General features: G+C 62.6%; 206 protein-coding genes and 10 pseudogenes (1 of these 216 cut by a window edge). 156 read left to right on the top strand and 60 right to left on the bottom strand.

The features are described 5' to 3' along the window. Positions 1-883 carry the 3' portion of an isocitrate/isopropylmalate dehydrogenase family protein gene (locus BLV07_RS10445; RefSeq protein ID WP_091883767.1) on the top strand. 197 nt of this gene lie to the left of the window's left edge, so 883 of the gene's 1,080 nt are visible here — the last part of the coding sequence; the start codon falls outside the window, past its left edge; it ends in the stop codon at positions 881-883. A gap of 8 nt (positions 884-891) precedes the next feature. Here BLV07_RS10445 and BLV07_RS10440 read toward each other — a convergent pair whose 3' ends face one another. From BLV07_RS10440 to BLV07_RS10435, 3 genes are all read right to left on the bottom strand, one after another. After that, the gene (locus tag BLV07_RS10440; protein ID WP_091883763.1) at positions 892-1,788 is read right to left on the bottom strand and encodes a LysR family transcriptional regulator; all 897 of its coding nucleotides are present in this window, start codon (positions 1,786-1,788) and stop codon (positions 892-894) included. 400 nt (positions 1,789-2,188) lie between these two features. Further along, positions 2,189-2,314 carry a hypothetical protein gene (locus BLV07_RS49720; protein WP_283806516.1) on the bottom strand — a complete coding sequence of 42 codons (126 nt, stop codon included), beginning with the start codon at positions 2,312-2,314 and terminating at the stop codon, positions 2,189-2,191. 77 nt (positions 2,315-2,391) lie between these two features. Beyond that, positions 2,392-3,279 (bottom strand): LysR family transcriptional regulator, encoded by an 888-nt coding sequence (locus tag BLV07_RS10435; RefSeq protein ID WP_091883760.1) that lies wholly within the window; start codon positions 3,277-3,279, stop codon positions 2,392-2,394. 187 nt (positions 3,280-3,466) lie between these two features. Between BLV07_RS10435 and BLV07_RS10430 the strand changes: the two genes are divergently transcribed. Genes BLV07_RS10430 through BLV07_RS10385 form a run of 10 tightly spaced genes read left to right on the top strand, consistent with a single transcriptional unit; the run spans position 3,467 to position 13,168 of the window. Next, entirely contained in the window at positions 3,467-4,390 is a 924-nt protein-coding gene (locus BLV07_RS10430; RefSeq protein WP_244551050.1) for an N-carbamoyl-D-amino-acid hydrolase, read from the top strand. Between the two features lie 35 nt (positions 4,391-4,425). After that, the gene (locus BLV07_RS10425) at positions 4,426-5,250 is read left to right on the top strand and encodes an ABC transporter substrate-binding protein (RefSeq protein WP_091883752.1); all 825 of its coding nucleotides are present in this window, start codon (positions 4,426-4,428) and stop codon (positions 5,248-5,250) included. Continuing rightward, positions 5,247-6,104: an amino acid ABC transporter permease gene (locus BLV07_RS10420; RefSeq protein ID WP_091883749.1), complete on the top strand. Its 858-nt coding sequence runs from the start codon at positions 5,247-5,249 to the stop codon at positions 6,102-6,104. The genes BLV07_RS10425 and BLV07_RS10420 overlap by 4 nt, the downstream gene beginning before the upstream one ends. After that, entirely contained in the window at positions 6,101-6,865 is a 765-nt protein-coding gene (locus tag BLV07_RS10415; protein WP_091883746.1) for an amino acid ABC transporter ATP-binding protein, read from the top strand. The genes BLV07_RS10420 and BLV07_RS10415 overlap by 4 nt, the downstream gene beginning before the upstream one ends. A 13-nt stretch (positions 6,866-6,878) precedes the next feature. Continuing rightward, positions 6,879-7,694 (top strand): ABC transporter substrate-binding protein, encoded by an 816-nt coding sequence (locus BLV07_RS10410; RefSeq protein ID WP_091883744.1) that lies wholly within the window; start codon positions 6,879-6,881, stop codon positions 7,692-7,694. After that, complete coding sequence (locus tag BLV07_RS10405; RefSeq protein ID WP_091883741.1) at positions 7,681-8,571, top strand: polysaccharide deacetylase family protein; 891 nt, start codon at positions 7,681-7,683, stop codon at positions 8,569-8,571. The genes BLV07_RS10410 and BLV07_RS10405 overlap by 14 nt, the downstream gene beginning before the upstream one ends. Before the next feature lie 20 nt (positions 8,572-8,591). Next, a complete protein-coding gene (locus BLV07_RS10400) occupies positions 8,592-10,175 on the top strand; it encodes an ABC transporter substrate-binding protein (protein WP_091883885.1) in 1,584 nt (527 codons plus the stop codon). After that, on the top strand, positions 10,172-11,545 hold the full coding sequence (locus BLV07_RS10395) for an amidohydrolase family protein (RefSeq protein ID WP_091883740.1): 1,374 nt from the start codon (positions 10,172-10,174) through the stop codon (positions 11,543-11,545). Before BLV07_RS10400 ends, BLV07_RS10395 begins: the two co-directional genes overlap by 4 nt. Before the next feature lie 36 nt (positions 11,546-11,581). Then, positions 11,582-12,508, top strand: a complete 927-nt coding sequence (locus tag BLV07_RS10390) for an N-carbamoyl-D-amino-acid hydrolase (protein ID WP_091883737.1) — start codon at positions 11,582-11,584, stop codon at positions 12,506-12,508. Positions 12,509-12,526: 18 nt separating this feature from the next. Further along, positions 12,527-13,168, top strand: coding sequence for a flavin reductase family protein (locus BLV07_RS10385; protein WP_091883735.1), 642 nt, complete (start codon positions 12,527-12,529; stop codon positions 13,166-13,168). Positions 13,169-13,184: 16 nt separating this feature from the next. On the opposite strand, the gene BLV07_RS10380 is transcribed toward BLV07_RS10385, so the two are convergent. Continuing rightward, positions 13,185-13,847 (bottom strand): aspartate/glutamate racemase family protein, encoded by a 663-nt coding sequence (locus tag BLV07_RS10380; protein ID WP_091883732.1) that lies wholly within the window; start codon positions 13,845-13,847, stop codon positions 13,185-13,187. Between the two features lie 153 nt (positions 13,848-14,000). Between BLV07_RS10380 and hydA (BLV07_RS10375) the strand changes: the two genes are divergently transcribed. The 8 genes from hydA (BLV07_RS10375) (at position 14,001) to nikE (ending at position 23,974) form a co-directional block, all read left to right on the top strand. After that, positions 14,001-15,470 carry a dihydropyrimidinase gene (gene hydA, locus BLV07_RS10375; RefSeq protein ID WP_091883729.1) on the top strand — a complete coding sequence of 490 codons (1,470 nt, stop codon included), beginning with the start codon at positions 14,001-14,003 and terminating at the stop codon, positions 15,468-15,470. Between the two features lie 12 nt (positions 15,471-15,482). Next, on the top strand, positions 15,483-16,460 hold the full coding sequence (locus BLV07_RS10370) for an NAD-dependent epimerase/dehydratase family protein (RefSeq protein ID WP_091883724.1): 978 nt from the start codon (positions 15,483-15,485) through the stop codon (positions 16,458-16,460). A 1-nt stretch (position 16,461) separates the two neighbouring features. Then, a complete protein-coding gene (locus tag BLV07_RS10365) occupies positions 16,462-17,223 on the top strand; it encodes an SDR family oxidoreductase (protein ID WP_091883720.1) in 762 nt (253 codons plus the stop codon). Continuing rightward, positions 17,220-18,656, top strand: a complete 1,437-nt coding sequence (locus BLV07_RS10360) for an NAD(P)-binding domain-containing protein (protein WP_091883717.1) — start codon at positions 17,220-17,222, stop codon at positions 18,654-18,656. The genes BLV07_RS10365 and BLV07_RS10360 overlap by 4 nt, the downstream gene beginning before the upstream one ends. Positions 18,657-18,779: 123 nt before the next feature. Continuing rightward, a complete protein-coding gene (locus BLV07_RS10355) occupies positions 18,780-20,399 on the top strand; it encodes an ABC transporter substrate-binding protein (protein WP_091883712.1) in 1,620 nt (539 codons plus the stop codon). A gap of 28 nt (positions 20,400-20,427) precedes the next feature. Continuing rightward, on the top strand, positions 20,428-21,459 hold the full coding sequence (locus BLV07_RS10350) for an ABC transporter permease (RefSeq protein ID WP_091883707.1): 1,032 nt from the start codon (positions 20,428-20,430) through the stop codon (positions 21,457-21,459). Next, the gene (locus tag BLV07_RS10345; RefSeq protein ID WP_091883703.1) at positions 21,456-22,316 is read left to right on the top strand and encodes an ABC transporter permease; all 861 of its coding nucleotides are present in this window, start codon (positions 21,456-21,458) and stop codon (positions 22,314-22,316) included. Before BLV07_RS10350 ends, BLV07_RS10345 begins: the two co-directional genes overlap by 4 nt. Beyond that, the gene (gene nikE, locus BLV07_RS10340) at positions 22,313-23,974 is read left to right on the top strand and encodes a nickel ABC transporter ATP-binding protein NikE (protein ID WP_091883698.1); all 1,662 of its coding nucleotides are present in this window, start codon (positions 22,313-22,315) and stop codon (positions 23,972-23,974) included. The genes BLV07_RS10345 and nikE overlap by 4 nt, the downstream gene beginning before the upstream one ends. A 145-nt stretch (positions 23,975-24,119) precedes the next feature. Here the strand turns inward: nikE and BLV07_RS10335 are convergent, their stop codons facing one another. The 4 genes from BLV07_RS10335 to BLV07_RS10320 all read right to left on the bottom strand — a co-directional run bounded on the left by BLV07_RS10335 (position 24,120) and on the right by BLV07_RS10320 (position 28,736). Further along, entirely contained in the window at positions 24,120-25,025 is a 906-nt protein-coding gene (locus tag BLV07_RS10335; protein WP_244551049.1) for a carbohydrate ABC transporter permease, read from the bottom strand. 43 nt (positions 25,026-25,068) lie between these two features. Further along, positions 25,069-26,169: a carbohydrate ABC transporter permease gene (locus BLV07_RS10330; protein WP_244551043.1), complete on the bottom strand. Its 1,101-nt coding sequence runs from the start codon at positions 26,167-26,169 to the stop codon at positions 25,069-25,071. Positions 26,170-26,285: 116 nt separating this feature from the next. Next, positions 26,286-27,911, bottom strand: coding sequence for a type 2 periplasmic-binding domain-containing protein (locus tag BLV07_RS10325; RefSeq protein ID WP_091883684.1), 1,626 nt, complete (start codon positions 27,909-27,911; stop codon positions 26,286-26,288). A 369-nt stretch (positions 27,912-28,280) separates the two neighbouring features. Next, complete coding sequence (locus BLV07_RS10320) at positions 28,281-28,736, bottom strand: RbsD/FucU family protein (protein WP_091883679.1); 456 nt, start codon at positions 28,734-28,736, stop codon at positions 28,281-28,283. Between the two features lie 614 nt (positions 28,737-29,350). Here BLV07_RS10320 and BLV07_RS10315 point away from each other — a divergent pair. Next, positions 29,351-30,082 carry a maleate cis-trans isomerase family protein gene (locus tag BLV07_RS10315; protein ID WP_176945454.1) on the top strand — a complete coding sequence of 244 codons (732 nt, stop codon included), beginning with the start codon at positions 29,351-29,353 and terminating at the stop codon, positions 30,080-30,082. Positions 30,083-30,093: 11 nt separating this feature from the next. Further along, positions 30,094-31,503: a dihydropyrimidinase gene (hydA, locus tag BLV07_RS10310; protein WP_176945453.1), complete on the top strand. Its 1,410-nt coding sequence runs from the start codon at positions 30,094-30,096 to the stop codon at positions 31,501-31,503. A gap of 42 nt (positions 31,504-31,545) precedes the next feature. On the opposite strand, the gene BLV07_RS10305 is transcribed toward hydA (BLV07_RS10310), so the two are convergent. The 6 genes from BLV07_RS10305 to BLV07_RS10280 all read right to left on the bottom strand — a co-directional run bounded on the left by BLV07_RS10305 (position 31,546) and on the right by BLV07_RS10280 (position 37,155). Then, the gene (locus BLV07_RS10305) at positions 31,546-32,382 is read right to left on the bottom strand and encodes a transporter substrate-binding domain-containing protein (protein ID WP_091883665.1); all 837 of its coding nucleotides are present in this window, start codon (positions 32,380-32,382) and stop codon (positions 31,546-31,548) included. A 71-nt stretch (positions 32,383-32,453) separates the two neighbouring features. Beyond that, positions 32,454-32,936 carry a MaoC family dehydratase gene (locus BLV07_RS10300; protein WP_091883661.1) on the bottom strand — a complete coding sequence of 161 codons (483 nt, stop codon included), beginning with the start codon at positions 32,934-32,936 and terminating at the stop codon, positions 32,454-32,456. A gap of 9 nt (positions 32,937-32,945) precedes the next feature. Then, positions 32,946-34,529, bottom strand: a complete 1,584-nt coding sequence (locus BLV07_RS10295; RefSeq protein ID WP_091883656.1) for an acyl CoA:acetate/3-ketoacid CoA transferase — start codon at positions 34,527-34,529, stop codon at positions 32,946-32,948. A gap of 4 nt (positions 34,530-34,533) precedes the next feature. Beyond that, a complete protein-coding gene (locus tag BLV07_RS10290; protein WP_091883653.1) occupies positions 34,534-35,676 on the bottom strand; it encodes an acyl-CoA dehydrogenase family protein in 1,143 nt (380 codons plus the stop codon). Between the two features lie 15 nt (positions 35,677-35,691). Continuing rightward, positions 35,692-36,060: a tautomerase family protein gene (locus tag BLV07_RS10285; protein WP_091883649.1), complete on the bottom strand. Its 369-nt coding sequence runs from the start codon at positions 36,058-36,060 to the stop codon at positions 35,692-35,694. Positions 36,061-36,063: 3 nt separating this feature from the next. Further along, positions 36,064-37,155 (bottom strand): LacI family DNA-binding transcriptional regulator, encoded by a 1,092-nt coding sequence (locus tag BLV07_RS10280; RefSeq protein WP_091883644.1) that lies wholly within the window; start codon positions 37,153-37,155, stop codon positions 36,064-36,066. Positions 37,156-37,342: 187 nt separating this feature from the next. Here BLV07_RS10280 and dapA point away from each other — a divergent pair, with 187 nt between their 5' ends. From dapA to BLV07_RS10225, 11 genes are all read left to right on the top strand, one after another. Continuing rightward, positions 37,343-38,248 carry a 4-hydroxy-tetrahydrodipicolinate synthase gene (dapA, locus tag BLV07_RS10275; protein WP_091883639.1) on the top strand — a complete coding sequence of 302 codons (906 nt, stop codon included), beginning with the start codon at positions 37,343-37,345 and terminating at the stop codon, positions 38,246-38,248. A 16-nt stretch (positions 38,249-38,264) separates the two neighbouring features. After that, a complete protein-coding gene (locus BLV07_RS10270; protein ID WP_091883635.1) occupies positions 38,265-39,455 on the top strand; it encodes a CaiB/BaiF CoA transferase family protein in 1,191 nt (396 codons plus the stop codon). Further along, positions 39,452-40,615: an acyl-CoA dehydrogenase family protein gene (locus BLV07_RS10265; RefSeq protein ID WP_091883632.1), complete on the top strand. Its 1,164-nt coding sequence runs from the start codon at positions 39,452-39,454 to the stop codon at positions 40,613-40,615. Before BLV07_RS10270 ends, BLV07_RS10265 begins: the two co-directional genes overlap by 4 nt. A gap of 11 nt (positions 40,616-40,626) precedes the next feature. Further along, positions 40,627-41,034 (top strand): MaoC/PaaZ C-terminal domain-containing protein, encoded by a 408-nt coding sequence (locus BLV07_RS10260; RefSeq protein ID WP_091883629.1) that lies wholly within the window; start codon positions 40,627-40,629, stop codon positions 41,032-41,034. Between the two features lie 3 nt (positions 41,035-41,037). Beyond that, on the top strand, positions 41,038-41,469 hold the full coding sequence (locus BLV07_RS10255; RefSeq protein WP_091883626.1) for a MaoC family dehydratase: 432 nt from the start codon (positions 41,038-41,040) through the stop codon (positions 41,467-41,469). Positions 41,470-41,477: 8 nt separating this feature from the next. Continuing rightward, the gene (locus BLV07_RS10250; protein ID WP_244551042.1) at positions 41,478-42,419 is read left to right on the top strand and encodes a dihydrodipicolinate synthase family protein; all 942 of its coding nucleotides are present in this window, start codon (positions 41,478-41,480) and stop codon (positions 42,417-42,419) included. Positions 42,420-42,430: 11 nt separating this feature from the next. Beyond that, complete coding sequence (locus BLV07_RS10245) at positions 42,431-42,733, top strand: DUF4286 family protein (RefSeq protein ID WP_244551041.1); 303 nt, start codon at positions 42,431-42,433, stop codon at positions 42,731-42,733. 122 nt (positions 42,734-42,855) lie between these two features. Continuing rightward, positions 42,856-43,692, top strand: coding sequence for an ABC transporter substrate-binding protein (locus BLV07_RS10240; protein WP_091883617.1), 837 nt, complete (start codon positions 42,856-42,858; stop codon positions 43,690-43,692). Positions 43,693-43,711: 19 nt separating this feature from the next. Next, positions 43,712-44,443: an amino acid ABC transporter permease gene (locus tag BLV07_RS10235; RefSeq protein WP_091883611.1), complete on the top strand. Its 732-nt coding sequence runs from the start codon at positions 43,712-43,714 to the stop codon at positions 44,441-44,443. Further along, entirely contained in the window at positions 44,440-45,231 is a 792-nt protein-coding gene (locus tag BLV07_RS10230; RefSeq protein WP_091883608.1) for an amino acid ABC transporter ATP-binding protein, read from the top strand. The genes BLV07_RS10235 and BLV07_RS10230 overlap by 4 nt, the downstream gene beginning before the upstream one ends. A gap of 18 nt (positions 45,232-45,249) precedes the next feature. Then, positions 45,250-46,179 (top strand): dihydrodipicolinate synthase family protein, encoded by a 930-nt coding sequence (locus BLV07_RS10225; protein WP_244551040.1) that lies wholly within the window; start codon positions 45,250-45,252, stop codon positions 46,177-46,179. A gap of 69 nt (positions 46,180-46,248) precedes the next feature. Here BLV07_RS10225 and aptA read toward each other — a convergent pair whose 3' ends face one another. Together aptA and BLV07_RS10215 are read right to left on the bottom strand one after the other, a co-directional pair. Beyond that, a complete protein-coding gene (gene aptA, locus BLV07_RS10220) occupies positions 46,249-47,595 on the bottom strand; it encodes an omega-aminotransferase AptA (RefSeq protein ID WP_091883602.1) in 1,347 nt (448 codons plus the stop codon). Further along, positions 47,592-48,524 (bottom strand): GntR family transcriptional regulator, encoded by a 933-nt coding sequence (locus tag BLV07_RS10215; RefSeq protein WP_244551039.1) that lies wholly within the window; start codon positions 48,522-48,524, stop codon positions 47,592-47,594. Before BLV07_RS10215 ends, aptA begins: the two co-directional genes overlap by 4 nt. Before the next feature lie 100 nt (positions 48,525-48,624). Here BLV07_RS10215 and BLV07_RS10210 point away from each other — a divergent pair, with 100 nt between their 5' ends. From BLV07_RS10210 to BLV07_RS10175, 8 genes are read left to right on the top strand one after another with little or no spacing between them, the layout of a single operon-like run. Then, positions 48,625-49,788, top strand: a complete 1,164-nt coding sequence (locus BLV07_RS10210; protein ID WP_091883597.1) for a C45 family autoproteolytic acyltransferase/hydrolase — start codon at positions 48,625-48,627, stop codon at positions 49,786-49,788. Beyond that, positions 49,788-51,353 carry an ABC transporter substrate-binding protein gene (locus tag BLV07_RS10205; RefSeq protein ID WP_176945452.1) on the top strand — a complete coding sequence of 522 codons (1,566 nt, stop codon included), beginning with the start codon at positions 49,788-49,790 and terminating at the stop codon, positions 51,351-51,353. The genes BLV07_RS10210 and BLV07_RS10205 overlap by 1 nt, the downstream gene beginning before the upstream one ends. 12 nt (positions 51,354-51,365) lie before the next feature. Then, complete coding sequence (locus BLV07_RS10200) at positions 51,366-52,310, top strand: ABC transporter permease (protein ID WP_091883594.1); 945 nt, start codon at positions 51,366-51,368, stop codon at positions 52,308-52,310. After that, positions 52,307-53,119, top strand: coding sequence for an ABC transporter permease (locus BLV07_RS10195; protein ID WP_091883591.1), 813 nt, complete (start codon positions 52,307-52,309; stop codon positions 53,117-53,119). The genes BLV07_RS10200 and BLV07_RS10195 overlap by 4 nt, the downstream gene beginning before the upstream one ends. Continuing rightward, entirely contained in the window at positions 53,116-54,723 is a 1,608-nt protein-coding gene (locus BLV07_RS10190) for an ABC transporter ATP-binding protein (protein ID WP_091883588.1), read from the top strand. The genes BLV07_RS10195 and BLV07_RS10190 overlap by 4 nt, the downstream gene beginning before the upstream one ends. A 14-nt stretch (positions 54,724-54,737) precedes the next feature. Then, entirely contained in the window at positions 54,738-56,279 is a 1,542-nt protein-coding gene (locus BLV07_RS10185) for an ABC transporter substrate-binding protein (protein ID WP_091883581.1), read from the top strand. Beyond that, on the top strand, positions 56,276-57,121 hold the full coding sequence (locus tag BLV07_RS10180; RefSeq protein ID WP_091883578.1) for a polysaccharide deacetylase family protein: 846 nt from the start codon (positions 56,276-56,278) through the stop codon (positions 57,119-57,121). Before BLV07_RS10185 ends, BLV07_RS10180 begins: the two co-directional genes overlap by 4 nt. After that, complete coding sequence (locus tag BLV07_RS10175; protein ID WP_091883575.1) at positions 57,118-57,888, top strand: polysaccharide deacetylase family protein; 771 nt, start codon at positions 57,118-57,120, stop codon at positions 57,886-57,888. Before BLV07_RS10180 ends, BLV07_RS10175 begins: the two co-directional genes overlap by 4 nt. Before the next feature lie 3 nt (positions 57,889-57,891). Here the strand turns inward: BLV07_RS10175 and BLV07_RS10170 are convergent, their stop codons facing one another. Further along, a complete protein-coding gene (locus tag BLV07_RS10170; protein WP_502689909.1) occupies positions 57,892-58,047 on the bottom strand; it encodes a hypothetical protein in 156 nt (51 codons plus the stop codon). 16 nt (positions 58,048-58,063) lie between these two features. After that, positions 58,064-59,397 (bottom strand): annotated as a pseudogene (locus BLV07_RS10165) (cytosine permease). 741 nt (positions 59,398-60,138) lie between these two features. Here BLV07_RS10165 and BLV07_RS10160 point away from each other — a divergent pair. The 4 genes from BLV07_RS10160 to BLV07_RS10145 all read left to right on the top strand — a co-directional run bounded on the left by BLV07_RS10160 (position 60,139) and on the right by BLV07_RS10145 (position 66,843). Further along, positions 60,139-61,581 (top strand): FAD-binding oxidoreductase, encoded by a 1,443-nt coding sequence (locus BLV07_RS10160; protein WP_091883572.1) that lies wholly within the window; start codon positions 60,139-60,141, stop codon positions 61,579-61,581. A gap of 46 nt (positions 61,582-61,627) precedes the next feature. Continuing rightward, positions 61,628-64,957 (top strand): adenylate/guanylate cyclase domain-containing protein, encoded by a 3,330-nt coding sequence (locus BLV07_RS10155; RefSeq protein WP_091883567.1) that lies wholly within the window; start codon positions 61,628-61,630, stop codon positions 64,955-64,957. Positions 64,958-65,266: 309 nt separating this feature from the next. Then, positions 65,267-65,851 (top strand): hypothetical protein, encoded by a 585-nt coding sequence (locus BLV07_RS48745; protein ID WP_244551038.1) that lies wholly within the window; start codon positions 65,267-65,269, stop codon positions 65,849-65,851. Positions 65,852-66,060: 209 nt separating this feature from the next. After that, positions 66,061-66,843 (top strand): LuxR family transcriptional regulator, encoded by a 783-nt coding sequence (locus BLV07_RS10145; RefSeq protein WP_091883563.1) that lies wholly within the window; start codon positions 66,061-66,063, stop codon positions 66,841-66,843. A 15-nt stretch (positions 66,844-66,858) separates the two neighbouring features. On the opposite strand, the gene BLV07_RS10140 is transcribed toward BLV07_RS10145, so the two are convergent. From BLV07_RS10140 to BLV07_RS10125, 4 genes are all read right to left on the bottom strand, one after another. Then, positions 66,859-68,331, bottom strand: a complete 1,473-nt coding sequence (locus tag BLV07_RS10140; protein WP_091883558.1) for an HlyD family type I secretion periplasmic adaptor subunit — start codon at positions 68,329-68,331, stop codon at positions 66,859-66,861. Further along, positions 68,328-70,064: a type I secretion system permease/ATPase gene (locus tag BLV07_RS10135; RefSeq protein WP_091883870.1), complete on the bottom strand. Its 1,737-nt coding sequence runs from the start codon at positions 70,062-70,064 to the stop codon at positions 68,328-68,330. The genes BLV07_RS10140 and BLV07_RS10135 overlap by 4 nt, the downstream gene beginning before the upstream one ends. A 141-nt stretch (positions 70,065-70,205) precedes the next feature. Continuing rightward, positions 70,206-70,664, bottom strand: a complete 459-nt coding sequence (locus tag BLV07_RS10130) for a hypothetical protein (protein ID WP_091883555.1) — start codon at positions 70,662-70,664, stop codon at positions 70,206-70,208. Positions 70,665-70,915: 251 nt separating this feature from the next. After that, positions 70,916-72,322, bottom strand: coding sequence for a hypothetical protein (locus BLV07_RS10125; RefSeq protein ID WP_244551037.1), 1,407 nt, complete (start codon positions 72,320-72,322; stop codon positions 70,916-70,918). 814 nt (positions 72,323-73,136) lie between these two features. On the opposite strand from BLV07_RS10125, the gene BLV07_RS10120 reads away from it, so the two are divergent. The 15 genes from BLV07_RS10120 to BLV07_RS10055 all read left to right on the top strand — a co-directional run bounded on the left by BLV07_RS10120 (position 73,137) and on the right by BLV07_RS10055 (position 85,707). After that, positions 73,137-73,448 (top strand): hypothetical protein, encoded by a 312-nt coding sequence (locus BLV07_RS10120; protein ID WP_349524578.1) that lies wholly within the window; start codon positions 73,137-73,139, stop codon positions 73,446-73,448. A 99-nt stretch (positions 73,449-73,547) separates the two neighbouring features. Further along, positions 73,548-74,054, top strand: a complete 507-nt coding sequence (locus tag BLV07_RS10115; RefSeq protein ID WP_176945451.1) for an A24 family peptidase — start codon at positions 73,548-73,550, stop codon at positions 74,052-74,054. Between the two features lies 1 nt (position 74,055). Beyond that, on the top strand, positions 74,056-75,021 hold the full coding sequence (cpaB, locus tag BLV07_RS10110; RefSeq protein ID WP_091883537.1) for a Flp pilus assembly protein CpaB: 966 nt from the start codon (positions 74,056-74,058) through the stop codon (positions 75,019-75,021). Then, positions 75,021-76,226 (top strand): CpaE/TadZ family protein, encoded by a 1,206-nt coding sequence (locus tag BLV07_RS10105; protein WP_091883534.1) that lies wholly within the window; start codon positions 75,021-75,023, stop codon positions 76,224-76,226. Before cpaB ends, BLV07_RS10105 begins: the two co-directional genes overlap by 1 nt. A gap of 34 nt (positions 76,227-76,260) precedes the next feature. Continuing rightward, positions 76,261-76,440, top strand: coding sequence for a hypothetical protein (locus BLV07_RS48740; RefSeq protein WP_244551036.1), 180 nt, complete (start codon positions 76,261-76,263; stop codon positions 76,438-76,440). Then, positions 76,418-77,668: a TadA family conjugal transfer-associated ATPase gene (locus BLV07_RS10100; protein WP_244551035.1), complete on the top strand. Its 1,251-nt coding sequence runs from the start codon at positions 76,418-76,420 to the stop codon at positions 77,666-77,668. The genes BLV07_RS48740 and BLV07_RS10100 overlap by 23 nt, the downstream gene beginning before the upstream one ends. Further along, positions 77,665-78,597: a type II secretion system F family protein gene (locus BLV07_RS10095; RefSeq protein WP_176945450.1), complete on the top strand. Its 933-nt coding sequence runs from the start codon at positions 77,665-77,667 to the stop codon at positions 78,595-78,597. The genes BLV07_RS10100 and BLV07_RS10095 overlap by 4 nt, the downstream gene beginning before the upstream one ends. After that, positions 78,594-79,502, top strand: coding sequence for a type II secretion system F family protein (locus BLV07_RS10090; protein ID WP_091883521.1), 909 nt, complete (start codon positions 78,594-78,596; stop codon positions 79,500-79,502). Before BLV07_RS10095 ends, BLV07_RS10090 begins: the two co-directional genes overlap by 4 nt. Before the next feature lie 2 nt (positions 79,503-79,504). Continuing rightward, positions 79,505-80,149: a methyltransferase family protein gene (locus tag BLV07_RS10085; protein ID WP_091883516.1), complete on the top strand. Its 645-nt coding sequence runs from the start codon at positions 79,505-79,507 to the stop codon at positions 80,147-80,149. Positions 80,150-80,203: 54 nt separating this feature from the next. Next, positions 80,204-80,641: a hypothetical protein gene (locus BLV07_RS10080; RefSeq protein WP_091883512.1), complete on the top strand. Its 438-nt coding sequence runs from the start codon at positions 80,204-80,206 to the stop codon at positions 80,639-80,641. An 8-nt stretch (positions 80,642-80,649) separates the two neighbouring features. Beyond that, positions 80,650-82,017 (top strand): pilus assembly protein TadG-related protein, encoded by a 1,368-nt coding sequence (locus tag BLV07_RS10075; RefSeq protein ID WP_091883507.1) that lies wholly within the window; start codon positions 80,650-80,652, stop codon positions 82,015-82,017. Then, positions 82,014-82,433 carry a TadE/TadG family type IV pilus assembly protein gene (locus BLV07_RS10070; RefSeq protein WP_091883502.1) on the top strand — a complete coding sequence of 140 codons (420 nt, stop codon included), beginning with the start codon at positions 82,014-82,016 and terminating at the stop codon, positions 82,431-82,433. Before BLV07_RS10075 ends, BLV07_RS10070 begins: the two co-directional genes overlap by 4 nt. A gap of 618 nt (positions 82,434-83,051) precedes the next feature. Then, the gene (locus tag BLV07_RS10065) at positions 83,052-84,680 is read left to right on the top strand and encodes a type II and III secretion system protein family protein (protein ID WP_091883497.1); all 1,629 of its coding nucleotides are present in this window, start codon (positions 83,052-83,054) and stop codon (positions 84,678-84,680) included. Between the two features lie 12 nt (positions 84,681-84,692). Continuing rightward, positions 84,693-85,091: a hypothetical protein gene (locus BLV07_RS10060; RefSeq protein WP_091883492.1), complete on the top strand. Its 399-nt coding sequence runs from the start codon at positions 84,693-84,695 to the stop codon at positions 85,089-85,091. A 46-nt stretch (positions 85,092-85,137) separates the two neighbouring features. Next, a complete protein-coding gene (locus BLV07_RS10055; protein WP_244551033.1) occupies positions 85,138-85,707 on the top strand; it encodes a tetratricopeptide repeat protein in 570 nt (189 codons plus the stop codon). Between the two features lie 135 nt (positions 85,708-85,842). Here the strand turns inward: BLV07_RS10055 and BLV07_RS10050 are convergent, their stop codons facing one another. Next, complete coding sequence (locus BLV07_RS10050; RefSeq protein WP_244551032.1) at positions 85,843-86,655, bottom strand: hypothetical protein; 813 nt, start codon at positions 86,653-86,655, stop codon at positions 85,843-85,845. A 222-nt stretch (positions 86,656-86,877) separates the two neighbouring features. Between BLV07_RS10050 and BLV07_RS10045 the strand changes: the two genes are divergently transcribed. After that, positions 86,878-87,156 (top strand): hypothetical protein, encoded by a 279-nt coding sequence (locus BLV07_RS10045; protein ID WP_091883483.1) that lies wholly within the window; start codon positions 86,878-86,880, stop codon positions 87,154-87,156. 524 nt (positions 87,157-87,680) lie between these two features. Here the strand turns inward: BLV07_RS10045 and BLV07_RS10040 are convergent. Continuing rightward, a complete protein-coding gene (locus BLV07_RS10040) occupies positions 87,681-88,559 on the bottom strand; it encodes a GNAT family N-acetyltransferase (protein WP_091883479.1) in 879 nt (292 codons plus the stop codon). A gap of 337 nt (positions 88,560-88,896) precedes the next feature. Between BLV07_RS10040 and BLV07_RS10035 the strand changes: the two genes are divergently transcribed. The 3 genes from BLV07_RS10035 (at position 88,897) to BLV07_RS10025 (ending at position 91,859) form a co-directional block, all read left to right on the top strand. After that, a complete protein-coding gene (locus tag BLV07_RS10035) occupies positions 88,897-89,820 on the top strand; it encodes a 2-hydroxyacid dehydrogenase (protein ID WP_091883476.1) in 924 nt (307 codons plus the stop codon). A 13-nt stretch (positions 89,821-89,833) separates the two neighbouring features. Continuing rightward, positions 89,834-90,190, top strand: coding sequence for a cupin domain-containing protein (locus tag BLV07_RS10030; RefSeq protein ID WP_091883472.1), 357 nt, complete (start codon positions 89,834-89,836; stop codon positions 90,188-90,190). A 211-nt stretch (positions 90,191-90,401) separates the two neighbouring features. After that, on the top strand, positions 90,402-91,859 hold the full coding sequence (locus BLV07_RS10025) for an NAD-dependent succinate-semialdehyde dehydrogenase (RefSeq protein WP_091883467.1): 1,458 nt from the start codon (positions 90,402-90,404) through the stop codon (positions 91,857-91,859). Positions 91,860-91,988: 129 nt separating this feature from the next. Here the strand turns inward: BLV07_RS10025 and BLV07_RS10020 are convergent, their stop codons facing one another. Then, complete coding sequence (locus tag BLV07_RS10020; RefSeq protein ID WP_091883462.1) at positions 91,989-92,678, bottom strand: haloacid dehalogenase type II; 690 nt, start codon at positions 92,676-92,678, stop codon at positions 91,989-91,991. Between the two features lie 339 nt (positions 92,679-93,017). Here BLV07_RS10020 and BLV07_RS10015 point away from each other — a divergent pair, with 339 nt between their 5' ends. Next, on the top strand, positions 93,018-94,394 hold the full coding sequence (locus BLV07_RS10015; protein WP_091883457.1) for an aspartate aminotransferase family protein: 1,377 nt from the start codon (positions 93,018-93,020) through the stop codon (positions 94,392-94,394). Positions 94,395-94,410: 16 nt separating this feature from the next. On the opposite strand, the gene BLV07_RS10010 is transcribed toward BLV07_RS10015, so the two are convergent. Together BLV07_RS10010 and BLV07_RS10005 are read right to left on the bottom strand one after the other, a co-directional pair. Beyond that, positions 94,411-94,887: an Lrp/AsnC family transcriptional regulator gene (locus tag BLV07_RS10010; protein ID WP_071911192.1), complete on the bottom strand. Its 477-nt coding sequence runs from the start codon at positions 94,885-94,887 to the stop codon at positions 94,411-94,413. 111 nt (positions 94,888-94,998) lie between these two features. Further along, positions 94,999-96,324, bottom strand: a complete 1,326-nt coding sequence (locus BLV07_RS10005; RefSeq protein WP_091883452.1) for an NAD(P)/FAD-dependent oxidoreductase — start codon at positions 96,322-96,324, stop codon at positions 94,999-95,001. 389 nt (positions 96,325-96,713) lie between these two features. On the opposite strand from BLV07_RS10005, the gene BLV07_RS49715 reads away from it, so the two are divergent. From BLV07_RS49715 to BLV07_RS09955, 11 genes are all read left to right on the top strand, one after another. Further along, the gene (locus BLV07_RS49715) at positions 96,714-96,848 is read left to right on the top strand and encodes a hypothetical protein (RefSeq protein WP_283806515.1); all 135 of its coding nucleotides are present in this window, start codon (positions 96,714-96,716) and stop codon (positions 96,846-96,848) included. 156 nt (positions 96,849-97,004) lie between these two features. Beyond that, positions 97,005-98,693: an ABC transporter ATP-binding protein gene (locus tag BLV07_RS10000; protein ID WP_091883448.1), complete on the top strand. Its 1,689-nt coding sequence runs from the start codon at positions 97,005-97,007 to the stop codon at positions 98,691-98,693. Between the two features lie 9 nt (positions 98,694-98,702). Next, entirely contained in the window at positions 98,703-100,367 is a 1,665-nt protein-coding gene (locus BLV07_RS09995) for a peptide ABC transporter substrate-binding protein (RefSeq protein WP_091883443.1), read from the top strand. A 55-nt stretch (positions 100,368-100,422) separates the two neighbouring features. Next, positions 100,423-101,373, top strand: a complete 951-nt coding sequence (locus BLV07_RS09990) for an ABC transporter permease (RefSeq protein WP_091883438.1) — start codon at positions 100,423-100,425, stop codon at positions 101,371-101,373. 38 nt (positions 101,374-101,411) lie between these two features. Further along, positions 101,412-102,290, top strand: a complete 879-nt coding sequence (locus tag BLV07_RS09985) for an ABC transporter permease (RefSeq protein WP_091883434.1) — start codon at positions 101,412-101,414, stop codon at positions 102,288-102,290. 53 nt (positions 102,291-102,343) lie between these two features. Then, positions 102,344-103,654 carry an NAD(P)/FAD-dependent oxidoreductase gene (locus BLV07_RS09980; protein WP_091883430.1) on the top strand — a complete coding sequence of 437 codons (1,311 nt, stop codon included), beginning with the start codon at positions 102,344-102,346 and terminating at the stop codon, positions 103,652-103,654. A gap of 73 nt (positions 103,655-103,727) precedes the next feature. After that, positions 103,728-105,152 (top strand): threonine synthase, encoded by a 1,425-nt coding sequence (gene thrC / locus BLV07_RS09975; RefSeq protein WP_091883427.1) that lies wholly within the window; start codon positions 103,728-103,730, stop codon positions 105,150-105,152. 210 nt (positions 105,153-105,362) lie between these two features. Beyond that, positions 105,363-106,208, top strand: a complete 846-nt coding sequence (locus BLV07_RS09970; RefSeq protein ID WP_349524567.1) for a GNAT family N-acetyltransferase — start codon at positions 105,363-105,365, stop codon at positions 106,206-106,208. Between the two features lie 26 nt (positions 106,209-106,234). Continuing rightward, a complete protein-coding gene (locus tag BLV07_RS09965; protein ID WP_091883861.1) occupies positions 106,235-107,404 on the top strand; it encodes an alanine racemase in 1,170 nt (389 codons plus the stop codon). 74 nt (positions 107,405-107,478) lie between these two features. Continuing rightward, positions 107,479-108,942: an aldehyde dehydrogenase family protein gene (locus BLV07_RS09960; RefSeq protein WP_091883420.1), complete on the top strand. Its 1,464-nt coding sequence runs from the start codon at positions 107,479-107,481 to the stop codon at positions 108,940-108,942. Positions 108,943-109,248: 306 nt separating this feature from the next. Continuing rightward, a complete protein-coding gene (locus BLV07_RS09955; protein WP_091883856.1) occupies positions 109,249-110,571 on the top strand; it encodes an NAD(P)/FAD-dependent oxidoreductase in 1,323 nt (440 codons plus the stop codon). A gap of 248 nt (positions 110,572-110,819) precedes the next feature. On the opposite strand, the gene BLV07_RS09950 is transcribed toward BLV07_RS09955, so the two are convergent. Together BLV07_RS09950 and BLV07_RS09945 are read right to left on the bottom strand one after the other, a co-directional pair. Next, positions 110,820-111,026, bottom strand: coding sequence for an FAD-linked oxidase C-terminal domain-containing protein (locus tag BLV07_RS09950; protein ID WP_244551047.1), 207 nt, complete (start codon positions 111,024-111,026; stop codon positions 110,820-110,822). A gap of 343 nt (positions 111,027-111,369) precedes the next feature. Next, a complete protein-coding gene (locus BLV07_RS09945; RefSeq protein ID WP_091883417.1) occupies positions 111,370-111,669 on the bottom strand; it encodes a hypothetical protein in 300 nt (99 codons plus the stop codon). A gap of 246 nt (positions 111,670-111,915) precedes the next feature. Here BLV07_RS09945 and BLV07_RS09940 point away from each other — a divergent pair, with 246 nt between their 5' ends. Further along, the gene (locus BLV07_RS09940; protein WP_091883852.1) at positions 111,916-112,761 is read left to right on the top strand and encodes a LysR family transcriptional regulator; all 846 of its coding nucleotides are present in this window, start codon (positions 111,916-111,918) and stop codon (positions 112,759-112,761) included. A gap of 122 nt (positions 112,762-112,883) precedes the next feature. Here the strand turns inward: BLV07_RS09940 and BLV07_RS48735 are convergent, their stop codons facing one another. Continuing rightward, entirely contained in the window at positions 112,884-113,153 is a 270-nt protein-coding gene (locus BLV07_RS48735) for a GreA/GreB family elongation factor (RefSeq protein WP_244551046.1), read from the bottom strand. Between the two features lie 895 nt (positions 113,154-114,048). Here BLV07_RS48735 and BLV07_RS09925 point away from each other — a divergent pair. From BLV07_RS09925 to BLV07_RS50305, 4 genes are all read left to right on the top strand, one after another. Further along, on the top strand, positions 114,049-114,375 hold the full coding sequence (locus BLV07_RS09925; protein WP_091883410.1) for a phasin family protein: 327 nt from the start codon (positions 114,049-114,051) through the stop codon (positions 114,373-114,375). A gap of 11 nt (positions 114,376-114,386) precedes the next feature. Next, entirely contained in the window at positions 114,387-114,896 is a 510-nt protein-coding gene (locus BLV07_RS09920; protein WP_091883406.1) for a GreA/GreB family elongation factor, read from the top strand. Between the two features lie 55 nt (positions 114,897-114,951). Then, positions 114,952-115,359 carry a nucleoside diphosphate kinase regulator gene (rnk, locus tag BLV07_RS09915; protein ID WP_244551031.1) on the top strand — a complete coding sequence of 136 codons (408 nt, stop codon included), beginning with the start codon at positions 114,952-114,954 and terminating at the stop codon, positions 115,357-115,359. Positions 115,360-115,955: 596 nt separating this feature from the next. After that, a complete protein-coding gene (locus BLV07_RS50305; RefSeq protein WP_091883394.1) occupies positions 115,956-116,438 on the top strand; it encodes a universal stress protein in 483 nt (160 codons plus the stop codon). Positions 116,439-117,770: 1,332 nt separating this feature from the next. On the opposite strand, the gene BLV07_RS09900 is transcribed toward BLV07_RS50305, so the two are convergent. Beyond that, positions 117,771-118,157 carry a DUF488 domain-containing protein gene (locus BLV07_RS09900; RefSeq protein WP_091883389.1) on the bottom strand — a complete coding sequence of 129 codons (387 nt, stop codon included), beginning with the start codon at positions 118,155-118,157 and terminating at the stop codon, positions 117,771-117,773. A gap of 116 nt (positions 118,158-118,273) precedes the next feature. On the opposite strand from BLV07_RS09900, the gene BLV07_RS09895 reads away from it, so the two are divergent. Next, on the top strand, positions 118,274-118,531 hold the full coding sequence (locus tag BLV07_RS09895; protein WP_143035377.1) for a hypothetical protein: 258 nt from the start codon (positions 118,274-118,276) through the stop codon (positions 118,529-118,531). 496 nt (positions 118,532-119,027) lie between these two features. Here the strand turns inward: BLV07_RS09895 and BLV07_RS09890 are convergent, their stop codons facing one another. Beyond that, positions 119,028-119,540 carry a hypothetical protein gene (locus BLV07_RS09890; RefSeq protein WP_091883382.1) on the bottom strand — a complete coding sequence of 171 codons (513 nt, stop codon included), beginning with the start codon at positions 119,538-119,540 and terminating at the stop codon, positions 119,028-119,030. Between the two features lie 369 nt (positions 119,541-119,909). Further along, positions 119,910-120,185, bottom strand: a complete 276-nt coding sequence (locus tag BLV07_RS09885; RefSeq protein WP_244551029.1) for a PAS domain S-box protein — start codon at positions 120,183-120,185, stop codon at positions 119,910-119,912. Positions 120,186-120,421: 236 nt separating this feature from the next. Here BLV07_RS09885 and BLV07_RS48725 point away from each other — a divergent pair, with 236 nt between their 5' ends. Continuing rightward, positions 120,422-120,943, top strand: a complete 522-nt coding sequence (locus BLV07_RS48725; RefSeq protein ID WP_244551028.1) for a GreA/GreB family elongation factor — start codon at positions 120,422-120,424, stop codon at positions 120,941-120,943. A 176-nt stretch (positions 120,944-121,119) separates the two neighbouring features. Here the strand turns inward: BLV07_RS48725 and BLV07_RS47430 are convergent, their stop codons facing one another. Further along, a complete protein-coding gene (locus BLV07_RS47430) occupies positions 121,120-121,296 on the bottom strand; it encodes a hypothetical protein (protein WP_176945447.1) in 177 nt (58 codons plus the stop codon). 1,085 nt (positions 121,297-122,381) lie between these two features. Here BLV07_RS47430 and BLV07_RS09875 point away from each other — a divergent pair. The 27 genes and pseudogenes from BLV07_RS09875 (at position 122,382) to BLV07_RS09745 (ending at position 147,882) form a co-directional block, all read left to right on the top strand. Next, on the top strand, positions 122,382-122,864 hold the full coding sequence (locus BLV07_RS09875; protein ID WP_176945446.1) for a universal stress protein: 483 nt from the start codon (positions 122,382-122,384) through the stop codon (positions 122,862-122,864). Positions 122,865-122,923: 59 nt separating this feature from the next. Then, positions 122,924-124,078 (top strand): amino acid ABC transporter substrate-binding protein, encoded by a 1,155-nt coding sequence (locus tag BLV07_RS09870; protein WP_091883843.1) that lies wholly within the window; start codon positions 122,924-122,926, stop codon positions 124,076-124,078. A 36-nt stretch (positions 124,079-124,114) separates the two neighbouring features. Beyond that, positions 124,115-124,978: a branched-chain amino acid ABC transporter permease gene (locus tag BLV07_RS09865; protein WP_091883368.1), complete on the top strand. Its 864-nt coding sequence runs from the start codon at positions 124,115-124,117 to the stop codon at positions 124,976-124,978. Beyond that, on the top strand, positions 124,975-125,922 hold the full coding sequence (locus BLV07_RS09860) for a branched-chain amino acid ABC transporter permease (protein WP_091883359.1): 948 nt from the start codon (positions 124,975-124,977) through the stop codon (positions 125,920-125,922). Before BLV07_RS09865 ends, BLV07_RS09860 begins: the two co-directional genes overlap by 4 nt. Beyond that, entirely contained in the window at positions 125,919-126,653 is a 735-nt protein-coding gene (locus tag BLV07_RS09855) for an ABC transporter ATP-binding protein (protein WP_091883355.1), read from the top strand. Before BLV07_RS09860 ends, BLV07_RS09855 begins: the two co-directional genes overlap by 4 nt. A gap of 2 nt (positions 126,654-126,655) precedes the next feature. Further along, complete coding sequence (locus tag BLV07_RS09850) at positions 126,656-127,384, top strand: ABC transporter ATP-binding protein (protein ID WP_502689910.1); 729 nt, start codon at positions 126,656-126,658, stop codon at positions 127,382-127,384. A 107-nt stretch (positions 127,385-127,491) separates the two neighbouring features. Next, on the top strand, positions 127,492-127,731 hold the full coding sequence (locus BLV07_RS09845) for a hypothetical protein (RefSeq protein ID WP_091883346.1): 240 nt from the start codon (positions 127,492-127,494) through the stop codon (positions 127,729-127,731). Positions 127,732-128,079: 348 nt separating this feature from the next. Beyond that, a complete protein-coding gene (gene ctaD / locus BLV07_RS09840; protein WP_091883342.1) occupies positions 128,080-129,699 on the top strand; it encodes a cytochrome c oxidase subunit I in 1,620 nt (539 codons plus the stop codon). A gap of 62 nt (positions 129,700-129,761) precedes the next feature. Next, the gene (locus BLV07_RS50300; protein ID WP_502689908.1) at positions 129,762-130,418 is read left to right on the top strand and encodes an ATP-binding protein; all 657 of its coding nucleotides are present in this window, start codon (positions 129,762-129,764) and stop codon (positions 130,416-130,418) included. 1,286 nt (positions 130,419-131,704) lie between these two features. Next, the gene (locus tag BLV07_RS09835; RefSeq protein WP_091883337.1) at positions 131,705-133,063 is read left to right on the top strand and encodes an ABC transporter substrate-binding protein; all 1,359 of its coding nucleotides are present in this window, start codon (positions 131,705-131,707) and stop codon (positions 133,061-133,063) included. Between the two features lie 115 nt (positions 133,064-133,178). Then, positions 133,179-134,102, top strand: a complete 924-nt coding sequence (locus BLV07_RS09830; RefSeq protein ID WP_176945459.1) for a carbohydrate ABC transporter permease — start codon at positions 133,179-133,181, stop codon at positions 134,100-134,102. After that, positions 134,099-135,061: a carbohydrate ABC transporter permease gene (locus BLV07_RS09825; protein ID WP_091883329.1), complete on the top strand. Its 963-nt coding sequence runs from the start codon at positions 134,099-134,101 to the stop codon at positions 135,059-135,061. Before BLV07_RS09830 ends, BLV07_RS09825 begins: the two co-directional genes overlap by 4 nt. 68 nt (positions 135,062-135,129) lie before the next feature. Next, positions 135,130-135,258, top strand: a complete 129-nt coding sequence (locus BLV07_RS50295) for a hypothetical protein (protein WP_371259102.1) — start codon at positions 135,130-135,132, stop codon at positions 135,256-135,258. Positions 135,259-135,268: 10 nt separating this feature from the next. Next, positions 135,269-136,366: an ABC transporter ATP-binding protein gene (locus BLV07_RS09815; protein WP_091883321.1), complete on the top strand. Its 1,098-nt coding sequence runs from the start codon at positions 135,269-135,271 to the stop codon at positions 136,364-136,366. After that, on the top strand, positions 136,359-137,384 hold the full coding sequence (locus tag BLV07_RS09810) for an ABC transporter ATP-binding protein (RefSeq protein ID WP_091883317.1): 1,026 nt from the start codon (positions 136,359-136,361) through the stop codon (positions 137,382-137,384). The genes BLV07_RS09815 and BLV07_RS09810 overlap by 8 nt, the downstream gene beginning before the upstream one ends. 12 nt (positions 137,385-137,396) lie before the next feature. Continuing rightward, entirely contained in the window at positions 137,397-138,020 is a 624-nt protein-coding gene (dhaL, locus tag BLV07_RS09805; protein WP_091883312.1) for a dihydroxyacetone kinase subunit DhaL, read from the top strand. Next, positions 138,017-138,409, top strand: coding sequence for a dihydroxyacetone kinase phosphoryl donor subunit DhaM (gene dhaM / locus BLV07_RS09800; RefSeq protein ID WP_091883307.1), 393 nt, complete (start codon positions 138,017-138,019; stop codon positions 138,407-138,409). Before dhaL ends, dhaM begins: the two co-directional genes overlap by 4 nt. A 31-nt stretch (positions 138,410-138,440) precedes the next feature. Then, positions 138,441-138,743 (top strand): HPr family phosphocarrier protein, encoded by a 303-nt coding sequence (locus BLV07_RS09795; RefSeq protein ID WP_244551027.1) that lies wholly within the window; start codon positions 138,441-138,443, stop codon positions 138,741-138,743. Between the two features lies 1 nt (position 138,744). Further along, positions 138,745-140,364, top strand: a complete 1,620-nt coding sequence (ptsP, locus tag BLV07_RS09790; RefSeq protein ID WP_091883298.1) for a phosphoenolpyruvate--protein phosphotransferase — start codon at positions 138,745-138,747, stop codon at positions 140,362-140,364. Continuing rightward, on the top strand, positions 140,357-140,779 hold the full coding sequence (locus BLV07_RS09785; RefSeq protein WP_091883294.1) for a hypothetical protein: 423 nt from the start codon (positions 140,357-140,359) through the stop codon (positions 140,777-140,779). Before ptsP ends, BLV07_RS09785 begins: the two co-directional genes overlap by 8 nt. A 33-nt stretch (positions 140,780-140,812) precedes the next feature. Continuing rightward, positions 140,813-141,796 (top strand): dihydroxyacetone kinase subunit DhaK, encoded by a 984-nt coding sequence (gene dhaK / locus BLV07_RS09780; RefSeq protein ID WP_091883290.1) that lies wholly within the window; start codon positions 140,813-140,815, stop codon positions 141,794-141,796. Positions 141,797-142,464: 668 nt separating this feature from the next. Continuing rightward, positions 142,465-142,575, top strand: a pseudogene (locus BLV07_RS50290) (ROK family protein); the annotation flags it as partial. Then, positions 142,572-142,793, top strand: a pseudogene (locus BLV07_RS09770) (SDR family NAD(P)-dependent oxidoreductase); the annotation flags it as partial. The pseudogenes BLV07_RS50290 and BLV07_RS09770, both read left to right, overlap by 4 nt. Before the next feature lie 532 nt (positions 142,794-143,325). Continuing rightward, on the top strand, positions 143,326-144,084 hold the full coding sequence (locus BLV07_RS09765) for a Crp/Fnr family transcriptional regulator (RefSeq protein ID WP_091883839.1): 759 nt from the start codon (positions 143,326-143,328) through the stop codon (positions 144,082-144,084). A 520-nt stretch (positions 144,085-144,604) separates the two neighbouring features. After that, positions 144,605-144,719: pseudogene (locus BLV07_RS48720) on the top strand (non-homologous end joining protein Ku); the annotation flags it as partial. Between the two features lie 1,680 nt (positions 144,720-146,399). Further along, the gene (locus tag BLV07_RS09755; protein ID WP_091883281.1) at positions 146,400-146,636 is read left to right on the top strand and encodes a hypothetical protein; all 237 of its coding nucleotides are present in this window, start codon (positions 146,400-146,402) and stop codon (positions 146,634-146,636) included. 1,054 nt (positions 146,637-147,690) lie between these two features. Continuing rightward, on the top strand, positions 147,691-147,882 hold the full coding sequence (locus BLV07_RS09745; RefSeq protein ID WP_091883276.1) for a hypothetical protein: 192 nt from the start codon (positions 147,691-147,693) through the stop codon (positions 147,880-147,882). A gap of 907 nt (positions 147,883-148,789) precedes the next feature. Here BLV07_RS09745 and BLV07_RS48310 read toward each other — a convergent pair. The 3 genes from BLV07_RS48310 to BLV07_RS09725 form a co-directional block, all read right to left on the bottom strand. After that, entirely contained in the window at positions 148,790-148,990 is a 201-nt protein-coding gene (locus tag BLV07_RS48310; RefSeq protein WP_091883273.1) for a hypothetical protein, read from the bottom strand. A gap of 1,370 nt (positions 148,991-150,360) precedes the next feature. Further along, positions 150,361-150,576: a dodecin family protein gene (locus BLV07_RS09735; protein WP_091883835.1), complete on the bottom strand. Its 216-nt coding sequence runs from the start codon at positions 150,574-150,576 to the stop codon at positions 150,361-150,363. Between the two features lie 1,299 nt (positions 150,577-151,875). Then, positions 151,876-152,175, bottom strand: coding sequence for a DUF1330 domain-containing protein (locus BLV07_RS09725; protein WP_176945443.1), 300 nt, complete (start codon positions 152,173-152,175; stop codon positions 151,876-151,878). Between the two features lie 411 nt (positions 152,176-152,586). On the opposite strand from BLV07_RS09725, the gene BLV07_RS09720 reads away from it, so the two are divergent. Continuing rightward, positions 152,587-155,931 carry an adenylate/guanylate cyclase domain-containing protein gene (locus BLV07_RS09720; RefSeq protein ID WP_091883261.1) on the top strand — a complete coding sequence of 1,115 codons (3,345 nt, stop codon included), beginning with the start codon at positions 152,587-152,589 and terminating at the stop codon, positions 155,929-155,931. Positions 155,932-156,328: 397 nt separating this feature from the next. On the opposite strand, the pseudogene BLV07_RS09715 reads toward BLV07_RS09720, so the two are convergent. Beyond that, a pseudogene (locus BLV07_RS09715) lies at positions 156,329-157,312 on the bottom strand (IS91 family transposase); the annotation flags it as partial. A gap of 193 nt (positions 157,313-157,505) precedes the next feature. Here BLV07_RS09715 and BLV07_RS09710 point away from each other — a divergent pair. Further along, positions 157,506-158,789 carry a S41 family peptidase gene (locus BLV07_RS09710; RefSeq protein ID WP_176945442.1) on the top strand — a complete coding sequence of 428 codons (1,284 nt, stop codon included), beginning with the start codon at positions 157,506-157,508 and terminating at the stop codon, positions 158,787-158,789. Between the two features lie 77 nt (positions 158,790-158,866). Here the strand turns inward: BLV07_RS09710 and BLV07_RS09705 are convergent, their stop codons facing one another. The 3 genes from BLV07_RS09705 to BLV07_RS09695 all read right to left on the bottom strand — a co-directional run bounded on the left by BLV07_RS09705 (position 158,867) and on the right by BLV07_RS09695 (position 162,000). Then, entirely contained in the window at positions 158,867-160,672 is a 1,806-nt protein-coding gene (locus BLV07_RS09705; protein WP_176945441.1) for a Rieske (2Fe-2S) protein, read from the bottom strand. Positions 160,673-160,764: 92 nt separating this feature from the next. After that, complete coding sequence (locus BLV07_RS47415) at positions 160,765-160,962, bottom strand: hypothetical protein (RefSeq protein WP_091883248.1); 198 nt, start codon at positions 160,960-160,962, stop codon at positions 160,765-160,767. 285 nt (positions 160,963-161,247) lie between these two features. Beyond that, on the bottom strand, positions 161,248-162,000 hold the full coding sequence (locus BLV07_RS09695) for a cupin domain-containing protein (RefSeq protein ID WP_091883244.1): 753 nt from the start codon (positions 161,998-162,000) through the stop codon (positions 161,248-161,250). 771 nt (positions 162,001-162,771) lie between these two features. Between BLV07_RS09695 and BLV07_RS09690 the strand changes: the two genes are divergently transcribed. The 4 genes and pseudogenes from BLV07_RS09690 to BLV07_RS09680 all read left to right on the top strand — a co-directional run. Next, a complete protein-coding gene (locus BLV07_RS09690; protein WP_091883240.1) occupies positions 162,772-164,424 on the top strand; it encodes an amidase in 1,653 nt (550 codons plus the stop codon). A gap of 578 nt (positions 164,425-165,002) precedes the next feature. Continuing rightward, positions 165,003-165,680, top strand: a complete 678-nt coding sequence (locus tag BLV07_RS09685) for a protein-L-isoaspartate(D-aspartate) O-methyltransferase (protein WP_091883236.1) — start codon at positions 165,003-165,005, stop codon at positions 165,678-165,680. Between the two features lie 228 nt (positions 165,681-165,908). Then, positions 165,909-166,439 carry an FHIPEP family type III secretion protein gene (locus BLV07_RS46025; protein WP_143035374.1) on the top strand — a complete coding sequence of 177 codons (531 nt, stop codon included), beginning with the start codon at positions 165,909-165,911 and terminating at the stop codon, positions 166,437-166,439. Between the two features lie 429 nt (positions 166,440-166,868). Next, positions 166,869-167,276 (top strand): annotated as a pseudogene (locus BLV07_RS09680) (transposase); the annotation flags it as partial. A gap of 423 nt (positions 167,277-167,699) precedes the next feature. Here the strand turns inward: BLV07_RS09680 and BLV07_RS09675 are convergent. Beyond that, positions 167,700-168,698, bottom strand: coding sequence for an aldo/keto reductase (locus tag BLV07_RS09675; protein WP_091883232.1), 999 nt, complete (start codon positions 168,696-168,698; stop codon positions 167,700-167,702). Positions 168,699-169,579: 881 nt separating this feature from the next. Between BLV07_RS09675 and BLV07_RS09665 the strand changes: the two genes are divergently transcribed. The 4 genes from BLV07_RS09665 to BLV07_RS09650 all read left to right on the top strand — a co-directional run bounded on the left by BLV07_RS09665 (position 169,580) and on the right by BLV07_RS09650 (position 173,884). Further along, a complete protein-coding gene (locus tag BLV07_RS09665; RefSeq protein ID WP_091883223.1) occupies positions 169,580-170,932 on the top strand; it encodes an ABC transporter substrate-binding protein in 1,353 nt (450 codons plus the stop codon). A 135-nt stretch (positions 170,933-171,067) separates the two neighbouring features. Next, complete coding sequence (locus BLV07_RS09660; protein ID WP_091883827.1) at positions 171,068-172,105, top strand: ABC transporter ATP-binding protein; 1,038 nt, start codon at positions 171,068-171,070, stop codon at positions 172,103-172,105. Next, positions 172,102-173,037, top strand: coding sequence for a carbohydrate ABC transporter permease (locus BLV07_RS09655; RefSeq protein ID WP_176945440.1), 936 nt, complete (start codon positions 172,102-172,104; stop codon positions 173,035-173,037). Before BLV07_RS09660 ends, BLV07_RS09655 begins: the two co-directional genes overlap by 4 nt. 1 nt (position 173,038) lies before the next feature. Then, positions 173,039-173,884, top strand: coding sequence for a carbohydrate ABC transporter permease (locus tag BLV07_RS09650; protein WP_091883215.1), 846 nt, complete (start codon positions 173,039-173,041; stop codon positions 173,882-173,884). Positions 173,885-174,179: 295 nt separating this feature from the next. Here the strand turns inward: BLV07_RS09650 and BLV07_RS09645 are convergent. After that, positions 174,180-175,349 (bottom strand): annotated as a pseudogene (locus tag BLV07_RS09645) (saccharopine dehydrogenase family protein). Positions 175,350-175,976: 627 nt separating this feature from the next. Between BLV07_RS09645 and BLV07_RS09640 the strand changes: the two are divergent. The 4 genes from BLV07_RS09640 (at position 175,977) to BLV07_RS09625 (ending at position 179,918) form a co-directional block, all read left to right on the top strand. Beyond that, positions 175,977-177,239, top strand: a complete 1,263-nt coding sequence (locus BLV07_RS09640) for an acetamidase/formamidase family protein (RefSeq protein ID WP_091883822.1) — start codon at positions 175,977-175,979, stop codon at positions 177,237-177,239. Between the two features lie 64 nt (positions 177,240-177,303). Next, positions 177,304-177,909, top strand: coding sequence for a hypothetical protein (locus BLV07_RS09635; RefSeq protein WP_091883210.1), 606 nt, complete (start codon positions 177,304-177,306; stop codon positions 177,907-177,909). Beyond that, entirely contained in the window at positions 177,902-178,714 is an 813-nt protein-coding gene (locus BLV07_RS09630; RefSeq protein WP_091883205.1) for a hypothetical protein, read from the top strand. The genes BLV07_RS09635 and BLV07_RS09630 overlap by 8 nt, the downstream gene beginning before the upstream one ends. 25 nt (positions 178,715-178,739) lie before the next feature. Further along, entirely contained in the window at positions 178,740-179,918 is a 1,179-nt protein-coding gene (locus BLV07_RS09625; RefSeq protein WP_244551026.1) for a HupE/UreJ family protein, read from the top strand. Between the two features lie 411 nt (positions 179,919-180,329). Here BLV07_RS09625 and BLV07_RS09620 read toward each other — a convergent pair whose 3' ends face one another. Further along, on the bottom strand, positions 180,330-181,697 hold the full coding sequence (locus BLV07_RS09620) for an amidase (RefSeq protein WP_091883200.1): 1,368 nt from the start codon (positions 181,695-181,697) through the stop codon (positions 180,330-180,332). A gap of 182 nt (positions 181,698-181,879) precedes the next feature. Here BLV07_RS09620 and BLV07_RS09615 point away from each other — a divergent pair, with 182 nt between their 5' ends. Next, positions 181,880-182,215, top strand: a complete 336-nt coding sequence (locus BLV07_RS09615; protein ID WP_176945458.1) for a hydroxyisourate hydrolase — start codon at positions 181,880-181,882, stop codon at positions 182,213-182,215. On the opposite strand, the gene BLV07_RS09610 is transcribed toward BLV07_RS09615, so the two are convergent. Genes BLV07_RS09610 through BLV07_RS09595 form a run of 4 tightly spaced genes read right to left on the bottom strand, consistent with a single transcriptional unit; the run spans position 182,216 to position 186,084 of the window. Beyond that, on the bottom strand, positions 182,216-183,031 hold the full coding sequence (locus BLV07_RS09610; RefSeq protein WP_091883192.1) for an ABC transporter permease: 816 nt from the start codon (positions 183,029-183,031) through the stop codon (positions 182,216-182,218). Then, on the bottom strand, positions 183,031-183,894 hold the full coding sequence (locus BLV07_RS09605; protein WP_091883189.1) for an ABC transporter permease: 864 nt from the start codon (positions 183,892-183,894) through the stop codon (positions 183,031-183,033). Before BLV07_RS09605 ends, BLV07_RS09610 begins: the two co-directional genes overlap by 1 nt. 19 nt (positions 183,895-183,913) lie before the next feature. After that, positions 183,914-184,960, bottom strand: coding sequence for an ABC transporter substrate-binding protein (locus tag BLV07_RS09600; RefSeq protein WP_091883186.1), 1,047 nt, complete (start codon positions 184,958-184,960; stop codon positions 183,914-183,916). Positions 184,961-184,989: 29 nt separating this feature from the next. Then, positions 184,990-186,084, bottom strand: coding sequence for an ABC transporter ATP-binding protein (locus BLV07_RS09595; protein WP_091883182.1), 1,095 nt, complete (start codon positions 186,082-186,084; stop codon positions 184,990-184,992). Positions 186,085-186,172: 88 nt separating this feature from the next. On the opposite strand from BLV07_RS09595, the gene BLV07_RS09590 reads away from it, so the two are divergent. Next, complete coding sequence (locus BLV07_RS09590; RefSeq protein WP_091883179.1) at positions 186,173-187,561, top strand: amidase; 1,389 nt, start codon at positions 186,173-186,175, stop codon at positions 187,559-187,561. 2 nt (positions 187,562-187,563) lie between these two features. Here BLV07_RS09590 and BLV07_RS09585 read toward each other — a convergent pair. Further along, positions 187,564-188,310, bottom strand: a pseudogene (locus tag BLV07_RS09585) (aspartate/glutamate racemase family protein); the annotation flags it as partial. 2 nt (positions 188,311-188,312) lie between these two features. After that, positions 188,313-189,044, bottom strand: a complete 732-nt coding sequence (locus tag BLV07_RS09580; RefSeq protein WP_244551025.1) for a GntR family transcriptional regulator — start codon at positions 189,042-189,044, stop codon at positions 188,313-188,315. 177 nt (positions 189,045-189,221) lie between these two features. Between BLV07_RS09580 and BLV07_RS09575 the strand changes: the two genes are divergently transcribed. The 5 genes and pseudogenes from BLV07_RS09575 (at position 189,222) to hydA (BLV07_RS09555) (ending at position 193,998) form a co-directional block, all read left to right on the top strand. After that, positions 189,222-190,226 carry an ABC transporter substrate-binding protein gene (locus BLV07_RS09575; protein ID WP_091883173.1) on the top strand — a complete coding sequence of 335 codons (1,005 nt, stop codon included), beginning with the start codon at positions 189,222-189,224 and terminating at the stop codon, positions 190,224-190,226. Positions 190,227-190,254: 28 nt separating this feature from the next. Continuing rightward, positions 190,255-191,061, top strand: a complete 807-nt coding sequence (locus BLV07_RS09570; RefSeq protein ID WP_244551045.1) for an ABC transporter permease — start codon at positions 190,255-190,257, stop codon at positions 191,059-191,061. Beyond that, positions 191,061-191,836 (top strand): annotated as a pseudogene (locus tag BLV07_RS09565) (ABC transporter ATP-binding protein). Before BLV07_RS09570 ends, BLV07_RS09565 begins: the two are co-directional and overlap by 1 nt. 27 nt (positions 191,837-191,863) lie before the next feature. Further along, positions 191,864-192,577 carry a maleate cis-trans isomerase family protein gene (locus tag BLV07_RS09560; RefSeq protein WP_091883166.1) on the top strand — a complete coding sequence of 238 codons (714 nt, stop codon included), beginning with the start codon at positions 191,864-191,866 and terminating at the stop codon, positions 192,575-192,577. Positions 192,578-192,588: 11 nt separating this feature from the next. Beyond that, entirely contained in the window at positions 192,589-193,998 is a 1,410-nt protein-coding gene (gene hydA / locus BLV07_RS09555; protein WP_176945456.1) for a dihydropyrimidinase, read from the top strand. Positions 193,999-194,068: 70 nt separating this feature from the next. Here the strand turns inward: hydA (BLV07_RS09555) and BLV07_RS09550 are convergent, their stop codons facing one another. Then, positions 194,069-195,487, bottom strand: coding sequence for a cytosine permease (locus BLV07_RS09550; protein ID WP_176945439.1), 1,419 nt, complete (start codon positions 195,485-195,487; stop codon positions 194,069-194,071). Between the two features lie 290 nt (positions 195,488-195,777). Continuing rightward, entirely contained in the window at positions 195,778-196,272 is a 495-nt protein-coding gene (locus BLV07_RS09545) for a MarR family winged helix-turn-helix transcriptional regulator (protein ID WP_176945438.1), read from the bottom strand. 159 nt (positions 196,273-196,431) lie between these two features. Between BLV07_RS09545 and BLV07_RS09540 the strand changes: the two genes are divergently transcribed. The 11 genes from BLV07_RS09540 to BLV07_RS48710 all read left to right on the top strand — a co-directional run bounded on the left by BLV07_RS09540 (position 196,432) and on the right by BLV07_RS48710 (position 207,226). After that, entirely contained in the window at positions 196,432-197,709 is a 1,278-nt protein-coding gene (locus BLV07_RS09540) for an amidohydrolase/deacetylase family metallohydrolase (protein WP_091883159.1), read from the top strand. 9 nt (positions 197,710-197,718) lie between these two features. Then, positions 197,719-200,112 (top strand): xanthine dehydrogenase family protein molybdopterin-binding subunit, encoded by a 2,394-nt coding sequence (locus tag BLV07_RS09535; protein WP_091883156.1) that lies wholly within the window; start codon positions 197,719-197,721, stop codon positions 200,110-200,112. Beyond that, positions 200,109-200,945, top strand: coding sequence for an FAD binding domain-containing protein (locus BLV07_RS09530; protein WP_091883153.1), 837 nt, complete (start codon positions 200,109-200,111; stop codon positions 200,943-200,945). Before BLV07_RS09535 ends, BLV07_RS09530 begins: the two co-directional genes overlap by 4 nt. Beyond that, complete coding sequence (locus tag BLV07_RS09525) at positions 200,942-202,138, top strand: xanthine dehydrogenase family Fe-S subunit (protein ID WP_091883149.1); 1,197 nt, start codon at positions 200,942-200,944, stop codon at positions 202,136-202,138. The genes BLV07_RS09530 and BLV07_RS09525 overlap by 4 nt, the downstream gene beginning before the upstream one ends. Positions 202,139-202,214: 76 nt before the next feature. Continuing rightward, complete coding sequence (locus BLV07_RS09520) at positions 202,215-203,369, top strand: ABC transporter substrate-binding protein (RefSeq protein WP_091883146.1); 1,155 nt, start codon at positions 202,215-202,217, stop codon at positions 203,367-203,369. A gap of 126 nt (positions 203,370-203,495) precedes the next feature. After that, the gene (locus BLV07_RS09515; RefSeq protein ID WP_176945437.1) at positions 203,496-204,368 is read left to right on the top strand and encodes a branched-chain amino acid ABC transporter permease; all 873 of its coding nucleotides are present in this window, start codon (positions 203,496-203,498) and stop codon (positions 204,366-204,368) included. Then, a complete protein-coding gene (locus BLV07_RS09510; RefSeq protein ID WP_091883143.1) occupies positions 204,365-205,411 on the top strand; it encodes a branched-chain amino acid ABC transporter permease in 1,047 nt (348 codons plus the stop codon). The genes BLV07_RS09515 and BLV07_RS09510 overlap by 4 nt, the downstream gene beginning before the upstream one ends. After that, a complete protein-coding gene (locus BLV07_RS09505; RefSeq protein WP_176945436.1) occupies positions 205,411-206,193 on the top strand; it encodes an ABC transporter ATP-binding protein in 783 nt (260 codons plus the stop codon). Before BLV07_RS09510 ends, BLV07_RS09505 begins: the two co-directional genes overlap by 1 nt. Further along, entirely contained in the window at positions 206,186-206,890 is a 705-nt protein-coding gene (locus BLV07_RS09500; protein WP_176945435.1) for an ABC transporter ATP-binding protein, read from the top strand. The genes BLV07_RS09505 and BLV07_RS09500 overlap by 8 nt, the downstream gene beginning before the upstream one ends. Further along, positions 206,862-207,077, top strand: a complete 216-nt coding sequence (locus BLV07_RS48715) for a Rieske (2Fe-2S) protein (RefSeq protein WP_244551051.1) — start codon at positions 206,862-206,864, stop codon at positions 207,075-207,077. Before BLV07_RS09500 ends, BLV07_RS48715 begins: the two co-directional genes overlap by 29 nt. Further along, on the top strand, positions 207,026-207,226 hold the full coding sequence (locus tag BLV07_RS48710; protein WP_244551024.1) for a Rieske (2Fe-2S) protein: 201 nt from the start codon (positions 207,026-207,028) through the stop codon (positions 207,224-207,226). The genes BLV07_RS48715 and BLV07_RS48710 overlap by 52 nt, the downstream gene beginning before the upstream one ends. 118 nt (positions 207,227-207,344) lie before the next feature. Here the strand turns inward: BLV07_RS48710 and BLV07_RS09490 are convergent, their stop codons facing one another. From BLV07_RS09490 to BLV07_RS09460, 7 genes are all read right to left on the bottom strand, one after another. Next, complete coding sequence (locus BLV07_RS09490; RefSeq protein ID WP_091883134.1) at positions 207,345-208,205, bottom strand: alpha/beta hydrolase; 861 nt, start codon at positions 208,203-208,205, stop codon at positions 207,345-207,347. A 187-nt stretch (positions 208,206-208,392) separates the two neighbouring features. Then, positions 208,393-209,697: an LLM class flavin-dependent oxidoreductase gene (locus BLV07_RS09485; protein ID WP_091883131.1), complete on the bottom strand. Its 1,305-nt coding sequence runs from the start codon at positions 209,695-209,697 to the stop codon at positions 208,393-208,395. Between the two features lie 4 nt (positions 209,698-209,701). After that, on the bottom strand, positions 209,702-210,460 hold the full coding sequence (locus BLV07_RS09480; RefSeq protein ID WP_091883128.1) for an ABC transporter permease: 759 nt from the start codon (positions 210,458-210,460) through the stop codon (positions 209,702-209,704). Beyond that, positions 210,457-211,272, bottom strand: a complete 816-nt coding sequence (locus BLV07_RS09475; RefSeq protein ID WP_091883124.1) for an ABC transporter permease — start codon at positions 211,270-211,272, stop codon at positions 210,457-210,459. The genes BLV07_RS09480 and BLV07_RS09475 overlap by 4 nt, the downstream gene beginning before the upstream one ends. Continuing rightward, positions 211,269-212,285, bottom strand: coding sequence for an ABC transporter substrate-binding protein (locus tag BLV07_RS09470; protein WP_091883808.1), 1,017 nt, complete (start codon positions 212,283-212,285; stop codon positions 211,269-211,271). The genes BLV07_RS09475 and BLV07_RS09470 overlap by 4 nt, the downstream gene beginning before the upstream one ends. Positions 212,286-212,308: 23 nt before the next feature. Beyond that, positions 212,309-213,094 carry a class II aldolase/adducin family protein gene (locus BLV07_RS09465; protein ID WP_091883120.1) on the bottom strand — a complete coding sequence of 262 codons (786 nt, stop codon included), beginning with the start codon at positions 213,092-213,094 and terminating at the stop codon, positions 212,309-212,311. Beyond that, a complete protein-coding gene (locus BLV07_RS09460) occupies positions 213,091-213,954 on the bottom strand; it encodes an ABC transporter ATP-binding protein (RefSeq protein ID WP_091883116.1) in 864 nt (287 codons plus the stop codon). Before BLV07_RS09460 ends, BLV07_RS09465 begins: the two co-directional genes overlap by 4 nt. Before the next feature lie 263 nt (positions 213,955-214,217). On the opposite strand from BLV07_RS09460, the gene BLV07_RS09455 reads away from it, so the two are divergent. The 15 genes and pseudogenes from BLV07_RS09455 to BLV07_RS09385 all read left to right on the top strand — a co-directional run bounded on the left by BLV07_RS09455 (position 214,218) and on the right by BLV07_RS09385 (position 229,846). After that, positions 214,218-214,895: a GntR family transcriptional regulator gene (locus BLV07_RS09455; RefSeq protein WP_210187792.1), complete on the top strand. Its 678-nt coding sequence runs from the start codon at positions 214,218-214,220 to the stop codon at positions 214,893-214,895. 66 nt (positions 214,896-214,961) lie between these two features. Beyond that, a complete protein-coding gene (locus tag BLV07_RS09450; RefSeq protein ID WP_091883113.1) occupies positions 214,962-215,741 on the top strand; it encodes an SDR family oxidoreductase in 780 nt (259 codons plus the stop codon). A 7-nt stretch (positions 215,742-215,748) separates the two neighbouring features. After that, positions 215,749-216,894 (top strand): pyridoxal phosphate-dependent aminotransferase, encoded by a 1,146-nt coding sequence (locus tag BLV07_RS09445; RefSeq protein ID WP_091883110.1) that lies wholly within the window; start codon positions 215,749-215,751, stop codon positions 216,892-216,894. Between the two features lie 11 nt (positions 216,895-216,905). Continuing rightward, entirely contained in the window at positions 216,906-217,787 is an 882-nt protein-coding gene (locus tag BLV07_RS09440; RefSeq protein WP_176945434.1) for an alpha/beta fold hydrolase, read from the top strand. A 3-nt stretch (positions 217,788-217,790) separates the two neighbouring features. Then, the gene (locus BLV07_RS09435) at positions 217,791-219,044 is read left to right on the top strand and encodes a Zn-dependent hydrolase (protein WP_091883104.1); all 1,254 of its coding nucleotides are present in this window, start codon (positions 217,791-217,793) and stop codon (positions 219,042-219,044) included. A gap of 8 nt (positions 219,045-219,052) precedes the next feature. Beyond that, a complete protein-coding gene (locus BLV07_RS09430; RefSeq protein WP_176945433.1) occupies positions 219,053-219,583 on the top strand; it encodes a flavin reductase in 531 nt (176 codons plus the stop codon). A 60-nt stretch (positions 219,584-219,643) separates the two neighbouring features. Further along, a pseudogene (locus BLV07_RS09425) lies at positions 219,644-220,183 on the top strand (branched-chain amino acid ABC transporter permease); the annotation flags it as partial. A 160-nt stretch (positions 220,184-220,343) separates the two neighbouring features. After that, positions 220,344-221,693 carry an ABC transporter substrate-binding protein gene (locus tag BLV07_RS09420; RefSeq protein ID WP_091883805.1) on the top strand — a complete coding sequence of 450 codons (1,350 nt, stop codon included), beginning with the start codon at positions 220,344-220,346 and terminating at the stop codon, positions 221,691-221,693. A gap of 77 nt (positions 221,694-221,770) precedes the next feature. Next, positions 221,771-222,649 (top strand): ABC transporter permease, encoded by an 879-nt coding sequence (locus BLV07_RS09415; protein WP_091883097.1) that lies wholly within the window; start codon positions 221,771-221,773, stop codon positions 222,647-222,649. After that, positions 222,646-223,536: an ABC transporter permease gene (locus tag BLV07_RS09410; protein WP_091883094.1), complete on the top strand. Its 891-nt coding sequence runs from the start codon at positions 222,646-222,648 to the stop codon at positions 223,534-223,536. Before BLV07_RS09415 ends, BLV07_RS09410 begins: the two co-directional genes overlap by 4 nt. A gap of 2 nt (positions 223,537-223,538) precedes the next feature. Further along, positions 223,539-224,645, top strand: coding sequence for an ABC transporter ATP-binding protein (locus BLV07_RS09405; protein WP_091883091.1), 1,107 nt, complete (start codon positions 223,539-223,541; stop codon positions 224,643-224,645). Between the two features lie 21 nt (positions 224,646-224,666). After that, the gene (locus BLV07_RS09400; RefSeq protein ID WP_176945432.1) at positions 224,667-225,158 is read left to right on the top strand and encodes a (2Fe-2S)-binding protein; all 492 of its coding nucleotides are present in this window, start codon (positions 224,667-224,669) and stop codon (positions 225,156-225,158) included. A gap of 2 nt (positions 225,159-225,160) precedes the next feature. After that, positions 225,161-227,548: a xanthine dehydrogenase family protein molybdopterin-binding subunit gene (locus BLV07_RS09395; RefSeq protein WP_091883088.1), complete on the top strand. Its 2,388-nt coding sequence runs from the start codon at positions 225,161-225,163 to the stop codon at positions 227,546-227,548. A gap of 11 nt (positions 227,549-227,559) precedes the next feature. Further along, a complete protein-coding gene (locus BLV07_RS09390; protein WP_091883085.1) occupies positions 227,560-228,357 on the top strand; it encodes an FAD binding domain-containing protein in 798 nt (265 codons plus the stop codon). A 16-nt stretch (positions 228,358-228,373) separates the two neighbouring features. Further along, a complete protein-coding gene (locus tag BLV07_RS09385) occupies positions 228,374-229,846 on the top strand; it encodes an amidase (RefSeq protein WP_091883800.1) in 1,473 nt (490 codons plus the stop codon). A gap of 1 nt (position 229,847) precedes the next feature. Here BLV07_RS09385 and BLV07_RS09380 read toward each other — a convergent pair. Beyond that, the coding region (locus BLV07_RS09380; RefSeq protein ID WP_143035373.1) for a LysR substrate-binding domain-containing protein at positions 229,848-230,686 on the bottom strand (839 nt) is incomplete at its 5' end.

Raw genomic sequence — 230,686 nt, 5'->3', positions numbered from 1 at the left:
CGATGCCATTCTCCATGGTGCGGCCGGCATTCCCGGTGTGGTTCACCGTGACGGAACCGAAGCCGGACTCGATTTCACGCTCTCGCTTCGCTTCAAGCTCGACCTGTTCGCCAATGTGCGGCCGATCAAGCTGTACAAGGGCGTGCCGTCCCCGCTCGGGCGGCCGGGATCGATCGACTACGTCATCGTCAGGGAGAACAGCGAGGGCCTCTACGCCGCGCGCGGCGCCGGCGCGCTGCTCAGGGAGGAAGTCGCAGTCGACACGCTCGTCCAGACCCGGAAGGGCATCGAACGCATCGTCCGGTTCGCATTCGAGCTTGCGAGAACACGGAATGGTTCACCAAAGGACGGTCGGCGCCGGGTGACCTGCTGCGACAAGGCCAATGTGCTCCGCACCTATGCGTTCTTTCGCGCCGTCTTCGACGAGGTCGCCAAAGACTATCCCGACATCGAAGCCGAGCACGTCCTTGTCGACGCGATGACGGTTCATCTGGTCAACAAGCCCTCGCATTTCGACGTCATCGTCACCGAGAACATGTTCGGCGACATCATTTCCGATCTCGGTGCGGCGACGGTCGGCGGCATGGGCATGTCGCCATCGGAAGAGGTTGGGGACGGGATCGGTTTCTTCCAGGCCTCGCATGGCTCGGCGCCCGACATCGCAGGAAAGGGGCTCGCCAATCCCTATGGGACGATCCTGGCGGCGATCCTGATGCTGCGGCGGCTGGATCAGCGCTATCGGGACAGCCGGCTGCGGCTTGGTGCCGACAGGATCGAGGCCGCGGTCCGTGCCGGGCTGGAGGATGCAGCGCTCAGGACCCGTGACATCGGCGGCAGCGCGACGACCGGTCAGGTCGTCGATGCGCTTCTGAAGTTGCTCTAAGCGCGGCGTCAGCGAAGCTGGGCCAGGCTCGAGCGGATCAATGAAATCAATTGTTCGGTGTTCGGGCGCCTGACAGGGCCGCTCGGGGTGATCAAGCCGATCTGGCGGAGCTTGACGTGGTCGGAGATCGGGACGACACGAAACTGCTGCACGCCGGCCTGCACCAGAGCGACCCGCGGTACGATTGCGATGCCGAGGCCGGACGCTGCCAAGGCCAGCGCCGTCGTGGCGGCCTGGACCTCGAATTGCACATCGAGGCGGACGGCGAGCGTCTCCAGTGTCTCGTCGATCAGCCCTCGGACCGCTGTCGTCTTCGACAGCAGGATAACCGGCTTTTCGACGAGATCAGCGAATCCGATGCTTGATTGGCCCTCGTCGAATACCGGCGGTACACAGGCAAAGAGGGGATCTTCAAGGATCGGCTCGAACTCATAGTCCCCCATGTCGGGGACTTCCGGACCAATGCCGAACTCGACATCTTGCCGCTTCAGCAGTTCAAGCATGGGCGTCGTGGAGAGCTCCATGAGCTGGACCTGGCTCCGCGGATAGCGGACCTTGAATGTCGCCAGGATGTTGGGCAGCCATCCGGACGCAAGTGTCGGAACGCAAGCCATTCGAATGTGACGGCTGCGGGACTGCGCTGATTCGGTCAGCAGATCCAACCCGGACTGCACTTCCTGGAGGGCTCGCTTTGCCTGTTCGAACAGGATCCGACCCTCAGGCGTAAGCAATACCTTCTGCGGTGTCCTGCGAAAGAGCAGGACGCCGATCTGTTCCTCCAGGTCGCGAACCTGCATGCTGACGGCAGACGGCGACCGGTTCGATTCCTCCGCAGCCTTTCGGAAGCTTTCGTGCTCGGCCGCGAGCAGGAAAGTATGGAGAAGCTTCAGGTTGATGTTCGGCAAGTCCGAATACCTCGTTCAGCGCTCATGCGCTCCATGCGGAATGACCCCAACGCGGATGGGCATGTATAGCTGGCCAGGAAGGCGGCAGTCTTGATCAAACCAGATCATCGCGCCCTGGCTCGACGAACCCACGATCTTCCGTATCGCTGCGGCCTTCGAGGCTGCGCAACCCTGGGCGGAGTTCTGGCCGTCGCTGGCGTTACGTGGGTTGGCCGGGGGGCGTGCCAAGGGGTGAAGCGGGCATGATGGAATAATGCCGGTGTTTTGCCCGACGTGTCAAATCTCCAGACCACGATCCGGAAGAGTGCGCAGCAGTTCTCCGAAGAATGGCGGGCGAAAACCCTTTTGCTGACAATGCCATGTCTACTGTGCATGGGGTTGTTTTCGATATTCTGTTGGCCTAGCCAAGCTCGATCGGCGCGGCGCGGCCGCTGAGCTCTTCGTCGAGGCGCAAATAGTGCGCGAGATAGTCGTGCAGCGCGGTTACGGCCTTCGAGGTCGCGCCGCTCGACTTGTAGAGTAGCAACTCGCGATAAATATTTCCGGGTGGTAGCCGGACCAGCTACGACGTCGGCTTCTGCAGTCGGCAGTACGGTGCCCTGATCATTCCAGTTGTCGGCTTGCTCGGCGGACTTCGTCGAGGAACGCTCTAGCAAGACGCGAGAGCGGCTCCGCTTCGGACCACAGCATGTATGCTAGCGCAGGGGTTACGGGAAGGAAGGGGCGCATGACCAGCTCTTGACTGCCAGCCTGGTGCGGTGAGAACGGATCCACCACCGCCGCGCCGACGCCTGCTGCGGCGAGCACGCAGGCGGTGTTGCAGTATCGCACCTCGACAGTTGGCTGGAATGGAGCGCCGGCCGAAGCAAAACTCGCACGCACGGCTTCACCCAACTGCGTTCCGCGCTCGAGCCCGATGAAGGGAAGATCGGCGAGATCGGACGCGGTGATCACCGCGCGGTCCACCAGCGGATGCCGCGGCGGCATGACGCAGACCATCTCGCCGGTGTGTACCACTTCATGCGCGATGCCCGGATGATGCGAGAAGCCGAGCGCGAAGCCGAGCTCGGCGACCCGGCTCAGGAGTCCGTCGATGATGCCCTCATAGCGGCGAACGTCGAAGAACATCCGCGTCTGCGGCCGCCGGCGCAGGAAGTCCGACAATGCGGGCGGGATGATGCTGTAGGCCAGCGGCGGCGTTGCGACGATCGACAGATGCCCCGTGCGACATTCCCTGAGATCACGGACGCGGTTTTCCAGCTTGGCATGCAGCGCAAAAATCGTCTCGCTTTCCTTGTAGAGCGCCATCGCCTCGGCGGTCGGAAACAGTCGGTTGTTGACGCGCTCGAACAAGGCGAAGCCCGCCTGCATCTCCATCGCCTTCAACGCGTTGCTGATCGCCGGCTGTGACAGCGACAGCTCCTCGGCTGCTGCGACCGTCGTCCGGTGTCGAACGACCGCACGCAAAATTTCGAGTTGGCGCAGGTTCATCTATTCGTGCCCGTTATAGTCTGGCCGAAAATATCATAGCACGAGTGATTGCCAACGCCGCTCTCATTTCTTGTAATGCGGTGCGGAATGAGCGCTGCCGAGGGAATATCGGTCCGCCTATCGAGGCAGCAGTCCGCATCATTTGGAGGCAATGTTGACTCGCGTTCTTCGTGCTGCCGCAGCCCAGATGGGGCCGACGCAAAGAGCTGATGCCCGCGCGCACACACTTGATCGCATGCTCCGGTTGCTCGAAGAGGCGGCCGCGCGGGGGGCGCGGCTGGTGGTGTTTCCCGAACTCGCCTTCACGACATTCTTTCCGCGCTGGCTGCTCGAAGGCGATGGGCTCGATCAGTATTTCGAGCGCGGCATGCCGAATCCGGCTGTCCAGGCGCTATTCGACCGAGCCTGCGAACTGCGCGTCGGCTTCTATGTCGGCTATGCCGAGCTGACCCCGGATGGCCGTCGCTACAATTGTGCGATCCTGGTTGGCGACAGCGGCGAGATCATGGGCCGATATCGCAAGGTACATCTGCCCGGGTCGGTCGAACCGCGGCCGGGTGCGCGCTACCAGCAATTGGAAAAACGCTACTTCGAATATGGCGATCTCGGCTTTCCCGCCTTCCGCGCAGGATCGGCGTGGAGCCACGCCATCATGGGCATGATGATTTGCAACGATCGCCGCTGGCCGGAAGCCTGGCGCGTGCTGGGTCTGCAGGGAGTCGAACTGGTCTGCATCGGCTACAATTCGGCGGCCTACGATCCGAACGGCGGCGCCACCGAGGACGCGGCACTGCGCACCTTCCATTCGACGCTGGTCGCGCAGGCCAATGCCTACATGAACGCGACCTGGGCGATTGCAGTAGCGAAGGCCGGCGAGGAAGATGGCTCTGGCCTGATCGGAGGCTCATGCATTGTCGATCCGAACGGCAGGATCGTCGCGCAGGCGAAGACACTGGCGGACGAGGTCGTCGTTGCCGACATCGATCTCGATCTCTGCCGCCAAGGCAAGGACAAGATGTTCAATTTCGCCGCCCACCGGCGGCCCGAGCAATACAGGATGATCACTGAACGCGCCGGCGTGGTCGAGCCGGCCGTTCTCGACATGGACTGACATGCGGCCAGTCGCGCGTTGGCAAAGGAGCTGACATGACACGCCTCTCGCTTTTCCTCGGCCTTGCCGCATTCGCTGCTGCCGCCTCCGTGCGGGCGGGCGAACTACCGGCGGAGATCAAGCAGACCGGTACATTGAAGCTGACGGTCAATTCGACCTATGCTCCGATGGAGTACCGTGATCCCACGACGAACGAACTCGTTGGCCTCGACATCGATCTGGCCAATGAACTTGCCAAGCGGCTCGGCGTCAAAATCGTCTGGAGCGAAACGCCGTTCGCCGAACTCATCCCGTCGCTGCAGACCAAGCGCGCCGATTTCATCATCAGCGGCATTTCCGACCGTAGCTCACGGCGCGAGACCGCCGACTTCATCGACTACCTGACCACCGGACCGCAGTTCTTCGTTCTGGACGGGCATGAGGCAAAGGTCGCCGCCGATCTCTGCGGCAAGAAGGTCGGCACCACGCGCAGCACGAGCTTCCCGGTCGAGATCGAGAAGTGGAGCAAGCAGAACTGCGAGGCTGCGGGCAAGGCGGCCATTCAGTATGTTCCGGGCGAGAACTCGATCGACGTCCGCAACCAGCTCAAGCAGGGCCGCATCGACGCCGCGGTGCAGGGCAGCGAGACGCTGCCCTATGCCCAGCAGCAGGAGGCAGGCAAGTACCGTGTTGTCGGCGAGCCCTTCGCAATCGGCTATCAGGGCATCATGTTCCGCAAGGACGATACTGCCCTACGCGAGGTGGTGACGGAGCATCTCGCGGCGATGATCGCTGACGGCTCCTACAAGAAGATCCTCGACAAATTTGGTTTGGGGGCGAACGCCGTCGCCAAGCCGATGATGAATGCGGCGCCGCAATGAGGGCGGCCCCGACGCTTGCGGAAGGCTTTCCCGACCTCTCGCAGATGCAGATCGCGCGGGAGATCCACTGGCGGCGGTGGCTGGCTGCGGCCACGATCATCGTGGTGCTGGCGGCCATCGCCCGTGCCTTTGCCGCCGGCCAGATCGAATGGTCTTATGTCAGCCGTTTCCTGACCGCGAAGGTGATCCTTGAGGGTATCGTCAACACCATGGTGATGGCGGTGCTCGCCATGGCGCTCGGCATCATCCTCGGCGTGGTCATGGCGATCATGCGGCTGTCCCCCAATCCGGTGCTGAAGTCGGTCGCTGCAGGCTACACCTGGCTGTTCCGTGGCACGCCGCTGATCCTGCAACTGCTGCTCTGGTTCAATCTCGCACTGGTGTTTCCGACCATCGGCATTCCCGGCCTGTGGACGGCACGTGCCGTCGACGTCATGACGCCCTTCCTCGCAGCGCTGCTCGGACTCGGCATCAACCAGGGCGCCTATACGTCGGAGGTGATGCGCGCCGGCATGCTGTCGGTCGATGCCGGCCAGTATGAGGCGGCGCAGGCGATCGGGATGGGGCGGCTCCGCGCGCTGCGGCGGATCATCCTGCCGCAGGCGATGCGCGTGGTGATACCGCCGCTCGGCAATGAATTCATCGGCATGGTGAAGGCGACCTCGCTCGCCAGCGTGATCCAGTATCCCGAGGTGCTGCATAACGCCGAGAATATCTACTACGCCAATTCGCGCGTCATCGAACTCCTGATCGTCGCCGGCTGCTGGTATCTGCTGGTGGTATCGGTCCTGACCCCGCTGCAGATGCTGCTCGAGCGCCGCTTTGCGCGTGGAACGGCACGGATCAACCGATGACGAAGCCCCTCGTCGCGATCCGCTCCGTCAGCAAGGCCTTTGGAGAGTTCCAGGCTCTCAAGGATGTCTCGATCGACGTGTGGCCCGGCGAGGTGCTTTGCCTGATCGGTGCGTCGGGCTCGGGCAAGACGACGCTGCTTCGTTGTATCAACCAGCTCACCATGATCGACAGCGGCGGCATCTGGCTGGATGGTGAACTGCTCGGCGTACGCGAAGAGGGTGGCAAGCTGCGCCGCCTGACCGAACGGCAGATCGCGCGCCAGCGGCTGAAAACCGGGATGGTGTTCCAGCGATTCAACCTATTCCCGCACAAGACGGCGCTGGAGAACATCACGGAAGGACCGGTGCAGGTGCAGGGCCGCTCGCTGGATGAGGTCCGCGCCGAGGCGATCGAGCTGCTGCGCCGGGTCGAGCTTGCGACGAAAGCAGACTCCTATCCGTCGCAGCTCTCAGGCGGTCAGCAACAGCGCGTGGCGATCGCGCGCGCACTGGCGATGAAGCCGATGCTGATGCTGTTCGACGAGCCGACCAGCGCGCTGGATCCCGAGCTCGTGGGCGAGGTGCTGTCGGTTATGAAGGAGCTCGCGCAGAGCGGCATGACCATGATGGTGGTGACACATGAGCTTGGTTTTGCTCGCGAGGTCGCTGATCGCGTCGTCTACATGGACCATGGCGCAATCCTGGAGTCCGGGCGCGCCGCTGATGTTCTTGGGGCGCCGCGCGAGGCGCGCACGCGAGCATTTCTGGCGGCGGTGATTTGATGGGGGGAGTTTGATGATCAGGCTGATTGTCGCAGGCGTACTTGGATTGGTCCTGGCCGGGGAGGCCTTTGCGATCGAGCTGCCAGCGGAGATTGCGAAGCGCGGCAGCATCAAGGTCGCAATCGTGCCGAACTATCCGCCGATGGAGTTCCGTGATCCCGCCACCAATGCGCTGGCCGGATTCGACATCGATCTCGGCGAGGCGCTCGGCCGCAAGCTCGGCGTCAAGCTGGAGTGGGAAGAGACCAGCTTTGCGCAGTTCATGCCGTCGATCTCGTCCGGGCGGGTGGATGCGGTCCTGTCGGGCTTTACCGACTATGCGACGCGGCATGAGGCGGCAACCTTCGTCGATTATCTGCGCAGCGGTCCACAGTTCTTTGTGCAGAAATCTCGTACGGCCGAGTTCAAGGACATGGCGGCGCTGTGCGGCAAGAAGGTCGGCGCCAGCCGCCGCACCATGTTTCCGGATCAGATCGCGGCGTGGAGCACGGCGCATTGCGGCAGCAACGCGATCGTCTTCGTCGGCACGGAGGGCTCCGCCGACGCGCGCACGCAACTGAAGCAGGGACGGATCGACGCGGCGGTCCAGGGCAATGAGACGCTGCCCTACATCATGGACCAGGAACCCGGCGCCTATGCGCCGGTTGGCCAGGCGATCGCGGCGCAGTTCACCGGGATCGCGTTGCCGGTCAAGGAGAAGGCACTGCAGCAGGCCTTTGTAGAGGCACTCGATGCGTTGATCGCCGACGGCACCTACCGCAGCCTGCTTGCAAAGTGGAAATTGACCGACAACGGCGTAGAGAAGGCGACCATCAATGCTGGACAGTAAGGCACTCCAGAGCATACCGCTCGTCCCGGCGAACACCGCGGACCCGGCACCGAACTATCCCTGGCCGAAGCCGTGGACGTCGGCACTGTTCCTGTCGTTCGACGTCGACGCGGAAAGCGCCTGGACCAGTAAGGACGCCGTCCACGCGCAGCGTCTGATCACCATGAGCTATGGCGGCTATGAGGCGCGGGTCGGCACGCCGAGACTTTTGGAGCTGCTCGACCAGCTCGATCTGAAGGCGACGTTCTTCGTTACGGGATGGTCGGTCGACGCGCATCCCGCGATGGCGGAATCCATCCTCAAGGCGGGCCATGAGATCGGCCATCATGGCTACCACCATCTGCTGCCCGACCCCGGCGATCCCTGGATCGAGGAGGAGCTGGAGTGGGGGTTTGAGGCGCTGAAGCGCCGGCTCGGCGTCAAGCCGATCGGCTATCGCGCACCCTATGGCGAGTTCACTGAGGAGCTGCGCCGAGCGCTGGTCCGGCACGGCATCGTCTACACCTCCTCGTTCCGCGACGACGTCCGGCCCTATCGCCATCGCCTTGCCGACGGCAAGCCCGGAACGATCGAGCTGCCGGTCACCGCGAGCTATGACGACTGGATGCACGGCCTCTCGGCGCGGTTCAGCCCGCGCTCGATCTTTCCCAAGGAGCATGTGCTCTCGATCTGGAAGGACGAGCTTGACGAGGTCCGCGACTGGGGCGCGATGGTGACCACCGTGCTGCATCCGCAATGCAGCGGCCGTCCGATGCGACTCCGTCTGCTCCGCGAGTTCCTGACCTACGCCAGATCCTGCCCGGACGTGTGGATCACGACCGGGGAGGCGATCGCAGCAAACTTCCAGCACCACGAAACGGCGGGTCAATCGCGCTGATGAGCAGGGGCAAGTCGTCGATGCAGTTCTCCCGCCGGTCCCTGTTGCGCGCTGCGGCGCTGGCGCCCGCGCTGTCATTTCCGGGTATCGTGCGCGCGCAATCGCAGACCACGCTGCGCTTCATCCCGGTGATCGATCTGGCGTTCGTCGACCCGATTTATTCCACCGCACAGGTGTCGCGCAACCATGGCTTCATGGTCTACGACACGCTCTATGGCATCAATTCGGCGCTGGAAGTCTCGCCGCAGATGGTCTCGGGCCACGTCGTCTCGAATGACGGCAAGCAATGGGACCTGACGCTGCGCGATGGGCTGTTCTGGCATGACGGCGAGCGGGTGCTGGCGCGGGACTGCGTTGCCAGTATCCGCCGCTGGGCCTCGCGCGACGGGTTCGGCGGCGAATTGATGGCGGCAACCGAAGAGCTGTCCGCGCCGGATGACCGTATCATCCGGTTTCGCTTGCGGCGGCCGTTCCCGCTGCTGCCGCAGGCGCTCGGCAAGGCCGCGGTGCATGCCGCTTTCATGATGCCCGAGCGGTTTGCGAGCCAGGATCCACTCAAGCCGATCACCGAAGTGATCGGCAGCGGGCCGTTCCGCTTCATGGCCGATGAGCGCGTGCCGGGCGTATGCAACGCCTATGCCCGGTTCGAGCGCTATCAACCTCGCCAGGACGGCAAGCCGGATTGGACCGCCGGTCCCAAGGTCGTGCACTATGACCGCGTTGTGTGGACCACGACGCCGGACCCGGGGACCGCCGTGGCGGCCCTCCAGACTGGCGAGCAGGATTGGCAGGAAACCACGCCACACGATTTGCTACCCGTGCTGAAGCAGTCCGATGAGGTCGAAACGCGTGTGCTCGATCCCCGCGGCTATGCGTGCATGCTCCGCGTCAATCACCTGCAGCCGCCGTTCGACGATCCGGCGATCCGCCGTGCGCTGCTCGGCGCGATCGATCAGGCCGACTTCATGACCGCGGTCGCGGGCGGAGATCCGGCGTACCAGCTCTCGCCGATCGGCTACTTCGCACCGGGAACGTCGATGGCCAATGACGTCGGGCTCAACGTCTTCCGCGGCCCGCGCGATATGGCTAAGGTGAAGGCCGATCTGGCGGCGGCCGGCTACAATGGCGAGAAGGTCGTGCTGCTGTCGCCGAGCAATTCGGCCGCGCAAAAGCCGCTTGGCCAGATCGCCGCCGACATGCTGCGGAGGGCCGGGATGAACGTCGACCATCAGGCGCTCGACTTCGCGGTCGTGCTGCAGCGCCAGCTCAAGAAGGATCCAATCGACAAGGGCGGCTGGAGCGCTGCCGTCGGTAATTGGCAAGGCATCGACTGGCTGAACCCGGCCGGTAACACCAATCTGCGCGGCGAAGGCAAAGTCGCCGGATGGTACAGCAGCGAGAAGATGGGCGGCCTGCGCGGCCAGTGGCTCGCGGCTTCCTCGCTCGAAGAGCAACAGCGGATATGCCGCGAGATCCAGGCGCTGGCGTTTGAAGAGATCCCGTATTTTCCGATCGGCCTGTACAAGCAACCGACCGCCTACCGCAAGAGTATCACCGGCATTCTCGACGGCACCGCAGTCTTCTGGAATGTGCGTCCATCATGAGCAGCATCGCGATCTTCGGCAGCTACGTGTTATCCCGCCGCGACGATACGCAGGATGTGCTTCGCGATCATTGGGTGCTGATCGAAGGCATGAAGGTCGCGGCTATCACCAAGGACAGGCCGTCCGCCGCCGAGGTACATGATCGTCCCGGCCGTTTCATCCTGCCGGGCCTGATGAACTTGCACAATCATTGTTTCAGCGAGGCGGTGGCGCGCAGCCACACCGAGGATGGCAACGGCCGGCGCAACAATCAGAGCATCGTCTATACGGTGCTGTTGCCGCTGACCAAACGCGGCGCCGATCTGCTCTCGGCCGAGGAGCGCCTTGCGGTCGCGCGGCTCGGCATCTTGCAGTTACTCAAGGGCGGGGCGACCACGGTGATGGAGCCGTTCCGCAACACGATTCCAGAGATGTTCGACGCCGCCGAGGAGATGGGAATCCGATTCTATGGCGCGCCATATCTGTTCTCGACCTCGGACGCCAAGGCCGGCCCGGACGGTGTGGTCAGATACGCCGGTGACGACGGCGCGGTCGACCTCGCCACCTGGAACGTGCTCTATCAGCGCTGGAACGGGTGTGGCGAGGGACGGATTGGCCTCACGATGAGCCCGCATGCGACCGACACCTGCGGACCCGATCTGCTGCGTGCTTGCGCGGCACGGGCCCGCGAGCTCGGCGTTCCCATCACCACCCATCTGGCGCAAAGCCGTGCCGAGGTGGAAACGATTGGCAAGCGTTATGACGGCCGCACGCCGGCCGAATATCTCGATTGGCTGGGCCTGCTGGCTCCTGATCTCCTCGCAGCGCATTGCATCGCAAGCTCCGACAGCGATCTGAGGCTGATGGCGGCGCGGGGCGCTGCGGTGTTGAATTGCCCGCGGGTGTTTGCGCGATCCGGCGTCACGGCGGCGTTCGGCCGGTTTGCCGAACATGGCGTGCGGACCGTGGTCGGCACCGACGGCTACAACATGGACCTGCTTGGCGAGCTCAATGCGGCCTCGATGATCTCCAAGCTTGCGCTGCAGCGGGCCGAGGTCGCGAGCGCGCCCGACCTGATCGAAGCGGTGACTGCGACCGCGGCTGCGCTGGTGAAGCGTCCGGATCTCGGGACAATTGCGCCCGGCGCGACGGCCGATCTGACCGTCATTGACATGACCCATCCGCACCTGCAGCCGCTGTTCGATCCGCGCCGCGCGCTGATCGCGCTCGGCAACCGCGCCAATGTCGATCAGGTCATCGTCAACGGCCGCTTGCTGATCGATGCGGGACGCTATGTTCACGGCGACGAGGCTGCGATCACCACCGCGGGGGCTGCCGCGATCGGCAAGATCTGGGACCTGCCGGAAGCGCAGGCGGCGTTCAATGGCTGAGGTCCCGCCGCACGATTTGCAAGGAGAACAACAACCATGCGCATGATCAACGTCGCCGCGGCCCAGATGGGCCCGATCCAGCGCGCGGAGGGGCGCGATGTCGTGGTCAGGCGCATGCTCGCGCTGATGGATGAGGCCAAGGCGGAAGGCGCGGACCTGATCGTCTATCCCGAACTCGCGCTGACCACTTTCTTCCCGCGCTGGTACATGGAGAACCGCGCCGACGCCGATGGCTGGTTCGAGCGCGAGATGCCCAATGACGCCGTGCGGCCGCTATTCGATCGCGCGGCCCGCCACGAGATGGCGATGAGCTTTGGCTATGCCGAACTGACGTCGGACGGCCATCATTTCAACACCGCGATCCTCACCGACCGCAGCGGCGATATCGTTGGCAAATACCGCAAGATCCATTTGCCCGGCCATGCCGAGTTTGATCCGGAACGTACGCACCAACATTTGGAGAAACGCTATTTCGAGCCGGGCGATCTCGGCTTTCCGGTCTGGCGCAATCTCGGCGGCATCATGGGCATGGCCGTCTGCAACGACCGCCGTTGGCCGGAAACCTATCGCGTGATGGGCCTGCAGGGCGTCGAGATGGTGCTGATCGGCTACAACACGCCGTCGGTCAACGCGCAGAAGGGTGACGAAGGGCCGGAGAAGCGGCTGTTCCACAACCGCCTTTCGGCGCAGGCCGGTGCTTACCAGAATTCCTGCTGGGTGATTGCGGTCGCCAAGGCCGGTGACGAGGACGGCCATCGCTTGATCGGCGGCAGCGTCATCGTCAATCCGGACGGCGAGATTGTCGCCGAGGCCAAGACGGAGGATGACGAGCTGCTGGTGCATCCCTGCGATCTCGACGCCACCGCGTTCGGCAAAGAGACGATCTTCAATTTCGCCGCCCATCGTCGCACCGAGCATTATGGCCTGATCACCAGCCGTACCGGCGCGATCCCGCCGCCGTGAGCTGAAGGACGGTTTGCGATGAGCCTTTCCTTTCGCGACCTTGCGCCTCGAGACCGCTACAAGCTGCTGTGCGGCGTGGTGGTGCCGCGACCGATCGCCTTCGTCACGACGATGGACGAGAACAGCTCGCTGAACGCGGCGCCGTTCAGCTTCTTCAACGTGTTCTCCGAGGACCCGCCGTTGATCGTGCTCGGCCTGCAGCATCATCCCGACGGCCGGTTCAAGGACACCACGCGCAACATTCACCGCACCGGCGAATTCGTCCTGCATATGGTGGACGAGGCGCTGGCGAAAGCAATGAACGACTGCGCGGTGGACTTTCCCTCCGGCGAGAGCGAGGTGGCGGCCGTGGGTCTGACGACGGAGGCCAGTGCCGAGGTCAAGGTGCCGCGGCTGGCTGCGGCACCCTTTGCGCTGGAGTGCCGGCGGCAGGTCTCGCTCGCATTTGGTCCAGGCCGCGAGTTGCTGGTCGGCGAGGTCTTGCATCTGCATGCCCGCGAAGGTCTGCTCGATCCGGCGCGGATGTATGTCGACATGGCGACCTATCAGCCCATCGGACGGCTGTTCGGCAATCTCTATTCGACCCAGCGCGACATGTTCGCGATGGACCGCGAGAGCTACGACGATTGGCAGGCGAGGCGGGCGCGTGAAGCACGCTAGCCCGCCAATCACCGCGTCACGACGCGCCGAATTGCACGGCGCCCAGCGCCATGGTGACGGCGGCCTGGGTCGGATCGATCACGGAAATGCCGAGTGCGTCCTCGAGCGGCTTGCGATGGCGCGCCATGCCCGCGCAACCCATCACGATGGCGCCGGCACCATCTTCTTCTTTCAGGGCGCGACCGACCGCGATCATCTTCGCGAGCGTGCCTTCGCCCGATGCGGTTTCCGCAACGGTCATGTCGAGCGGACGCTCGCCGGCCAGCCGATCCATCAGGCCCATCTGGCGCAGATAGCGCATGTGCCGGCGGATCGAGCGCTGCGCGATCGCAATCACGCCAAAAGTCTCGGCGCGGGTCAGTGCAGTCAGCACGCCGCATTCGGCAATGCCCAGCACCGGCCGCGTGGTCGCCTCGCGGCAAACATACAGGCCGGGATCGCTGTAGCAGGCGATCACGAAGGCCGCCGATTCGTTGTCGCCGGCGACGGTGCGCCGCAGCGGCATCACCACGCTTTCGGCGTCGGCCTGACTTTCGATGCCGTAGGGTCCTTCGGCCAAGGTCTCGCACACGATCTCTGGACCATCGGCAAAGGACAGCGGCTTCAACGCCTCGGCAAGGCCGGCAGTGACCACGCGGTTGGAGTTCGGGTTGATGACCATGATGCGCGGTCGGGGCATGGGAGGTTCCTGTTTGGGCAGTGTTGACGGTGCGAAACAGAGGCAATCACTATGCCATGGACAGCATGAAGCGGTCATGCGCAGGGCGCAAGGGCGCGCCGCGAGGAAAACAGGCGCCGATGGATTTCGAAAGTTACGCAAGGAGACACCGTCATGACCGAACCCGCCTATGACCTGATCATCCGCGGTGGGCGCGTCGCCACGACCACCGACGTGTTCGAGGCGGACATGGCGATCGCAGGCGAGGCCATCGTCGCGGTCGGGCGCGGGCTCGGTCCGGCCAAACGCGAGATCGACGCGCGCGGTAAGCTCGTGCTGCCCGGCGGCGTCGACAGCCATTGTCATATCGAGCAATTGTCTGCTGCCGGCATCATGAATGCCGACACCTTCGAGAGTGCCACGACGTCGGCGGCCTTTGGCGGCACGACCTCGGTCATCTCCTTTGCCGCGCAGCATGTCGGCATGCAATTGGGACAGGTGCTGGAGGACTATCACGCGCTGGCACGCAGGGGCGCGGTGATCGACTACGCCTTTCACATGATCATCGCCGATCCGACCAAGGAAACGCTGGAGCGAGACCTTCCGCTGCTGATCCGTCAGGGCCATGGTTCGATCAAGATCTTCATGACCTATGACCGACTGAAGATCGACGACGAGCCGCTGCTCGACATTCTCGTTGCCGCGCGCGAGGGCGGCGCGTTGCTCTGCGCCCACGCCGAGAACCACGGCATCATCTCCTGGATGGTGAAGCGGCTGTTGGCGCGCGGCTACACTCATCCGAAATATCACGCGATCAGCCATGCGCGCTTTTCGGAAGCCGAGGCGTTCAACCGCCTGATCGGCATGGCGGCGCTGGTCGACCAGCCGATCATGATCTTCCATGTCTCGACAGCCGAGGGCGCGCAGACGATCCGCGATGCCCGCGGCCAGGGGTTGAAAGTGTTTGCCGAGACTTGCCCGCAATATCTGTTCCTCACTGCCGACGACCTCGACAAGCCGGGCGCGGAGGGGGCCAAATGGATGTGCAGCCCGCCACCACGCCGCAAGGACGACCAGGAGGCGCTGTGGAAGGCGTTGGCGCTCGGCGACTTGCAAACCATCTCCTCCGACCATGCGCCGTATCGCTTCGACGAGACCGGCAAGCTGCGCGCCGGGCCGAACCCTAACTTCAAGCAGGTGGCCAACGGCCTGCCGGGCCTCGAGATGCGGCTGCCGCTGCTGTTCGACGCGATGGTTTCCAAGGGGCGGCTCGGCCTGGAGAAATTCGTCGAGCTGACCGCGACCGCGCCGGCCAAGATCTACAATCTGCATCCGCGCAAGGGCTCGATCGCCGTTGGCGCTGACGCCGATATCGCGATCTGGGATCCCGATCGCCGCGTTACCGTCACCGACGCGATGATGCATGATCTGGCCGGCTACACGCCGTTCGCCGGCCGTTCGCTGCAAGGCTGGCCGGTGACGGTGCTCTCCCGCGGCCGCGTCATCGTCGAGAGTGGCAAACTGAACGCGTCGCCGGGCTCCGGCCGCTTCCTTGCCCGCAGCGGCGGCGAGGCGGCGAAGCCGACCGGTCGATTGGTCCCGGACATGAGCCCGGAACAGAATTTTGGCGCCAAGTTATTATGAGCGGTCAGCGCGATGAACGTCGTGATCTTCGGCGGCGCAGGTTTTGTCGGGCTCAATATCGCGGAGCTGCTGCTTGTCCGCGGCCATGAGGTCACGCTGTTCGATCTGGCCGAATTGCCGGCGGAGGCGCGCTGCGCCTTTGCACCTTACGGGGAACGCTTGCATGTGCTGCGCGGGGACGTGACTGACCGCAGCGCGGTTGAGGCCGCAGTCGGGGCGGCATGCGATGCCGTGGTGCTGGGCGCCGCGATCACGGCAGGCGCAGCGCGCGATGCCGCCGAGCCGGAGCGTATCCTGGCCGTCAATCTGCTGGCGCAGGTGCCGATCCTGACCGCTGCGAGCAACGCAAACGTGCGGCGTGTGATCAACCTGTCGTCCGCTGCAAGCTATGGCGCGAGCGGCCGGCATTATCCGCTGCTCGAAGAGACGACGCCCTGCGATCCGCAATCGCTGTATGCGATCACGAAATTCGCCTCCGAGCGTGTGGTGGCGCGGCTCTCCGACCTCTGGCAGGCCGATGTGATCAGCGTCCGGCTCTCGGGCGTGTTCGGCCCGCACGAACGTGCCGGCGGTGTCCGCGACACGCCGTCGCCGCAGGCGCTGATCGTGGATTGCGCGCGGCGGGGCGCGCCGGCGTTGCTCAGCGAGCCCGGCGCGCGGGACTGGGTCTATGCAGCCGACGTCGCCGACGCCGTCGGCGTGCTGCTCGATGCCGCCCAGCCTCGCCACATGCTTTACAATATCTCGAGCGGCGTAACCTTCACCGCCGAGGCCTGGGGCAAGGCTTTTGCTGACCCGGACGGCGGTTTCGTTTGCCGCGTGGCTGTCTCCGGCGAGACACCAACCGTGACGGTGCACGGCCTGACCCGAGCGCCGCTATCGGTACAGCGCATGGCCGACGAATTCGGATGGCGCGCCAAATATGGCTGCGAGGAGTCCGCGGAGCATATGCGGCGCTGGTTGCATGAGCACGATCGGGGAGGCGCCTGAGATGAAACTGGCGGGCAGGGTGGCCATCATCACAGGCGGCGGCTCCGGGATCGGCCGGGCCAGCGCCGTTCTGTTCGCCCGCGAAGGCGCCTTCGTTGCGCTGGTCGATCGCGATGCCGACGGTGCGGCCGAAACGCTGGCCATGCTTCGCCAACAGGGTGGCGGCGGCAGCGTCCATGTCGGTGATGTCGGTGACGCCGATTTTGCAAGCGCCACCGTCGAAAGTGTCGCAACAAGCCGCGGCAGGCTCGACGTGTTGATGACCTCTGCCGGCTTCTCCTGCGGTGGCACCGTGATCACGACCTCACCAACGGATTGGGACGCGGTATTCCGCGCCAATGTCGGCGGCACCTGGTTGTGGGCGCGAGCGGCCGTGCCGGTCATGCAGCGGCAGGGCAAGGGCGCCATCGTCACGCTGGCGTCGCAGCTGGCGATCGCCGGCGGCAAGGGCAACAGCGCCTATATTGCTGCCAAGGGGGCCATCGTCAGCCTGACCCGCACCATGGCGGTCGATTTCGCCACCGATGGCATCCGCGTCAACGCGTTGGCGCCCGGCGCGATCGACACGCCGCTGCTACGCCGCAGTTTTGCACGCCATGCCGATCCCGAGCCGGTGCGCGAAGCCTCGCGGCAACGTCACGCCATGAAGCGATTCGGCAGCGCCGACGAAGTGGCCGCGGCCGCGCTCTATCTCGCCGGTGACGATTCCTCCTTCGTCACCGGTACGGTGCTTCCAGTCGATGGCGGGTGGCTCGCGGCATGAGTGATGGTCTTGCAGCACTCGCGGTTCAGGTCCGCGCCGATCTGGCCAAGACGGCGCATCCGAGCATGCCCTGGCTGACGCCGATGACTGCTCCCGATGGCAGCCGCGCTCTGGATGTGCTCATTGTTGGGGCCGGTCAATCGGGTCTTGCGACGGCTTTCGGCCTGCAGCGCTCACAGGTCACCAACATCCTCGTGCTCGACAAGGCGGATGAGGACTTCGAAGGTCCCTGGCTGACCTATGCGCGGATGCCGACCCTGCGCAGTCCGAAGGATTACACCGGACCTGATCTCGACCTGCCAAGCCTGACCTATCAGGCCTGGCATGAGGCCAAGTTCGGAATGGAGAGCTGGCGCGATCTTGGTCTGATCCCGCGCGAATATTGGGCGGCCTATTTGTTGTGGTACCGCAAGGTGCTTGATTTGCCGGTGCGCAATGGCTGCGAGGTGACCGATATCGCACCCGGAGTAAACGGCCTGCTGCAGGCAACAGTGAGGACCGCTCGTGGCGAGGAGATGCTTTACGCCCGCAAGATCGTGCTCGCGACAGGACAGGAAGGCATGGGCGGTTGGGGCATTCCCGAGCCGTTGCAGCATCTGCCGTCGTCGCGATGCGTCACCTGCGCGGCGCCGACAGATTTCACCGCGCTACGCGGCAAGCGAGTCGCGGTGATTGGCGCAGGCGCCTCGGCCTTCGATAACGCTGCAATGGCACTCGAGGCAGGTGCGGGCGCCGTGCATTTGCTATGCTGGCGCGCTGCGATCCAGCTGGTGCAGCCCTATCGGTGGCTGACTTTCCGCGGCTTCCTCAGGCATTTCTCCGAACTCGACGATTCCTGGCGCTGGCGCTTCATGCGTGCGATCCTCGAGCTGCGCGAAGGATTTCCGCAAGCCACCTATGATCGCTGCGCCCAACATGCGACATTCCATCTGCACGAGGGTGCACCTGTCGAGGGAGCGAGGGAGACCGTTGACGGCGTGCTGCTGCGCACGCCACGTGGCGAGATCGCGGTCGATTTCGTTATCTGCGCCACCGGCGTCATGATGGATTTCGCCGGTCGCCCCGAACTGAAGCGGTGCGCCGATAACATCGCGCGCTGGGCCGACTGCTACACGCCGCCGCCGCAGGAACAGAGCCCGCGCCTTGGCGCCTTTCCTTATCTGTCGGACGATTATGCCTTCCGCGAGCGCGCGGCTGGGCGAACGCCGTGGATCTCCGACATTCACCTGTTCGCCATCGCCTCGACCATGAGCTTTGGTCCGTCCGGCTCCTCGATCAATGCGATGACGACGGCGGTGCCGAAGCTGGTCCACGGCCTCACGCGCGGCCTGTTCCGCGCCGATATCGACAAGCACTGGGCGGCATTCCATGCCTATGATGTACCTCAGGCTGTGATCCGGCGCACGCCGGCGACTGCGGCGGGGGACGCGTGACGACGGCAACGAGCATCCTGCCGATGCATTCCACTGCGACGAAGAAGCATGCCAAACTGCCCGTTTCTGGCACATGATTTGCTGCCATTTCGGGCGTGCGCGGCCTAACAAAGGACAGAGGCGATGTACCCCGTGATTTCCAGGCATCTGATTTCGGCGTCCGCCGTTCTTCTTTCGGTGACATTGATTGCGCCCGCGGCCTACGCGCAGAGCCGCGCTGAGACCTTGCGCTACGTGACGGCGGCAACGGTCAACACGCTCGATCCCAACATTCCCGGCTCGACCCGCGAAGCCTTCGCGCTCAGCATGAGCAGCTATGACCGGCTGGTGTCGTTCGGCCGCAAGCAGCTCAACGGCAAATGGGTGTTCGATCTCGATACCATCAATGGCGAGCTCGCGGAGTCCTTCAGCGTCAGCCCCGATGGCTTGAAGCTCACCTTCAAGCTCCGTCCCGACGCCAAGTTCCATGACGGCTCGCCGGTCACTGCAGAAGACGTGAAATGGTCGCTCGACCGCTGCGTCACCGCGCCGGTGCTCGGCAAGGCGCAATTGCTGACGGGCTCGATGACCAGCGCCGACCAGTTCAAGGTGATCGATCCCCTGACCTTTGAAGTGACGTTGCCGCGGCCCGACAAGCTGGCGCTGCCGAACCTTGCGACCGTCTATCCCATCATCATCAATTCCAAGCTCGCCAAGTCGCACGCGACGCCTGAGGATCCCTGGGCGCTGAGCTGGCTGAAGGAGAACGAGGCGGGCAGCGGCGCCTATATCGTCGAAACCTTCAAGCCGGGCGAGCAGGCGATCGCAAAGCGCAACGAGGCCTGGAATCGCGGCTCGCCGGACAAGCCGGCGTCTTTCAAGCGGCTGATCATCCAGTCGGTACCGGAGCCGGCGACGCGCGCCAATCTGGTCGAGCGCGGCGACGCCGACCTCGTGATCGACCTGCAGGCCAGCGACGTGCAGGCGCTGGAAGCCAAAGGCAAGCTGAAGGTGATTTCGACGCCGCAATACAATGCGGTGACCTTCATCTCGATGAACAACAAGATCCCACCGTTCGACAACGTCAACGTCCGCCGGGCAGTCGCCGCGGCGCTACCCTACGATGACATGTTCAAGGCGGCGCTGTTCGGCCGTGGTGCGCCGCTGTTCGGTGCCAGCTGGGCCGACGGCAAGCCACCGAGCGGCGGCTATCCGATTTCGCAACCGGTCAAGCTCGATCTGGAGAAGGCGCGGGCTTATCTGAAGGAAGCTGGCGTGCCCGAAGGTTTTGCCACGACCTTCAGCTTCAACGTCGGCCAGGCCTCGACTGCCGAGCCGATGGCCGCCCTGGTTAAGGAATCGCTGGAGAAGATCGGTATCAAGGTCGATATCCAGAAGCTGCCGGATGCGCAGATGTCGACCGCGATCAATGAGAAGAAGCTGCCCTTCTTCACCGAAGGCATCGTCGCCTGGCTGCCGTCGACCGATTATTTCTACCGCAACTTCTACACCGGCAATCAGCGCTGGAACTATTCCTCCACGGACAATGCCGAGTTGGAGAAGATTGCGCAGGCGGCGCGCTTCGAGCTGGACAAGGCGAAGTACGAGGCGGAAGGCAAGGAGCTCAACGCCATCCATTTCGAGCAAATGTTCCAGGTCCCGCTCTGGCAGCCGGCGCAGGACGCGGTGATGGCCGCCAATCTCGACGGCTATGTCTACCAATTCACCCGCCAGGTGGATTACCGTAACCTGAGCCGCAAATAGCAGCGGAGCTGGGAGCGCGGCGGAGACCATGGGCACGATCGGTGCAACTTTGATCCGGGCCGGGCGGCGGTTTCTCTCGTCGCTGCCGGCACTGTTCGGCGTGCTGGTCTTCACCTTCCTTCTGATGCGGGTGTTGCCAGGCGATCCCGCCGTGTTCTTTGCCTCCGGTCCCAGTGCCGGCAAGGAGGAGATCGAGATCGTCCGCAAGCAGCTCGGGCTGGACCGGTCGTTGCCGGAGCAGCTCGGCATCTATCTCTACGATATCGGCCGCGGCAATCTCGGTCGATCCATGATGACGGGGCAGCCGGTCGCCAAGGACCTGCGGCAGCGGCTGCCGGCCTCGCTCGAGCTCACGCTGACCGCGCTCGTGATCGCGCTGATCGCGGCGGTGCCGCTCGGCGTGCTGGCCGCGCTGCGGCCGAACTCGCTGATCGATCACGGTGTACGGCTGTTCTGCTCGCTCGGTGTCTGCGTGCCGACCTTCGTCTCCGGACTGCTGCTGATCTATGTGTTCTACTATCTGCTGGGCCTTGCCCCCGATCCGACGGGACGGCTCGACGTCTTCGCATCGGTGCCGCCGGCGCGCACCGGCTTCCTGATGGTGGATTTCCTGCTCGCGGGTGACTTCGAGGGCTGGTGGGCCGCGGCACGTCAGTTGATGCTGCCGGCCTTCACGATGGCGCTGTTCGTGATCGCGCCGCTCGCCCGCATCACTCGCGCCTCGATGCTGGTGTCGCTCGGCAGCGATTTCGTGCGTACCGCGCGCTCGATCGGCCTGTCGCGCTGGCAGATCGTGGTGACCTATGCGCTGCGGAATGCAATCCTGCCCGTGATCACCATCGCCGGCATCGTGTTCTCGACCATGCTCGGTGCCAATGTGCTGGTCGAGAAAGTGTTCTCCTGGCCGGGCGTTGCGTCCTACGCGCTCGATGCGCTGTTGGTCTCCGACTATGCGCCGGTGCAGGGCTTCGTGCTGCTGATGGCCAGCATCTTCGTCGTGGTCAATCTCCTGGTCGATGTGCTCTACGGCATCGCCGATCCCAGGGCGACGGTCGCATGAGCCTGACAGGAACATCGTCGGGGCTGCGTCACGCCGTGTGGGTGCTGCGCGGCAATCTCGTCACCGCGACCGCCGCCGCGGGGGCGATATTGCTGGCGCTGATCGCGATCTTCGGCCCCATGCTGGTGCACTATGATCCCGTCGCTTCGGACGTGCCCCGCGCACTGCAGCCGCCGAGCGCATTACACTGGGCCGGCACCGACCAACTCGGCCGCGATGTCTTCAGCCGATTGATCGTCGCCACCCGGCTCGATCTCGCCATTGCCGTGACAGCCGTCAGCGTGTCCTTCGTGATCGGCGCGGTGATCGGCTCGCTCTGCGGCTATGTCGGCGGCAAGCTCGATCGTGCGATCGGCCGGTTCGTCGACGTGCTGATGGCCTTTCCGCTGTTCGTGCTCGCCATGGCCATGGTCGCCGCGCTCGGCAACCGGGTCGAGAATATCGTCATCGCGACCGCGATCATCAATCTGCCATTCTACATCCGCTTCGCTCGCGCGGAGGTGAACATCCGCCGCAATCTCGGTTGGGTCGAGGCGGCGCGTGCCTGCGGCGACGGGCATGTCTCCGTCGTGCTGCGCTTCTTGCTACCCAACGTGCTGCCGGCGATGGCAGTGCAGATGTCGCTCAATCTCGGCTGGGCGATCCTCAATGCCGCGGGCCTCTCCTTCATCGGCCTGGGCGTCAAGCCGCCGACGCCGGAGTGGGGCATCATGGTCGCCGAGGGCGCGCGCTTCATCTCGACGGGCCGCTGGTGGCTGGTGTCGTTTCCGGGTCTGGCCCTGATGCTGGCCGTGCTCTGCTTCAATCTTCTCGGCGACGGGTTGCGCGATATCCTCGATCCGCGCATGCGCACATGATGTCGCCACTGCTCGAAATCGATAATCTCGGCGTGACGTTCTCGACCCGACGCGGGCTCGTCGAGGCGCTGCGGGGCGTCTCGCTGTCGCTGCAGCCGGGTGAAATGCTCGGCCTCGTCGGCGAGAGCGGGTCCGGCAAATCCGTGACCGGATTCGCGGTCACGGGCCTGCTCGACAAAGCGGGCCGCATCACGGCCGGTCGTGTCAAGTTCAAGGGCCAGGACATCACGCGCGCGTCGGGGGCGGAGCTCCGCAACTTGCACGGCGCCAACATGGCGATGATCTTCCAGAATCCGCGCGCCGCGCTCAATCCGATCCGTGCCGTCGGTGCCCAGATCTCCGATGCCATCCTTTCGCATCGGCGGCTCTCGAAACAGGAGGCGCGGGCCGAGGCGCTGAAGCTGTTGCACGCGGTGCAGATCCGCGATCCGGAGCGACGGCTGGACGCCTATCCGCACGAGCTCTCCGGCGGCATGTGCCAGCGCGTGATGATCGCGATCGCGATTTCCTGCAATCCATCGCTTCTGATTGCCGACGAGCCGACCACCGGCCTCGATGTTACGACACAGAAAGTGGTAATGGACCTTTTGGCGCGCGTCGTCGCCGATCGCGGCATGACAACAATCCTCATTACCCACGACCTTGGTCTCGCGGCACACTATTGCCGACGCGTGGTGGTGATGGAGCAGGGGCGGCTCGTGGAAGAGGGCGCGCCACAGACATTGTTTCGGGCGCCGCAGCACGCCTATACCAAGCGACTGGTGGCGTCATCGCCGACCGCGACATCGCGTGTCGGCGACCTCGTGCCGGCTGGCGAAGCTCTGTCGGTTGTCGAGGTGAAGGAGCGGCCGACGCCCGCGCCGGGCACACCGCCGCTGCTCGACGTCCAGCACATCGTCAAGCGTTTTGACGACGGCGCCGCCGCAGTGGCGGATTTCTCGATGACCATGGCGGCAGGCGAGAGTGTCGGTCTGGTCGGTGAGTCCGGCTCCGGCAAGAGCACCACCGCGCGCATGATCTGCCGGCTGATCGATCCGAGCGAGGGCGATATCCTGTTCGACGGCTATTCGATCGCAAAGTTGCCGGCGCGCGATTTTCATCGCTCGTCGCTGCGCAAGGAGATCCAGATCGTCTTTCAGGATCCGCATGAGAGCCTCAATCCGCGCTTTACCGCGTTCGACTGCATTGCCCATCCGCTGCTGCGGCTCACCGGCCTGCGCCCTGGCGACGCGCTGCGTTCCCGGGTCGAGGAGTGCGCCGACCGCGTCGGTCTGCCGCGAGAGTTGTTGTCACGCTTCCCGCATCAATTGTCGGGTGGCCAGAAGGCACGTATCGGCATTGCCCGCGCCATTGCGTGCCGGCCGCGTTTGCTGGTGCTCGATGAGCCCACTGCGGCGCTCGATGTCTCGGTGCAGGCCGTGGTGCTGCAGCTGCTCGACCGGCTTCGGCGCGAGGACAATCTTGCCTTCCTGTTCGTTAGTCACGACCTCAACGTGGTGCGCATGATGTGCAGCCGTACCATCGTGCTGCGCGCCGGCGGCATCGTCGAGCAGGGCGAAAGCCTCGCTCTGTTTACCAATCCGCAGGCTGATTACACGCGCGAGCTGATCGAAGCTATTCCACACATTGGTTCGCCTGCTTCGCTTCTGCCTGCCTGATTTCGCGATCTCGGTGTTTCGTTGATGGGGCTGGCGCTCACCCGACCGGGACACGCATCGACGGTACGCGGTCCTTGAGGTCGCCGCTTCGATCAGCCTCTTCGACCGCGTTCGCAACGCGATTAGTCCCCGGCTCGGCCTCCGGCTACTTTCCGGCTCCTGTAGTCAAGCCGCTGACGATGTAGCGCTCAAGGAAAATGCCGACCAGGACGAGCGGTGCGATCGCCGCCGTCGACAGCGCCGCCATCGACCACCAATTGATGCCTTGCGAGCCAGTCTGGCTCGCCACCATAACGGGGAGCGTCTTCGCATCGGTGCTCGTGAGCAGCGCCGCGAAGAAATATTCGTTCCAGCACAGCACCAGCGAGAGAATGAATGCGGCCATCATTCCGGGGACAGCGAGCGGCAGAATGATCCGCAGAAAGGCGCCCCAGGTCGACAGGCCGTCCACGAAGGCGGCTTCGTCGAGTTCGATCGGAATTGCATTGAACTGATCGCGCATGATCCAGATGACGATCGGAAGCACGGTCAGCGTGTAGAGCAAGACAAGGCCAAGTCGCGTGTCGAGCAGGGCCAATGCCTTGTAGAGGACGAGGAACGGCAGCGCGAGCACGACCGGCGGCAGGATCAGCTGGGACATGAAGAAGAACAGGATGTCATCGTTGCGCATCCAGGCGAACTTGTAGCGGAAGCGGCTCAGGCCGTAGGCCGCCAGAGATCCGAGGATCAGTGCCAGCAAGGATGCGCCGACCGAGGTGATGATGCTGTTGACGAAGCGATTCGCGAATTCGGAGCGTGCCGTCGAGGTTCCGAACAGTGTATCTGGCGACAGGCCGAGCGAGCGCCATCCCTTCCAGTCCGGCTGAAAATCGACCCAGGGAACCAAGTGGGCTTGCGTCACATCGACCGCCGATTTGAACGACGTCGTGATGGTCCAGTAGATCGGGAACAGGCAGATAATCGTCCAGAACAGGAGTGCTGCGTAGATCAGTACGCGGCTTAGAGTCCGCTTTGCGCGGGGGGCCGCCGGACGCCTCTGAACGGGCTTCAATGCCAAGGTCGATCTAGTCAATCGAAAAACTCCGTTTGAAGCGCTAGACGACCTTCTGCGTCCAGCGCTTGGACAGGCGCAACAGCATGGTCAGGAGCACGATGATCATAAGCAGGTAAACCATAGCGAGCGCCGTGCCGTATCCGACGTTCGAGCGGTCGCGGTAGACGCGGTAGATGAAGCTTGAGACCGTGTCGGTTGCGCCTCCCGGCCCGCCAGCGGTGACGTTGATCACGAGGTCGGCGAGCTTCAGCTTGAAGATGATGCGGATAATGAGGACGGTGATGCTCACCGGCAGCATGATCGGAAACGTGACGTGCCAGAACGACTGCCAGCCATTCGCGCCGTCGACCTTGGCCGCCTCCTGCACCTCCTTCGGCATCGCCTGCAGGCCTGCGAGAAGGATGATCATGATGAAAGGGATCGACACCCACGCGTCCATCGCCTGGATGCTGAAGCGCGCCATCCACGGCGAGGCGAAGAAGGCCGGGTTGTCCCAGCCGAGATAGCGCGCCAGCGTCGCCGCCGGTCCGAAGCGATATTCCATCAGCGACTTGCCGATCATCCAGCTCACGGCGACTGGGCTGAGCATCATCGGCAGCAGGAAGACCACGCGGAAGAATTTTCGCGCACGGATCTCGGCGCTGAGCAAGAGCGCCAGTCCGAACGCGATCGCGTATTCGCCAAGCACTGCGGCGGTGTAAAAGACCATGTTGCCGAGCGCATTCCAGTAATAGGTGTCGTTCAGCATGCCCCTGACGTTGTCGAAGCCGCTGAAGCGCGGCCCTTCGATCGAGCTCAGATTCCAGTCGAGAGAGGCGATATAGATCCCGAAGATCGTCGGGAAGATCACGACGGCGACGGTGAAGAACACCGCCGGCAGCAGGAACAGCGCGCGCTGGCCACGTTCGCCGCGGATCAGAACTTGTCCGATGCCAAACGCAACGGCCCAGACGAGATAGGCGATGAGGATCGGCCGCCAATCGGAAAATCCGGCAGTCATCGCGCCGGTCGTATGCAAGATCTGAATGAAGAGGACAAGCAGGAAGCCGAGAGACGCCAGCAGGACTAGCGCGCGGCCGGCGATCTTCCTGCTGCCGCACGCGCGCTTCGCCGCAGGCTGGCAGTGCAGGTCGTCGCTCACGGGTACGGAATTCTGCATCGAGATGAGCCGCATTCTGTGCCGGCTCTGTCGCCGGGCAAGTCCTCGGCTGGCGCCGGAGGCGCCAGCCGAAGGTGGATGGCTTCGCGCAAGCGCCGCTATACGCCGAGCGAGGCCTTGTAGAGCCCGATCTGCCGCTCGCGGCCGATCTGGTCGGTCAGCTTCTCCCAGGCGGCGGCGATGTTGTTCGCGCCGGTTTGCGCGTCAACCTTGCCGGCGAAGATCTTGGTGAGTTCGTCTTCCGCGATGCTGTAGTACTGGAAGATGCCGGGGATGCGCGGCTCCACGGCGCGGTTTGGATGGTTGTAGGAGGCGAGCTGCGAGTTCAGGTAGGAGGTGATGTATTTGCGGTCATAGCCCGCCGCCACCCATTCGTCGTACTGGAAGTGGCTGGTGCGGTGTGCCTGGAAGCCCGAAGGATACATCACCATCCAAAGCGACAGATCCTTGCCGCCGAGATGCGCGGCCGCGCTCCACGCCGCCTTATGCTTCTTCTCGTCGCCATTGACCCGCGCCATGACGTAAACGCCCCAGCCGAGATAGGCGCAGTTCGGCGCATGATTCGGGCCGCTCGAGAGCTTGTCCCACTTTCCGGTCTTGGAGTTGTAGACATCGTCCGAGCCCGGCAGGATGTCGAAGGCGACGACGTCACCGATGACGGAGGTGTCGCTCGCCTTCGCCACTTGGCCGATGTCGCCCCACCAGGGGATCATCGAGCCGATGCCGGCGAGGAACTGCTGGAAGCCGGTCGTGTTCGGATCGGCATTGAGCTGGTCGGCAGGCTCGAACGGCAGCGCGTCAATCACGTCCTGGATGGCGCGGACCCAGGCTGGATTGTTGATGCGCGGCTTCATCGTGTCGATGTCGAACAGCCAGGCCTTGTCGTCGGGATGCTTGGCATAGGCCGAGGCGCGGCTGCCGAGGAAATAGAAGCCGAACCCGCCCCAGGGCTTTGGCGCGTCGAGATAGCCGAACGCGTTCTGGTTCTTTATCTTCTTGCCCTTGAGGAATTTCGTCACTGCCTGCACCTGCTGCCAGGTTTTTGGCACGCCCCAGTCGGTCGAATTTCCCGCGTCCTTCCAGGCCTTGGCAAGGGTTGGGTCGGAGAAGACGTCGGTGCGGTAGTTGAAGTTGTGGCAGTCGCCGTCGATGGTGACCCGATAAGTCTTGCCGTTCCAAGTTCCAACCGGCGGCTTCAGGTAATCGACATAATCGTCAACATCTATCTGCTTCTTGACCCAGTCCGGCATCTCCGACGCCAGTCCCTTGCCACAGACGTCGCCCTCGAACGGCGCTCCCATCTCGAGGATGTCGAAGTCGACCGTGCCGGTCGCGATCGCCTGCTGCAGGCGTGGGTTGTAGTCGGCCTGCGCCAGATCAATCCAGGATATCCTTGCGCCCGTATAGGCCTCCCACGGCTTCAGGAAGCCGCGGAACAACAGATTATGCAGATTCTGATTGTTCAGTCCCATGAAGGAGAGTTCGACACCTTTGAACTCGCCCTCCTTGATGCTGGCCTTGGTCGGGCCAAGGCAGAGCTCACCGACCTTTTGCCAGTCGGCGTCGGTCGGAGCACCCTTGCCGACGCCTGGAATTTTCGTGATCTCGGCGCGCAGATTGGCTTGCGCGAATGCAAGCTCGGAGAAGGTGCCAAGCGCGCCGCTCGTGCCAAGTGCGGCGGCTCCGGCCGCGCTCTTGAGCACCGTGCGCCTGTTGGGGTGCATTGCGGGATGCTGATCATGCTCTTGCTGCTTCACCACGAAATCCTCCCGTTTTTTGACGTTGCTTATGTCAAAGTCTTGGTCAGGTCAGATTGGGCTGCCTAAGCACCGTGGAGAAGTGACGCTCGCGGAAGTTCATGTCGCGGCGGCGGTGCGGGAAGCCGCGTCGAGTATGCAACGGCACCGATCAATGTCAACGAATCCGCGCAAAGCGGACGCGGTCGACCGAATGCGATGCAAACGATGCTGTCGATCTCGCGCTGCAGTAGCCCATCATGTGTGAGCTGGCTCCGGCGAGGGATGTCGCGTCGCCGTCACATTTGCGCCGAATGCGTCGCGCAGCCCGTGCCGCCGCCAATGCCTTGGCGCGACTTAAGTCGCATCAGGCGGGATCACGCCCTTCTTGAAGATGAAGCAGCCATAGAAGCGCCGTTCGCCGGTCTGGACCACGCAGTAGGACTTTTTTGCAAGCTCGTAGAAGGCAAACCGCTCGATCGACGCAAGCGGAAGCGAGCGGCCTTCGGCGACGTCGATCTCCTTCTGCACTTCGGCTTGCACGGCCGGGATTTCGTTCGGCTGCCCAACGATCTCCATGCGCAACGCCGGCTTGTCGACAAAGGAATCGAGCGGTAGCACCGACAGGATCGCGCGCGCGGCGCGGCCCGCGCTGACGTTGTCAATGCGGAGTAGCTTTCCGAGGGCGGTCTGGCGGGCGACGGAGTCGGCCGGGAAATTCGTATCGCAGAGCACGAGGTCGTCGCCATGCCCCATGGACCGCAGCGCATAAAGCACATCAGCATTCAGAACAGGGTCGATCGACTTCAGCATGGCGCGCCTCCCTTGAAATGTTCAGGCCTCTCTGATCAGCCCAATATCCGACGTCTCCGCGCTGTCGTCCATATCGACCGCTCGGCGTGGCCTTCAATGCCGACCAGATCGCGCTGTTCCGAGCCATGATGACGAGCAAGGAGCCGACGCGCAGTGTGATGCCCATCGCCGCCTCATCGCTGTTTGTCCCTGAGAGCATGGCGCGGCCCTTATAGTCGGAATTGCTCTCCCTTGATGGCTGGCATCTTCGAACTGATTGCGCTTTTCCACAGCCCCCATGATGGACTGGAGCGAGACTTCAAGTTTCTCAATGATTTAAGAGGCGGCGTGTGCACGACGTGTGCACCGGGAGATCAAGGAAAAAGCTCATGACAGCCAACGTGAGCAGGCCTTCGGAAGAGACATCTAGTCTAACGGCAGGATTTACGTTCGCAACACGGCCTCGATCTCTTGCGCTGCTTCAAGCAGCGTGCGGTCTTGTCCGCGCGCGGCGATGATCTGAAGGCCGAATGGAAGCCCGCACCGATCCGTCCCGCACGGACGCAAAGCGCCACATCCTGGCCTTGATCCGGGAGGAGTCGACGCGCCTTGCGCAGGCGTCGTAAGGTATCGCCATGCGCAAACGTCTCGGCATGATCACGCCGTCCTCCAATTCGGTACTTGAGCCCGTCACCTGCACCATGCTAGCCGGAGCCCCCGGCGTCACGGCGCATTTCTCGCGCTTCCGCGTCACCGAGATTGCGCTCGACGCTGCCGCGCTGAGCCAGTTCGACGCCTCGGTAATGCTGCCGGCAGCGGACCTGCTGGCGGATGCCAAGGTCGACGCGATCGCCTGGAACGGCACGTCGGCGAGCTGGCTCGGGATTGGCCGCGACAGGAGCCTGTGCGAAGCCATCACGGCGCGCACGGGCATCCCGGCGACGACGTCCACGCTCGCCTGCATCGACGCTGCCCGTGCGCTCGGAGCCAAGCGCGTCGGCCTCGTTTCGCCCTATACGCACGACGTCCAGCGGCGGATTAGCGACGTCTGGGCCGAGGAGGGCGTCGCTCCACACGCAGAGCGGCACCTCGGCTTGCGCGACAATTTTTCTTTCGGGGAGGTCGCGCCTGCGACGATCGCAGGCATGATCCGTGACGTGGCGGCGGAGGGCGCGGATGCCGCCGTGATTCTCTGCACCAATCTCGCCGGAGCCGCGCTTGCGGCCTCACTCGAACAGGAATTGAACATCGCTGTGCTGGATTCGGTGGCGGTGTCGCTGCGGCGGACGCTGGCGCTCGCCGGCGGCGACATCGCGGCTCTTGCGGAGTGGGGCCGGATATTCCAGACATCAGCGGTCATCAAGTAACGGAGATGCCTGTGACCCAGCTCGATCTCGCCATTCGCGGCGGCACCATCGTGACGGCCAGCGACGAGTTTCGCGCCGATATCGGCATTCGCGACGGCCGCATCGTCAGCATCGCGGACAGCATCAATGGGGCGGCGCGCGAGATCGACGCGACGGGCCTCCTTGCGCTGCCCGGCGGCATCGACAGCCACGTCCACATTTCTCAACCCTCCGGTCCGGACGTGGTCATGGCCGACGACTTTGCCTCGGCGACGCGCGCCGCGGCGGCCGGCGGCAACACCATGGTGCTGCCTTTCGCGCTGCAGGAGAAGGGTACGTCGCTGCGCACCTGCGTCGAGAACTACCGCAAGCTCGCCGAGGGCGAGTGCTATATCGACGCCGCCTTTCACCTGATCATTTCCGATCCGACCGCCGTCGTGCTCGGGCAGGAACTGCCGGCGCTCGTCAAGGACGGCTACACCTCGTTCAAGGTGTTCATGACCTATGACGACCTCGTGCTCAGCGACAAGCAGTTGCTCGAGGTCTTTGACGTCGCGCGCCGCGAGCAGGCGCTGGTCATGGTCCACTGCGAGGGCTATGACGCGATCCGCTTCCTCACCACCAAGCTCGAGCGCGAGGGCCACATCGCGCCCTATTACCATGGCACCTCGCGGCCCCAGGCCGTCGAGCGCGAGGCGACGCATCGCGCCATCAGCCATGCCGAGGTGATCGGCGTTCCCATCATGATCGTCCATGTCTCCGGGCGCGAGGCGATGGAGCAGGTGCGCTGGGCCCAGCAGCGCGGGTTGCCGGTGCATGCGGAGACCTGCCCGCAATACATCACGCTGACGGCCGACGACATGAAGGGCCTCAACATGGACATCACCGGCGCGAAATACGTCTGCTCGCCGCCGCCGCGCGACGTCGAGAGCCAGCAGGCGATCTGGGAGGGCATCACCACCGGTGTGTTCCAGACCTTCTCGTCCGACCACTGCCCGTTCCGCTACGACGATCCCAAGGGCAAGCTGACGCCGAACGCCCGCACCTCGTTCCGCTGGGTGCCGAACGGCATCCCCGGCGTCGAGACGCGGCTGCCGATACTGTTCTCCGAGGGCGTCTCGAAGGGACGCATCACGCTGCAGAAGTTCGTCGAACTGACCGCGACCAACCACGCCCGCATCTACGGCCTCTATCCGCGCAAGGGCTCGATCGGCGTCGGCTTTGATGCCGATATCGTTCTCTGGGACCCCAATTTGAAGAAGCCCATCCGGCAGGCCGATCTGCATCACGGCTCAGACTACACGCCATGGGAAGGGTTCGACGTCACGGGATGGCCGGTGACCACAATCGCCCGCGGCCGGGTGGTCTGTGACCAGGGACGGATCGTCGGAGCCAAGGGCGCAGGCGAAGTGCTGAGCCGGGGCAGGTCGAGCCTGATCTGATTCGACACGCCGCCAAGTGGCGTGTCGTAACGGTGCCTGCCGTCAATTTGTCGGACCATCGCCGCGGATCGCGAACGTGCTGGTCTTCAGCTTGGTCATGCCGAACTTGTCGAACAGCTTGTCATAGGTGCCATCAGCGCGGATTGCCGTCAGGGCATCGGCGGCCGCCTGGGCAAGCAGCTTGTCGCGGAAGGCGAAGGTGATGTCGGTGCCAGCAATGTCGCGGACCCAGATCTTGGCGATGCCCTTCTGCTCGAGCGAGTTGGCGGTCTCGTTGATGTTGAGCGCCGCTTCGAGCTGGCCGGCGCGCAGCGCCGCCGACGTCGCGGTGACGGTCGCAAATGTGCGCAGCTCGACTGGCTTGAGGCCCTTGGCGACCATCTCAGTGCTGAATTCGCGCGCTTTGCGCTCGGTGTAGGTCGCCGATTCCACGCCCACCACGCGGCCGGCGAGATCCTCAAACCTCTCCAGCTTCAGGCTGGAGGAGGGATCGGTGTAGATGCTGATCGCCTGCCGCGCATAAGGCACGAGGTAGAGCATCTTGGAGCGCTCCTCGGTCCAGAACAGGCCGGTGTTGATGGCATCGAAACGCCCCGAGCGCAGCGCCGGGATCATCGGCGGGAAATCCATGCGCAGGAACACTGCCTCGACGCAGATGCGCTTGGCGATCTCGCGGGCGAGCTCGACATTGAGGCCCTGCAACTCGCCCTTGTCGTCGACGAATTGCTGCGGCGGCAGCGTCGGGTTGATCGACATCTGCCATTTCGGCGCCTCGATCAGGCTCGACGCCGGTACTTTCGACGTGCAGGTCTGGGCACCGGCGGCCTGCGTCAGGCCGACCAGAAGGACGAGGGCGGAGAAGGTCTTGGGAAATCGCATCTGAATACTCCGATCAAATCGTGGGTGGCAGAGGAGCCGTTCTCCGGTCCGACGTCTTCTTCATTGTCTCGTCACATGGCCGCCGATCCATCGGCTTGCCGGGTCAGGATCAGCGAGATGTGGCGGGCAGCGGTCACCACCTCGTCGCGCTGGTTGATGAGGTCGAGCGTCTCGATGACGATGCCGCGCTCGGGATTTTTGGTCGGGCGCTTCTCGATGAAGCGGAAGCGCACACGCAAGGTATCGCCGGCGACGATGGGAGCCTTGAACTTCACCTCGTCCCAGCCGAGCGAGGCGACAGAGGTCTCCTCGTACAGCTTCAGCTCAGACTTCAGCCCTTCCATCAGCGACAGGCCGTACAGGCCGTGGCCGATCACCGCGGGAAAACCGCGGGAGCGCGCATAGGCGCCATCGACATGAAGCGGATGGTGGTCGCGCGTGACGTCGGCGAAGGCCGCGATATCGGCCTCCGTCACGGTGTGCACGGCGGTCTCGAACTCCGCACCGAGCGCGATGTCCTCGTAACGGAGATTGATCGGGCCGTTGGCGTTCATGCTGATCCCTCAGGCAACCTTCCGTGGCCGCGCCGGCAGCGCCTTGAAGCTCTGTGCAATCCCCATCGGCCCGGACCGGAAGATGCGCGGATCCATGTCTTTCAGCTGCGGGCTGATACGCGGCTTGAAGCCCATATGGGCGAGGATGTCTTCCTCAAGGCGAACGCCCGGCGCGATCTCGGTCAACGTCACGTGTCCGTTCTCCAGCTCGAACACGGCGCGCTCGGTGACGTAGCTGACATGCTGGCCGCGCTGCGCCGCGAGAGAGGCGCTGAAGCTGATCTGGCCCACTTGCGGCACGAATTTGCGGAAGGCTCCGTCGCGCCGGATCGCGAGGCGGCCGTTCTCGACGCCGATGTCGAACTTGCCGCCGGTCATGCTGCCGCTGAAGATCAGCCGCTTGGCGTTCTGGGTGATGTCGATGAAGCCGCCGGAGCCGTCGCGGCGTTCGCCGAAACGGGTGACGTTGACGTTGCCGGCTTCGTCCACCTCCGCGAAGGAGAGGAAAGCGCAGGAGAGGCCGCCGCCGTCGTAGAAGTCGAACTGATAGGCCTGGTCGAGAATGACGCGCGGATTGATGGCGGTGCCGAATTCGCGCGCATGACCCGGCACGCCGCCGACGACGCCGGATTCCACCGTCAGCGTGATCAGGTCGGAGATGCCTTCCTCGGCCGCGACATTGGGGATCATCGCGGAGATGCCGACGCCGAGATTGACGACGTCGCGCGGGCGCAATTCGAAGGCGGCGCGGCGAGCGATCACGCGACGCTCGGTCAGTGGATCGGGCGTGATCATCGCCACCGGCACGCGCGTCTCGCCGCAGCGCGCCGGATCGTAGACGGTGCCGTAGGTTTGCATCTGCTCGGGCTCGAGCACGACATGGTCGATCAGGAAGCCGGGGATCTTCACCATCTGCGGATGGAGCGAGCCGCGCTTCACGATGCGCTTGACCTGGCAGATCACGGTGCCGCCCGCATTGTGCACGGCCTGCGCGATCGAGAGATCCTCGCGCGTCGTGCCCTCGTGCTCCATGCTGATGTAGCCGTCCTCATCGGCCGACGTGCCGCGAATGATGGCGACATCGGGCGGGGCGGGGACACGGTAGAGCAGCCAGGACTGGCCGTGCAGCTCGAGCAAATCGACCAGCGGCGCGGTGGTGCGCTTGTTCATGCGCCCGCCGTCCTGGCGCGGGTCCATGTAGGTGTTGAGGCCGACATGGGTGAGCACGCCCGGATGCTTTGCCGCCATGGCGCGGCAGAGCTGGCTCATCACGCCTTGCGGGAAATTGTAGGCGTCGATCAGCTCGTCGCGGACGAGGCGCATGAACGGCACCTGCAGGCCGAAATTGCCGCCGATCACGCGCGCGATCAGGCCTTCATGGGCGAGATGGCAGAGGCCCTTCTCGGAGACGGCGCCGACGCCGGTGATGTTGATCAGTGTCAGATCGTGTGGGCCCTGGCCGCCGAGAAAGCGCTGCTCCAGCGCGTCGAGAATAGCTTCGGCCGCGCCCGTGCCGCCATTGCCGCCGACGATCAGCGTGTCGGCGTCGCGGATCAGGCTGGCGGCCTCGTTCGCCGTGATGATGCTCAGCATGCCCTCACGCGGCCTCCTTCTCGACCTGGCGGGCGATGATCAGCCGCTGGATCTGGTTGGTGCCCTCGTAGATCTGGGCGAGGCGCACGTCGCGGAAGATCCGCTCGATGCGGTATTCGCGCGAATAACCGTTGCCGCCGTGGATCTGCAGCGCGTTGGAGACGTGCTTCATCGCCATGTCGGTGGTGAACAGCTTTGCCTGCGCCGCCTCCTTGGCGATCGGCTCGCCGGCATCGTGCAGGCGCGCGGCGTGGTGGATCAGGAGGCGCGCAGCGGCGATGTCGGTCGACATATCCGCGAGCATGAACTGCACCGCCTGGAAGCCGATGATGGACTGGCCGAACTGCTTGCGGTCGCGGGCGTACTTGGTGGCATCCTCGAACGCCGCCTGCGCCATGCCGAGCGCCATCGAGGCCATCATCAGCCGGCTGAAGTTGAAATTGCTCATGGCCATCTTGAAGGCCTGGTTCTCCGGCCCCATCACACTGTCCGAAGGCAGGCGCACGTCGGAGAAGGTGATCTGGCAGTCGTCGAGGCCGTGCATGCCGAGCAGCTCCTCGTTCTTGCCGCGGGCGATGCCGGGCAGGGCACCGTCGACCAGCAGGCAGGAGATGGCGCGGTGGCCCGCCTCGCTGCCGGTGCGCGCAAACACCATGATGCGATCGGCGACGCCGCCGAGCGTCACCCAGGCCTTGGTGCCATTCAGACGCCAGCCATTGCCATCGCGCACAGCATTGGTGCGGATACCCGCGACGTCGGAGCCGTGGTCGGGCTCGGAGACGGCGGTGGCGGGAATGATGTCGCCGCTCAGGATCTTCGGGATCAGCGCCTTGTGCGCGTCGGTGCCGTGATGGTCGAAGAACAGCACGGCCTCGACGGGGATGGCGCAGGCGTTGGCGACCGCGCCGGAGCAGCGCGCCAGTTCCTCCATCGCGATGCAGGCCGCGACCGCATCGAGACCGGCGCCGCCAGCGCCTTCGCGCAGGCAAATGCCGAATAGGCCGAGGTCGGCCATGCCCTTGTAGAGCGTACGATCGAAGCGGTCCTCGCGGTCGATCGCGGGCGCGCGGGGCAGGATCTCCGCTTCGGCGAAGCGTCGGGCGGTCTCGCGCAGGGCTTTCTGGTCCTGGGAATAGAAGCGATCCATGGCGTGTGGCTCCCGTCAGTCGCTGGCGAGCTTGGAATCGTGAGCGACCTCGCTGCGGTCGCGGTCGAGGAAATAGACCGCGACGTCGTCGCCCGGCACGCCATAGGCGCTGCACACCCCGCGAGTCAGCGCGATGGCGGCAGCCCGGCGCTCGGCCTCGGTTCGCCGGAAGGCGTGCACCTTGAGCAGGATGCGCTGGCCGGCGCCCTGCGGTTCGAATTCGCCCGCATGGGCGTAGTCGTCGGGTGAGATCGGGAGAAAATAGAGAGTGACCGTATCGGCGGTCACGCCGAATGCCGTCATCAGACCGTCGGTCACGGACTTCGCCAGCGCGGCCTTGCGTTGGTTTGGGACTTGCGGGGCGAGCACTTCGACATAGGGCATCGATCAGACCTTCGCGGGCTTGGTCGCAGACGATTTGGATTTGGAAGCCGACGGCCTGGACTTGCCGGCCTTGGCGGTGCCTGTGGATTCGATCCGGCGGCAGGAGTCGCGCTGCACCAGGCGCGCGCCGACGCGATATTCGCGCACGCCGTCATTGCCGTTGCCTTTGGCATCCATGCGATGCAGCAGTCGCTCGACGGCGAGATTGGCAAGATCCCGCGCGCCGTTGTCGACGATGCTGATGGCCGGGCGATGCCATTCGAACCAGGGCATGTCCTCGTAGCAGAGCAGCGAGAGGTCGTCGGGGATCGCGATGTTCCGCTCCGCCGTCACGCGAAGCACGCCGAGCGTGGCCTCATGGTTGGCGACGAAGATCGCACTGGGCGGCCGGGGGAGGTCGAGCAGCTTGCGGGCGCAGGTCGCGCCGGTCTCCGGCACGAAATGACCGGCATGAATCAATGTGTCGTCCCTGGTGATGCCGGCCTCGCGCAGGGCGCGGACGTAGCCGGACAACCGTTCGCGGCCGGACGTCGTGTCCTGGCGGCCGACGATCAGCCCGATGCGTTTGTGCCCGAGCTCGATCAGATGGCGTGTGCCCAGATAAGCGCCTTGCGGATCGTCGGCGAGCACGGTCTCGAGATCGGTCGCGTCATCGCGCCGCACCAGGCAGACGATGGGGACGTCCTTGGAGAGTGCCTTGAGCTGCGCACCGTTCTTGCCTGTCGGCACCACGATCAGTCCGTCGATGCGGTGGTCGATCAGCGTAGTGAGGGTGTCGCTCTCTTGCTGCGGATCATCGCCCCCGATGCACAGAAGCATCTGATAACCCAGCGCCTTCAGGCGCGCCTGCACCACTTCGGCCATCACCTGGAACGAGGCGTTGGTGAGATTGTGGACGAGGAGTGCCACGAGCCGCGACTGCCCGGTCTTGAGGCCGCGCGCGATCGGGTTCGGCCGATAGCCGAGCTCGCGCGCGATGCGCACCAGGCGCTGCTGCGTGCGCTCGCTGGTCAGGCCGGTTCCCGCCAGCGCTCGGGAAGCAGTGCTGACTGAAACCCGGGCCGCCTGTGCCACATCTTTGAGCGTGACGCTCATCCAACCTGCCGATAGACTGCAAACGATTGCAGAAACGCTATGAGCTTATTCTACGCGGATCAAGCTCAAAAAATGGATGGTGTTGCCCAATGCAGAGCCATTTATGCAAACGATTGCATAAAGCGTGCGGATATTCCGCAGGCAGCACTTATCGCTTGAATCCACCCAAGTACCCGGTAGTTCCCCGATGAAGACCTTCCGCGGCACCTACACCGTAATGATCACCCCGTTCACGGCAGCGGGGGCGGTCGATGTCGCGGCCTTGCGCGCCTTCGTCGACTGGCAGATCGCGCGGGGTATTCATGGGTTGATCCCACTTGGCTCGACCGGTGAGTTCCTGTCCATGGACGATGACGAGAAGGCGCTGGTTGCGGAGGTCGTCATTCGCCAGGCCGCGGGCCGCGTGCCGGTGCTGATCGGCACCGGCGCAGAGGATACGCGTGAGGTGGTGCGCCTCAGCCGCCGTGCCGAAAAACTGGGCGCCGACGGCGTGATGATCATCCCGCCGTTCTATTCGACGCCGACCGACGACGAGCTCGTCCATCATTACAAGACGGTTGCCGACGCGATCGCGCTGCCGATCATGGTTTACAACAATCCGGCAACCGCCAACGTCGACCTCAAGCCGCCGCTCGTGGCGCGCATCGCCGAGATCGACAACTGTCTCTATATCAAGGAGTCGACGCTGGAGGTGACGCGGGTGCGCGATATCATCCGCCTCTGCGGCGACAGGATGACGGTGTTCGGCGGCATCCTCGGCTTCGAATCCTTCGTCGAAGGAGCGCAGGGCTGGGTGGCCGTGGCCTCCAACGTGGTCCCGGCGGAAATGGCCCGCATCTTCAGCCTCGTCGCCGACCACGGCGCGATCAAGGAAGCGCGCGAGCTCTATCTCAAATACCTGCCGGTGATCGAATTCGTCGGCGGCCAGGCCTATGTCGCCGGCAGCAAGGCGCTGCTCGGTCATATGGGCTTTGCAGCCGGCCATCCGCGCCCGCCGCGCCTACCGCTGCCGGCTGCACAGGATGCGGCCGCACGTGCCCTGGTCAAGACGTTCGATCTCGTGTGGCGCAGCGCGCCAATTGCAGTTGCTTGAACTGAGGTGTGAACGGATGAACCTGCTCGACGGCGTCAAGATCCTCAGCTTCAATCACTATCTCGCTGGTCCCCTGGCCGCGCAGACACTCGCCGATCTCGGCGCGGACGTCATCGCGGTCGAGCCGATCGAGGGAGCGTTTCAGCGCAACTGGGCGGTCGCCAATCATTTCGTCGCAGGCGACAGCGTCAATCATCTGGCCACCGGACGTAACAAGCGCAGTCTCGCCGTCGATCTCAAGCATCCCGACGGCATTGCCGCGGTGAAGAAGCTGGTCGCGACCGCCGACGTCGTGATGGAGAATTTCCGCCCCGGCACCATGGCCAAGCTCGGTCTTGGTTACGACACGCTCAAGGCAATCAATCCCGGCCTGATCTATGCGGTAGCGACCGGATTCGGGTCGGAAGGGCCCTACAAGGATCGCCCCGGCCAGGACCTTCTGCTCCAGGCGATGTCGGGCCTTGCGATGCGGACCGGGCGGGCGGACGGCGAACCGACGGCGATCGGCGCTGTCATCGTCGATCAGCATGCCGCCTCGCTCTATGCCATGAGCATCCTCGCGGCGCTGTTTGCCCGAACGAAAACCGGCAAGGGGCAGCTCGTCGAGGTCAACCTTTATCAGGCCGCGCTCGATCTCCAGGTCGAGCCGCTGACCGCCTGGCTCAACGGCGCGCCGTCGCCGACGTCGCGCGGTCCGGCGGGCATCGCGGCGTGGTTCAGCCCCGGTCCCTACGGCATTCACGCCACGGCGGACGGCCATCTCGCGATTTCCATGGCGTCGCCCAAGGCGCTCGCGGTCGCGCTCGAGAGCGAGAAGCTGAAGCAGTTCGGTGACACCGACAGTTTTTCGAAGCGCGAGGAGATCACGCGTATCGTTGCAGCCAGGCTGAAACAGAAGTCGACGACCGATTGGCTGCCCGCGCTGGCAGCCGCGCGGGTCTGGCACGCGCCGGTGCAGGATTATCGCGACCTCGAGACTGATCCCCAGCTCGAACACCTCGGCGTGTTCAAGAGCGCCGAGAGTGCGGGAGGCGCGCCGATCCGGATGGTCGCGCATCCCGCGCGCTATGATGGCCGGACGCCGGAGGTGCGGCTGGTGCCGCAGCGGCTCGGTGCGCAGACGCGGGAGGTGCTCGGCGAGATCGGGTACGGCGCCGCGGAGATCGACGCGATGGTCGCCGGCAAGGCCGTCGGGGTGGCGCGATGATCGATTTTTCAATCCCCGAGGAAACGCGCCTGCTCGTTGATACCATCCGCCGCTTCGTCGAGACGGAGGTGCAGCCGCTCGAAGACGTCGTCGAGCAGACGGCCAAGGTGCCGGCCGACGTGCTTGCGGTCACCAAGGCCAAGGCACAGAAGCTCGGCCTTTACGCCATGAACATGCCGGCGGATGTCGGCGGCGGCGGGCTAACTTGCGTCGAGCACTGCCTGGTCGAGGAAGAGTTCGGCAAGACCTCCGATGCGCTGATCCGCCGCGTGTTCGGCCAGGTCTATCCGATGCTGATGGCCTGCAAGGGGGATCAGGTCGAGCGCTATCTGCTGCCCACGGTCAAGGGCGACAAGATCTGCGCCATGGCGATCACTGAGCCGGGCGCCGGGTCCGATGCGGCGTCGATCAGCACCACGGCGCATCTCGACGGCGACGAATGGGTCCTCAACGGCACCAAGCATTTCATCAGCGACGGCGACATTGCCGACTACGTGATCCTTATGGCGCTGACCGACAAGGAGAAGCGGGCCCGCGGGGGCATCACCCTGTTCCTGGTCGACCGCGGCACGCCCGGCTTCAAGGTCGCGCGTACCCAGCCAATGATGGGCCATCGCGGCTACGGCCATGCCGAGCTGAGTTTTGAGGACTGCCGCATTCCGAAAGCGGCCGTGCTCGGCGAGGTCGGCGGTGGTTTCAAGCTGATCATGCAGAGCGTGCTGCAGATCCGCCTTGCCCATATCGGCGCGCGCGCCGTCGGCATGGCGCAGCGCGCGCTCGAGATGATGCGCAAGCATGCCGGCGAGCGGCGTCAGTTCGGCCAGCTGATCGGCGACTTCCAGATGGTGCAGAAGCTGATTGCCGATTCCGCCACCGAGATCTTCGGCGTCAAGATGATGGTGATGAACGCCGCCTGGGACATCGATCAGGGCAAGGATGCACGCGACAAGGTCTCGATGATCAAGGTCGCGGCCTCCGAGATGCAGGGCCGCGTGGTCGACCGTGCCATCCAGGTGTTCGGCGGCATGGGTTTCAGCAAGGACCTGCCGCTGGAGCGCATGTATCGCGACGCCCGCGTCACCCGCATCTACGACGGCACGTCCGAAATCCATCGCATGCTGGTTGCGCGCAGCACCATCAAGAACGGCCTGCATCTCTAGGGAAGCGATCGATGTCCCACGCGCCTCTCAAGCCCGGCACAGCCTTCGCCTTCCGCAAGACCATGACGGTCGCCGAGCAGGCGATGTTCACCGGCATCAGCGGCAATCTCGGCGGCCTCTATGTCGATGCCGTCCGCGCCAAGAAGGCGGGCGCCTCCAACATGGTGGCCTTTGAGCTCGCCGTCGGCGGTCTTGCCACCACCTGCCTCAGCCAGCTCGGTGGACCGACGCGGCGGATCAGCAGCATCGCGCTCAACTTTGCTGCGCCCGTGATCGTCGGCGAGTCCGTCGAAGCGAGGGCCGAGATCGTTTCGGTCGCCGGTTACGAGGCAACCTGCCGCGTGACTTGCACCCTGTCGCCATCCGGCACGACCGTTGTCGACGGCACCGCGACGCTGGTTCCCTTCGCGAAGGGCTGAACCATGTACGAGCCGAAATCCTTCGACGATCTCAAGGTGAATGACAGGGTCAGCCTGAGCAAGACCATCACCGAGGCGGATGGGGCGCTCTATATCGCCGCGACCGGCGATTTCGGCCCCGTTCATGTCGACGAGGTCTATGCCGGCGCGACGCGATTCGGCCGCAGGCTGGCGCCGGGGATCATGGTTGCTGGCCTCTGCACCAGTATCCTCACTTCTGAGCTGGCCGGCACCATCGGCGTGTCGGTGGAGGATCGCTTCTGGTTCACCGGGCCCGTCTTCTACGGCGACACGCTCACCTTCGACGTCTGGATCGCCGAGCAGCACGACGAGACCCGCACCATCATCTGGGAAGCGAGCGCGCGCAACGAGGGCGGCCTCGAAGTGCTGAAGGCACGCGCGAGCCTGAAATTTCCACGGCGCAAACCGTCATGAGCAAGCCGATGAAGAAACCAGATTTGGGCGGCGTCACGGTCGCAACCGTGCTGCCCTTCAGGGACGACAGCTCGATCGATTGGGACGGCTATGCTCGCGTGCTGGACTATTGCGCCTGTCCGGACGGCATCGCGGCCGTGTTCGTCAACGGACATGCCGGCGAGGGCGGATCGCTCTCGGACGACGAGCGCCAGGCGGTGATCGAGCGGACGCGCCGGCAGATCGGCGGCAAGCCGCTACTGGCCGGCATCATCGCGCATTCCACCGCGGAAGCGATCCATCAGGCGCAGATCGCGGAAGCTGCCGGCGCCGATTGCGCCGTGTTGTTCCCGCCCGCACCGCTCGGCGGCGGAGCCTCGGCGACCTCGCGCGCGCCGGTGGCTTTTGTGCAGGCGGTCAGCTCCGCGATCGGAATCCCGGTATCGATCTTCCAGTATCCGGTGGCATCTGGCTTTGGCTACTCGCCGGAGACGCTGGCGAAGATCGCGGCGATCGATAGCGTTATCGCCATCAAGGAAGGCAGCGACACCATCTTCGCCTATGACGAGAACCGGCGGGCGGTGAAGCAGGCCGATCCTTCCGTCGCGATCCTGCCGTCGAACTTCAACTGGTTCCTGCCGCAGCTCGCCGTCGGAGGCGACGGCATTCTCTCCGGCCTCATCAGCCTCGCGCCGCATCTGTTCGTCGCGCTGTGGCGGGCCTCGCTCGCGGACGACCTCAAGGCGATGCGCGCCGTCAATGAACGGCTTTATCCGATCGTGCGGTCCATCTACGGGCCTGCGCCGATCATGGACATGCACACGCGCATGAAGGTCGGGCTGAAGGCGCTCGGCCTGATCGGCAACGCCGATCCGCGGCCACCGCTGCTGCCGGTTCTGCCTGCGCTGTGCGATGCCATTGCAACGACGGTCGGCGCGGCGAGCGCGGCCGGCGACATCCGCCTGGCATGAGGGGCGAGCCGATGCCGGACGAAGCCTTCATCCACATCGTGCGGGTCGACATCGATCCCGAGCACGAGGATGCGTTCAACACCTGGTACGAGCATCGGCATTTTCCTGATCTGCTCGCCTGTCCCGGCTGGCTCTCGGCTAAGCGCTTCGTCTCGATCGGCGACGGTCCCAAATACGCCGCCATGTACGAAGTCGCGGGGCGATGGGCGTTCGAGACGCCGGAGTTCCTTAAGGTGAAGGGTTTTGGTCCGTTCGAATCCCTGGTGAAGAATTTCATGCGCATCCAGCTGAGGCCGATGTCGGGACCGGCCTGAGCAGATCGAAGATGATGCTGCCTGCCGTGTCGCGAGATCCGGCAGGCCGCATCCAAGAAACGGCGAGGGGGAATCCCGGGCGAGGAACTGCATCGGTCATTGGCGTCTTACTGGAGGAATTCATGGTCTCGACACTGCTTCGCTTGAGTGCGGCCGCCGCGCTCGTTCTCGCATCCACGGCAGTGCATGCCGCCTGTACGCCCGCAATCACCGACGACAATCTGATTGCGCCCGGCAAATTGCAGCTCTCCATCAACCCGACCAATCCGCCGCAGCAATTCGTCGACAAGGACGGCCAGCTGCAGGGCCTCAACGTCGAGCTCGCCGCCGAACTCGGCAAGCGGTTGTGTCTTCCGGTCGAACTCGTCCGGATGGATTTTCCGGCGATGATCCCGGCGCTCAACGCGGCCCGCATCGACGGCATCGACACCGGCATGTTCTGGACCGAGGAACGTTCCAAGCTGATGTACATGGTGCCTTACGCGATTCAGGCCATTTCGGTCGTGGTTGCTCCCGACAGCGGCACAAAAATTGCTACCGAAAACGATCTGATCGGAAAATCATCCGCCGTTGAGGTCAGCAGTTACCAGATGAACTGGCTCAAGAAGCTCAGCGATGCCAGCGCCGCGAAAGGCGGAGCCGCCGTCGAGATGCGGACGTTCCCCACTGCCACCAACGTCGTCAGCGCGCTGCTGGCGGGACAGGTCGACAACGCCTTGCTCGTCGATAGCGTGGCGCGCGACCTCACCAGCCGCGGCCGCGTCAAGGAAGTGCTGAGCGGCCTCGGCACCGCCCGCACGACGCTCGGCTTCCGCAACAAGACGGTGGTCGATGCCGTCGTCAAGGCGCTGAACGCTATGCGGGCCGACGGCAGCTACCAGGCGCTGTTCGACAAGTTCGGCCTGACCAGCATGCCGGCCGACCAGCCGCTTGCGATCGCCGGACCCGGTCCGGCCTGATTCTTACGGAGACCAGCCGATGAGCCATTTCAGTCCGACGGCCGCCGTCAGCTATTTCTTCAATTACTTCCTGATGAAAGGAGTGCTCGTCACCATCGGCTTGACGGTGGCGGCGGTCGTCGGCGGATTGATCCTCGGCATGGGCATCGCGTTGCTGCGCATGTCGTCCAATCCGGTGCTCGCGGGTGCAGCGCGCTTCTACATCTGGTTCTTCCGCGGCACGCCGCTCCTGATCCAGCTGGTGGTGATCTACAGCGGCTTGCCGCAGCTGGGCATCAAGTTCAGTGTGATCACCTGCGCGCTGGTCGGCCTGATCCTCAATGAGGCGGCCTATCTCGCCGAGATCGTGCGCAGCGGCTTCATGGCGGTGTCGGCGGGACAGCGCGAGGCCGCCTGGGCGCTCAGCCTGTCGCCCTGGGTCACGTTCTGCCGCGTGACCTTGCCGCAGGCGTTCCGGTTGATGATCCCGCCACTCGGCAACTCCATCAACTCGCTACTGAAGGCGACCTCGCTCGCCTCCGTGATCTCGGTCGAGGAGCTCATGCGCCGCAGCGACATGCTGATGCAGGAGCATTTCCAGATCTTGGAAGTCTATGCGGCGGCAACGGCGTATTACCTGATCCTCACATCGGTCTGGGACGCGGTTCAACGCCGGCTTGAGAAGCATTTCGGTCGCTCGAGCGCGGCGAAAACCAGGCGCGTCGCAGCGAGCGCGCCGGTCGCACAGGCGAGTGTGGAGGCCCGCGCATGAGCGAGATATCGATGACCTCGGCCGAAGGTGCAACAGTGCAGACGCAACTCGGTGAGGTTCCCGCGGTCCGTATGGAGGCGGTCTACAAGCACTATGGCGACTTCACCGCGCTCGACCAGATCGATCTCAAGGTCGCCAAGGGCGAGAAGATCGTGATCTGCGGTCCCTCCGGCTCGGGCAAGTCGACGCTCATCCGCTGCATCAATCACATCGAGAAGCACGACGAGGGGCTGATCTACGTCAACGGCACCGAACTCGATCACCAGCGCAAGAACATCGACACGGTCAGGCGCGACACCGGCATGGTGTTCCAGAGCTTCAATCTGTTTCCGCACATGACGGTGCTGGAAAATTGCATCCTGGCGCCGATGACCGTGAACGGTATGTCGGAGGCCGAGGCCAGGGACCTCGCCATGCATTTCCTGACCAAGGTCCGGATTCCCGATCAGGCCGAAAAATTCCCCGGGCAGCTCTCCGGCGGCCAGCAGCAGCGCGTCGCGATCGCACGCGCGCTGTGCATGCGGCCGAAGATCATGCTGTTCGACGAGCCGACTTCCGCGCTCGACCCGGAAATGGTCAAGGAGGTGTTGGAGACCATGAAGAAGCTGGCGGAAGAGGGCATGACCATGCTGTGTGTGACCCACGAAATGGGCTTTGCCCGCGAGGTCGCCGACCGTATCGTGTTCATGAACGAGGGCAAGGTGGTCGAGCAGGCCGCGCCCGAGGAATTCTTCAAGCATCCGAAGTCCGAACGGGCGCGGACGTTCCTCGACCAGATCATTCACTAGGTGGCGATGTCGGCCGGGATGCGGAGATTCAGCGATCGCCTGCGCGGCATTCACGCCGCCACCATCGTGCCGATGACTCCCGATTTCGCGATCGACGAGGCGCAGCTCGCAGCCCATCTCGCATCGGTTGCGTCCACGCCTGGCATCAACGGGCTCCTGGTCAACGGCCACGCCGGTGAGAACTTCGTGCTGTCGCTGGCCGAGAAGCGGCGCGTGGTGGAGCTGGCGCGCCGGCACGCGCCGAAGGACTGCCTGATCGTCTCCGGGGTCAATCATGAATCGAGCCTGGAGGCCGTGCGCGAGGCGGCTGCGCTGGAACAGGCCGGCGCCGACGGGCTGCTGGTGTTTCCACCCAACAGCTGGGCGCTCGGCCACGCCGACGATTGCGTGATCGAGCATCACCGCCGCATCCGCGATGCGACGACAGTGCCGCTGATGCTCTACGCTGCGCCCGTCGGCGCGGGGGCAATGGCCTACGCGCCGCCGCTGCTTACGCGGCTTGTCGCCGATCCCCGTTTCGTTGCGGTGAAGGAAGGCAGCTGGGAGGTTGCGGCATACGAACAGAATCTGCGGCTGATTGGGAAGCTGCGACCGGACTTCGTCGTGCTCGGCTCGGGCGACGAACATCTGCTGACGAGCTATCTCATCGGCTCGGCCGGCAGCCAGGTCAGCCTCGCCTGTGTGGTACCGGAGCTTGTGGTCGACCTCTGGGTTGCGGCCGAAGCCGGCGATTGGGAGCGATCACGCGCCGCGCATGAGAAGCTGTATCCACTGGCGGTCGCGATCTACCGCGACCCTCCGGGAGGACGCGCGACCGTGCGGCTCAAGGCCTGCCTGAAGCTGCTCGGGCGTCTGCCATGCGACTCGGCGCGGCCGCCGCAACCGGCGGCGACACGCGGTGAGTTGCAGGCGCTAGAGCAGGCACTGCGCGTCGCCGGCGTGCTCTAAGCCACCCGTTCTCGCCGGCTGCGCGGTTGCCTTCGACTGTCAGATCGCCGTGAAGCTCCCGGCCGGCCGTCACCTGATGGCGATCAATGCACGGCGGATCGCGGCAAAGATCTCGTCGATCTGCTCCTCGGTGATGATCAGAGGCGGTGAGATCAGGAGCGTATCGCCGCTGCTGCGGATCAGGACGCCATCGTCATAGCAGCGGCTGGCACATTCGACTCCGCGTGCACCTGCTGCGCCGTCACGCGGCTTCAGGTCGATCGCGGCGAGCAGGCCGATGTTGCGAATGTCGACGACATGGGGAAGGTCGCGCAAGCCATGCGCTTGGGTTTCCCACGCCGGCGCGAGGCGGCGGGCACGCTCGAACAGGCCGAGATCCTGGTACACGTCGAGTGCGGCAAGACCGGCCGCGCAGGCGAGCGGATGGGCCGAATAGGTGTAGCCGTGGAACAGCTCGATCGTGTTATCCGGCCCTTGCATCAGCGCATCATAGACCTTGCCGCTGGTGATGACGCCGCCCATCGGCACGGCAGCATTGGTCATGCCCTTGGCGCAGGTGATGATATCGGGTGTCACGCCGAAGGCGTTGGCGGCGAACGCGGCGCCGAGGCGTCCGAAGCCGGTGATCACCTCGTCGAAGATCAGGAGAATGCCGTGCTGGTCGCAGATCTTTCGCAGCCGCTCGAGATAGCCGACAGGTGGCGGCAGCACGCCGCCGGAGCCGGTCACGGGCTCGACGATGACGGCGGCAATCGTCGAGGGATCGTGCACCTGCAGCAGCTTTGAAAGCTCGTCGGCGAGATGCGCGCCCCATTGCGGCTGCCCGCGCGAGAACGCCGCGTGCTCGGGATCGTGCGTATGCGGGAGGTGGTCGACCTCCGGCAGCAGCGGGCCGAAATCCCGGCGGTGGCGGACGATGCCGCTCACCGACAGGCCGCCCCAGCCCATGCCGTGATAGGCCTTGGCGCGCGAGATGAAGCGGATGCGGCTGGCTTCCCCGCGCGCGCGGTGATAGCCGCGCGCGATCTTCAGGGCAGTGTCGACGGATTCCGAGCCGGAATTGGTGAAGAAGACATGGTCGAGGCCGGCGGGCGCGATCTCGGTGATGCGGCGGGCGAGCTCGAAGGCGGCCGGATGGCTCATCTGGAACGAGGAGACGAAGTCGAGCTTTGCCGCCTGCGCCTGGATCGCCTCGACGATGCGCCTTTGCGCATGTCCCGCATTCACGCACCACAGCCCCGCCATGCCGTCGAGAATGCGCCTGTTGTCATCGGTGATGTAGTGCATGCCTTCGGCGCCGACGAAGATGCGCGGCTTCGACTTGAACTGCCGGTTCGGCGTCATCGGCAGCCAGAACGGCTCCATGGCCTCGCGGGTGAGGGGGCTGTTGGAGGAAGCGAAGGCATTCATGGTCATGGCAACTCTTGCAAACGTGAGGCTTTGGATGGCGTGTTGGAATTGGCCGGGCTGCGCTTGAGCTTTGCTGCGCCTTCGAGATGCCGGCGGAGCAGCGCGGCGGCAGCCTCGTTCTGGCCGGCTTCGAGCTGGTCGAGAATGGCGAGATGCTCGCGGCAGTTCACGATCACGCGCTCATGGCCGAAGGTCCAGTCGTAGTTGCCGAAGCGACGCAGCCGGTTCTGCTGCTGGACCGCGACCAGCAGATAGCGGTTGCCTGATGCGGCGGCGAGGCCCTCGTGAAAGGCCGCGTTCATTTCGTACAGCGCGATGCTGGCCGTGTCGCTCCACGGCATCGCCAGCATCTCCTGATGCCGGCGGCGCATCTCGGCGGCCCAGGCCGGGTCGAGCTGGAAGCCCGGCTCGAGCAGGCCGGCCGGCTCGATCAACAGACGGTAGCGATAGCTCTCGTCGCGCGCCTGCGTGTCCGCGAGCGTCGGCTGGAAGCGCCAGCCGTGGCCGGGCTTGCGCTGCACGGCGGCAACTTCGGCAAGCTTGGTGAGCACGCGCTGCACGATCGGCCGCGTCGCATCGTAGCGCTGCATCAGGTCGCGCTCGGAAACTTCCTCCGGCAGCCGGCCGGCGCGGCGGTCGCGCGCGATTGCGAGGAACAGCCGGTCGGTATCGTCGGGGTTCGGCTTTGGCGGTGCCTTGTGCGAGGCGGGGGCGGCCTCGGCGACGAAATAGCCACGGCTGGCGCCGGCATGCACGAGCTTGCGCCGCGCCAGCAGCTTCAGCGCGGCGCGCACCGGCGTGCGCGAGACCTGAAGGCGCTCGGCGAGCGCGACTTCGGCAAGGCGCGTGCCGGGCGCGAGCCCTTCGCTCCGGATCAGGTCCATGATCCCGGCCGACAGTTCGCGCTGAAGACGGCTTGGGGGCGCCTTTTCCAAGGTCAATTTCGAGGCTGAAGATTTTTGTTTCATGTCATTACAAAATACATTAGCCTTCCCGGGAAAGCAAAAGGAACTTCACGAAGGAACTTGGCGTCCCATGATCGAACCCTTTCCCCTGATCGAAATCTCCGGCCCCCCGCGCGAGCGTGGACGTCAGTACGGGCAGAAGGCGGCGGGCCGCATCAAGAAGGGGACGACGCATTACTTCGCGCAGCTGAAGGAGCTTTCGCTCGACGCAAACGGTGTCGCCGCGCTGGTGCGCGACTATGTGCCGGTCATCGAAGGGTTCGAGCCTGATTATATTGAGGAGATGCGCGGCATTGCGGAAGGCGCCGACGTTCCGTTCGAGGATGTCGTGTTGCTCAATGCCCGCACCGAGATCATCAAGCTCGCCAATCCCGCGATCCGCGCGCGCCTGAAGACACCGGAAGATCCCGATGGCTGCACCGGCGTCGTCGTGATGCCGCAGGCGGCCGCCAGCGGCCGCCTGATCCACGCCCAGAACTGGGACTGGAAGCGCGAATGCGCGGAGACCGCGGTGGTGCTGAAGGTGCGGCGCGACGACGGTCCTGATCTCATGACCTTCACCGAAGCCGGCGCGCTCGGCCGCTGCGGCTTCAATGCCGTCGGCATCGCGATCACGGCCAACTATCTCGAGAGCGACCGCGACTATCGCCAGGTCGGCGTGCCGCTGGCGCTGATCCGCCGCAAGGTGCTGGAGAACGAGCATCTGGCGCTGGCGATGCGGGCGGTCTATTGCACGAAGAAGTCGGCGGCCAACAACATGATCGTCAGCCACCGCGAGGGCGTGGCGATCGATTTCGAGTGCGCCCCGGACGAGACCTTCCAGGTGCATCCGCAGAACGGCCTGCTGGTCCACGCCAACAACTTTCTCAGCCCCGTCGCGCTCAGCAAGTTGAAGGACACCGGCATCTTCAACACGCCTGATAGTCTCTACCGCGACATTCGCGTTCGCGATCTGCTTCAGCCGCACATCGGCAGCATCACCTTCGATACCGTCAAGAACGCCCTGTTCGACGAGTTCGCCTATCCTTGGTCGGTGTGCCGCCCGCCGCGCCGCAATCTCAGCAACAATCTCAGCGCCACCGTGGCGATGATCCTGATGGAGCCGGCGAGCGGGTTGATGCAGGCGGCGCCGCTGCCGGCGCTCAACCGCGAATTCGTCGCATACCGGCTCGAGATCGACGAGATCGGGCGGGCCGCGTTCAAGCGGTCGGTCGCGGCGGCGGGGGCAGCGTGATGCGGCGGCGTCGGCCATCGCCGGCGTGGGCGGTCGGTCTGGCTGCGCTCGCCCTGTGGGCCATGCTGGGGAAAGCCGGCGCCGAGACATTACTGAGGGCCCGGCTCAACGCGGACATCCGCTCGACCGATCCCGGCACCAATCGCGACGCCAACACCGATGGCGTGATCGCGCATGTGGTGGAAGGGCTGGTCGCCTTCCGCGACGATACGTCCATCGGATCCATGCTGGCGGACAGCTGGACGATTTCGAACGAGGGAAAGACCTATACATTCCGCCTGCGGCAGGGCGTCAAGTTCCACAACGGCGCGACCATGACCGCGGATGACGTGGTCTGGTCGCTGAAGCGCTGGCTCGATCCGGCGACGCAATGGCGCTGCCTGTCTGAATTCAGCGCCACCGGCATCGCGCGGATCGAGAAGGTCGAGGCGCCCGATCCACAGACCGTTGCCATCACGCTTGATCGGCCGACGGCCTTGTTCCTTCCGACCCTGGCGCGGCCCGATTGCGGGCAGACCGCAATCATTCATCGCGACTCTGTCGGCGCGGACGGCAAGTGGATCGCCCCTATTGGCACCGGCCCGTTCAAGCTCGCCGAGTGGAAGCGGGGACAATATGTCGATATCGTCCGTTTCGACGGCTATGTCTCGCGCAGCGAGCCGCGCACCGGCTACACCGGCGCCAAGGACGTCAAGGTCGATCGCGTGCGCTTCAACGTGATCCCGGATAGTTCTGCCGCGAAAGCGGGGCTGCTCAGTGGCTCACTCGACGTGATCCTGAGCCTGTCGATCCCCGATCTCGAAGAGCTCAAGTCGCGCTCCGACGTGCAGCTCAGCATCACGCCTGCGCTCGGCCTCACCGGCATCCTGTTCCAGACCAGGGACCCGCTGCTGAAGGACGTGCGCATCCGCCGCGCCATTGCGCTGTCGATCGACACAGCGCAGATCGTTGATGCCGTGATGCAGGGCACCGCGCGGGCGAACAATTCTGCGCTACCGCTCGGTAGCCCGTTCTACAGCGAGGCGCAGTCGCACGGTTATGCGCAGAATATCGCGGAAGCCAAGAAGCTGCTGCTGGAGGCGGGTTATCGTGGCCAGCCGATCAAGATGATCACCAACAAGCGTTACAGCTTCGTGTTCGATGCGTCCGTGCTGGTGCAGGCGATGGCGCAGACCGTCGGGATCAACATCGAGCTCGAGGTGATGGATTGGGCGGCTCAGCTCGATCGCTACAACCGCGGCGACTACCAGTCGATGGCCTTCGTTTATTCGGCCCGACTCGATCCCTCGCTGAGCTTCGAGATGCTGACCGGGCCGAAGGCGTCGCAGCCGCGCAAGGTCTGGGACAATCCGGAGGCGCAGGGGATGCTGCGCCAGTCCATGATGATCGACGATACCACGACGCGGCAGGCGCTGTTCGACGAGATGCACAAGCGCTTCATCGCCGACGTGCCGATGATCGTGCTGTTCAACGGCGCCGAGCTGACGGCGCTGCGCAAGAGCATCAAGGGCTATGCCGGCTGGCTTTATCCCCAGCCGCGGTTCTGGGGCGTCACGGTGCAGTAGGCAAGGCGCACCATGTTGGGTTACCTCGCAAGACGGCTGGCCATGACGATCCCGACACTGCTGCTGGTCGCGATCGCAGTATTTGCGCTGGTGCGTCTCATCCCCGGTGACCCCGTGCAGGTCATGCTCGGCGATGCCGCCGATCCAGCACAGGCCGCACAGCTGCGCGCCCAGCTCGGCCTCGATCAGCCGATCTCGGTGCAGTTCTTGCACTGGATCGCCAAGCTTGCGGCCGGTGACTTCGGTCACTCCATCACCAACAACCTCGCGGTGCTGCCGCTGATCCTCGATCGTTTCCAGGTCAGCGCCGTCATCGTGCTGGTGGCGGTCGCGGCGGCCGCGTGCATCGCGGTTCCGGCCGGCCTTGTGGCCGCGTGGAAGCAGAACAGCCTGCTCGATCTCTCCGTCGTCGGCGGGGCCACGCTGCTGCTGTCGATCCCGAGCTTCTGGCTCGGTCTTCTGCTGCTGCTTCTTTTCGGGCTCAAGCTGAAATGGCTGCCGGTGATCGGCTACGTGCCGTTCGCCGAGAATTTCTGGCAGGCGGCGACCTTCATCGTGCTGCCGATCGCGACGCTGACCATGGTGGAGATCGGCGTGCTCACGCGCATGGCGCGAGCCGCCTCGATCGAGGTGCTCAGGCTCGAATATGTCACCCACGCACGCGCCAAAGGCGTGCCGGAATGGCGCGTGCTCGCCCGCCACGTGCTGCCGAACGCCTTCGCGCCGACCTGGACGCTGATCGGTCTCGTGCTCGGCCATCTCCTCGGCGGCATCGCGGTCATCGAGACCGTGTTCACGCTGCCCGGCCTCGGCCGTCTCCTGGTCGATTCCATCTTCGCGCGTGACTATCCGGTGGTGCAGGGCTGCCTGCTGTTCACCGCCGTGATCTACGTCGTCGTCAATCTGATCGTCGATCTCTGCTATCCGCTGTTCGATCCGAGGGTGACGGTGGCATGAGGATGCGCGCCAATACCGCGATCGGCGGCGTCCTGATTGCGCTCCTGCTGGGCGCTGCCGTCACCGGTGCTTTCTGGACGCCGTTCGATCCGCTGCGCATCAATCTGCGGGCAAGACTTCAGGCGCCGTCGTCACTGCACTGGCTCGGCACCGACGAATTCGGCCGTGACGTGCTGAGTCGCATCATGGTCGGCGCGGGCGCCAGTGTGGTGATCGCTCTGGTTACGGTTTCGCTCGCCGTAGCCGCCGGCATGGTGATCGGCTGCGCGGCCGGTTACATCCGCGGCTGGGTTGACCGCATCATCATGGCCGTCAACGACGCGCTGCTGGCATTTCCCGGCATCCTACTGGCTCTGGCCGTGATGATCGTGGTCGGCGCCAACAAGGTCGGGCTCATTCTGGCGCTTGGCCTTGCCTACATTCCCTCGGTGGTCCGGGTGGTGCGCGGCACCGTGCTGTCGATCCGCGAGAGGGAATATGTCGAGGCCTCGCGCGTCATCGGCAATTCCGAGGTCTATTCGATGCTCCGCCACGTGATGCCGAACGCGGTCGCGCCGGTTGCGGTGCTCGCGACGAGTATGTTCGGCTGGGTGCTGCTGGCCGAGAGCGCGCTGAGCTTCCTCGGCCTCGGCGTGCCGCCGCCGGCGCCGACTTGGGGCAACATGCTGGCGGCAAGTCGTCCGTTCATGGAGACGGCGGCCTGGCTCTCGATCGCACCGGGCCTCTGCATCGCGCTGACGCTACTCGGCATCAATCTGCTCGGCGATTCGCTGCGCGATCGCCTCGATCCCAGGATGGCGCACGGATGACGCTGCTGTCGGTCGAAAATCTGCGCATCGAGGTTGCCGCCAGCAATGCCGTGATCGTCGACAACGTCTCCTTCGCCGTCGAGCGCGGCGAGTTTCTCGCCGTCGTCGGCGAATCCGGCAGCGGCAAGACAGCGGCGGCGCGTGCCGTGCTCGGCCTGTTGCCGCCGGGTCTGCGCAAGGCCGGCGGCCGCATCGTGCTTGATGGCGTCGATCTCGCCAACGTCTCGGCGCGCCAGATGCGCACCATGCGTGGGCCTACCGTCGGCATGGTGTTCCAGGAGCCGATGGTCTCGCTCAATCCCGCCATCAGCGTCGGCGCGCAGATGGCGGAAGGGATCGGCCTGCACGAGCGGCTCGGCAAGCGCGAGATCAGGCGCCGCTGTCTCGACATGCTGGCGCGGGTGCAGATCCGTGATCCCGAACGGACTTTTGACGCCTATCCGCACGAATTCTCCGGCGGCATGCGCCAGCGCATCATGCTGGCCTCGGTGATGCTGCTGAAGCCGAAGTTGCTGATCGCGGACGAGCCGACCACGGCGCTGGATACGCTGACCCAGCGCGAGGTGCTCGACCTCCTGGTCGGGCTCGCCCGTGACCACGGCACGTCGGTGGTGCTGATCACGCACAATCTCGGCCTGGTCTCGCGCTACGCGCAGCGCGCGCTGGTGCTGCGGCAAGGCAAGATGGTCGAGACCGGCACGACCCGGCAGATCCTGTTCTCGCCGCGCGAAGCCTATACCAGGCGACTGGTCGAGGCGCTGCCGCGGCGCGGCGCCACGACCAAAGCGCGACGGGGCGGCGAACCCCTCGTTAGCGTACGTGATCTCAAGGTAGGCTTCGCCGGGCGGCAGCGGCTGTTCCGCCGCGACACCGGCGTCTCCGCCGTCAACGGCGTCGATCTCGACATCGCCGCCGGAGAAACGGTCGCCGTCGTCGGCGGCAGCGGCTCCGGCAAAACCACGCTTGGCCGGGCCATGCTGCGCCTGATCCCGACGTCGGGCGGTGAGATCAGGTTCCGGGGCAGGGATGTCACGGCAACGATCGATCGCGACTTCCGTCTCGCCTCGCAACTGGTGTTCCAGGATCCTTACTCCTCGCTCGATCCACGCATGCGCGTCGGCGAGATTGTCGCCGAGCCACTGCGCCATGTCCCGGAATTGACGACCGCCGAGCGCGACACTCGGGTGGAGGCGATGCTGGACGAGGTCGGGCTTGCCGGTCTCGGCAAGCGCTGGCCGCATGAATTGTCCGGTGGACAGCGCCAGCGGATCGCCATCGCCCGCGCCATCGTGCGCGAGCCGGCCTTCGTCGTGGCGGACGAGCCGGTCTCCGCGCTCGATATGACCATTCAGGCGCAGGTGCTGAAACTGTTCGAGCGGTTGCAGACGCAATACGGCTTTGCCTGTCTGTTCATCAGCCATGACCTCGCCGCCGTCGAGCAGGTCGCTGACCGCGTCGTGGTGATGCAGGGCGGCAAGATCGTCGAGCAAGGCTCGCGTGACGACGTGTTCGATCACCCGCAGCATGATTACACCAAGGCGCTGCTCGCAGCCGCGCCCGTTCTGGACTTCGCCGGTGCGGCGGCGGCGTGTGCCTCGGGTTAGTCAGGATCATGCGTATGAAGCGTTCTGTCGTTGCGTTGTGTCTGATCATTGGGTCGCTGTCCGCGGCCCGCGCCGAGAGCATCCTGCGCAGCATGGTGACCACAGACATCCGCGGCCTGATGCCGGGCAACAGCCCTGACGACAACACCGGCCTCGTGTTGCAGCAGATCTACGAGGGCCTCGTTGCCTGGCGCGCCGACGGGACCGTCGCGCCGATGCTGGCCAAGGCGATTGAGACATCAGCGGATGGGCGCACCTACACTTTCACACTGCGTGAGGGCGTGACGTTCCACAACGGCGCGCCGTTGACCTCGCGGGAGGTGGCATGGACCTGGGAGCGCTTCCTCGATCCGAAATCCGGCTGGCCATGCCGGACCAATTTCGACGGCACGCGCAAGATCAAGATAGCCGAGATCACGGCGCCGTCGCCGGAGCAGGTCGTGTTCCGTCTGGCCGAGCCGAGCGGCGCCTTCCTCAGTACGATGGCGCGAGCCGATTGCGACGGCACCGGCATCGCGCATCCGGACTCAGCCGGAGCCGACGGCTCCTGGCAGAAGGCGATCGGAACCGGTCCGTTCAAGCTCGCCGAATGGCGCCGCGGCCAGTTCATCGAGCTTGCCCGCAACGAGGCCTATGCCGCGCGCAGCGAGCCGGCCGACGGCCTCGCTGGGGCCAAGTCGCCCAAGGTTGACGGTGTCAGGCTGTCCATCGTGCCCGACCCGGCGGCGGCGAAAGCGGCGATACAGTCCGGCAATCTCGATCTCTGGCCGTCGGCCGATCCCAAATTCGCGGGCGAGTTGAAGTCGGCTGGTCTCGTGATCAGCGCGGCGCCCGTCGCCTCGCTGAACGCGATCGTGATGCAGACGAACGATCCGCTTCTGAAGGACAAGCGCATCCGTGAAGCCATTGCCGCCTCGCTCGATTACCCCAGTATGAGCGACAGCCTGACCGACGGCTATTCCAAGCCGAGTACGTCTCTGGTGCCGCTGTCGAGCCGCTACTATGGCGCGGTGGAGCAGGCGGGCTTCAGCCTCGACGTCGCGCGTGCGAAGAAGCTGCTGACCGAGGCGGGCTACAAGGGCGAGCCGATCAAGATCACCACCAATTCGCGCTTTCCCGTCATGAACGACGTGGCGGTGCTGGCGCAGGCGATGACGCAGCAGGCCGGCCTCAACCTCACTGTCGAGGTCGTCGAATTCGCGGCCCAGCTGAGCCGTTACAACAAGGGCGATTATCAGCTCATGGTGTGGAATTACACGCCTTATCTCGATCCGGCTTTCGGTCTTGATCGCTTCATCGGCGACAAGGCCGCGCAGCCGGACCACGTCTGGGGTAATCGCGAGGCGATCGACCTGCTCGGCAGGCTGATGGAGAAGGCCGCGCCTGAGGCCCGTCAGCCGCTGTTCGATGCGCTCCACAAGCTGTTCGTGGATGATGCGCCGATGATCGTGTGGAGCTCCGGCGTCAACGTCTCCGCGGTCTCACCCAAGGTGCGCGGGTATGCGCCATGGGCCGGCCGCAAACCCCGTTTCTGGAACGTCGAGGTTGCCAGATGATCTCTCTTGCCCAGCGCAAGCAACATGCCTGGCCGGATGGCGCGCGCTGCGTCGTCGGCCTTACGCTCGATTTCGACGGCACGTCGCTGGAACGCGGCCGCGGTCAGTTGCCGCTCGGCGCGCGCTCGCACGGCCGCTACTCCGCCAAATGCGGCATCCCGCGTTTCGTCGACATGTTCACGCGGCACAGCGTGCCTTGGACGTTCTACGTCTCCGGCTATGACGCGGAGGAAAGCCCGGATCTCGTCCGCGACATCTCGCGCTCCGGCATCGAGATCGGCTCGCACGGCTATTTTCACGAGGGCGTCGATCCCGGCGATGCCGAGCCGGAGCTGCTGGAACGGACGCACCGGCTGCTCACGGAGATCACCGGCGTCGCGCCGCGGGGATGGCGCTCGCCGTCCGGACACAAGACCGCGCGCACGCTGAGCAAGCTCCGTGAGCTCGGCTATGTCTACGATTCCAGCGACAAGGATTTCGACCTGCCTTATCTCGCGCGCTACGACGGCGAGGAGTACAGCGACTATGTCTGCCTGCCCAACAACACCTCGAGCCTCGACGACTTTCCGTTCTACCGCGTCAGCTACACGCCACCGTCCGAAGTGTTGACGCATTGGGAGCAGGAGTTCGATGCCATCTACGCCGAGGGTGGTTACTACAACCTGACCTTCCATCCGCGCGTCGGCTATGGCTCCGGCTCGCCTGCGCGCGTCGCGGCGGTCGAAGGGCTCATTAAATATGCCAAGCGCCATGAAGGCGTTCGCTTCGTCGGCATGCTGGAGCTGGCGGAATGGTGCCTGAAGCGTCCGTCCGACTGGCGGCGGGACTGGAGCGGACAATGAGCAAGCTGATCGTTCCCGTCGTCGTCACTGTCAATCTCCAGGGCAAGACGGTGGAGCTGACCCAGCTCGGGGAGGACGCCCTGTTCGGCCGCGCTTCTTACGGAAAATACGCCTATGCCGTCGGCTGCGAGCGGCTGTTCGGACTGCTCGATCGCCACGGCATCAAATCCACCGTGTTCGTGCCCGGCGCAGAGGCGGAAGCCAATCCCGCCTATATCGCGGCGCTTGGCGGCCGCGGGCATGAGATCGCCGCGCATGGCTGGGCGATGGAGGAGATGGACGCGGCCGGGATCGACGAGCGAGCGCTGCTGGAGCGCACGCATGCGACGCTGTCGCGGATCGTCGGACGTGCGCCGCGCGGCTTTCGGGCGCCGCATGGCCGCTTCACGGAGCGTACGCTCGGGCACCTCGCCGATCTCGGCTATCGCTATGATTCAAGCTTTCAGGACGACGACCATCCGTATCGGCTCCACGCCGATGGCGGCCGCGACATGGTCGAGGTGCCGCATGCGGAGATCCTGATCGACGCGACGCTCTACGCCCAGCGCCAGACGCACGCTCGCGTCATGAAGATGTGGCGCGAGGAGATCGAGGCGATGCATCGCGAGCGCTGCCTGATCACGCTGACGCTGCATCCGCGCAGCGACTACGGCAGCGCGCGGGCCAGCCGCATTGCCGCGCTCGACGACCTGTTGAGCTGGCTGCGCGGTCTCGATGGTGTTGCTTTCCTGACCTGCGAAGAGGTCGCCCAACGGTTGGGGGCTTGAACCTTACGTTCGCTGCGGCATGCGGGATTTGGCCAACACGCAGTGAATGCCCTTGTTGCCGTCGACCAGCTGCGTGACCCTGAGGTCCGCGGCGATCGAGCAGAACGTGTAGGCATCCTGCGCGCTGAGACCGCATTTTTCCCGGATCAGCGCGATCATGTCGCGGAGCTTGCCGCTAGCTGCCTGCGCTGCTCGCGACGACCGAGGAGGGCGACGTCACGAGCTTGCTGAGCCCAAGATAGACGAGGCCCGCAATCCCGATGCCGAACAGCCAGCTCAGATCCGCGCCGCCGAGCAGGTTGATCGAGATCGGACCCTGGAGCGCGCCGACGAGGCCGTCCTCCACCAGCCATCCCGCAACGAGGCCCGCGAAGAACGCGACCATGCCGGCCCAGTTGATGTCGCCATAAGCGCTGGTCTCCGGCGAGCGATAGAGTTCGGCGACGTCGATCTTGCCTTTGCGCTTGATGAAGTAGTCCGCGAGCACGACGCCGGCCCACGGGCTCATCCACAGCAACAGGCTAATCATCCAGTTGTCGAACGCCTTCGCAAAGGACGGCGCGAAGATGAAGTAGAGCGTGACCAGATAGCCTGCGACGCCGACGATGACGGTGAGCCAGAAGCGCGAGAATTTCAGTCCCGCGCTCAGCGCCGCCAGCGTCGCCGAGTAGACGTTGAGGATGTTGGTCGCGATCGGGCCGTGCAGCACCATCAAGAGCACGAGGATGCTGACCGGTCCGCCGAACACCGCACTGACCATTTTCGCAGGATCGGTGTCCAGCGTCGTCGAGGCGATGGTCGCACCTAAGATGCCGAGCCAGACCGTCGGCACGAACATGCCAACTAGCTGTACCAGAACACTGATTTCGACGGCACGCTTTTCGGCACGAAGCGCGAATAGTCGGAGGCCCAGGTCACCCAGGAGATGCCCCAGCCGACGCCGATCGCGGTCATCAGCAACGTCAGCATCGCCAGATGCGCGCCCGGCGGCAGCGAGGTCGTCAAGCTCCAGTTGACGACGCCGGGTCGCGTCCACGCGAGCACGCTCATCAGCACCATGATGGCGATGGTCGGCGGCACCGTGTATTTCTCGAAGGTGCGGATCGCGTAGAAGCCGTAGATGCCGATCAGCACCTGCACGGCCATCACCAGCGTGATGACGACGATCTCGATGAACCAGGTATCGGGCACGCCGAACTGGCCGAGGATGCCCATCGACACCTTCACCGGGAAGTAGGTGTTCACGCCGATCCAGCCCAGCGTCATCAGAAACATCAGGATGCTGGGCAGGTAGGCGCCGCGGACGCCGAAGGCGGAGCGGCTCAGCACCATCTGGTTGACGCCGGTCTTGTGTCCCATCACCGTGAAGGTCGCGAAGATCGCGCATCCCACGATGTTGCCGAGCACGATGACCGCGATCGTCTCCATCAGGCCGAGTTTCAAGATGATGCCGAGCGCACCGAGCGCCCAGTTGACCGGTGCGATATTGGCGCCGGCCCAGATCCACATCTGCTGCGGGCCGGTCGAGTCCCGGTCCGCATCGGGAATTGGCTCGATGCTGTGAATATCAGCGCGAAGTTCGGAATCCGTCATGACATCCCCCAATACGAAGCACGCTTCGCATCATCGCAGCATAAATCGTGCCATTGGTTGCAGAGCGCTTGGGGCCGGATGCGCGCCGATGCCGGCCGCGGCTTGCGGATCACGGGCGGGCAAATCTGGATCGGGGTGCAGGAGCGGCAGCCAGGGCGATGATGGCATCGTGCCCCTGTTTTGCCCGACGAGTCAAAGCCGTCGACGGCGTCGATTAGCCGTCAGGATTCGTCTTTGAAAACAACGGCGTTCTACTGTGCATGGGGTTGTTTTCGCAGTTTTTTAATCCGCTGCACTCCGACTGGAAGGCGGCTCGTGCCCGTGGAGGAGCCGTCCACAGCATCAAGAGCGGACCTCCGAGCTCCCCTTGCGGACCGGATTTTCTTGGTTTGGTTTGCAGGTGACGGAAAGCGCGACCCGCGCGGGCTTGTCAGCGCTCCTCATCCGCGAGACACTCTGTCGCAGAACCATTCGTTTTGCCGGAGGACTAACCTCTAGGCGGAAATCTACCGTTCGCAATGTCGAACGGCGTGCAGCGGGGCGATTCTGCGCCGCGTCGGTTGCAAGAGCCGTGGGCGTGGCCGCCCCTTCTGCTGATCCGTCCAAGAGCATGAGAGCTGACTGCCGAAATTCTGACCGCTAGTCACGGAGGATGCCATGACGTTGATCCGGCTGGCCTCGCTGCAGGGCGGGGCGATTACGCTTGAAAGCGATGCAATTGCTGCCCTTCGCCAAATCTTGCGAGGCAACGTCTGTCTGCCCGAGGAGCCGGGCTATGACGAAGCGCGCACGATCTGGAATGCGATGATCGACCGCCACCCAGGCGCGGTCGTGCGCTGCAGAGGGACCGCAGACATCATTCGTGCCGTACGGCTTGCGCGTGAGCACGGCCTCTTGGTCGCTGTGCGCGGCGGCGGCCATAACATCGCGGGCAATGCTGTTTGTGACGGCGGGCTCCTGATCGATCTATCGCTGATGCGCTCCGTCCGGGTTGATCCATTTCACCGCACCGCGCGCGTGGACCCGGGGGCAACGCTTGGCGACTTCGACAAGGAGGCGCAAGCTTTTGGCCTTGCGACCCCGCTCGGGATCAATTCGACGACTGGCGTTGCGGGATTGACGCTGGGCGGCGGCTTCGGATGGCTTAGCCGCAAGTACGGGCTTGCCGCCGACAACCTGATCTCGGCCGACGTCGTGACGGCCGAGGGCGAGCTCGTCCGGGCAAACATCGCCGAGAAGACCGACCTGTTCTGGGCGCTGCGCGGAGGCGGAGCCAATTTCGGGGTGGTGAGTTCGTTCGAGTTCCGCCTGCATCCTGTTGGTCCGATGGTTCTGGCCGGGCTCATCGTCCATCCCTTTGCGCGGGCGAGGGAGCTGCTCGCGGGCTATCGCGATGTCGCCGCCCGGGCGCCCGACGAGCTGACGGTGTGGGTGGTGCTCAGGCAGGCGCCGCCGCTGCCGTTCTTGCCCGCCGAGGTTCACGGCAAGGAGATCGTCGCGTTCGCCGTCTGCTATGCGGGAGATGAGAACGAGGGCAAGCGCGCATTGGAGCCGTTGCGCGCGCTCGGAGAGCCGATCGCAGACGTGATCGGCATGCAGCCCTTCGCGGCTTGGCAGACCGCGTTTGACCCACTTCTCACGCCCGGCGCCTATAATTACTGGAAGTCCCACAATTTCGTTGAACTCAACGACGGTCTTCTCGATACGCTGGTGAGCCATACGACAAGCCTGCCGACCGGGGAGTGCGAGATTTTCATCGGTCAGCTTGGTGGCGCCACCAGTCGCATGGCCGTCGACGCCACGGCGTTCCCTCACCGCGATGCGAAGTTTGTCATGAACGTTCACACGCGATGGCGCAATCCGGCGGATGAGCAACGTTCGATCGCCTGGGCGCGCAGGCTCTTCACTGAGACCGCGCCTTACGCAACCGGCGGCGTCTACGTCAACTTCATGCCGGAGGACGAGACCGATCGCGTAGCCGGCGCCTACGGCCCGAACTACGCTCGTCTTGCCGCGCTGAAGGCCAAGTACGATCCTGGCAACCTGTTCCGGCTAAACCAGAACGTCAGGCCGGCCGCTGCACAGCGACCGGCCGCCTGACAAGAGGAGGAGGGGATCCGTAATCGAGGGGGCTACGGAGACGAAGTTGGACATCGGAGAATGGCTGCGCAGCCTGGGCCTGCAATCCTATGAGCAGACGTTCCGCGACAACGGAATTGACCTTGAGATCCTGCCCCGCCTGACGGTTGAAGATCTCAAGGAGATTGGAGTCCTGGCTGTCGGCCACCGGCGGAAGCTTCTCGATGCAATCGACCTGCTACCAGCGGACCTGGCGGCGGCGCGGCCCCCCGCGTCGGTGGAGCGCCGTCAGCTTACGCTCATGTTCGTCGACCTCGTCGGCTCGACCGACCTCAGCCGCCGTCTCGATCCCGAGGAGCTGCGCGAGGTCATGCGGGCCTACTCGAACACGGTGGCGGGAGAGATTGCGCGACTGGAGGGCCACGTCGCGAAGTTTCTGGGAGACGGCGTGCAGGCCTATTTCGGCTGGCCGCGCGCAAGCGAAGATGCGGCAGAGCAAGCTGTCCGGGCGGGACTTGCGGTCGCAACAGCGGTCAGCGGCATGTCGTCAGGCGCAGGAGGCCTGCTGGCAGCACGCGTCGGCATCGCCACCGGGCTTGTCGTGGTGGGTGATCTGCTCGGGGAAGGTGCTGCGAAGGAGGAAGCAATCACTGGGGAAACGCCTAATCTCGCTGCCCGTCTGCAACAGGTTGCGGAGCCTGGTACGGTCGTTATCGCCGACAGCACGCGCCGCCTGGTCGGCGATCTCTTCGAATTTGTTGAGCTCGGTTCCCTTCGGCTCAAGGGCTTTGCGGAGCCGGTGCAAGCTTGGAGTGTCACCGGCGAAGGCCGGGCAGAAAGCAGGTTCGAGGCCCTGCACGGAGCCCACGTCACGCCACTCGTCGGGCGCAGCGAGGAGCTCGATTTGACGCTGTCACGGTGGCAGCTTGCCAAAGGAGGGGCTGGACAGGTCGTCTTGATTTTTGGCGAGCCAGGAATCGGAAAATCACGATTGGTGCTCGCGCTGCGAGAACGGCTACAGGCCGAACAAATCACGCTCGTTAGCTACGCCTGTTCGCCGCATCACCTAAACAGCCCGCTCTTTCCCTTCATCTCGCAGCTTGAGAGGGAGGCGCGGTTCGCACCTGAGGATACCGCGGAAACACGGCTCAAGCGCCTCGAATTACTCCTCGGCGAAAACGGCGAAGGGCTGTCCAGTGATGCAATTCAGCTTCTTGCCGATCTGCTCGGCATTCCAACTGAGAGGCCGAGCACCCAGCCAGAGATGTCGCCGCAGCAAAGGAAGGCGCTCCTGTTCCGCACATTTCTGGCCCGGCTCAATCGACTTGCCGCTCGCGGCCCGGTGCTGATGGTGCTTGAAGATGCGCACTGGCTCGATCCCACCTCGCGCGAGTTGTTCGACCAGATCGTGGATCGTCTTCAGGACCTGCCAGTGCTGGTCGTGGCCACATTCCGCCCGGAACTCCCGCCACCATGGATCGGGTTTCCGCACGTCACGTTGCTCATGCTAAACCGCCTGCCACAGGCGCAGGTGGTTGTACTCGTTGACCGGATCACCGAAGGCAAAGCGCTTCCCGCCGAGGTCCTCGACCAGATTCTGGCGCGGACCGAGGGTGTGCCGCTCTTTACCGAGGAGCTCACGAAGGCCGTGCTTGAAGCCGGGATCCTCCGCTACACCGGCGCTCGCTACGTCCTCGCCGGCGCGTTCCCGTCCTTGGCGATCCCAGCGACGCTGCACGATTCGTTGATGTCGCGGCTTGACCGTCTTGCTCCAGTCAAGGAGGTCGCCCAGATCGGAGCCTGTATCGGCCGCGAGTTCGATCACGAATTGCTTGCTGCGGTCGTGTCGATGCCAGCAGGGGAGCTCACCGCGGCACTTGATCGCCTGGTAGCGGCAGAGCTCGTTTTCCGGCGCGGCCTCGCGCCTGCCGCTACCTATGTCTTCAAGCACGCCCTGGTGCGCGATGCCGCCTACGAAAGCCTGCTCAAGCGGCGCCGCCAGGAGCTGCACGCGCGGATTGCCACATCAATCGAAGCGCTCTTTCCGCAACTTGTCGAAGCACAGCCGGAGCTGGTCGCTCGTCACTTTGGCGAGGCGGGATTGGCCGAGAAGGCCATTCCATACTGGCTGAGGGCCGGCCGCCTCGCAGCCGCCCGATCAGCGAATATGGAGGCAATTGCCCATCTGAGATCGGGGCTCGAGTGCGCCCAAGCACTTCCTGCTGGAGCATCACGCTCGCGCTTCGAGCTTGCCCTGCAGCTTGGGCTTGGCGGCCCGCTGATTGCAACAAAAGGATTTGCTTCGCGCGAGGCAGAAGCGGCGTTCCAGCGCGCACAGGAGCTCAGCCGCGAGCTGCAGAGCGAGGCTGATCTCTCCGCCGCGTTGAAGGGGCTCGGCCACGTCTACCACGTGCGCGCCAACTTGCGCGAGGTCACAAGCCTCGTCGAGGAGACGGAGGCGCTAGCGAAACGAAGCGGTGATCCCGTGCGTCAAGCCGAAGCCGATCATCTTGCGGGAGTGCTCTCATTCCACCTCGGCCAGTTTCAATTCTCGCGCGACCGGTTCGAGAGAAGCGCACAAGCCGGCGAATACCGCGGCCGCTATTATTCCGAGGTCTACGGAATTGATATGAGCGTATTCTGCCGCGCCTACATGAGCCATTGCGATTGGCATCTCGGCTATCCCGTTCGTAGCCTTGGGATTGCTGAGAAAGGGCTCGCCGTCGCGCGTGAGATTTCACATCCATTCAGCATCGCGCTCGCGCTCAACTATCTGGCGATGCTGTATCAGTTCAGGCAAGAGCCCGATGCCGCACTGAAAGCCGCTGCAGAGTCACGCGACATCTGCGCCGAGTACCGCTTCGACTACTATGGTGCATGGGCCAGCCTCGTCCGCGCCTGGGCGATCGCTGAATCCGGCAGGCTTGAGGAAGGTCTTGCGGACTTTGATGCTGGGCTTGAGGATCTCCGTCGAACCAGCGCGGGACTACGCATTCCGCACCATCTTGGCTTGCTCGCGGCGCTTCATCGCAAGGCTGGAAACGCCATGGCTGGGCTTCGCGTCATCGACGAAGCGGTGGCAATTGCGGACGCAAGTCTCGAGAGCTGGTGCGCCGTCGAGCTTCACCGGGGGCGCGGTGAACTGCTGTTGCTGGCAGGCGGGGAGGAGGCCGAAAATCAAGCGGATGCGGAGTTCGAGGCCGCGATTGAACTTGCCGCTGCCCAGGGAGCAAGGCTGCCCGAGCTTCGCGCAAGCGTTGCGCGCGCCAGACTCCAGGCGGCACGCGGCATGCGGCGAGAGGCGCGCGACGCTCTTGTGCCGATCTACAGCTGGTTCAGCGAGGGCTTGGAAACACGCGATCTCGTGGAAGCTCGCAAGTTGCTGGCAGACCTGTGACGAAGTTACCGCAATAGCGACCCATCTCCCCGTCCATCGTTTGGTAATGCGGTGATCAATTCGGTAAGGGTTGTGCGCTGACCTGGGTTGAGCAGCAATCGGGGAAGATTTCATCCCCCGGCTGTCGCTCGGCGAGATGACAAAACGGGCTTTCCGCATGGCCTGGAGCCGGACCGGCCCACCCAGGCAGATGCCGGGCAACCTTCCGCGCTTAATGAGCGCTTAACGCTTTTGCGCAACAGATAGATCACCAGCGCGGAATTAGTCCTAGTTACGATTGCGAACCGAGCTCCTGGGGAGGGGAATCGGATGGGACTGCTTTTTGTTGGAGTGCTGGCAGGAATTCTGGTCGGCTTTGGCTGGTTCGCGCCGTCCCGAGGATATTTCCTTGGGTGTGCGACGCGACCCTGTTTCGACAGGGTTGCAGTCGCCCGACCCGCAGAGCCAACGCCGGCGGCATTGGCGCCAACTCCTGCGATTGTCAAATCGAATTCTGCAACCTCGGCAAAGTCCGGCAAGAGGCCATCCCCGAAGAAACGCGGATCGGCCGATCTCGCCAAGGCGGCCGCCCCGCACACGAGGGTCAGCGTCCCGGCGCCCGAACGCCCGGCGGAAAGATCAGATACTGTCCTGGACAGGGCAAAGGTCACGATCGCATCGAAGATGGACGATCCAGGATCGGCCGAGTTCAGCGACATGAAGCGCGCAATGCGATTGAACATGTTTGGGCGCGCTGTGGATACGATTTGCGGTCGTGTGAAAGGAAGAAATGCGTCAGATGGCGAGACTGGAGAGAGACCGTTTCTGTATCTCGTGAAGGAGAATGAAGCATATGTCGTCGACGGCAAGTCGGGGTCGGCGGCGTCAACCGCGTATCGAAATATCTGCAATTAAGGGGATGCGTCGACCGCGCCACGGCGCGGCACGCGTCCATGTGATTTGAGCGGAAAGAATTTCCACCCGGGCGTCAGACTATCCCGCAGTGGATACGATCCTAATGTTGGCGCCGCGCGTGACGATGCATTCAGGATGAATGCCGCAACGGGAATACACAGCACGGATCGTGGGACTGTGGCAGAGATTCTTTTCATTCCGAGGAAATCATGGATGACCTAACCAACTTCTCAAAACGGCTCAATGGATCGCTTCACTTGCCGGTTCTGGTGATCATCGAGCCCCTTCTATTGCCTCGCACATGCATTCTGAACGTCTTCAGGCGGGAATTGGCCGAATTCGACATCCTTGACATGGCAACGGTCCAAAGCCTGGACAGCGCGTCAGCTCGCGATGTTCGTCTGGTGTTGCTGAGTATCGCGGACAAGCCCATCGGCGATCCCTCGGTTGAGGACGATCTCGCCTTCGTCGCGGAGTGCTGTCCCAACGCGGCCGTTGCAATCCTGTCAAACCATGACGACGAGCCGACCGCGCAGGCCGCGATGCAGCGGGGTGTGCGCGGTTTTCTCCCCACCTCGCTGCCAATAGAGGTCGTCATCGCCGGCCTGCGCCTTGTTCTTGTCGGAGGCTGCTACAGGCCGTTGCCCGTCGCTGGAATAAACAGGATACCGGGTTTCGAGCCACCGGATGCGCGTCGGTTCGCGTCCGCATATCTGACGAACGAAGCAGCCAGGGCGGCTATCGACAGGAGCTTGACCGATTTCACGCCTCGAGAGCAGCAGGTTCTGGCGGAACTGGAGCTCGGCCTGCCCAACAAGCTGATCGCCGCCAAAATGAACCTCTCGGAGAGCACCGTTAAAATGCACATTCAGCATATCATGAGGAAATGTGCCGCTCACAATCGCACGGAAGCGGTCCTCCGCTGGCGCGGCCGGTTGCCCGCGCAGAGTCGCGATCACGATCCGGGCGCAGCCTCAACGCCGGAGACCTAATCACGCGGAGCTGGATCAATCCTCTCTGAATGCACCGCGGAAGCTGTCGAGCAGGGGGCTCAGCGCATAAAGTGCAACGGTGCCGCGCCCCGTGGTGATGAACACTTGAACGGGCATGCCGGGAACGATCCGGATGCCGCTTGCAGCCATCTGGGCGTCGTCGATCCGAATCCTGGTCGCGTAGTATGGCTGGTCGGTACGCTTGTCGAGAAGCCGGTCAGCGGATACGTGCACGACGGTTCCGTTCAGACGCGGTACGCGACGCTGGTTATACGGTAGGAGATGCACTTCGGCATTAAGACCGGGATGAACCACGTCAATGTCCTCCGGTCGCAGGCGGGCGGTCACGATGAGGCGGTCTTGCCGCGGCACGAGGTCCATGAGCGGAGCACCAGCCCCGATGACGCCGCCGGTCGTATGAATCCGCAGGTCAGTTATCACGCCGTCCTCGGGCGCCTTGACCTCCGTTCGGGTTAGTTGATCCCTGGCCGCAAGCAACCGTTCGCGGAGTTGGAATATCTGGTTCTGTGCTTCGCGAAGCGATTGTGCGATCTCGTTCTGCCTTTCGCTCTCGAGCTTGAACAAATTTGCCTGCGACTCGTTGATGACCTGCTCGGCGCGGGAAATCTGCGCCGCGATCTCACCACGACGTCCCTCAACGTCGGCCAGTTCACGCTGCAGATTCAGAAGCCGTGGCCGCCGTTCGAGTCCCTTGTTGACGAGGGTCGTGACCATATCGAGTTCTTCCCGGACGATGTCGCTTCGCTGTCCGGTGGCGCTCTCCTGAGCCTTGAGACCTTCGATCTCCTTCTCGACCTGATGCCTCCGCTCGCGAATGACCGCAAGCTGCGACTCGTGAACCTGCCGGCGTGCCTGGAAAATGAACTGCTGCGCCGACAGCGCAGCGGCCGCCGCCCCATTCTGTTGGCTGTCCTGGTCCAGCGTGCTCGGGACTGCGATCCTCTCAAATCTCTGCTGCTCGGCCTGAAGCCGCGCGGCACGAGCAATTGCATCCCACAACTGGCCCTGAAGACTTTGCACCTCCGAATCGGCGCGGGTGTCGTCCAGCGTGATCAGTGTTTGCCCGCTTCGCACGACATCGCCGTCGGAAACCAAGATGCTCCTGACGATACCGCCTTCCAGATGCTGGATCGTCTTGCGGTTCGATTCCGATTCCACGACGCCAGACGCGATTGCGGCGCTCTCAAGTGGCGCGAAGCTCGCCCATGTGCCAAGCCCAAGCATGAAGCCGAGCACCAGCAGATTGCCCGCGAGGGTGATCCCGCGAAGCCTGGCGCGCGGAGAGACCGGTGTGGGGGGCGAGCACCATGGAAATTCGAGAGGCTCGAAATCGTCGATTGCGGTAACAACGCCTCCAAGTCGCCCGGCGAGCGGGGGGCGTACGGGTGTTCGCGTGATCTGGCCCCAGATCATGGGAAGTTGCGAGACCGCGGGAAGCTTCCAGCTTGTGGGAAAATGCCAGATCATGGCGCAACTTGCGACGTAACCTGGGGCCGAGCCAAGTGCCGTTCAACGATTTCCTCGCTGTCGCCGAACGCGACGACCGCACCGTCTTCCATGATGGCGATCTTGTCCGTGGCTGCGAGGAGACCCATCCGGTGAGTGACGACGACCAGGACGACATTTTCGCGCTTCATGCGCTCGATGGCATCCAGCAGCATTCGCTCGCCCCCGTAGTCGAGGCTGGCGTTCGGCTCGTCTAGAACAACGAGACGCGGACTGCCGAAAAAGGCTCGGGCCAGACCGAGGCGCTGCCGATATCCGCGCGAGAATGATTTTTCACTGTGAACCACCGTGTCGTACCCGAGCGGTAGGCGCATGATCGCCTCATGGATTCCGACGAGCTTGGCCGCATCGACCACCTTCCGCCGATCGGCATCATCAAGCCTTGCGATGATGTCGTTTATGGTGTCGCCGAGCAGATTGATGTCCTGGGGCAGATATCCCAGATGTTGGCCGCTCCGTTGCTCGCGAAGCAGCGAGACGTCGGTATTGTCGAGGCGGACACCACCATGCGTTGGCATCGACAGCCCGGCGATCACTTGGCCAAGCAGGGACTTGCCAGAACCGGACGGACCGATGATGCCAAGGCACTCTCCGGGCGCGAGGCTGAACGAGACATCTTTCAGCAGAAAGTGGTCGGGCTCTGGTAGCTTTACGCCAACGTTATCGACGAGGAGACCGCTCCGCGCTTGTTGCGGCGAGATCTCCGTATCCTGCTGCTCGGTGGCGGGGAATGCGGCGAGAAGAGCGCCGAGCCGCTGACAGGCACTCACGGCCGTAACGAGTGATTTCCAGCCTGCGATTGCACTCTCGACTGGCGCGAGCGCCCGGCTGAACATCAGCGTGGAGGCAAAGATGATCGCCGGACTTTTCCCGTGATCAAGGACGAGCCACGCGGCTGCTCCCATGATCAGGACTTGCGACAGCGCGCGGACCGGTTTGGTGGCCAGCATGACGATCTCGCCTCGCCGGAGTGCCTGATCGTGCTCTCTGCGGGCGTCCTGCGCGTCGTGGTAGATCGTTCGCGCTGCGCTATCGAACATTCCCATGGCGCGGATCATGTGGATGTTGCTGGCGGCAGCCTGAAGGCGGCCGTAGCTTCTGGACAGCGCGGCGTTGGATTTGAGCAGAACGTCCTCGGTCACCAGATCTCCGGCAACCGTGAGAGCGAACAGGAAGGCCACGCAGCAGGCGCCCACCACGCCAAGCAGGGGATGGATCAGAAAGAGGACCAGGAGGAACAGGGGCGCCCAGAGCGCGTCGAACAGCATCGGACATGCGCCGGACTCCACGAACTGGCGCAGGACCGTGAGATCCCGATATGCGTCCGACGCCCGCGTCCAATCGCTGCGAAGCGCGAATTCGAGGCTGGCCGAAAGCACGCAAGGACGAAGCCGACCGTCGAGCCAGGAGCCAAGGCGGCCCAGGACGGCACGCCGCAATGCATCGAACACACCGCCGACCACGACCGTGATCGCGACAATAAGCGTGAGCAGAAGCAGCGTGTCGGCACTCCGGCTCGACAAAACCCTGTCGTAGATTTGAAGAAGGTAGATGGGGGGCGCAAAAAGAAGCAAATTGTAGCTGCAGCTATATGCGAATACGAGACCAAGCGGCCCCGCGCAGGACCAGAGGGCCGCGTGCAGCGGCGTACGGATTGGCGGCAGGATGGGCAATCGAGTGGGCGGCACCAGCATGATCGTCACCGCCTGAAATCGAGGTCCGGCGCACTTGCCCGACGGCCAATGCAATCTGGCAACGGCATCACGGGGGCATTGACGTGAAATCCAGGACCGGCGGCAGTGGCCGCCGGTCCCGCCAGTCGGACAAGCCGCTGGTCAGAGCGTATCGAGATGGAAGGTCACTCCTCCACCCCACGCGAAGTTGCCGTCTCCACCATCGCCGCCGATGCCAGCCACGACTTCCTGGTGCTGGTCCACAATGAGCTTGTTGATCTGGGTGGCATCCGTATTGGCGTATACCTTGGAGGTATCGTGACCGCTGTAGGATTTCTGGCTTCCATTCGACTCGGCGTCTCCGCCATGGGCCTTGGAAAACCATGAGGCCTTTGTGTTTGCGCCCCCGGCGTCCCAATCCGCCGTCTGTTTGACGTGATCGCCGGTGTTCACATGCACATCGGCACCGTCGGCTTTGTTGGTTGGATCGAAGTTGAGAGTCGGCTTGCTGATGATGGCTCCCTTGAAAGTACCGTCGCCGCCATTTCCGGCACTTTGACCACCGGTGTTGATCGATTTGAAGTCGATCGTATCCGTGATGTTGATTGCCTTTGGCATCATTTGAGGCCTCCGTCGTTCTGTTGGCTGTCGTGCAACATCCATCCCGATCAGGCGGACGCGCGCGGCAAGTCTGATCCGCCCGTGCGCGAGTGCGATAGATGTCAAATCGGATACAATCCGGCTTTGTCGGCCTACGTACGAAAGTACGCCATTCGCCAGGCGAGGGTGCCTCTACGCGGGGCTTTGCAGGCGAGGAGTGGCACCTGCACGTGCCGCCATGCGATCGATCATGCAAGCGGTACGAAGTGTCGCTATGCCACCAGGTGAAGATCTGACAAGAGATGCGCGGCATCGTCAGCTAGCGCAAGATTGCCGTAGCCGCCGTCCCCGCCAACTCCGGCGATCTGAACCGCACTCTGGTCGATGTGCACGTTGTTGACCTGATCGGCCACGGCCGTCGAATGTGGACCTGCGATGGCTATATTGATGGGCGCATAGATCGCGACGCTGACGTCGATCAGACTGCCGGCAAAATAGCCGTTGCCGCCATTGCCTGCGCTGTTCGAACCGGTCGCGACCGTATCGGAGCCGCCCCACAGATTATGGGAGAGAAGGTTTGCATGGCCGCCCGCTGCGGCGTTGTCGTTGCCGCCGTGTCCGCCAATGCCGGCGATCTGAACCGCGGATTGATCCACGGAAACATCATTTGTCTGGACCGCGTAGGCGCCGGAGCCATAGCCCGCGATCGCGATGTTGATCGGGTTGTACAGCACGAACGAGGTATGGACGAGTTCCCCGTAAAACGCGCCGTCCCCGCCATTGCCGGCCTGGCTCCCGCCGGTTTGAACGTCCCAGGCGCTCACTCCGGTGCTTGATCCCCAGCTAGGGTCGAGCGTGAGGATGCTACCGCCGGCGGCCACATTGCCATGTCCGCCATTTCCGCCGACGCCCGCGATCTGCGTGACCGATTGATCGATGTCGACCGCGTTCGATTGACTTGCATGAGCAGAGCCGCCCGAGCTTGCCAACGCAATGTTGATCGGATGATAGATCACCACAGGAACGTCCGCCAACGCACCCGAGAAATAGCCGCTGCCGCCGTTACCGGCACTGTTGTCGCCGCTGGCGATCACATTCGTCCCGGAGGAAGTATTGACGCTCTCTCCCGACGCAATGTTTTCACTGCCGCCATGTCCGCCGCCGCCGGCCATCTGAAAGGCGGATTGATCGACGTTCAAATTGTTGGACTGGTTGGCCAGGGCGACCGAACCGTATCCTGAACTCACCGAGATGTTGATCGGCTCATAGATCAGCAAAGACGCGTGAACGATGCCGCCATAGAAGTAGCCGTCTCCGCCGTTCCCAGCCGTGTTCGTTCCGCTCTCGACCGTGGCGGCGCCCATCCCGAAATGGCCTGCGCCCGAAGCCGACTCGGTGGCCCAAGGATTCTGGCCCGCCGCAATGTGGTGGCCGAAGTGACCCACCGATGTGGTGAGATGTTCGGATTGAATTGGGCCAGAGTCATGGGGCAGGGCATGAGCGCTCGCGGGATGCGCTCCATGGCCCGCAAACGGGCTTGGACCATGGACTTTGACGCCACTGTCGATCAAGTGCGGGGCACGCGGTGCCGGACCGGAGTCGTCGTCACCATCGTAGCCATGGTGGCGATGGGAGGCGTGATGCAGCCGGATTCCATCCGACACTCGTGAAAAATCCATTGTAACCTCCCTCATCACAATCGCTCCGCGCAATCGGAGGGGCTCTGCACTCCGGACGGAATGTCATCCTGGGAAGATCGAAAGCCCAGTCGTCAGTTCGGATATAGCGCTTCGGGTGACAGCCGTTACATCGGCTACATCCGTTCGAGTGGGCCGCTCTTGGGGCGCAGAGCGGACTAAGTTTGATGTGGCGCGCGAGGTGCTGACGTGCAGCAACGCGGACTGAACGACCGGACACCGCTGCACTATGCCGTAAGCGCGGGATGATGACGAGGTAGTCGAGCTCCTGCTGGCTCACGGTGCGGATATCGATGAGCGAGCTCGAATCGATGATTGCGTCACCCTAGTACAACTGGCGAAATCATGTGGCTGCAACGCAGCGATCAGGGCCTTCAGAAGGATCGCGCCTGAGCCTCGTGGGTAGGTGGACCGCTTCGCGCCCTTGCACGTCGATCGTCCTTGCGAAACTGCTCCAGGCGTGCCGGCCGAGTGCTTCCTCGTGGCGTCCTCGCGATTGTGGGAGCCTGACACATCGGCGTGGCACGCAAATTAAATGCCGTCGCACAACAAGCGGTCTTTCTCCAATAATCCGATTATTATCTCTCGGACGTGCCCCCCGTATTATTCCGGAGAACAATTACCGGCTCTCTACTAACACTCTGATCGGAATAGGGGGGGGCAGCTATCATATTCGTATCATGGGAGTTTTTTGAGTCCTGGGCGCTATCCAACGACGGCTCGCTTGGCGACAAATGTTCAAATTGGTTAATTTAACGACAATTATATTTTAAATGTTGACCGAGGCGAATATTTAATGAAGAGTTTATCGGTGGCAGCCGGAATTAAAACCGCAGCCGCTGAAAGTTGCCGAGGCGTCTACAAATCCATCTTGAAAGAAGGGATTTCTTCTATGTTGAAGTGTTACATCGAGACCAAGGAAGCGTTGAAGCGTCTGCGCGCCGACCAGGACGGCGTGGTGTCGTTCGAGTACATCATCGTCGCCGTTTGTATCGTTGGCGCAGTGGGTGCTGTGTTCGGCGGTGGCGCTGGTGGTCAGATCGGGGCGGCGCTGACTGGCGGGATCGGCCAAATCACCGCCGCTTTTGCTGCCGCGATCGGTGCCTGATACGGCCCTCTGATGGCCGAGGGGGGCATCCAAGGTGCCCCCCTCTAGTTAGTCTCCCCACTTTTCGCACGCGTTCCGCTTTCTTGAGGCGTGGATTTCATGAATTGGATTGCTCCCACAGCCTCGATTCTGGAAATCCTATTGTTGCTATATGTCGCAACGATCGACGTGGCGACGCGATTGATCCGAAACGAATTCTGTCTGGCTCTGGCGCTCCTCGGGATCGTCGCTCAATTGAACAGCCCGATAGGACTTGCCCAATCACTGACAACAGCCGCGATCCTTTTTCTGCTGCTGTTGATCCTTTACACGCGGGGATGGATGGGCGGCGGCGATGTCAAGCTGTTGGTTGCCCTGACGGTTGGTCTCCCGCCGAGCGGCGTGATGCAGCTGCTGACCGTCACCGTGCTGGCCGGCGGCGTTCTTGCCCTGGTGCATCTGATGATGCGTCACCTGCCATATCCCAGGCTGGCACCGGCCGGATCGTCGCTCGCACGCCGGGTCTACGCGATCGAGCGTTGGCGCCATTTGCGACACGCCCCGCTGCCTTACGGAGTTGCCATAGCCTGCGGCGGTATTTGGTCCATTTTGAGCAAAGGATTGTGAGATGTCATCCGCGTTGCGTCTGTCGATCATCGTGGTGCTCTTGCTTGCTACCACTGCGTTCGGTCTGATTGCCTACAGCATGAACCTGCCGAAGGCGCAGCCTCCGGCCCCAGTACAAGTGACAGAGACGCCTGCGGCGCCGCCGGCGCCGACGACCGCCGGATACTTTGTCGCGGCACGCCCGTTGCCGAGGGGGACATTGGCTCGCGAAGAAGATTTCACCGTGCGGTCGGTGCCGCCAGAGCGCGTTCCACAGGGGGCTATCCTTGAAACGCCCGAGTCCAAGGCCGGACTTCCCGGTTCTCTAATCCGCAAGTTCGTCGAAGCGGGAAGTCCCGTCACGTTGCAGGACATCCTGCGCCCGCGGGATCGGGGTTTCCTCGCCAGCGTCCTGGCACCAGACAGCCGTGCCATCAGCATCAAGGTTGACGAGGAGTCGGGCGTCTCGGGCCTCATCAGGCCAGGTGATCATGTGGATGTCGTGCTGACCCAGGTCTTCGAGAAGGTCGATCTCGCGCGTCGTGCCCTCAGCGAAACCGTTCTGCGCAATGTTCGAGTCATCGCGATTGACCAGGATATCGTGCAGGGCGCGCGACCCATTAGCGGGATGGCAGGTAAGCAAACGCAAGCCGTGTCACTGGAGCTTACGCAGGAGCAGGTCAAAAAAGTCGCCGTAGCAAAGCAGCTCGGAACGCTCTCCCTGGCCGTGCGCGCAGCAGTCGATCAGTGGGACAAGGCGGACAGTGGCGCGATGTCCAGCTGCGATGTGTCGCCCGAACTTGCTCGCCAGAATGCAATTGCCGCTCAGAGAACGGCAGTGGTCATTCATTCGGGTAGTGAGGTGAAGCAATATACGGTCAGGAGACAAGACGAAGACGCTCTCGTCAGTTGCGAGGGAGGGTCAGAAGTTGTCCGCCAGACTGCAACGGCTATGGGTTACGCTAACACGTTATCGGAGAAACGTTGATGAACATTGCCATAGCCACTCCGCCTGAAGAGGCCACATCGATCGTCACGCGTAACCGCATCGTCTGTTTCGTAAATGATGAGCTCAGCGCTGCGGCTTTGCGCAAGGGGCTCGAAGGCGCCAACCTCTCGATCAGGCGCGGCACGATCCGCAATGCGATACGGATGCTTGAAACCGACACCGATCTGTTCGCGCTGGTGACGGACATCAGCGGCATCGATGATCCCTTTACTGAACTGGAAAGGCTGGCCGGGGTCTGTCCACCCGATGTCCGCGTAGCTGTGATCGGCGAGAACAGGGAGATCACCTTCTACCGTGAGCTTTTGGAGCTCGGCCTGGCCGAGTACCTGCCGCGGCCGCTTACGCGCGATATGGTGCTGGACCAGCTGCGCCCCAAGCTGCTGGGCGACGTCGCCGCCAACCAGATCGATCGGGGTGGGCACGTGGTATCGATCTGCGGGGCGCAGGGCGGCGCCGGCGCCACGAGCATCGCGATCAATCTGGCACTGCAACTTGCCGAAACCACCAAGGCTAAGGTGGCGCTGCTTGACCTTCATTTGCAGGGTGGCGAAGCCGCCGTGATGTTGGGTGTTCGTCCTGGGCCGGGGCTGCGCATCGCTCTGGAAAATCCGATGCGGGCGGACACACTGTTCCTCGAGCGCGCGGCCATCGAAGTCAACGAGCGGGTTTGCCTGGTCTCGGCCGACGAGGACCTCGATGCGAAGCTCGAAATCACGGAAGCCGGCGTACGACACGTGCTGGGTCTGCTCCGTCAACGGTTCAACTACATCGTTGTCGATGTACCCGTCCCGTTTCCGCCGTCGATTTATCCGGTGATTACGCTTTCCCGTCATGTGATGGTGCTGCTCGAAGCCGAGGTGACCGGACTTCGCAATGCCCATGCACTGCGCGCCGCCGTGATCAACATCGCCGGCAAAGACCGGGTCTTTACTTTGCTCAACCGGGCCGGTCGTCCCGGGGGGCTTCCCAGGGCGGCGGTTGTCAAGGCGATGGGTGCAGAACCCGACATCGTCGTTCCCGATCTTGGCAAGGGGATGACCGAGGCGGTCAATCTCGGAATTCCAGCTCTGAAGCACGTCAGGAAGTTGCGACGCCACCTGGCACCGATTGTACGGGAGATCAGCGGTGTCGGTGCCGAGCGGAAGAGCTGGTGGAGGAGGGTGCTCACAGCACATCTGCGATGAAAAAGTTTGGAAGGCGTGAAGACGACGCGCCAGCTTGCCTACCTTCATTGGCGATAGGGCTGCCCGCATCTGCCGCAGGCATGCCTCTGCCTATGCCCAGCGTGGCTGCATCAGCGCCAAGCGCGGCGTCACCTATGCCGAACGTGCCCGCATCTGCCCCAAGGCGCGACGAGCCGCCGATCCACCACCCTATGATCTCGGCTTCGCTGCGTGAACGGGTGATCGAGCAGATCGAGCCATCGGTGGCAGCAACGGTTTCGCGGGACGTACTTCGGCGGCAGATCGAGGAAATCATCCATCAAATTGCCAACCAGGAACGGCTCGAACTGTCGGGGCGCGAGCAGCTTCAGCTCGCGGACGAAATTGCCGACGACATGACGGGCTACGGGCCGCTCCGTCCGCTGCTGCTCGACCAATCGATCAACGATATCATGGTGAATGGTCCGAGTAATGTCTACGTGGAGCGAAACGGCAGGCTTGAACGAGTTGCGGTAAGATTCCGCGACAACGATCACATCGCCGCCGTCGCTCAGAAGATCGCGGCGCAGGTTGGTCGCCGCGTCGACGAATCCAGTCCGATGGTAGACTGTCGCCTCCTGGATGGCAGCCGCGTCAACATCATCCTACCGCCGCTGGCGATTCATAGTCCGTGCATATCCATCCGAAAATTTCCAAGCCAGCGTCTGGATATAGCCGGATTGATCGAAAACGGCTCAATGAGTGCGGCCATCGGACAATTGCTGGAGATCGCCGCCCGGTCGCGGCTCAACGTTCTGGTCTCCGGCGGTACTGGATCCGGCAAGACGACGCTCTTGAATGCGATGAGTCAGTTCATCGATCACACCGAACGCATTGTTACGATCGAGGATGCGGCAGAGTTGCAGCTTCAGCAGCCGCACGTAATCAGCCTGGAGACTCGGCCTCCCAGCCTGGAGGGCACAGGGCAGGTGACACAACGCGATCTGCTGGTGAATGCCCTGCGGATGCGTCCTGACCGAATCGTAGTTGGCGAGGTGCGCAGCGCAGAAGCGTTCGACATGCTGCAGGCGATGAACACCGGCCACGATGGTTCGATCTCCACGGTACACGCGAATAGTACCCGGGATGCCCTGACCCGCATCGAGAACATGGTGCAGATGGGACAGGTGAATCTACCGTCGCGCGCCATTCGAGCTCAGATCGTCGCCGCGCTGGATCTCATTGTGCAGGTCGAACGCATGCGGGACGGACAGCGCCGTATCGTTCAGATCAGCGAGGTCATCGGTCTGGAAGGGGAGGTGATCACCACCAATGACATCGCAGCCTTCGAGTACCAGGAGGAGGATGAGCATGGGCGGATATCTGGCACCTACAGGTCGAACCTTGCAACCCCGAAATTCAAGAGCCGTCTTGTCTATTACGGGCTAGATGGAGTGTGGTCCGAGGCCATGAGGCAAATATGACCCTGGAGTCCGTGATCGTCACTGTTCTGGCGCTCGCGATGGGCGCCGCAGCCATTTCGTTGTGGCTCGACGCTCGGGAAAGACGCATCAATCGCCAGCTGGCGGTTGCTCTGCCAACCTCGCATCCAGCTAACCTGCCATCCATTCGCCGCCTGGAGACCGGGTCCCGGTCTCTGTTTCTCCATCGCCTAGCCAATTACAGTCCGGAAATAACTTACATCTGGCATCCGGCCTATGTGCTGCTTGCCAGTGCCTTCGGAGCAGCGGCAATCCTCTATGCGAATAGCCTGCTGGGATACTCCATTCTCTACGGGGCCATTGCCGCTTCAATTGCACTCATCATCGTGATGCGAGGTCTGTTTGGATGGCAGCGGCGTCGCTTCGCCCTTCAGCTTTTTCGACAGCTGCCTGATGCGATCCAGCTGGTAACGAGTACCGTTCGATCGGGACTGCCCGTGCACGAAGCATTTCGCGCCCTCGCGCGCGATATGCCGCAGCCAACGGCTGGGCAGTTTGCCATCGTATGCAGCGAAGTGAATCTGGGAAGACCTCCAGAGGAAGCTGTCGAAGCTGTCTATCAGCGAACGCAGGTGGCGGAGTATGCGATGTTCGCAGTGACGCTTGCAGTTCAGTTGAAGTCCGGTGGCAGCTTGGCCGAGACCCTACAGAATCTGGGAGACACTGTGAGGCAGCGTGTTGCGCTGGCTGGTCGCGCAAAGGCGCTCGCAGGAGAGGTGATCTTTTCCTCGCGAGCTCTAACAGTCTCGCCCTTGATTGGAGGTGGAGTACTATACGCGGCCAATCCGCAGACGGTCGATCTGTTGTTCACTGATCCCGTCGGAAACAAGCTGCTGGCTTACGCAGTAGGCTCGGTGCTTGTCGGAGCCATGGTGATAAGTTGGATGGTCAGAAGGGAAACAGAACTATGACTTTTGGTCTCGGTCTGGTGGCCCTCGCGGTAGCAGCTGGAACTGTGACCTGCATGTTGATTATCCGCGAAATACACATTCGTACGTTGGACGTACGGGTGTCAAACGCCGTGATGGGCGTTGCTGGCCGGTCAGCACCCTTCCAGGACCTGACTGGCTGGTTTTCGTCACTCGGCATGCGGTATCGCCGCTTCTACGCTGAGGAAAATCTGGATCAGCTACGAACGATCCTTCAATCATCAGGTTTCAATCATCATCGAGCCTTGTCGACCTGGATCGGTGTCAAAGCCGTCAGCATGGTTCTATGCCCAATCATCGCCGGGTGCGTCGCTCAGCTTTTCGGGAAGGCACTGCTGGATGTGCTGGTATTCACGCTTATTGGCGTGGCTATCGGGATTGTGGGGCCCCGCTTAATACTGGCGGTGCTGAAGCGGCGGTTTGATGCTGCCATTCGACTAGGCACACCCGATATGATCGATCTGCTGGTTGTGTGCAGCGAAGCGGGAATGGGCCTGGAAAGCGGGCTGGCACGTGTCGCGCAAGAAATGCAGGAGACCAATCCCGCTATAGCCCGGGTCTTGAGCGGTCTTCTTGATGATCTCCGGATACTGCCAAGCCGCAGCGACGCATTCGAGAAATTGGGATCTACATCAGACGGGCTTCGCCGATTCGGCACCATGGTCGCCCAAAGCCTGCAATACGGAACGCCGGTGGGCCAGGCTCTGCGGAGTATCGCTGTCGACCTCCGGCGAGAACGTATTACCAAGCTTGAAGAAAGAGCACACAAGTTAGGCGCCAAGCTGACCATTCCGATGGTGTTGTTCCTGTTGCCAGCCATGTTCGTCATTTTGGGCGGAAGTCCCATTCTGCACCTCGTGCGTTCGTTCGCCAGCTTCGGTAAGTAGCCATGAGCACGGTTGCCCTGTCGAAAACCTCTTACGATCGGACGATGCAACTGTTCGGCGGCATGTGGTTCATGTTGCTGGCACTTGGCGTCGCCATCAGGATCGGATCATCGGCTGGTGATCCTTGGCCGTCGTTCTTGTCGAGCTTTTGCCTCGCTGTCTTCTACGTGCTCCTGGCGTCGTTGATCATCACGCGGCCCCCGGCAAAGGCCCAAGCGAATGGGCTTCTCCCAAGGATAGCGGCGTTCGTCGGCACCTATATGCCATGGACGATCGCCTTCTTCGGCGAAACCGACAAAGCGTTACCAAACCTGGCGTCCACCGCTTGCGTGTTGATCGGCATGATCATGATGCTGGTCACCATTCGACATCTCGGCAGGTCATTCAGCTTGGTGCCGCAGGCGCGTAACGTGGTGCAAACGGGGCCGTATCGGTGGATCAAGCACCCGCTCTATCTTGCGGAAGAAATCGCGGTGCTGGGTGTGGTGTTGAGAAGCCTGTCGCCGCTGACAGTGGTCTTGCTCGTCTTGCATATCGGCGTCCAGATTTGCCGAATTTATTACGAAGAGGATCTGCTTCGGCGCAACTGCCCTGAATATTCCGGTTACGAAGCATCACGCTGGAGAATGATCCCCTACGTTTGGTGAGTGCTATTGATCCGGTCGACGATCGGAACGGAAAGTATCTGTCGAGGTAGGCTCATGAGCCACAAGAAGTCTTTCGGCGTGGATCAACGCGGCGCCGTCGCGTTTGAGACCATGATCGTCTACTTTTTTTTGGTGGCGTTCCTGCTCATGCCGCTCGCCGACGTGGCCGCCGCGGGCTTCCAGTTTATTTCCGGGTGGTCGGCGTTGCGCGGCTTCGGGCAATACATTCAGTATTCACCGCCGCCTGACGTCACGAATACGTCAAGTTGGGCATCAAGCGCACTTGCAAAGGCTGGTCCCAGTTTTCCCATCAGCAATCTGCAAGTGATGTGCGGCGATGCGAACGCCGTCTGCAACTCAAGCAACGTTACTTCGATTCCCAAGTACTTTACATTTTCGACAACCGTCACTTTAGCCCCGATTGTATTGAGACCGATTTTGTGTCCCACCACTTGCACGTACACGCTGCCTTACTCAGAACGCTTCCAGTAGGTGTTTCCATGCGTGATCTGCTCCGTTCCCGACGAGGCGCCGCCGCATTCGCAACAGTTATCGCTCTCGTGCCGCTCATCGGAGTGGTCGCACTCGGGGCCGAGGCCGGATCGTGGTACGTCACTAGGCAGCAAGCGCAGAACGCCGCCGATGCGGCGGCCTACTCGGGCGCCTTGGGGCTTGCCTGCATTATCGCCGGTGCGACCTGCCCAACAACGGTGGATTATTTCGGCAAGGAATTCGCGGCACAGAACGGGTTCTGCAACTCAAATCCAAACGACAGCACGCCCTATCCCAACAGGCAGTGTCCGTCCAGTCTTCCGAACAGAGTTTCGCGGGCCGTGCAGATCGATATCGGCGATTACAATGCGGGCACGTTCACAACGCCGGCGGCAGGAAGCGGCAACGCCGTTCGCGCCAGGACCAGCCAGCAACAACCGGCCTACTTGGCGGCAGTGCTGGGTTTGACCACCGTCAACATCCCCGCCCAAGCCATTGCTCTGGTTCGGCAGCCGAGCAAGGTGTGCGCCTTGGCGCTTGGACCTGATCCGAACGGTGGGGGGGCGCTTAAAATTGGTGGTACCGCCAGCAACAACGGAACGGGTTGCCCGCTGATGTCGGATGCTAGCGTTCAATTTGCCAGCACGCCATCTTTCAGCGGTTCGGGATGGGCAGTTTACGGTGCAACTGGTTGTTCTCCAACCAGTACCTGCGCTAATCCCGGCGTAACGCACAACTACTTTATGCCTCCTGCTCTAGATCCACTTCAGGGATTGAACAATCCCACCTCGTCGATCAACACAAGGACCGGAACTACCACCAGTGCGTCTACGAAGGTTACATGCCCCGTCACATCGCCACCGTATCCCAACGGCAGCAAGTGTTGGAACCTTGCACCCAACGACAGCAGCGGCGCGTATACTGGAAACTTTAACTGGGGCAACCAAGATTATGTGACCTTTACTGCGTCAGGAACATATTTTTTCTATAATGCATCGGTGAACATCACCGGCGCAACCGTGACGGGCGTAGGTGTCAACATCGTGTTGCTCGGTAATTCGAATCTCACGATCAATGGCGGGAATATCGTTCTCTCCGCCCTTTCTAGCAATCCGACATTTCCTGCTCTGAATGGAGTTCTGATTGACGATCAAACGACTGCGAACGTCAACATCGGCGGCAACGGCGTCATTAAGCTTGCGGGCGCGATGTACTTTCCCAAAGCAGATGTGTCGTTCAGCGGGACGATTCAACCCGACAATACGACCTGCTCAGAAGTGATCGCCAAGACATTGACCATGACCGGTACCCCCTACTTGAGTACGCAAGGGTGTGGTCCCATTGCTTACACCCAAGTTATCGCTTTGGTGCAGTGATGAGAAAACTCGACAATCGCGGTGTCGCGGCGTTCGAATTTGTCCTCGTCTTCGTAGCGCTTTTCACATTGATCTTCGCCATCTTCGATCTCGGGCGCTATGCAATCACGATGCAGTCCTTGCGGACGCTCGCGAGCGCCGGCGCCCGGGCAACGATGATCAAGTGCTACACGCCGGACGTAATCAACAACACACCACCCTCCGGCTGTATCGATATCGATACCTACCTGCCTGTCGCACAGAGGAAAGTTGCGGCCCCCTTCCTGTTTTTCGGCGGTCTCACGCCAACGTTGACCGTGGGGTCCAGCAGCACCAATCTGACTGTTACAGCTTCCCAGGCAAGCTTTACCATGCTGATGCCGATATGGGGCACAGCGCTTAATGCGCCGAGCGCGTCCACTCAAATTCCCTTCTAGCCACTCCCGACCGATGAACACCCGAGCTCCCTAGTTATGGCGATTGAGACGATGCCGGGTGTGCTCGCGAGCGGGGCACCGCCGCTGGGAGCGGTCGCTGCTCAGCGAGCGCCCCCGCGATCTGGCAGGCTGTGTCCGTCAATATGGCAGAATGCCTTACGTGTATCGTCCGGCATCGCTTCGCGGCCGAGCCGTCGTGCATCCGCGCGTCGATCCGGGCAATCAGGAAGCTGGTCGAGTCGGTCAAACGCACGGGCATCGAAGTGCGCCAGAGCGAATTGCGCTTGGCCCAAAGAATCTCCATGCATGCGACAAGACGTCATTCGATAGCAAGCGACGACGGGAACTCGTGGATGTGCTCCAGAATAGTTCCGCACAACCATGGCGAATGATGCTCGTTGGCAACAATGGAGAGTTTTCTTTGCTCTTGCGGCAGTGCGGTAAGTGTCTCTTCTTGCAAGCTGGCAGCGTGAGGGATGATGATGTTGGAAACACGAGGTAACGAATTGTAGTGGGACAGATTGTAAGCTCTGCGACGTGGTGAGCAGAGGGGAAATGTTGAGGACGGCGAGCACGTAGATTTGCGGGATCTGCGTGGATCGCAGTAGGGGAACTCGGATGGGCGGCGGTCGCGTTTGGGGTAATAAGGTAGGGAAGCTTCTCGCCTTCGGCGTGATGGGTCTGGGCGCAGCGCTCGCCTCGTCTGGGTTCACTGACCGCGCGGCGGCTGCAGACAAGCGGGGCTCCGGCGGCGTCATCGTCAGCGAGATGAGCGACGTCCAGCGGGTCAAGGTCGTCGTCAACAAGTCGCGCACCTTCAAGGTCGACACGGCTTTTGCGACGATCGTGGCGGGCTCGTCTGACATCGTCGATGTGAAGTCGCTGAGCGATCACCTCATCTACGTGCAGGGCAAGCAGACCGGCACCACCAACGTCATCCTGTTCGATTCGTCGATGAAGCAGATCGGGATCCTTGACGTCGAGGTCGTGATCGATACCGGCAATCTGCAGCAGAACATCCGGACCAGCACCGGCGGGCAGGGTATCCGCGTGTCGGCTTCCGAGGGGCAAGTGGTGCTCAGCGGAACCGCCGCCGACGCCGTTACCGCCGAGCGGGCCATGGCGATCGCCACCAGCACGGTTGCGAAAGGGGGCGTCGTCGTCAACGCCATGAGCGTCGCGGCGCCGCAGCAGGTGATGCTGGAGGTGCGTTTTCTCGAGGTCTTTCGGCAGGCCGGCCGCGACCTCGGCGTGAACCTTTATGCGGCGAACGCTAACGGAACCAACGTCGCGAACACGGGGCGTGGTGGAGTGGTGACGGGCGTGACCGGCCGGCAACCAATCGGAGGCGTCAACGGCGATGTCGGTGCTCCCCCAACGGGTAGCCTGCCGGTGCTCGGAACATTGAATACGCTTATTGGCACTGCGGGCGGTGCAGCTCCGGCACCGTTCGGAAGCTTGTTGACCAGCATCATCCGGACGAGCAACGGCGGCTCGGTGGACTTGTTGATCTCGGCGCTGGAAACCAAGGGATTGGCTCGCCGGTTAGCGGAGCCCAACTTGACCACGCTTTCGGGCGATGCCGCCCGCTTCCTGGCCGGCGGTGAATTTCCAGTGCCGATACCGACTCAGACGACGAACGGTTTTCCCACCATCACGATTGAATACAAGAAGTTCGGTGTTGAGCTCGCCTTCGTCCCCACCGTGCTCTCGCGCGGCGTGATCAATCTTCGGGTCGAGCCGTCGGTCAGCGAACTTGATTTCACCAATGCGATTACCATTCAGGGGACGACCGTTCCGGCCCTCACCCGACGCGACGCGCGCACCACGGTCGAGTTGCGCGATGGCCAGAGCTTTGCAGTTGCCGGCCTGCTGCAGACCCGCAATCGCCAGGACGTTTCGCAATTGCCGTGGATCGGCTCAGTGCCGGTGATTGGAAGCCTGTTCAGCAGCAAGTCGTACCAGCAGGAGGAAACCGATCTCGTTATCATCGTCACCCCGCGCCTGGTCGCGCCGGCGGCGCCCGGTCAGCAATTGGCCTCACCGCTCGACTCGCGCCTGCCGGCCAACGACGTCGATTTTTTCCTCAATGGCCAGATGGAAGTCCGCAAGCGTTACAATGACTACGTCAATTCCGGCGGCGACGTGAAGGGGCCGTACGGGCACATCATCGCTCCTGAAGTCAGGGCGCCCGTTGTAGCTCCGGCCGCTGCTGTCGAGCAGCCGGTCGTGAAAACGCTGAACTAGAGGAAGCGAGAGATGACCATCAGATATTTGGCTCTGTTCGCACCGCTCCTGCTTGGGGGATGTTACGGGCTAGCCGGTCACGACGAGGTCGACCGCTACTTCCAGCGTTCTGACACCATCACGATGAGCGCCGGCAACGCCAAAGAGGTTAACGCCGCTACCCACACAATCCATCCATGGCCGCGCAACGTCGGTGATCGCAGGATCGCGTACGATGCGCGGCGCGTGGGGGCAGCCGTTTCGCGTTACGGCAACACGCAACAGCCGGTGGATCAGCTTCCCGACATGGGCGATCCGACGAAACAAATGGGCCAGCGGCCTCCCGTCACTCAGAATGTCAACGTAACCGGATTGGGGGCTGGATCGACTGCTGGAGTATCGGTGCCGGTCGGCGGTGCACCAGGCAGGTAAGGGGCGAAGGGGCGTTGGCTTTGCGTAATTTAGCAATGATATTTCCATGAGGCCGCTGATCCGGGTGGGGGCAGTGCCTATGCGGCGCATCTTCTTGATGCTGACCTGTTGTTGGTTAGGGATAGGCCTTGCAGCCTGTGACCAGACACTGAGGGAGGCTGCCGTCGTGGCTCCCGTCGAGCCGCCTGGCGGGGATCCCGTGCAGGAGCCGACCGACGTCAAATATTATCCCTCGGACGAGCCGGTACGGCTCGGCTTGGAGCATTTCAACCGCGGCAATTACGGGATTGCACAACGCTACTTCAAGGACGGCGTGGAGAAATCGCCCAAGGACGTGACAGCTTGGATCGGGTTGGCTGCCAGCTATGATCGGATACGTCGTTTTGATCTGGCTGACCAGGCTTATGCCCAGGCGATCCGGCTGGGAGGCGAAACCGTGCAAGTCCTGAATGATCAGGGATATTCGTACATGCTGCGTGGCAATCTGAGTGCGGCGCGGCGGAAATTTGAGAAGGCCTATTCGCTCGATCCAGGCAACCCGGTTATCGCCAATAACCTTGAGCTACTGAACGGCAGCCGACGGTTCATTGAACGGCCGCCGAACAACCAGCCATAAGTCGAATAACTGCCTGCAAAGCCATTGCAGGCGGGCTTTGGCGCTCGCCCTTGAACGTGCAGATCGGTTATCGAACCTTGCGCGCCATTCTATAAGCTTCACAGTCGTTGCAGGGGGCGTTGGGACCGCCGCTCGTCAATTGGACCCGATCACAGCATCAGCGTAGTGGCTCCCATTTCGCGTAATGACAATGACGCCGTTGCGAATGGTAAATCTCGCGCCAAGCAGTTTCCGCACCTTCTCCGTGATCGGAGAAGGGAAGGGGATGGTTTCTCCCGTGACGGGATCGCCGACCTTGATCGACTCAGTCACGGACCCCGCAACCGGGGCAGGCTTGATATAGTCGCGGATCAGCTGAATCTCTTCGCGCGACAGGATGAGCGAAGCCTGATCAGGCCGGGTCTCTGGCGGCGGCTTAGGCGGTTCACTGCTTGGCTTCTCACGTGCCTCGTTGGCGGTTGCGATCTGATCAAGCCTGGCTACGCGGAGCTTGAGCGCGATGATCTCGCGTTGCAGCGTGGCGATCTCCACTTTGAGCGACTTGACCTGCGTGAAGACAATCGTCGCGCAAACGCAACTCACGAGAACAACAACGCTCAGCAATCCGAGCAACCAGCGCTCGATGTTTCCCATCGACCCTGTGGGCCCCTCGGGTAGTTGACCGCGCTGCAAATGCTCGTGCCAAATTTGGCGTCCTCGCTTCATCCAATCTGTATAGGCGGTCACACTGGCGGACACACCTCGTGCAGAACCGAAATGTGCGGATGACGCAGCAGAGGCCTCCTGGGCCGGATGGACTATAGGTGCTTTGTTGCTTTGCTCGGCGCGTGGCTCCGGCTTTTGGTTCTCGGCGAGGTGACGCTCCACCGGCCGATGAGCGGCGGTGTGGAACGGATCACGCCCCATCGGCTGATCAGGCTGGCCGATAGTTTTTCTCGAAAGAGTCATCTATCAACTTTAGCGGGTGCGCCGACGCGGCTTCGAATAGGGCACCAAACGGTCGTTTGCACGTTGCGTTTGCGTGCCGACGTCGCCGGGTCTGTAAATCATTCACCATTTCCGTGGGCGCAAAGCGTGCCGAAAGGCAAAGCCTATGTCAATTGAGGACAACGGCGGCAGCATTGGATCAGGACATCGGAACCACAGATATCGTTTCGTAGCACAAGCCCTATGCGCGGGGCACCGCGCACAACGGTTCGCCTTACAGACGAACGACTTCGCCGCCTTCTGGAGGACTTCGAGCGCCTGATCTGCTTGCAATCGTTCTACGAAGATGCACCGATACGATTGCTTTGCACGTCGAGCATTGATGGCGTCATGAATCCAAGCTACCAGATTCTGCTTGTCGGGATGGCCATCCTCGTCGTCATCGGCCTGCGGTTCCTGATCAACCATATCCGGCTTGGGCGCCTGATCCCGGCGGTCACCAGCGACCGCGAGATGGCGTAGTCAATTGGCATCGATATCAACCGGACCCTCATCTTGGCGTTCTCGCTCGGTGTCTTTCTCGCCGCATTGGGAGGAGCTCTGGCGGCATGCTCTAGCTTGCGTCGTTTGGCTGGAGGTTGCTCAAATTGGCCCATGATGGATTGGAGCGAGAGTTCAAGTTTCTCAATCGGTTAGAAGGCGGCGTGTGCACGACGTGTGCACCGGGAGATCAAGAAAAATCTCACCACGGCCAACGTAAGCAGGCTTGTTGCGCATGCGCATGATCTGAATTTGCGAGGCCAGGAGGCGGGCGAGTGCTTACGTGCAGTCTCGGCTGTTCGAGGCGGGATAGTCGAAAATCGTGGGTTTGACTCCCACTCTCTCCGCCATTTGCACGATTTCTACGCCAAACTACGATTCGTGCGCTTGGGTCCGCTTCGCGAGCGACTCGTCCCCTCCGCTAGCCGCCCTAGCCACGGCCCGTCTCTGTAGGGTCGCGATCGGCGCCGTTGGCACCAGTCCCCACGGAGCTTCGCTTCATAGCCTCAGCTCAACGCGTGACCGGCTAGCCCGTAAACCCACGGCTTGTTTTCCTTTCGGTTCAGAAATCGCCGGCCCTTAGACATCGTTGTGACGGTGTCGGTCATCCCGAGGCGGCTTTGTTGAAGGAAGTCGGCAAACAGACCCGTCTGCTCCCGCGTATCGACGCGGACGAATTGTCCCGCGAGAGCCTTAAGATGCACGGCGGTGAGATGGATCGCGTCACAATCATTGCTGGCGACGATGGGGCCGATCACATGACCACGCCCGAATTCGCGCTTCATGGAAAAACCGACGGCCTCTCCGCCGCGGCGCAAGACGGAGATTGACGCACCTTCAGAAAGCAATGCAAGCAGCTTCTGCCGGTTAGTTCCGAACGCGCGTTCATCCAGTGCCGCGATCTCTCCGATGTTCGCAGTGGACAGCGAGCTCAATTCACCGGCCAGACCCGGCACCGGCGGAGGTGGTGAGACGATCTCTCCTTGCCACAGATACACAGTGGCTTCCTTCGTGAACCCCAGCGACAGATACAGATGATAGGCGGCATGGGTTGAGTTGAGGGTCAAATTCCGGTCGCCACACCGCTCGAAAACCTGCTCCATGAGCCAGCGGCCAGTACCTTGTGCCTGGGTTCGAGGCGATGTGATCACCAGACCAATCGTCGCGAATTCCTGGCTATAAGGAAACCACATCGCGCTGCCGAAAACGCGGCCTATGCCATCAACGGCGACGATGCCGTGGCCGGCGCGGCGTAGGAAATCCCAGTCCTTGGGGCGATGCGGCCAGCCGACACCGATCGAAAGCGCGTGGAGCAGCTTCACATCAACGCCGTTGATGTCCTTGGCCACTAGTTCAAAGGACTTCACGCGTACCGTTCGTCCCATTCAGTTCATCCGTTCCTTTGCGGGACTCAAAGCCCGCGGCCTGGCCTTCTGCTGCGTGCCGCACAAGCCCTCTTTTGCAGCAGCGTAGCGCGGAAGGCCAGCAGGTTTCGCCTGTTTGGCAGGCGGTATTCGGAATGTTCCGCCGCCAGTGCAACTCGATTCAGCAGGGAAAGCTACTGGTTGCGGCCTATCGATATCCGGCAACAGCAGGCAGGGTGAGCCCCAGTGAATGTTGAAGGCTTCGCTGGAGGGCTCGCCGCCTTTCCAGCCCTCGGTGGTCGGCCTGGCCGGTCTCAACGCCCCGCATCCCGGGCGAGGACCTAAGAGGACCACGTCGATGGCGTTCCTTTTCAATTCCGATGCTGCTCGGGCGGCTATTTTCCGGCAGGCCTTTGCGCGCGAGCTCCCTGAGCTCGAATTCTATCATTCCAGCGAATGCTTCGAGCCGGAAAAGGTACGGTACCTACTGACCTGGAACGTGCCCGACGATCTCTCGCGCTTTCGAAATCTGGAAATGCTCTTTTCCATCGGTGCGGGGGTCGATCAATTCAAGCCGGAGACCATACCTGGCCACGTCAAGCTCGTGCGCATGATCGAGGATGGCATCATACGCATGATGCAGGAGTACGTCGTGCTTGGGGTGCTGACACTCCATCGCGAGATGCTTGCCTATCAGGAGCAGCAGGGAAGAGGCCTATGGCAGGCTCTTGCAATGCCCCAGGCGGCCGATCGGCGCGTAGGCTTTCTGGGCCTCGGCATGTTGGCGCAAGCTGCGATTGATCGCCTCAAGCCGTTTGGATTTCCGCTTTTCGCGTGGAGCCGCAGCAACAAGAAGATCGAGAGCGTCACCTGCTTCCACGGCGATGGTCAGCTTGGCGACTTCCTGCGAGGAACCGATATCCTCGTCTGTCTTCTTCCCCTGACGGAGCAAACAAGCGGCATCCTGAACGCACAGCTGTTCTCTCTCCTGCCGGCGGGAGCAAGGCTGCTGCATGTCGGCCGTGGTCCGCAGCTTGACCAGGGCGCACTCATCGAAGCGCTCGACAGCGGGCGCCTCGCCGCAGCGATGCTCGACGTGACCGATCCCGAGCCGTTGCCGGAAGCCCATGCGCTCTGGTTGCATCCGAAGGTGATCATCACGCCGCATATCGCGTCCGTGACGCAACCGCATACCGCCGCGCAATTCGTCATAGAGAACATCCGGCGCCACCGCGCCGGACGAAATCCGATCGGCCTCGTCGATCGAACGCTCGGCTACTAACAGGAAAGATGCCATGTCACTTCTGATTGCCATCGACACCAATCCGGATTTTGTACCGAAGAAGGCCGTGCCAGCTCCGGAACGGCTCATTTCGGGCAATCCGTCCTTCAAGACCTGGGCGCAGGATGCCTCGAAGGGTGAGAAAGTGCTGACGGGCGTCTGGGAGGCAACCCCCGGCGAGACCCATTCCATCAAGGGCACCACCTTCGAGTTTTGCCACATCATCTCAGGTCTTATCGAAATCGAGGAAAAAGGTGGTGAGACGAAGACTTTCCGCGCCGGCGACAGCTTTGTGATGAAGCCGGGCTTTGTCGGCGTCTGGCGCACGATCGAGACCGTGCGGAAGATCTATGTCTGCCACTATGACTGAGCACGATGCCTGACGGCGGCCTCACTAAACGACGGCCAGAACAATCGACTTTCGAGATCCCATCTGACCGGATTCAACGCCGTCAGACGCTTCCTTCTCGATGAAAAATGCGGCGCGCGATGCTGTATGGCTCAGATGAGACGGCTTTGTCTCGCCAATCGCATATCCGGCGGTGATGGCGGTTTGACCCCAAGGGCAAGGGAACAAATACATGGTTGCACTGAAAGACAAGGATCTGTTTCGCCAGCAGGCACTGATCGGCGGCCACTGGCGCGACGCGAGTGCGAAGGCGACGGTTGATGTCATCGATCCTGCCAGCCAGCAAGTTCTTGGCACCATCCCGGATATGGGGTGCGAGGAGACTAGGGCTGCCATCAACGCTGCGGCCGACGCGTTCAAGCATTGGAAGACCACGGCTCATGCGGAGCGCGCCGTTCTGCTGGAGCGCTGGTATGACCTTATGCGGCGCCACGAGCAGGACCTGGCGCTGTTGCTGACGTTGGAGCAGGGCAAGCCCCTGGCGGAATCGCTCGGCGAAATCCGCTATGGGGCCTCCTTCATCAAATGGTTTGCGGAAGAGGCGCGCCGGATCAACGGATCGACGATCCCGTCACCCACGGTGGATCGCCGCATTCTGGTTTTGAAAGAGCCGGTCGGCGTCTGCGGGATCATTACGCCCTGGAATTTCCCCAACGCAATGATTACACGCAAAGTGGCACCTGCGCTTGCCGCGGGCTGCACCGTTGTCATCAAGCCCTCTGAATTCACACCGTTTTCGGCCCTCGCGATCGGTGTGCTGGCGGAGCGGGCGGGGATTCCACCTGGCGTTATCAACATCGTGACGGGCATGCCGGCGGACATTGGCAAGGAGCTGATGGCCAATGAGACCGTCCGCAAGATCTCGTTCACGGGATCGACCCGCGTCGGCGCGCTGCTGATGAAAGGCGCCGCCGACAACATCAAGCGGCTCAGCCTCGAGCTCGGCGGCAATGCGCCGTTCATCGTCTTCGACGATGCCGATATCGACCGCGCCGTCGAGGGCGCGATTGCGTCGAAGTTCCGCAACGGCGGACAGACATGCGTCTGCTGCAATCGCATTCTCGTCCAATCGGGCGTCTACGATGCGTTCGCAGAGAAGCTCGCCGGCAAGGTCGCGAAAATGAAGGTCGGCGCCGGTACGGAAGAAGGAGTCGCAATCGGGCCGATGATCAATGGCGCGGCGATCGACAAGATCAGGCGGCACGTCATGGATGCCCTGGACAAGGGCGCAAAGATCATCTCGGAGAGTGAGGCGGTGCCGGAAGGCCGACAATATGCCCGGCCTCTCGTGCTCGGCGGCGCGACGACTGAGATGCTCCTGGCTTCGGAGGAGACCTTCGGGCCGGTCGCGCCGCTTTTCCGATTCGAGACGGAGGACGAGGCGATTGCGATCGCAAACGGTACGCCATTCGGTCTTGCGGCGTATTTCTACACCGAAAACCTGAAGCGTTCCTGGCGTGTTGCCGAAGCGCTGGAGTTCGGCATGGTCGGCTTGAACACCGGCCTGATTTCGACCGAGGTTGCGCCATTCGGCGGCGTCAAACAGTCGGGCCTTGGACGCGAGGGATCTCAGCTCGGGATAGAAGAATATCTCGAGACTAAGGCGCTCCATGTCGGCGGACTGGACTGAGCGACTGATCGGATCGGTGGCGCAAAAAGAAAGGGGGCGGTCGAACCGCCCCCTTTTTCTTCACGGCGCTCCTTTCTACAGGAGCTTTCCAAGAGCTGCAGCGCCGCGAGAGAACCTGAAAAGATACGCTCAGGCACTTTTGCGCAGGGGCTCCAGGCCGACCGCCGCAGCAAGCCCTCCGATGTCAGCGACCTCGGTGTATTCATAGAAGGGGTTCGCCGGCTCGTGACCGCGGTTCACCCATACCTTGCTCTCGATACCCAGATCGTAGGCGGTCATCAGATCGTAGCGGAACGAGGAGGAGACGTGGGTGATATCTTCCGGGCCGCAGCCCAGCTTGTCGAACATGTATTCGAAGCCTTTCATGTGCGGCTTGTAGGCGCCAGTCTCCTCGGCCGTGATGACCATGTGGAAGGGAGCGCCGAGCTTCTCCACGTTGCACATGATGAGGTTATTCATGGAGTTCGACAAGATGACCAGCGGGATCTCTTTGGCAACCTTGGCCAGACCAGCCGGGACGTCGGCATGTGGACCCCACGTGTGGATCTCTTCATTGATGCGCTGGGCATGCTCCGGCTGAAAGACGACACCATTGCGCTTGCAGGCGCGCTCCAGCGCGTTGTGCACCACCTCGAAGTACGGCTTCCAGGCGCCGAGAACCTCGTCCAGGCGATAGGCTGAAAAGTCCTTGATGAGCTTTGCCATCGCCGCGCTCGAAAGCTCCGAGCCATAGACTCGCGTTGCCGCGCCGGCCATGTCGAAATTGGTCAGCGTGCCGTAGCAGTCGAAGGTGATGTATTTCGGTCTGAATGTCGCCATAGCTCCGATCCTTGCGATCTCGCACCGCTTGCCGGTACGACGCGCACCATAGCGAGCAGCCGACGAGATAATGCGCCGATGTCGCGGTGGTCGGGAGCAGATTGTGTCGTATCGCATCGGAGCCGTGGCAGAGAGTTGCGCGACGACGGCTCTCCTCGTTTAGCCTCAATGCCGTCGCCGCACCATGCCGGCATAAGATGCCGCAGTGGTGCCCAATCAAAGTCAAAACGGCCTCCGTCCATGTCCTGCCTGGGAGCAACTGCTGTCTTCGGCAACTTATGTTGAGCCTGGACACAACGGGCTGCTCACACAAACATCGCGGCCGATCTGGAGGACAATATGTTGAGCAACTCGCTAATTGAGCTCGATCGCGCGCATCTGATTCACCCGGTCTCTTCTTATCGAAGCCACGAGGCGACGGGCGTCCGCGTGCTGAAGTCAGGCAAGGGCGCGACGCTGACCGATGTCTCGGGACGTCAATTGCTGGACGGCTTTGCGGGTCTGTGGTGTGTCAATGCCGGCTACGGACAGGACAGCGTCGTTGAAGCGGCTACGCGGCAGCTGCAGGAGCTGCCTTATGCGACGGGCTATTTCGGTTTGGGCTCGGACCCGGCGATCCGGCTAGCGGCCAGGTTGGCTGAATTGGCGCCTGGCGATCTGAACCATGTCTACTTCACGCTGGGTGGCTCCGATGCCATCGACAGTACGATCCGCTTCATCAGGTACTACTATCATTCCAAAGGTAGGCCGCAGAAGGACCAGTTCATTTCCCTCGAGTCTGGTTACCACGGATCGTCGACGGCAGGGGCCGGCTTGACGGCGCTGCCCGCCTTTCATGCGGGCTTTGGGGTGCCCCACAGCTGGCAACACAAGATCCCATCGCACTACGCCTATCGCAATCCTGTCGGTTCCCATCCCCAGGCTATCATTGCGGCATCGGTCGCCGCTCTGCGGGCCAAGATCGCCGAACTCGGCGCCGATCGCGTTGCCGCCTTCTATGTCGAACCGATACAGGGCTCGGGAGGCGTTCTCGTTCCGCCGCCGTCCTGGCTGAAGGCCATGCACGATGTGTGCAAGGAGCACGATATTCTCTTCGTTGCCGACGAGGTCATCACCGGCTTTGGCCGTGTCGGTCCGCTCTTCGCCTGTGAAGAGGACGACGTCGTGCCGGATCTCATGACCACGGCAAAGGGACTGACGTCGGGCTATGTGCCGATGGGAGCGGTTCTGATGTCGGACCGCGTCTACAACACCATTGCCGATGGCGCCGGCAAGGCCGCCGTCGGTCACGGCTACACCTATTCCGCCCATCCCGTCAGCGCAGCCGTCGGGCTCGCGTGCCTCGACCTCTACGAGAACGGCTTGCTCGACAACGGCCGCAAGGCCGGGCACCGCCTGATGGAAGGTCTTCGCGCGCTGGCTGATCATCCACTTGTCGGCGATATCAGGGGTCGCGGCATGCTGGCTGCAATCGAGCTTGTCACCGACAAAGTGCTCAAGACGCCACTTCCGCCGGAAGCCGACGCCGCGCGCCGCATCTTCGACCGCGCTTGGGACAACGGTCTCGTCATCCGCGCTTTTGCCCAGGGCGTGCTGGGTTATGCGCCGCCGCTGTGTTGCACGGATGAGGACATCGACGGCATCATCGAGCGGACCAGGAAGACGCTCGACCAGACGCTCGAAGACAAGGACGTTCGCGCGGCCATGAAAGGATGATCGCTGCGCCCGATTGTCAGCTATTGAAGATGCTTTCGAGCGGCAAATGGGACTTCACGATCGGCGACTTCAGCACGACGAAACTGAAGTATTTGTCGATACCGATATCCATCTCGACCAGACGCTCCATCACCGCCTGATATTCGCTGATCCCTGCCGTGATGAACTTGACGAGATAGTCGTATCCGCCCGAAACCAGATGGCACTCGACGACCGAATCGATCTTTTCGATCGTCGTGAGAAAGCGAGCGAAATCAATTTGCCGATGATTCTTGAGAGTGATTTCAGCGAAGACAGTCAGAGTTTGCCCGAGCTTGGCAACATCGATCTGGGCGGAATAGCCGGTAATGAAGCCCTCCGACTGGAGCCTCTTGACTCGCATCAGGCACGGGCTCGGGGATAGGTTTATCAGCTCTGCGAGCTCGACGTTGGAAATCCGCCCGTTCTTCTGCAGTTCGCATAAAATCCTGATGTCGATCTTATCGAGCTTCATAGCAATGCCACAAGATGGGGGAAGACAACGGCGTCAAGACTTGGCTCCAGCGTCATACGTAGTGTCATAGCATCAACCGGCACCTTTTCCCAACGGGGGCAGACACCGGATCTAGAACTCGCTGACCTTGCCCCAGGCGCTCCCTTTCAGCCGCTCCGGTCTGTAGGGACGCGGGTCGACGATTGGCGCACGACCGGTGATGATGTCGGCGATCATGTGCCCGGTGCCGGGCCCAATCCCAAAGCCGTGGCCACTGAATCCCGCCGCAAGGATGAAGCCTGGAATGGATTCAACTTCGCCGATTGCCGGAATGCCGTCCGGTGTGCTGTCGATGTAGCCGGCCCAGACGTTTGAGATGGCGAGGTGCCGCAGCTCGGGGACCAGCTTGCACGCGCGTCGATGCGTCAGCCGAATCTGCCTCATGTCGGGGCGGGGATTGAGCGTTCGGTTCAGCTCCATCGGGGTCACCTCGTCGAGCCTCCATTTCGCCAGGGATTCGTGACCTTGCCGCATGCCCTCGAAGGCTCCAGGGCTGAGGCTTCGCCAGCGGCGTGCGAACATGGGCAGGAATTCGCGGCCGAACCTGAATTGCTGCGGTGTCGGATCTAGTCGCGCGCGCCCGCTGATTGCCAGCGTGTAGCCGCCATTGCCGCGTCGCGTGGCCGACACGAGCCCTGCGTAAAGGGCATCAGGCAGGCCGGCCGCGCCCGGGGCCAGGGCGAGAATCGAAGAGCGCACGGATGCCTGCGGGAAGCGAATTCCGAGCTGGTTGCAGAACGAAGATGCCCATGCGCCTCCTGCCATGACCACCGTCTTCGTCCGGATCGTGCCCGCCTCGGTCACCACGCCGTTGACCCGGCCGGCACTGAGCTCGATGCCGCGCGCCGCGCAGAGCTGGTGCACCGTGCCGCCCGCCGCCATGATCGCACGCGCGGCGATTGGGACGGCCTTTGAAGTGTCCGCCGTCCCGTCTGTCGGCGAGAAGACGCCGCCCTTCCACTTGCGACCCGTCGCCTTGCCCCGACCGCTCGCCTCTTCCGAGCTCAACATATGCGTCGTGACGCCAACGGTCCTGGCGAAGTCTCGCCACTTGGCCCAGCCCGCCAGCTCATTCTCGTCGTTCGACAAATACAATAGGCCGCAGCGGCGAAAGCCCGTGTCTTCACCCGTTTCCTGGGCAACTCGTTCCCAGAGATCGAGGCTCTTGGTCGCAAGCGGCAGCTCGCGTGCATCGCGGTTCTGTTGGCGGCACCATCCCCAATTGCGGCTGGACTGCTCGGCGGCGACGCGGCCCTTCTCGAGCAAGGCAACCTTGAGGCCGCGACGCGCGAGATAGTAGCTTGTGAACACGCCCACCACGCCGCCGCCGATCACCACGACGTCTGCCTCTGGAGGCAGGGATGGACTGGATTCGATATGCATGAGTGGCGCGTTCATGGGGCAGGGACTCCGATGGTCGCCGTATCGTATCCGAGCAGTTGCGGCACGCACGTTGCGGACTTTCGTGGTTGGGCGGAATATCCTGCGGTTTGCGGCTTGTGGTGCAGGCACTTATTGCGAAGAAATTTCGATTGTACGCCATCTCGCAGGCGTGGAGGCTGGGATGGTCTCTGCATCGGATCTGCCTTTTCGTGGCCTGCAGGCAAACCCCAGCCGCATCTGCGCGCCGGCAGCCGCAGACCGAAATGCCAAATCGGGCTTCGTTTTTAGAACTTCATGCTGCCTATCTGGCGCGTTTCGGCGACTCCCGGGTGATTGAAGCCGTCAGACTTGTAAATACCGGATCAATGGCGATCAACGGGCAGAAATTCAAAAGGTGACGCGCGATGGGCCTTGTCAGGGAGGAGACCTTTGCCGAAGCGATCGAGCTGGGCGCCAATGGCAGCCTCTCGGACCTCGATTCATTGTTCGAGCGCTCCATTCGACTGATCGCCCGCGCTCAGCGACGCCTTTGGCTGTAGAGCAGCCACCTCTGAATCATGTCGTATTCACCGCGCGGAGAATGGCAGAATGAGCGACGAGTTGTTGACCTGTCCGAGCGTAGCGGCGGTAAAAGAAGCCAAAGAGCCGATCCGCAACGGGATCACGGGACGCGCTTGAAAGGGGAGAATGTTCAGATGACCTCTGCCCCGCAGCCTTTAGCCTCGCAAGATGTGGCACTCGCGGTCCGCGACCTGACCGTGAGCTTGCCGCCGGGCATGGAGCGGGCGCACGCGATCGAGAACGTCTCCTTTGAACTGAAGCGCGGCCAGATCCTCTGCATCATAGGAGAATCCGGTTCTGGCAAGTCTGTCACGGCCAATGCGATCATGGGGTTGTTGCCCAAGTCGATCCGGGTCTCCTCGGGAGCAATCCGTCTCGAAGGGATGGATCTCGTAGGACTCTCGCCGGAGAGGCTGCGAGACCTCCGTGGCCGTGTCGTCTCGATGATCTTCCAAGATCCGCTCTCCGCGCTCAATCCGCTGATGACGGTGGGCGCGCAGATCGAGGAAGTGATGGCGGCGCACGGTGCGGGAACGCCGAAATCCCGTCGTAGCCGCGCCGTAGAATTATTGGCTGAGGTGGGCCTGCCGGATCCGCCGCTCATGTATCATCAATATCCGTTTCGGCTGTCGGGCGGGCAACGACAGCGGGTGATGATCGCCATCGCTCTGGCTCTCGAGCCTGCGATCCTGATTGCCGACGAGCCGACCACCGCACTCGACGTGACGACCCAGGCGCAGATTCTGCAACTGATCCGCGATATTCAACGCCGCAAGGGCATGAGCGTGATGTTTATCACCCATGACTTCGGAGTTGTGGCTGAGATTGCCGATTCCGTTGTGGTGATGGAGAAGGGTCACTGCGTGGAGCAGGGGAGCGCCGAGCAGGTGTTGAAGTCCCCGAACCATCTCTATACGCGTCGCCTGATCACGGCCGTGCCGCATCTGACGGGCAAGGACCGCGTCCCGGCGGAAGCTGCGGCCGCGTCCTCCATTCTGAAAGTCGAATATCTGGTCAAGACCTACCGCAGTGGCAGTGCGCTGTTCGGCAGGCAGCGGATCGTACCCGCGGTCAATGGCGTCTCGTTCGAGCTTTCGCCGGGACGCACCTTGGGCGTCGTTGGAGAAAGCGGCTCCGGTAAATCATCGCTCGGGCGATTGTTGATCAAGCTCCTCGACAGCGACGGCGGCTCTATTCTCTTCGAGGGACGCGACCTTGCCCGGCTATCCGAAGCCGAGTTTCGGCCGCTTCGACCAAAGATCCAGATGATTTTCCAGGATCCATTTGCATCGCTCAATCCGCGATCGACGGTCGGTCAAATTCTGACGGTCGGTCCAATTGCGCATGGGGTGCCTCGCAAGCTGGCTTGTGAGCAGGGGCGTGAGCTCTTGGCCCATGTCGGCCTGGATGCGGGAACCTTTGATCGCTATCCGCACGAGTTCTCCGGTGGTCAACGTCAGCGCATCGGAATCGCTCGAGCGCTGATGTTCAAGCCTAAGCTGCTGATCGCGGACGAGGCGGTTTCCGCGCTCGACGTATCGATTCAGGCGCAGATCTTGAAGCTGCTGGACCAGATTCAGCGGGAGACCGGGGTATCGATGATCTTCATCACGCACGATCTGCGCGTGGCCAGTCAGATCTGCGATGAAATCGCGGTCATGCATCGAGGGCAGATCGTCGAGCACGGACCCCCATCGCAGATTTTCCTGAACTCAAAATCGGCCTATACGCGAGAACTCGTTGCTGCGATCCCCGGCGAGCAGCAAAGCAGCGCCCGCGCGGTGGGAAATCAATCGACATTGGCCGGACATAGCCACAAATGAGGAGGGGTCATGACTGAAGCTCGGACTGCACCGATCTATTCGCGCCGCAGCGCACTCCAACTGATGATCGCCGGGGCGGCCGGCCTGGCCGGATCAAACCTGTTGGGTAATCCGGCCCTCGCTCGCACCTCTCCGACAAAGCCGACCGGCCGCGTGATCGTCGGGCTTGGACAGGAGCCGACCGTCTTCAATCCGCTGATGGTACACATTGAAGTCGATGACGGCGTGCACTTCTCGGTGTTCGACGCGCTCTTCCGCATCGATCCTCAAGGCGCCATTCAGCCCAACCTTGCCGTTGAAGTGCCGGACCAGAAGAACGGCGGCATTTCAGAGGACGGTCTCAAATGGCGCGTTCGTTTGCGTGACGATGTCCGCTGGCACGACGGCAAGCCGTTCAGCGCCGAGGACGTGAAGTTCACTCTCGAACTCATCACGAATCCCAGCTTCCGAAGTTGGCGCACGGCCGGCCATGCTCTCGTGCGCGACATCACGGTGATCTCGCCCGCGGAGATCTCGTGGCGAATGGAAGAGCCCTTTGCGCCGTATCTGTCGTTTCTGACCGAAACCTTCATCGTGCCCAAGCACATCCTCGAGAAGGAAACCAATCCAAACAACGCCGCCTTCAACCAGGCGCCGGTCGGCACCGGCCCATTCAAGTGGGGCCAGCGAGTCGCCGGCGATCATCTCGAGCTCCTGGCTAACCCCGACTATTTCGGTGGGGGTCCTCACATCGAAAGGCTGGTCTTCAAATACATTCCCGATCTCACCGTGCTCTATACTCAGTTCAAGAGCGGCGACGTGGATCTCGTGGGTCAGCCCTACATCACGCCGGACCACTACGGCGAAGCTAAGGCGCTGCCGAACCGCGTGGTGACGCTCATCCCAAGGACCTCGTTCGAGTCCTTTTACCTGAATCTCGAACGACCGCAGTTCAAGGAACTTGCCGTCCGCGAGGCGCTCTACGCGGCGATCGACAAGGAGGCCATCATACAGGGGCTCTATTACGGAGTGCCGACCTCGACAGAAACTTTCATGCCGAGGCAGTCCTTCTACTTCAACGCCCATTTGCCACTTCACGAATTCAACCTCAACCGCGCGGGCCAGATTCTCGAGAAGGCAGGCTGGCTGCCGGGACGGGACGGTATCCGCGCCAAAAACGGCGTCCGTCTGTCCTTCGCCAATTCGACCACGTCGGGCGATCCCCTTCGCGAACAGGTTCAGCAGTTCCTGCAGCAGACGTTTGCGCAACTGGGCGTCGAGATGAAGATATCCAACCTGCCCGCCGCCGTGATGTGGGGCGAGTTCTGGCAGCAATCGCAATTCGATTCCGTGATCGTCGGCAGCACCTATCTGATCGGCGCCGACCCGGATGTCACCAATCGCCTGCACTCGCGCTCGATCGGAGCGAAGGGGGGCCGCGGCTCGAATAATGCGCAATACGCAAATCCGGAGGTTGATGCTTTGCTCGATAAGGGCGCACGCACCTTCGATCCGGAAGCGCGGCGCGAGATCTACTTCCCGGTCCAGGAACTCGTGCGTCGCGATCTGCCGTTCCTGCCGCTGTATCAGAGCAACTCGGTCGAAGGTCTCAAGAAGGGGATCAACGGATTCGTGCCGAACGGCAACACGCGCACGGAATCCTGGAACGCGCTGGCCTGGTACTGGGCGAGCTGATGTCTTGCCTTACGGACCGCGGCGGACGGTGTTGTCACGCTAATGGAGGACTCGAATGTCCGCCTTCCTGCTGAATCGTCTCTTGCAGAGCATCGTGCTGCTGGTGATCGTCTCGATCATCGGCTTCACGGTTCTCAACCTCATGCCGGGCGGTCCTCTCGCGCAGTTCGGGCTTGATCCGGGCATGACCCAGAAGGATGTGGAGCGGCTCGCAGCGCAGCTCGGGTTGAACCGGCCGCTATGGATGCAGTATCTCGATTGGGCCTGGCGGCTGCTCCAGGGCGATTGGGGACACTCGTTCCGCGATGGCTCTTCGGTGCTGGCTGTGATTGGTCGACACTTGCTGGCGACGCTACTGCTTATGGGTACGTCCACCGCATTCGCGATCGGGGTCGGTGCCTGGATCGGAATCCGCGGCGCCACCCACCGCTATTCGCTGTTCGACTACTGCGCGACGGTCGGCGCCATGGTGGCGCTGTCGGTTCCGACCTTCTGGTTCGGCCTGATCGGCATCTACATCTTCACCCTGAAGCTGGGTTGGGTGCCCGCAGGCAACATGTACACGATCGGCGACGGCTCGGTGCTGGACTACCTGCATCACCTGATCCTGCCGAGCTTGGTGCTGTCGCTCGTTCACGTCGCGATCTGGAGCCGTTACATGCGGACCGCAACGCTCGATGCGTTGAGTCAGGATTTCGTCAAGACGGCCCGGGCCAAGGGCGTGAGCGAACGCCGCATCTTGCTGAAACATGTCATCGGCAATGCGCTGTTGCCGATGATCACGCTGGCAGGGATGCAATTGCCCAGCATTCTCACCGGCGCGCTGGTCACGGAGACCGTGTTCACCTGGCCGGGCATGGGTCGGCTGTTTCTCGACAGCCTTGGCTACAGCGACTATCCGGTCGTGATGGGGCTGTTGATCTTCTCGGCCATGCTGGTCGTGTTGGGCAACCTGATCGCAGACATCATGATCGCCACCGTCGATCCGCGCATTCGCCTGGCCTGAGCCTGCGGACTCACGCCAGATAAGAGGAGCCAGTAGATATGACCGCCATCGTCGCGCACGCAGCTCCGAGCCGCTGGTGGCACAGCCGTGCTGTTAACCGCTTCATGCGTCACCATCTGGCACTCCTGGGAATCGCGATGATCACCCTGCTTGTGCTGGCGTGCGCCATCGGTCCCTATGGCTTGCCCTACGACTCGCTCCATATTGATCTGCGCGCCCGCTTTGCTCCGCCCCTGACAGGCCACCATTACTTCGGCACGGATCCTTTGGGGCGTGACCTCGCCGTGCGGCTGTTGATGGCCGGGCGCGTCTCGCTGGCGGTGGGATTCTCCGCGATGTTGCTGTCGACGTTGATCGGGACGCTGGTCGGCGTGACGGCCGGTTATCGTGGCGGCTGGGTCGGGGCGGCGCTGATGCGGACGGTGGACGGCTTCCTGTCCTATCCCTCGATCTTCCTCGTGCTGGCGTTGGCCGCAACGCTGCGGCCGAGCCCGGTGATGATCACCGTGATCATTGCGGTCACGAGCTGGATGGAAACTGCGCGAATCGTCGAAGCGGAGGTCCGTTCGCTGCGCGAGCGCGAGTTCGTCCAAGCTGCGCGCATGGTGGGGCTCAGCAGGGCGCACATCATGTTCCGCGAGATCCTGCCCAATGCCATGGGTCCAATCATCGTCGCCGCAAGTCTGGCCGTCGCGCGCGCGATCCTTCTGGAGGCCTATATCAGCTTTCTCGGCTACGGCATCCAGCCGCCGCTACCCAGCTGGGGCAACATGCTCAATGGCGCCCAGCAATATCTGGCGAGCGCTCCCTGGCTTGCCATCATTCCCGGTGCCGCCATTACGATGGCGGTAACGAGCTTCAATTTCATCGGTGACGGTCTGCGAGATGCCCTCGACGTTCGAAACGACCACATCTGAACGATTTCAACCGAGTCGCGGCTGAACCCATCAACCATACGAGAAGCAAAGCCATGCACGCGCCGAGAGTCGCCGAGAAGGCCACGCCCTATTGGTGGGAAGCCGCGCCGCTTAAGCCGCCGCCTCAGCAGCCAATAGCCAAGAAGCTCGACGTGTTGATCGTGGGCGCGGGCTATGCAGGGCTCTCGGCCGGTCTGGTGCTGGCGCGCGAGGGCCGCTCGGTTGCGGCCTATGATGCCATGGACCCTGGCGAAGGAGCTTCGACGCGCAACGGCGGTATCACCAGCGGATCCATTCGACCCGATTACGCGACGCTCACGCGCCGGTTCGGAGAAGAGAAGGCGCTGGCGATCGAGGCGGAAGGCAAGGCCGCGCGCGAGTTCCTGTACGATTTCATCAGGACGGAAGGCCTCGCCTGCGACTTCCAGCCGGTGGGGCAGTTCAAGGGCGCCTTCGGCTATGAGCAATACGAGGCCATGGCGCGCACCGCGGAGAGGCTCGCAAAGAAACTTGGAATCGAAGCTTGCGCAGTTCCCTATGCCGAGCAGCGCAAGTACATTGGCACCGATGTCTATCGCGGCGGTACGGTTCGGATGGACATCGGCGGGCTGCACCCGGCGAAATTCCACGCCGAACTGCTGCGGGTCGCGCTCGCTTCCGGATTGACAGTCCACGCGCGGACGCCCGTGATCTCGATCGACAGAGATGGCTCCGGTTTCCGCGTCGTCACCGCGGCCGGTCCGGTGCAGGCGCGTCAGGTGCTGGTGTGTACCAACGGTTACACCGATGGCGCCGTGCCCTTCCTACGCCGCCGGCTGGTCCCGGTTCGCAGCCGGATCATTGCGACGGAGGAGCTTGCGCCCGAAGTCATGGCGCGGCTGATGCCGAAACGCATGATGATCACGGAGAACCGGGAGGTCGGCTTCTATTATCGGCCCTCGCCTGATGGCAAATGCATCTTGCTCGGCGGCCGCGACAGCTCTCGGGTCGGCGATCCCGTCGCTCCGAAGCTGCTTCTGCGCAAGGGCCTGGTGAATCTGTTTCCTGAGCTGGAGGCCGTCCGCCTCTCACACAGCTGGTTCGGCAATGTGGCCATGAACCGCGACATGATTCCGCGCATCTTCGAGAAGGAAGGTATCGTCTATGCCAGCGGCTTCTGCGGGTCGGGCGTGGTCTGGGCGCCATGGGTCGGTATGCATGCGGCCCGCAAGCTCATGGGACACGAGGAGCGGGCGCGCACCGCGTTCGACTTCAGGCCACCGGCCTTCATCCCGTTCTATCGAGGCAATCCGTGGTTCATGCCTGCCTTCGTTCAGGGCTACCGGATGCGTGACCGGATCGCGATGTGGCGCGCCAGCCGTTGACGGCCGGCAGCACAGCTTACAACCCAGGGTGTGACTTCCGGAGGCACTTCCGCCTCTCGAAAGAAGATTGACGATGCAGTACGTGTCCACGCGCGGCCATTCAGGCCGCAAGCAATTCTGCGAGGCATTGCTTGAAGGCCTCGCCCCGAATGGCGGGCTGTACGTCCCCGAGACCTATCCTCGCGTGGACCACGCCATGCTGGATGCGTGGCGTACGCTGTCTTACGCCGACCTGGCTTTCGAGATCCTGTCGCTCTATGTCGGCGATATTCCCTCCGCCGACCTAAAAGCCATCTGTGCAAAGACCTACACGCCGGAGATATTCGGAAAGCCTGACATCGCGCCGCTGCGAAAGTTGGAGAGGGGACTTTATCTCCAGGAGCTGTCGAATGGTCCCACGTTGGCGTTCAAGGACATGGCCATGCAGTTGCTCGGCAATCTGCTCGAGTACGAGCTGGCGCGCCGGCAGGAGAACTTGAACATTCTTGGTGCGACCAGTGGCGACACCGGAAGCGCGGCAGAATACGCCATGCGCGGCAAGAAAGGGGTGCGGGTGTTCATGCTCTCGCCCCGCGGACGAATGAGCGCCTTTCAACAAGCTCAGATGTTCAGCCTCCAGGACCACAACATCCACAACATCGCGATAGATGGCGTCTTCGACGATTGCCAGGACATCGTCAAGCGGGTGGCGAGCGATCTGGACTTCAAGCAGCAATACAAGATCGGTGCGGTGAATTCGATCAACTGGGCGAGGCTGCTTGCGCAGGTCGTCTATTACTTCTCCGGTTATCTGCAGGCGTCCGAACGGGGGGCGACAAGTGTAAGCTTTGCAGTGCCTTCGGGGAATTTCGGAAACATCTGCGCAGGGCATGTTGCGCGGATGATGGGGCTTCCCGTCTCCAATCTCGTTCTTGCGACCAACGAGAACGACGTGCTCGACGAGTTTTTCCGCACCGGCACCTATCGCGTCCGAAGCCGGGCGGACACGCTGGAAACCTCGAGCCCATCCATGGACATTTCCAAGGCATCGAATCTCGAGCGTTTCGTGTTCGATCTGCTCGGCCGCGATGCCAGACGGACGAAATCCCTGTTTGACGATCAGCTCAGGGAACGTGGGACGTTCGACCTAAGTGGAGGTCACCGCTTCGAGGAGGCAGCAATCCGTTTTGGCTTCCGCAGCGGCAAGAGCACCCATGCGGACCGGCTTGCCACCATCCGCGACATTTGGGAGCGCTACAACACCGTGATCGACCCCCACACTGCCGATGGGGTGACGGTTGCGCGCATGCACACCTCGCCTGAGATGCTGATGATCGTGCTCGAAACAGCGTTGCCAGTCAAATTCGCGGCGACGATCAGGGAGGCGCTGGGCCGCGAGCCGGATCGTCCGCAACGTTTCGACGGCATCGAAGACTTGCCGCGGCGAGCCAAAGTCCTTCCCCCGGATACACAGGCGGTCAAGGACTACATCGCCGATATTGTGCACGATGCGAACTGACAGCAGATTGGTCCTCCTGTCGGATCATCAACGAAATACTATGCCGAACTTTGTTCCCGTCTGATTGCGTAATGCTGTCGAGCCTGAGCTACGCTGCAGATGATGCGAGGGTCACCCCATGGTCCTCGTCCTGTCAGGCACTCGCGCCTGGTCAGGGCAACCCGAGCAAGAAGACTTCGCCCCATCATGTCAACGGCAGCTTACCAGGCCTTGGATCGCGACAACGACGTGGCGCTGCTTCCATTCGCCAGATCGCATCTGGAAGGCGCCCTAAAGCTCTCGCAGGAGATGTCCTGGCCCTATCGGCTCGAGGATTGGGATGTCGCGCTACAGTTGGGCCAAGGCTTTGTTCTGCAGCGCGCCGGAGTGGTGATCGGCACCGCGGCCTGGTGGCCCTATGGCGAGACCCATGCTTCCGCGGGGATGATCATCATCGCGAAAGCCGCTCAAGGCCGTGGCTACGGGGCCCGGCTGATGGATGCGCTGCTGGCGTCCGCGCGTCCACGAAGCATTGCGCTGAATTCGACCGCCGAAGGCCAGGCGCTTTACCAGCGGCGCGGTTTCGTCCCCATCGGGGTCATCCACCAGCATCAAGGAATTCCCAGAGGACGCCATGAGCTGCGGCCGTCCGAGCTCGTCAGGCCAATGGCTGCCTCGGATTTCGAGGTGATCATGCGACTCGATCGCGACGCTACGGGTTTGGAGAGACGACAGATGCTCGAAAAGCTGCTCCACAGCGGTGATGGCTATATCCTGCAGCGTGACGGCATGGCCCGCGGCTACGCCATCTCCCGGCTTTTCGGCCGCGGGTATGTCATCGGTCCTGTCGTCGCCGAAACCGCGACCGATGCACAGGCTCTGATCGAGGCTGCGCTCGCGCGGCTCGGCAGTGTTCTTGTCCGCATCGACACCTCTGCCACATCGCAACTCGGGGATTGGCTCGAAGGCGTCGGCCTAGAGCAGGTCGGCGATGCCACCACCATGATCTTGGGTACGCCGGCACCATCGAGCGGGCCGGCGCGCGTGTTTGCGATTCCCAATCAGTCGTTCGGCTAGGAGATATCGACGTGCTACGCGAGGAGATGAGCGGAACGGATCACAAGACCTCTGAGACGGCTGCAACGCTCGGCAGGCTGGCAACGCCGGCTCTCCTGCTCGACAAGCATCGGCTCGATTGCAATCTCGCCCGCCTGTCCTCGCGCATGGCGGAGCGGGGCGTCGTGCTGCGTCCCCACATGAAAACCGCGAAATCCATCGATGTGGCCCGACGGGCCTATCCGTCCGGATCGGGGCCGATCACCGTCTCCTCGCTGGCGGAAGCCGAGTACTTCGCGCGGCACGGTTTTCGCGACATGACTTATGCCGTGGGCCTGGCGCCTCACACAGCTGAAAGAGCGATGCGTCTGCGCAAAGCAGGCGTCGACCTCAAGGTACTGCTCGATTCGCCGGAGCAGGCGAGACTGCTTGGCGCCGCCGGTCGTGCCGCTGGTGTGGCACCGACCGCGTTCATCGAGATCGACTGCGATGGTCACCGCGGCGGGCTGACCGCGAACGATCCAAAGCTCATTGCAGTCGCGGTCGCGCTGGGCGAGGCCGGCGCCAAGCTCGCAGGGATCCTCACCCATGCCGGCGAATCCTACAGCCTCTTCACGCCCGAGGCTCTCGCCGCGGCCGCGGAGAATGAGAGGGCTGTGGCGGTCGCCGCGGCGGAGGCCTTGCGGGCGGCCGGGCACCAATGCCCCATCGTGAGCGTCGGCTCGACCCCGACGGCGCATTTTGCCGAAGACCTGACCGGCGTCACGGAAATGCGGGCCGGCGTCTACATGTTCTTCGACCTGGTCATGCACGGTGTTGGTGTCTGCACGACGGACGACATCGCGATCTCGGTGCTCACCACCGTGATCGGCACGAAGCCCGAGAAGGGCTGGATTCTGGTCGATGCGGGATGGATGGCGCTGTCGCGCGACCGCGGCACCGCGGCGCAGCGGGTCGACCAGGGATATGGTCTGGTCTGCGACGTGGCCGGAAAGGTTTATCCGGACCTGATCGCTTCGCAAGCAAGCCAGGAGCACGGGATCCTCGCCATCAGGCCCGGGTCGGCGCACGCTTTGCCCAATCTTCCAATCGGCGCGAAGGTCAGGATTCTCCCCAATCACGCCTGTGCGACGGCGTCGCAACATGAGTTGTACAACGTCGTCTCCGCCAGCAGCGACGCGATTCACGCCCGATGGCCCCGCATGCGCGGCTGGTAGGGCTGGCCGGCCATTCCCGGCCCCTGGTTCCTGCCGCTAATCGGCGCCCATTACCGGATCAAGGATCGCTTCCAATGACCTCGCCCCTTCGACATCTGACGGAAGCCGGCTTCCTCGGAAAATTTTACATCGACGGAGAATGGCGAAAGCCGATCGGATCAGTCGCGTCAGCAGCAACCGTCGTCAATCCGGCGACGGAGCAGCCGATCGCTGACGTCGCGCTCGGCGATGACGATGATGTGGACTGCGCGATCGCAGCCGCCAGACAAGCCTTCGCCGGCTGGTCCACGACACCGCCTGCTGAGAGGGCGGCGCTGCTCGACCGGATGCACGCTTTGCTCCTTGAGCGGCTGGAGCTGTTCGCGCAGGCACTTACCTGCGAGATGGGAGCTGCGATCACCTATGCGCGCCGCGCTCAGGTGCCGTTGGCCGCCGAGCATATCCGCGTCGCCCGCGACAATCTCGCGAATTATCCGTTCATCGCCGCGCGCGGCAGCACCGCGATCATGCGCGAGGCAATCGGCGTCTGCGGCCTCATCACGCCATGGAACTGGCCACTTTATCAGATTACTGCGAAGGTGGGCCCGGCGATTGCGGCCGGTTGCACGGTGGTGTTGAAGCCGAGCGAATTATCGCCGCTGAGCGCCTTGCTATTCGCTGAGGTAATGGACGATGCCGATTGTCCGCCCGGCGTCTTCAACCTCGTCAATGGGACAGGTCCGATCGTTGGCGCCGCTCTCGCGTCGCATCCGCTGGTCGACATGATCTCGATCACCGGCTCGACGCGGGCAGGAGTGCTCGTGGCGCAAGCGGCGGCGCCCACCGTCAAGCGCGTTGCCCAGGAGCTCGGCGGAAAATCGCCGAACATCATCTTGCCGGACGCCGATCTCAGCCGTTCTGTTCCGCTTGGCGTCGCCGCCGCCTTCCGCAATCTCGGCCAATCCTGCAGCGCGCCGACGCGCATGCTCGTGTCTCGCTCACACATGGAAGAGGTCGAGAACCTGGCAGCGGCAGCCGCTTCTGAACTGGTGGTCGGCGATCCGCTTGCGGAAAACACGACTCATGGTCCGATTGCGAACCGTCCACAGTTCGAGCGAGTCCAGGCCATGATCGGTGTCGGCCTGGAAGAAGGCGCCAAGCTCGTCATCGGCGGCCCCGGGCGGCCCGGCGATCTTCAGGTTGGCTTCTATGCGCGGCCGACCATCTTCTCGAACGTCCGTCCCGACATGAGGATCGCGCGGGAGGAGATATTCGGCCCGGTGCTGTCGATCATTCCCTACGACACCGTGGACGAGGCGATCGCGATCGCCAATGACACCGTCTACGGCCTCGGCGCCCACGTGCAGGGCACCGATATGGACACGGTGCGAACCGTCGCCGGGCAGATCCAGTCGGGTCAAGTTCATCTCAATTATCCTGACTGGGACCCCAATGCTCCCTTTGGCGGATACAAGCGTTCTGGCAACGGTCGCGAATACGGCATCGAGGGCATGGAGGAGTATCTTGAGACCAAGGCCGTCCTCGGATTTTACCGGTGAAAGCCAGCGATCTACCGAAGCAATCCATTCGAATAGGGGAATTTTAGCATGTTCGCGAAAAGATCGAACGCGGCGATTTGGTTTTGAACGCAATCGGCGCGGTGCTCGAAGGGCGCTGTTCCGGCAGGATCGCGCGGACGATATCACTCTCGCGCTTGAGCAGCTTCGTTCAATCAAGCGGCCAAAAAACCGAATATCTTGCGAAGTCCTGGATGATTTCAGCACATTCTACCGAGCGCACGATGCGATGAAATGCCTGATCGGAAGTTTGCTTCCGCATTCTTGGCAGCCAAGGTTCGTTGGAACATGTCGCCCCACGTCGAGCGCATTCACAGCGATGAGCGTCTCCCGGCCGAGGCCGACGTCGTCATCGTCGGCGGCGGCATCCTCGGCTCTACGGCCGCCTATTACCTGGCGAAGCGCGGCCTCTCCGTGGCGCTCCTCGAGAAGGGCCACGTCGCCTGTGAACAATCAAGCCGAAACTGGGGTTGGTGCCGCCAGCAGAACCGCGACCGGCGCGAACTGCCGCTATCGGTGCTCTCCATGCGGCTGTGGGACGAACTCACGCGCGATATCAATCGGGACCTCGGATTTCGTCGCTGCGGTCTCGTCTATGCGACCCACGACGAGGCTGTGCTCGCCGGCTGGGAAAAGTGGCGCGAGGTCGCCAGGGAGTACGACGTCGATACCCGCGTGCTGAGTCGGGCGGAGGTGGCCGAGCGCGTCCCCGAAGCGCGCGACAAATGGGTGGGCGGGACCTATTCGGAGCGAGACGGCAAGGCCGAACCTGCGCTCGCCGCGCCGGCTATCGCTGAGGGGGCCAGAGTTCTGGGCGCCACGATCCACCAGGGATGTGCCGCGCGGGCGCTCGACTTGGCCAATGGCAAGATTGCGGGCGTGCACACGGAGAAGGGCTACATCAGAACCAGCGCGGTCCTGTGCGCCGCCGGCGCCTGGTCCTCGCGCTTCCTTCGGCCGCTCGGGGTCAGTTTCCCCCAAGCGAGCATCCGGCAGACCGCGCTGCGTTCCACGCCGACATTTAACATAGGCGAGGCGGTCTCCACACCCTACTGCACGATCACGCGCCGACTGGACGGCAGCTACACGCTTGCGATCAGCGGCAAGGCGAACCTCGAAATCACGCCCCGGGCTATCCGGTATAGCCGGGAATTCATGCCGCAGTTCTTGCGTCGCCTGAAGAACGTCAGGCTCGGCATCGGCCAATCGTTCGTTTCGGGGCCGGATTCATTGCCGGCGCTGCTGACCAACGACGACCGGATCTTCGAACAGAATCGCGTGTTGGACCCGCCGCCCTTGAAATGGCTGGTGAGCCAAGTGGTGGAGAGTGTCCGGAAAACCTTCCCCCAACTCGGCGAGATCAAAATCGACAGCGCCTGGGGCGGTTTCGTCGATTGCACGCCGGACGCAGTGCCTGTGGTGTCGCAGGTGGACGGGGTGGACGGCCTCGTTCTCGCGGCGGGCTGCTCGGGTCACGGCTTCGGTCTGGGCCCGGGGCTCGGCTATCTGGCCGCAGAGCTTGTCGTAAACGACACGCGTTGCGTCGATCCCACACCGTTCCGGCTGTCGCGTCTGGTCGACGGCTCGAAGCTGGACATTGCCGCCATCTGAAGACGAGCCGGACGTCAGGCCCGACGCGTACCCTGGCGAGCAAAGGATTCGGAGCTGTGCTCGAAGATCCTCATCTGCGTGCGGGACCTGATCGCGATTTTAGCAGTCCCTAAGGGGCGTTTCCTCCCCAACTTGAGCCACTCCTTCGGAGTGGCTCTTTCTTTATGGACAAGACGATTTGGCTGATCGAGGTGCACCTGCCGAAGCCCCACCGCTTGGAAAGCGTCGCCAACTCGCCAGCCGATGGTTCAACGGGCAGACTTCTCGCCCAATGGGCAAACGATCGCGCCGGTGTTCATGATGTCCGCTGGATCAAAGGCGCTTTTGATCCGGCGCATCGCCGCGATACGCCCGATATCACCGTACCGTTCCAGAAGGTGCCTTTTAAAACGGCCGACGCCGTGCTCCGCGCTGAACGTGCCGCCGAGCGCCGAGGCCGTGTCGTAGAGCTGCAGATTGTCGGCAGCTTGCGCCGCTGTCGCACACTTTCTCGCGAAGCCTTTGGGACTTGAGAGAAGTAGTCGATGACTTCACGGGTCATCTATCGCGCCTCTGATGCTTGAAGTGGGGCGTCGCTACCCGTAGCCAAGATCGTAGGTTGCCCTGTGCTGAATTGAAAAACGGTACATATTTCAATGGGGGTTGACTGACACGCTCTCCGCCGTCTTTGATCGGTTGCGCAGATTACTTCGGCATCTCCAGATATTTCGATATCGACCGGCGTTTCCGGCCGATCGTCTGGCTCGATCCGGGAGCTTCTGCCGCGACTTTTCTTCGCCATCTGCTTGACCTCAGGTTCTAGATTACGACCACCCGTGGTTCCTGGCGCGATGGATGGTCCGAGAGGCGCCTCCAGCCGCGCAGTTCGGTTTGCGCTGGCCGCGCGATGCCGAGCACTGTCCCGCCGGAGAGAGCCGTCGACTGGACGCCTCCGATGTCGATCCCGACCGCGGGGCGCGAGTTGGCCGGAATGATAGCCTCCAGCGCCGTTTGCGCCGACACGAACCATCCGCCGGTGATGGTCGACACGGTGACGTTCTTGATCTTGCCGGCGATCGGTCGATGGATCGCGATCGGGATCCAGCCGTCCTCTGGCAAGAAGATGCGGTCGGACTCGATCTTGATCTGCTTGGGATCGGGACGGCCTTTCCTTGCGGCGGCGCTTGCCTGCCATTACGTCGCGCGCCAGCTCAGTGGTTTCCCCGTTGCATGGCCAATCCGTTGTGTCGGCCAGGCAGACCATGAGGACTGGCTTGGCCGTAGGTCAATTCCCGCCCATCGTACGAACAAGCAAATAAACGAATTGAATTGACATTTTGCTGCATCAATTATGCTATGGAAACGATGGATATCGAACTCGCCAGAACTTTCATCGAGATTGTGTCAACCGGTAGTTTCATCAAAGCTGCCGACCGTTTGCATGTCGCGCAGACCACGGTCAGCGCACGTGTGCGCCTCCTCGAGCAGCAGCTCGGGCGCCCGCTGTTCGTTAGAAACAAGGGCGGTGCGAGCCTTACCCCGGCTGGCGAACAGTTCCTTCGTTTCGCACCGACTTTCGTGCAATTGTGGCAGCGCGCCAAACAGCAAGTGGCAGTGCCGGAAGGACACAGCGCTGTCTTGACGATTGGAAGCGAAGTCAGCTTATGGCGGCCGCTTTTAATCGAGTGGGTCAGGGCGTTGAGGCGATCACACCCGGACATTGCGCTTCGCGTTCACGTCGACGTTCCTCAGGATTTGATTACGCACGTTGCTGCCGGGCTTGTAGATATCGCGATCATGTACGCTCCCCAACATCGACCAGGGTTGGAGGTCGATCTGGTCATGGAGGAAGAACTCGTTCTCGTGACAACCGATCTCGCGAAGTATCACGAGAACGATCCTCGATATGTTCACGTCGAATGGGGTTCTGAGTTCGCTCTTCATCATGCAGTGAGCTTTCCGGAAACCGTGCCGAGTCTCGTAACAAATCTCGGTCCGCTTGCGCTGAGCTATATCCTCATGGAGGGAGGTTCCGGGTACTTCCGAATGCATGCGGTTCAGTCATATCTTGCCGAGGGCTCACTTCACCTGGTTCCTGGCGCGCCTCGGTTCTCATTCCCCGTTTACGCCACACACGCGACAAATGTTGATGCCGCGGCGTTGGAGGCGGCACTCGTCGCGCTTCGCAAGGCTGCAAGCGTCGGGAAGTAGCTCGACAGGAAAGCGTGTCGACTCGTTCAGCAAGAGCACGTGCAATCGCGTCAGCATTGGCGAAACGCTAATGCCGACGGTCACCAAGACCGCCACCGTGCATGGACGCGCTGTGCCGCCGATTAGGTCGGCGGTGATACGTCGCTCGCTCGCACTTCAAGCACCGCGAGGCTTCGTTCCCTACCACGCTCGGTCCAATGAATTGACTGCCCAGGTCCAAGTCCAATGAGGGCGGTGCCAATCGGACTTAGAACCGAGATGCAGTGAGCGGTTCTGGTTTCGTCCGGAAGAACGAGACGACCGCGACAAAGATGTGAGGTTCCAAGCTCGACGAACTTCACCTCGCATCCGAGTCTGACGGCCGAACACCATGCGGCGGTGTCTGAAATCATATCGGCGCGATCAATCTCCTCTCGAAGAAGGCAATCGGTATCGACGCTCGTCGTCGGCAAGTCTTGAAGCAGCCTGAGCAGCTTTTGTCGGTCCATTCTCGTCAGAACTATGGACGGTCGGTCAGGACGTCTCTGTCCAGCGTCGGTCATGGTACTCTTCTCCCGGAGAGCAGCATCTTCCCATCGGCCGCCCTCAACGACAAACGAGTTTATTTGACCGTTCGATGCAATGAAAATGCTGGGCTGAGCGACACAGATCCAATGCGGCAGCGTGGCAAAAGTCGCAACGATAAGAGCTACAAAGCGCGCCGTGCAATTGCCGCAGGGCCAACGTGACCGCACGACCGTGGGGTCCTCTGCGTTCTCCGAATGATGCGCTATCCAGATCACGAATCCGCGCTTTGCTGTCTGAGATGTCAGGCGAGAGCTACCTCGTTGGTTGTTGATTCCAGCCTGGGCTTCACGCGCAGGACCAACTTGATCCGCGATGGGAATTCAAGCCCGTATCTCATCGCGGTTCAATTCCGCGGAGATCGGAAGGTGTCTAAGTACGGAGGTACGAAGCGGTTCGCGACAAAACGGCGCGGACAAACGGAGTATCTTGATTTAGCGGACCGTCGCGCCAAGTATGTGGGCATGATTATCATTGCGCTCGATCAACAATATTGCGTCGAGGGCCACCTGCAAATTGGCAGGTGACCCGGCAGCCTTAATGGTTGTCCGGGCATAACTATTTTTACAACAATCTTTCCTGCTCTGTCACGAGTTGCGTAGCACGCGCCGCGCGCTCGTTTGACATGAGCCTGTCGGCGAAGGTGCGCCGCGATACGAAGCTTGCTCAGTTGGCGACCGGCAACTGGACGCAATATCGAGCTAACACCGAAGGAGTCAAGCGATGACAGAGGCGAGAGAGTTCGGGCGATTGTACATAAACGCCGCGAATGACGCAGTTGCGACCATTGCGGACCATAGTCGCAAAACCGTGCAACTGGCCGGTAACAACACGCTGCAGTCATTTGCATATCTTGCCCGACTTGCAGGCGCCAAAACTGGAATGGAGGCGATCGAGGTTTCAGACGCGTATTATCGAAATCAGCTCGGCGCGCTGGGGCAGCACGCGAATAATCTGATCGATCTCACCCGTAGGATGCGAACCATATGTCTGGCCTCTTCTGAGCGCCAAGAGGTGGACGAAGGCGTCTTACCCACTCATGAAGACTGAGGAGTAGTGCAATGTCAAACATCGGAGTCGATACCACCGAGCGCTTGCCTTCGATTGTAATACCGCGACGAGACCATGCGCGCCTTGAACGCTTGGCCGATGATGCCGTGAAAGAACGTCATCCGGTAGGCAGCTTCTTGATGTCAGAGATTCGCCGAGCCGTCGTGTTCGAAACCAACCAGGTACCGGACGGTGCCGTGTGTCTCAACGAGTGGGTGACCTACAGGGTCGATGGTGGTCGGCAGTCCGAAAGCAAAATCCTGGTGTGCCCGCACGATCTTAGAAACGGGCTGGTGGAACTATCGGTTCTCTCACCGCTTGGTGCTGCCCTTCTCGGAATGAGCGTTGGGCAGCGTATGAAGTTCTTCAGTATCGAGGGAGGGCTTCATTCCGTCATTGTCGAAAGCGTCCTGGCGCCGGCGGGAGCACCCGTGTTGTTTCCGGCAAAATCCTGCCGCAGCGCCGGTCGGGCTTCCACTAGCTCTCCGGAGCCCGATGACGACGGCCCTCAGGCGGCCTAGGAGCGGATGTGTTGGCAGAGAGCTGGATCGCTCGATAAGACTTGAGGAGTGGGAAATGCAGCGCGACAGAGTAGCTGAGATGAGACCGCCGATTGCCATTGATGCTGATCATTTCACCAGACTATCGGCGCTCTCGTCGATGGCAAGCGGGCCGATGGCCGAGGTATGCGAATATCTTCGGGAGGAACTCGAGCGGGCGCATGTCCTCCCGGCAGACAAACTGCGTCCCGATATCGTCAGTTTCGGCAGCAAGGTGAAATTTCGGGATGAACAGACCGGAAAGGTTGAAGAAATAGTTCTAGTTTATCCGCTTGATGCCGATATTGCACGCCGACGTGTGTCCGTGCTGACGCCGGTCGGCGCCGCACTTCTGGGACTTTCGGTCAATCAGACGATTTCGTTCCGCACCAGAACCGGCGAAAGGCGCGAGCTCACCGTGCTCAAGGTCGGCCGCGAAGACTAGTCGGGCGCCGAAGAGAGAACGTGGGCGCGATGGATGCCATCGCGCCCCCTTTGATCCAATCAGCTCGTTGCAGGGTTGCGATTGGGTATACCTAATCCGACCGATGTCTATCGTGTCTCGGATTCGCCTCGTGCTCGATCCCCCAAAGGGTCCACACGAGGGCAATCCCCAGGCAGACAATAATTGCCAAAAGGAGCAATGTCAGTTGGGGCGCTGTGAGCGCGGGGGTGCCCATAGCATGCTTGGCGAAATTTTCGAGCGGCAGAGGCATTGCATCCGTTTCGATCGTCCGCGTGCGGCGTCCCCATGGGGCCTCCTGAGTTGTCGTCCATTGTGCTAGTCTTGCAAACGAAAAATGTTGTCAGTTCTCATCGACAAGAATGCTAGGTGCAACAGCCGGCAAGTCGTGCGCCTATGGTCGTTTAGACTGAAGAATTCTAGCGCCATTTTCATTCGGCCAATCGGCATCAACCGATGATGGTTTTCGTTTGTCAAATGTTGATCGACGTGTAGGTTGACATCAGCTTGGTCCGCGGGCCAGGAGCGGGAAAAATGCCGACAGACCATGCATCCGAGGAACCATTGCGGGGCCGTCGATGTTCCGAGCTTCAACGGATGTCAAACCAAGGACTCTGATGTACAGAAGGATTCTCCTGGCTTTTGATGGATCACCGCATGGCCGCGACGCACTGGTTCATGCCCAGAATGTGGCAGCCGCGTGCGGTTCGACAGTTCATCTCGTTGCGATCGTTGACTCGTCCGAGCAAGTGCTCACCTTCGAGGGAGGGGCATCGTTTTTCGTGAATCAGGGAGTTGAAACGCGGGCACTGCTCGACGAGGCTGTGAGGCAGCTCACGGGCACCGGGTGCGCCGCAGCAGGCAAGCTGAACTATGGGAGGCCGGCAGAACAGATAATGCTCGCCGCCGTTGAGATAGGCGCGGATCTGATTATCGTCGGTCGCCGGGATCAAGGAGCGCTCGCCCGCTACTTGAATGGCCTGGCAGATGGATCGACCTTGCCTCAGCTGCCATGCAGTGTGCTTGTAGTGGCGAAGTCTGAGCGCACGCAAGCAGCTTAACGCCCATGAGGCACAGACGTGGCTACCGAGCGCGCAGCCTCAGCATTTCCTTTTGTCGAACCCCGGTGCACCACCAACCCCTCCTGGCCTGACGCCGACTGATGATGGTCGCCTGAATCGAGTTCGCAGAAGTGTGACTGTGCGGCAAAAGTCCGCAGCTGCCTTGGGATCGCGTCTTTGGAGCATACATGAGAGCAATCATGTTTGATCGAGTTTCCAATCACTCTCCTCGCAGCTCGGGGTATCGACAAATCCGCTCGTGAACCGGGCGTGCGCCGCATCGCGTGCTCGCGCCCGGGATGTCCGAAGCCCCCAATCTGGTTCCGCAGTGAAGCAGGGGGCCTCGTCTTTGCGGTTACAGCCCCCCGAGGATGTTGAAATGAATATTGTTGGAGCGACAGACGTTTCCACTAGCTCGAGTCGTGCCTTGCGGCAGGCGGGCATGCTCGCACAAACCCAGCAAAGCACGATTGCACATCGTCCACGTCGTGGACGATGACCTCGCGAGAGGGTAGCCGCAGGAAATCCATTCGCCAAGCCGCGCATTCAGCGCGGTCGCGGAGAACAGGTCAGCGGGCTTCGATGCCCGCCGAGATAGGAGAGATTAGTCGTGACAAGAGAAATCGAGACCCGAGAACAGCGCGAGAGGCGGGAATTGGATGAGGAATTGGACAGGCAGCTGGAACAAACATTCCCCGCGAGCGATCCGCCGAAAATCACGCGCCCTGCTCCAGCTAGGGGAAGCAGGTAGGCCAGAACGGTCCGGCCGCGTGGCTTCCGCGGCCACGGATCATTGGCGCCCTGACGGTTATTCCCCATTCTCTCCGCGCAGACGGCTGGCGCCCAACGAGGATGATCAATGTGATCGGCGTCGTGTGTGCAAAGCGTGTGCGAACGGATCGCGGCGCCCGATGCGAGCACGCGGTCGAGGTGTTAGCTTCCGACCATGTGGCCGACAATCAGCACTCCGGCGAAAAGCAAGATTCGCCGGCCGATGTGACAAGGCGTGAACTATGCGGCAGCATTGGCGCGCGCGAATGTCGGCATCACCGCGGGCGCCCCACTCGAAAGCGGCGCGCCCGGCGGCTCACTTGAATTCCCACTGCCGGCGGCGGTGCTGGGCCATGAGGACGGCGCAGGCATAGCGGTTCTTAATTGTGGGAGACTACTGAACGCACCGATACGGGCGGGCGGGCGCTGCGATTAGGTGTGTTTTTAGATATCCGCCGCGCGAACTTGGCTTTGATCCATCGAGATCGCGAGAAAACCTTGCTAATCAGGAGATAGTAAAGTCTCGCATCGTGTTCGGTTACCGTTTGAATGCGAGCGAGACTAAGACGCCTCGGAGGTGCTCCGGCCGAGCAAGAACTCCCTAAGAACGACGGCATCGTTGTGAGCAGCATCACGCGCTGCGAAAACGAGCGTAATACGCCCCCGTTGGGCAAGGGCGCGCAGCTCGTCAAGCCGCTCGCGGTGCTGGCGCATCTCTTCCGAGTAACGGCGGCGGAACTCGGGCCAACGATCGGGATTGTGCCCGAACCACTTCCGCAGCCCGGTGCTTGGCGCAATATCCTTGGCCCACAGGTCGATCGCGGCGTCCACTTTCCTGACACCGCGGGGCCAAAGACGGTCTACCAGGATTCGCGTGCCGTCACCGGAGTGAACATCATCGTATGCGCGCTTCAACTTGATGTTCTCCGCGACAATCTTGCTTCCCATCGATGCCTCTCCCTTCTCTCGAGCGGTCCGCTCGATTCCGAGCGACGATCTAATCTGTTCCGATTCTACTCGATGATCGTGCGACCGTATTCGCCTGTGCAGTCTTGCTGACGACGTTGATCGGCTCGCCGGAATCCCTGGTCGAATTCCGCACGTTGTTTCCCAAAATGGCGATCGAGATGAATAGCGCCCCGACGACCACCCACACCGTCAATCCACCGATCCCATCCTCTGCCCAGGGCGCGGCCGATGAGGGACGGCCATGCGACGGCAATAGATCGATCAAGCGACCAGCCAGCACGATTGCCTCCGACGAAGACCATTGCTCGCTCTTCGATTGTGAAATCGTCGCGGCAAAGCTTTGTATCGCCTGAGCCTTTGAAAGGTTGGTTAGGCGAGCCGCCTCCTGCCAGGGATCGACGTCCTGGCGTGCGAGTAGTGACAAGACGCTCAAGTTGTTCTGGTCTGTCTCGCATATCGAGGCAAACAGGAATGCATCGTATTGAGAGTCGAGACCGCATGGTCCGGCCATGATATCCTCCCATGACCTCATTGCTTCATCGGCGCTGAGGCGTCCCGCGCGCCGTCGGCGGAGTTTGATTGAACATCACAAGATTGATCGGTGCTTCAGTCGCAACTTGGGCAAACGGGCGCCCCGCCATGTATCGTCCGTGGCGACACGCGATTTCGCGCAAAAGCGGGTAATCTTGGGGGATCGCTTGCCGGAAATGTGTCCTCTAGCTCCCGATTCAGTTGACGGTCGATCTCTCTCTTCTCCCGCTGTGCAAAAGAATCTCTGGCGGTCACGACAATCTCCCTTCGTTTTTGCATGTGTCGCGCGACACGAAAGACCTGCTGGCCCTACGCGGGCTATGCGGCGATGGCTTCAAGCTGCTCGACTTGTTTGCGGTGTAGCAGCAGCAAGTAGATGAGCTTCGCATTCAGTTTGGAATCGAAGATATCCACGACGGCATCCTCGATCATGTCGGCCAGCATGGCCTGATTGCGGCTTGCGAATCTTATTCGGCTTCGGAGGCTGCAATCGATATTGGGAATGGCGTCCGCCGCCTTTGCGCGAAGCATGCCGGTCCCGCCTCTCGCGGCAATCTCCTTTCTGAGCAGGATGCAAATCGCTCCCTGGCCCATTTCGGCCTCCAAGGCCATGTCTGCAAGATGGGTGCAGGCCGCACGACCGATCGCCGCGTATGCGGTCAGGCCGATGTGTTCGCCGTCAAGCAACTGCTTGAGAAAGCTCAGTATCTCCTCTTTGGACCAATAGCCAAAGTAGCTGGAGTCGAGCGCATTCGCCTTGAGAGGAGAAGGCGCAAACTGCCGGATCGTGACGTCTGCGTTTGTCTGTTGGGGTAACCGGGCTTTCCGCATGATGTCGTTTCCCTGCGAGAACGAGAAGGGTCTGCAGTCCTTGGCTCATTGGGCCATCGATGTCTGGGGCTGCCGCGCATCAGTACCGGCCATTCGGCCGAGATCTACAAGCGAAAAGTATTGCAAGTTTGCATCAAGAATGTTGTTGGCTTGTGGGAGCGCGAGGGTGCGCTTGCGCCAGGCGCATGTCGCTCCTTCCTGATCTTGTGAAGCGAAGATGCGATCGGCTATGACGGCCGAAGTCAGGTCGTGCGTGCGGCAGAACGCTCTCGCTCGATGCGTTCGGTGACGTCGCGGGTCATGGCGACCGAGCCAAGCACGTCGTCGTCGTCGCCCTTCACGAGGGCAAAGGTCATCTCGACGTAGAGCCTACGTCCGCTTATGCAGGGCTCGCGTCAAAGTCGGGCGACCTTGCAGCTTCATTACGCCGGTTGACATAGCTGCGTCGAAGCCCCGCCAGTGCGGAGCGCGCAGATGCTCTGGAATGATCAGATCGAGACGTTGTCCGAGGGCCTCTTCCGAGGAGAAGCCGAACATGGCCACCGAAGCGCGATTCCATCGCGCGATATCACCCGATCGGTCTGCGTAGATGACGGCATCGGGAGTTTGATCAAGAATTGTCTCAGACAACAGTTCGTTTTCCATGGGGCCCTCTGGTGAACGATATCGTCTAGCCCTGATCGGGCGGTCAGTCGTCAACTCTCGCGCGGCGCCGGAGTTCACGGTGGCGGCACTTGAATCGTTGAACACATCGGAGGCGACGCTCAAGCGTCAGATTCAGGAGGATAGATCAATTTTCTTGATCGTGACGCGCAATGTTCTTCGCTTGTGTTGAGCGAGCCGTTAGCGAAAATAGCGACGTTCGACACCAGGAGTCCGCAATGAATACGCCCGACTGCGATCCGATTGCACTTCCTCCAGTCATGCTTTCAGAGGCGGACCGAGACAGGCTGTACGCCATCGCCATCGCCGCGCTGACGAACAGCCGTGTGGCGTCGTCCGCGTCGAACGTGCTACGGGAGATATCTCGGGCGAAAATCGTCCCTGATGACGAGCTTCCAAAGAACGTCGTAGCAGTCAACTCGCACGTGGACGTGCGCGATAATGTTACCGGCACGGCAAGGCAGGTCGTCCTCGTCATGCCCGACGAAAACGTCGATACAACCGAACGCGGTTTCGGTATTGAGTCCCCTGGGAGCAGCCTTGATAGGATTGTCGGAAGGCCACTCGGTCGACTGGTGTTCAGCAAGCGGCGAGCCGAGCAGCGTGACTGTCCTCCGGTCGACAGCGAGTTCGGCAAGATCGTCAGCCCGTGCCGATCGGCATGTATCGCGCAGTCAGTCCAGTTCATGAAGGGTTCTGTTCCCTGCGACACAATTGCAGCGTCGCATGGCCGCGCATGACGTCCGTGCTGTCGAGGTCGCGCTTCACATGCGATTGAACGCCGTCTCGTTCGGGCCGAGCTCGCGGGGCTCGGCCCGTCTTTTTGGCCAGTTCTGATATCATTGCCCCTCGTGCCGGCAAGAATGGATCGCGGCAACGAGCAGTGCTTCTCCGTGCTCGTTGTCTGCGTCGAAGGTCAGGAGAACTTCTCAGCAAATTGCTTTGCCAGAGCGTCGGCGGTGGCATCTGCGATCTGATAGATGTGAGTCTTCATCTCTTCCCAGGTTTGAGCCTCGGCGTCGTACTGGTGATCGGTCAATTGCTGGATCTGCTGGATGTGATGACTACCGTGGGCCTGGAGCAGGCCGTTCACTGCATCCTTCTGCAGATATGGGTTTGCCTTGCTCAGAAAGTTTGCAATCTCCTCAGCGTTCGAAGTCAGAGACTGAGTTACCGCGCCTTGCCTGGTGGCGTCGCCTGCGACCGTCGCTGCAAGATAGGCTTTTACGGCACCATAGTGCCCCGCAAGGAGCTTGAAGAAGGCGTCCTTGGCCGCTGCGCCGTAGAATGGCTCGATGGCCGCGGCGATGGATTGAGCGTTGGCAACGGCTTGTCGTTCTGCCGTTTTTGCGATCGCTCCCTGCTTTTCGATCGTCGCGAGCGAGACGGCTCTTACCCAGAAAATGTGTCCGATCCAAAGATCGCGAAGCGTGGCCGCCGTCTCGGAAGTCTTGTCGGTTCGCGTTTTCCCTTGTTGAAGCGCGAGCGCCTGCCGGCCGCGAACGCGCTGTTGGAGAGAGGCAGAAGACCGGCGATAGCGGCGCCGACGGTGAGAAGCTCACGACGATGGGCAAGCTGGCGTACTACGTCTCGCGACATCGAAACCTCCTTGGGCGGACCTGAGCCGCTTTGTTGTGTGCTTGAGAGAACTGTATTCATCCGTGGTTGAACGACGCAAACGAAATTCGTTGACAGTTCAATGCAAGTTCGATGCAGGTGGCTGTTCAAACGGACAGCGTCGACACCCTTGTCGCATCGTCACATGTCACGTCTTAGAGCATTCTCGGATTGTGCGTTGTTGCCATGCGAGACCCCGCAGCAACAAAACCGATATCAAGTGTTGATACTTTTCGTTTGTCAAACTTGATCCCAGACATACGTTGATTACGGCTTGATCGTGCAGATCGTTGGCGCCGACCGCGTGCTGCAGAGGAATGCCGAGATGACGCAAACTTCAGTAAGTGCTCTTTTAAAAACGCTTCGGCGGGCCTTCGACGGTCGATGGTGTCGACACTGTCCTGAAGGCTCAATGGCTATCGGCCATCCTTGCTCCAGCAGCTTGAACGTGTCGATGAGGCGCCCGCCGCTCGCGCCGTCTATAGGGCCAAGATTGCCGGTTGCCTCGGCGGTCAGGCGTGTCGCTTCTGGCCGCGCACAAGTATGGAAAGGAAACCTCACATGTATAAGAAAATCTTGCTGGCTTTCGACGGCTCGCCCGATGGCCGCGAGGCACTGGCGCAGGCCGAGACGTTGGCATCAAGGTGCGGTGCGACGGTTCATCTTCTGGCGATTGTCGACGCTGCCGAAAGCATGCTCATCGGGGAAGCGATGACTTATATCCCCGAGAGTCAGCGGTTTGTGATGCAGAAGGTGCTCGACGAAGGCGTCAAGCGTTTCCAGCGCGCTGGATGCATCGCGACCAGCGAGATCCGGTATGGAAGGCCAGCCGAACAGATAGTGCAGTCTGCCCGGGAAATAGGCGCCAAGTTGATTGTTGTGGGGCATCGAGATCAAGGGACCCTTGCGCGCTGGTTGAACGGATCGGTGGGCGAGTCGATCTTGCATCAACCACCCTGCAGCGTTCTCATCGCCATAAAGCCCCAGCAGACGGCGAGCAGCGTCGCGCCGATACCGCAACCAAAGGCGAGGAGGAAAGCATGAACTCCGTGTTCAAAATCTCTCCTCTGTCGGCTCTCCTGCTGTTTGTGGCAGCCGTCTCGATGCCGTCGGGCGAGGTCCTTGCAAAGGAGATCGTCTTGGGAGCGTCGGTACAGCTGACGGGACCCGTCGCCAATACCGGCCGCTACTATCGCGACGCTTATCAGCTCGCGGTCGATCGCGTTAATGCCGCGGGCGGCGTCAAGATCGGCAATGAATCGTACAAGCTCGCGCTCAAGCTCTACGACAATCAGTCCGACGTGAACTTGAGTGTGCGTCAGTACACGCAGTTGGTTTCGCAGGACAAGGTCGATTTCCTGCTGGGGCCGTTTGCGAGCAATTTCGCGCTTGCGGATTCGGCCGTGTCCGAAAAATACAGGATTCCAATGGTGCAGGGGGGCGGCGCGTCCGACCAGATCTTCTCGCGCGGCTTCAAGTACATCTTCGGGACGCTGGCGCCGGCCAGCAACTATTTTGGCTCGACAATCGAGATGTTGAAGGGGCTCGATCCCGCGCCCAAATCGGTCGCGCTGCTGTACGCGGACGATGCCTTCGACGTTTCGGTGGCGGAGGGGACTCGACCAAAATTGAAGGAGGCGGGTCTGACGATGGTCATGGACGAGCGATACAGCACGAACGCCACCGACTTCAGTTCGCTTCTGTCGCAGATCAAAAGCAAGAACATCGATGCGGTGCTGGTCGCCGGTCATGAAACCGAGATCCTGAATTTCGTGCGACAGGCGAAGAGCCTAGCGGTCGCTCCGAAGATGTATTCCTTCACTGTGGGCGTTCCCAGCGAGGATTTCCGCAAGGCGCTGGGCAAGGATGCCGATTACGCCTTCGGCATGACGGCCTGGCTGCCTTCGGCAGACCTGAAGGACCGCTGGTTTGGCGATGCCGCGCAGTTCGCGGCCGTCTACAAGGCGAAGTTCGGCTACTACCCCGATTATCATGCCGCCTCGGGCGTCGCCGACGTGGAAGCCCTGGTGCAGGCCGCGGAAATTGCAGGCTCGACGGATCCCGCGAAGGTGCGCGACGCGCTCTCGAAAGTGAAGTTCGAAAGCCTGTATGGTCCGGTTGCATTCAATGAGAACGGCCAGATCGATCTGCCCCAGACGGTCATTCAAGTTCAGGGCGACCGCTTGGTCGCGATTTACGGCGGCAATGGCAAGATCGCGCCGCCGAAATATCCCATGCCGGCCTGGGACGTGCGCTAGGCACACTGCGAAGCCTTCGACTGAGAAGAGGAAGATGTGGACCTGCTTGCGCAAGTTCTTGTCAACGGAATGCTCCTGGGCGGTCTGTACGCCGCGATGGCGCTCGGTCTCGCCCTGGTCTGGGGCGTGCTCAATATCGTCAACCTTGCGCATGGCGCGTTCATCATGCTCGGCGGCTATGTGTCCTGGTACCTGTACACTTATGTTGGCATCGACCCGTTTATGGGGCTGCCGCTGACCGCCGTGGTGATGTTCGCGGTGGGATACGGCGTGCAGCGAGGCCTTTTGAACCTGATCGTCAGGGCCCCGATGTTTAACACTCTGCTTGTGACCTTCGGGATCGAGGTCGTGCTCACCTACCTGGCTCAGTTGGCGTTTTCAGACGACTTTCGCGCCATCAACCCGTCCTCTGCCGGTAACAGCATCGCCTTGGGAACGGTGGTGCTGCCGGTGTCGCGTCTTCTGGCGTTCGGCATTGCAATCGTGTTGACGGTCGGCATGTGGCTGTTCTTGCTGCGCACACGGCTCGGACGTGCGATCCGCGCCACCGCGCAAAATCTGGTCGCGGCCCGGCTCTACGGCGTCGAGCCCCGGCACCTCTACGCCATGACGTTTGGAATCGGGATTGCGCTGGCTGGGGCCGCCGGAGGCCTCTACGGAACGGTGTCGCAAATCAACCCGTATATCGGCGCGGCGCTGACGGCCAAATCCTTTGCCATCTCGATCATCGGCGGATTGGACAATCCGCTCGGCGTGATCGTCGGCGGCTTGTTCCTGGGAATCCTGGAGTCCCTGACCGCGCTCTATATCGGATCGACCTTCTCCGACGTGGCAAGCTTCGGCGTGCTGGTGTTGGTGCTGATCGTGCGCCCCAACGGTCTGCTCGGTAAAGCGGCATGAAGACGGCACGCACCATGCTACTTCTGGCCGCGCTTGCCGTCCTGGCGGCGGTGCCGTGGTTCGGTTCGGACGTGCTCATCCAGTTCGGCATCAATGCCCTGCTTCTGGCCGTTCTGGCGCAGGGCTGGAACGTCATTGGGGGCTATGCGGGCTATGCCTCCTTCGGCAATTCGGTTTTCTACGGGCTCGGCAGCTACGGCGTGGCCATCGCGATGGCGCAGTGGCAATTGCCTTTCTGGGTCGGCCTCTTGTTCGGCGCGGCGCTTGCGGTCGTGTTTGCCGTGCTCATCGGGATGCCGGTGCTGCGGTTGAGGGGGCACTACTTCGCGATTGCGACGCTGGCGCTCGCCCAGGTCATGGCCGCGATCGTTTCCAACGTGAAACTGGCCGGGCGGAACGTCGGACTCGTCTTGCCGCCCCTCAACAACGACCCGCTGTTTTACGAGTTGTCGCTGCTCCTGCTCGTGCTCGCGACGCTGACCGTCTACTGGCTGACACGCAGCCGCTTCGGCTTTGGATTGATCGCTATCCGCGAAAACGAGGAAGGCGCGGCGGTGATGGGTGTCAATACGACCCTCTACAAAACCGTGGCTTTCGCCATCTCGGGCGTATTCAGTGCGCTGGCGGGCGGCATTCACGCCTATTGGGTTACGTTCATCGACCCGGAAAGCGCATTCGATATCGGCCTGAACGTCAAGATGATCATCATGGCGGTATTTGGCGGACCCGGGACGGTTTTCGGCCCCGTCGTCGGGGCGCTTTCGCTTTCGGCGGTCTCCGAGCTTCTGTCGAGCGAGATCACCAGTCTCGCGGGCCTGTTCTTCGGCGTTATCGTCGTCGTCGCGGTCGTCTTGATGCCGCGCGGCCTGGCCGACGTGCTGCGGCGCTTTCGCAGCACGGGCTGGCGCTACTTCGCCGAAAATATTCGGAGCCATCAGCTATGACGGCGATGCTCGAAATCAGCCACGTCACCCGGCGCTTTGAGGGCTTGGTCGCCGTCGACGACGTCAGCTTCATGCTGCTGCGTGGCGAGATCCTCGGCCTGATCGGTCCGAACGGTGCAGGCAAATCCACGCTGGTCAGCCTAATAAGCGGAACGCTGGCTCCCAGCTCCGGCGACATCCTCTTCGAAGGAAGGTCCATTGTCCGCTTGCCTGCATATCGCCGTGCGAGACTGGGCATAGGCCGCACCTTCCAGATCATGCGTCCCTTTCCCGGTTTATCGGTTCTGGACAACGTCGCCGTGGGGGCACTGTTCGGACGGGGAGGCGGACAGGTCCAAATGGCGAGAGCCCGCGAGCAGGCCCGCGCTCAGCTCGATTTCGTCGGACTGGCCAAAAATATCGATCAGCGGGCCGACGAATTGGGGGGGCCGGGCCGCAAGCGGCTCGAGCTGGCAAAGGCGTTGGCAATGAAGCCGAAGGTTCTTCTGTGCGACGAGGTCATGGCGGGCCTCAATCAGGTCGAGATCGAAGACGTGATCGAAGTGATCCGCAAAGTTCGCAATGAGGGGATCAGCGTCCTTGTCATCGAGCACGTCATCAAGGCCATCAGGAGTCTGTCGGATCGGCTGCTGGTGCTGAATCATGGCGTGAAGATCGCCGAGGGCGATCCGGGCCGCGTCCTGTCGAACCAAACGGTCGTCGAGGCCTATCTCGGCAAGAGGCGGGCATGAAATTGGACCCGGCAGCCAAGACGGTCCCGCTGCTTGACGTGCGCGGAGTAAGTGCGGGCTACGGCGAAATGCCGGTCTTGCAGGACGTAACCCTGAAGATCTACCCGGCCGAGGTCGTGGCACTGGTCGGCAGCAACGGAGCAGGCAAAACCACTTTGCTGCGCGCGCTGTCGCGCGTGCTTCCCTGCCAGGGCAGCATGACCTTAAATTCCCGGAACCTCTTGCCGATGACGTCCGACGGTGCCTTTAGAGCCGGCCTCGTGCAGGTTCCTGAAGGTCGTCAGCTCTTCGGCCGCATGAGCGTACGGGACAATCTGTTGATGGGCGCGTTCGTACGCGCGGACAAGTCTGCAATACGCCGAGACCTGGACAGAATGTACTCTCTATTTCCGCGCCTGGCGGAGCGCCGGCGTCAGCTTGCCGGCAGCTTGTCGGGAGGCGAACAGCAGATGTGCGCGATGGCCCGCGGATTGATGGCCGCTCCGATCCTCTTGATGATCGACGAGATGAGCTTGGGACTGGCACCCGTGGTCGTGGAGCAGTTGATCGATGCGCTGGTGGCGATCCGCAGCGAGGGCGTGACAGTTCTGTTGGTCGAACAGGACGTCAATCTGGCTCTGTCGGTTGCCGACCGAGGTTACGTCATGGAAACCGGACATATCGCTCGCAGCGGGTCCGCCGAGCAGCTCATCGACGATCCAGAAGTCCGACGTGCATATCTCGGGCTTTGAGACATCGGCCTGCCGACGGAACGAACGTATCGAGGAAGACCGATCCGATGTGAAGGCGTGCCGCGGGAAGACAGTTTCGTGCCATGCTGGACGGGGAGTATGTTGAAATGCCGGTTCTGCCCAAACCGAAAGTCGAGCACACCGTCATCAAGCAGCAAGCCATCAATAAACTGAAATCGCTGCAACGGAGCAACGACGGCTGCAACGTGCACGGCAGCGCCGAAACGGTGATCTGCGACTTCCTCGACGCAGCTGGTTATGAAGAGATCGCGCGCGAATTCCGGAAGGTCCACGAGATGTATCCGGTGGCGGTCCCCAGATACTCGAGGCCTTCTGGGCGATCGTAGGCGGATGAGACGAGCGGCGGGCGCGATGGCTCGCTTGGTCCGGAGCGGCCATGCCGTTTCGCTGCCGGCAAAGGGGTTGGTCCCGCTCCTTTGGCTCAAGTCTTCATTCGCCGGAGAGCCACAAGCGTCATCGATGATTGACACAGCCAATTGGACCGTGGTCCGCAACGTCTCTGGCGTCGGCCTGGAAGAAGGACGCGAATTTTGAACGATCAAGAATCATGCATTTAAGCTGCAATTAAAATCGATTGCCGCTCGGGTTCTCTGATGGAAGATAGATGCAACCACTTGCTTTGAAGGTCGCGAGGCAAGCAGGTCTAGCGTTCCAATGCTTGATCGGAATTGACGATGACAACCATGTCGACAGTCGGTGACGCGCACGATGGGGGGCAGGCACATCCGGGCGGCTGGCGTCGGTTTCTCTATTCGACTAACCACAAAGATATCGGCACGATGTACTTCGTGCTCGCCATATGTGCAGGTCTCATCGGCGGAACCTTCTCGGTTTTGATTCGGATGGAATTGCAGCACACCGGTCTGCAGATCTTCACGGACCCGCATGTCTACAACGTATTCGTGACAGGCCACGGCCTGATCATGATTTTCTTCACGCTGATGCCTGCGATGATGGGCGGATTCGGCAACTGGATGGTGCCGCTCATGATCGGGGCGCCGGACATGGCGTTTCCGCGCATGAACAACATTTCATTCTGGCTGCTGCCGGCGTCGTTTGCTCTGCTCATCATTTCGGTGTTCGTCGAAGGCGCGCCTGGATCGGATGGCGCCGGCACCGGGTGGACGCTCTACGCCCCGTTGTCGACCGCTGGTCATCCGGGACCGGCAGTCGATTTCGTGATCCTGTCGATGCATCTCGCGGGTGCGTCGTCGATTCTCGGCTCGATCAACTTCATCACGACGATCTTCAATATGCGAGCGCCCGGCATGACGATGCATAAGATGCCGCTGTTCGTCTGGTCGGTCCTCGTCACGGCTTTCCTTCTGCTGCTGTCTCTGCCTGTACTGGCCGGCGCCATTACCATGCTTCTCACCGACCGCAATTTCGGAACGACGTTCTTCGCGCCCGAAGGCGGCGGAGACCCGATCCTGTATCAGCATCTGTTCTGGTTCTTCGGTCATCCCGAGGTCTACATCATGATCCTGCCGGGTTTCGGCATCGTGAGCCATGTCGTTGCCACGTTCAGCCGCAAGCCGATCTTCGGCTATCTGGGGATGGTCTATGCGCTGCTCGCGATTGGGGTCATCGGATTCCTCGTCTGGGCCCATCATATGTACACCGTCGGCATGTCTAGCAGCGCGCAGGCGTATTTCGCCTTGGCCAGCATGGTTATCGCAGTGCCGACGGGCATCAAGATCTTTTCCTGGATAGCGACGATGTGGGGCGGCTCGATAACCTTTAGGACGCCGATGCTGTGGGCGGTCGGATTTATCTTCGTGTTCACGATCGGAGGAGTCACCGGTGTTGTGCTTGCCAATCCGGGCATCGACCGATCGCTGCAGGACACCTACTACGTCGTTGCGCATTTCCATTACGTGCTGTCGCTTGGTGCCGTGTTCGCAATTTTTGCAGGCTGGTATTATTGGTTTCCGAAAATGACCGGATACATGTTTTCGGAAACCCTTGGCAAACTGCACTTCTGGCTGACGTTTGTCGGCGTCAACATTGCGTTTTTCCCGATGCATTTCCTCGGATTGTCGGGAATGCCGCGACGAATAGCAGACTATCCGGACGCATTCGGCGGCCTGAATCAGATCGCCTCCATCGGGTCCTATCTCTCCGCCGCCGGTCTGATCACGTTCTTCGTGACCATGGTGTATGCCTTCGTTCGGAAAGAGACGGCAGCGGGCAACCCGTGGGGACCCGGCGCGACTACGCTGGAGTGGACGCTTTCGTCACCGCCGCCGTTCCACCAATTCCAAGTATTGCCTCGGCTCTCGGGAGATCATTAGGAGCTACTGCGCACGTTGGCGCGAAGAAGCAGGCGGCTCAGATCGCCGCGGAAGCAAGAGGCATGACAGGACGAAGAGCGCTCTTCATCGATGGAGCCAATCTGGATCAGAAGGCTGCGCTCCTCGATGTGGTAGAGCTCCTGCATGGTTGCGCTGATGTTCACAAGGCACTACGCATGCCAGATCCTGGGCACCTGACCGACGCCGCAAGGTACCTGCAGCATCTTTGCTTCCTTCTAACGAAGTATCGGCTGATACGTCTCTTGTGTTCGGCGGATGATTTGCGGCTTGAGGGCGAACGCTGCTGGAAGCTTGGGTTGATCGTATCCGAGCTGCTCACCAATGTGGCACGACATGCTCGGTTCGACGATAGACATCCGGAAGCGAGAGTGAAGTTGCGGCTTACGGGTAACGTCGCAAAGTGCTCGGTCTCTGACAATGGCTCCGCATCTGATCTCGTGGTGCGCGGTCGCGGGCTAGCGATCGTCGGCGGGTTGGCCAGCAGTTTGGGTGGCCGCATTCATGCATCTTGCGCCGCCGAAGGGTCTTCCTTCCTTGTCACCTTCCCATTGACTGAATCCGAGCAACGTGCCGCCAGCGCAACTCATGTTGTCTTGAAGCGCAGGAAGGTGTGTCTGTCTGACAGCTTACAGGTCCCAAAATCTGAAGATGCAGCGGCTGGCTGGGCCGGTCGTCCCACTGAAGGAGGCCGAACATAACCCAAGTCTATTTCCGCTGCTCAACCCCGAAGGAGGTCTTGGTCGAACGCTTAGAAAGCAAGAAGAACTGGCGAGCCCGACACGATACGAACGTGTGACTGTGGCAACGGTTAGAAGTCCAAAAGCCATTGCGTCTTCACTAATGGAGTATCGCAGCGCGTTGGATCGTACAGAAGGGCTGGGGGCAAAGCTTAGCTTCGAGCTCCGGCAGGTTTTGGCGCAAAGCGGCCCAAATTTGCTTGGCCACGCTGTTCTTGGCCGTTGTTAGCTGAAATTGGCCCATGATGGACTGGAGCGAGAGTTCAAGTTTTTCAATCGGTTAGGTGGCGTCGTGTGCACGACGTGTGCACCGGGAGATCAAGAAAAATCTCATCACAGCCAGTGTGAGCATCCCTTCTGAATCGGGGCAGAGCCTTGGGTTGGTGCACGTGCATGACCGCAAATTTTCCCGAGGGCAGGAGGACAGGCGAGCGTTGACGAGCAGTTCTCAGTTGTCGGAGTTGGAAAGCATCACTCTTTCACCGCGCCTTCGCGCAGCTCCGCTGATCCAACTAAGAACGAAAGCTCTTGCACTGTCAGTGTGGGTTGGTAGCGCTCCCCCGCTACCAAGGGCCACGATTTTCTACGCCAAACTACGATCTTCTATGACCTCGCACTCCTGACGGTAGCGGTCGGAGCCTGCCGGCCCGAACTGTTCTCTGCGAAATGCTGCAACGAAGGTCTTTGCCTTGCGGGAGCTGACTCCCGTGCCAATGGCGCGCTCTGGAATTGGCGGTCTTATTCGACGGCTCTTTGGCGCGCAAAGCGGCCGTTCGGTGTGAGCAGGACCTCCGGCAAGAGCCAATCGCGCTTTCACGAGTTCGCATTGAACGTTCAGTAAAACTATTTGCTAAACAAGGCTGCCCGTCGAGACCAAGCCGAAGCGAGACGAGTTGATGGCGGCTGGCGTCCAGGGCCTCAAGTCTGCAATTCCTATAATATCTCTTATTTCCGAGTGCACTGCAGCAGATGCATTGCACGTCCGAGTAGGTTTTTCACCCGCTGTCAAAGAAACCCGCTTGACGCCCTCGCGAATTTAGTACTACGTTTAGTATTATAAAAACGATAAACATTGCGCATCGAGCCGATGTGTGGGAGGAGCTTCAGCCATCCGGACTCGTTGTCCGGAGGCGGTAACGTCTCGCTCTTCATCATCGCTCATCAACTCGGTTTCAGGGTCTTGGCGTCGTTCCGGCAAGGCACGCGCTGAGCGGGTTAGGTGCTTCAACGATAGAGAGGAAACGGATATGCCAAGATTGAAACGGCTAAGCGGTACAGTCGCATCCGCGGTCCTTGCGGCCGCGTCGCTCGGGGTGCTCGGCAGCAGTGAAGCCGTGGCTCAAAGCAAGCAGCTCACTCTGTGCTGGGCGGCATGGGATCCGGCCAACGCGCTGGTCGAATTGGGCAAGGACTTCACCAAGCAATCCGGCATCGAGATGAAATACGAGTTCGTCCCCTGGACGAGCTATGCGGATCGCTTCCTCAACGAGCTCAACTCCCACGGCAAGCTCTGCGATCTGATCATCGGCGACAGCCAGTGGATCGGCGGGGCCGCCGAGAACAAGTGGTACGTCAAGCTCAACGACTTCTTCGCCAAGGAGAAGATATCGATGGACGACTTCGTCCCGGCGACGGTCGTGGGTTATTCGCAGTGGCCGAAGAACTCCCCGAACTACTGGGCGCTGCCGGCGATGGCCGACGCGGTCGGTTGGACCTATCGCAAGGACTGGTTCTCGCGGCCCGAAATTCAGTCAGCCTTCAAGGCCAAGTACGGCCGCGACCTGGTACCCCCCAAGACCTACGACGAGCTGAAGCAGGTCGCGGAGTTCTTCCAGGGCCGCGAGATCGACGGCAAGAAGGTCTACGGCGCCTACATCTTCACCGAGCGCGGCTCAGAAGGCATCACCATGGGCGTGACCAACGTGCTCTACAATTACGGATTCAGCTACGACAATCCGAAGAAGCCGTATCAGATGCAGGGCGTCGTCAACTCGGCCGAGGCGGCCAAGGGACTCGAGTTCTACAAGGAGCTCTACAAGTGTTGCACTGCGCCCGGCATGACCAACGCCTACATGCAGGAGGGGCTTGACGCCTTCAAGTCTGGCCAGGTGGCCATGCAGATGAACTGGTTCGCCTTCTTCCCCGGCCTGTACAAGGATCCGAATGTCGGCGGCGACAAGATCGGCTTCTTCGTCAATCCGGCCGGCCCCAACGGGCACTTCACTCAGCTCGGCGGACAGGGAATCTCGGTGGTGGCGACCTCCGACCACAAGGACGACGCACTCGCCTACATCAAGTGGTTCGCGCAGCCCGCCGTGCAGCAGAAATGGTGGCAGCTCGGCGGCTACTCGGCCCTGAAGGCGGTGGTCGACGCGCCCGACTTCCCGAAGAGCGCGGCATTCGCTCCGCAATTCCTGGAGTCGATGGGCATCGTCAAGGACTTCTGGGCCGAGCCATCTTACGCGCAACTGCTGCTCGACATGCAGAAGCGCGTGCACGACTACGTCGTCGCCGACAAGGGCACGGCGCAACAGGCGCTCGATCTCCTGGTCAAGGACTGGACCAAGGTCTTCAAGGAGCAGGGCAAGCAGGTCGCCTCGCAGTAACCCGCTCGTGTCAACCGAACAGGCTTCCCCGGGGTGCGTCCCGGGGAAGCCGCCCAGCCAGCCGGTGGACAAGATGACCACGATCTCTCAACCCGATAATGCCGTGATCGCCGGCATGAGCGAGTCCGCGAGGTCCCGCGCGCCGCGCCGCGTGCGCGGCCTGTCCGACCGTGCCATCGCCTGGCTGTTCGTTGCGCCGACGATCGCGCTGCTGCTCGCGATCAATATCTTTCCGCTGATCTGGATGATCCGGCTGTCCTTCACCAGCCTCAACCTCAGCATGTCCTATCTGCCGCTGCGGTTCGTCGGGCTCGACAATTTCACCGACATTCTCGGCGACGAGGACGTCTGGTTAAGGCTGCAGACCACGGCGCAATTCGTGATCTGGTCAGTGACGCTGCAGGTGATCATCGGGTTTGGCCTCGCGCTGCTGATCAACCGCCAGTTCCGCGGCCACAGCTTCTGGACCACGATCATCCTGCTGCCGATGATGCTGTCGCCGGCGGTGGTGGGCAACTTTTGGACGTTGCTGTTGCAGCCGCAGATCGGTCCGTTCAACTACCTGATCAGCCTGTTCACGGGTGTGCCGCCGAGCTCGTTCAGCATGACCGGGCAGGTCTCGCTCGCACCCTGGACCATCGTGCTGGTCGACACCTGGATGTGGGCTCCCTACGTCATGTTGATCTGCCTCGCCGGGCTTCGCTCCATTCCCGACTACATCTATGAGGCGGCCGAAGTCGATCGCGCCTCGGCCTGGCGGCAGTTCTGGTCGATCACGCTGCCGATGACGGTGCCGTTCCTGATGCTCGCCGTGCTGTTCCGCGCGATCGAGAACTTCAAGATGTTCGACATGGTCAATCTGTTGACGTCCGGAGGCCCGGGCTCGACCACCGAGCTCGTGTCGATCACGCTGAAGCGCGCCGCGTTCGAGAAATGGCGCACCGGGTATTCCTCCGCGCTCGCCATCATCCTGTTCGTGACCGTGTTCGGTGCCGCCAACATCTACGTCAAAGCGCTCAACAAGGTGAAGCAACGATGACCGCTGTCCTCACCAAGTCCACCGCTCACTCCATCGTGGAGGCCTCGCCGCGCGCGAAGGCCGTGGCCGGTGGCCTCGTGATCCTCTACGCCGTGATCACGATCCTGCCGCTGCTCTGGATCGTCGCCACCGCATTCAAGTCGCAGAGTGACGCCATCGCCTATCCGCCGAAGGTGATCTTCCAGCCGACCCTCGAGGGTTACGTGAACCTCTTTACTGTGCGTACCCGCCAGACGCCGGATTTCATCGCCAAGCTGCCGCCGCCGGAGACGTGGTACGACAAGCTCGTGCGCCAGCGCGACATGGTCATTGCCGGACCGTCGAAGGTCGTGCCGCGCTTCGTCAACTCGTTGATCATCGGGTTCGGCTCGACCTTCCTGGCCGTCTTTCTCGGCACGCTCGCAGCCTACGCCTTCTCGCGCTTCCGCATTCCCCTAGCGGACGATCTCCTGTTCTTCATCCTGTCGACGCGCATGATGCCGCCCGTTGCCGTGGCGATCCCGATCTATCTGATGTACCGGCAGCTCAACCTCACCGACACCAGGCTCGGAATGATCCTGCTCTATACCGCCGTGAACGTCTCGCTCGCGGTCTGGCTGCTCAAGGGGTTCATCGACGAGATCCCGCGCGAATACGAGGAGGCCGCCCTCGTCGACGGCTACACGCGGCTCCAGGCCCTGCGCAAGGTCGTATTGCCGCAGGCCGTCACGGGGATCGCGGCAACCGCGATTTTCTGCCTGATCTTCTCGTGGAACGAGTACGCCTTCGCGGTTCTCCTGACGAGCGGCGAGGCACAGACCATGCCGCCCTTCATTCCCTTCATCATCGGCGAGGGCGGGCAGGACTGGCCGGCGGTTGCTGCCGCGACCACACTGTTCGTCGTGCCGATCGTCCTGTTCACCGTGTTGTTGCGCAAGCACTTGTTGCGCGGCATCACCTTCGGAGCTGTGCGCAAATGAGCGGTTCTGCGGTTGCCAAAAGCGGAATGTCTCGCTGGTTCCTTCGTGGGCCTTGGGAGGCCGGCGCGATGACCCTGATCGGGGGCGGCATCGTCATGCTGGTGCAGCCGTGGTCGATCGATCTGTACAGCTATTCCTTCGCGACCATCCTCGCCGGCACGGTTGGCTACGTCATCGTCAGCCATTTTCCGGAATAGGGCGGCAGCCATGGCACAAATCCGCGTCGAAAACCTGCGCAAGTCGTTCGATCAGTTCACAGCCGTTGAAGGCTCGAACTTCACCATCGACGACGGCACCTTTTTCGCGATGCTCGGGCCCTCCGGCTGCGGCAAGACAACCACGCTGCGCATGATCGCTGGCCTCGAGCTGCCAACCGAGGGCAAGATCCTGCTCGACGGCGAGGACGTGACCTTCCGCCGCGCCGCCGCCCGCGATATCGCCTTCGTCTTCCAGCTCTTTGCGCTCTATCCACACATGAATGTAGCGGGCAATATTGGCTTTCCCCTGAAGTGCCAGGGCATGGGGCGGCGCGAGATTCGCGAGCGGGTGCAGGAAACCGCGCGGCTGCTGCGGATCGAGCATCTCTTGTCGAGCAAGACGTCAAAGCTGTCGGGCGGCGACCGGCAGCGCGTTGCGCTCGGACGGGCAATGGTGCGGCGGCCAAAGGCCTTCCTGATGGACGAGCCGCTCGGGGCGCTTGACGCCGAGTTTCGGCATCTGATGTGCGGCGAGCTTCGCGACCTGCACGACCGCATCGGCGCGACCACCGTCTACGTGACGCACGACCAGCTCGAAGCGATGTCGATGGCGGATCAGATCGCGGTCATGAACAAGGGACGGGTAGAGCAGATCGGCTCGCCGCAAGAGGTCTATGACCGGCCCGCCAGCATGTTCGTGGCCGATTTCATCGGCTCGCCGCCGATGAATTTCCTGCGGTTTGAAAGCGGCCTGCGGTCCGGCGATCGGGCTGTCGCCTTTCATAGCGTCAGCGTCGAGGTCCCTGAGATCGGCGAGGATCGTGCGAGCGCACCGCTGGTGCTCGGGATACGTCCCGAGCACATCCGCTTTGCCGACGCCGCACCCGTCCGCGGCGAGGTGTTCGGTGCCGAATATCTCGGCACCACGCAGATCGTCACCGTCGACACGCCGCACGGACGCCTCGCGGCGCGGCTGCCCTCCAGCGCGTCGGTGCGGATCGGCGAGACGGTGGGTCTTGAATTCCACTCCGAGCGGCTGGCGCTGTTCGATGTCGCCAGCGGCCTCGCTGTTCGAACCGCCAATGAGGGGAGTGCGCGCCATGGCTGACGTCGCGTTGCGCAACATTAGCAAGCGTTTCGGCGCGGCCGAGGCGGTCCGCGAGCTTTCGCTGGCGGTGAACGATGGAGAGTTCCTGGTCCTGCTCGGGCCGAGCGGCGCTGGCAAAACCACGACGTTGCGGCTGATCACGGGGCTCGAGACCCCCGACGCCGGCTCGGTCATGATCGACGGCCGCGACGTGACGCGTGATCCGCCGGGATCACGCGATATCGCCTTCGTGTTCCAGCAATATTCACTGTATCCGCACCTCACGGTCTATGACAATCTGGCTTTTCCGTTGCGCTCTCCCGCACGGCGCGTGCCGGAGCCGATCATCCGCAAGCGCGTCGAACGGACTGCGGAGCTGTTGCACATCGCAAGCAAGCTGAACAACCGTGCAACCCGCCTGTCCGGCGGCGAAATGCAGCGGGTGGCGATCGGCCGCGCGCTGGTTCGCGATCCCTCGATCTACCTGATGGACGAGCCGCTCTCATCGCTGGATGCGAAGCTCCGTGCGGAGCTCCGTCTCGAGCTCAAGCGGATCCAGCTCGAGCTTGGCGCGACCATTCTGTACGTGACCCACGATCAGGTCGAGGCCATGACGATGGCCTCCCGGATCGGCGTGATCAGGGACGGCCAGCTCCTTCAGTGCGGTACGCCGCGGGAGATCTACGAAAGCCCTTCCTCGAGCTATGTCGCCTCGCGCCTCGGCACGCCTCAGATCAACTTCCTTCCGGCCCGTCTGTTGTCAGACGTGCTGGTGCCGCCGGGGACGGAGACCGTCGGTATCCGAACCGAGCATCTGCAAATTGTCCCGCGCAATGGCGGACGGATGGTCGGCCGCGTGCACCGCGTCGAGCACCTCGGCGAGCAGAATTACGTTCACCTGGACTACAAGGGCGAGATGCTGGTGACGCTTGCGGATCCGCGCCGGCCGCTTCAGTCCGGCCAGGAGGTCGAACTGCACCTGCTGCATCCGCTCTGTTTCGATCGCGCGGGGCAACGCATCCCTGCGATGGTTCACTAGAGGATCCGTTCGATGTCGCTGCAACCCGAGACATTCAAGTCGCTGGTCAAGTTGGCCGCAGAGCAGGTCATCGCGAGCGCGCCGGAACTCACGACCCTGGATCAAGCGATCGGCGACGGCGACCATGGAACGAACATGAAGCGCGGCTTTGAGGCCGTGCTCGGCAAGCTCGATGCCATTTCGGCGCAGCCGCTGGACGAGGCGCTGAAGATGATCGGCAAGACGCTGGTGATGACCGTCGGAGGCGCCTCCGGGCCGCTTTACGGCAGTTTCTTTCTTGCCGCGGGCGAAGCACTTTCGCATGACAAGCACCTGCCGGACGATCTCGCGGACGTCTTTGGCAGCGGCGTGAATGCGGTGAGCGCGCGAGGGCGCTCGCAGGCCGGCGAGAAGACAATGCTCGACGTGCTTGTTCCCGTCCTGGAAACGTTGAGGACGGCGGCCGGCCAGCCGGATCTGATCGCGCGGGTTCGAGCCACTGCTGCCGAAGCGGTCGAGCGGACCGCACCGATGCAGGCCACCAAGGGGCGAGCGTCGTTCCTCGGACCGCGCAGCGTCGGACATGTCGATCCCGGCGCACGTTCGAGCTGCGTACTCGTGCAGGCGGTCTGCGCGAGCCTGGAGGGACAGCAATGACCGACACTGTGGGTATCGTGATCGTCTCGCATTCGAAGGATATCGCCAAGGGCACCGCGGACATGGTGCGGCAGATGGTCGGCAGCGAGGTCAAGGTGGCCTTCTGCGGCGGCAATCCCGACGGCGGGCTCGGCACGAGCGTGTCCCTGATCGTCGACGCCATCAACGATGCCTGGTCGGCGAAGGGCGTCGCGATCCTCGTCGATCTCGGCGGCGCCGAGACCAACAGCGAAATGGCGGTCGAAATGCTGGAGCCCGCACGGCGCGATCTCGTTGTCGTATGCAACGCGCCGATCGTCGAGGGCGCCGTGATGGCGGCGACCGAGGCGGCGGGCGGCAGCTCACTGGCCCAGGTGAAGGCCGTGGCCGAGGAACTCTCTGCCGACTGACGCGTCGGCGAAGCGATGATGGAAGATGAGCATGCTGGACAGAGCGGACGGACAGACATTCATCGGCAATGTGCGGCTGGTGCACGCGGTGGGCATGCATGCACGCCCGGCGGTCAAGCTCACAAAGCTTGCCAAGAAGTTCCAGGCGCAGATTTCCGTTCGGGTTGCGGGCGCGGCCGAGTGGATCAATGCCAAGAGTGTGGCCAAGATCATGGCCATGCGTGCGGCGCACGGCAGCACGATCGAGATCAAGGCATCCGGCGGTGACGCCGAGGCCGCCGTTGCGGCGCTGGTCGACCTGATCGCAACCGATTTTCCGGACGGAGCTTCGTAGCATGCAGGGAGGCGCGACAGGACTGGCCTACCGCGGCAGAACCGCCTCGATCGGCTTTGCCCATGGCCCGTTCGTCCGTGTCGATGCGGGCACGAACGGCGAGCGCGTCGCCGGTACCTTGGTCGAAGAGGCGCTCGCGCTGCGCAGTGCGATAGACGTGGCGAGCGGGCAGATTGCGGAGCTTGCCACGATCGCCGGCGGCGAAGCCGCGCAAATTCTCGAATTTCAGGTCGCATTGCTGGAGGATGAAGATTTCATCGAAGCGATCTTCGCGTCGATCGGGGAGGGGAGTTCTGCGGACGTCGCGTGGCGTTCGGCGCTCGATGAGCAGATTGCCGATTACAATTCGGCAGAGGACGAATATCTCAAGGCGCGCTCGTCGGATCTCGCCGACCTGCGCGACCGCGTGATCAACATTCTGCGTGGAGGCGAAGGCCAGGTCCTGAAAACTCCGAGCGGCGCCGTCGTCTGCGCCGATGATCTGCCGCCCTCGCGATTCCTTGAGATCGACTGGTCCAGCGGCGGCGGTCTGGCGCTCCTGCGCGGCAGCCCCACGAGCCACGTCGCCATGCTGGCGCGGGCACGGGGTATCCCCATGGTCGTGCAACTTGGCGCCGTTCCGGAGATCGGAACCACGGCGCTGCTCGACGGCGAAAGTGCGACGCTCGAGCTCGATCCCAATGCGGAGCAGGTCCGGCTGTTCGAGAAGCGGCGCGAGAACCATCGCAAGAGCAGGGCGTCTGCGCGCGCAATCCTGCGGCGGCCGACGGCTTCGTGGCGCGGCGAGCGGATCAAGCTGTTCATCAATATCCAGCGCGTCGACGATCTCGATCACGCCGACGCACAATACGCAGATGGCATCGGCCTGATGCGCACCGAATTTCTGCTCACCGAACGGGGTCGCCTGCCCGACGAGGAGGCCCAGTTCGCAGCCTACGATGCGGTGTTGCGTTGGGCCGACCGGCGTCCGGTCACCATTCGCACCTTTGACGCGGGTGGCGACAAGCCGGTGCCCGGCTTCACGCTGGACGGCGAAGCCAATCCCTTCCTGGGGGTTCGCGGCCTGCGGCTTTGCCTGGCCCGGCCCGACATCTTTACCGTTCAACTTCGCGCGCTCGCACGTGCCGCCGTGCGCGGAAACCTCAAGGTCATGTTTCCGATGGTCACATCGGCGGACGAGCTCGAAGCAGGGCGGAAGCTGTTCGCTGAAATCGTGCAGCGCTTGCAGGTGGACGGCATTGCCGCGATGCTCCCCGAGCTGGGAATCATGGTCGAAGTCCCGGCGGCGGCCCTGGCGATTGCGAGCTTCAAGGCTTCCTTCTTCTCGATCGGCTCGAACGATCTCGCGCAATATGTCCTTGCCTGCGATCGTTCCAATGGAGCTCTCGCCCCCTTGATGGATCCACTACATCCGGCCTTGCTCGAACTGATCACACGGACCGCGGAGCACGGGCGGCGCGCCGGCATCAGCGTCAGCCTGTGCGGCGACATGGCGAGCGACCCGCGCTGCCTTCCCGCATTGTTGAATTGCGGCTTGCGCGAGCTGTCCGTGAATGCATCGGCGCTCGCACAGATCAAGCGGACAATCGAGCGGCTGAGCAACGGAGGCGGGCTTGGCTGACACGGCGATCGATGAACCGGCAGAAGCCGGCGCTGTTGCGGTCTACAAGCGCATCTTCAAGGAAGTGCTGGAGAGCCGCCCGTCGGGCATGCGGCTACGTCTGGCGCATGCCATCGGGAAGAACCGCAGCTTCGTCAGCCAGATCAGCAACCCGGCCTATCCGGTGCCGATACCCGTGCAGCATCTCAATACGATCTTCGATGTCTGCCACTTCCCGCCGCAGGCGAAGGCCGCCTTCCTTCGTGCCTATGCGCGCGCCCATCCGCGCCGGATCGGCCGGCTGACGGAGGGATCGCATGAGCGGACCTTGACGCTGCATTTGCCGGATCTCGGCAGCGCCAAACGGAACGCCGAACTCGATGCGCTGCTCCAGGAATTTGCACGGCGCTTGATTGCCATCATGCGGGAAAAATAGCGTGAGGCCAGGGGAGGAAACGGGGAGAAGACAATGAAGAAGTTCATCAATTCGGTCGACGGCGTGCTCGCAGAGAGCCTCGACGGGCTTGCGGGTGCGCATGCCGATCTCGTCGCGCTCGGGTCGGAGCGGAAATTCGTGCGACGCCGTGAGCTGAACCCGAAGAAGGTCGCACTCGTGTCCGGTGGCGGCAGCGGGCATGAGCCGCTGCATGCGGGCTTTGTCGGCTATGGCATGCTCGACGCCGCCTGTCCGGGACAGGTCTTCACGTCGCCAACGCCGGACCAGATCGTCGAGGCCGCGCAGGCGGTTTCCGGTGAAGCCGGCGTGCTGTTCATCGTGAAGAACTATGCGGGGGACCGCATGAATTTCGAGATGGCGGCCGAGATCGCCGAGGGCCGCACGGCGACGATCGTGACGGACGATGACGTCGCGGTCGAGAACTCGACGCACAGCATTGGGCGCCGCGGCGTGGCCGGCACGCTGATCGTCGAGAAGATCGTCGGCGCGGCTGCCGAGAAGGGTGCTGACCTGAAAAGCTGCGTTGCGCTCGGTGAGCGCGTCAATGCGCGCACGCGTTCGATGGGCGTGGCGCTGACGAGCTGCACGGTCCCGGCCGCGGGCACGCCGACCTTTTCGCTTCGGGAGGACGAGATGGAGATGGGGGTCGGCATTCACGGCGAACCGGGACGCCGCCGCGTCAAGCTGGAGCAGGCCGATGCGATCGCAGACGAGATGACAACGGCCATCGCGCAGGATCTCGACGCGCGCGGTGGGGCCGAGGCCCTCCTGCTCGTCAACGGATTTGGCGGGACGCCGACGATCGAGCTCTATCTGATGTACAATGCGGCGCGGCGGATGCTCGAGAAGCGCGGCTTGCGCATCGCTCGCTCGCTGGTCGGCAGCTTCGTCACCTCGCTGGACATGGCCGGGTGCTCGCTCACCGTGAGCCTGCTCGATAGCGAGACCGCGGCGCTCTGGGACCATCCCGTGCGTACGGCCGCGTTGAAATGGTGACCGCGGCTGCGAACGGCTGCTGATTTTTTTCCGATCGCGCTCCGGCGGATGATCGGCCGGGGGCCACGCCTCACGCATGCATCGGAATTTTTCCGGTTCACCCTCCCTGAAACTTGCCGTGTCCCTCGGACACGGCTTCTTTGATGTGGCGGTAGACAGCTATTTTCCTGTCCGTCCCAGGCGCGGGCTCCGACGAGCCCATTATGTGCCGCCGTCGGATTGGCCGGGTGTGTGATCCAGTTCATCATGTCTCTCACGCTTTGTTGATGCTTTTCCTGAATTGCGTGCACGTTGGGGTGCATGGGACTTACCCTCGCAGCGTTGGATCAACGCAGGACAAAGAATGATGTCGGTGGTTCGACCATGACGGGTCGGCGTCGGACAGCATCAAAAAGGGCGGCTGCACGCTATGATGCGGAAGTCGGTATCAAATTCGGGCGCGCCGAATTCCTTGACACGACGAAGCAAGACCGCACCGACCCCGCGCAGCGCGACGACGCGCGACATCTATATGAAGAAAATATCCGCCAATCCAAAGTGGCGGGACACGACGAAGTCTGGGCAAGGGTTCGTGATCGGTGGGGCCAAGGCATCCACCAAGACGAAGTAAAAAACGGCGGCTCTCGGGCCGCCGTTTTGGTCTCCGCCTTCGGCCCGATCATCGCAGTAAGGCTGGCGAAGACCCGCTCGGCAAGGAGCTTTCCGAAAACATCAGCAAGAAGGAGCTCGACGCCATCCTGGTCGGCGACGATACCGATGCTTGGGCGGTCGTGCGGACGAATGGCAGAGCACGTTCGAGGTCAACATCCATGCGATGTTCTATCTCGCCAAGGCGGCCGTTGCGCATATAAAGTCGGGGTCCGCCATCATCAACACCGCTTCCGTGAATGCCGACATGCCAAACCCCATCCTGCTGGCGTATGCGACCACCAAGGGTGCGATCCAGAACTTCACGGGCGGTCTTGCCCAGATGCTTGCTGAAAAGGGCATACGCGTTGGATGTGGTTGATCGGATCGATGTCCGTTCACCGGTCCGAGGTATTGTGGTGAAGAACGGGCACGACAACCAAAACAAAGAGAACATTGATCAGTAGCCACGTCCCCAGAATGAGAAGGACAGTACGCACGAGGCAACGACCATAGTAGTTTGATTTAAGATGTGTCAGTCACGTCCTAGACCGACGCAAAACCTGGGTCTGTCCGCTTTCGAACATTCATGCTACCTACGACCTGCTACCTTTCGCTTCGGCTTTCACATCGGCTTCGAACGAACGCTATCTAGAGATCATGCTGGCGGCACGGCGTACGGTGTTACCCATACGTATTTTGCAATTGTGTACTCTGCAGCGGGCCTGCATCCAACTCTCGACCGACGCGGACGAAATTCCGCCTTGCAGGAGATGATTTTATTGTCGAGTGAGAGCGCCTTGTCAGCGAACTGGATCATGATGGGCGTGGCAAAAAAGATCTACTTCCGTGCTGAGGTCGCCGTTCAGCACCGCCCGAAGATGCTTCGCGGGGCACCCGAAGTGACGGGCGTCGGCGGAATTGGCAACTGCCTCTTGGCGGCGCTGCCGCCGGCCGACTTCGATCTGCTGGCGCCCGCATTGGAGACGGTTGCGCTCGCTCAGGACGAGGTGATCTCGCGAGAGGGTGACCGAGTCGACTATATATTGTTCCCTCATAGTGGTGCCATCTCGCTGATGGTCGACTTTGCGGACGGCGAAACCGTTGCTACCGCCATAGTCGGGTGCGACGGACCAATAGGCACTCTTTCGGTGTTTGGGCCGGCGCCTTCGGCGCTCACCGCAATCGTCCGTGCGGGAGGCATCGCCTCGCGAGTCCCATCACTACGATTTCATGCCGCATTTGGCCGCAGCCCCGCAATCCGGCACGTTATCAAGGTTCACGTCAGGGCGATGCTGGTCCAGCTTCAACGCGGCGGAGCCTGCAATGCGCGGCATCCGGTGCAGGCACGGATGGCGCGCTGGCTTCTCCACATTCGTGACCGCATGGACGACAATGTGCTTCCGCTCACCCAGGAGGCGCTGTCGCAAATACTCGGTGTGCGACGAACGACGGTAACGTTACTGATGCGCAATCTACGCGCGTCCGGAGGGATTAGATCTGAGCGACGCGGGCACATAGAGATCGACCGACTGAAGCTCGCGGCAGCGGCGTGCGAATGCCACGGCACCATGCGTCGCGAAGTTGAGGAGATCTTCTCGATGAAGACGGCCTGTCCTTCCGTCGCGGTGCCGTCGAATGGAGCAGGTGTGAGCGATTAGCAACTTGGAGAGTACTGAGCTTCCGCGAGACTGCTCATCTTAGATCGGGATCAGAAGGGTTGAATTGTTCGATCTGCTACACCGGAAAGCTTCTGGCCCTGGGACGGTTTCTCCCTCGATGGGATCGCAGACCTTGATCGTCTCGGTTGCGGGGCCCGCAACTGCCGCAGGTTTCATATAGTCTCGGATCAGCTGAATCTCTTTGCGTGACAGGCTGAACGAAGCCTGGTCACGATGGGTCTTCGAGGGGGAGCGCTACGTCTGCCCCGATTGCGACGACGATCCGCTGCACGATCCCGCCGCCCGGAAGTGGATAGAAGGCCCGCTGCGGCCGCCGGCGAAATAATGGTCCGGAACAAATCGGCCTGGGCTGGTCCGGGCCTCGCAGAGCCAGCACTGGCAAGTTCGTCGTCGGCGCACCAACTCGCTTGTGAGCGCCAAGACGTGAGGAGACGCGATGTCGACGGTCGCAACGCTGCTTGCGCGGAAGGAGCGGCTCCTCGACCAGCTCGAGAGCGATCCGGGCCCGTCCGAGCGCGAGAAGATCTCGTTCAACCAGCTCAATCGGTAGACCGGGCCATCGCATCAAGTACCTCAAGGTCGACGCCGAGACCGGCGACGAGGTGCCCAATGAGTAAATGAAGCTGGTTTTTCCGCCAAACAGGGTTTTCGCGGCCCAGTGCGCCAAGGCCCTCTCCGATTTCGCCGACTGCCGCGCGCGAATCTGGAAGATGCAACAGCGTGGCCAAGGCGTTGGGTTGGATGCAGCGGGGTGTGGACTTTGCGGATGGCCTGCATGTAGCGATATGCCTACGAAGCGCTTCAATCGCGGCCCCCGACGATGAGGAGCAGGAGGATTTGGGCCCGGCGGGTCTGTAAACCTCACGAAGGGGTGCGCACCCCTCTCATATCCCTACCGCGAGCGCCAGGCGCGCTACCCACTGCCTGTATGCTTTTCCAGTTCGGGAGCGACTCGGCCAACCGGGCCATGCTGGATCTCGGTCTCCGTCGATGCCCCGGCCTTGCGCCTTCTCATCAATCCGGCGTCAGTCAAATCACGCCCACAATAACGAAAATTGCGATCTCGACCAGCAACACTGCTCCTGTCATCGCGGAGACAAGAAACCAGTCACCCAATCGTAGGAACTGCATGGTTCGCCTCACCATTTGCCAAAGAAACGGCCCTCACATCCCAAGAGGCGTAAGCAGGCAGGAGCTAGGAGCCGTTTCTCGGAAGCCTGACGCGTTCGTCCGGCGCCAAGCACCCTAAATTAATGCGCATTCAAATATTTGTCGACATTTAATTTATTATATTTGGGATTATATGTGGCTCTAAAAATTAATATCGCAGCGCGTCATAAATGTTGCTGCAGCCCCCAGAAGGCGATCAGCAGAAGGGCTGCGGCCCCAATTCCCAGCAATAGGAGAATGGCTTCCAGCATGACGAATCAAGCTCCGCCCGCAAAAAGGATACACGATTGCGATCGCTGGGTATTCGAAGAAAGTGCCGGCGGGACGCCGTATTTTGAGCCCTGCGGGCGCTTTTGGGATTACTTGTTCAGAACCGATGCAGTCGGTGCATGTTTTCGCGCAACAGTTGAGCTTGCATCATAGCTTTTAGTGCTCGATCCGATGGCCGTCCAATTTGATTGTGTCAAAGGTTCTCTAGTTTTGGCCTGAAAACGAATAAACGAATTTGACGGGTCTCTATAGAACCCGACACCATGGGCCGGCGATTCCACTCCGAGCAGCGCCCCGTGATCCGAAGCAGATGTTCGGTGCACCTTCCAGATACAATGCCGATTAACCTTAGTTATTGTATTAAATTTAAATAGAAAATAAACTACTTTAATATCTTTAATTCGGAGGCCGCTCGGCGGAGCGCCACGCTAGAGAGGAGGGACCCATGAAGCTCACTTGGGGCGTTCTTTCCACAGCCGCATTTGCGTGACTCTAGCGATGGCGACCGTGCCGCCTGCTTCGGCTTGCAACGGCAATGGGAAGTGTTCCGACCCGCCTGGCCAAACGAGGGGAGCCCCCGGACCGATTGCCGGTGCCGGCCTTCCTATTCTCGCGATTGCATATAGCGTGTACTGTCTGGTAAGACGGCGGCGGACGCGCTAGGTCCCCACGATCGCTCTATACCGTCAGCATCACGCCTCGACAACGTGATGCCGACACAAGGACCTCAGCTTGGCGTCAGCCCCGGAGCTGAGGTCTTTTTTTGTTTCCTGTGTAGGCACCGGAACGCCAATCCGGGCTCCTGACTAATCTCAAGGGGACCTCGATGGGATAATAAGATGGGATAATAAAACGTGCGGCGCTACACCTCCTTTGCCAGCGAGGCCGCAGCAATGCTTCTCCGAATGGCCAAAACAACAAAAGACCCGCAGGTTGCGTCCGGATTGATCCAGCCTGCAGCCGATCTGAAGGATCGCACGGGCGAACTGCCCCCGGTTGATATCGAGGCGGTCGCCGAGGAATCCAGGAAGTCTAACGAAGAACTGAGGCTGCCTCAGTTGGCGGCCTCTTTCATTTCGGAACTCATGTGAACAAGAATGGCCCCAGCTCCGGGGGGCAATGGGCGGCGAAGCTGAGGCCAATCGGGGTCGCCCTTGGGGAAGGGCATCGGGAAAACTTGGTAATCGGCAAAGCGTTCCCCACCTGCCGCTTCGCCGCCTCAGGCTGTCAGCGATCCTTATCAGGTTTCCCGTTGCGGCTGCCGTCACCGCCTCCAATGCCATAGCCATTATTGCCGTGGACCAGTCGCCCCCCGGAATGCGCAATGTCCGTGCTGGTTAGAGAGGTCGAAAGCAAAGGCTGTGATAATGGGAGGCGTTGGCGTTACGACGGCAAACTTGCCGCAGGTCTTCACGCGCCTTGCGCCGCAGCCGCTGGCCCCTGCGGCGTCTATCTCGGAGGTTTTAATCCCCGCGAGGCGAGCCATTTTTCAATCTCCGCGCCAAGCTGGGCGTCACCGGCTTTGGCCTGCCGAATCCCAAGCTCATTTCGCGAAAACAGCAGTCCTGCCGCTCGACGAGCCAGATGAGCGATCTGCAGCAACCGCGCATTCATTCTCACCGTCGCCATGCGCCGTCGCATTGCATTGCTCCCTCAGACCCTTGGAGCAAGACACTAAGCTCGGAATGAAATGGTGTCATCATTGCTCTTGATGTAGAGCACGCGCGCCAGCTCTCAGTAGCACTTGAAAGCGATGTGAAGCATCAAGCGAATATAATTTGCGGTCAACTGAACGCCGACGCATGTGAGGCAACCTGAAACCTGAAGGAGCCTTCTTGCGTCGCCAAGTCTGTTTTAGGCAGTAATGAAAAAACGGCTCCAGTTGTGGGACTGGAGCCGTTACCTTCCTAACGAGCGCTTCCGACATAGGGGCTTGGAGGTTCGGAAGAGCGCCTTCATTCTGCGCTGCACTTTTCGATACCGTCAACGTTTCGGGCCGATGCATTTCAAGCGCAAAAGTCAGACGATTGCGCTATCATTGTTGGCCAGCCAAACCCAGGCTATCACTCGGCCTTTCAATCTGCGAGACTTAAGTCCGACACAAACCACGGCTTGCGAAGAACAAGCCCCGAAGGGAGGTTTGCAGTGGAGAAGGTGCGACGCTTGCGCGCGATGGGTTCGTTGTGCCGTCAACAGGCCGCGTACAACGGCATGAACAAATGGAAGCTCCTCGCGGAAGCGGAATACTGGGAGCACCTAGCTCACCTTGAGCTGTCGTCCTACTTCGAAGAATGTAACGCCGTCAGCTCGACCAGTTCGCATGATCTGGCCGCGTGAGAAAATCTAAATCCGGCGGACGAAATCACTCTGAAGCCCAAAGTTGGGCCAACTCGTCAAACATCAGGGGCTGCAATGAGCAACCGTAATCGGGCGTATAACCGCGTTGTCCTGTGCCAGCGCGCTCAGGCGCTTCTTTCTCAGCTTGCCGAACTGGAGATCCTTCGAGGCCGAGTGCAAGAGGCCGAGGAGAATACAATTCTCGGTCAGTCGGCAGACCCGGTGAAGTCAACCATTCACTAGTTGAGAGCGGGCCTAGCCGCCGAGCGCCTGCCGGCGTGCGGCCGATCAGTCCACAATGTGCTTCACCGTCGAAATCGGCCAGCGACCTTCATGTCCCGCGACCTAGATGCGTAGCCCGTGCTCATCATCGAGGAAGACGCCATCAATTGTGCCAGCCTTGCCGTCAGTCAAAACGACGGCCCTGCCGACTAACTCTGTCTCGGCCTCGTGCAGTTCGCGTAAGATATTCATCGCTCGCGCGTCGCCGGTACTTGCAGCACTCACGATGCACCCTGCTTGGTGCGAATTCTCGCCGTGTATTCTACCACTCTGGTATTTTGACGCGAGCGTTCAATCGGTTCTGAGCCGATCCTTGGATCTCACCTGCTATTATGGCTCGCGGTTTCAGTCAGCCGCGCCAGTGCGGCGACTACGTATTGCAAATGTTGGTCACGGGCGAGCTATCCGTGCGCGGCGGCGCGCGCACTGTCCCAGCGCATCAGCGTGATTTCCCTTGCGGCCTCCGAGTTGCGGATCACACGCGCCGGGTAGTCTAGAAGACGCCGGCCATCTGCGGCAGGTTGCCAACCTATCGATGACCACGCTGAAGAGCGCGAGGATGGAGGCTCTGTTTTATGGTGATGCTGTATATATGGCATATGGAGAAACCGCCGACTTGCTCGGCCTAGATCATCCGCTCCTTGGTGACCCGCAAGCTGCGAACGTAATAGCCTTGCGCCTGAACGGCTGACTTGATTTCGTCGCTGACTTTGAGAACTCTTTTTCTGCTCTTGCGCCATTTGCTCCGAGAGCAAACGACGGGTATTGCAGAGCCATTGCTTAGAACAAGCAACTCACGTTTGTCATTGCGATAAACATCAAACACTTTTCGCCCCCGCCTGATCGTATCGAAGTAAGCACGAACAATGTTTCAGTTAATCTGATCGGCCAGCTTACTATTCCGATTGGCTCTGCGGGTTGTAAATGTGCAACGCTCCGCGACTTCTGCTTCACCGCGTGCCACACCAGCAAAGATGCGGTGGAACGTCCTTGCGCCAACGGAGAGTACCATTCGGCTTGGATTGCACACCTTTGGGTGCCGCGGCCCCCTAATAAGTAGCCACCGAGGACCGACACACTTTTTTGCGCCACCGGCCGGTGACGGCGAGCTGATCTGCGCTCGGTGCATCGAAGTCAAGCTCCGTCGAGCTGTCGCGAAGCTACCGCGCGGCGATAACTAATGCCATTGCATAATCCTTCAATGGGAGTTGACTGACCACTCTTTTTCCATCGCCCTGCCTTTCCACTGTATTCGGTTGTCTGCTGTGGCAGCGAACCAATGAATCGCGTCACAACGGATGTTTCGGTTCGCGATGCTCCCCAGTTCTCTGCGCAAACAGTAGCTTCGGACGTGGAGGTCGGATCTCGCGATGAAGAACATGGCGCGCAAAGCTCTAGCCGCTCGGCCTTGGACGCGAAGGGGAACGAAAACCTCGGTAAAGATCGCAACCTGAACTGATGTCGGTATCCTTGCGCCTCCAGTATTTGAACCTATGGCGGGCTCGGTCTCGGGGCAGGGACGAAAGGACGGCCTTCTGTTTTGTCGTTGGCGAGGCGACACTGTCTCTGATTGGATCCAAATGGACGTCGGTTGCTGGAGCTAGCTCAAACTTGCCCTTGATGGACTGGACCGAGACTTCAAGTTTCTCAATGATTTAAGAGGCGGCGTGTGCACGACGTGTGCACCGGGAGATCAAGAAAAATCTATTGAGGGCAAGTGTGGCCTTGCGCTTTGGACTGATGTGGCATCGGCAGAAAGCTTGGACGGGCAGGGTACTCCTGTCCGAGCTGATAGTTTCACGAATGGCTTGGCTTTTCGCCTGCCGGTGAAGGCATGCTGACTGCACCGAAAGTGAGAAATAATGTCGAGGGTTCGAGTCGCTCCGTCGTCTCGCCCCCGAAGCTTTCGTTTTCGACTCGAGTAGTCGCGCCTCCAATGTGGCGCCTGCAAAGCGCAGAACCTACGTAAGCTCACAAAGCTGATCCCGTCGCCCACGATCCAGCCCGCTTAGGCACAATCAAACGGCCCACGCGCCCAGCGCGTCGTACGACCCTGGATCATGACTTCGTGGACGTCTTCGACACAATCGGCGCAAAGCGGGACTCTTTCCAAATCGGGTGACAGTTTGGCGGGCCGCTCGACGCGTCTTTCTCCACCGAGCCATCCTCGCCACGCAAGCGGGCGAGGTATGAGGCTCAGGAGCCCTCGAACTTGAACGATACGTTGAGTTTGGCGCGATAGGCCTCCACTTTTCCCATGGCATCCAGTTGCATATCTAGTTTGACGACCTCTGCAACGCGAAGATCCCGAAGAGATTTTGCAGCTTGCTCGACCGCGTTAGCGGCGGCCTTCTCCCAAGAATCGTTGCTGGTACCGACTAGTTCAATGATCTTGTAGACGCTATCAGGCATGTCGTCCTCCTGTTCGGTATGAAGCAGGAAGCAGGGCGCCCCCTGCCTTGTGGAATCTAGCATCAAGATATCGGCGCTTATACGACGCGATATGGTCTCAGGGACTTCGCTCGGAGTTGAGAAGGGGCAAGCCGGGACTTGGAGGGGAGGATGGCTCTTGGCGCGAAGCGGACATCCGGTCGGACCCGCACGCCGGAGTGTCGAAGCGCAAGTAGAAATGCGTTGAATTGGCAGGCGGCGGTCGAGGCGCTGATGCTGGCGGCGGCTCGCGGCGCCGCGCCAGGTAGCGGGCAAAGAGACGATTCGAACGCTGATTTCAGTGAATCACTTGCGGACGTTGCAGATGCTCTCAATAGTGTGGCTTCGCAGCTGTCGGGCTTTGCACACGAAAGACGGGCGGTCCCCACCTTACTGCATTTCAAGTTCCTTGAGGCCGCAATCCATTTCGGCTTGACGGTGGTCTGCCGGCCTTCGTCAGGCAGCCACCCATCTCCCCGTCTGGCAACGTCAGTTGCGCCATCGTTATGCAATGCAGTGATTAATTCAGTAATACTCCTCGCCGCGGGCAGCGCGCTGCGATATATTTCCGGTCGGAAGGACTGCTGAGCCCCAAGGTTTATGGGCATCATGGTCACCCCCACGCCCGGAATGCGGAGAGTGCTGCGGCAAGCGCACGTGTACGGCCGTTTGGTCGCACATGGTGGGAAATTGTACTATCCCGGCGGGAACCACCGGTTATGCAGTGAAGAGACCGCGATCGCGATGGTAAAGACAGGCTGGCTCAGGCATCGCGGCGACGAGTATGAAATTACATCCGACGGCATAAGGGCCGATGCGCGGCGTGAATAGCTCCTTCTGACCGGCACGTCCGCCTTGTGCAGAAACAGTAGTGATATGCAGGCTCAGACCGAGAGAATTCCACAACCACGAGTGCGCCCCCGAGGCATCGATAATTTACGGGCCCAATCGGACGTCGCCGGGACCGCAATGCCCGAGGGCGAGATAGGCTGATCTATTGCGGTGACGGTTTTCTCACCCGATGTCAGTGGCGCCATCCGCAACGCCGGCTGTTAGCCACCAGACCCGAGCAAAAACGCATCGACCGACGCAGCTAGTCGGCCGGCCACTTGCATGGCCGGTGTGGACTGAAGGGGCAGCGAACCGACAGAATGGGTTGCCAGCCCAGTGCCGGCAAGAAGAGCTATTGCGATCGCAGGGAGATACTGAATCCTCATGGCGATGGTCCTTTTCATCGCCCTACGAACTAACCGGACGTCTCAGAAGTGGTTCCCGAGCCGCCTAGAGGCCCTCAAGCGTGATCAGCATGTCGAGATCGCTCGTGCTTTCCTTGCGCAGCTTAATCGGGGGCTGGTACTCGGGTGAGTTGTACCAAGCGGCTAGTGATTGCTTGTCAGGAAATTCGATGACGACGACGCGATGCGGCTCCCAATGGCCGCCCTCCAGGAACTGATGCGCGTTGCGCTTTGCCAGATACCGCTCACCGTATTTTTCGATCACAGGTCCAACCTTGACCCGATATTCTTCGAATATAGCGGGCTCCGTGATGATGTGTTCGGCGATTAGGTAGGCCTTTGGCATAGGCCAGTCTCCGCTCTTGATTTGCATGCCGGGAAATTATCACGCCCACCAGCCGACCAGAGGAAGGCGCAGCGCCCGGTATTGCGCGATACAAAATTTCGTGCGGGGACGCGCGACTGCCCGCCCTGACAACACCTCACGCCTGCTTCCCAATCTTGCCTCGCGCAAGCGACCACGGGCGAGCTTGCAGGCGCCCCGGGGAGCGGCTTGCGTAATGGTCAATATTTCGGCCGTACTTGGCCAAGCTCCAAAACTGACTTCATCCCATGGGATCTCCGCGCAGGCTGCGAGAGGCTCACTAGCCGCGGTCGCCCGCCGCTCCACTCATTCGCTGCGCGTTCGCTCTTTCTTCGTGTGTGATATGTTCATCTAGTATACGATTGTTCGGACACCGAGAACGAGCGGGGTGCCATGAGAGGCGTCACGGAGTGGCTCGAATCAATCGGCTTATCGGAGTATGCCCAGCGCTTCGCCGAAAACGGCATTGACCTCTCAGTCGTCCGCGACCTGACAGAGCAGGACCTAAAGGAGCTGGGTGTCCTGCTAGGTCACCGCCGCAAGCTGCTGCGCGCCATCGCAGAGCTTGATGACGAAATTAGGCCTCCGGCTAAAACAGAGCTTTACCCGGGCCGACCGGACGAAGGCGAGCGGCGTCACCTTACAGTGATGTTTTGTGACTTGGTTGGTTCCACAGCCCTTGCGGCGCGATTGGACCCTGAGGATATGCGAACGCTGATTGGCGCGTACCATAACTGCATCACCGAGGTCATAAGCCGCTATCACGGAAAGATTGCCCGTTACATGGGCGACGGGGTGTTGGTCTATTTCGGCTATCCGCAAGCGCATGAGGATGATGCCGAACAGGCTGTGCGTGCCGCCCTCGCAATCATCGATGCAGTTGCGAACATCCGGAATGTCGCCGCTGCCCTGGAGGTTCGCGTCGGCATTGCGACAGGCACTGTGGTGGTCACCGAGCTTCTGATTGAGAGTGTTCCGGCGGAGCAAGCAGTTGTTGGTGAGACGCCGAACCTCGCTGCGCGGCTGCAAACGATGGCCGAGCCAGGGTCTGTGTTGATCTGCGCGAGCACGCGTCGGCTCACCGGGGGTGAGTTCGATTACTGCGACCTAGGTCCCGTCGCGCTGAAAGGCTGGGCGGAGCCGGTCCGGGCCTATCAGGTGCTGCGGGCGAGCGGTGTCGAGAGCCGCTTTGAGGCGATGCACACCACCAAGCTGCCGCCGCTGTTCGGGCGTAACGAGGAGATGGAGCTGCTGTTACGCCGCTGGCAACAAGCTATCCGGGAAGAAGGACGGGTAGTGACCCTTACGGGCGAGCCGGGTATTGGCAAGTCCCACATTGCGTCGGCGCTTAATGAGCGGCTCCAGGGTGAATCACACGTCACCCTACGCTATTTCTGCTCTGAGCATCATACCCACAGCGCGCTGTTCCCATTCATCAACCAGCTCGAACGTGCCGCCGGATTCAAGCACGGCGACTCGCCTCGAGAGAAGCTATCCAAGCTCGACGCTCTGCTGGCGCAATCCACGCGTCATCCCGAACACTTGGCGATTCTGGCAAACTTGTTGGTGCTGCCGACCGATGATCACTACCGGCTGCAGGACCTCACTCCACAAAAACGTAAAGAGAAGACCTTCGCCGCATTATTGGCCCAGCTTGATGGATTGGCGGCGAGGCAGCCGGTCTTACTCATTTTCGAAGATGTGCACTGGATTGATCCCACCTCGCTTGATCTGCTCGCAGCTACGGTGGAGCATGTGCCGCAGCTTGGGGCACTGGTGCTGATTACGGCGAGAGCCGAATTCACTCGCCCCTGGCCGAGTTATCCTCACACCACCACCATCCCGCTCACCCGACTTGGCCGACGCGATGGCACGGCGTTGGTACTGCGGGTGACCGGAGGCAAAACCCTTCCCAAGGAGGTAATGGAGCATATTCTCGCGCACACCGATGGCGTGCCCCTCTTCGTCGAGGAGTTAACGAAGATGGTGCTGGAAGGTGGGCTGTTGCGAGAGCACGACGGGGAATATGTTCTTGACGGGCCTTTGCCGTCATTCGCAATCCCGACCACCTTACAGGCTTCGCTGATGGCTCGACTTGATCGGTTGTCACCGGTGCGGGATGTGGCCCAAATCGGCGCCGTCGCGGGGCGAGAATTTCACTACGAGCTTGTGAGCGCCGTCGCCGGGCTGCCGAAGCAGAGGTTGGACGAGGCTCTTGAGCAGTTGGTCCGTTCGGATCTGATGTTCTGCAGGGGTGAAAATCCACATGCGGTATACACCTTCAAGCACGCTTTGGTGCGGGATGCCGCATATGCTGGACTTCTAAAGAGCCGCCGCGTGCATCTGCACGCCCTTATAGCGAAGGCGCTCGAGCAGAAATTCCCCGAAGCTGTACGAACCCAGCCCGAGATTATTGCATACCACTACACTCAGGCGAAGAACCACGAACGGGCCTTACACTACTGGTATGAAGCAGGCAGACAGTCAGCGGCGCGCTCGGCGCACAATGAAGCGGTCCGTCACCTGAAGCAAGGGTTGGATCAGATCCGTAAGATCGACGACCCGATTCTACGCAACAAGTCGGAGTTGCTGCTTCAGATATCACTCGGCAACTCTCTTCGGGCAATTAAGGGCTGGAGCACTGACAGCGTGAAGCATGCGTACACGCGAGCGCTTCAACTCTGCAAAGAGAGTGGGTTTGACGAACATGTTTTCCCTGCGATCTTTGGTTTATGGACGTGGAACTTCGTTCACGCATCGCTTGGTGAAGCTCAAGGCCTTGCAGAACATTTGCTGGATAGCGCCGAGAGGGCGGATAACCAGGTTTTCAGGGTTCTTGCCCACGAGGCTGTAGGGTTTACCTTGTTTGCACAAGGGAAATTTGCCGATGCTCACGCGGAGCTGGAGCGTAGTATTGGCCTCTGTGAGGACAGTAAGGCTGCAGAATACCTTGACCTGTCGGCACAAGACCCCCGCGTTCATGTCCGGGTATACGACGGCATGACACTCTGTTTGCTCGGTCATCCAGATCGAGCTTTGCGAATGTGCACGGAGGCTCGCCGATACGCAGATGCATCTCAACATCCCTTCAGTGAGGCAATCGCACGAACGATAAGCCTTCGCGTGCATCAGCTTCGGGGCGATGCCACCGCTGTCGCCGCGGAGGCGAACGCCGCAGTTGCGTTCTGCGAAGAACATCAGTTTGCGCACTATTTGGCCATGGCCCTGATTTTGCGTGGATGGGCTAGCGCCTATCAAGGCAATTTTGAGAAAGGTATCGCCGAAATTCAGGAGGGCTTGGAACAAGAACGAGCCACTGGCGCGCTGCTATTTGAATCCTACGCTTTGGGGCTATTGGCGGATGCATGCATAGAGCACGAACGCTACGCGAAAGCGTTCGACGTTTTGAAGCAGGCGCAATTGAGGCTTAGTGGGGAGAATTCCGAACGATTTTACGCGGCTGAGATATATCGTTTGTTCGCCGAAGCCCACCTCCGATCGAACCAGGATGTGGATCAGGCGGAGTACTATTTTTGCGAAGGCCTTGAGGTTGCGCGCGAACAGAAGGCTAAATCTCTAGAACTTCGACTTTGTTTGAGCATGTGTGGTTTGAGCGCACTGACACACAACGTTGAAAGGTGTCGCTTACAACTCGACAAGATCTACGGATCGTTTCGCGAAGGTTTTGAAACTCCAGACCTGGTCAGAGCCAAGGCAAGATTAGAAAGTGCGTGGTAGTGCTCAGCTTTGGACCAGTTTGGGGTCGAACGCGACCGGGCAGGGCGGGCCGCTCTTGTGAAGGGTTTCGGATGCCGGCCGCTTGATGGACGGCGCGGCGTATTCGGCGGCCGGCGTCCGAAAGCCTCCAAGGGAGGAAACCGCGCTTGAGGGAACGTAAGGCCGTGCTGCAGGCGCTATGGGGATTTGGGTGCCGCGGGCGAGCTGACCGATTTGGATCGAGCCGCTGCAAGGAGGTTTGCGACCGCAAAGCGGCTGATGAATGAGCCGCGGGTGATGTCGAATTCCACAAGTTGTCGAACGATTTGCGACGTTGGGTGGAGATCTGGCCGTGCTCTGCTGTGGCCGGTCGAGAGCCAGCGAGCGTGACGGGCAGGCTCGCAGGCGTGTGACGCAGTCATGAGGTGTCGATCCTGATCACGGTCGCCGGACCTGTTGGCCGGTGCCGTGGCGCTGCACCGCGCGCGAACACTTCGATGATGATCATGCGACCGCCGCAGCATGGACAGCTCGGCTTGCTGCGATCGGTGGCACTGGTAGGCTGGCCGTCAGGTTTGGCGAGCAGCTCACGCGCACGGGCGATGTGTCGGCGCAAGCGCCTTTGGCGAACAGGCCGTAGTGGCGGATGCGGTGCAAGCCTCTTGGCAGCACGTGAATGAGGAAGCGGCGGATGAACTCGTCGGTGGCGAGCGTCATCCGCTTGTAGCGATCGCGGCCCGCGATCCGGTAATCCTTCCACTTGAAGGTGACGGCGCGCTTGTCGCAGGCGATCAGGCGGCCGTTGGCGATGGCGACGCGGTGGGTGTAACGCGACAGATAGGCCAGCACCGGCTCGGGTCCGCCGGATGGCCGCTTGGCATAGACGACCCACTCGGCTGTGCGCAGCGGTACGAGATAAGCCGCGGAGGATTGCGCCTCGGCGAGATGGGCGTGGTGGGCGAAGAAGCTCAGGCGGCCGGCCTGGTGCGCGGCGACGAGCTTCGCCAGGAACAATCGCCGGAACAGGCGGGAGAGCACGCGCACCGGCAGGAAGAAGCCCGGCCGGCACGACACCCAGCGCCGGCCGTCGGGCGAGATGCCGCCGCCCGGCACGTTCATGTGCACGGTGGGTCAGCGCCGAGCCCCAGGTGTGCAGCACGGAGGTGATGCCGATCCTGGCCCCCAGATGCTTCAGATCGGCGGCGATCGTCAGCATGGTCTCGGCCGAGGCCTTGAACAGGAGATCGTAGACCACCGCCTTGTTCTGGTGGGCGATATCGACGATGGCCGCAGGCAGCGTGAACACCAGGTGATAGCACGGCACCGGCAACAGCTCGGCTTCGCGGTCGGCCAGCCAGTCTCTTGCGGCGGCGCCCTGGCACTTCGGGCAGTGCCGGTTGCGGCTCTTTGGGGCTCGACAGGCGAAAAGTCCCGCGGGAAGTAGCCTCGTGGTGGCAGGATCGCTATCGTGTTCCGGCGTGTCCTGACCCCAATGACCGCCTCCTTTCGCCAGCGGAGCGCGAGTATTCGGTAACGCGCCGGCATCGCATAGCCGGCGAATGCGCCCGGCAGGCGCTCCACCGCGAGATCAGACGATGAAAGAGGTTATCGATACATCGCCTTCGCGTCGCCAAGTCTTGGGACTTGCAGCCATAGCTACGGCTTCTGCCGTGGCTGCGAAGGCTCCGAGCGCCGCGGAGCCTCTAGAGCGAGAAGCCAGCAGCGCCTACGTTCCCGCTGATGGCGTCTCGACCTTCGAGAGCGTTTGGCAGACCGTGCGTGATCGCTTTTACGATCCGCGCCACAATGGACTGAACTGGCCGGCGGTTCGGGAAAGATATCTCCCAGACGTGCAGCGGGCAACCTCCCAGGCCGCCCTGGCGCGCATCGTCAATACCATGCTATCTGAGCTGCACGCTTCGCACACGCGCTTCTATACGCCGGATGAGCCGGAATATTATCAGCTAGCAGACATCTTTGTCGGCGCATTACGGCGCCGGGGACTGCAGCGTGCGTTTCCAGACGGCCGCATTTCGTACCCTGGCATCGGTATCATTTCAGGTTTCGAGGCGAGGGGTCGCATCACGATCACCGCCGTCATCGATAGAACGCCGGCTCAGCAGGCGGGCCTCCGTGCCGGTGACGAAATCATTGCGGCTGACGGGACCGTCTTTGAGCCGGTCGGGTCATTCCGTGGGAAGGTGGGCAAATCGGTTGTCTTGGAAGTGCATCGGAGCGCCTCGGTGCTGCAAGTCCCGGTCATGCCAGTCGATCTCGAGCCCACCAAAATGTTCCTTCGTGGGTTGGAGTCGAGTGCACGCATCATTGAGTCCAACGGACGACGCATCGGCTATGTCCATGTTTGGTGCTATGCCGGCTCCATCTATCAACGCGCTCTTGAATCTCTGCTGTCACAAGGGGCGTTGAAAGACGCGGACGCGCTGATCTGGGATTTGCGGGATGGCTGGGGCGGCGCGCAACCCGAATATCTCGACCTGTTCAACGCCCGGGCGCCCACAATGCAGGTCACCGACCGAAGCGGCACTAGCGAATTCGTCAACGTGAAGTGGCGCAAGCCCGTTGCGATGCTCATCAATGGCGGTACGCGCAGCGGCAAGGAGGTCCTGGCCTATGGCTTCAAAAAGTACCGGTTGGGCGAGCTCATCGGTACCCGGACAGAGGGCGCGGTCCTGGCCGCCACCGCATTCCTCATCGGAAGCGGGTTGCTGCTGCTCGCAGTCGAAGATGTCCGGGTCGATGGCGAGCGCCTGGAGGGCGTGGGCGTGACGCCGACGATCGAGGTCCAGGCAGGCGGGGCCTCCGCCGGGGCAGACGACCCCCAACTGAGCCGTGCTGTCGCGGTTCTGTCCGGGACATGATCCGGGCGTCATGTTCATTCCAGAGCGGAGGCAACGCGAAAGTGGTGATCGGAAGCGCTCCTTGGTCGCTGGCACCCTTAGCGCGCTCTGAGCGAGTGACACCAGGACGATCCAGCCTCTTGATGCAGCTCGGCACCCCGCATCAAGCGGCGGGCGACGTCGGCTGTCTGCAGCGCCGTGCGTTCTGTCGGGAAATGGGCCGCCAGATAGCGGCCAACCGCGATGAGGATGTGCCGGCCCTCCGCTGTGTTGCCCCACACGCCGAACTGCCGGACTCCCGCTTCCAGCATCTGATACGCATGGAAGCCTGCATCTTCGCGCAGCACCGCATGCGCGAGTGTGGCGATCAGCGCCTGCGGCGAATGGCCGAGCGTGAGATGCCGTGCCACCAGGCTTGCGGCGAGGTCGATCTGTCGCTGCCGGTCGAAGGCGTCGAGCAAGGCCGTACCGATCGTCTCTCGATCCGTGGGCAGATCATCGAGCTGCTCGCCGCCGTCGCCTGGGATGCGCGCCGGCGGCACATTGAGATAGCGGGCAAGGTAGAGCGCCATCGCGCCGTGCAAGATGGCACGGACGGCCGTGACGTGAGTGTTGATGTTGGCAGTTCCGATGCGCGTCAGCATCTGGTGGACTGCATTGGCGTAGGTGAAGACGTGATGCGCCGTCTCCCAGTCGGCATGCTCGTTGGCAGTGCCGAAGCGCGCCACCCTGAGCGCTGCCGCGTAGGCGAGGGATTGGCCAAGGTCGGCGGGCGCGGCGCCGGCGCGGATCGCCTCCTTGAGCGCGTCAATGATCCTGACCGGATCGTCACCGAGCAGCTCTTGCGCAAGTGCGGCGTGGCCTGACCAGTCACGCGAGCCGCGTCCGGCAGCGAACGGGTCCGCGAGTTCGCCGGTTGATTCCTCACACAACGCGACAAGGTCAATGGGCTGGCGCCAGGCCGTCGATTCTTCGGCGCCACGGGCCGCCACCGTCTGACCCACGATAGTCGGCAGCAGGGCCGCCGCGTGTTGCCAGCCGACCAGGTCGAGGCACTCGAACGCCTTGTTGATGAAGTCGAGCGAGTGCCCGGAGTCCGCGTACGCCCGCTCGGTCGCGGTGGCGAACAGGGTATCAGCGAGCTCAGCCGGGGAGAAGCCGGCGGCAATCGCCGTGAGCAGGGTACGCTCGGCCGCCTCGCGATGGCGCACGTTTGTCCAGCGCCGCAGCCAGCGTTTGAGCGCGGCCGGATCCGGCCGGCTCCCAAGCGGCGCGCGTTCCCGCCGCGGTGCCTCGCCGTCGCAGTCCGCCGCCACGCGGCGCGCGCCGTGGAACAGAGCGAGATAGGCGTCCTCCTCCGGCAGCACAGGCAGGAGATTGGCGAGTGCCGTAAGGATCGTAAGACCGACGCCCCAGCCGTCGCGATTTTGCGCCCCGAATAGCGCCACCTGCCGGACGATTTCGGCCTGCGGTACGCCGGCCGCGAGCTGACCATGGATGGCCTTGGCAACGACGAGGCCGAGGTCGTGGGCGAGGCCGTCCGCAAGCCGCTGACGCCAGTGCCCGGCGGGATCGGCCCGAGTGAACGTGGTCTTCACCCAGACGTCACCATTGCGCACCTCCACCGGGCAGATCGGCACGTCGTCCGCCCATAGGTCGAAGGTGCAGCCGCTTTCGAGATCGAAGCGAGCGTGATGCCAGTGACAGGTCAAGATGCCGTCCTCGATGCTGCCGCGCTCGAGCGGGAAGCCCATGTGCGGGCACCGATTGTCGAGGGCGAAGACGCGTCCGCGGTCGTAGATGACGAGGATCGGACGATGGCCACCCTGTATAATGAGCCGCCCCTTGAGCTTGAGCTCCTCAAGGCTGCCCGCCAGCGCAAATTCCTTGCCAGGCGCGTCCATGAGTATACCTCCCAGTGTCGCTTTGGGGATGCTGCAGGTACTCCGCAAGATAGGCATCCTCTCGCGCAAAGGCGAGAGGGCAGGCGAGCCGCTCATACCACTGTCATTTCGCGCCTGAGATCGGGAGCGAAGATGGCCTTCGGGATTAGGGCGTGAACGCCGCGCACGATGTCCACCACCTGCGTCACGCGGAAGCTCGCGGCGATGCTGCAAAGGGCGTAGGCGTCGAGCTCGCTGATCTTAGCCCGCGTCGCCAGAAACTTGATCGCATTGCGCGCCGCAAGCGTCATCGCCGCGTTCAGGTCCTTGTCCAGCCCCTGCGGATGATACCCGTTCCCTTCTCGTCGCCGCAGCCGAAGAGGTTGGCGCAGGCGTGAAGGTGATCGTGACCGTGTTGGTGTGCATGCTCGAGCTCTGACATGGTGACCCTCGCAAGTGAGCCCCCTCGCGACATCGATCGTGCTCGCCATGACGAAGTTATCGTCTTCATCTCCCTGATCGACTCTGTGAGCAGAGTCGAATGAGTCTCCGAAATTGTCGAATCGAACGGTTCTCCCGTTGCGATGTGCGGTCGGCTACTGCTTCTTTACCGGCGTGTCCGGAAGCACGGCTGCCACACCTTCCGGATTGATGTTGAAAGCCAGGAATATCAAGGGTTCGCTGCTCGGGTTTCCCCATTGGTGGACGAGGGTGTGCGGTTCATAGATCAAGGAACCCGGTCCCCTGGTTTCAGTCTTACCGTCGATCGTGTTCGCTCCGGTGCCCGAAATGATGAAATAAAGAGCCGCGCCCGACCGATGGTGTGGCGGGTTGGAAGGCATCTCTGCCGGAAATGTGACGCGGGTGAGATTGAGATCATAGCTGCCCGGCTTCAGGTCGGGAATGGGCTGCACCGTGCGATACAGTTCTTTTACTGCGGCAGGTGGCGTCTCGGCAGGTCGACCCAAGTCCGCCGCGGAGACAAGAAAGAAGTGGAGGAAAGTCGACGGCGCCCCGGTGCCCGCTGTGAGTGCCGCTGTCTTTCCGTTGGCGATAAATCGCCCCTCTCCGGTGTCGAGCATTTTAGTCTCGCCATCAAGCGACACCTCGGTCGATCCCGACATCTGGTAAAGGATGCCGTCGACCTCTGACACGCTGCTCTTCTCGCCTGGCTGCAGGATGACACTGACGGCTTTGAAATGGAGCGGCGCGTCCACCACAATCGGCAGTGTGGTTGCAGCGACAATGGTCCGGGTAATTGCCGATGGGGCGGGCGTCGTTTGTGCTGCTCCGGGAGCGGGCAGTGCCATTGCGCCGAGCAGAAGGAGTGCTCTCGTCACGGACAGCATGACGGCCTCCCAGTTTAAGGGATATCAAACCAGCATACGCTCTTCCGGCGCCTCTTGGAATGGCCGCCAGTCTTGAGCTGCTGTTGGCCGGATTAATGCGCATATTCGGGATCGCTAAGCGTCGCCCTTCGGCCGAAGTTGCGGGCTCGGCTATCAGCTTAGCCCTCGATACCAGACAAACCGTAGGCGATGAACTTGGCTGCGTCGATTTAGCGGCGCCCTGACCGTTTCCGGTCAGCCTCTGAGAGCCGACGCAGGGACATAGGTCGGGTTCGTTGCGTTCGGGTCAACTGCGTCTATTGGGCCGTATGTCAATCACGTCCGGCCTATCCGCAACTGCCGACACTAGGGCAGGGTACGCCACGTATGGGCCAGGAAAAGACATCGCACGCGTGGTTTGGCTATGCGCGTGTCGCACGGTCAAAGTGCTCCGCGACGTGCTAACGAGCGCAGACCGTGACAAACGCAAGCTCTTGAAGATCGCAGGTGGCTGCACGATAATCCGCTTGCTGGATGGCGTGTCGTTCCGCGGTCCGTGCGAGGATGCCGGAGGCATTCTGTAGCGGCCTTGACTACCGCAACCTATCCGCTCGGCGACGCCTCACGTCCTGACCTCGAGCGCCTGCGCCCTGTCCAGATGCAAGGTCTCATTGTGATGTTGCAGCTTGACGCGCCGGCCGCAGCGTCCGCGGCCACCGACTAGACCGTCCACAGGTACTAGGGCGAGCGGTGGATCGAGAAGTCAACCTATCGATCGAGGGAGGATATGCTATGCGATCATCGCCAAACTATTCGCGTCGTCGCTTCCTTCATGCCGGCACAGCCGGGATAGCGGCAACCGTCGTCGCCGCGACAAAGCCCGTTCGTGCGGCCACCGAGGCGGGCGTGCAAGCGCCGCCCCCGACGGCCACGGCGCCGCGGATTTTGCGCAAGCCACCGCTGCCTGAATTGGCGCGCATTGCCAAATCTTACAACTTGGATCTCAGCCGCGATGATCTGACGTCGTTCCGCAACCTCATGGACGGTGTGCTCGCGTCGTACCGTCGCCTGGACCAGTTTGCGGAGCCGACATTGGCGGTAAAATACCAGCGGGAGGCGGGCTTCCGTCCACGCGCCTCGGACAATCGGCTGAACGCTTGGTACTGGAGGTGCTCGATCAAAGGCGCTACCTCGGGGCCTCTCGCGGGCAAGAAAATCGCCATCAAAGACAACGTGTGCGTCGCCGGCATCCCAATGATGAACGGTTCCAATGTGCTAGAGGGCTACGTGCCCGACGTGGACGCGACCATTGTGACCCGCATCCTAGATGCCGGTGGGGAGATCGTCGGCAAGTCCGTGTGTGAGCATCTTTGCTTCTCGGGCGGCAGCCATACCTCCGACACTGGGCCTGTGCTCAATCCGCACGATCCGAAGCGTTCTGCCGGGGGCTCCTCCAGCGGCAGCGCCGCGCTCGTCGTCGCGGGCGAGTGCGACATGGCCATCGGGGGCGACCAGGGAGGGTCGATCCGAATTCCAAGCTCTTTCTGCGGTGCGGTTGGCCACAAGCCAACCTATGGGCTCGTGCCATACACAGGTGTCTTCCCGATTGAATTGACACTCGATCATACCGGGCCCATCGCCCGTACCGCCCGCGATACCGCCCAGCTTCTCGAGGTGCTCGCCGGGGCCGATGGCCTTGATCCGCGCCAATCGGGTGGACTGCGTACGGAAGCGTATGCCAAGCAGCTCACCGGACACGCCCGCGGCCTGAAGATCGGGATCGTCAAGGAGGGGTTTGGCTGGCCTAATTCCGAGCCTGATGTCGATGCCATGGTACGCGAGACGGCGCAGCGCCTGACGGGAGCGGGGGCAACTGTGAGCGAGATATCGATCCCCCTTCACCGCGACGGCATCCATATCTGGAACGCGATCGCCGTCGAGGGCGCTACGGAGCTGATGGTCGCCGGCAACAGCATGGGAACCAACTGGAAGGGGCACTATACAACTTCCCTTCTGGACTTCTACGGCCGGAGCCGGCGGGTGCGCGCCAACGACCTTTCGGACACCGTCAAGCTTGTCATCCTGCTCGGCCAGTACATGCAGGACAACTACCAGGGCCGCTACTACGCCAAGGCCCAAAACCTCGCGCGCGTGCTCCGCGCCGCCTATGATGAGGCGCTTGGCGGCGTCGATCTCCTGCTCATGCCGACGTTACCTTTGAAAGCGACGCTACTCCCCGCCCCGGACGCGAGCCGCGAGGACTACGTTGCGCGGGCACTCGAAATGATTTCCAACACTTGCCCGTTCGACGTCACTGGCCATCCGGCCGCTACGGTTCCGGCAGGCATGTCGGCAGGGCTCCCTGTCGGCATGATGCTGATCGGACGTCACTGGGAGGACGGCACCGTGTTGCGTGCGGCTGACGCCTTCCAGATCGTCGGGTAGACGGCAGTAGCGAATTGCCGGCTAACAGCAGCGCCCGCGTCCAAGGTTCGGAAAGAGGCCCGCGAGCTATCTGATGCAAGCCTCGGGTGCCAAGCCTGCGCTATGGCCCAACGTGTCTGGTCGTCCGGACTAGGTCCGACGGGCGGCTCCGTGACCTTGGCCGGTTCAAGTTGGCGATAGCAAGCCGTGGCTCTGACGTTCTCGCACTATATCAGTGACATTGCGCCGAGCGGCCATGCGGAGGATCGCGTTACTTTCGGCGGAAGAAGTCGGGCCGGCCTGTCAAGATCGAGCTAACTGAAGCAACGCGACAAGCAGTCGACGACACTCTCAGAGCACCATGGAAGCCCCGCGAGCATCTCTTCGCTGGGCGAGATTGTACAATCTTTCTAGCCGTACGAAGGCGCCTCGTTGTCCTCAATGGGCCTGCAACGACTAAGGCGTCATGGAAGTGGGAGTTCCGCTTGAGGAACCTCATTCGCGATGCCGCGGGAGTGATCGTGACGGGCGACCAGTTATTGCAAAAGCAGGGCTAGGCGTGCGGCGGGTGAACCGCCTTATGCCCTTGAAAGTTGCCAATGCGAGCGGAAGACGTTGAGGCTTTGCGCAAAGACATGCTCGCGGTCATCGCCGCCAGCGCCTTTGCGCTGCGAGACACAATCGGCAAGAGCGCCTTTGACGAACGCGTCATGACGGCCCTGGGCAAGGTGCCGCGGCATGAGTTTGTGCCAATCGAATTTCAGCCCTACGCGTATGCCAATATTCCGCTTCCAATTGGCTTCGAAAAGACGATCTCGCAGCCATTTATCGTCGCCTTAATGACCGATCTGCTCGACGTCAAGGCCGACGACAGTGTTCTCGAAATCGGCACCGGTCTTGGCTATCAGGCCGCTGTCCTTGCGCAGTTGGCCCGCAAGATATACTCCGTTGAAATCATCGAAGAGCTTGGCCAGAAGGCGAAACAACGGCTCCGGCAGCAGGGCTGCAGCAATGTCGAACTCAAGATTGCGAATGGCTATCACGGTTGGCCCGAGCACGCGCCTTTTGACAAGGTGATCGTGACGGCCGCTCCCGATCTCATTCCTCCTCCGCTGATCCACCAATTGAAAGCGGGTGGGAAAATGGTCATACCGGCCGGCCTGCCCAATACGCAGCAGCTCATTCTGGCGGAGAAACTCGCCAACGGCAGAATGACGATGAAGGAGATTCTGACCGTCCGGTTCTCCCAACTCGAGGAGACTGGATCCGGCTTTTAATGAGCCGGTGGCGTATCGCAGCGAAGATGGTCGCAATGATCGAGAGCATCAGCGCGGTTATCCTCGTGACCCCCGCATATCGCGCGCCGTCCACTTCTACCGCGGCGTTAGATTTGAGATCATTCACAGTGGCAAGGAGGTTGAATTCACGAGCTTCCTGGCGGGAAAAAGCTTTCGCGTCGCGAGAGTAGAAGGAGACTGGTAGTGCTCGGACGGGAGGCCAACTAGATGACCACCTCGAAAACGATCGCCGGCCTGATCGGTCCCACGCTTGTCGCAATCGCGGCCGGAATGCTGCTGAACATTGGCTCGTTCCCTGAGTTGGCTGAACAGGTTTCCCGCGACCCCGCGCTCATCTTCGTGTCCGGCATCCTCTTGTTCGTCGTAGGACTCGCCATTGTGCGCGCTCACAATCGCTGGACGAAGGAATGGCCCGCTTGTGACCATCCTTGGCTGGCTTGCCATCCTCAGTGGCCTTGCTGTTCCCAACCGGCCTGGCCGCAATTGCCGGCGGAATTGGTCAGACCACCGGCGCGATCATTCCAGGAGCCATCGTGCTTCTGGGGCTCGGCGCCTTCCTCTCGGTCAAGGCATATCGACGTGATTGAGCACGTGCTCTCTCTTCACCACATGATGCGCGCTATACCACTTCTCGACATCGCGCATTTCGATCATGGTGCCCGCGATTTTTGGAATGCCAGCGCCGCACTGCAGGATTCTGACCTCACAAACCGACCGTCGCAACCTCGCGCCTATTGACGATCAGGATTATCTTTCGCCCTGATCGTGCTTTCTGAACCGAATGACGTTGGCCCGGTGGCGGCTCCCGGGTGCAAGGAAAGAGCCGTAAGCTTTCGTTGGTGATCAAATGACGCATGGCGGCCAAAAGGGTTTCGGCATGAGCAAGCACGGCCGATCGGGGCACGCGACCCGATCGCCGCGTTTCCGTTTCCTGCAGAAGCTCGAAGCACAGAAGAACGTGCGCAAGGACCGTTCCCGGATCAAGGACCCGAGACAGTCCGTCGAAGAGTTATTCCGTCCCCGGAAGCCAACAGGAGCCTAACGAACGCTTCGTAGGCACATTCGGAAGTTCGCGTGCTTGTGCTAAATTCACGAACGGAGCTGAAGGACCAATGCCGCTAATTGCTGGCGCGTCAATAGCCTATATACCAAGCATGACTTTATCCGACCCACCGCGTCGCCATCGCCAACAGCCGCCTGATCGCCTGTGACGAGGGCGGCGTCACTTTCAAGTGGAAGGACTACCGGATCGCGGGCCGCGACCGCTACAAGCAGATGACGCTCGCCACCGACGAGTTCATCCGCCGCTTCCTCATCCACGTGCTGCCAAGAGGCTTGCACCGCATCCGCCACTACGGCCTGTTCGCCAAAGGCGCTTGCGCCGACAACATCGCCCGTGCGCGTGAGCTGCTCGCCAAACCTGACGGCCAGCCTGCCAGTGCCGCCGATCGCAGCAAGCCGAGTTGTCCATGCTGCGGCGGCCGCATGATCATCATCGAGGTGTTCGCGCGCGGTGCGGCGCCACGGCATCGGCCGACAGCTCCGCCTGTCGTTATCAGGATCGACACCTCGTGACCGCCTCACAAGCTTGCAAATCTGCGCGTCGTGCTCGCTGGCTCTCGCCCGGCCACGGCAGAGCACGCTCAGCTCTCTGCCAACCGTCGCAAATCATCGGGCAACTTATGCAGTTCGACGCCACCCGCCGCTCATGCGTCAGCCGCTTCAACGTCGCACACCTCGTTGCATCGGCGCGATCCAAATCAGCCAACTCGCCCGCGGCACCCAAATCCCCATAGCGCCTGCCGCACGGCCTTACGTTCCCTCAAGCGTGGTTTCCTCCCTTGGGGGCTTTCGGACGCCGGCCGCCGAATGCGCGGCGCCGTCCATCAAGCGGCCGGCATCCGAAACCCTTCACAAACTCGGAAGTCATCGTTTTTTGATTTGAAGGCGGCAGGCAGCCAATTTCTAGCTGCAATCGTGTATGCGCAACCTGGGCGATCATCGTGGTTCGCCGGAGAATGCCTGCCGCAGTGCTGATAGCCGGTCGAGCGCAGCTCGTGGTAACGGGCCTTTCTGGACCGCGGCGAGTGCGTCCTCGAACTGTTGCCGCGTCGCTATGCCGACCAAGATAGTGCACATCGCCGGGTGAGAAAGCGCAAAACGCGTGGCGGCTTCGGTCAGGCTGGTGACGATCCCTTCCTTTACCAGCGGGATTAGACGGCGTGCGCGATCGACGTCGGCATCGTAGCTCATAGCCGATCCAATCGGCTCGGGCGCTGGACCTGCGATCGGGTGACGCTCGGCTGAGCCCGACAATGCGCCACCGGCAAGCACGCGGATGCCCACTACTCCAACGCCGGCCGCCTTGGCGTGATCGAATAATCGTCCGTAATCTTGTGCCGGATAGTTCGTCGGCAATTCCTCGGCGGCAGATGGATTGAGCACGTTGTAGACGACCTGAGCGCTGTCGAAGGCGCGTGAGTCGATCACCTGATGCAGTGTCGCGGTGTCGCCTACTGCCGTAATCCCGAGGAAACGAGTTTTCCCGTGCTGACGCAGGCGCTCGAACGCTGGTACTACTTCGCCGAGCACCTGTTGGACACTCAGCGCCAATCCGCCTCCTGTCTCGGTAATCGGATTGTGCAGGTGAAAGATGTCGACCCGGTCAAGACGTAGTCGCGCCAGACTGCCTTCGAGCGACATCGCTACGGCGTCGGCGATGCGACTGAACTCGCTGGGCAGCAACCGGACTTTGGTGCCGACGGCCACGTTAGCAGGTTTCAGCTTTTGCAAGACTCGGCCAAGGTTCCTTTCTGATTGGCCATTGCCGTACAGCACCGCGGTGTCGAAGTAGTTCACGCCAGCAGCGATCGCCCACGCGATGGTACGCTCCTGTTCGGCAGCATCGCCGCGTACCATAAGTCCCCCCACTGCGCCGCAGCCGAAGCCCAGCACCGAGAGCTGCATCCCCGTACGCCCAAAGGCCCGCAATTGCATCGTTGTTTCTCCGACTGCATGCAGCGAGCGGCCAAACGGTCACGGCTCCTTCCGGCACCCTGATGAATTTCCGCCGTCGCATGTGTCCCGTAAGAACCGGGCCTTGCGCAGTCTTCTTCTAAGACTAGCACTTTTCGACTGCCGGACGCGTGAGAAATGGCTCACATCGTGCCTCAAGTGCTGATCGGACCAGATATCTTACCGGGGCCTCGCGACCACAAGTGTCCTTGTGGCGCCACAGCGTCGAGCAAGATTGTGGCCTTCCTCAAGTTGGGCATGCCGAAGCCCTTGAACCAACCGCAGATCGGAGAGAGGAGATCACAGACTCCGGCGTTCCTGCCTCGGTCGCTCCAGGGGCACGCGTCGCGCACCTTGGATGCGGTGCAGCACCTGAGTGTCCCCTCCACGTCGGCCATTCTTAAGGAGTATTTGTGGCCGTGCTGAAGCAGGAGTACGATAATACGAGTTGCCCGGTGACCTCGTCTTGCCGCTGTTAGGGGAAACGATGGGTTACGCAGGTGCTGTAGCTGCCACTACTTCTATCCCTGGCCGCGGGCTTGGCTCGCGCTCAAGAGTGGTGGAGCTCGCCGACTGACTTAGGCAGGATTGGGCTGTCGTCAGAGCCAGCTGCCACGACTGGTGGGCTCCTAGTATCGACGTATTCGATCGCAGCCCGAATAGCCATTCTTGGACCAGCTGGTCGCGAGACCAACCAGGAGGTCAGTCCTGGAGAGCGCCAGCCGACCTAGGGGGCGAGGCACTTACATCGGCGCCCACCACAGTCGAGGAACCAGGCGAAGGCGTTTGCAACGCCAGCCTGCAAAGCCTCGCCACGTTGCAATGTGGTTGGTCAGAACAACGACTGTCAGGAGGAGACGAACATGCGGTCAGAACGAGAAATTTCCAGATCATCCGTCACGCGACGCGGGTTTTTGAAGCGGGTGGGAGCAACGGCTGGAACTGTGGCTCTGGCGCCGGCGGTTTCGTTGCCGTTCGTGTCTACCGCGCTTGCACAGGCTAAGACGCTAAAGATCCTCCAGTGGAGCCATTTCGTGCCGCAGTACGATAAGTGGTTTGATGGGTTTGCAGCGGAGTGGGGAAAGAAGAACGGCATCACGGTGACCGTTGATCACATACCGCATCTGGAGCTACCAGCGCGTGCTGCGGCCGAGGTCTCCGCGGGTGCCGGACATGACATTTTTGCCTTCAGTGGATCGGGCGGCCCGCATTTGTACGAAAAACATGTCGTCGATCTCAGCAGTCTCGTCAGCGAGGTGGAGAAGAAGCACGGCAAGGTCCATCAGGTCGGTCGCCAGATCGGGTACAACGACGATACGAAGGTCTGGAGCGCCCTTCCGGCCTACTACATCTCGTTCCCCGGCCTTTACCGGAAGGACCTTTGGGACGAGGTCGGGATCAAACCAGATAGCTGGGAAGACATCCGCGTCGGTGGCGCCAAGCTGAAAGCGAAGGGCACCCCGATTGGGATCTCGCTTGGGCACTCCGTCGACCCGAACCTCTCGTACCGCAGCATGCTGTGGAGCTATGGCGCCTCTGAATGCGACCAGACGGGCAAGCGCGTCACCCTCAACTCCAAAGAGACGCTCGAGGTCGTGAAGCTCGTTCGCGCCATTTATAAAGACGCCATGGAACCGGAAGTCTTGTCCTGGGACGATGCCAGCAACAACCGGTTACTGGCATCCGGTCGAGGATCATGGATCCACAACCCGATCTCCGCATACCGGTCGATACAGAAGGCCAACCCCGAATTGGCCGACAAGATCCACGTCTGGAAAACGCCGGCCGGCCCTGTGCGTAGGTTGGCATGTGGATCGCCCAACTCCTATGGAGTCTGGCGTTTCGCGCGCAGCAAGGACACGGCAATCGAGTTCCTGCGCTACTGGACTGACAATTGGGTCGCTGTCTTCGAGGCGAGCACGGGCTACAATCATCCGCTGTTCGAGAACCTCGTGCCCAAGCCCATGCCGATCTTGTCGAACGATCCAACCTCGCACCCGGCCGACAAGCTGCAGGTGCTGGAGACCGCCGATGAGTGGCACGCCACTTATGGCTATCCGGGACCGGCCGGGCCAGCCTCGGACGAGGTCGCGGACAATTTCGTCATCGTCGACATGATGGCCAAGGCCGCGACCGACAAAGCGACACCAGAGGAAGCGGTCGCCTGGGCACAGAAGGAGACCGAACTGATCTACCGGAAGTGGTCGGCGGCATAACCGCGGCGCCCCGCGAGCGAGTGGATAACTGCTCGCCTCGCGGCACATCGATACCGATCGGGCAAGGCAACTGCAGCCTGCGGGCCGTGGAGGACAGCTTTAGGCGTTCCTTGTTCAAGGATGGAGGAAGTGCAGATGGCCGCGGTTGTTGTCAAAGACCTCAGAAAGGTTTTCGGTGACGTCGCTGCCCTCGATGGTGTCAGCTTATCGGTCCGCGACGGCGAGTTTCTGGTGCTGCTCGGTCCATCGGGCTGCGGCAAGACTACTTTCCTTAGGATCATCGCCGGTCTCGAGCGGCAAACGTCCGGCGACATCCTGATCAATGACGAAATCGTCAATGACATCACGCCGCGCGCGCGTGGCGTCGCCATGGTGTTTCAGAGCTATGGCCTCTATCCCCACCTGACTGTCGCCAACAACATTGCATTTCCGCTGAGGACGCAGGGTACGCCGCGGCCTGACATCAAGCGCAAGGTCGATTGGGCCGCCGGCCTGCTCGGGATCGACCACCTGCTTCACCGGCGTCCCCGCCAGCTTTCGGGAGGCGAACGCCAACGTGTGGCGCTGGCCCGTGCGCTAGTACGCAATCCAACCGTGTTCTTGCTGGATGAACCGCTGTCCAATCTGGACGCGAAGCTGCGGGCAAGCGCGCGTAGTGAGCTGAAGCAGTTCCAGCAGAAGGTGGGAACGACCACTATTTACGTCACGCATGACCAGGTCGAGGCCATGGGCATGGGCGATCGCATCGCGGTTATCGACCATGGCAAGCTCCGACAAGTCGGAACTCCAAGCGAGATTTACGACCACCCCGCTGACGATTTTGTCGCGAGTTTCCTCGGGACCCCGCCCATGAACCTGGTCGAGCATAGCTGTGGACTCTTGGGTTTTCGGCCGGAGCATTTTCTGCCGCGGGAGATGCTCGACGGAGCCGCGCTCTCCGAACTGCCCTTCCGCATTGATCGCATGGAATATCTCGGATCGGAGCGCATCTTGTACGGTGCGTTGGATGGCTTCCAGGCGAAGCGCGAAGTCACGGCGAAGCTGCCGGCCCACGTTCCACTGTCTGGCATCCGCGCCGGTGAATGGCACAAATTTGCGGTTCGGAACGCGGAGCTACGCTATTTCGATCGGGATGGTCGGCGTATCGTCAGCCCCAGGGATCAATCTCGATGAGCGCGATCGCCGAAGCAGGTGCGCCCCGTCGAACGACACGATCGCGGTTTACTGCGTTCGATCGGCTCGATGTGCTCGGGCCGCTGTTCATCATCCCCGCGATCCTTTATGTCGTCGTGCTCGTCGGGTTGCCATTCCTGCTGGCCCTGTATTACAGCGTCAGCGCCTACAGCATCTTCAATCCGAGCTACACGTTTGTCGGGTTGAAGAACTTCCGCGAGGTCATCGACAGCGAGATCTTCCGGCGGACCCTGGCCAACACCCTCATCTTCACGATTAGTGCCCAAATCATCGGTCTGCTGCTGGGCAAGATCGGCGCCATGCTCCTCATGCAGGAGTTCCCGGGGCGCCGTCTTGCCCGCGCGCTTATCGTTCTGCCTTGGGCAGTACCGGTTTCACTGGCGACGCTGGCCTGGGTGTGGATGTTCGATTCGCTCTACAGCGTCATCAACTGGACGCTGGTCGCGGTAGGATTGATCGATCCGGCACACCGGCCACAATGGCTGGGGCAAGAGGATTTGGCGATGATTGCCGTGGCGACAGTGCATGCCTGGCGGTTGTTTCCCTTCGGTGTCGTGATCTTTCTTGCCGGATTCACGTCGGTGCCGCAGGATGTGCTTGATGCCGCTACGATCGACGGTGCGGGCTTCTGGCGGCGCAACTATCAGATCATCCTGCCAATCATCGCCCCGATCATCATGATCGCTCTGATCTTTGGCACTGTGTTCACCTTCACGGATCTCAGCGTCGTCTATTTGCTGACGAAGGGCGGACCGATCAACAGCACGCAGGTGCTCGGCTCGCTAGCGTTTCAGGTGGGCATCCTCTCGGGCGATGTCGCTCACGGAGCCGCCATTTGTCTGTTCCTGTTCCCCTTCCTCTTGGTCGCGGTGATCCTGCTCTTGCGGTCGCTGCGGCGGCGGGAGATTTGAGATGCCGCGGCTTGCCGGAAAGGTAGTTGGGCGAAGTTCGTTTTATGCCGCGGTGGTTACTCTGGTCGTATTCGCCGCGTTTCCTTTCTACTGGATGCTGATCACGACCTTCAAGACAGATGGCGACCTCTACAATCTCAAGTCCATCCCTTATTGGTTCAACGCGCCGCCTACGCTCGAGCATCTCAAGTATTTGTTTGAAGACACGCTGTTTGTGCAGTGGCTGTCCAATAGCGCCCTTATCGGGCTTTGTGTCGTGGCTATCACTCTTGTTGTGGCCCTCCCAGCCGGCTATGGGCTAGCCCGCATGCCGGGCCGGAGCGGCGAAAATCTGAGCATCGGCATCTTCCTGACCTATCTGGTGCCGCCGACGCTTCTGTTTCTTCCTCTCGCGCGGGTGGTTACGTTGCTCGGATTGCAGGACAGCATGTGGGCTCTTGTCGTCGTCTACCCCACTTTCACCATCCCGTTCTGCACCTGGCTGCTTATGGGCTTCTTCAAATCGGTGCCGCGGGAGATCGAGGAGGCCGCAATCGTCGACGGCTGCACTGTCGTGGGAGCATTCGTGAAAACGGTCCTTCCTCTTTCCGTGCCTGCCATTCTGACCGTAGTGATCTTTGCGTTCACGCTAACGGTGCAGGAGTTCGTGTACGCGCTGACCTTCATCTCCTCTTCCAGCGAGAAGCCCGTTACCTTGGGAGTTGCGACGGATTTGATCCGCGGAGATATTTTCTATTGGGGCGAATTGATGGGCGCGGCGCTCATTTCCAGCGTCCCGGTGGCGATCGCCTACAATCTCTTTTTGGACCGATTCATCAGCGGCATCACGGGCGGCGCGGTCAAATAATCGACCGTTTCCGTCCTGCGCCCAGCCCGCATGGCTTCCGATGCCGCGAGATCATCAGGCTGCAAGGTCGATGGAGAATTCAGGCGGGATGACGCGCAATCGCGCAACAGTACATGTTGAGCGCAACATGCTCGCCTTGGGTCAAACTGCGACTTGGCAGGGGAGAGCGGCCTTTGGCGCAAAGTGGACGTTCGGCCCGATGTGCGTGTCTCGGAAGGGCCAGAAGCGGCCATTGAACCGGAGTTGAGGCTCGAACTCGCCAAGCCGGCACGCCGCTGCAGTTCTGAGCGTTACCTCAACGCGCGCTGAAGGTGAGGCCGGCGCGCTGCTTCAGACGCTTGCGCAACGCCGGACCCATCAGCGCGCCCGGCGTCCAGGTGCCGCCCTCGCCCTGTACGTCGCGCAAGAGGCAGAGAGCGCTCTCGGCGATCATCTTGCTGGTCGAGCCGTAGCCCGGATCGCGGTCGCCCGTGACCACCGCCTCGACCCGTCCGCCATCCGGCAGCTCGCCCAGGAAGAGGATGTCGTAGAAGCCCTTCTCGCGCTCCTCCCGAGTCGGGCCTGCGCCGGGTTTGAGACCGCCGGTTCCGAACAAGGAAACCACCGTGGCGAATGTCTCAGTTGTCACGCGAGCGATTTCACCAAATCCCGGCGCGACCATCATCTCGTCGTAAACGAAGTTCGTGCCGTAGGGATGACCCAACAGGAAATTCGTGCGGTGCACGTTCTTGGTGTTGATCGGCGCCATGGGGAATGGCACGAGCCACACGTTCATGCTCGGGTCGTATTCGGGGATGAGGCCCGACGGCTGAGACGGCCCGGTGAATCCCGGCGTCAACGCGAAGGGATCGGTCAGCAGCCGGATCAGGGCCGGGTCGCGCGCGGCGGCGGCCAGCGTCGCCTAAGCACTCGCCGCGGTGCCGCCAGACATGCCGCCTTTCACCTTGCGCAGGCGGGCTTTGACCCGCCGCGCCGGGCGTCCGAATTTCTCGCGCGCCTTCTCCTGCAGCGTGAGCACGCCGAGGTCGAACGGGATGGAATCGAAGCCGCAGGAGAACACAATGCGCGCGCCGGTCCGTTTTGCGTCATCTTGATGGGCGTCGATCATGCGTCGCATCCAAACCGGTTCGCCGCACAGATCAACATAGGCCGTGCCCGTAGCCGCGCAGGCCGCCACAAGCTCTTGACCGTGGAGCTGATAAGGCCCGACCGTCGTGATGATCACGGCTGCACGCTCGCACATCGACTGCAGGCTGGTCGGCTCGGCGGCATCCGCCTTGACCAACGGCAAATCGTCCGGTGCGCCGATGTCGGCACGCACCTTCTGGAGCTTATCGGTCGAGCGTCCTGCGATCGCCCAGGACGGAGCATCGTCGCCGCGATAGGACGTCGCCAGATATTCGGCGATGAGACGGCCGGTGTAACCTGTCGCGCCATAGACGATGAGGTCGAAGTCCCGCTTCACGACGTTGGTCCTTCTCGAGGCCCGGGAGGGCTATCTTCAGATCCGTGTGTAATCGCTTTGTACGATTCGTGGCCACTGTCACCAGGGGCCACGCAACATTCGCTACCAAGCGGGCGCTACCCCTTACTCGGACCGGTCTTCCACCGGCTGTATCGCACCAGGTTAATCTGACGCACTCATTCGATCACCTCGTCGGCGTGGGCGATCAGCGCCTAAGGGGTGGGGATGCCAGGCTACTTTGTACTGTGTGGGGCCCGGCGAGGACACAAGGACACTCAGCACGTGCAGCTGCTTCTTTGAACCGCCCATCGCGTTTGACGGAGGATACCACAGTTCCGCCTTGGGGCCGCGGACTGCCAAATGTGGGCATTTGAACTGGCCTGCGCGCATAAACACTACCAGGCGCTTGCAGCTTGTCAGAATTGCTCAGATTTTTTGCTGCGCAAACGTCGATCATGGACTCGAATTTCGCTGGCGCAAATTCTGACAGTTCGGCTGACCGGTTCCCATGCTTGACTTGCCTAGCGCCTCTAATAGGATTTCCGAGTGGCGTTCTCCGCGAGAACGCGCAAGTGGTCCGACCGGAAGGAGACGCGCGAGCAGCGGGTCATACAGGAAGGACATCCAATGAAATCCAGACCCGGTTGGATGATGCTGGCTCTTGCCCTGCTCCTGGTCGCGAGTTGGGGGAGGGTGCGGGCGGACACCAGTGACGTCAAGGGCGCCCCCCCGGTGATCGTGGGAAAGTCTGGCAAGCACTGCAAGGACGATCCGCACTGCTTCAACCGGTATCACTTCGCAATCAAGCCCGTCACGCGTGTAAATCCCGAGCAGCTCTTTGTACTCGAAACGCGCGATGCGCTCGATTCCGACCTCACCTTCGATTCGACGGCGCAGGATGTGGCGGCCGCCAACCTCAACCTCGTGCATCCGCTGACCGGGCCCGTCTACATTGAAGGGGCCAGACGGGGCGACGCACTCGCCGTTACCGTGGTGGACATCGCGCCCGATGATTTCGGTTACACTACGATCGTGCCAGGGTTTGGCTTCTTGCGTGATGTCTTCCGCGATCCTTTCATCGTGCACTGGAACCTGACGCGTCTTGAAGCGCGTTCGAAGGACTTGCCGGGAATCTCCGTTCCCATGAATGCGTTCATGGGCACGATCGGCGTCTTGCCCGGCGAGCCTGAGCTTGAGATGTGGCTCAAACGGGAGAAGGCGCTCGCTGACGCGGGCGGCGCGGCGTTGACCCCTCAGCCGGTTGATGCCCTGCCGGTGGATCTTTGCGGTGCCAATGGTACAGCGAAGGACAAGTGTGTTCGTACCGTTCCGCCACGGGAGAACGGCGGCAATCTCGACACCAAGCAGACGGTGGTCGGCACCACGCTGCTATTTCCTTGCTTTATCGACGGCTGTGGGCTTTTCGCGGGTGACGTTCATTTCGCCCAGGGCGACGGCGAGGTGGCGGGCACCGCCATAGAGATGGGCGCAAAGGTATCGCTCCGGGCCAAGGTGATCGCGGGCATGGCTTCGCTGCTTACGACCATGCACTTCGAAGGCGGCTCGCAGCTAAAGGACCTCGCCCCGGGGAGTTTCTACGCTGTCTCGGGGCTTCCGCTCAAGCCCGAGGGCGAACTGCCAGTGTTCGACACCTACCTTGGTGGCCAGAAGATCGCTCCACTGGCAAACCTCTCGGAGGATGTCAGTTTGGCAGCGCGAAACGCCACGCTCAACATGATCGACTTTCTGGTCAAGACAAAGGGTCTTAGCCGCGAGCAGGCTTATGTACTGGTGAGCGTGGCTGTCGATCTCCACATCGCGCAACTCGTCGATGTCCCAAACCTGGGTGTCACAGCGATCTTGAACCGCGACGTGTTCAAGCCGCAATGACGGGTGCCTGAGCCAATTGTTGGTGCAGGCTCGCATCGCACCGCTGCCTTGGAGCTTGGCGAGTATGAAGCGGCGCACGATCCTCACGTCGGTTGCGAACGCGGCGGCGCTTGTTGTTGCCGGGCACAGAACGTTTGCGGTCGCGAGCCCTGATCGGCAGCAACGGCCGATCAGGCTGCGGTTTGCCGATTTGAATCCGGACCGTATGTGGCCGGTCTACCGGCGCTACCACCTGCTGATTGTTGGCCAACGGGATGATGAAATCGGCAGTGCTCTTGCAGCGGCGATCGTCGACGTGCTGATGCGATTTCTCCCGAACTCGCGCGCCATGCTGGTCCGCGCTGCGGATGCTCGGCGCGTCGGCGTGCTCGTTGCCACGGATCAACAGGACGTCGCAATCATGGCGGCGGGAAGTGCGGAGGCCCTCTTTCTCGGCAAGCCGCCCTTTGACGATATCCGCGACGCGCCGTTGCGGGTAATAGTATCATTTGGGAGCCACTCCCTCGTGTGCCGCCCGAGTTTCATGGCACGCCACGCTTATGTGATCGCCAGCACGCTGGCTGAACACAAAGACGCATTTCCCACGCCCGCCGGTGCTCCCGATGGCGTCGTCCCGGCGCACCGGGGATCGCACGCCTTTTTCGCCGGTGAAGAGATGCCCAATGATTGATGACTCGGGTACGGCAAACGCGTCCCGCGCGGGGCAATCGCTGACCGCCGCCTGCCCGCGATGCGCAGCCTTCCGGGGCCTGCCCAGGCTCGTTCTTTTCGTTCTCCTCCTTTCGACTCTTGGCGCCCTCACGCTGGCCGCTCATGATATGATCGACATCGAGCGGGCAAACGTGCTCGTCTCCGCTGCAGACGAGGAGGTCGCGCTCGCCAAAACGGCCGCCGGGCCAGGACCTGAGGGCATGGCGCGATTTGCACTCGGTATGGTTCTGGTCGAGGCAACCAACACCCTCAACCGCGATCTCGCGGCGCACGGTGGTCGGCTTACGATTAACGCCGAACTTTTGCTGAAGGCTCTCGTCCAGCGCGATCTGGCGCCCCTCTTGGACGATGCGATCGGGCGCTACCGCCTGCCGAGAACCCAGCTCGAGGAAGCCATTCGCCTCTCACCCGATGCACCTTATTCGCTTCGCGCGCGGTTCGAGCTCCTGAAAGCCGGCTTCTACGAGAGCTTCGTACTCGATCCTTTTCAACTTGTCGGCATTGGGTTGGACGATCTTGACCACCAGATCGCCGAGGCCAAGGCGTTGGCTTTGGCCATCGCGAGCGGGGACGAGGCCGAGGAGGCAGCGTTCATTCACGCCATCGATCTTGCACGGGCCTCGCAGCTTGCGCCCCCTGAGGAAAGGCGCGCTTACGCCAGCAAGGCGCGGACGGCGCTCGGGGCGTTCTCAGAAGCCTACTCCCAGAGCATTCGTGCCGCGACGGCCGGCGTAATCATTAAGCGCCTAGGCGGTGCCGAATGATTGGCGACCGACGCCAGCGACGCCAATGAACTGGGAACTCCGCCGAACGCAGTTTATACAAAGCTTCCGGATGCACTCAGGCCGTGCTCGACTCAACAGCGGTCCCGCCGCGACCGCGTCTCGCGCCTGGCTTGCCCTGGCCAGCGTTGCCATCGCTGCTGTCGCCACTTGGGAGGCACAGGCGCACAATGCCGGGGTCAGCACCTCGCGCATCGTGATCCAAGGCCGCACGGTCGAAGTGGAAATCAAGGCGCTTGGTCGCGACTTCGAAAAGTCGGCCGGGGTTCGAATCACCGAAGCGGGATCGGGCGAGGTCAACCGTGTGGCCCTTGCGGTCATGGCGCCATCAGTGCTCACCTATATTGGCGACCACGTTGCAGTCTTTGCCGGCAGGCAGCAATGTGCGCCTGGGCCAGGAACGGCACTGCCGGCCGACACCCACGTTCTGGTGACGGTGGCATGGACCTGTCCATTGGATGGCGGCGAGCTGCGTTATCGCACGACCCTGTTTCACGATGTGGATCCTAGCGCACGACATCTAGCTATCATCGCAACCGAGGGCGGCGAGCGCGAGCTTGCCCTCGACAGCAGAGCGCCCGAGATCGCTCTCTACGGTGCGGGGTCATCGGCACTCCAGGTGGTCGGGCGGTTCGTCCAGGCCGGTATCGAGCACATCTTTCTCGGCTACGATCACATCGCATTCCTTGCCGCGATCGTGCTTTGGGCGCATCACTTGTGGCCGGTGATCAAGATCGTCACCGCCTTCACGATTGCTCACTCGATCACGCTGTCCTTTGCTGCGCTGCAAGTCGTCGTAATCCCAAGTGCCATCGTCGAAGCGGCGATCGCCGCGACGATCATGTTAGTAGCGGTCGAGAACTTTTTCTCGCGCAATGTGGACGGTCGCTGGCGGGTGACATTCGTTTTCGGGCTTATTCACGGCTTCGGCTTCGCCAGCGCGCTGCAGGAGATCGGGCTGCCAGCGGACGCGGCCGTGCCTGCGCTCGCGGCTTTCAACATCGGCGTGGAGATTGGGCAGGTCGTGATCGTTGCCCTCATATTTCCGCTTCTGTTGTGGTCGGATCGGATCGGTGACCGGGCCCCGGCGTTCGAGGGACGGCATCCGGAGGTGGTCTACTTCTGTTCAGCGGCGCTATTGTCGGTCGGGCTTTACTTGCTGATCGTGCGTACCGTGCTCCCCTGAAGCATGGGCCCGTCGGCGATCGCAGCCATTCGCGTCTTGAACCCGACGGCGACGTTCCAGGGCAATAATCCGAGCTTCAATCCAACTACGGCGACGCAAATGCCCAGCGACACGACGTTACAAAACACCATCGCAACCGCATGGCATCATTAAGGAGTGGTGCCGACCAAGGTGGGGCGGCTGAGGCAGATCGAAGAGGAGCCCCCCCGTAAGCTGGCCCACTTTTGATGAGCTTTGATCTTCTTGGCTGGACCTAGCTCAAATTGGCCCGTGATGGATTGGAGCGAGAGTTCAGTTTTTTCAGATGGTTAGAGCGCGGCGTGTGCACGACGTGTGCACCGAGAGATCAAGAAAAATCTCATCACAGCCAATGTGAGCAGGCCTTCGGGAAGAGACGTGTGACGGCAGGATTTACGTTCGCAATATGGCTTCGATCTCTTGCGCTGCTTCAAGCAGCGTACGGTCTTGTCCGCGCGCGGCGATGATCTGAAGGCCGAATGGAAGTCCGCACCGATCGGCTCCGCACGGAATCGAAATCGCCGGCAGGCGGGCATGGTTGACAAAGGGCGTGAACACCGCGTGGGCGCGTGGGCTTACGGCTTTTCCGCCGATCATGTCAGGGCCGAGCTGCGTCAGCGGCCACGCGACGCATGGGACGGTTGGCGTCAGCAGCAGGTCGATCTCGCCAAAGAACGCCGCAAAGGCCTTGGCGATTGCAGCGCTTGCGACCAGCGCCCCGGCCACCTCGGCGCCTGACCACGACAGCCCCCGCTCGATCTGCTTGGCGATATCAGGATCGAAGACAGTCGGGTCCTTGCGGAAGGCCTCGCCATAGAGCGCGGCAAGGCCGGCATGCTGGAGCGGCATGATGGCGTCTTCCGTCGCGCCGGCCGGCCAGACGGGATCGTCTTGCATGATGTGCAATCCAGCGGCGGTGAGACGCTCGACGGCAGAAACGAGCCCGTTCGCGACGGCCTCATCAACGGCGACATCGAGACCGAGGCGAGGCGAGAATGCGATGCGCAGACCGGCGACGTCGGCGGGCTCTTGCGCAATGCCCGCCGAATCCGGATCGCGCCGATCGGCGCCGGCCATGGTCTTGAACGCCAGCGCGATGTCGGCGACGTCGGTGGCGATCGGCGCAATGACGGAGAGACCGAAGAACGGCTCGGCGAAGCCAGGTCCATAAGGGATTGCGCCGTAGGACGGCTTGAAGCCGGCGACACCGACATGGGCCGGCGGCCTGCGACTGGAGCCGCCCGCATCGGTGCCGATCGCGAGCGGCACGAGGCCGGCTGCGACGGCGACAGCCGGACCACCCGATGAGCCACCCGGCGACAGCCCCGGATCGAGCGGATGCCGCGTGGGACCATGCAGCGGCGAAGTCGTCACGCCCTTGCAAGCGAATTCCGACGTTGCTCCGAGGCCGACCACGACCGCACCGGCGCTGCGCAGCCGCTCGATCGCAATCGCATCCCGAGGCGCGACGAAATCGGCGAACAGGCGCGAGCCCTGGGTTACGCGCCAGCCGCCCACCCAGATGTTGTCCTTGACGATGACGGGGACGCCGGCGAGCGGCATCGGCTCGCCGGAGCGCAGGCGCTCGTCGACCGCGGCGGCATCGGCCAACGTGCGCACGGGATCGATCGTCACCACCGCGTTCAGCGCCACGGCTGCCTCGATGCGTGCGAGCGCGGCCTTGGCGGTCTCGACCGCGCTCGCTCGTCCGGCCGTCACATCGGCCGCAATCTCGCGCGCGCTATTTGCCTGCTTGGTCATGGCCTCCCCAGATCAGACCCAATGTGCCGCACAGCGCGAGGCACGCCAAGGCGAAGAAGGCCGCGCCGAGGCTGGCTGCGCCATCCAGGATCGAGACCAGAGCCGGCGCGGCAGCAGCGCAGGCGCTGGCCGAACGGCCGTGTTTGCGTCTACCATGGCGCTGCGCTCACGGGAGGAACATGGTGGCAGGCGGCATTTCCATTCACGCGGTCGATGTGGCGAGCGGACGCCCGGCACAGGGGCTGCGCGTCGAGATCTGGCGGATCGATCCGGAACAGGTGCGCGTCGCCGACGGACGGCTCGGCGCCAATGGCGTGCTCGACCATGCCGTCGCGCAAGGCGCAGGCGTGACGGTGGGCGAGTATGAAGTCCTGTTTCATCTCGGCGAGCTCTTTGGCGATAGCGAGAGCTTCCTCACCGTGACGCCGTTCCGCTTCCGCATCAAGAACGTTGACGAGCATTTTCATCTGCCGCTGAAATTCACGCGCTGGGGCTATTCGCTGTTCCGCGGTGCCTGATCAGTTGGTCAGCCGCCGCGACAGGCCCGTGACGCGCTCCATCACAGCGACCAGAGCCACGGTCGCGATGATCAGCACGCCCGACAGCGCGGCGATGGTGACGTCGAGCTTGCCTTCGAGGTCCTGCCACATCCGGATCGGCAGCATGTCGGTCGCGGCATCGCGCAGGAACAGCGAGACCGGCACGTTGTCGAAGGACGACATGAAGGCGATGAAGGCGCCCGCGATGATGCCCGGCCGGATCAGCGGCAGCACAATCCGACGGAGCGTGTAGAGGCGGCTCGCGCCGAGCACCGCCGAGCTTTCGAGCAGGGGCGGCTCAAGCTGCGCAAGTGCGGCGACCGTGTTGCGCACGACATAGGGCACGCAGACCACGGTGTGGCCGATCACCAGCGTCAGCGGCGACACCGGCAGGCCGACCAGCGAGAACAGCATCAGCGCAGCAAGCCCGAAGGCCAGCGCGGGCAGGACCAGGGGCGACATGAAGAGGGAATCGAGCAACCGCGCCGACAGCGTCCGCGACCGCGAGATCGTAAGGGCAGCCGCAACGCCGAGCACGACGGACAGGCCGGTCGCCCACAGCGCGACGATGAGGCTGTTCTTGGCGGCGAAATGCAGCTGCCAGGCGTTCCAAAGCTCGACATACCAGCGCAGCGAATAGCCGGGCGGGGGAAAGCGAAGTGAGAAGCCGCTGGTGAAGGACACGATCAGCACCACCAGCGAGGGCGCGATGATGATGACTAGCGCGATCACCGCGATCACGGTCATGACGAGCTCGAAGCTCAGCGCCTCCAAGGTACGCCTGCGGCCGCTCATTACGTCCCTCCATAGCCGCGCGACAAGCGGCCGAGCGTGGTGAAGACGGAGACGACCGCGAGCACGGCGAGCAGGAAGATGATCGAGATCGCGGCGGCGAAAGGCCAGTTCTGCAGGGTCGACGCCTGCTGGTAGAGATACATCGGCATGAACAGCATCTGCCCGCCGCCGACTAGCGACTGGGTGATGAAGGCTGTGATGGCGGCGGCGTAAGTCAGGGTGCAGCCGGCGATTACGCCCGGCAGCGACAGCGGGAGTACGATCCTGAAGAAGGTGCGCCAGCTCCCGGCGCCGAGCGAGCAGGAGGCGTCGTCAAGATTGGGGTCGATGCGGCCGAGCGCGGTGATCAGCGGCAGCGTCATCAAGGGCATTTGCACCTGTGCTAGTGCGATTACCACGCCGAACTGGGTGTAGAGCAGCTTTAAGGGCGTATCGATGATGCCAAGGGATTGCAACGTCGCGTTGATGATGCCCTGGCGGCCCAGGATGACGATCCAGGCGAAGGTGCGCACCACCACGCTTGTCAGAAGCGGCAGCAGCACGATCAGGATGATGATGGTTTGCAGCCGCGGTCCGACCCGCTGGTAGAGCCAGGCGATGGGAAAGCCGAGCACGAGGCACACGGCCGTCACCTCGGCCCCCAGCAGCAGCGTCGAGCCGAGCACGCTGAGGCTGAAGGGATCGGTGAGGAAGTGCAGGTACTGGCCGAGCCCCCAATGGAGCCCGGCCGTGTCGTTGTGAAGCGAGAGCCAGAACAGTTGCAGCAGCGGCGCGACGAAGAACAGCAGGAAGAACAGCGCCAGTGGCGCTGCCAATCCCATTCCGTAGGACGTGACGTCCCGTGATGCCGGTGCTGCGCCCATGGCTTAAGCCTTCAAGGTCTTAGATCTTGATCTCGCGGTTGAAGCGCTCGATCCAGGCCGAGCGCTGCTCGTTGATCTTCTTCCAGTCCTGGAACACGAATTTCTGCTTCAGCTCCGCGGTGTCCTTGGCGAGCACGCGCGCGATCTCGCCGCCCATCGTCACCTTGGAATTGGTCGGCACGATCAGGTAGGGCGGGTTCATCAGCGCGGTCTGTACCTCGGGCGTCAGCGCCGCCTCGATCAGCTTGAAGGCCAGCTCGCGATTCGCTGAGTTCTTGACGATGTGGATCGTGGTCTTGAAGGCGATCGCGCCTTCCTTTGGCGCCACGAACTCCACCGGGACGCCGCGGGCTTTGAGGATCTGGATGGCGTTGAAATTGCCGGGCGAGATGTCGATCTGGCCCTGCTGGAACAGTGTCGCGAGCGCGCCGGGATTGGCGGCGACCGCGGCGAGATTGGGCTTCAGTTCCTCCAGCGCCTTGAAGCCGGGATCGACATTGGCTTCGGAGCCGCCGCGCATCTTGGCGATCTCGACCAGCCAGCCGGTGCCGAGCGTAGAATTGAGGTTGGTGATGCCGACGCGACCCTTGAACTCGGGCTTCCAGAGATCGGCCCATGAGGTCGGCGGCGTCTTGATGGCTTCGGGATTGTAGGTGAGGCCGACGACCTGGAAGAACGGGGCGGGGCCCATCGGCTCCTGCGCCTCGCTGATCAGGTCCTTGTAGTACGCGCTTTTCTCGACCGGATAGGGTTCGACCAGGTCCTGGCCGATCGCGACGAGGGCAGGGCCGGGATCGTGCAGCATGACGTCGATCGGCGGATTGGCTTTCGCGGCATTCACCTTCGCGATCTGGTCGACCGACAACATGGGGTCGAGCACCAACGCCGCATCGGCGTTGGCCTTGCGGAAGGCCGGCACCAGCACGGCCTTGTGCGCTTCTTCCCAGCTTCCGGTGAAGGTCGCAAACACCAGCGGGCGAGCCTGGGCAAAACTCAGTCCGGGAAACGCCTTCATGGCCCCGAGGGTGAGGGCGGTCGTCAGCAGGCTTCGGCGGTTGAGGATCATGTCGAACTCCGTGTGGACTATGACTGGAACTAAAGCGTTGCGGGAAAGGCGTTGGCGAGCGAAGGGGCGAGCGGTGCGAGGCGCACGGCCGCGCCGCTCTCAAGCGCGCGCGTCTCGCCGATACGCGCCTGGGAGACCTTGACGCCGGAGCCGTCGGCGGTGGTGATCTCGTGGACAACGGTGGCCCCGAGCGGCAGCGACATGCCGACCACGCCGGCAAAGCCGGTCTCGTCGCTGACGAATTGCAGATGCTCGGGGCGGATGCAGACAGTGACGCGGCCGCCTTCGCTGAGCGCACCGCCGGCCGGCCGCGCGATGACCTCCGCGCCGGCATCGAGGCGCACCTTGGCGGCGGCGCGATCGGCCGAGACCACGACGCCGGGCATGCGGTTGGTCGAGCCGACAAACGTATTCACGAACAGCGTCTGCGGCCGGTCGTAGACGTCAGACGGCGTTCCGAACTGCTCGAGCTTGCCGTGGCTCAGCACCGCGACGCGATCAGCCATCGACAGCGCCTCTTCCTGGTCATGGGTCACGATCAGCGTGGTGATGCCGGAGACGCGCTGCAGCCGCTTGACCTCGATCTGCATGTCGAGGCGTAAATTCTTGTCGAGCGCCGCAAAGGGTTCGTCGAGCAGCAGGATCGACGGCTTGATCGCCAGCGCGCGGGCCAGCGCGACGCGCTGCTGCTGGCCGCCGGAAAGCTGCCGCGGCAGCCGTTCCGTCATCGACGGCAGTTGCACCAGCTCCAGTAGGCGCTGCGCCTCGCGCTGGCGCGTCGCCTTGTCGATGCCGCGGGCTGCAAGCCCGTAAGCCACGTTCTCGCTGATCGACAGATGCGGGAACAGCGCGTAATTCTGGAACACGATGCCGACAGCGCGCTTGTTCGGCGGCAGGGCATCGACGATGTCATCGCCGATGATGATGCGGCCCTGGCTCTGCGCGATGAAGCCGGCGATGATGCGCAGCAGAGTGGTCTTGCCGCAGCCGGACGGGCCGAGCAGGGCGATGATCTCGCCGCCCTTGATGTCGAGATTGATGTTCTCGACCGCAAGCTCGCCGCTGGGATAGCGGTGGGTGACGGCGTCGACGACGAGCGAACGCCCGCCCTGCGCTTCAGCCATGGTGTTGCCTCCCGTTCTCCCGAGGAAGAAAGCAAGTCTCGTGCCCACCGCGCTCGCCTTTCAATGCGAGGTTTGGCATTGTGCGGCGATGACGCCGAAGCCATCGATCTGCGACCTCACTGCCAAAACCCTTGCGCGCGCTATCGCGAAGGGCCAGCTGTCCTCGCGCGACGCCGTCGAGGCGCATGTGGCGCGGATCGCGGAACAGGATCCGCGGCTGGCGGCGTTCGTGACCCTCGATGCGGACGGCGCTCGCCGCGCCGCGCAAATTTGCGATGCGGCATCCGTGCCAGTCGGCCCGCTGCACGGCGTGCCCGTAGGGATCAAGGATCTCACCGACACCGCGGGGCTTGCGACCACCTACGGATCGGTTCTGTTTCGCGATCACGTCCCCGCCGAGGACGATCTCGTGGTCGCGCGGCTGCGGCGCGCCGGCGCGATCATTCTGGGCAAGACCAATACGCCCGAATTCGGCTTCGGCGCGGTCTGCGCCAATAAATTGTGCGGGCCGACGCGCAATCCGTTCGATCCTGCGCTGACCTGCGGCGGATCGTCCGGCGGCTCCGCCGTTGCCGTCGCGGCCGGCATGGTGCCGCTCGCGCACGGCACCGATTTCGGCGGCTCGGTGCGCACGCCCGCAAGCTTTTGCGACGTCGCCTCGATCCGGCCGACGCCCGGCCGCATCCCGTCGACGCGCCGTCCGCTCGGCTGGGACATGCTCGCCACCCACGGTTTTCTCGGCCGCAGCATCGATGATCTCGAGCTGGCGTTGTCGGTCTGTGCGGGAGGTGATGCGAACGATCCGCTCTCGACCGGCGTCGGCAATGACAATCGGCCGCTCGCAGAACGCCCGCGGATCGCTGTCACGCCCGATTTCAGTATCGCGCCGGTTGCGCGCAACGTCCGCGCCCGTTTTGCCGCTGCCTGCGACGCGCTCGCGCGTGTTGCCGATGTCGTGCCGTCCTCGCCCGATTGCAACGGTGCGATCGAGACCTTCCGCACGCTGCGCGCCGCGCACATCGCCAACAGCTATGGTGAGTTGCTGAGGACGCGCCGCGCCGAGCTGACGCCCACGGTGATCTGGAACATCGAGGCGGGTACAAGCCTGTCGGCTGAGGATTACCTCAACGCCGAACGCCGTCGCACTGCGATTTACCGCAGCTTTCGCGAGCTGTTCACCGGCTCCGATTTCCTGGTTGCGCCGGCGGCATCGGTCTTCCCCTGGCCGAACGAGATCAGCGATGTCACCGCGATCGACGGCACGGCGCTGGAGACGCCCATCGATTATCTCGCCGTCACCTTCATTGTGTCGCTGGTCGGTTTCCCGGTCCTGACTTTGCCGGTGCGGCGGGAAGCAAATGAGCTTCCGTTCGGTATCCAGATCATCGCGCCACCGGGCTGCGAATCCCGTCTGTTTGCCTTCGGCCGTGCCATCGAAAACGAATTGGGCTTTTCGCATCGCCGGCCGCCTCTCTGACAGCTGTCGCGATGCTCGAGCCGGGCGCCGAGCGCGTCGGCAAGACCAGTGGTGGGTTTGGCGGCGGGCCGGCGGAACGTGCCTGCGGTTGCCTTGCGCAGGCGGAGCGCCACGAGTGCTTCGGCCTGCTTCACGGCGGCGACGACCTGATCGACAACGGGGACGGGGATCCGGTCGGCGACGCGTTCGGCAAGACCCGAAAGCGGCGCGCCCGCAAAGATCAGGACATCGGCCTCGTCCTCGACGATGGCGCGCTGCGCGAGATCGACGAGCAGGTCCTCCTTCTCGGTGCCGACCTCCGAAATCGCCTTGAATGGCGTATCGAGCATGCGGATGCCGGCGCAGCGCTCTCGCAGCCCGTGGTCGCGAACGCATTCCTCGTACCAGGGGCCGAGCGCTTGCGCGAAAGTGACGATGGCGAATCGGCGTCCGGCCATGCAGGCGGTCAGCATCGCGGCTTCCGCAAGGCCAATGACGGGAATGTCGAACGTCTCGCGTGCGGCGAACAAGCCGGGATCGCCGAAAGCTGCGATGATCGCGGCATCGACTTTCGTGTGCTGCTCGGCCAGCATCTCCAGCGCGATGGCGCCGCCGATCTGCGCCTCGGTGCGCGTCGCGATATAGGGCACGCCGCGCGAGGCGGTGCAGGGGACCAGCTCGGTGCCGGGCGCGGCGGCGCGCTGCCCGACATCGGTCATCAACTGGGTGACAGAGGCGCTGGTGTTGGGGTTGAGCAGCAGCAGCTTCATGGTCACGCCGCCGTCAGCTTGGGTTTGGGGGCGAGGGTCTCGAGCAGGGCGGTGCCGGTCTGGCGGACATGGGCGCCGAGCAGGCGTCCTGCGGCTTCGCTGTCACGCGCCTCGAGGGCGGCGAGGATGCTGGCGTGCTCGTCGACCGAATTGCTCCAGCGCTTGTCGGCACCCAGCGCGAGATAGCGTGCGCGTTCGGCGCGGGAGATCAGCGTCTCGTGCGCCTCGCGCAGCGGCGTATTGCGGGCCATGCGGACGATGGTGTTGTGGATCTCGCCATTGATGGCGAAGTACTCATCGAGCTTGCCGTTGCGATGGTGACCCTCCATGCGGGTCTGAAGCGTGCGCAGGCGGGCGAGATCGCGCTCGGTGGCGCGCTCCGCAGCGAGTTCGGCGGCAAGCCGCTCGATGCCGGCGAGCGCCTCAAACAATTCCGAGATGTCCTCGACCGCAATATCGGCGATGCGCGGGCTACGGTTGGGGCGAAGCTCGATCAATCCCTCGGCGGCGAGCACCTTCATCGCCTCGCGCAGCGGGGTGCGCGACACGCCGAGCTCCTTCGACAGCCTGGTCTCCTGGGTCTGCGATCCCGGCGGCAACTCGCCGCGAATGATCATCGTCCGCATCCGCGCGGCGGCGCGCTCATGCAGGCCCATCCTCTTGAGTTTGGGCGACTTTCGGCCCTTCGGGGTTTCCGACTTCTGCTGCACGCGCGCCTCATTGCTTCCGTTCATCCTAGCCGTTTCCGGCCCCTTGGCTTGCCCAAAATACCGACGCATGTAGCTGAAAACAATGGCACAACGCGCAAATTGTATGCAGCATGCAAAAACCGGATTGCGTTGCCGCAACGCCCGGCCAATGATCTGGCGCGACGCGCGAGATCTCGCGCGCTTTCCGAAACGGAGTAAGCGATGCGGACGAGTTTGCGATGGGGCCTCGTGGTGATGGCGGCGATGTTTGGCGGAGGCGATCTCGCCATCGCGCAGACCGCGAAGATCAAGCTCGGCTACGCCAAATGCGCGCACTGCCTGCCGATGTCGCTGATCCCGGGCATGACCAAGGGCGTCGAGGTCGAAGCCACAGGCTTCAACTCGGGCAATGACGTTCTCACCGCTCTGGTCTCGAAGAGCATCGATGTCGCGCAGGTCACCTACCTCCATTACATCACCGCACTCGACAAGGGCTTTGACGTCGTCGCCGTCTCCGGCCAGATCAATGGCGGCTCGGAATGTCTGTCTTCCGCGAAGCTGAACCTGCCGCCGGAGGATTGGGCTGCGTTCAAGGCGACCGTCGCAAAGGCCAAGAGCGACGGTCAGCCGCTGAAGGTCGCTGCGTCGCGTGGCAATGCGCAGGACATCCACATGCGCGGCGCGTTCCTCAAGCAGGGCGTCGATCCCAACAAGGACATCCAGTTCATTAACATCCCCAATCCGTCCGACCATCTCGCAGCGCTCCAGCGTGGTGAGGTCGACATGATCTGCTCGGTCGAGCCGTTCGCCTCGCAGATCCGGCTCGCCGACGCCGGCAGGCATTTTGTGCTGCCGTATGACCAGGCCGCCGGCAACCTGACCAATCTGATCGTCACACGCTCGGATGTGATCGCCAGCCAGCGCGCGGGCGTGCAGGGCGTCGTCAGCGCCGTGGTCGAGCTCGACAACAAGTTGATCGCCGACAAAGGGCCGTGGATCGAGGTCATCAATAAGCTCACTGGCCTCGACAAGACGGTGGCGACAGAAGCGCTGAAGAATGCCTCGCCCGATCCTGCGATCCATCGTTCGCAGACGCTCGCGATCGCCGCGATGATGCGCGACCTGAAATACATCTCCAAGGACGTCTCCGTGGAAGCGGAGAAGAACATGGATTATTCGTTCCTGGAGAAGGCCACGGGAAAAGCCAAGAATGACCTCGGCTACTGACGTCTCGCCCGCAAGACCGGCGTTTCGGATGACGCGGGCGTTCCAGGGGCTCGAACGCCTCATCGTGCCCGCGCTGCTGATCGCGGGTTGGGAAGCTTTTGCCCGCAGCGGCATGCTTCCGCCGGCGCTGCTGCCGGCGCCGAGTGCGGTGCTCCACGCCCTCGGCGACTGGGTGTTTGGTTTCGACGAGACCACGCAGACCTATTCGGGGCACTGGCTGCGCGACGCGCTGGCCAGCGCTCTTCGCGTGTTCGGCGGCTTTGCGCTGGCGAGCCTCTTTGGCATTCTCGCCGGTGTCGCGATCGGCTGGTCGCGGCTGTTCGAGAAGACGCTGGAGCCGACGTTGCAGATGCTGCGTCCGATTCCGCCGGTGTCCTGGATTCCGCTCGCCATCATCTGGTTCGGCATTGCTGACAAGCCGGCGATCTTCCTCGTCTTCCTAGGCGCCTTCTTCCCCGTGCTGATGAACAGCATCCACGGTGTGAAGACCGTGGACCATAATCTCGTCCGTGCTGGCGCGATGATGGGCGCGAACGGACGGCAGATGCTGACCGACATCGTGCTGCCCGCGGCGCTGCCCTCGATTTTCGCGGGCCTGCGCATTGCGGTCGGATCGGCCTGGATGCTGACGGTCACGGCCGAGATGGTCGCGGTCAAGAGCGGCCTCGGCTACGTGCTGTGGGATTCCTACTACTTCCTGCGCTACGACATCGTGCTCGCGGCAATGATCTCGATCGGGCTGCTTGGCTATCTCTCCGACCTCGGCCTCAAGGCGATCATGGCGCGTACGCTGCGCTGGCAGCAGACAACCACAGTGCAGGGCAGGGCGAGCTGATGGCGGCAATCGAGCTTCGCAACATCGTCAAGGTGTTTTCCGACAAACGGCGCGGCCGCGACCTGCTGACGCTCGACAACATCAATCTCGACATCGAGGCCAATGATTTCGTCTGCCTGCTCGGCCCGTCCGGCTGTGGCAAGTCGACCCTGCTCAACATCATCGCGGGCTTCGAGCAGGCGACCTTCGGCCGGACGCTGGTCGACGGCAAGCAGGTGGAGCGGCCGGCTCGGATCGCGGCGTGGTGTTCCAGCAGCCGACCCTGATGCCGTGGTTGACGGCGATCGATAACGTCGCCTTCCATCTCAAGCTCAAGGGCGTTGCCAAGGCCGAGCGGCACGACCGCGCCATGGAGTTCATCGATCTCGTTGGCCTCCGCGGCTTCGAGCACCATCATCCTTCCGAAATGTCCGGCGGCATGAACCAGCGGGTCGGCATCGCCCGTGCGCTCCTGATGAATCCGAGTGTCATCCTGATGGACGAGCCGTTCGCGGCGCTGGACGCCCAGACCAAGCTCGAAATGCAGGAGGAGCTGGTGGCGATCTGGCAGAAGCGGCGCTGCACCATCGTGTTCGTCACTCACAGCGTCGATGAGGCGCTGGTGCTCGGCAACAAGATCGTGGTGATGACGAAGCGGCCGGGCCGGATCCGCGAAGCCGTCAATTTCGACCTGCCGCGTCCGCGCGACATCACGAGCCCCGAATTCAATGACGCAAAGCGTCACATCCTGTCCCTGATCCGGGAGGAGTCGACGCGCTTTGCGCAGGCGTCGTAAGGTAAAGACGTGCGCAAACGGCTGGGCATGGTCACTCCGTCCTCCAACTCGGTGCTGGAGCCCGTCACCAGCACCATGCTGCATGGAGTTGATGGCGTCAGCGCACATTTCTCGCGCTTTCGTGTCACCGAGATTGCGCTTGATGCCGCGGCGCTGAACCAGTTCGACGCCTCGGTGATGTTGCCGGCGGCGGATCTACTGGCGGACGCCAAAGTCGATGCGATCGCCTGGAACGGTACCTCGGCGAGCTGGCTCGGCATTGGCCGCGACCGGAGCCTTTGCGAAGCGATCACGGCGCGCACAAGCGTGCCCGCGACGACGTCGACACTCGCCTGCATTGACGCTGCCCGCGCACTCGGCGCCAAACGTATCGGCCTCGTCTCGCCCTATACGGACGACGTGCAGCGGCGCATCGGTGACGTCTGGACCGAGGAGGGGATCGCCCCGTTTGCGGAGCGGCATCTCGGCCTGCGCGACAACTTTTCCTTCGGCGAGGTGGAGTGCACGACCATCGCGGGCATGATCCGCGCCGTTGCGTCGGAGGGCGCCGATGCCGTCGTCATCCTCTGCACCAATCTCGACGGTGCAGCGCTCGCCGCCTCGCTCGAGCGGGAATTGAATATCGCCGTACTGGATTCGGTCGCGGTCACGCTGTGGCGGACACTTGAGCTCGCCGGCGGCGACATCGGGGCTCTTGCGGCGTGGGGCCGGATCTTCCAGACATCAGCAGGCATCAAGTGACGGAGACGCATGTGACGCAGCTCGATCTCGCCATTCGCGGCGGCACCATCGTGACGGCCAGCGACGAGTTTCGCGCCGATATCGGCATTCGCGACGGCCGCATCGTCAGCATTGCCGATCATATCGAGGGCGCCGCGCGCGAGATCGACGCGACGGGCCTGCTGGCACTGCCCGGCGGGATCGACAGCCATGTTCACATTTCACAGCCTTCCGGCCCCGACGTTGTCATGGCCGACGATTTCGCGTCGGCGACGCGCGCGGCTGCTGCTGGCGGCAACACCATGGTGCTGCCCTTTGCGCTCCAGGAGAAGGGTACGTCGCTGCGGACTTGCGTCGAGAATTACCGCAAGCTCGCCGAGGGCGAGTGCTACATCGACACCGCGTTCCATCTCATCATCTCCGACCCGACCGCGGTCGTGCTCGGGCAGGAGCTGCCGGCCCTCGTCAAGGACGGCTACACCTCGTTCAAGGTGTTCATGACCTATGATGACCTCGTGCTCAGCGACAAGCAGCTGCTCGAGGTCTTCGACGTGGCGCGCCGCGAGGAGGCGCTGGTGATGGTCCACTGCGAGGGCTATGACGCGATCCGCTTCCTCACCACCAAGCTCGAACGCGAAGGCCATATTGCGCCCTATTATCACGGCGTCTCGCGCCCCCAGGCCGTCGAGCGCGAGGCCACGCACCGCGCCATCAGTCATGCTGAGGTGATCGGCGTTCCCATCGTGATCGTGCACGTCTCCGGGCGCGAGGCGATGGAGCAGGTGCGCTGGGCCCAGCAGCGCGGATTGCCGGTGCATGCCGAGACCTGCCCGCAATACATCACGCTCACCGCCGAGGACATGAAAGGCCTGAACATGGACATGTCAGGTGCCAAATACGTCTGTTCGCCGCCGCCGCGCGACGTCGAAAGCCAGCAGGCGATCTGGGAAGGCATCACGACGGGCGTGTTCCAGACCTTCTCCTCCGACCACTGCCCGTTTCGCTATGACGATCCCAAGGGCAAGCTGACGCCGAATTCCCGCACCTCGTTCCGTTGGGTGCCGAACGGCATTCCCGGCGTTGAGACGCGTCTGCCGATCCTGTTCTCTGAAGGCGTCTCGAAGGGGCGGATCAGCTTGCAAAAGTTCGTCGAGCTGACCGCGACCAACCATGCGCGGATCTACGGCCTCTATCCGCGCAAGGGCTCGATCGGAATCGGCTTCGATGCCGACATCGCGCTGTGGGATCCGAGGCTGACAAAGCCGATCCGGCAGGCCGATCTGCACCACGGCTCGGACTATACGCCCTGGGAAGGCTTTGATGTCACCGGTTGGCCCGTCACCACCATTGCGCGCGGCCGGGTCGTGTACGAACGGGGCGAGATCGTCGGCGACAAAGGCTCGGGTGAGGTGCTGAGCCGCGGCAAGTCGAGCCTGATCTGACCAGGCGCAGCTCGCGCGGCGGGAATGGATCGCGGAATGTAGTCCATGAACCTACCGTTACTGCCCGCTGCTATCTACCTGCGCCGCTCGCAACGATGGAGGAGGGTGAGGTCGAGAACTTGCCGAGCGCAAGATAGACGAGGCCCGAGACCCCGATGCCAAACAGCCAACTCAGATCGGCGCCGCCGAGCAGATTGATCGAGATCGGCCCCTGAAGCGCGCCGACCAGGCCGTCTTCCACCAGCCATCCGACGACCAAGCCCGCACAGAACGCGCTCATGCCGGCCCAGTTGATGTCGCCATAGGCGCTGGTCTCCGGTGAGCGATAGAGCTCGGCGATGTCGATCTTGCCCTTCCGCTTGATGAAGAAGTCGGCCAGCACCACCCCGGCCCACGGGCTCATCCACAGCAACAGGCTGATCATCCAGTTGTCGAACGCTTTCGCGAAAGACGGCGCGAAGATGAAATACAGCGTAACCAGATAGCCGGCGATGCCGACGATGACGGTGAGCCAGAAGCGCGAGAACTTCAGCCCCGCGCTCAGCGCCGCCAATGTCGCCGAATAGACGTTGAGGATGTTGGTGGCGATCGGGCCGTGCAGCACCATCAGGAGGACCAGGATGCTGACGGGACCCGCAAATACCGCGCTCACCATCTTGGCGGGATCGGTATCCAGCGTCGTCGAGGCGATGGTCGCGCCGAGAATGCCGAGCCAGACCGTGGGCACGAACATGCCGACATAGCTGTACCAGAACACGGATTTCGACGGCACGCTTTTCGGCACGAAGCGCGAATAGTCGGAGGCCCAGGTGACCCAGGAAATGCCCCAGCCGACGCCGATCGCCGTCATCAGCAGCGTCAGCATTGCCAGATGCGCGCCGGGCGGCAGCGAGGTCGTGAGGCCCCAGTTGACGACGCCGGGGCGCGTCCACGCCAGGATGCTCATCAAGACCATGATCGCGATGGTCGGCGGCACCGTGTACTTCTCGAAGGTGCGTATCGCGTAGAAGCCGTAGATTCCGATCAGCACCTGCACGGCCATCACCAGCGTGATGACGACGATCTCGACCGGCCAGGTGTCGGGAACGCCAAACTGCCCGAGGATGCCCATCGAAACCTTCACCGGGAAGTAGGTATTTACGCCGATCCAGCCCAGCGTCATCAGGAACATCAGGATGCTCGGCAGGTAGGCGCCGCGGACGCCGAACGCGGATCGGCTGAGCACCATCTGGTTGACGCCGGTCTTGTGTCCCATCACCGTGAAGGTCGCGAAGATTGCGCAGCCGACGATATTGCCGAGCACGATGACCGCGATCGTCTCCATCAGGCCGAGCTTGAGGATGATGCCGAGCGCGCCGAGCGCCCAGTTCACCGGCGCGATGTTGGCGCCGGCCCAGATCCACATCTGCTGCGGCCCGGTTGAGTCCCGGTCCGCATCGGGAATTGGCTCGATGCTGTGAAGATCAGCGCGAAGTTCGGAATCCGTCATGACATTCCCCAATACGAAGCACGCTTCGCATCATCGCAGCATAAATCGTGCCATTGGTTGTGGCCGGCCGGAGCAGGGCCTGCATCGATGCCGGATGCAGCGTCGCTTGCGTCGGATTGCTGTTGGATTCTCAAGCGCGCTTCGACATTCGCGTGTGAACTGGCCGCCGCAACTGCGAGGTGGCGATCCTCTGCGCGAGCCAGTGGGCGAGAGGCAAAGGACGTTGCATGGCTGAGCAGCGGTACGATGATAAATTGAGCAGCCCAACTCAAAAGCGCAGCAGGTTGCGTCTAATCGAATAGGGCAGCGACGCTGTCGCGACTTGGGTGGCCGGCTACGATGCGCTGCATCATCTCGATGAAGAGCGCTTGTTCCCGCTCGCTCAAATCACCGAGCGTCGCACGATGCGCCCGTCGCGCCGCGCCCTCAATCTTGACCAGCAAGGCTGCCCCCGCCGGTGTCAATCGGCACAAGCGCGCCCGGCGATCGTCCTTGTTGACCGCGCGCTCGACCAAGTGTCGTGCCGCGAGACGCTTCAATGCGCCGGTCGTCGTGGTGCGATCGAGGGCTATATCGGCCGCCAAAGTGGTCTGATCGGCGGTTTCGCGCACCGCCAAAGCCGAGAGGAGGCTGTATTGCAGCGGCGTGACCTCGAACGCGCCGCAGGCCTCCTGAAACAGCGCGACGTGAATCTGGTGCAGTCGGCGGATCAGATATCCGGGACGTTGCGATAATGGCCAGGGGCGATGTTTGCCCCCGCTGCGACGTGTCTTCGCCTGCCGCAATGCACACTCTCCCAAGCCAAAACCCGGTCGCGCTTAGCTCGATTCGAGTGCGCCCGCCACCGCCGGATCATGGCACGAAGCTTGCTTTTGTCAAAATGCGAAGCATGCTTCGTAATTCGAGAGCGGGGCAACCGCCTGCCCAAGATAGAGGAGAGCGTCATGTCCGTCACTGCGAGCTTCGACCTTCTGTTGCGCGGCGGCCGCGTGATCTGTCCGGCCTCCGGTGTGGACGGCATCAGGGACGTCGCCATCCGGGGCGGCAAGATCGCGGCGGTCGCGGCGGACATCCTGCCGACCAGTGCGAAGGAGGTCGTCGACGTCAGCGGCAGGCTGGTGCTGCCCGGGCTGATCGACACCCACGCGCATGTCTATCAATATGTCTCCGGCCGCTTCGGCATGAACGCCGACATGGTCGGCGTGCAGTCAGGCGTGACCACGCTGGTCGACCAGGGCGGCCCGTCCTGCATGACGCTGCCCGGCTTTCGCCATTTCATCGCGGAGCGGTCGGCCTCGCGCGTCTACGCCTTCCTGTCCGCCTATCTCGTCGGCGGGCTGGAAGGACATTATTATCCGCAGCTCTATAGCCCCGATGGCGTCGGCATCGACGCCACGGTCAAGGCGGCGACGGCCAATCTCGACATTGTGCGCGGCATCAAGGCGCATGCCGAGATCGGCGGTTTTGCGCGCTGGGGCATTCGCGTCATCGAGATGGCGGCGGAGATCGGCAAGCGCGCCGATCTTCCGGTCTACGTGCATTTCGGCCAGCTCTGGGGCCTGCCCGAGAGCGGTGCCAATGGCGAAGATGCCGACACCATCCTCACCCGCGTGATCCCGCTCTTGCGCGAGGGCGACATTCTCGCCCATCCCTTCACGCGTCATCCCGGCGGCTTCGTCAACCGCGAGGGTGAAGTGCACCCGGTGATCCAGGCTGCGCTCGACCGCGGCCTCAAGGTCGATGTCGGTCACGGTAGCCACTTCTCGTACCGGCTCGCCAAGAAGGCAATTGCTGCGGGCATCATTCCGACCACGCTCGGCGCCGATATCCACGGCTACAACACGTATGTGCCCGCGCCGGCCGGAACGCCCGACCAGCACGAGGACGAGGAGAACCATCCCTTTGCAGGACAGGCCAAGTTCAGCCTGGTGCAGGCGATGAGCTCGATGATGGCGCTCGGTTTGTCGCTGGAGCAGGTGGTGCCGATGGTCACCTCCAACCCCGCAAAGATGCTTGGCCGCAGCGAGGAGATCGGCGCGCTCAAGGTCGGCATGGGGGCCGACGTCTCCGTGCTCACGGAGCAGAACGGCCGCTTCGTCCTGAAGGACAACGAGAAGAACGAGGTCATCGCCGAGCGCCTGCTACAGCCGGCCTTCTGCCTGCGCGCCGGCACGCGCTACGACGCGATCGCACCGATCCTGCCGCAGGCTGTCGCGGCATAAGACCGTGCGGTGAGGGAGAACGCCGGCGTGCGCAACGAGCGAGAGTTTCCTTCTGGCAGGTCCGGGCAGGGCGTGGGCGCACGGCTGCCGCGGAAAGAGGATGACCGCCTGATGCGCGGTCGCGGCCAATACGTCGCCGACATCAGGCTCGCGGGCCTTCAGGACGTCGCCTTCGTGCGCAGCCCGATGGCGCATGCGCGCATCCGCGGCATCCACGTGCCTGAACGCTATCGCGGCAGCGTGTTCACGGCCGCGGACCTCGTCGGCATCAAGCCGATCCGCGCGGTGTCGGGGCTGCCGGGCTTCAAGATATCCGAACAGCCCGTGCTGGCGACCGGCAAGGTGCGCCAGGTCGGCGAGCTCGTTGCGATGTGCGTTGCGCCGACGCGCGCCGAGGCCGAGGACATCGCGGCCGCCGTGACGCTCGATCTGGAAGAGCTGCCTGCGGTCACCGATATGCTGAAGGCGCGCGAGCCTGGCTCGGCGCTGGTGCATGAGCATTGGGGCGACAACGTCTTCCTCGAGACCAGTTACGTGGTCGACATCTCCGCCGCGCTCGATGCGCCGATCAAGGTGACGCGCGAGATCTCGACGGCGCGGCAATGCATGTCGCCTCTGGAGGGCCGCGGCGTGGTCGCGACATTCGATCCCCGGCTCGACCAGCTCACGCTGCATTCGGCGGCGCAGATGCCGCACATCACCCGCAGCGGCCTTGCCGAATGCCTAGGAATGGAGGAGGGCCAGATCCGCGTCATCTCGCCCGATGTCGGCGGCGGCTTCGGCCACAAAGGCATTCTGCTGCCCGAAGAGGTCTGCCTGTCCTGGCTGACCATGCGCTGCGGCCATCCCGTGCGCTGGCTGGAAGATCGCCGTGAGCACCTCGTCGCCAGCTCCAACTGCCGCGAGCACCATTACAAGATCACGGTCTATGCCGATCGTGACGGCACGCTGCGCGGCATCGATTGCGAGGCCACCGTGGATTCCGGTGCCTACTCGTCCTATCCGTTCTCGGCCTGTCTCGAAGCCGCGCAGGTCGCGAGCATTTTGCCTGGTCCCTACAAGATGCCGGCCTATCGCTGCCGCACCTTCTCGGTCGCCACCAACAAATGTCCGATCCTGCCGTACCGCGGCGTGGCGCGCACCGGCGTTTGCTTCGCACTGGAGCTGATGCTCGACCTCGTTGCGGTCGAGGCCGGCCTCGAGCCCGGCGATGTGCGGCTGCGCAATCTGGTGCAGCCGGAGCAGATGCCGTTCGACAACGTCACCAAGAAGCATTTCGACAGCGGCGATTATCCGGAAGCGATGCGTCGCGCGCTGGCCACGATCGACATCGATGGCATTCGCGCCAGGCAAGGGCAGGGCGAGGCTGACGGTCGTCGCATCGGCGTCGGCGTCTCCATCTATTGCGAGCAGGCGGCGCACGGCACCTCGGTCTATTCCGGCTGGGGTATCCCGATGGTGCCGGGCCACGAGCAGGCATCGGCGCGCCTGACGCCGGACGGCGGCCTCGAACTGCGCGTCGGCGTGCATTCGCACGGGCAGGGCATGGAGACGACGCTCGCTCAGGTCGCCCATGAGATCCTCGGTATCGATGTCGCGAATATCCGCATCATTCTCGGCGACACCGCGATGACCCCCTATTCAACCGGCACCTGGGGCTCGCGCTCCATGGTGATGGCGGGCGGCGCAGTGGCCGCCGCCTGCCGCGAGCTCGGCGAACGCGCCCGGCGTATCGGTGCGAAACTCCTACAGCACGACCCGGCCTCCGTGGTCCTGCAAAATGGCGAGGTGCGCGGCGTCAATGGCAGCGTCGGACTGAAGGCGATCGCCTACACCTGGTATCGACGGCCGCAGGACCTGCCCGCCGATGTCGATCCCGGCGGGCTGGAGGTCACGCAAGGCTACAAGCCCGTGCGCGACAGCGGCACCTTCAGCTATGCCGCGCATGCGGCCGTCGTCGCGGTCGATCCTGATCTCGGCGAAGTGGAGATCCTCGACTATGTGATCGTCGAGGACGGCGGCGTGCTGGTCAATCCGCTCGTCGTCGACGGCCAGATTTATGGCGGCCTCGCGCAAGGGATCGGCACCGCGCTCTACGAAGAAATGCCCTTCGACGCGTCCGGCCAGCCGTTGGCGACGACACTTGCCGACTATCTGCTGCCCGGGCCGACCGAAGTTCCGGCCGCGCGCCTCGATCACATGGAGACGCCGTCACCTTATACACAGTTCGGGGTGAAGGGCATCGGCGAGGGCGGGGCGATTGCGCCGCCCGCCGCGATCGCCAATGCCGTCAACGACGCGCTGCGCCCGCTCGGCGTCGAGTTGATGCAATCGCCGATCACGCCGCATCGGATCGTCGAGGCCGTGCTGGCCGCACGTGCGGCCGAAAGGAGCGCGGTATGAAACCGGCGCCCTTCGCTTATGAACGCCCGCGCGATATCGATGCGGCACTTTCGATGCTGGCAGCCAGCAATGGCTCGGCGAAGATCATCGCGGGCGGCCAGTCGCTCGGGCCGATGCTCAATCTGCGGCTGGTGCAGCCGGAGCTGATCGTCGACATCTCCGGCCTTGCCGAGCTCAAGCGCGCCGAGATTTCCGGCAGCGAGCTCGTGCTCGGTGCCCTGGTCACGCATTCCGATATCGAGGACGGTCGCATCGCCGACGTGACCCGCGGCGCCATGCGCGGCGTCGCGGCCGACATCGCCTATCGTGCGGTGCGCAACCGCGGCACGATCGGCGGCTCGCTCAGCCACGCCGATCCCGCTGCGGACTGGATTTCAGCGCTCGCTGCTCTGGGCGCGCGGGTCACGCTGCGGAGCCTTGCCGGTGCTCGCACGTTAGCCGTCGAAGCCTTCGTCGTCGGCGCTCTGGAATCGGCGCTGCATGTCGGTGAGATCGTCGAGGCGATTCACGTGCCGGTGCGCACGGCATCGTCCCATTGGGGTTACGCCAAGAGCTGCCGCAAGACCGGCGAGTTCGCACACGCCATCGGCGCGGTGCTGGTCGATCCTGCCGCCGCTTCGGCGCGCGTGGTGATCGGCGCGATCGACACGGCGCCGATCGTGGTGACCGACGCCGAGGAGCTGTTCGGCGGACCGATTGCGGCTGACTACAAGCAGCGTTTCGACGTCCGTGTGGCCGATGCGCTTCTTGCGAAGGCCGGCATCGACGACGCCGCGCAGCGTCACATCCATGTCAGCGTGTTGAAGCGCGCGGTTCTGGAGGCCGCGGCATGAATACAGTCGCGCTTCAGATCAATCGACGTGCCGTTGAGGCATCGGCCGAGCCGCGCACCAGCCTTGCCGATTTCGTGCGCGACAAGCTCGATTTGACTGGCACTCATCTCGGCTGCGAGCACGGCGTCTGCGGCGCCTGCACGGTGCTCCTCGACGGCGTGCCGGCGCGCTCCTGTATCACCTACGCGGCGGCCTGCGAGGGCGCCGACGTCACCACCATCGAGGGCCTTGACGACGACGAGGTCACGACCGAGCTGCGCGCGGCGTTCACCCGGGAGCATGCGCTCCAATGCGGATATTGTACGCCCGGCATGCTGGTATCGGCGCGCGACCTGGTGCTGCGTCTGCCCGACGCTGACGAGCAGCGCATCCGCGTCGGACTCAGCGGCAATCTTTGCCGCTGCACCGGCTATGTCGGGATCGTGCGGGCGGTGCAGTCCGTGATCGAAGCCCGGCGCGCGCGCAACATTGCGCCGCTGGCCGACGGCGGCCGGACCATCCTTGGCCCCGCCGGCTCGGGGCGAGCCACATCCAGCTCAAGTGAACCACTCACGATACGGCAGGCGTTGGTGCCGGCATCAGAAGGCACCGCACCGGTCAGAATTCCGGATTTCACCCCGGCGACGGTTCTCGATCAGCGCTTCACGCTGCCGCATGCGCCGGCACAGGTGTTTGCGAAGTTCGACGATATCGGGGGCATCGCATCCTGCCTGCCCGGCGTATCGCTGACAGCACCGCCAAGGCCCGAGCGCGTGAAAGGCAGCATCAGCGTCAGGCTCGGGCCAATCGCCGCGTCCTTCGAGGGCGCCGCACGTGTCGAGCGCGATCCGGCAACGCTATCGGGCCGCATCGTCGGCATCGGCACCGATCAGCGCAGCCATTCGGCGACGCAGGGCGAGATCCGCTATCGCCTGCTGCCGCTCGAAGGCGGCGCGGCGACCGCGGTCGAACTTTCGATCGGCTACACGCTCACCGGGATACTCGCTCAAGTCGGCCGGCCAGGCCTCGTGCGGGATCTCGCCAAACGCCTGGTTGCGGAGTTCGCCGCAAATCTCGACCGCCACATGTCCGGCGCGTCGTCGGGGCGGGCAGCTCCGGCGGAGTTCAGCTTCTGGTCGATTGCATCGGATGTTTTGCGAGCCCGGCTCGCGCGCATGTTTAGCCGCGTCATCGGAAAAGGTGGCGCGGAATGATCGGCGCGCCGGCGCCGCGGAGTGACGAAGCCTGGACTGCCATAGCGATCAACAGCGTGGGATTTGGAGATACAACATGACACGAGCACTCGGACTGGTTCCGGCCATCGCGCTGGCGACGGCCTTGTTCGGCGGCACAGCGGGGGCGCAGACCATCAAGATCGGCGTCAATGAGCCGCTCACCGGCGCGTTCGCAGCCTCCGGCACCTATGTCGTCAACGGCGCGAAGATCGCCGCCGACGAGATCAACGCCAAGGGCGGCATCCTGGGCAAGAAGATCGAGCTCGTCATCGAGGACAACAAGAGCAACCCAACGGAAGCTGCCGCCGTCGCCGAAAAGCTCATCACCAGCGACAAGGTGCCGGTGCTGATGGGCGCCTGGGGCTCGAGCCTGACGCTTGCGGTGATGCCGAAGCTGATCGAATACGAGACCCCGATGGTCGTGGAAACCTCGTCCTCCGGCAAGATCACGACGACGGGCAATCCGTTCATCTTCCGCATCTCGCCGCCCTCGGCCGTCGAGGCCGCCGCGTTCAAGGGCATCGTCGACAAGCTCTCGCTCAAGAAGGTGGACTTCCTCGTGATCAACAACGACTGGGGCCGCGGCACCGCCGAGGATTTCAGCAAGATGATGAAGGACAAGGGCATCACCATCGGCCTCGTCGAGACCATGGACCAGGGCGCGCAGGACATGAGCGCGCAGCTCTCCAAGATCAAGAGCTCGGATTCCGAGACGGTGATCGTCACGACAGCGGTCGATCAGCTGACGCTGATCTTCAAGCAGGCGGCCGCGCTGGGCCTGAAGAAGCGCATCATCACCACCGGCGGCTCGCAGAACCCGGACCAGATCATCGCCCAGGCGGGTGCTGCCGCCAACGGCACGATGCATCTGACCACCTTCCTGCCGTGGTTCCCGGACAAGACGCCGAATCCGGAAGCCACCAACTATTTCATCACGGAGTGGAAGAAGCGCGGTTTCGAGTTCGCCGGCTGCACCGAGAGTTTTCGCGGCTATGACGGCATCCGCACTGCGGCGGCGGCGATCGAGAAGGCCGGCAAGGCCGAGCCTGCCGCAATCAAGGCGGCGCTCTGGGACATCAATATCAAGGGACTGAACGGCGATATCGTGTTCCGCAAGTCCGGTCCGGAGGGCAAGGAGAGCGGGCAGAGCCAGCCGAACGTCTATCTCATCGAGATCAACGACGGTAAGGTCGAGATGAAGACGCTCTAGAGCATGATCCGGAAAAGTGTGAAGCGGTTTTCCGGCAAGATCATGCTCAAACAATAACGCGCTTCGTCAAAGGCGAGGGCGGTACAGCGCCGCTCTCGCTGAATTGCGGATCACTCGGGAACGGTCTTGAGCGAATTTTTCCAGCATCTGGTCAACATGCTCGTGCTCGGCGGCACCTATGCGCTGCTGGGCATCGGGCTGACGTTGATCTTCGGCATCATGAACGTCGTGAACTTCACGCACGGCGTGCTCTACACGTTCGGCGCCTACATCATGTTCATCGTGGTGCAGCAGCTCGGGCTGAATTTCTTCCTGGCATTGCCCGTCGCGGTGCTTGCCGGGTGGCTGCTCGGGGCAGCCATCGAGTTGACATTACTGCGACCGCTGCGCGGCTCCGACATCGACACCACGATGCTGGTCATGATCGGCGCCTGGATCGCGATGCAGTCGGGCACGCTGTGGATCTGGGGCGGCGTCGCCAAATCGGTGGCGACACCGTTTCCGGAGGCGCCGCTGGTGCTCGGACCGGTGTCAGTTTCCTGGCTGCGCCTGTTCGTGCTCGCCGCTGCGGCGCTGCTGATCCTGGTGACGTATCTGCTCATCAACAAGACGAGCCTGGGACGTGCGATGCGCGCGACGTTCCAGGACCACGACACGGCGTCGCTGATGGGTGTCAACGTGGACATGATCTACACCTCAACCTTCGCGATCGGCTCCAGCCTTGCCGCCGCCGCCGGCGCGCTGCTCGGACCGGTCTATGTGATCTTCCCGCAAATGGGCGACCTTGCCGCCGTCAAGGCCTTCGCCATCGTCATCCTTGGGGGCCTCGGCAACATCACGGGCGCAGTGATCGGTGGCTTCATCCTGGCGCTGGCCGAGGAATTGGGTGCGGGCTACGTCTCGTCAGGTTACCGCGATGCCATGGGTTTCGTGATCATCATCGCGGTCCTGATCTTCCGGCCGACCGGCCTGTTCGCGCGGGCGGAGCGCGTTGGATGAGAGCTGCTGTCACCATCCTCGCGGTCGCTGCGCTTGCCTCGGTGCCGCTCTGGCTGCGCGATCCCTATCTGCTGAACGCGCTGATCACGACCGGCATCTTCGTCATTGGCGCGATGAGCCTCAATCTGCTGCTCGGCTTCACCGGCCAGCTCAGCCTCGGCCACATCGCTTTCTTCGGCATCGGTGCCTATGTCAGCGCGCTGACGTCGCTCGGCTTCGACGTCGGTCTGCCCGGAGACATCCGCCTGGTTCACGCACCTTGGCCGCCGATTGCAGGCTTTTTGCTGGCAATCCTGGTCGCCGGATTGTGCGGCTATTTCGTCGGGTTGCTCTCCTTCCGCGTCCGCGGCGCCTATTTCGTCATCGTGACCATCTCCTTTGCCGAGGTCGTCCGGCTGGTCGCGCTGAACTGGGTTGAGCTGACGCAGGGTCCGCTGGCGCTGACCAACATTCCATCCATCGCGCTGCCCTTGCTCGGCATTGGTGAGCTGACGCTGCGCACCAAGATGCAGAACTACTATCTCGTGCTGGTCGTGGCGCTGGTCGCTTATCTCCTGATCGCGCGGCTCGTTCATTCCCATTTCGGCCGGGCGATGCGCGGGTTGATGGAGAACGAGACGCTTGCCGTTTCCGTCGGCATCGACGTGACAAAGACGCTGACGCTCGCGGCCGTGATCTCGGCCGCGATCGCGGGCGCGGCCGGCAGCCTCTATGCGCACTACATCCGGATCATCGACCCCGAAGTGTTCGCCTTCATCAACACCGTCACCATGGTCATCATGGTGATCAGCGGCGGCAAGGGCTCGCTGGCCGGGCCCGTGGTCGGCGGCCTGATCTTCGGGCTGCTGCCGGTCGCGCTGCGGCCGGTCATGGCGCCGGAGGCGCAGTGGATCGCCTATGGCGGTGTGCTGATCGCCATCCTCTTCGTGCTGCCCCGCGGCATCGTGCCGTCGCTCGCACAGCGCTTCATCCGACGGCGCTGCGGCGCGCCGGCGCTGGCACCAGTTGCGCTCACCGAAACCGGTGTCAAGGAGCCGGCGTGATGACCGCGCGCAGCATTGCCATGACCATCGAGCAGGTCGCCGTCCGCTTCGGCGGGCTGGTCGCGATCTCCGACATGAGTTTTACGGTCGGTGAGGGCGAGATCGTCAGCCTGATCGGGCCGAATGGCGCCGGCAAGACCACCGCCTTCAACGTCATGACCGGCTTCCTGACGCCGAGCGCAGGCCAGGTCACCTATCAGGGTACGACGCTGACCGGGTTGAAGCCGCACGAGATCGCTGATCTCGGCCTGATACGCACCTTTCAGCGCACCAGCGTGTTTCCCAACGACACCGTCTACGACAATCTCCTGATCGGCCTGCATCGTCAAGGCCGGGTCCGGCTGCTCGATGCCATCCTCGGGCTGCCGGGCGCGCGCGCCTCGGAGCGCAGGCTGCGGCAGCGCGCGAGCGAGTTGATCGAATGGGTCGGCCTCGAACGCCGCGCCCATGATGCGGCCGGCTCGCTGTCCTACGGTGAGCAGCGCCTTGTCGGTGTCGCGCTGGCGCTGGCGGCGGAGCCCTCGATGGTGCTGCTCGACGAGCCGGTCTCGGGCATGAACGCCTCGGAAACCCACCGCTTCGTCGAGCTGATCCGCAGCATCCGCGACCGCGGCATCACGATCCTCCTGGTCGAGCACGACATGCCGATGGTGATGACCGTCTCGGACCGCATCGTGGTGCTGAACTATGGCCGTATCATTGCCGAGGGAACCCCGGATGTGATCCGCAACGATCCGGCCGTGATCGAGGCCTATCTCGGACATGGAGCGGGTCGTGCTTGAGATCCGCGATATGGTGTGCGGCTATGGCGGCGTCACTGCGCTGCGCGGCATCTCGCTCGACGTGAAGGCCGGGCAGCTGGTCGCGCTGATCGGCGCCAACGGCGCCGGCAAGAGCACGACGCTGCGTGCGATTTCCGGCCTGGTGCCGCCGCGCGCAGGGCAAATGCGGTTCGAGGGCGTCGACATCACCGGCGCGGGACCCCCGCGGGTGCTGGCCAGCGGCATCGCACACTGTCCGGAAGGACGGCGCGTGTTCCCGCACATGAGCGTCGAGGAGAATCTCGACATGGGGGCTTACCTCCGTCGTGGTTCAGGCGAGATCGCGGCCGATCGCGACCGCATCTACGCGGAATTTCCGCGACTCGCCGAGCGGCGCCGGCAGGCGGCGGGCACATTGTCCGGCGGCGAGCAGCAGATGCTGGCGATCGGGCGCGCGCTGATGTCGCGGCCGCGGTTGATCATGTTCGACGAGCCCTCGCTCGGGCTCGCGCCCAACATCGTCGAGCGGACCTTTGCGATCATCCGCGGCATCCGCGATGCCGGCACGACGGTGCTGCTGGTCGAGCAGAACGCATTCGCCGCGCTCGAGATGTGCGACCATGCCTATCTGCTCGAGAACGGCCGCATCGTACTGTCAGGCGCAGGCTCCGAGCTGATCGAGAACGAGCATGTGCGGAAGGCCTATCTCGGTGGATGACGATGCCGCCGGTTCGGCGGGCTTCGGCTGGACGCCGGTCTGCAATCTCGATCGGCTGAAGGCGCAGACGATCGTTCGCGTACATGCCGCAGGCCTCGACCTGCTGGTGGTCTGGAACGACGGCGATGTCGTCGCATGCGACAGCGCGTGCCCCACGAACAGGCGGATCTGGCTCTCGGACAGGTGAGGGCGGGGCGGCTGTTCTGTCCGCGTCACGCGGCATCGTTCGATTTGCGCGACGGGGCGATCACGACGGGATGGCCAAGTGCGCCGTTGCGGCTCTATCCGGTGCAGGTCAGGGGCGAGCAGGTGTGGATTGAGGCGCAGGAGCGATAGCCGCGGCGATCATGGCATCATGCCCCTGTTTTGCCCGACGTATCAAAGCCATGCGCGGCGTGAATTTACCTTTGAAAAACAAAGGCGTTCTACTTTGCATGGGGTTGTTTTCGCGTTTTTAGTCCAGCAAGCGCCGCGCGGCGTCGACGAGGACGCCGTCGGGGCGCCGCATCGCTTCGAGGATAGTGAAATGGTCCGCGCCCTCGACCTGGATGAGCTTGCCCGGCGCTCCGGCAGCCGCGCGCTTCTCGTGGAAATTGATTGAATCGCACACGAGCGCCGGCAGCTCGTTGCTGCCATAGGCGATGTCGAGCCGCTTCTGCGTCACGGGCAAGCGAAGCGGCGAAAGTCGGGCGATTTCCTCATCCGTCAGCTTCAGCGCGTTGTTGAGCCCGGTATCGCGAATTGGCGCGAGATCGTAGACGCCTGAGATCGCCAGTCCCGCATGGACACTCGGATGGTCCAGCGCCATCGCTACGAGATGGGCGCCGGCGGACCAACCCGACAAGACGACCGGTCCGGCAACGCCATAGGACGCGCCATTTGCGGCAAGCCAGTCGAGCGCGCGCGGGACTTCGGCGACGATGTCGGTGAGGGACACCTCCGGCGCCAGCGAATAGCCGGGAATGGCAACCGACCAGCCATGGGCGGCGATGCCTTCGACGAGCATGGCGAACAATTCGCGCGAATTGCGCTGCCAATAGCCGCCATGCAAGAACACCAGGCAGGGCGCCTCAGGCCTGGCGGCCGGGTAGAGATCGATCTTGTTGTTCGCCCGCTGACCGTAACGCAGATCGAGATGGGATTTCAGCGTGCCTCGGAGCCGGCTAGAGGCTTCGTTCCGTTCGGCAATCAGGGCCGTGCTGTTCTTGACGGCCGCGTTGTTGTCATAGGCGGCGTCGCGTTCTGCCTGGGAAAGCTCCGGCCACCTGGTACGGGGATCGATGGGGCGGTTCAGCAAACGGTTCTCATCAACCATGTGGCCTCCGGCATAAAGTGGGCTTTAGTTCCTTGATCGGCTAGAAATCGACCTGTGCACCGGATGGCAAGAGAATTCTGTGAGCCGCCGCGTGAGGAATCCGCAAGTGCATCGGCCGCACTGAAGAGGGGCACGCGCTTGAGTTTAGTCTTGCGGATAGTCGATGTCGGGTCGCCGAGGGGGCGGCCTAGGTCGGAAAGAATGGATTGGCCGGCCGCGCCAGGCCGAGGTGATCGCGCAATGTCGTTCCCTCATACTCCGCGCGGAACAGCCCGCGCTCCTGCAGGATCGGCACGACGAGCTCGACGAAGTCATCGAAGCTTTCGTGGAAATAAGGCGGCATGACGTTGAAGCCGTCGGCGGCGTGCTTCTCGAACCAGAGCTGGAGTGTGTCGGCGATGCGCTCGGCGGAGCCGCATAGCACCCAATGGCCGCGGGCAGCGGCGGTGAGATTGTAGAGATCGCGCAGAGTCATGTTCTCGCGGCGGCCCTTGGCGAGCATGACGCTGGCAAAACTGTGATAGCTGTCGGACGGCGCAATGTCCGGGATCGGCCCGTCGAGGTCGTAGGCCGACATGTCGCGCCCGAAGCGATCGGACAGGATTGCGAGCGCATTGCTGCCGCTGACAAAGCTCTGGAGCACGTTGAGCTTCTCGAATGCCTCCTTGTCGGTGCGGCCGACGACGGGCATCACGCCCGGCAGAACCGTGACGTCCTCGGCCCTGCGTCCAAATGCGGGCAGGCGCGTCTTGAGCGCAGCATAGCCGGCCTTGGCCTCTTCGATGTCCTGCACCACCGAGAACACGATATCGGCGGTGCGCGCGGCAAGCGCCTGGCCGGCCTCGGAGCCGCCGGCCTGAAGCACGACGGGCTGGCCTTGCGGGCTGCGACCGATGTTGAGCGGCCCCATCAGCTTGAAGAACGCGCCGTCATGGTCGATCGGGCGCAGCTTCGCCGGATCGATGTAAAGGCCGCTGCTGCGGTCAGCGACGATGGCATCGTCCGCCCAGCCGTCCCAGAGGCCCTTGACGACATCGAGGAATTCGCCGGCCATCTCGTAGCGGCGGGCGTGGTCGGGATGGGTGGTGCCGAAATTCGCTGCCGTCGCCGGATTGGCCGTCGTCACCGCGTTCCACGCCGCGCGCCCCTTAGAGATGTGATCGAGCGAAGCAAAGACACGCGCGACCGAGAACGGATCGCTGTAAGTGGTCGAGACGGTGGCGCCGAGCCCGATATGGCTGGTCGAAGTCGAAAGCGCGGCGAGCATCGTCAGCGGCTCGAGCCGCAGCGTATAGGAGGGATGGGCGGCTGCATCGGCATAGAGATTGTCGCCCATGAAGATCAGGTCGAACTTGCCGCGCTCGGCAGTGCGGCCGATCTCCTGGATCGCCGCGAAATCCTGGAAGCTGTCGATCGCGCCGGGATAACGCCAGCCTGCGACATGGCTGCCGGTGCCCAGGATGAACAGGCCGAGATGCATCTGTCGTTTCATGGCGTCATGTCCAGAACAGGAGTTTTCGCTCGAGGAAGCCGACCAGGCCGAAGAAGGCGAGGCTCGCCGCAGAGGCGACGAAGATCGCCGACCAGACCTGGACGAAATCGATCTGGAGCACGGCCTGGTAGATCACCCAGCCGAGCCCGCCATGCGCGCCGAGCATCTCGGTGACGATCGCCACGATCACGCTGCGCACCGTGGAGACGCGCATGCCGGCGAGCAGCAGCGGCAGGGCGGTCGGCAGACGCAGGCGCCACAATACGCTGAAGCGGCTTGCGCCAAAACTCTTCATGAGGTCGACGGCGCGGCGATCGACCCGGTCGAGCCCGGCGAGCATCGACAGCAGGATGGTAAAGCTCACCGCCATCGCCACCATCACGATCTTCGAGCTGACGCCGATGCCGAACCAGAGCAGGATCAGCGGCGAATAGCCGACTACGGGCACCGAATTGATCGCGGTTGCGAGCGGCAGGATCGCGCTACGCGATGCCGGCACCAGTGCGATGGCGACGGCAAGGCCGATACCGATCAGGCAGCCGAGCCCGTAACCGACCAACGCCTCAAGGAGAGTGTAGCCGGCGGCATCGGTCAGCGTCGCGCGTTTGGACCAGAGGCCCGCAACGATGTCACTGACCGCGGGGAGTACATAGGCCGGCAGATGCAGTCCGCGCGCCACGCCCTCCCAGCATGCGATCAGGAGGAGGGCACCGAGAACGCCGCGCTGGACAGCGAGCGAGGGAGAGGCGAGCGCCCGGCTCATTGCTCGGCGCTCCAGAATACGAGGCGCCGCTCGACCGCCGCGACCACCGCATAGAACCCGGTGCCTAGCAGGGCGGCGGCGAGCAGGGCGCCCCAGATCGCAACGACGTTCTCGGTGAACATGGCCTGGAGCAGCAAGACGCCGAGCCCGGTGGTGTCGCCGAACCATTCGCCGACGATGGCGCCGACGAGGCTCAGCGATGCGGCGAGCCGCAACGCAACAAATATCTGCGGCAGCGCGGTCGGAAGCTGCAACCGCAGCAGGAGCTGGCGGTTGGAGGCGCCGAAGCTGCGCATCAGCGCGACCTGCTTGGGATCGACGGTCTCGAGGCCCAGCAGCGTATTTACCGTCACCGGAAAGAAGGTCAGATAGAACGCAATGATCGCCTTGGCGAGCAGCGTGTTGCCGAACCACAGCACCACCAGCGCGCCGAAGGCGATGACCGGAATGGTCTGCGACACCACGAAGATCGGAAAGACCATCTCGCGCAGCGCGCGGACGCGGAAGAATACGATCCCCATGAGCACGCCGAAAGCGCCGCCGGACGCAAAGCCGATCAGCGTCTCCGCAAGCGTGCGTAGGAAACCGTCGACATAGGCGCGCGGCGTCGCCGCCATCGCCATCAGGATCGTGCTGAGGCGCGGCAGATAATAGGGGCGGATGCCGAACAGCAGCACCGCGCCTTCCCAGATCACCGCCGCAATGGCGAGGCCGAGCAGGAGCCGGATCAGCCTGCGCAGCGAATCCGGCATCGTGATCGGCCGCGTCGCGGCGGCGGCCTCACTGAGCGATGTCGCGGCAGGGCTGCTCACGGCAGCCTGTCCGCCACGGGGACGCTCTGGATGAAGCTTGCGTCATAGGCAGCGGCGAGATCGACCGGCTTGGAGATCACGCCGTACTTCAGGAAGAAGTCGTGCGCGGTCTTGACCGCGTCCGCGTCGATCCAGAACAGGCCGTTCTTCGCCGCCGCGCCTGATGTCATCAGGCGCTTCACCTCGGTGAGCATGAATTCCTGCTGCGCGCGGTCGAGCGTCGGGGCAGCGGCCATCACGGTGTCGACGGCGCCCTTGGGATCGGAGAAGGCGTCCTTCCAGCCCTTCAGCGAAGCGCGCAAAAACGCCTTGACCAGCTCCGGCTTCTCCTTGGCGGTCGCCTCGGCCACGATCAGCGTGTCGCGCGGGAAGGTGATGCCGTAATCTTCGGCGACGAAGGTCTTCAGGCTGTCCTTCGGCATGCGCGACTGGATGGTGTAGAACTCGTTGTAATAGGTCGCCGTGACCACATCGACGCTGCCGTCGACGAAAGGCGTCACCGACACCTGCTGCGGCTGGATCTTCAATTCATCCGGCTTGATGCCTTCCTTGGCCAGCATGCCGTTGAGCACGTGGTTGGCACCGGTGAACCAGGTGGTGACGGTCTTGCCCTTGAAGTCCTGGATCGTCTTCACCGGCCCGTCCTTGCGGGTGACGAAGATGAACGGCGTGATCTGGTGCGAGACGCCGATGCAGACGATCGGCAGCCCCTTGTCGCGCGCGGCGAACACGCTGTCGGTGCCGCCGGACAGACCGAACGTGTCGGCGCCGGTCGCGACCAGGTTCTCGGTGAGCAGATTGGGCCCGCCGGGATTGATGGTGAGGTCGATGCCCTCGGCCTTGTAATAGCCCTTGGCTGCGGCGACATAGAAGCCGGCGAACTGCGCCTGCGGCAGCCATTTCAGGCGCAGGCTCGCCTTCTGCAACTCGGCGGCGGGCGCGGCCGTGACAAGCAAGCCAGTTGCCAGCGCGATGGCGGAGAGGACGGAGAAGGCGTGGCGTCGGCTCAACATGGTCATACTCCAGGCGATGAAAATCAATTGCGGTAAGAAGGATCGGTGCGATCGAGCTGTCGCATCAGCGCGGGCCATTCGCGTTCGCCGGGCACGAGAATGTCGCCCTGCAATTCCCAGAACTGGCGCGCGGCCTTCTCGCAGACCTCGTGCGGCGGCATCACCAGCGTGGCGCCGGAAGCGGCGGCGGCCTGCATCTGAAGCTGGATCCGCGCGGCGCGCTCGAAATAATAGAGCAGCATGAAGGCCTCGCCCGGCGTCCGGCCGACGGTGAGGATGCCGTGGTTGCGCATCAGCATCACCTTGTGTGGGCCGAGATCGCGCACGAGCCGAACCTGCTCGTCGAGGTCGATGGCGACGCCTTCGTAGTCGTGGAAGGCCTGGCGGTTGTAGAAGCGCATCGCGAACTGGCTGAGCGGCAACAGGCCCTTCTCCTGCCCGGAAACCGCAACGCTCGCGTCGGAATGGGTGTGCAGCACGCAGGCTGCATTGTGGTTCGAGGTGTGGATCGCGGCATGAATGACGAAGGCGGCGACGTTGATGGCCTGCGGCGTGTCGTCGAGCTTGTTACCTTGAGTGTCGATCTTCACCAGGCTCGACGCCGTGATCTCGTCGAACAGCAGCCCGTAAGGATTGATCAGGAACTGATCCTCAAAGCCGGGCACGCGCAAGGAGATGTGATTGTAGATCAGGTCGTCCATGCCGAGCCTGGCGACCATGCGATAGCAGGCCGCGAGCTTGATGCGGGCCTCCCATTCGGCCGGTTCGATCCCGCGCGGCGCGGGCTCTCTGGCTGACATCGCGTTCACTGCGGCTTCTCCTGCGCGATGGAGGATTGGAACGATTTCATGCTTTCCTCCTCGATCGCATCGAGCAGGGTGCGCTTGAGGCGGACGAATTCGGGGGCGGTGACGATCTCCGGCCGGCGCGGGCGGGGCAGGTCGACGACCTGTTCGAGCTTCACCGCGCCCGGACGCGCGGTCATGACCAGCACGCGGTCGCCGAGGAAGATCGCCTCGTCGACGTCATGGGTGATGAAGAGAATGGTGCGGCGGTATTTTTGCCAGACGTCGAGCAGCCAGCGCTGCATCATCGCTCGCGTCAGCGCGTCGAGCGCGCCGAACGGCTCGTCCAGCAGCATCAGGTCGCGCTCGAACAGGAAGGTGCGCATCAGGGCGACGCGCTGGCGCATGCCGCCGGACAATTGATTGGGATATTGCTTCTCGAAGCCGGCGAGGCCGAACTCGGGCAGCATCTTCAGCGCCTTGGCGCGCGCCTGATCGCGCGGCATGCCCTCGACCTCGAGCGCGAGGATGGCGTTGTCGACCACGTTGCGCCAGGGAAACAGCAAGTCGCGCTGCGGCATGAAGGAGACGCGGCCGAGCAGGTCGGCGGCATGACAGCTCTTGTCCTCGAAGCGCAGGATGCCGCCGGCGTCGGGCTCCTCGAGGCCGGCGACGATATTGAAAAGGGTGCTCTTGCCGCAGCCGCTGGGGCCAACGACGGTGACGAACTCGCCGGGAGCGATGCTCGCCTGAAGTCCCGACAGAGCCGCAACGGAGCCGAAGGTCTTGTCGACGGCACGCAGTTCGAGCAGCGGCTCAGGCTTGGGCTGAGCCTGCGGGGCTTCGGTGGCCGGGCCGGGATGGGGGAAGCGGGCAGTCTGCACCGGGACGTCCTTGTATAATGGCGGCAGTCATTCGCATACGAAAGCGGGCCGCGTTGAAATCTCTTAGCAACTCGTGTGCCAGTGCCATTTCCCAGCAAATCAGGCATAAGACTTGCGAGATCGCTGACGAAAACGCCGGTGAGACGAGCGTCTCCGAGAGCGAATAGGTCATTTTGCTGGGATATGAAGGCCTTTATGTATACGTATATTGGCGTCGGAGAAACATGATGGCGGACATTGGTGCACATGGCGGAGGCAGACGCGTGAAAAATGGGCACGAAATCCTTCCGGCGATCCCCGGGATGACGCTCGCCGAAAGCCTGCGCCTGAAGCTGGAAGGCGCTATCGCAGCTGGCCATCTGGAGCCGGGCAGCCGGCTCGATGAGCAGGAGATCGCCCAACGCTTCGGCGTCTCGCGCACGCCGGTGCGAGAGGCGTTCCGCCTCATGGCTGCCAACAATCTGGTCGAGCTGCGCGGCCGGCAGGGAGCGACGGTCCGCAGCATCAAGGCGCAGGCGCTGATCGAGATGTTTCAGGTCATGGCGGAGCTCGAAGGGCTCTGCGCGCGGCTTGCCGCAAGGCGCGTGTCCCAGGCCTGGGGTTCGGAAATTGGCGAGATTCACCAGCGGCTTGTCGCGCAAGGCGAAACCGGTGACATCGACGTCTTCTACGACATCAATCAGGAATTTCACGAAGCGATCTACGAGGCTTCGCGCAACAGCTTCCTCGCCGATCAGACCCGCAAGCTGCGCAATCAGGTGGCCGCCTATCGCCGCCGGGTGACGCGCATGCCGAACCGGATCGCCGATACCGTCCGCGAGCACGAGGCGATCATGCAGGCGATCCTGGCGCACGATCCGGAGCGAGCGCACAGCGCCATGCGGGACCACGTCAACCTGCTCGGTGACAACCTCCTGGACTTCCTCGCCGCCTTCGAATGATTGTCGACCTCTTGGTATGCAAATTGCTAGACCTTGTATATCTAGCTCGCATCCTGGAGACCCGGAGTGGACCTGAAGCTGACGAACAAGACCGCCCTGATCACCGGCGCGTCGAAAGGAATTGGACTTGCGGTGGCCGAGCTCTTCGCCACGGAGGGGTGCCATCTGCATCTCGCCGCCCGCAACGGCGAGGCGATGCTCGAGGCCAAAAAGCAGCTCGAAGCCCGCCATGGCGTGAAGATCACCATCCATGCGCTCGACCTGTCGAGCACGGCTGCAATGGAGAAGCTCGCGGCCGAGGTCGGCGACATCGACATCCTCATCAACAATGCCGGCGATATCCCGGCCGGCTCGCTGGAAATCCTCGACGACGCTGCCTGGCGGCGCGGCTTCGATCTCAAGGTGTTCGGCTACATCACGCTGTCGCGTCTCTATTATCCGCGGATGAAGGGCAAGGATGGCGTCATCATCAACATCATCGGCAATTCCGGCGAGAACTGGGACGCGAGCTACATCGCCGGCTCGACCGGCAATGCGGCGCTGATGTCCTTCACCAAGGCGCTCGGCGGCCGCAGCCTCGACCACGGCGTGCGCGTCGTCGCGGTCAATCCGGGACCGGTCGCGACCGACCGCATGCTCAAGATCATGAAGCGCAAGGCGATCGACATGCTCGGTGACGAAAACCGCTGGGAGGAGCTGTTTGACAAATATCCGGGCAAACGGCCCGCGACATCGGAAGAGGTCGCCGATCTCGTCGCCTTCCTGTCCTCGCCGCGGTCCGGCTACATCACGGGCACGGTGGTGACGATCGACGGCGGCATCGCCGCGCGCGGCTCGGTGATCTGAGGCGCCGATGTCAGGAGCGCAATCGGCGGCGCTGGTCCGCAACCGCTATTTCGACGAGCTCTCGGCGACGCCGAGACTCTATTGGCTCGGCCAGAACACCAACCATATCGAGAGCCACCCCGCCGTGCGCGAGGCCATGCTGCGCTCGATCGAGGCGGGCGAGTTCAACGCCTATGCCCCGCCACTCGGCTTCGAGGCGCTGCGCGCGGCGATCGTCGCCGATCTCGGCACGCCCGGCGCCGAGGCGCTGGTAACCGAGGGCGGCGTCAACGCACTGGCGATGATCTGCCGCGCGCGCTGCAAGCCGGGCACCACGCTGGTCACGACCGATCCGACCTGGAAATGGCCGTGCCTGTTCGCGCGACAGCAGGGCGCCGAGGTGATCGAGATCCCGATCTACGATCCCGCCTGCAACTACCGCCTGACACCTGAAGCCTTGAAGGCGAATGTCGATGAGCGCACCGCGATCATCTATCTCGTCGACCCCAACAATCCGCTCGGCATCCGCTATACCCGCGAGGAGATCGAGAGCTTTGCGGCGATCGCGCGCGATTGCGACGCGCTGCTGGTGCACGACTGCACCTATCGCGATTTCTCCGACGGCCACACGCCGGCGCTTCAGGTGGCCCCGAAAGGCTCCGTCGTCTCGACCAGCTTCTCGAAATGGCTCGGGCTTGCAGGCCTGCGCATCGGTGCGCTAGTCGCCGCGCCAGATCTGTTCGAGGAATTGGCGCAGACTTCCACCAGCGTGCTTGGCGCAAGCGTCATCGCGCAACGCGCGGCGCAGGCGGGGCTGTCGGTCAAGGCCGAATGGATGAAGAAGGTCCGCAGCACCGATCGCGCCAACAAAGCGATGATCCAGGAGGCGGCGGCCGCGATCGACGGATTGGCGCTGCCGATCATGCCTTCGCATGGCAACTTCCTAGTGCTGGAAACCATCGCAGCCGGCATCCGCCCGGAGGCGCTGGTCGAATGCTTTCGCCGGCAGGGCATCATGATCCGCCAGGGCACCTATCACACCCAGCGCTTTGGCGACCGCTTCGTGAAGATCAGCACCTCGGTGCCGCAGGCGTGGGTCGAAAAACTCTGCACGCTGCTGCCGGAGATGGTGGCGCAAGCGCGCGAGCTCAACGACCTGCCGCCGCAATTCTAGGGACGATGCCGATGAAGATGATCACTGCGGAGGACGGCGTGAAGCTCCATGTGGAAGAGGCCGGCGAGGGCACGCCGATCCTCTTCATCCATGAATTCGGCGGTAATCACGCAAGCTGGGAGCCGCAACTGCGCTATTTTAGCCGTCGCCATCGCTGCATCACCTATGCCGCGCGAGGCTATCCGCCGTCGGACGTGCCTGACAGCGTGGAGGGCTATTCACAGGCGATCGCCGCGGACGACGCGGTCGCCGTGCTCGATGCGCTCGGTATAGAGAAGGCGCACATCGTTGGCCTTTCCATGGGCGGGTTCTGCACGGTGCATTTCGGCCTGCGCACGCCGGAGCGCGCGCTGTCACTCACCGTGGCCGGTGCAGGCTATGGCTGCGAGAAAGAGTTCGAGGAGTATTTTCGCGGCGTCTCGCGCGAAGTGGCTGACAATTTCGAGAAGCAGGGTGCGAAGGAGTTTTCGAAGATCTACACGCTCGGTGCGAGCCGGGTGCAGTTCCAGAACAAGGATCCGCGCGGCTGGCAGGAATTCGCCGATCGCCTCGCCACCCATTCCGATCGCGGCGCTGCCAATACCATGCGTGGCGTGCAGGCGCGGCGGCCGTCGTTCTATGATCTCGAAGACGGTTTGAAAAAGATGATGGTGCCGACGCTGGTTATCGTCGGCGACGAGGACGACCACTGTCTCCAGCCCGGCATCTTCCTGAAGAAGACCATTCCCGCCTGCGGCCTCTCGGTCTTCCCCAAGACCGGCCACACGCTCAATCTCGAAGAGCCGGCGGCATTCAACACGCTGCTCGCCGAGTTCATCGCCCAGGTCGAGGCAGGACGCTGGCTGCCGCGCGATCCGCGCGCGCTGCAGGGCCAGATCATGCGCACGAAGTAGTCGATGACGAGCCAGCCTCTGATCAACGCCGACCGGCTCTGGACCCGTTTGATGGCGCTCGCCGAGATCGGCGCGACGGCGGCCGGCGGGGTCAACCGCCAGGCGCTGAGCGACGGTGAGATCGCCGCCTGGCGACGTGTGATCGGCTGGGGGCGCGAGGCGGATTTGACGCCGTCCACAGATGCTGCGGGAAACCTGTTCCTGACGCTGGCCGGCCGCGACCGCGCCGCACCGTCGCTTCTGCTCGGCAGTCATCTCGACAGCCAGCCGACAGGCGGGAAGTTCGACGGCGCCGCCGGCGTGATGGCGGCACTCGAAGCGGCGGTCTCGCTCGCTGAGCAAGGCGAAAAGCCTGCGCGCGATATCATCATCGTCGCCTGGATGAACGAGGAAGGCTCACGCTTCGCCCCGGGCATGATGGGCTCGGAGGCCTTCACGGGTGAGCGCGACATGACGGTCATCCGCGCCGCGCGCGATACAGACGGCATCAGTGTCGGCGAGGCGCTCGACCGCCTTCACCAGGCTTTCGCTGATGTGCCGCACCGGCCGCTCGGCTTTGCCGCCGGGGCCTATCTCGAACTGCACATCGAGCAGGGACCGCTGCTGGAAGCGGCTGCCTGCACCATCGGAGTCGTTACCGGCATCCAAGGCAAGAAGACCTTTCAGGTGGTGGTCGAGGGCGCCGAGGGCCACGCCGGTACGCTGGCGCAGTCGGAGCGGCGCGATGCGCTCGCGGCCTTTGCTCGTGTGGCGGCTGCGCTCCATGCCGAGATCGGCGCCGTCGATGCCGACGTCAAGTTCACCATCGGCCGGGTTGCTGTCGTGCCGAACGCGCCGTCGGTGGTGCCGTCGCGCGTCAGCTTCAGCATCGATCTGCGTCATCCCGATAATACGGTACTCGATGCGGCTGGCACGCGCATCACGGCTCTGTGCCAGGAGAATGCCCCGCCGTGCACGGTCACGGTGACGCCGCTCGTGGATGCGCCGTCGAACGTTTTCGCTCCGCGCCTGCGCGCGAGCATCGCGAAGGCAGCGCGGGAGCAGGGGCATTCCGCCATGGCGATTCTCTCCGCCGCCGGTCACGATGCCCGTCATCTCGCAAAAGTCTGTCCGGCCGCGATGATCTTCATCCCGTGCCGCGACGGGGCGAGCCATGTCGAGCACGAATGGGCCGAGCCCGATCACGTCGCTGCCGGCGCCGCCGTGTTGGCACAGGTGCTGCGCGAGCTCGCCTTCGCGCCTGCCATCGAGGTGTGAGGACATCGATGCAGGATGTGGCTCCTCGGGACTACCGTGACGCGATGGCCTGTCTCGGCGCGGCCGTCAACATCGTCACGACCGACGGTGCTGCGGGCCGCGCCGGATTCACGGCCTCCGCGATTTGCAGCGTTACAGATGATCCACCGACGCTTCTGGTTTGCATCAATCGTTCCTCCTCGACCTATTCCAGCGTGACGCGCAACAAGGTGGTGTGCGTCAACGTGCTCTCGGCGAGGCACGAGCAACTGTCCCGCCTGTTCGGCGGAAAGGTGCCTGCCGAGGGACGCTTTGCCGCCGCGGCGTGGTCGACGCTGGCAACCGGCGCGCCGGTGCTGGCCGACTGTGCCGCCGCGTTCGACTGCCGGATTGCGGATGTCGTCAATGTCGGCACGCATGATGTGCTGTTCTGCCGGGTCGTCGCGCTGCAAAGATCCGGCTGCACCGACAATCTGATCTATTTCGGCCGCGCCTACCACACGATCGGGGCGACCAATCCGGCTGAGGCTGGACTCGAATCCGCTCGTGGCCCATCCTGATGGCGCCCGCGGCTATCGCCAGCCGTTCCCCAGCGCCCCGAGCGCGACGCCGAAGGGAACACGTTCACCGTCTGCGGGACGGTCGGCTTCTACTACCTGGTCCTCGCCATTGCCGCGATCGCCACGCTGGTCGCCTTCCTCATCGTCCGTTCATCGGCCGGGCGGAAAATGATCGCCATCCGCGAGAACGAGACGCCGGCAGAATCCGTCGGCATCCCCACCCGGCACTACAAGTTGGTGGTGTTCATGTCAGCGCCACCTTCGCCGGCCTCGGCGGTAGCCTCTATGCGCACTACCTCACTGTCGTCAGTCCGCTCACGTTCCAGATGTACCATTCGACCACCATGCTGATCATGGTGCTCGGCGGCGGCGCCGGGACCATTTCGGACGTCATCTTCGGCAGCCTGCTGTTCGTCGATCTCACCGAAGCGCTACGAGTCGCGCTGGAGGCTACGCATGATCACCTATGCCTTCTTCCTGCTCGGGCTCGTGTTCTGGTTTCCCAGCGGGTTTTCGCCGAAACGAAAGACCAGAGAATCTTCTCTTCATCGCGACCGGTACATATGCCCTGCTGCGTTCATGAGCCGCCTGCCGAGATGAAGTGCAGAGAGTTGAGGCATTAGTGGCGCTTATGCCGTGAATTGTTACTTCCAATTTTACTTCGCAAAATCCCGCCCCTAGCCTCACGCGCAACTGATCACATCCGCAGCCGGTCAATGGCGATCGGGGCGAGCGTTCATCGTAACCAATGGGGGTTGCCATGTCTGACAGGATTAAGGGGACATCCACTTCCGATCCGGCGGGAACGGAAGCGAGATCTGCGAAAAAGCTGAGCCGGCGCACGCTGTTGAAGGGGGTAGCCGCAATTGCGGGCGCGGCCGTGGGGTCGGACGCGATCCGCGGATTCCCGACCATCTGGGCGCAGGAGATCAAGGACATCGAGCTCCGCCATGTCGGCGTGTCCTATTCGGTGGTGAAGGCGATCGGCGACCAGGCCGCCAAGGATCTCGGCTTCAAGGTGACGATGCAGAACCTCGACACCTCCGCCGCCATCAACCGCTTCATAAGCCAGCCTAATACGGTCGATATCGCCGATCTCGAGGGCTGGCAGGCGAAACTCGCCGCCAAGCGCGGCGTGATCCAGGGCATCGAGGTCAAGAAGATCAAGGAGTTCGACAACATCCTGCCGATCTTCACCAAGGGTGAGATCGACGGCCACAAGATCCCGCGCCAGGGCATCTCGCCCTATGAAGCCATGTACATCGCGAAGCCCGATGCGACGGATCTCAACGACGGCGTCACCGGATGGGCGACCTTCCTGCCGCAGGTCTACAACGCCGACTCCATCGGCTATCGCCCCGACCTCGTCGGCCATGAGGTGACCGAGTGGAAGGACCTGATCGATCCCAAGTTCAAGGGCAAGGCCGCTATCCTCGACGTGCCCGCGATCGGCATCATGGATGCGGCGCTCTGCTTCGAGAGCGCCGGGCTGATCAAGTACGGCAACAAGGGCAACATGACCAAGGAGGAGATCGACTTCACCTGCAACAAGCTGATCGAGCTGAAGAAGCAGGGCCAGTTCCGCGCGACCTGGACCACCTTCGACCAATCGGTGCAGCTGATGGCGGCGGGCGAGGTCATCATTCAGTCGATGTGGTCGCCGGCGGTCGCGGCGGTCCGCGTCAAGGAAATTCCCTGCGTCTACGCGCCCGTCAACGTCAAGAACGGCAAGGAAGGGTACCGCGGCTGGTGCAACGGCATGGGCCTGATGAAGCATCTCTCCGGCAAGAAATTGGATGCGGCCTATGAATATCTCAACTGGTACCTCTCGGGCTGGCAGGGCGGCTTCGTCGCGCGCTACGGCTATTACAGCCCGGTGCCCTCGACCGCGAAGAAATTCCTGACACCGGCGGAATGGGCGTTCTGGTACGAGGGCCAGCCCGCGCCAGAGGTGGTCAACGATCCCTACGGCGTTGCTATGGAGAAGGCCGGCACCAAGCGTGACGGCGGCTCGTTGCTCGACCGCGTCAAGAACATCTCCTGCTGGAACACGCTGATGGACGAGGCCGCCTACATGAACAAGCGCTGGAACGACTTCAAGGTGGCCTGAAACCTGCTTTCCCTGACGAAAGGCGACGGCGCGGCGACGCGCCGGCGGGTGAGATTGACGTCGAGGCGTTCGCTGACATGCAGCCGAGTCCAACTCCATCGCGATCCAATCTGGCCGGCTGGCTCTACGTCTCGCCGCTTGTCCTGGTGCTCGTGCCCTTCTTCGTGGCGCCGATCCTTGTCGTGCTGGCCGCGAGCTTCTTCGCCACCGACGGCTTTGGCGGGCTGACGCCGGGCTTCACGCTGGCGAGCTACGTCGAGGTTCTGCACTCGGCGCTGACGCTGAAACTGTATCTGGCGACGATCAAGTTCACGGTGCTGACCTGGATCTTCACGCTGATCATCGGCTTCTTCGTCGCCTACTTCCTGGTGTTCCACGTCCGCAACCAGCTGCTCGCCATCGGCCTGTTCCTGTTGTGCACGGTGCCGTTCTGGACCTCGAACATCATCCGGATGATTTCCTGGATTCCACTTCTGGGAAAGGAAGGTCTGATCAACCAGGCGCTGCTTGGAATGGGCGTGATCCGCCAGCCACTGGACGTGCTGCTGTTCTCCGACCTCGCGGTGGTCATCGCCTATGTCCACCAGCTCACGATCTTCATGATCGTGCCGATCTTCAATTCGATGGCGCGGATCGACAAGAAGCTGGTCGAGGCGGCGATCGACGCCGGCGCCAGCCGATTCGACATCATGCGCCTGATCGTGGTGCCGATGTCCAAGAGCGGCATGGCGCTCGGCACCATCTTCGTGGTCTCGATCGTGATGGGCGATTTCTTCGTGGTCAAGGTGATGTCCGGCGGTGGCTCCGCCTCGGTGGTCAGCGCGTTCTACGAGGACGTCGGCGTGCTGCAATATCCGACCGCGGCCGCGAGCGCAGTGGTGCTGACGCTGGTGCTGATCGCAATCGTGTCGCTGATCCTGCGCACCGTCGATATCCGGCAGGAGATCACCCGATGAGCGCCGTTCTCGCCGACATGCCGGAGAAGATCGCGCCTGCAACCAGCAGGGCGATCGCGCCGAGCAAGGGCGGGCGCCCTTGGACGTTCTACGTGTTGGCAGCGCTGTTCACGTTCTATGTACTCGCGCTCTACGGGCCGATGTTTTGCATCTATATCCTGTCGTTCCAGGACATCCGCGGCGGCCTCGTATTCCCGATGAAGGGCCATTCGATGCACTGGTTCGTCGATCTCTTCACCCAGGTCCGCACCGGCGACGTCAAGGGCTCGTTCGACCGCTCGATCAAGCTCGCGGTCATCGTCACCATCATCACGGTGGTAGTGTCGTTCCTCGCCGGCCTCGGCTTCCGCAAGCGCTTTTGCGGCGACACGATCGTCTTCTACATGATGATCGGCAGCCTGGTCGCGCCCGGCCTCGTGCTCGGTCTCGGCACCGGCCTGCTGTTCCAGGCGCTCGGCCTGAATGCCAGCTGGTACACCTCGGCACTCGGCGCCCAGCTGTCCTGGACGCTGCCATTCGGCGTGCTCGTGATGTTCGCCGTGATGTCGCGCTTCAACCACGTCTGGGAGGAGGCGGCCTACGATCTCGGCGCCAGCCGCTGGCAGTCGATCCGGCTGGTGATGATCCCGGTGCTGGCGCCCGGCCTCGTTGCGGTCGCGCTGTTCGGCTTCACGCTGTCCTATGACGAATTCGCCCGCAGCCTTCAAACCGCGGGCTCGCTGAACACGCTGCCGCTGGAAATCTGGAGCATGACGCTGAACGTCACCTCGCCCTCGCTCTACGCGCTCGGCACGGTGACCACCATCGTCTCCTTCATCGTGATCGGTGCCAGCCTCGGCACCATCGTGCTGATCCAGAAGACGCGCGGCAGCCGGGCAAAGGGATAGGAATGAAGAACGATCGCGGCGATATCGAACTGGCGGGCGTCTGCAAGAGTTTTGACGGCGTCACCAATGTGGTCGACGGCGTAAACCTGAAGATTGCGGACGGCGCCTATTGCTGCTTCATCGGCCCCTCCGGCTGCGGCAAGACCACGATCCTGCGCATGATCGCGGGCCACGAGGATCCGACCGCAGGCGAGATCGTCATCGGCGGCCAAAACGTCGTCGGGCTTGCGCCGGTGCATCGCCGCACGGCGATGATGTTCCAGTCCTATGCGCTGTTCCCTCATCTGACCGTGCGAGAGAATATTGCCTTTGCCCTGCGCGTGCGCGGCATGTCCAAGACTGATCGTCTGCGTGCGGCAGACGCGATGATCGAGAAGGTGCGGCTGACGCAATTCGCCGATCGCTTGCCGGCCCAGCTCTCCGGCGGCCAGCAACAGCGGGTGGCGCTGGCGCGTGCGGCGATCACCGAGCCGCGCGTGCTGCTGCTCGACGAGCCGCTGTCGGCGCTCGATGAGCAGCTCCGCGTCCAGATGCGGCAGGAGCTCAGGCGGATGCAGCAGGAGCTCGGCATCACCTTCATCCACGTCACCCATACCCAGCTCGAGGCGATTGCGCTCGCCGACCTCGTCGTGGTGATGGAGCAGGGCAAGATCAAGCAAGCCGGACCGGCGCGTGAGGTCTACGCTCATCCGCACGACCGTTACGTCGCGGAGTTCATGGGTGGCCAGAACGTGCTGTCGGGCCGCGTCGAGAAGGTCAACGGTGCAAGCTTCACGCTCGCGCAGGCGGCTCCCTCAGGCATCGAGGTGCCGCTTCAGGCGCGCCCGTCCGTCAGCGTCGGCGACAAGGTCGATATCGCGGTGCGCCGCGACGATGTCGCGCTGGTCAGGCCGGGCAGGGACTTGCCGCCGGGTTGCACCACGTCGCTGCCGAGCCGGGTGCTCGCGATCGAATACCAGGGCTATTTTGTCAAGGTCATGCTCGACACCGTGCCGGACGACGAGTTCGTCGCCTATGTGCCCGAGAAGACCTTCTTCGCAGATCCCTTCACCGTGGGAGATGTCGTGATGGCCACTTGGGCCACCGGCAGCGCGCTTCCACTCGCCTAAAGACCCGTCGCGCACAGGAGTATGATCGTGCAAATATCCTTCACACTCAACGGACGGCCAACCACTGTCGATGTCGAGCCCGCAACGCTCGTCGCCGAGCTCTTGCGCGAGCAGCTCAATCTTACCGGCACGCATATCGGCTGCGATACCAGCCAGTGCGGCGCCTGCGTGGTGCACCTCAATGGTCTTCCCGTTAAGAGCTGCACGTTGTTGGCGCCCGCGCTGGATGGCGCGACACTGCTCACGATCGAAGGTCTGCAAGGCGCGCCGGGCGCGAACCGGATGCATCCGATGCAAGAGGCGTTTCGCGAGCATCACGGCCTGCAATGCGGCTTCTGCACGCCGGGCATGCTGATGACGGCCGTGGCGCTCGCGACCGAGAAGCCGGACCTGACGGAGGCCGATGTCCGTCATGGCCTCGAAGGCAACATCTGCCGCTGCACCGGCTACCAGAACATCGTCGTCTCGGTCATGGCCGGCGCCGCCGCCATGAACGCCGCCAAGGGAGAGTGACCATGGGCAATGTGATCGGCATCGGCGCCGCACCGAAGCGGAAAGAGGACCAACGCTTTCTCACCGGCCGCGGCAATTACGTCTCCGACATCAAGCGCCCCGGCATGACGGCGGGCGTGTTCGTGCGCTCGCCGCACGGCCACGCGGTGCTGCGCGGCATCGACAAGAGCGCAGCGCTGGCTTCGCCCGGCGTCATCGCGGTGCTGACCGGCGACGATGTCGCCGACGATGGACTGGGTTCACTGCCCTGCGGTTGGGGCATCGCGGACGCCAAGGGCGTGCCGATGAAGGAGCCGCCGTTCCCGATGCTGGCCCAGGACAAGGTGCGCTTCGCCGGCGACATGATCGGTTTCGTCGTCGCGGAGACGCCGGAGCAGGCCAATGCGGCGGCTGAACTGCTGAAGGTCGACTACGAGGTGCTGCCCTCCGTAGTCGGCGTGCTCGAGGCAATCCGGCCGGACGCGCCGCAATTGTTCGACGACGTGCCGAACAACATTTGCTGCGACTGGGAGCTTGGCGACAAGGCCGCGGTCGAGGCTGCGTTCAAGAAGGCGGCGCATGTCGCCAAGCTGAGCCTCGTCAACAACCGCCTGATCGGCAATCCCATGGAGCCGCGGGCGGCGGTCGCCGAATATGAGCCGGGCACTGATCGCTTCACGCTGTGGACCACGAGCCAGTTCCCGCATGTCGTGCGCTTCCTGATGGGGGCGCTGGTGCTGAACATTCCCCAGCACAAGCTGCGCGTGGTCGCGCCCGATGTCGGCGGCGGGTTTGGTGTCAAGCAGTTCCATTACGGCGAGGAGGCCGTAATCACATGGGCGGCCAAGCGCGTGAGGCGGCCGGTGAAATGGGTCGCGAGCCGCTCGGAGGGCTACGTCTCCGATCGTCACGGCCGCGATCACGTCACCGAGGCCGAGCTCGCGCTCGACGAGACTGGAAAATTCCTCGCCTTCCGCGTCAACACGCTCGCCAATATGGGCGGCTATCTCTCGACCTTCGGACCAAACATCCCGACCAATCTTTATGGACCGCTGCTCGGCGGCGTCTACACCACGCCAGCGATCTACTGCAACGTGAAGGTGGTCTTCACCAACACCGTACCGGTCGACGCCTATCGTGGCGCAGGACGGCCCGAGGCGACCTTCGTGCTGGAGCGCATCGTTGACGTCGCGGCCAGCGAGATGGGGATTGACCGCGTCGAGATCCGCCGCCGCAACATGATCCCGAAGGAAGCCTATCCGTACCAGACGCCGGTGCTGGTGCACTATGATTCCGGCGATCCCATGGGCTGCCTCGACGGCGCGCTTGTCGCCGCCGACGTCAAGAATTTCGGCGTACGCAAGGCGGCATCCGCCAGCAAGGGCAAGTTTCGCGGGCTCGGTTACTCCACCTATGTCGAGGCTTGCGGCCTCGCGCCGTCGCGCTTCGCCGGACGGCTCGGTGCGCGCGGCGGTCTCTATGAGAGCGCCACGGTGCGTGTGCATCCGACCGGCCAGGTGACGGTTATGATCGGCACGCACAATCACGGCCAGGGCCACGAGACGACCTTCGCGCAGATCGTTTCAGACAAGCTCGGCGTCGCGTTCGAGAATGTCGACATCGTGTTCGGCGACACCGACCGTGTGCAGTTCGGCATGGGCACCTACGGCTCGCGCTCACTGGTCGTCGGCGGCGCCGCCCTGTCGAAGGCGACCGACAAGGTGATCGTCAAGGGCAAGAAGATCGCCGCGCATCTGCTCGAAGCGTCCGAAGCCGATATCCACTTCGAGGCCGGCAAGTTTTCCGTCGCCGGCACGGACCGCATCAAGACCTTCGAGGAGATCGCAGGTGCGGCCTATGTGCCGCACAATTATCCGCTCGAGGTGCTGGAGCCGGGGCTGGAGGAGCAGGCCTATTACGACCCCGTCAACTTCACCTATCCCGGCGGTTGCCACATCGCCGAGGTCGAGGTCGATCCCGAGACCGGTACGGTGATGCTGGTGAACTACACCGCGGTCGATGACGTCGGCACGGTCATCAACCCGATGATCGTCGAGGGCCAGCTGCATGGCGGTATCGTGCAGGGTGTCGGCCAGGCGTTGTTCGAGAACGCGGTCTATGACGAAGGATCGGGCCAGCTGCTGTCGGGCTCGCTGATGGATTACTGCATGCCGCGCGCCGACCATCTGCCGATGATGAAAGTCGCGACGCATTCGACGCTCTGCACGCACACCCCGATGGGCGTGAAGGGCTGCGGCGAGGTCGGCACCATCGGATCGCCCGCCGCCGTCATCAATGCGGTGGTCGATGCACTCTCGCATCTCGGCGTCACCCATGTCGACATGCCGGCGACGCCGAACCGGATCTGGCGCCTGCTGCAAAACGCGTCGCTGCCGGTCGCGGCGGAATAGGGAGGACCAAAATGAAACCGTTTGCCTACCATCAGCCGGATCAGATTCCCGGCGCGGCGAAGCTCCTGACCTCGATCGCGGACAGCAAGCTCGTTGCCGGCGGGATGACGCTGATCCCGACGCTGAAGCAGCGGCTGGCCAGTCCGTCTGCGCTGGTCGATCTGTCGAAGCTCGGCTCGCTGAAGGGCATCACCGACGGCGGCGCGACCATCACGATTGGCGCGATGACCCCGCATGCGGTGGTCGCAGCGTCCAAGCTGGTACAGACGAAAATTCCGGGGCTGGCGGCGCTGGCCTCGATGATCGGCGACCCCGCCGTGCGCAGCCGCGGCACCATCGGCGGCTCGGTCGCCAACAACGATCCGGCGGCTGACTATCCCGCCAGCGTGCTCGGCCTCGGCGCGACCGTCATCACCAGCACGCGTGAGATCGCTGCCGACAAGTTCTTCCTCGGGCTGTTCGAGACGGCGCTTGAACCCGACGAGATCATTACTGCCATCCGCTTTCCGGTGCCGCTCAAGGCAGGCTACGCGAAATTCAAGGCGCCGGCTTCCCGTTATGCGCTGGTCGGCGTGTTCGTCGCGAAATTTGCCGATGGCGTTCGCGTCGCCGTCACTGGCGCGGGGCCAGGCGTGTTCCGTGTACCGCCGATGGAGGCGGCGCTGTCGGGCAATTTCGATCCCTCCGCGATCGCGGCGATCAAGATCGACAATGACGGCCTCACCTCCGACATCCATGCCGAAGCCGATTACCGGGCGCATCTCGTCACGGTGATGGCCAAGCGCGCCGTCGACGGGGCGCTCAGCTAATTCTTCAGGGTTGATGATGACTGATGGTCCCGGCCGAACGGCCTTCCCGCCGGCGCCGACTGATCTTGGCGCGCTCTCTGTTACCGAGATCATGGCCGGCTACCGGCGCAAGACGTTCACCCCGCGCGATGTCGTCGACGACACCATCGCCGCGCTTCAGGCGACGAACGAGGCCTGCAACGCGGTGGTGACGCCGATGTACGAGCAGGCGAGGGCGGAGGCCGATCGTCTCACCCGGGAGATGCGGGCGGGGGAGGCCACGGGGCCACTTGCCGGCGTGCCTGTTACGATCAAGGATCTCGTCTTCGTCGCAGGCGTGCCGGCCTATGCCGGCTCGCCGATGAACAAGGCGTTCGTGCCCGATGTCGATGCTGCCGTGGTGTCGGCGCTGAAGGCTTCGGGCGCCATCATCACTTGCAAGACCACCACCTGCGAGTCCGGTTACAAGCTGACCGCGGACAGCCCGGTCACCGGCACGACGCGCAATCCTTGGAATCTCGGCCGTACCAGCGGCGGCTCGAGCGGCGGTGCGGCGGCGGGTGTGGCCGCCGGCTGCGGCCCGATCGCGATCGGCACCGACGGCGTCGGCTCGATCCGCGTGCCCTCGTCCTTCTGCGGCGTATTCGGCCTGAAGCCGACATTCGGCCTCGTGCCGCGCTCGCCCGGCTTCTCGCCGCCGTCCTGGGCTTCGCTCGCCCATACCGGACCGATCACGCGCACGGTGGCGGACGCCGCGCTCACGCTGGAGATTATTGCCGGCTATGATATGCGCGATGCCGCAAGCCTGCCGGTACCATCCCGCCGCTTCGACACCAACGCCGCGCCGTTGAACGGAATCCGCATCGGCGCCAGCGTCGATCTCGGCTACGGCGCCGTCAGTCCCGAAGTGAGAGCAGCGTTCAACAAGGCGCTTGCCATTCTCGATTCTTGCGGCGCGCAGGTGACCATGGATGGTCCGGGCCTCGACCCCGGTATTCTCGAACACACCTTGAAGCCGATCGCCTTCACCGAGCAGGCGGCGGCGGTCGCGACCAGGACCTCGGCCGAACTCGCAAGCTCCGAGGCCGATTATCGCGACGTCGTCAGCGCCGGTCGGCACTACAGCGGCACGGACTATATCGAGGCCGGCTACCGGCGCGGCCAGGCGCGCAATGCGTTCCTGAAGTTGTTCGAGCGCGTCGATGCGCTGGTGACCCCGACCGTCGCGGTGACCGCGTTCGAGGCTGGGCAGATCGGCGTCGGCTCGATCGACGGCCGCGAGGTGGACCCGCATCTTGGCTGGTCGCCCTTCACCTGGCCGATCAATCTCGCCGGCCTTCCGGCGGCAACGCTCCCCTGCGGCTTCGACAGCGACGGCATGCCGATTGGCCTCCAGATTGTCGCGACCTGGCTCGACGAGCCTACGATCTTCAGCATCGCCGCCGCGTTCGAGGCGGCGCAGCCCTGGGCGAAGTTCTGGCCGCAGCTGGCGCTGCGCCAGAAGGCGTGAGCTAGGACAGCTCGATCGGCGCCCCGCGGCCGCCGAGCTCTTCATCGAGCCGCAGATAGTGCGCGAGATAGTCGTGCAGCGCCGTCGCGGCCTTGGACGTTGCGCCGCTCGACTTGTAGAGCAAGAGCTCGATCTTCGGCAGCGGCGGTAGCCCCTCATTCGGCCCGATTTCGCGCATCGCCGGCACCAGCGCGCTGCGGCCCAGCACGGTCACGGCTATGCCCGCGAAAGCCGCGGCCTGAAGACCACCGACGCTTTCGCTGACGCAGGCGATGCGCCAGCGCAAATTCGCGCGCTCCAGCGTGTCGATGGCGTAGTCGCGATAGATGTTGCCGGGCGGCAAGAGCGCCAGCGGAATCGGGCGCTCCTGATGCGCGGCGGATTGCTCGCCGGTCATCCAGACCAGTTGCTCGCGCCGCACCACCTGGCCGCCGGTGAAATCGTTCATGCGCGTAACCAGCGCGATGTCGACGTCGCCGCGCTTGACGAGGCCGACTAGCGGTGTCGAGAGCGCGCAGTTGAGCTCGACCTGCACGCGCGGAAAGGATTTCCGGAACACGCTGAGGATCTGAGGCAGCATGAAAGCGGCATAGAGATCGGGCGTGCCGAGCACGACTTGGCCCTCGATCTCCTGTGACGCCAATTGCGAAATCAGCTCGTCATGCAACCTCAGGATGGATTTGGCGTAGGTTAGGACGATGGTGCCGTCGTCGGTCAGCGTCAGCCTGCGGCCGCCATGCTCGAACAATTGCTTTCCGGTCAGTTCCTCCAGCCGCTGCAATTGCAGAGTGATCGCCGGCTGCGTGCGGCCCAGCCGTCGCGCTGTCTCGGTGATGCTGC

The sequence above is a fragment of the Bradyrhizobium sp. Rc2d genome, assembly GCF_900099855.1.
GTDB lineage: Bacteria > Pseudomonadota > Alphaproteobacteria > Rhizobiales > Xanthobacteraceae > Bradyrhizobium.
This window is presented reverse-complemented; position numbering and strand designations above follow the sequence as displayed.

Excerpts from the sequence above, each read along its gene's own strand:
- BLV07_RS10365 (WP_091883720.1), top strand. The coding sequence starts at position 16,462 with ATGAAACTGGCGGGCAGGGTGGCCATCATCACAGGCGGCGGCTCCGGG.
- BLV07_RS10260 (WP_091883629.1), top strand. The coding sequence starts at position 40,627 with ATGTCCCACGCGCCTCTCAAGCCCGGCACAGCCTTCGCCTTCCGCAAG.
- BLV07_RS09990 (WP_091883438.1), top strand. The coding sequence starts at position 100,423 with ATGTCCGCCTTCCTGCTGAATCGTCTCTTGCAGAGCATCGTGCTGCTG.
- BLV07_RS10140 (WP_091883558.1), bottom strand. The coding sequence starts at position 68,331 with ATGATCTGGCATTTTCCCACAAGCTGGAAGCTTCCCGCGGTCTCGCAA.
- BLV07_RS10385 (WP_091883735.1), top strand. The coding sequence starts at position 12,527 with ATGAGCCTTTCCTTTCGCGACCTTGCGCCTCGAGACCGCTACAAGCTG.
- BLV07_RS50295 (WP_371259102.1), top strand. The coding sequence starts at position 135,130 with ATGACCCTGATCGGGGGCGGCATCGTCATGCTGGTGCAGCCGTGGTCG.
- BLV07_RS10060 (WP_091883492.1), top strand. The coding sequence starts at position 84,693 with ATGACCATCAGATATTTGGCTCTGTTCGCACCGCTCCTGCTTGGGGGA.
- aptA (WP_091883602.1), bottom strand. The coding sequence starts at position 47,595 with ATGACCATGAATGCCTTCGCTTCCTCCAACAGCCCCCTCACCCGCGAG.
- BLV07_RS10065 (WP_091883497.1), top strand. The coding sequence starts at position 83,052 with ATGGGCGGCGGTCGCGTTTGGGGTAATAAGGTAGGGAAGCTTCTCGCC.
- BLV07_RS10005 (WP_091883452.1), bottom strand. The coding sequence starts at position 96,324 with ATGAACGCGCCACTCATGCATATCGAATCCAGTCCATCCCTGCCTCCA.
- BLV07_RS10255 (WP_091883626.1), top strand. The coding sequence starts at position 41,038 with ATGTACGAGCCGAAATCCTTCGACGATCTCAAGGTGAATGACAGGGTC.
- BLV07_RS10380 (WP_091883732.1), bottom strand. The coding sequence starts at position 13,847 with ATGCCCCGACCGCGCATCATGGTCATCAACCCGAACTCCAACCGCGTG.
- BLV07_RS09710 (WP_176945442.1), top strand. The coding sequence starts at position 157,506 with ATGAAAGAGGTTATCGATACATCGCCTTCGCGTCGCCAAGTCTTGGGA.
- BLV07_RS10080 (WP_091883512.1), top strand. The coding sequence starts at position 80,204 with ATGAGCCACAAGAAGTCTTTCGGCGTGGATCAACGCGGCGCCGTCGCG.
- BLV07_RS09530 (WP_091883153.1), top strand. The coding sequence starts at position 200,109 with ATGAAACCGGCGCCCTTCGCTTATGAACGCCCGCGCGATATCGATGCG.
- BLV07_RS09595 (WP_091883182.1), bottom strand. The coding sequence starts at position 186,084 with ATGGCTGAAGCGCAGGGCGGGCGTTCGCTCGTCGTCGACGCCGTCACC.
- BLV07_RS10320 (WP_091883679.1), bottom strand. The coding sequence starts at position 28,736 with ATGCTGAAGTCGATCGACCCTGTTCTGAATGCTGATGTGCTTTATGCG.
- BLV07_RS10210 (WP_091883597.1), top strand. The coding sequence starts at position 48,625 with ATGATCGAACCCTTTCCCCTGATCGAAATCTCCGGCCCCCCGCGCGAG.
- BLV07_RS09980 (WP_091883430.1), top strand. The coding sequence starts at position 102,344 with ATGCACGCGCCGAGAGTCGCCGAGAAGGCCACGCCCTATTGGTGGGAA.
- BLV07_RS10180 (WP_091883578.1), top strand. The coding sequence starts at position 56,276 with ATGATCTCTCTTGCCCAGCGCAAGCAACATGCCTGGCCGGATGGCGCG.
- BLV07_RS09590 (WP_091883179.1), top strand. The coding sequence starts at position 186,173 with ATGACGCCGAAGCCATCGATCTGCGACCTCACTGCCAAAACCCTTGCG.
- BLV07_RS10235 (WP_091883611.1), top strand. The coding sequence starts at position 43,712 with ATGAGCCATTTCAGTCCGACGGCCGCCGTCAGCTATTTCTTCAATTAC.
- BLV07_RS10115 (WP_176945451.1), top strand. The coding sequence starts at position 73,548 with ATGAATTGGATTGCTCCCACAGCCTCGATTCTGGAAATCCTATTGTTG.
- BLV07_RS10045 (WP_091883483.1), top strand. The coding sequence starts at position 86,878 with ATGCGCGGGGCACCGCGCACAACGGTTCGCCTTACAGACGAACGACTT.
- BLV07_RS09955 (WP_091883856.1), top strand. The coding sequence starts at position 109,249 with ATGTCGCCCCACGTCGAGCGCATTCACAGCGATGAGCGTCTCCCGGCC.
- BLV07_RS10325 (WP_091883684.1), bottom strand. The coding sequence starts at position 27,911 with ATGCACCCCAACAGGCGCACGGTGCTCAAGAGCGCGGCCGGAGCCGCC.
- BLV07_RS09685 (WP_091883236.1), top strand. The coding sequence starts at position 165,003 with ATGCGAGCGGAAGACGTTGAGGCTTTGCGCAAAGACATGCTCGCGGTC.
- BLV07_RS10390 (WP_091883737.1), top strand. The coding sequence starts at position 11,582 with ATGCGCATGATCAACGTCGCCGCGGCCCAGATGGGCCCGATCCAGCGC.
- BLV07_RS09875 (WP_176945446.1), top strand. The coding sequence starts at position 122,382 with ATGTATAAGAAAATCTTGCTGGCTTTCGACGGCTCGCCCGATGGCCGC.
- BLV07_RS09430 (WP_176945433.1), top strand. The coding sequence starts at position 219,053 with ATGCAGGATGTGGCTCCTCGGGACTACCGTGACGCGATGGCCTGTCTC.
- BLV07_RS09965 (WP_091883861.1), top strand. The coding sequence starts at position 106,235 with ATGAGCGGAACGGATCACAAGACCTCTGAGACGGCTGCAACGCTCGGC.
- BLV07_RS10170 (WP_502689909.1), bottom strand. The coding sequence starts at position 58,047 with ATGATCGCGCTGATCCGGGAAAAATGCGGTCTCAGCGCGCAGGATGCC.
- BLV07_RS09395 (WP_091883088.1), top strand. The coding sequence starts at position 225,161 with ATGGGCAATGTGATCGGCATCGGCGCCGCACCGAAGCGGAAAGAGGAC.
- BLV07_RS09690 (WP_091883240.1), top strand. The coding sequence starts at position 162,772 with ATGCGATCATCGCCAAACTATTCGCGTCGTCGCTTCCTTCATGCCGGC.
- BLV07_RS09625 (WP_244551026.1), top strand. The coding sequence starts at position 178,740 with ATGAACTGGGAACTCCGCCGAACGCAGTTTATACAAAGCTTCCGGATG.
- BLV07_RS10400 (WP_091883885.1), top strand. The coding sequence starts at position 8,592 with ATGCAGTTCTCCCGCCGGTCCCTGTTGCGCGCTGCGGCGCTGGCGCCC.
- BLV07_RS10315 (WP_176945454.1), top strand. The coding sequence starts at position 29,351 with ATGCGCAAACGTCTCGGCATGATCACGCCGTCCTCCAATTCGGTACTT.
- BLV07_RS10195 (WP_091883591.1), top strand. The coding sequence starts at position 52,307 with ATGAGGATGCGCGCCAATACCGCGATCGGCGGCGTCCTGATTGCGCTC.
- BLV07_RS50305 (WP_091883394.1), top strand. The coding sequence starts at position 115,956 with ATGTTCCGAGCTTCAACGGATGTCAAACCAAGGACTCTGATGTACAGA.
- BLV07_RS48735 (WP_244551046.1), bottom strand. The coding sequence starts at position 113,153 with ATGATTTCAGACACCGCCGCATGGTGTTCGGCCGTCAGACTCGGATGC.
- ptsP (WP_091883298.1), top strand. The coding sequence starts at position 138,745 with ATGCAGGGAGGCGCGACAGGACTGGCCTACCGCGGCAGAACCGCCTCG.
- BLV07_RS09620 (WP_091883200.1), bottom strand. The coding sequence starts at position 181,697 with ATGACCAAGCAGGCAAATAGCGCGCGCGAGATTGCGGCCGATGTGACG.
- BLV07_RS09480 (WP_091883128.1), bottom strand. The coding sequence starts at position 210,460 with ATGAGCCGGGCGCTCGCCTCTCCCTCGCTCGCTGTCCAGCGCGGCGTT.
- thrC (WP_091883427.1), top strand. The coding sequence starts at position 103,728 with ATGCAGTACGTGTCCACGCGCGGCCATTCAGGCCGCAAGCAATTCTGC.
- BLV07_RS09445 (WP_091883110.1), top strand. The coding sequence starts at position 215,749 with ATGTCAGGAGCGCAATCGGCGGCGCTGGTCCGCAACCGCTATTTCGAC.
- BLV07_RS09440 (WP_176945434.1), top strand. The coding sequence starts at position 216,906 with ATGAAGATGATCACTGCGGAGGACGGCGTGAAGCTCCATGTGGAAGAG.
- BLV07_RS10125 (WP_244551037.1), bottom strand. The coding sequence starts at position 72,322 with ATGGATTTTTCACGAGTGTCGGATGGAATCCGGCTGCATCACGCCTCC.
- BLV07_RS09665 (WP_091883223.1), top strand. The coding sequence starts at position 169,580 with ATGCGGTCAGAACGAGAAATTTCCAGATCATCCGTCACGCGACGCGGG.
- BLV07_RS48710 (WP_244551024.1), top strand. The coding sequence starts at position 207,026 with ATGCGACAGCGCGTGCCCCACGAACAGGCGGATCTGGCTCTCGGACAG.
- BLV07_RS10425 (WP_091883752.1), top strand. The coding sequence starts at position 4,426 with ATGACACGCCTCTCGCTTTTCCTCGGCCTTGCCGCATTCGCTGCTGCC.
- BLV07_RS09505 (WP_176945436.1), top strand. The coding sequence starts at position 205,411 with ATGACCGCGCGCAGCATTGCCATGACCATCGAGCAGGTCGCCGTCCGC.
- BLV07_RS09415 (WP_091883097.1), top strand. The coding sequence starts at position 221,771 with ATGCAGCCGAGTCCAACTCCATCGCGATCCAATCTGGCCGGCTGGCTC.
- BLV07_RS09940 (WP_091883852.1), top strand. The coding sequence starts at position 111,916 with ATGGATATCGAACTCGCCAGAACTTTCATCGAGATTGTGTCAACCGGT.
- dapA (WP_091883639.1), top strand. The coding sequence starts at position 37,343 with ATGAAGACCTTCCGCGGCACCTACACCGTAATGATCACCCCGTTCACG.
- BLV07_RS10305 (WP_091883665.1), bottom strand. The coding sequence starts at position 32,382 with ATGCGATTTCCCAAGACCTTCTCCGCCCTCGTCCTTCTGGTCGGCCTG.
- BLV07_RS09525 (WP_091883149.1), top strand. The coding sequence starts at position 200,942 with ATGAATACAGTCGCGCTTCAGATCAATCGACGTGCCGTTGAGGCATCG.
- BLV07_RS48725 (WP_244551028.1), top strand. The coding sequence starts at position 120,422 with ATGAATACGCCCGACTGCGATCCGATTGCACTTCCTCCAGTCATGCTT.
- BLV07_RS09960 (WP_091883420.1), top strand. The coding sequence starts at position 107,479 with ATGACCTCGCCCCTTCGACATCTGACGGAAGCCGGCTTCCTCGGAAAA.
- BLV07_RS10120 (WP_349524578.1), top strand. The coding sequence starts at position 73,137 with ATGAAGAGTTTATCGGTGGCAGCCGGAATTAAAACCGCAGCCGCTGAA.
- BLV07_RS47415 (WP_091883248.1), bottom strand. The coding sequence starts at position 160,962 with ATGACGCTTGCGGCGCGCAATGCGATCAAGTTTCTGGCGACGCGGGCT.
- BLV07_RS10035 (WP_091883476.1), top strand. The coding sequence starts at position 88,897 with ATGGCGTTCCTTTTCAATTCCGATGCTGCTCGGGCGGCTATTTTCCGG.
- BLV07_RS09560 (WP_091883166.1), top strand. The coding sequence starts at position 191,864 with ATGGTCACTCCGTCCTCCAACTCGGTGCTGGAGCCCGTCACCAGCACC.
- BLV07_RS10185 (WP_091883581.1), top strand. The coding sequence starts at position 54,738 with ATGAAGCGTTCTGTCGTTGCGTTGTGTCTGATCATTGGGTCGCTGTCC.
- BLV07_RS10020 (WP_091883462.1), bottom strand. The coding sequence starts at position 92,678 with ATGGCGACATTCAGACCGAAATACATCACCTTCGACTGCTACGGCACG.
- BLV07_RS09825 (WP_091883329.1), top strand. The coding sequence starts at position 134,099 with ATGACCGCTGTCCTCACCAAGTCCACCGCTCACTCCATCGTGGAGGCC.
- BLV07_RS10345 (WP_091883703.1), top strand. The coding sequence starts at position 21,456 with ATGAGCCTGACAGGAACATCGTCGGGGCTGCGTCACGCCGTGTGGGTG.
- BLV07_RS09510 (WP_091883143.1), top strand. The coding sequence starts at position 204,365 with ATGAGAGCTGCTGTCACCATCCTCGCGGTCGCTGCGCTTGCCTCGGTG.
- BLV07_RS09735 (WP_091883835.1), bottom strand. The coding sequence starts at position 150,576 with ATGCCTGATAGCGTCTACAAGATCATTGAACTAGTCGGTACCAGCAAC.
- BLV07_RS09630 (WP_091883205.1), top strand. The coding sequence starts at position 177,902 with ATGATTGATGACTCGGGTACGGCAAACGCGTCCCGCGCGGGGCAATCG.
- nikE (WP_091883698.1), top strand. The coding sequence starts at position 22,313 with ATGATGTCGCCACTGCTCGAAATCGATAATCTCGGCGTGACGTTCTCG.
- BLV07_RS10405 (WP_091883741.1), top strand. The coding sequence starts at position 7,681 with ATGCTGGACAGTAAGGCACTCCAGAGCATACCGCTCGTCCCGGCGAAC.
- BLV07_RS10415 (WP_091883746.1), top strand. The coding sequence starts at position 6,101 with ATGACGAAGCCCCTCGTCGCGATCCGCTCCGTCAGCAAGGCCTTTGGA.
- BLV07_RS09830 (WP_176945459.1), top strand. The coding sequence starts at position 133,179 with ATGAGCGAGTCCGCGAGGTCCCGCGCGCCGCGCCGCGTGCGCGGCCTG.
- BLV07_RS09410 (WP_091883094.1), top strand. The coding sequence starts at position 222,646 with ATGAGCGCCGTTCTCGCCGACATGCCGGAGAAGATCGCGCCTGCAACC.
- BLV07_RS09420 (WP_091883805.1), top strand. The coding sequence starts at position 220,344 with ATGTCTGACAGGATTAAGGGGACATCCACTTCCGATCCGGCGGGAACG.
- BLV07_RS49715 (WP_283806515.1), top strand. The coding sequence starts at position 96,714 with ATGGGCCTTGTCAGGGAGGAGACCTTTGCCGAAGCGATCGAGCTGGGC.
- BLV07_RS10370 (WP_091883724.1), top strand. The coding sequence starts at position 15,483 with ATGAACGTCGTGATCTTCGGCGGCGCAGGTTTTGTCGGGCTCAATATC.
- BLV07_RS09925 (WP_091883410.1), top strand. The coding sequence starts at position 114,049 with ATGACAGAGGCGAGAGAGTTCGGGCGATTGTACATAAACGCCGCGAAT.
- ctaD (WP_091883342.1), top strand. The coding sequence starts at position 128,080 with ATGACAACCATGTCGACAGTCGGTGACGCGCACGATGGGGGGCAGGCA.
- BLV07_RS09540 (WP_091883159.1), top strand. The coding sequence starts at position 196,432 with ATGTCCGTCACTGCGAGCTTCGACCTTCTGTTGCGCGGCGGCCGCGTG.
- BLV07_RS10175 (WP_091883575.1), top strand. The coding sequence starts at position 57,118 with ATGAGCAAGCTGATCGTTCCCGTCGTCGTCACTGTCAATCTCCAGGGC.
- BLV07_RS10395 (WP_091883740.1), top strand. The coding sequence starts at position 10,172 with ATGAGCAGCATCGCGATCTTCGGCAGCTACGTGTTATCCCGCCGCGAC.
- BLV07_RS10430 (WP_244551050.1), top strand. The coding sequence starts at position 3,467 with ATGGGGCCGACGCAAAGAGCTGATGCCCGCGCGCACACACTTGATCGC.
- BLV07_RS09860 (WP_091883359.1), top strand. The coding sequence starts at position 124,975 with ATGAAGACGGCACGCACCATGCTACTTCTGGCCGCGCTTGCCGTCCTG.
- BLV07_RS09795 (WP_244551027.1), top strand. The coding sequence starts at position 138,441 with ATGCTGGACAGAGCGGACGGACAGACATTCATCGGCAATGTGCGGCTG.
- BLV07_RS09650 (WP_091883215.1), top strand. The coding sequence starts at position 173,039 with ATGCCGCGGCTTGCCGGAAAGGTAGTTGGGCGAAGTTCGTTTTATGCC.
- BLV07_RS09890 (WP_091883382.1), bottom strand. The coding sequence starts at position 119,540 with ATGCGGAAAGCCCGGTTACCCCAACAGACAAACGCAGACGTCACGATC.
- BLV07_RS10290 (WP_091883653.1), bottom strand. The coding sequence starts at position 35,676 with ATGGATCGCTTCTATTCCCAGGACCAGAAAGCCCTGCGCGAGACCGCC.
- BLV07_RS10200 (WP_091883594.1), top strand. The coding sequence starts at position 51,366 with ATGTTGGGTTACCTCGCAAGACGGCTGGCCATGACGATCCCGACACTG.
- BLV07_RS10030 (WP_091883472.1), top strand. The coding sequence starts at position 89,834 with ATGTCACTTCTGATTGCCATCGACACCAATCCGGATTTTGTACCGAAG.
- BLV07_RS09920 (WP_091883406.1), top strand. The coding sequence starts at position 114,387 with ATGTCAAACATCGGAGTCGATACCACCGAGCGCTTGCCTTCGATTGTA.
- dhaM (WP_091883307.1), top strand. The coding sequence starts at position 138,017 with ATGACCGACACTGTGGGTATCGTGATCGTCTCGCATTCGAAGGATATC.
- BLV07_RS10280 (WP_091883644.1), bottom strand. The coding sequence starts at position 37,155 with ATGAGCGTCACGCTCAAAGATGTGGCACAGGCGGCCCGGGTTTCAGTC.
- BLV07_RS10050 (WP_244551032.1), bottom strand. The coding sequence starts at position 86,655 with ATGACTCTTTCGAGAAAAACTATCGGCCAGCCTGATCAGCCGATGGGG.
- BLV07_RS10420 (WP_091883749.1), top strand. The coding sequence starts at position 5,247 with ATGAGGGCGGCCCCGACGCTTGCGGAAGGCTTTCCCGACCTCTCGCAG.
- BLV07_RS09885 (WP_244551029.1), bottom strand. The coding sequence starts at position 120,185 with ATGGAAAACGAACTGTTGTCTGAGACAATTCTTGATCAAACTCCCGAT.
- BLV07_RS09870 (WP_091883843.1), top strand. The coding sequence starts at position 122,924 with ATGCCGTCGGGCGAGGTCCTTGCAAAGGAGATCGTCTTGGGAGCGTCG.
- BLV07_RS10025 (WP_091883467.1), top strand. The coding sequence starts at position 90,402 with ATGGTTGCACTGAAAGACAAGGATCTGTTTCGCCAGCAGGCACTGATC.
- BLV07_RS10350 (WP_091883707.1), top strand. The coding sequence starts at position 20,428 with ATGGGCACGATCGGTGCAACTTTGATCCGGGCCGGGCGGCGGTTTCTC.
- BLV07_RS10250 (WP_244551042.1), top strand. The coding sequence starts at position 41,478 with ATGAAGAAACCAGATTTGGGCGGCGTCACGGTCGCAACCGTGCTGCCC.
- BLV07_RS09835 (WP_091883337.1), top strand. The coding sequence starts at position 131,705 with ATGCCAAGATTGAAACGGCTAAGCGGTACAGTCGCATCCGCGGTCCTT.
- BLV07_RS09610 (WP_091883192.1), bottom strand. The coding sequence starts at position 183,031 with ATGAGCGGCCGCAGGCGTACCTTGGAGGCGCTGAGCTTCGAGCTCGTC.
- BLV07_RS09405 (WP_091883091.1), top strand. The coding sequence starts at position 223,539 with ATGAAGAACGATCGCGGCGATATCGAACTGGCGGGCGTCTGCAAGAGT.
- BLV07_RS10095 (WP_176945450.1), top strand. The coding sequence starts at position 77,665 with ATGACCCTGGAGTCCGTGATCGTCACTGTTCTGGCGCTCGCGATGGGC.
- BLV07_RS10300 (WP_091883661.1), bottom strand. The coding sequence starts at position 32,936 with ATGAACGCCAACGGCCCGATCAATCTCCGTTACGAGGACATCGCGCTC.
- BLV07_RS09705 (WP_176945441.1), bottom strand. The coding sequence starts at position 160,672 with ATGGACGCGCCTGGCAAGGAATTTGCGCTGGCGGGCAGCCTTGAGGAG.
- BLV07_RS09605 (WP_091883189.1), bottom strand. The coding sequence starts at position 183,894 with ATGGGCGCAGCACCGGCATCACGGGACGTCACGTCCTACGGAATGGGA.
- BLV07_RS10360 (WP_091883717.1), top strand. The coding sequence starts at position 17,220 with ATGAGTGATGGTCTTGCAGCACTCGCGGTTCAGGTCCGCGCCGATCTG.
- BLV07_RS09695 (WP_091883244.1), bottom strand. The coding sequence starts at position 162,000 with ATGCTGTCCGTGACGAGAGCACTCCTTCTGCTCGGCGCAATGGCACTG.
- BLV07_RS09520 (WP_091883146.1), top strand. The coding sequence starts at position 202,215 with ATGACACGAGCACTCGGACTGGTTCCGGCCATCGCGCTGGCGACGGCC.
- BLV07_RS09675 (WP_091883232.1), bottom strand. The coding sequence starts at position 168,698 with ATGCAATTGCGGGCCTTTGGGCGTACGGGGATGCAGCTCTCGGTGCTG.
- BLV07_RS09810 (WP_091883317.1), top strand. The coding sequence starts at position 136,359 with ATGGCTGACGTCGCGTTGCGCAACATTAGCAAGCGTTTCGGCGCGGCC.
- BLV07_RS10230 (WP_091883608.1), top strand. The coding sequence starts at position 44,440 with ATGAGCGAGATATCGATGACCTCGGCCGAAGGTGCAACAGTGCAGACG.
- BLV07_RS09435 (WP_091883104.1), top strand. The coding sequence starts at position 217,791 with ATGACGAGCCAGCCTCTGATCAACGCCGACCGGCTCTGGACCCGTTTG.
- BLV07_RS09845 (WP_091883346.1), top strand. The coding sequence starts at position 127,492 with ATGCCGGTTCTGCCCAAACCGAAAGTCGAGCACACCGTCATCAAGCAG.
- BLV07_RS10190 (WP_091883588.1), top strand. The coding sequence starts at position 53,116 with ATGACGCTGCTGTCGGTCGAAAATCTGCGCATCGAGGTTGCCGCCAGC.
- BLV07_RS09995 (WP_091883443.1), top strand. The coding sequence starts at position 98,703 with ATGACTGAAGCTCGGACTGCACCGATCTATTCGCGCCGCAGCGCACTC.
- rnk (WP_244551031.1), top strand. The coding sequence starts at position 114,952 with ATGCAGCGCGACAGAGTAGCTGAGATGAGACCGCCGATTGCCATTGAT.
- BLV07_RS09390 (WP_091883085.1), top strand. The coding sequence starts at position 227,560 with ATGAAACCGTTTGCCTACCATCAGCCGGATCAGATTCCCGGCGCGGCG.
- cpaB (WP_091883537.1), top strand. The coding sequence starts at position 74,056 with ATGTCATCCGCGTTGCGTCTGTCGATCATCGTGGTGCTCTTGCTTGCT.
- BLV07_RS10090 (WP_091883521.1), top strand. The coding sequence starts at position 78,594 with ATGACTTTTGGTCTCGGTCTGGTGGCCCTCGCGGTAGCAGCTGGAACT.
- BLV07_RS09900 (WP_091883389.1), bottom strand. The coding sequence starts at position 118,157 with ATGGGAAGCAAGATTGTCGCGGAGAACATCAAGTTGAAGCGCGCATAC.
- BLV07_RS10245 (WP_244551041.1), top strand. The coding sequence starts at position 42,431 with ATGCCGGACGAAGCCTTCATCCACATCGTGCGGGTCGACATCGATCCC.
- BLV07_RS09635 (WP_091883210.1), top strand. The coding sequence starts at position 177,304 with ATGAAGCGGCGCACGATCCTCACGTCGGTTGCGAACGCGGCGGCGCTT.
- BLV07_RS10225 (WP_244551040.1), top strand. The coding sequence starts at position 45,250 with ATGCGGAGATTCAGCGATCGCCTGCGCGGCATTCACGCCGCCACCATC.
- BLV07_RS09400 (WP_176945432.1), top strand. The coding sequence starts at position 224,667 with ATGATCGTGCAAATATCCTTCACACTCAACGGACGGCCAACCACTGTC.
- BLV07_RS10160 (WP_091883572.1), top strand. The coding sequence starts at position 60,139 with ATGACGTTGATCCGGCTGGCCTCGCTGCAGGGCGGGGCGATTACGCTT.
- BLV07_RS10100 (WP_244551035.1), top strand. The coding sequence starts at position 76,418 with ATGATCTCGGCTTCGCTGCGTGAACGGGTGATCGAGCAGATCGAGCCA.
- BLV07_RS10130 (WP_091883555.1), bottom strand. The coding sequence starts at position 70,664 with ATGATGCCAAAGGCAATCAACATCACGGATACGATCGACTTCAAATCG.
- BLV07_RS09470 (WP_091883808.1), bottom strand. The coding sequence starts at position 212,285 with ATGTTGAGCCGACGCCACGCCTTCTCCGTCCTCTCCGCCATCGCGCTG.
- BLV07_RS09660 (WP_091883827.1), top strand. The coding sequence starts at position 171,068 with ATGGCCGCGGTTGTTGTCAAAGACCTCAGAAAGGTTTTCGGTGACGTC.
- dhaK (WP_091883290.1), top strand. The coding sequence starts at position 140,813 with ATGAAGAAGTTCATCAATTCGGTCGACGGCGTGCTCGCAGAGAGCCTC.
- BLV07_RS09855 (WP_091883355.1), top strand. The coding sequence starts at position 125,919 with ATGACGGCGATGCTCGAAATCAGCCACGTCACCCGGCGCTTTGAGGGC.
- BLV07_RS10205 (WP_176945452.1), top strand. The coding sequence starts at position 49,788 with ATGCGGCGGCGTCGGCCATCGCCGGCGTGGGCGGTCGGTCTGGCTGCG.
- hydA (WP_091883729.1), top strand. The coding sequence starts at position 14,001 with ATGACCGAACCCGCCTATGACCTGATCATCCGCGGTGGGCGCGTCGCC.
- BLV07_RS09550 (WP_176945439.1), bottom strand. The coding sequence starts at position 195,487 with ATGACGGATTCCGAACTTCGCGCTGATCTTCACAGCATCGAGCCAATT.
- BLV07_RS09655 (WP_176945440.1), top strand. The coding sequence starts at position 172,102 with ATGAGCGCGATCGCCGAAGCAGGTGCGCCCCGTCGAACGACACGATCG.
- BLV07_RS09570 (WP_244551045.1), top strand. The coding sequence starts at position 190,255 with ATGACGCGGGCGTTCCAGGGGCTCGAACGCCTCATCGTGCCCGCGCTG.
- BLV07_RS10040 (WP_091883479.1), bottom strand. The coding sequence starts at position 88,559 with ATGGGACGAACGGTACGCGTGAAGTCCTTTGAACTAGTGGCCAAGGAC.
- BLV07_RS46025 (WP_143035374.1), top strand. The coding sequence starts at position 165,909 with ATGACCACCTCGAAAACGATCGCCGGCCTGATCGGTCCCACGCTTGTC.
- BLV07_RS10075 (WP_091883507.1), top strand. The coding sequence starts at position 80,650 with ATGCGTGATCTGCTCCGTTCCCGACGAGGCGCCGCCGCATTCGCAACA.
- BLV07_RS48715 (WP_244551051.1), top strand. The coding sequence starts at position 206,862 with ATGTGCGGAAGGCCTATCTCGGTGGATGACGATGCCGCCGGTTCGGCG.
- BLV07_RS09490 (WP_091883134.1), bottom strand. The coding sequence starts at position 208,205 with ATGGTTGATGAGAACCGTTTGCTGAACCGCCCCATCGATCCCCGTACC.
- BLV07_RS10145 (WP_091883563.1), top strand. The coding sequence starts at position 66,061 with ATGGATGACCTAACCAACTTCTCAAAACGGCTCAATGGATCGCTTCAC.
- BLV07_RS10105 (WP_091883534.1), top strand. The coding sequence starts at position 75,021 with ATGAACATTGCCATAGCCACTCCGCCTGAAGAGGCCACATCGATCGTC.
- dhaL (WP_091883312.1), top strand. The coding sequence starts at position 137,397 with ATGTCGCTGCAACCCGAGACATTCAAGTCGCTGGTCAAGTTGGCCGCA.
- BLV07_RS10010 (WP_071911192.1), bottom strand. The coding sequence starts at position 94,887 with ATGAAGCTCGATAAGATCGACATCAGGATTTTATGCGAACTGCAGAAG.
- BLV07_RS10085 (WP_091883516.1), top strand. The coding sequence starts at position 79,505 with ATGAGCACGGTTGCCCTGTCGAAAACCTCTTACGATCGGACGATGCAA.
- BLV07_RS10435 (WP_091883760.1), bottom strand. The coding sequence starts at position 3,279 with ATGAACCTGCGCCAACTCGAAATTTTGCGTGCGGTCGTTCGACACCGG.
- BLV07_RS09600 (WP_091883186.1), bottom strand. The coding sequence starts at position 184,960 with ATGATCCTCAACCGCCGAAGCCTGCTGACGACCGCCCTCACCCTCGGG.
- BLV07_RS09575 (WP_091883173.1), top strand. The coding sequence starts at position 189,222 with ATGCGGACGAGTTTGCGATGGGGCCTCGTGGTGATGGCGGCGATGTTT.
- BLV07_RS10410 (WP_091883744.1), top strand. The coding sequence starts at position 6,879 with ATGATCAGGCTGATTGTCGCAGGCGTACTTGGATTGGTCCTGGCCGGG.
- BLV07_RS10055 (WP_244551033.1), top strand. The coding sequence starts at position 85,138 with ATGAGGCCGCTGATCCGGGTGGGGGCAGTGCCTATGCGGCGCATCTTC.
- BLV07_RS09725 (WP_176945443.1), bottom strand. The coding sequence starts at position 152,175 with ATGCCAAAGGCCTACCTAATCGCCGAACACATCATCACGGAGCCCGCT.
- BLV07_RS50300 (WP_502689908.1), top strand. The coding sequence starts at position 129,762 with ATGACAGGACGAAGAGCGCTCTTCATCGATGGAGCCAATCTGGATCAG.
- BLV07_RS48745 (WP_244551038.1), top strand. The coding sequence starts at position 65,267 with ATGGGACTGCTTTTTGTTGGAGTGCTGGCAGGAATTCTGGTCGGCTTT.
- BLV07_RS10265 (WP_091883632.1), top strand. The coding sequence starts at position 39,452 with ATGATCGATTTTTCAATCCCCGAGGAAACGCGCCTGCTCGTTGATACC.
- BLV07_RS10355 (WP_091883712.1), top strand. The coding sequence starts at position 18,780 with ATGTACCCCGTGATTTCCAGGCATCTGATTTCGGCGTCCGCCGTTCTT.
- BLV07_RS10135 (WP_091883870.1), bottom strand. The coding sequence starts at position 70,064 with ATGCTGGTGCCGCCCACTCGATTGCCCATCCTGCCGCCAATCCGTACG.
- BLV07_RS09385 (WP_091883800.1), top strand. The coding sequence starts at position 228,374 with ATGACTGATGGTCCCGGCCGAACGGCCTTCCCGCCGGCGCCGACTGAT.
- BLV07_RS10270 (WP_091883635.1), top strand. The coding sequence starts at position 38,265 with ATGAACCTGCTCGACGGCGTCAAGATCCTCAGCTTCAATCACTATCTC.
- BLV07_RS09580 (WP_244551025.1), bottom strand. The coding sequence starts at position 189,044 with ATGAACGGAAGCAATGAGGCGCGCGTGCAGCAGAAGTCGGAAACCCCG.
- BLV07_RS09720 (WP_091883261.1), top strand. The coding sequence starts at position 152,587 with ATGAGAGGCGTCACGGAGTGGCTCGAATCAATCGGCTTATCGGAGTAT.
- BLV07_RS10240 (WP_091883617.1), top strand. The coding sequence starts at position 42,856 with ATGGTCTCGACACTGCTTCGCTTGAGTGCGGCCGCCGCGCTCGTTCTC.
- BLV07_RS09815 (WP_091883321.1), top strand. The coding sequence starts at position 135,269 with ATGGCACAAATCCGCGTCGAAAACCTGCGCAAGTCGTTCGATCAGTTC.
- BLV07_RS10295 (WP_091883656.1), bottom strand. The coding sequence starts at position 34,529 with ATGCTGAGCATCATCACGGCGAACGAGGCCGCCAGCCTGATCCGCGAC.
- BLV07_RS10285 (WP_091883649.1), bottom strand. The coding sequence starts at position 36,060 with ATGCCCTATGTCGAAGTGCTCGCCCCGCAAGTCCCAAACCAACGCAAG.
- BLV07_RS09485 (WP_091883131.1), bottom strand. The coding sequence starts at position 209,697 with ATGAAACGACAGATGCATCTCGGCCTGTTCATCCTGGGCACCGGCAGC.
- BLV07_RS10000 (WP_091883448.1), top strand. The coding sequence starts at position 97,005 with ATGACCTCTGCCCCGCAGCCTTTAGCCTCGCAAGATGTGGCACTCGCG.
- BLV07_RS09985 (WP_091883434.1), top strand. The coding sequence starts at position 101,412 with ATGACCGCCATCGTCGCGCACGCAGCTCCGAGCCGCTGGTGGCACAGC.
- BLV07_RS10015 (WP_091883457.1), top strand. The coding sequence starts at position 93,018 with ATGTTGAGCAACTCGCTAATTGAGCTCGATCGCGCGCATCTGATTCAC.
- BLV07_RS09640 (WP_091883822.1), top strand. The coding sequence starts at position 175,977 with ATGAAATCCAGACCCGGTTGGATGATGCTGGCTCTTGCCCTGCTCCTG.